General features: G+C 53.7%; 175 protein-coding genes, 1 tRNA gene and 1 pseudogene (2 of these 177 running past the window's edge). 91 read left to right on the top strand and 86 right to left on the bottom strand.

Features of this window, described 5'->3' with window-relative positions; genetic code table 11:
• Nucleotides 1-485, bottom strand: partial view of a formate dehydrogenase subunit gamma gene (locus IR195_RS19015; protein ID WP_146942436.1) — the 5' portion only. The gene continues 10 nt to the left of window position 1, outside the view; the window shows 485 of its 495 coding nt (coding positions 1-485); its start codon is at nt 483-485; the stop codon falls past the left edge of the window.
• Between the two features lie 129 nt (nt 486-614).
• Here IR195_RS19015 and IR195_RS19010 point away from each other — a divergent pair, with 129 nt between their 5' ends.
• A complete protein-coding gene (locus IR195_RS19010) occupies nt 615-1,670 on the top strand; it encodes a substrate-binding domain-containing protein (protein WP_206048339.1) in 1,056 nt (351 codons plus the stop codon).
• A gap of 359 nt (nt 1,671-2,029) precedes the next feature.
• Nucleotides 2,030-3,823, top strand: a complete 1,794-nt coding sequence (locus IR195_RS19005) for a methyl-accepting chemotaxis protein (RefSeq protein ID WP_206048338.1) — start codon at nt 2,030-2,032, stop codon at nt 3,821-3,823.
• 402 nt (nt 3,824-4,225) lie between these two features.
• Here IR195_RS19005 and IR195_RS19000 read toward each other — a convergent pair whose 3' ends face one another.
• From IR195_RS19000 to dctP, 3 genes are all read right to left on the bottom strand, one after another.
• Nucleotides 4,226-5,509 carry a TRAP transporter large permease gene (locus IR195_RS19000; RefSeq protein WP_206048337.1) on the bottom strand — a complete coding sequence of 428 codons (1,284 nt, stop codon included), beginning with the start codon at nt 5,507-5,509 and terminating at the stop codon, nt 4,226-4,228.
• A complete protein-coding gene (locus IR195_RS18995) occupies nt 5,506-6,012 on the bottom strand; it encodes a TRAP transporter small permease (protein WP_206048336.1) in 507 nt (168 codons plus the stop codon). The genes IR195_RS19000 and IR195_RS18995 overlap by 4 nt, the downstream gene beginning before the upstream one ends.
• A 62-nt stretch (nt 6,013-6,074) precedes the next feature.
• A complete protein-coding gene (gene dctP, locus IR195_RS18990) occupies nt 6,075-7,100 on the bottom strand; it encodes a TRAP transporter substrate-binding protein DctP (protein WP_206048335.1) in 1,026 nt (341 codons plus the stop codon).
• Between the two features lie 332 nt (nt 7,101-7,432).
• Here dctP and IR195_RS18985 point away from each other — a divergent pair, with 332 nt between their 5' ends.
• Nucleotides 7,433-8,485, top strand: coding sequence for a GlxA family transcriptional regulator (locus tag IR195_RS18985; protein ID WP_206048334.1), 1,053 nt, complete (start codon nt 7,433-7,435; stop codon nt 8,483-8,485).
• Nucleotides 8,486-8,599: 114 nt separating this feature from the next.
• Here IR195_RS18985 and IR195_RS18980 read toward each other — a convergent pair whose 3' ends face one another.
• From IR195_RS18980 to IR195_RS18970, 3 genes are read right to left on the bottom strand one after another with little or no spacing between them, the layout of a single operon-like run.
• Nucleotides 8,600-9,862, bottom strand: a complete 1,263-nt coding sequence (locus IR195_RS18980; protein ID WP_125752651.1) for a TRAP transporter large permease — start codon at nt 9,860-9,862, stop codon at nt 8,600-8,602.
• Nucleotides 9,859-10,383 carry a TRAP transporter small permease gene (locus IR195_RS18975; RefSeq protein WP_206048333.1) on the bottom strand — a complete coding sequence of 175 codons (525 nt, stop codon included), beginning with the start codon at nt 10,381-10,383 and terminating at the stop codon, nt 9,859-9,861. The genes IR195_RS18980 and IR195_RS18975 overlap by 4 nt, the downstream gene beginning before the upstream one ends.
• The gene (locus IR195_RS18970) at nt 10,383-11,423 is read right to left on the bottom strand and encodes a TRAP transporter substrate-binding protein (RefSeq protein ID WP_125752646.1); all 1,041 of its coding nucleotides are present in this window, start codon (nt 11,421-11,423) and stop codon (nt 10,383-10,385) included. Before IR195_RS18970 ends, IR195_RS18975 begins: the two co-directional genes overlap by 1 nt.
• A 291-nt stretch (nt 11,424-11,714) precedes the next feature.
• Here IR195_RS18970 and IR195_RS18965 point away from each other — a divergent pair, with 291 nt between their 5' ends.
• A complete protein-coding gene (locus IR195_RS18965; protein WP_206048332.1) occupies nt 11,715-13,106 on the top strand; it encodes an FAD-binding oxidoreductase in 1,392 nt (463 codons plus the stop codon).
• Between the two features lie 35 nt (nt 13,107-13,141).
• Here the strand turns inward: IR195_RS18965 and IR195_RS18960 are convergent, their stop codons facing one another.
• Together IR195_RS18960 and IR195_RS18955 are read right to left on the bottom strand one after the other, a co-directional pair.
• On the bottom strand, nt 13,142-14,089 hold the full coding sequence (locus IR195_RS18960) for a LysR family transcriptional regulator (RefSeq protein WP_206048331.1): 948 nt from the start codon (nt 14,087-14,089) through the stop codon (nt 13,142-13,144).
• A 123-nt stretch (nt 14,090-14,212) separates the two neighbouring features.
• Nucleotides 14,213-15,208, bottom strand: a complete 996-nt coding sequence (locus IR195_RS18955) for a TRAP transporter substrate-binding protein (RefSeq protein WP_125752636.1) — start codon at nt 15,206-15,208, stop codon at nt 14,213-14,215.
• Between the two features lie 143 nt (nt 15,209-15,351).
• Here IR195_RS18955 and IR195_RS18950 point away from each other — a divergent pair.
• The 3 genes from IR195_RS18950 to IR195_RS18940 all read left to right on the top strand — a co-directional run bounded on the left by IR195_RS18950 (nt 15,352) and on the right by IR195_RS18940 (nt 18,863).
• A tRNA-Arg gene (locus IR195_RS18950) sits at nt 15,352-15,428 on the top strand.
• Between the two features lie 923 nt (nt 15,429-16,351).
• Nucleotides 16,352-17,746, top strand: a complete 1,395-nt coding sequence (locus IR195_RS18945; RefSeq protein ID WP_206048330.1) for an amidase — start codon at nt 16,352-16,354, stop codon at nt 17,744-17,746.
• 184 nt (nt 17,747-17,930) lie between these two features.
• Entirely contained in the window at nt 17,931-18,863 is a 933-nt protein-coding gene (locus IR195_RS18940) for an AraC family transcriptional regulator (protein WP_206048329.1), read from the top strand.
• A gap of 11 nt (nt 18,864-18,874) precedes the next feature.
• On the opposite strand, the gene IR195_RS18935 is transcribed toward IR195_RS18940, so the two are convergent.
• Complete coding sequence (locus tag IR195_RS18935; RefSeq protein WP_206048328.1) at nt 18,875-19,078, bottom strand: AbrB/MazE/SpoVT family DNA-binding domain-containing protein; 204 nt, start codon at nt 19,076-19,078, stop codon at nt 18,875-18,877.
• A 332-nt stretch (nt 19,079-19,410) separates the two neighbouring features.
• Here IR195_RS18935 and IR195_RS18930 point away from each other — a divergent pair, with 332 nt between their 5' ends.
• Nucleotides 19,411-20,424: an Abi family protein gene (locus IR195_RS18930; protein ID WP_206048327.1), complete on the top strand. Its 1,014-nt coding sequence runs from the start codon at nt 19,411-19,413 to the stop codon at nt 20,422-20,424.
• A 273-nt stretch (nt 20,425-20,697) separates the two neighbouring features.
• Here the strand turns inward: IR195_RS18930 and IR195_RS18925 are convergent, their stop codons facing one another.
• On the bottom strand, nt 20,698-21,546 hold the full coding sequence (locus tag IR195_RS18925; RefSeq protein ID WP_206048326.1) for a sulfurtransferase: 849 nt from the start codon (nt 21,544-21,546) through the stop codon (nt 20,698-20,700).
• 244 nt (nt 21,547-21,790) lie between these two features.
• Nucleotides 21,791-22,708, bottom strand: a complete 918-nt coding sequence (locus IR195_RS18920) for a LysR family transcriptional regulator (RefSeq protein WP_206048325.1) — start codon at nt 22,706-22,708, stop codon at nt 21,791-21,793.
• A 130-nt stretch (nt 22,709-22,838) separates the two neighbouring features.
• On the opposite strand from IR195_RS18920, the gene IR195_RS18915 reads away from it, so the two are divergent.
• Genes IR195_RS18915 through IR195_RS18890 form a run of 6 tightly spaced genes read left to right on the top strand, consistent with a single transcriptional unit; the run spans nt 22,839 to nt 29,163 of the window.
• On the top strand, nt 22,839-23,813 hold the full coding sequence (locus IR195_RS18915) for a TAXI family TRAP transporter solute-binding subunit (RefSeq protein WP_125752597.1): 975 nt from the start codon (nt 22,839-22,841) through the stop codon (nt 23,811-23,813).
• 18 nt (nt 23,814-23,831) lie between these two features.
• Nucleotides 23,832-25,709 carry a TRAP transporter permease gene (locus IR195_RS18910; protein ID WP_206048324.1) on the top strand — a complete coding sequence of 626 codons (1,878 nt, stop codon included), beginning with the start codon at nt 23,832-23,834 and terminating at the stop codon, nt 25,707-25,709.
• Nucleotides 25,706-26,635, top strand: coding sequence for a 3-hydroxyacyl-CoA dehydrogenase NAD-binding domain-containing protein (locus IR195_RS18905; RefSeq protein ID WP_206048323.1), 930 nt, complete (start codon nt 25,706-25,708; stop codon nt 26,633-26,635). The genes IR195_RS18910 and IR195_RS18905 overlap by 4 nt, the downstream gene beginning before the upstream one ends.
• Nucleotides 26,632-27,480 carry a beta-keto acid cleavage family enzyme gene (locus IR195_RS18900; protein WP_206048322.1) on the top strand — a complete coding sequence of 283 codons (849 nt, stop codon included), beginning with the start codon at nt 26,632-26,634 and terminating at the stop codon, nt 27,478-27,480. Before IR195_RS18905 ends, IR195_RS18900 begins: the two co-directional genes overlap by 4 nt.
• Nucleotides 27,477-28,850, top strand: a complete 1,374-nt coding sequence (locus IR195_RS18895; RefSeq protein ID WP_206048321.1) for an acyclic terpene utilization AtuA family protein — start codon at nt 27,477-27,479, stop codon at nt 28,848-28,850. Before IR195_RS18900 ends, IR195_RS18895 begins: the two co-directional genes overlap by 4 nt.
• Nucleotides 28,843-29,163 (top strand): AtuA-related protein, encoded by a 321-nt coding sequence (locus tag IR195_RS18890; protein WP_089040393.1) that lies wholly within the window; start codon nt 28,843-28,845, stop codon nt 29,161-29,163. The genes IR195_RS18895 and IR195_RS18890 overlap by 8 nt, the downstream gene beginning before the upstream one ends.
• 93 nt (nt 29,164-29,256) lie before the next feature.
• On the opposite strand, the gene IR195_RS18885 is transcribed toward IR195_RS18890, so the two are convergent.
• Nucleotides 29,257-30,249: a YeiH family protein gene (locus IR195_RS18885; protein WP_125752581.1), complete on the bottom strand. Its 993-nt coding sequence runs from the start codon at nt 30,247-30,249 to the stop codon at nt 29,257-29,259.
• Nucleotides 30,250-30,348: 99 nt separating this feature from the next.
• Between IR195_RS18885 and IR195_RS18880 the strand changes: the two genes are divergently transcribed.
• The 10 genes from IR195_RS18880 (at nt 30,349) to IR195_RS18835 (ending at nt 43,871) form a co-directional block, all read left to right on the top strand.
• A complete protein-coding gene (locus tag IR195_RS18880; RefSeq protein WP_125752578.1) occupies nt 30,349-31,269 on the top strand; it encodes a LysR substrate-binding domain-containing protein in 921 nt (306 codons plus the stop codon).
• A 400-nt stretch (nt 31,270-31,669) separates the two neighbouring features.
• A complete protein-coding gene (locus tag IR195_RS18875; protein ID WP_206048320.1) occupies nt 31,670-33,019 on the top strand; it encodes a purine-cytosine permease family protein in 1,350 nt (449 codons plus the stop codon).
• A 261-nt stretch (nt 33,020-33,280) separates the two neighbouring features.
• Nucleotides 33,281-35,326, top strand: coding sequence for a hydantoinase/oxoprolinase family protein (locus IR195_RS18870; RefSeq protein ID WP_206048319.1), 2,046 nt, complete (start codon nt 33,281-33,283; stop codon nt 35,324-35,326).
• Nucleotides 35,323-37,296, top strand: coding sequence for a hydantoinase B/oxoprolinase family protein (locus IR195_RS18865; protein ID WP_205739105.1), 1,974 nt, complete (start codon nt 35,323-35,325; stop codon nt 37,294-37,296). Before IR195_RS18870 ends, IR195_RS18865 begins: the two co-directional genes overlap by 4 nt.
• Nucleotides 37,297-37,403: 107 nt before the next feature.
• Nucleotides 37,404-38,372, top strand: coding sequence for an AraC family transcriptional regulator (locus IR195_RS18860; protein ID WP_206048318.1), 969 nt, complete (start codon nt 37,404-37,406; stop codon nt 38,370-38,372).
• A gap of 56 nt (nt 38,373-38,428) precedes the next feature.
• Nucleotides 38,429-38,713: a cupin domain-containing protein gene (locus IR195_RS18855; RefSeq protein ID WP_125752568.1), complete on the top strand. Its 285-nt coding sequence runs from the start codon at nt 38,429-38,431 to the stop codon at nt 38,711-38,713.
• A gap of 493 nt (nt 38,714-39,206) precedes the next feature.
• Nucleotides 39,207-40,196, top strand: coding sequence for a Bug family tripartite tricarboxylate transporter substrate binding protein (locus tag IR195_RS18850; protein WP_125752565.1), 990 nt, complete (start codon nt 39,207-39,209; stop codon nt 40,194-40,196).
• Nucleotides 40,197-40,300: 104 nt separating this feature from the next.
• On the top strand, nt 40,301-40,801 hold the full coding sequence (locus IR195_RS18845; protein ID WP_125752562.1) for a tripartite tricarboxylate transporter TctB family protein: 501 nt from the start codon (nt 40,301-40,303) through the stop codon (nt 40,799-40,801).
• Nucleotides 40,802-40,832: 31 nt separating this feature from the next.
• Nucleotides 40,833-42,341: a tripartite tricarboxylate transporter permease gene (locus IR195_RS18840; RefSeq protein WP_089040408.1), complete on the top strand. Its 1,509-nt coding sequence runs from the start codon at nt 40,833-40,835 to the stop codon at nt 42,339-42,341.
• 123 nt (nt 42,342-42,464) lie between these two features.
• The gene (locus IR195_RS18835; protein WP_206048317.1) at nt 42,465-43,871 is read left to right on the top strand and encodes a hypothetical protein; all 1,407 of its coding nucleotides are present in this window, start codon (nt 42,465-42,467) and stop codon (nt 43,869-43,871) included.
• A 9-nt stretch (nt 43,872-43,880) separates the two neighbouring features.
• Here the strand turns inward: IR195_RS18835 and IR195_RS18830 are convergent, their stop codons facing one another.
• From IR195_RS18830 to IR195_RS18820, 3 genes are all read right to left on the bottom strand, one after another.
• A complete protein-coding gene (locus tag IR195_RS18830; RefSeq protein ID WP_125752555.1) occupies nt 43,881-44,594 on the bottom strand; it encodes an SDR family NAD(P)-dependent oxidoreductase in 714 nt (237 codons plus the stop codon).
• Nucleotides 44,595-44,698: 104 nt separating this feature from the next.
• Nucleotides 44,699-45,850 (bottom strand): acyl-CoA dehydrogenase family protein, encoded by a 1,152-nt coding sequence (locus tag IR195_RS18825; protein WP_125752552.1) that lies wholly within the window; start codon nt 45,848-45,850, stop codon nt 44,699-44,701.
• Nucleotides 45,851-45,896: 46 nt separating this feature from the next.
• Nucleotides 45,897-46,718, bottom strand: a complete 822-nt coding sequence (locus IR195_RS18820) for an IclR family transcriptional regulator (protein ID WP_206048316.1) — start codon at nt 46,716-46,718, stop codon at nt 45,897-45,899.
• A 278-nt stretch (nt 46,719-46,996) separates the two neighbouring features.
• Between IR195_RS18820 and IR195_RS18815 the strand changes: the two genes are divergently transcribed.
• From IR195_RS18815 to IR195_RS18775, 9 genes are all read left to right on the top strand, one after another.
• The gene (locus IR195_RS18815; protein ID WP_206048315.1) at nt 46,997-47,788 is read left to right on the top strand and encodes an enoyl-CoA hydratase; all 792 of its coding nucleotides are present in this window, start codon (nt 46,997-46,999) and stop codon (nt 47,786-47,788) included.
• Nucleotides 47,788-49,317: a 3-hydroxyacyl-CoA dehydrogenase gene (locus IR195_RS18810; protein WP_206048314.1), complete on the top strand. Its 1,530-nt coding sequence runs from the start codon at nt 47,788-47,790 to the stop codon at nt 49,315-49,317. The genes IR195_RS18815 and IR195_RS18810 overlap by 1 nt, the downstream gene beginning before the upstream one ends.
• Before the next feature lie 40 nt (nt 49,318-49,357).
• The gene (locus tag IR195_RS18805; protein ID WP_206048313.1) at nt 49,358-50,581 is read left to right on the top strand and encodes a CaiB/BaiF CoA transferase family protein; all 1,224 of its coding nucleotides are present in this window, start codon (nt 49,358-49,360) and stop codon (nt 50,579-50,581) included.
• Nucleotides 50,582-50,700: 119 nt separating this feature from the next.
• The gene (nfsA, locus tag IR195_RS18800) at nt 50,701-51,432 is read left to right on the top strand and encodes an oxygen-insensitive NADPH nitroreductase (RefSeq protein ID WP_206048312.1); all 732 of its coding nucleotides are present in this window, start codon (nt 50,701-50,703) and stop codon (nt 51,430-51,432) included.
• Between the two features lie 370 nt (nt 51,433-51,802).
• Nucleotides 51,803-52,246, top strand: a complete 444-nt coding sequence (aroQ, locus tag IR195_RS18795; protein WP_206048311.1) for a type II 3-dehydroquinate dehydratase — start codon at nt 51,803-51,805, stop codon at nt 52,244-52,246.
• A 488-nt stretch (nt 52,247-52,734) separates the two neighbouring features.
• Nucleotides 52,735-53,553: a CoA transferase subunit A gene (locus IR195_RS18790; protein ID WP_125752534.1), complete on the top strand. Its 819-nt coding sequence runs from the start codon at nt 52,735-52,737 to the stop codon at nt 53,551-53,553.
• Nucleotides 53,553-54,326, top strand: coding sequence for a CoA-transferase subunit beta (locus IR195_RS18785; protein ID WP_206048310.1), 774 nt, complete (start codon nt 53,553-53,555; stop codon nt 54,324-54,326). Before IR195_RS18790 ends, IR195_RS18785 begins: the two co-directional genes overlap by 1 nt.
• A gap of 10 nt (nt 54,327-54,336) precedes the next feature.
• Entirely contained in the window at nt 54,337-55,539 is a 1,203-nt protein-coding gene (gene pcaF / locus IR195_RS18780) for a 3-oxoadipyl-CoA thiolase (protein ID WP_206048309.1), read from the top strand.
• Nucleotides 55,540-55,550: 11 nt separating this feature from the next.
• Nucleotides 55,551-56,369 (top strand): alpha/beta fold hydrolase, encoded by an 819-nt coding sequence (locus IR195_RS18775; protein WP_241006767.1) that lies wholly within the window; start codon nt 55,551-55,553, stop codon nt 56,367-56,369.
• Nucleotides 56,370-56,538: 169 nt separating this feature from the next.
• On the opposite strand, the gene catC is transcribed toward IR195_RS18775, so the two are convergent.
• Genes catC through IR195_RS18760 form a run of 3 tightly spaced genes read right to left on the bottom strand, consistent with a single transcriptional unit; the run spans nt 56,539 to nt 58,546 of the window.
• The gene (catC, locus tag IR195_RS18770) at nt 56,539-56,829 is read right to left on the bottom strand and encodes a muconolactone Delta-isomerase (RefSeq protein WP_125752521.1); all 291 of its coding nucleotides are present in this window, start codon (nt 56,827-56,829) and stop codon (nt 56,539-56,541) included.
• Between the two features lie 39 nt (nt 56,830-56,868).
• A complete protein-coding gene (locus IR195_RS18765; protein ID WP_125752518.1) occupies nt 56,869-57,165 on the bottom strand; it encodes a YciI family protein in 297 nt (98 codons plus the stop codon).
• Nucleotides 57,166-57,211: 46 nt separating this feature from the next.
• Entirely contained in the window at nt 57,212-58,546 is a 1,335-nt protein-coding gene (locus tag IR195_RS18760; RefSeq protein WP_206048308.1) for a short-chain fatty acid transporter, read from the bottom strand.
• 165 nt (nt 58,547-58,711) lie between these two features.
• Between IR195_RS18760 and IR195_RS18755 the strand changes: the two genes are divergently transcribed.
• The 6 genes from IR195_RS18755 to IR195_RS18730 all read left to right on the top strand — a co-directional run bounded on the left by IR195_RS18755 (nt 58,712) and on the right by IR195_RS18730 (nt 67,382).
• Nucleotides 58,712-59,617, top strand: a complete 906-nt coding sequence (locus IR195_RS18755; protein WP_125752512.1) for a 3-hydroxyacyl-CoA dehydrogenase NAD-binding domain-containing protein — start codon at nt 58,712-58,714, stop codon at nt 59,615-59,617.
• Nucleotides 59,614-60,642: a cyclase family protein gene (locus IR195_RS18750; RefSeq protein ID WP_206048307.1), complete on the top strand. Its 1,029-nt coding sequence runs from the start codon at nt 59,614-59,616 to the stop codon at nt 60,640-60,642. Before IR195_RS18755 ends, IR195_RS18750 begins: the two co-directional genes overlap by 4 nt.
• A 116-nt stretch (nt 60,643-60,758) precedes the next feature.
• Nucleotides 60,759-62,525: a sensor histidine kinase gene (locus IR195_RS18745; protein WP_125752506.1), complete on the top strand. Its 1,767-nt coding sequence runs from the start codon at nt 60,759-60,761 to the stop codon at nt 62,523-62,525.
• Nucleotides 62,522-63,904, top strand: a complete 1,383-nt coding sequence (locus IR195_RS18740; protein ID WP_206048306.1) for a sigma-54-dependent transcriptional regulator — start codon at nt 62,522-62,524, stop codon at nt 63,902-63,904. The genes IR195_RS18745 and IR195_RS18740 overlap by 4 nt, the downstream gene beginning before the upstream one ends.
• 239 nt (nt 63,905-64,143) lie before the next feature.
• The gene (locus IR195_RS18735; RefSeq protein WP_125752500.1) at nt 64,144-65,169 is read left to right on the top strand and encodes a TAXI family TRAP transporter solute-binding subunit; all 1,026 of its coding nucleotides are present in this window, start codon (nt 64,144-64,146) and stop codon (nt 65,167-65,169) included.
• Nucleotides 65,170-65,249: 80 nt separating this feature from the next.
• The gene (locus tag IR195_RS18730; RefSeq protein ID WP_125752497.1) at nt 65,250-67,382 is read left to right on the top strand and encodes a TRAP transporter permease; all 2,133 of its coding nucleotides are present in this window, start codon (nt 65,250-65,252) and stop codon (nt 67,380-67,382) included.
• A 91-nt stretch (nt 67,383-67,473) separates the two neighbouring features.
• Here the strand turns inward: IR195_RS18730 and IR195_RS18725 are convergent, their stop codons facing one another.
• Complete coding sequence (locus IR195_RS18725; RefSeq protein ID WP_206048305.1) at nt 67,474-68,400, bottom strand: YihY/virulence factor BrkB family protein; 927 nt, start codon at nt 68,398-68,400, stop codon at nt 67,474-67,476.
• Between the two features lie 233 nt (nt 68,401-68,633).
• Here IR195_RS18725 and IR195_RS18720 point away from each other — a divergent pair, with 233 nt between their 5' ends.
• From IR195_RS18720 to IR195_RS18710, 3 genes are read left to right on the top strand one after another with little or no spacing between them, the layout of a single operon-like run.
• Nucleotides 68,634-69,431, top strand: a complete 798-nt coding sequence (locus IR195_RS18720) for an IclR family transcriptional regulator (protein WP_241006766.1) — start codon at nt 68,634-68,636, stop codon at nt 69,429-69,431.
• Between the two features lie 6 nt (nt 69,432-69,437).
• Nucleotides 69,438-70,727, top strand: a complete 1,290-nt coding sequence (locus tag IR195_RS18715) for an NAD(P)/FAD-dependent oxidoreductase (RefSeq protein WP_206048304.1) — start codon at nt 69,438-69,440, stop codon at nt 70,725-70,727.
• A 34-nt stretch (nt 70,728-70,761) separates the two neighbouring features.
• Entirely contained in the window at nt 70,762-72,168 is a 1,407-nt protein-coding gene (locus tag IR195_RS18710; RefSeq protein ID WP_120386155.1) for a Na+/H+ antiporter NhaC family protein, read from the top strand.
• Between the two features lie 56 nt (nt 72,169-72,224).
• Here IR195_RS18710 and IR195_RS18705 read toward each other — a convergent pair whose 3' ends face one another.
• Nucleotides 72,225-72,590 carry a Rieske (2Fe-2S) protein gene (locus IR195_RS18705; protein ID WP_146944954.1) on the bottom strand — a complete coding sequence of 122 codons (366 nt, stop codon included), beginning with the start codon at nt 72,588-72,590 and terminating at the stop codon, nt 72,225-72,227.
• A 46-nt stretch (nt 72,591-72,636) separates the two neighbouring features.
• A complete protein-coding gene (hppD, locus tag IR195_RS18700; RefSeq protein WP_125752479.1) occupies nt 72,637-73,743 on the bottom strand; it encodes a 4-hydroxyphenylpyruvate dioxygenase in 1,107 nt (368 codons plus the stop codon).
• Nucleotides 73,744-73,872: 129 nt separating this feature from the next.
• Between hppD and IR195_RS18695 the strand changes: the two genes are divergently transcribed.
• The 3 genes from IR195_RS18695 (at nt 73,873) to IR195_RS18685 (ending at nt 77,860) form a co-directional block, all read left to right on the top strand.
• Nucleotides 73,873-74,349: an Lrp/AsnC family transcriptional regulator gene (locus tag IR195_RS18695; RefSeq protein ID WP_125752476.1), complete on the top strand. Its 477-nt coding sequence runs from the start codon at nt 73,873-73,875 to the stop codon at nt 74,347-74,349.
• A gap of 71 nt (nt 74,350-74,420) precedes the next feature.
• Nucleotides 74,421-75,983 carry a sigma-54-dependent transcriptional regulator gene (locus IR195_RS18690; protein ID WP_206048303.1) on the top strand — a complete coding sequence of 521 codons (1,563 nt, stop codon included), beginning with the start codon at nt 74,421-74,423 and terminating at the stop codon, nt 75,981-75,983.
• A gap of 416 nt (nt 75,984-76,399) precedes the next feature.
• Nucleotides 76,400-77,860, top strand: a complete 1,461-nt coding sequence (locus IR195_RS18685; RefSeq protein ID WP_422938745.1) for a sodium-dependent transporter — start codon at nt 76,400-76,402, stop codon at nt 77,858-77,860.
• Between the two features lie 44 nt (nt 77,861-77,904).
• Here the strand turns inward: IR195_RS18685 and IR195_RS18680 are convergent, their stop codons facing one another.
• The 3 genes from IR195_RS18680 to IR195_RS18670 all read right to left on the bottom strand — a co-directional run bounded on the left by IR195_RS18680 (nt 77,905) and on the right by IR195_RS18670 (nt 80,349).
• Complete coding sequence (locus tag IR195_RS18680; RefSeq protein ID WP_125752464.1) at nt 77,905-78,357, bottom strand: hypothetical protein; 453 nt, start codon at nt 78,355-78,357, stop codon at nt 77,905-77,907.
• A gap of 222 nt (nt 78,358-78,579) precedes the next feature.
• The gene (locus IR195_RS18675) at nt 78,580-79,635 is read right to left on the bottom strand and encodes a TRAP transporter substrate-binding protein (protein WP_206048302.1); all 1,056 of its coding nucleotides are present in this window, start codon (nt 79,633-79,635) and stop codon (nt 78,580-78,582) included.
• A gap of 231 nt (nt 79,636-79,866) precedes the next feature.
• Nucleotides 79,867-80,349: an Lrp/AsnC family transcriptional regulator gene (locus IR195_RS18670; RefSeq protein WP_120386160.1), complete on the bottom strand. Its 483-nt coding sequence runs from the start codon at nt 80,347-80,349 to the stop codon at nt 79,867-79,869.
• Between the two features lie 177 nt (nt 80,350-80,526).
• Between IR195_RS18670 and IR195_RS18665 the strand changes: the two genes are divergently transcribed.
• A complete protein-coding gene (locus IR195_RS18665) occupies nt 80,527-84,042 on the top strand; it encodes an indolepyruvate ferredoxin oxidoreductase family protein (RefSeq protein ID WP_206048301.1) in 3,516 nt (1,171 codons plus the stop codon).
• Nucleotides 84,043-84,113: 71 nt separating this feature from the next.
• Here the strand turns inward: IR195_RS18665 and IR195_RS18660 are convergent, their stop codons facing one another.
• The 7 genes from IR195_RS18660 to IR195_RS18630 form a co-directional block, all read right to left on the bottom strand.
• Entirely contained in the window at nt 84,114-85,304 is a 1,191-nt protein-coding gene (locus tag IR195_RS18660; RefSeq protein WP_206048300.1) for a multidrug effflux MFS transporter, read from the bottom strand.
• A 135-nt stretch (nt 85,305-85,439) separates the two neighbouring features.
• The gene (gene maiA, locus IR195_RS18655; RefSeq protein ID WP_206048299.1) at nt 85,440-86,084 is read right to left on the bottom strand and encodes a maleylacetoacetate isomerase; all 645 of its coding nucleotides are present in this window, start codon (nt 86,082-86,084) and stop codon (nt 85,440-85,442) included.
• A 21-nt stretch (nt 86,085-86,105) separates the two neighbouring features.
• Nucleotides 86,106-87,125 carry a fumarylacetoacetate hydrolase family protein gene (locus tag IR195_RS18650; RefSeq protein ID WP_206048298.1) on the bottom strand — a complete coding sequence of 340 codons (1,020 nt, stop codon included), beginning with the start codon at nt 87,123-87,125 and terminating at the stop codon, nt 86,106-86,108.
• Between the two features lie 36 nt (nt 87,126-87,161).
• A complete protein-coding gene (hmgA, locus tag IR195_RS18645) occupies nt 87,162-88,469 on the bottom strand; it encodes a homogentisate 1,2-dioxygenase (protein ID WP_125752445.1) in 1,308 nt (435 codons plus the stop codon).
• Nucleotides 88,470-88,536: 67 nt separating this feature from the next.
• Entirely contained in the window at nt 88,537-88,734 is a 198-nt protein-coding gene (locus IR195_RS18640) for a DUF2783 domain-containing protein (protein WP_206048297.1), read from the bottom strand.
• A complete protein-coding gene (locus IR195_RS18635) occupies nt 88,721-90,451 on the bottom strand; it encodes an FAD-dependent oxidoreductase (protein WP_206048296.1) in 1,731 nt (576 codons plus the stop codon). The genes IR195_RS18640 and IR195_RS18635 overlap by 14 nt, the downstream gene beginning before the upstream one ends.
• Nucleotides 90,452-90,527: 76 nt before the next feature.
• Complete coding sequence (locus tag IR195_RS18630; RefSeq protein WP_206048295.1) at nt 90,528-91,496, bottom strand: MBL fold metallo-hydrolase; 969 nt, start codon at nt 91,494-91,496, stop codon at nt 90,528-90,530.
• Between the two features lie 477 nt (nt 91,497-91,973).
• Here IR195_RS18630 and IR195_RS18625 point away from each other — a divergent pair, with 477 nt between their 5' ends.
• From IR195_RS18625 to IR195_RS18610, 4 genes are all read left to right on the top strand, one after another.
• Entirely contained in the window at nt 91,974-92,462 is a 489-nt protein-coding gene (locus IR195_RS18625) for a MarR family winged helix-turn-helix transcriptional regulator (RefSeq protein ID WP_125752439.1), read from the top strand.
• A 399-nt stretch (nt 92,463-92,861) separates the two neighbouring features.
• Nucleotides 92,862-93,950: a TRAP transporter substrate-binding protein gene (locus IR195_RS18620; RefSeq protein WP_206048294.1), complete on the top strand. Its 1,089-nt coding sequence runs from the start codon at nt 92,862-92,864 to the stop codon at nt 93,948-93,950.
• 29 nt (nt 93,951-93,979) lie between these two features.
• Entirely contained in the window at nt 93,980-94,522 is a 543-nt protein-coding gene (locus tag IR195_RS18615) for a TRAP transporter small permease (protein ID WP_206048293.1), read from the top strand.
• Nucleotides 94,515-95,810 (top strand): TRAP transporter large permease, encoded by a 1,296-nt coding sequence (locus IR195_RS18610; protein ID WP_125752429.1) that lies wholly within the window; start codon nt 94,515-94,517, stop codon nt 95,808-95,810. The genes IR195_RS18615 and IR195_RS18610 overlap by 8 nt, the downstream gene beginning before the upstream one ends.
• A 118-nt stretch (nt 95,811-95,928) precedes the next feature.
• On the opposite strand, the gene paaZ is transcribed toward IR195_RS18610, so the two are convergent.
• From paaZ to paaF, 12 genes are all read right to left on the bottom strand, one after another.
• On the bottom strand, nt 95,929-97,971 hold the full coding sequence (paaZ, locus tag IR195_RS18605) for a phenylacetic acid degradation bifunctional protein PaaZ (protein WP_125752426.1): 2,043 nt from the start codon (nt 97,969-97,971) through the stop codon (nt 95,929-95,931).
• Nucleotides 97,972-98,054: 83 nt separating this feature from the next.
• On the bottom strand, nt 98,055-99,137 hold the full coding sequence (gene paaE / locus IR195_RS18600; RefSeq protein WP_206048292.1) for a 1,2-phenylacetyl-CoA epoxidase subunit PaaE: 1,083 nt from the start codon (nt 99,135-99,137) through the stop codon (nt 98,055-98,057).
• Nucleotides 99,138-99,156: 19 nt separating this feature from the next.
• The gene (paaD, locus tag IR195_RS18595; RefSeq protein WP_241006765.1) at nt 99,157-99,768 is read right to left on the bottom strand and encodes a 1,2-phenylacetyl-CoA epoxidase subunit PaaD; all 612 of its coding nucleotides are present in this window, start codon (nt 99,766-99,768) and stop codon (nt 99,157-99,159) included.
• Entirely contained in the window at nt 99,752-100,564 is an 813-nt protein-coding gene (gene paaC / locus IR195_RS18590; protein ID WP_206048291.1) for a 1,2-phenylacetyl-CoA epoxidase subunit PaaC, read from the bottom strand. Before paaC ends, paaD begins: the two co-directional genes overlap by 17 nt.
• Nucleotides 100,565-100,575: 11 nt before the next feature.
• The gene (paaB, locus tag IR195_RS18585) at nt 100,576-100,857 is read right to left on the bottom strand and encodes a 1,2-phenylacetyl-CoA epoxidase subunit PaaB (protein WP_009723077.1); all 282 of its coding nucleotides are present in this window, start codon (nt 100,855-100,857) and stop codon (nt 100,576-100,578) included.
• A 98-nt stretch (nt 100,858-100,955) separates the two neighbouring features.
• Complete coding sequence (gene paaA, locus IR195_RS18580) at nt 100,956-101,942, bottom strand: 1,2-phenylacetyl-CoA epoxidase subunit PaaA (RefSeq protein WP_146944970.1); 987 nt, start codon at nt 101,940-101,942, stop codon at nt 100,956-100,958.
• A gap of 276 nt (nt 101,943-102,218) precedes the next feature.
• On the bottom strand, nt 102,219-103,532 hold the full coding sequence (paaK, locus tag IR195_RS18575) for a phenylacetate--CoA ligase PaaK (protein WP_206048290.1): 1,314 nt from the start codon (nt 103,530-103,532) through the stop codon (nt 102,219-102,221).
• A gap of 68 nt (nt 103,533-103,600) precedes the next feature.
• On the bottom strand, nt 103,601-104,806 hold the full coding sequence (gene pcaF, locus IR195_RS18570) for a 3-oxoadipyl-CoA thiolase (protein WP_206048289.1): 1,206 nt from the start codon (nt 104,804-104,806) through the stop codon (nt 103,601-103,603).
• The gene (gene paaI, locus IR195_RS18565) at nt 104,803-105,285 is read right to left on the bottom strand and encodes a hydroxyphenylacetyl-CoA thioesterase PaaI (RefSeq protein ID WP_206048288.1); all 483 of its coding nucleotides are present in this window, start codon (nt 105,283-105,285) and stop codon (nt 104,803-104,805) included. The genes pcaF (IR195_RS18570) and paaI overlap by 4 nt, the downstream gene beginning before the upstream one ends.
• Nucleotides 105,278-106,816, bottom strand: a complete 1,539-nt coding sequence (paaH, locus tag IR195_RS18560) for a 3-hydroxyacyl-CoA dehydrogenase PaaH (protein ID WP_125752411.1) — start codon at nt 106,814-106,816, stop codon at nt 105,278-105,280. The genes paaI and paaH overlap by 8 nt, the downstream gene beginning before the upstream one ends.
• A gap of 1 nt (nt 106,817) precedes the next feature.
• Nucleotides 106,818-107,609, bottom strand: coding sequence for a 2-(1,2-epoxy-1,2-dihydrophenyl)acetyl-CoA isomerase PaaG (paaG, locus tag IR195_RS18555; protein ID WP_146944972.1), 792 nt, complete (start codon nt 107,607-107,609; stop codon nt 106,818-106,820).
• A 16-nt stretch (nt 107,610-107,625) separates the two neighbouring features.
• Complete coding sequence (gene paaF, locus IR195_RS18550; RefSeq protein ID WP_206048287.1) at nt 107,626-108,399, bottom strand: 2,3-dehydroadipyl-CoA hydratase PaaF; 774 nt, start codon at nt 108,397-108,399, stop codon at nt 107,626-107,628.
• Between the two features lie 365 nt (nt 108,400-108,764).
• Here paaF and paaN point away from each other — a divergent pair, with 365 nt between their 5' ends.
• Together paaN and paaY are read left to right on the top strand one after the other, a co-directional pair.
• Nucleotides 108,765-110,441: a phenylacetic acid degradation protein PaaN gene (gene paaN / locus IR195_RS18545; RefSeq protein WP_206048286.1), complete on the top strand. Its 1,677-nt coding sequence runs from the start codon at nt 108,765-108,767 to the stop codon at nt 110,439-110,441.
• An 11-nt stretch (nt 110,442-110,452) separates the two neighbouring features.
• Nucleotides 110,453-111,052, top strand: a complete 600-nt coding sequence (gene paaY, locus IR195_RS18540; protein ID WP_146944974.1) for a phenylacetic acid degradation protein PaaY — start codon at nt 110,453-110,455, stop codon at nt 111,050-111,052.
• 198 nt (nt 111,053-111,250) lie between these two features.
• On the opposite strand, the gene IR195_RS18535 is transcribed toward paaY, so the two are convergent.
• From IR195_RS18535 to IR195_RS18525, 3 genes are all read right to left on the bottom strand, one after another.
• Nucleotides 111,251-113,356 carry a PQQ-dependent dehydrogenase, methanol/ethanol family gene (locus tag IR195_RS18535; protein WP_241006764.1) on the bottom strand — a complete coding sequence of 702 codons (2,106 nt, stop codon included), beginning with the start codon at nt 113,354-113,356 and terminating at the stop codon, nt 111,251-111,253.
• Nucleotides 113,357-113,392: 36 nt separating this feature from the next.
• The gene (locus IR195_RS18530; RefSeq protein ID WP_241006763.1) at nt 113,393-114,238 is read right to left on the bottom strand and encodes a transporter; all 846 of its coding nucleotides are present in this window, start codon (nt 114,236-114,238) and stop codon (nt 113,393-113,395) included.
• A 114-nt stretch (nt 114,239-114,352) separates the two neighbouring features.
• A complete protein-coding gene (locus IR195_RS18525; RefSeq protein WP_206048284.1) occupies nt 114,353-115,837 on the bottom strand; it encodes an aldehyde dehydrogenase family protein in 1,485 nt (494 codons plus the stop codon).
• Nucleotides 115,838-116,078: 241 nt separating this feature from the next.
• On the opposite strand from IR195_RS18525, the gene IR195_RS18520 reads away from it, so the two are divergent.
• Nucleotides 116,079-118,028: a sigma-54-dependent Fis family transcriptional regulator gene (locus IR195_RS18520; RefSeq protein WP_206048283.1), complete on the top strand. Its 1,950-nt coding sequence runs from the start codon at nt 116,079-116,081 to the stop codon at nt 118,026-118,028.
• A 125-nt stretch (nt 118,029-118,153) separates the two neighbouring features.
• Here the strand turns inward: IR195_RS18520 and paaX are convergent, their stop codons facing one another.
• Nucleotides 118,154-119,080: a phenylacetic acid degradation operon negative regulatory protein PaaX gene (paaX, locus tag IR195_RS18515; protein ID WP_125752369.1), complete on the bottom strand. Its 927-nt coding sequence runs from the start codon at nt 119,078-119,080 to the stop codon at nt 118,154-118,156.
• 654 nt (nt 119,081-119,734) lie between these two features.
• Between paaX and IR195_RS18510 the strand changes: the two genes are divergently transcribed.
• The 7 genes from IR195_RS18510 to IR195_RS18480 all read left to right on the top strand — a co-directional run bounded on the left by IR195_RS18510 (nt 119,735) and on the right by IR195_RS18480 (nt 142,216).
• Nucleotides 119,735-120,589, top strand: coding sequence for a response regulator transcription factor (locus IR195_RS18510; RefSeq protein WP_206048282.1), 855 nt, complete (start codon nt 119,735-119,737; stop codon nt 120,587-120,589).
• A 684-nt stretch (nt 120,590-121,273) separates the two neighbouring features.
• Entirely contained in the window at nt 121,274-123,124 is a 1,851-nt protein-coding gene (locus tag IR195_RS18505; RefSeq protein WP_241006762.1) for a TolC family outer membrane protein, read from the top strand.
• Between the two features lie 69 nt (nt 123,125-123,193).
• Nucleotides 123,194-139,660: a VCBS domain-containing protein gene (locus IR195_RS18500; RefSeq protein ID WP_206048281.1), complete on the top strand. Its 16,467-nt coding sequence runs from the start codon at nt 123,194-123,196 to the stop codon at nt 139,658-139,660.
• A gap of 440 nt (nt 139,661-140,100) precedes the next feature.
• Nucleotides 140,101-140,619 (top strand): AmiS/UreI family transporter, encoded by a 519-nt coding sequence (locus tag IR195_RS18495; RefSeq protein ID WP_206048280.1) that lies wholly within the window; start codon nt 140,101-140,103, stop codon nt 140,617-140,619.
• A gap of 194 nt (nt 140,620-140,813) precedes the next feature.
• Nucleotides 140,814-141,197, top strand: coding sequence for a histone-like nucleoid-structuring protein, MvaT/MvaU family (locus IR195_RS18490; RefSeq protein ID WP_125753859.1), 384 nt, complete (start codon nt 140,814-140,816; stop codon nt 141,195-141,197).
• A 238-nt stretch (nt 141,198-141,435) separates the two neighbouring features.
• Nucleotides 141,436-141,747: a DUF1090 domain-containing protein gene (locus IR195_RS18485; protein WP_241006761.1), complete on the top strand. Its 312-nt coding sequence runs from the start codon at nt 141,436-141,438 to the stop codon at nt 141,745-141,747.
• A gap of 118 nt (nt 141,748-141,865) precedes the next feature.
• Nucleotides 141,866-142,216 (top strand): hypothetical protein, encoded by a 351-nt coding sequence (locus IR195_RS18480; RefSeq protein ID WP_206048279.1) that lies wholly within the window; start codon nt 141,866-141,868, stop codon nt 142,214-142,216.
• Nucleotides 142,217-142,249: 33 nt separating this feature from the next.
• On the opposite strand, the gene IR195_RS18475 is transcribed toward IR195_RS18480, so the two are convergent.
• Together IR195_RS18475 and IR195_RS18470 are read right to left on the bottom strand one after the other, a co-directional pair.
• Nucleotides 142,250-142,726: an NYN domain-containing protein gene (locus IR195_RS18475; protein ID WP_125752354.1), complete on the bottom strand. Its 477-nt coding sequence runs from the start codon at nt 142,724-142,726 to the stop codon at nt 142,250-142,252.
• 33 nt (nt 142,727-142,759) lie between these two features.
• Entirely contained in the window at nt 142,760-143,641 is an 882-nt protein-coding gene (locus IR195_RS18470) for a LysR family transcriptional regulator (protein WP_089040481.1), read from the bottom strand.
• A gap of 253 nt (nt 143,642-143,894) precedes the next feature.
• On the opposite strand from IR195_RS18470, the gene IR195_RS18465 reads away from it, so the two are divergent.
• From IR195_RS18465 to IR195_RS18455, 3 genes are read left to right on the top strand one after another with little or no spacing between them, the layout of a single operon-like run.
• Nucleotides 143,895-145,058: a M20 metallopeptidase family protein gene (locus IR195_RS18465; protein ID WP_125752351.1), complete on the top strand. Its 1,164-nt coding sequence runs from the start codon at nt 143,895-143,897 to the stop codon at nt 145,056-145,058.
• Nucleotides 145,059-145,072: 14 nt separating this feature from the next.
• Nucleotides 145,073-146,497: a YfcC family protein gene (locus IR195_RS18460; RefSeq protein ID WP_206048278.1), complete on the top strand. Its 1,425-nt coding sequence runs from the start codon at nt 145,073-145,075 to the stop codon at nt 146,495-146,497.
• Between the two features lie 14 nt (nt 146,498-146,511).
• Nucleotides 146,512-147,618 (top strand): mandelate racemase/muconate lactonizing enzyme family protein, encoded by a 1,107-nt coding sequence (locus IR195_RS18455; protein WP_206048277.1) that lies wholly within the window; start codon nt 146,512-146,514, stop codon nt 147,616-147,618.
• Between the two features lie 240 nt (nt 147,619-147,858).
• Here the strand turns inward: IR195_RS18455 and IR195_RS18450 are convergent, their stop codons facing one another.
• From IR195_RS18450 to IR195_RS18440, 3 genes are all read right to left on the bottom strand, one after another.
• Nucleotides 147,859-148,746, bottom strand: coding sequence for a LysR substrate-binding domain-containing protein (locus IR195_RS18450; protein ID WP_125752342.1), 888 nt, complete (start codon nt 148,744-148,746; stop codon nt 147,859-147,861).
• A 74-nt stretch (nt 148,747-148,820) separates the two neighbouring features.
• Entirely contained in the window at nt 148,821-150,680 is a 1,860-nt protein-coding gene (locus tag IR195_RS18445) for a TRAP transporter permease (protein WP_206048276.1), read from the bottom strand.
• A 153-nt stretch (nt 150,681-150,833) separates the two neighbouring features.
• Nucleotides 150,834-151,874, bottom strand: a complete 1,041-nt coding sequence (locus IR195_RS18440; protein WP_206048275.1) for a TAXI family TRAP transporter solute-binding subunit — start codon at nt 151,872-151,874, stop codon at nt 150,834-150,836.
• Nucleotides 151,875-152,331: 457 nt separating this feature from the next.
• On the opposite strand from IR195_RS18440, the gene IR195_RS18435 reads away from it, so the two are divergent.
• The 6 genes and pseudogenes from IR195_RS18435 to IR195_RS18410 form a co-directional block, all read left to right on the top strand.
• Entirely contained in the window at nt 152,332-153,585 is a 1,254-nt protein-coding gene (locus tag IR195_RS18435) for a 2-aminoadipate transaminase (protein WP_206048274.1), read from the top strand.
• Nucleotides 153,582-156,710, top strand: a complete 3,129-nt coding sequence (gene ydiJ / locus IR195_RS18430) for a D-2-hydroxyglutarate dehydrogenase YdiJ (RefSeq protein WP_206048273.1) — start codon at nt 153,582-153,584, stop codon at nt 156,708-156,710. The genes IR195_RS18435 and ydiJ overlap by 4 nt, the downstream gene beginning before the upstream one ends.
• The gene (hglS, locus tag IR195_RS18425) at nt 156,707-158,062 is read left to right on the top strand and encodes a 2-oxoadipate dioxygenase/decarboxylase HglS (protein ID WP_206048272.1); all 1,356 of its coding nucleotides are present in this window, start codon (nt 156,707-156,709) and stop codon (nt 158,060-158,062) included. The genes ydiJ and hglS overlap by 4 nt, the downstream gene beginning before the upstream one ends.
• 426 nt (nt 158,063-158,488) lie before the next feature.
• The gene (locus tag IR195_RS18420) at nt 158,489-158,725 is read left to right on the top strand and encodes a hypothetical protein (protein WP_206048271.1); all 237 of its coding nucleotides are present in this window, start codon (nt 158,489-158,491) and stop codon (nt 158,723-158,725) included.
• 372 nt (nt 158,726-159,097) lie between these two features.
• Complete coding sequence (locus IR195_RS18415; RefSeq protein ID WP_206048270.1) at nt 159,098-168,337, top strand: choice-of-anchor U domain-containing protein; 9,240 nt, start codon at nt 159,098-159,100, stop codon at nt 168,335-168,337.
• 220 nt (nt 168,338-168,557) lie between these two features.
• A pseudogene (locus IR195_RS18410) lies at nt 168,558-168,701 on the top strand (2-oxoadipate dioxygenase/decarboxylase family protein); the annotation flags it as partial.
• A gap of 174 nt (nt 168,702-168,875) precedes the next feature.
• Here the strand turns inward: IR195_RS18410 and IR195_RS18405 are convergent.
• Nucleotides 168,876-169,646, bottom strand: a complete 771-nt coding sequence (locus tag IR195_RS18405; protein WP_125752318.1) for an IclR family transcriptional regulator — start codon at nt 169,644-169,646, stop codon at nt 168,876-168,878.
• Nucleotides 169,647-169,797: 151 nt separating this feature from the next.
• Here IR195_RS18405 and IR195_RS18400 point away from each other — a divergent pair, with 151 nt between their 5' ends.
• From IR195_RS18400 to IR195_RS20575, 6 genes are all read left to right on the top strand, one after another.
• On the top strand, nt 169,798-170,550 hold the full coding sequence (locus IR195_RS18400) for an enoyl-CoA hydratase/isomerase family protein (RefSeq protein ID WP_146944493.1): 753 nt from the start codon (nt 169,798-169,800) through the stop codon (nt 170,548-170,550).
• 72 nt (nt 170,551-170,622) lie between these two features.
• Nucleotides 170,623-172,155 carry a class I adenylate-forming enzyme family protein gene (locus tag IR195_RS18395; protein ID WP_125752312.1) on the top strand — a complete coding sequence of 511 codons (1,533 nt, stop codon included), beginning with the start codon at nt 170,623-170,625 and terminating at the stop codon, nt 172,153-172,155.
• 88 nt (nt 172,156-172,243) lie between these two features.
• Complete coding sequence (locus IR195_RS18390; RefSeq protein WP_206048269.1) at nt 172,244-173,224, top strand: TRAP transporter substrate-binding protein; 981 nt, start codon at nt 172,244-172,246, stop codon at nt 173,222-173,224.
• Complete coding sequence (locus IR195_RS18385; RefSeq protein ID WP_125752306.1) at nt 173,211-173,834, top strand: TRAP transporter small permease subunit; 624 nt, start codon at nt 173,211-173,213, stop codon at nt 173,832-173,834. Before IR195_RS18390 ends, IR195_RS18385 begins: the two co-directional genes overlap by 14 nt.
• Nucleotides 173,834-175,141: a TRAP transporter large permease gene (locus IR195_RS18380; RefSeq protein ID WP_146944491.1), complete on the top strand. Its 1,308-nt coding sequence runs from the start codon at nt 173,834-173,836 to the stop codon at nt 175,139-175,141. Before IR195_RS18385 ends, IR195_RS18380 begins: the two co-directional genes overlap by 1 nt.
• A 222-nt stretch (nt 175,142-175,363) precedes the next feature.
• A complete protein-coding gene (locus IR195_RS20575; RefSeq protein WP_277395552.1) occupies nt 175,364-175,492 on the top strand; it encodes a hypothetical protein in 129 nt (42 codons plus the stop codon).
• A 15-nt stretch (nt 175,493-175,507) separates the two neighbouring features.
• Here IR195_RS20575 and amaA read toward each other — a convergent pair whose 3' ends face one another.
• From amaA to amaB, 3 genes are all read right to left on the bottom strand, one after another.
• Nucleotides 175,508-176,800 (bottom strand): L-pipecolate oxidase, encoded by a 1,293-nt coding sequence (gene amaA, locus IR195_RS18375; RefSeq protein WP_206048268.1) that lies wholly within the window; start codon nt 176,798-176,800, stop codon nt 175,508-175,510.
• A gap of 56 nt (nt 176,801-176,856) precedes the next feature.
• Nucleotides 176,857-178,314, bottom strand: a complete 1,458-nt coding sequence (nhaC, locus tag IR195_RS18370; protein WP_206048267.1) for a Na+/H+ antiporter NhaC — start codon at nt 178,312-178,314, stop codon at nt 176,857-176,859.
• 69 nt (nt 178,315-178,383) lie between these two features.
• Nucleotides 178,384-179,877: an L-piperidine-6-carboxylate dehydrogenase gene (amaB, locus tag IR195_RS18365; RefSeq protein ID WP_125752294.1), complete on the bottom strand. Its 1,494-nt coding sequence runs from the start codon at nt 179,875-179,877 to the stop codon at nt 178,384-178,386.
• A 124-nt stretch (nt 179,878-180,001) separates the two neighbouring features.
• Here amaB and IR195_RS18360 point away from each other — a divergent pair, with 124 nt between their 5' ends.
• Nucleotides 180,002-180,889, top strand: coding sequence for a LysR family transcriptional regulator (locus IR195_RS18360; RefSeq protein ID WP_206048266.1), 888 nt, complete (start codon nt 180,002-180,004; stop codon nt 180,887-180,889).
• A gap of 110 nt (nt 180,890-180,999) precedes the next feature.
• On the opposite strand, the gene IR195_RS18355 is transcribed toward IR195_RS18360, so the two are convergent.
• Complete coding sequence (locus IR195_RS18355) at nt 181,000-181,446, bottom strand: GNAT family N-acetyltransferase (protein ID WP_241006760.1); 447 nt, start codon at nt 181,444-181,446, stop codon at nt 181,000-181,002.
• Between the two features lie 269 nt (nt 181,447-181,715).
• Between IR195_RS18355 and IR195_RS18350 the strand changes: the two genes are divergently transcribed.
• Nucleotides 181,716-182,612, top strand: a complete 897-nt coding sequence (locus tag IR195_RS18350) for a LysR family transcriptional regulator (protein WP_206048265.1) — start codon at nt 181,716-181,718, stop codon at nt 182,610-182,612.
• A gap of 12 nt (nt 182,613-182,624) precedes the next feature.
• On the opposite strand, the gene IR195_RS18345 is transcribed toward IR195_RS18350, so the two are convergent.
• Nucleotides 182,625-184,130 (bottom strand): AbgT family transporter, encoded by a 1,506-nt coding sequence (locus IR195_RS18345; protein ID WP_125752285.1) that lies wholly within the window; start codon nt 184,128-184,130, stop codon nt 182,625-182,627.
• A gap of 60 nt (nt 184,131-184,190) precedes the next feature.
• Nucleotides 184,191-185,345 carry a M20 metallopeptidase family protein gene (locus IR195_RS18340; RefSeq protein ID WP_206048264.1) on the bottom strand — a complete coding sequence of 385 codons (1,155 nt, stop codon included), beginning with the start codon at nt 185,343-185,345 and terminating at the stop codon, nt 184,191-184,193.
• 362 nt (nt 185,346-185,707) lie between these two features.
• On the opposite strand from IR195_RS18340, the gene IR195_RS18335 reads away from it, so the two are divergent.
• Nucleotides 185,708-187,024 carry an MFS transporter gene (locus IR195_RS18335; protein WP_206048263.1) on the top strand — a complete coding sequence of 439 codons (1,317 nt, stop codon included), beginning with the start codon at nt 185,708-185,710 and terminating at the stop codon, nt 187,022-187,024.
• 197 nt (nt 187,025-187,221) lie between these two features.
• Here the strand turns inward: IR195_RS18335 and gltS are convergent, their stop codons facing one another.
• From gltS to mapR, 7 genes are all read right to left on the bottom strand, one after another.
• The gene (gene gltS / locus IR195_RS18330) at nt 187,222-188,427 is read right to left on the bottom strand and encodes a sodium/glutamate symporter (protein WP_206048262.1); all 1,206 of its coding nucleotides are present in this window, start codon (nt 188,425-188,427) and stop codon (nt 187,222-187,224) included.
• Between the two features lie 78 nt (nt 188,428-188,505).
• Nucleotides 188,506-189,456 (bottom strand): formimidoylglutamase, encoded by a 951-nt coding sequence (hutG, locus tag IR195_RS18325; protein ID WP_241006759.1) that lies wholly within the window; start codon nt 189,454-189,456, stop codon nt 188,506-188,508.
• Entirely contained in the window at nt 189,453-190,163 is a 711-nt protein-coding gene (locus IR195_RS18320; protein ID WP_125752272.1) for an IclR family transcriptional regulator, read from the bottom strand. Before IR195_RS18320 ends, hutG begins: the two co-directional genes overlap by 4 nt.
• Nucleotides 190,164-190,445: 282 nt before the next feature.
• A complete protein-coding gene (locus IR195_RS18315) occupies nt 190,446-190,568 on the bottom strand; it encodes a DUF2474 family protein (RefSeq protein ID WP_089040505.1) in 123 nt (40 codons plus the stop codon).
• A gap of 54 nt (nt 190,569-190,622) precedes the next feature.
• Complete coding sequence (gene cydB / locus IR195_RS18310; protein ID WP_125752269.1) at nt 190,623-191,630, bottom strand: cytochrome d ubiquinol oxidase subunit II; 1,008 nt, start codon at nt 191,628-191,630, stop codon at nt 190,623-190,625.
• A gap of 17 nt (nt 191,631-191,647) precedes the next feature.
• Nucleotides 191,648-193,057 carry a cytochrome ubiquinol oxidase subunit I gene (locus IR195_RS18305; RefSeq protein ID WP_206048261.1) on the bottom strand — a complete coding sequence of 470 codons (1,410 nt, stop codon included), beginning with the start codon at nt 193,055-193,057 and terminating at the stop codon, nt 191,648-191,650.
• 202 nt (nt 193,058-193,259) lie between these two features.
• On the bottom strand, nt 193,260-194,669 hold the full coding sequence (gene mapR / locus IR195_RS18300) for a GntR family transcriptional regulator MpaR (protein WP_038486353.1): 1,410 nt from the start codon (nt 194,667-194,669) through the stop codon (nt 193,260-193,262).
• A gap of 308 nt (nt 194,670-194,977) precedes the next feature.
• Here mapR and ccoG point away from each other — a divergent pair, with 308 nt between their 5' ends.
• The gene (gene ccoG / locus IR195_RS18295; RefSeq protein WP_206048260.1) at nt 194,978-196,441 is read left to right on the top strand and encodes a cytochrome c oxidase accessory protein CcoG; all 1,464 of its coding nucleotides are present in this window, start codon (nt 194,978-194,980) and stop codon (nt 196,439-196,441) included.
• A 203-nt stretch (nt 196,442-196,644) separates the two neighbouring features.
• Here ccoG and IR195_RS18290 read toward each other — a convergent pair whose 3' ends face one another.
• Complete coding sequence (locus IR195_RS18290) at nt 196,645-197,568, bottom strand: carbon-nitrogen hydrolase family protein (RefSeq protein WP_206048259.1); 924 nt, start codon at nt 197,566-197,568, stop codon at nt 196,645-196,647.
• A gap of 81 nt (nt 197,569-197,649) precedes the next feature.
• Here IR195_RS18290 and IR195_RS18285 point away from each other — a divergent pair, with 81 nt between their 5' ends.
• On the top strand, nt 197,650-198,573 hold the full coding sequence (locus tag IR195_RS18285) for a LysR family transcriptional regulator (RefSeq protein WP_206048258.1): 924 nt from the start codon (nt 197,650-197,652) through the stop codon (nt 198,571-198,573).
• Nucleotides 198,574-198,878: 305 nt separating this feature from the next.
• Here IR195_RS18285 and IR195_RS18280 read toward each other — a convergent pair whose 3' ends face one another.
• From IR195_RS18280 to IR195_RS18270, 3 genes are all read right to left on the bottom strand, one after another.
• A complete protein-coding gene (locus IR195_RS18280; protein WP_125752219.1) occupies nt 198,879-199,673 on the bottom strand; it encodes an IclR family transcriptional regulator domain-containing protein in 795 nt (264 codons plus the stop codon).
• Between the two features lie 269 nt (nt 199,674-199,942).
• Nucleotides 199,943-200,119 (bottom strand): hypothetical protein, encoded by a 177-nt coding sequence (locus tag IR195_RS18275; protein ID WP_164517114.1) that lies wholly within the window; start codon nt 200,117-200,119, stop codon nt 199,943-199,945.
• Between the two features lie 375 nt (nt 200,120-200,494).
• The gene (locus IR195_RS18270) at nt 200,495-201,256 is read right to left on the bottom strand and encodes a M48 family metalloprotease (RefSeq protein ID WP_125752216.1); all 762 of its coding nucleotides are present in this window, start codon (nt 201,254-201,256) and stop codon (nt 200,495-200,497) included.
• Nucleotides 201,257-201,514: 258 nt separating this feature from the next.
• Between IR195_RS18270 and IR195_RS18265 the strand changes: the two genes are divergently transcribed.
• On the top strand, nt 201,515-202,789 hold the full coding sequence (locus IR195_RS18265; RefSeq protein WP_206048257.1) for an O-acetylhomoserine aminocarboxypropyltransferase/cysteine synthase family protein: 1,275 nt from the start codon (nt 201,515-201,517) through the stop codon (nt 202,787-202,789).
• Nucleotides 202,790-203,151: 362 nt separating this feature from the next.
• A complete protein-coding gene (locus IR195_RS18260) occupies nt 203,152-203,799 on the top strand; it encodes a hypothetical protein (protein ID WP_206048256.1) in 648 nt (215 codons plus the stop codon).
• Between the two features lie 140 nt (nt 203,800-203,939).
• Here IR195_RS18260 and speB read toward each other — a convergent pair whose 3' ends face one another.
• The gene (speB, locus tag IR195_RS18255; RefSeq protein ID WP_422823810.1) at nt 203,940-204,860 is read right to left on the bottom strand and encodes an agmatinase; all 921 of its coding nucleotides are present in this window, start codon (nt 204,858-204,860) and stop codon (nt 203,940-203,942) included.
• Nucleotides 204,861-205,000: 140 nt separating this feature from the next.
• On the opposite strand from speB, the gene IR195_RS18250 reads away from it, so the two are divergent.
• Both IR195_RS18250 and IR195_RS18245 read left to right on the top strand, forming a co-directional pair.
• Entirely contained in the window at nt 205,001-205,939 is a 939-nt protein-coding gene (locus IR195_RS18250) for a LysR family transcriptional regulator (protein WP_206048255.1), read from the top strand.
• A gap of 125 nt (nt 205,940-206,064) precedes the next feature.
• Nucleotides 206,065-206,736, top strand: coding sequence for a response regulator (locus tag IR195_RS18245; RefSeq protein WP_125752205.1), 672 nt, complete (start codon nt 206,065-206,067; stop codon nt 206,734-206,736).
• On the opposite strand, the gene IR195_RS18240 is transcribed toward IR195_RS18245, so the two are convergent.
• From IR195_RS18240 to pedF, 7 genes are read right to left on the bottom strand one after another with little or no spacing between them, the layout of a single operon-like run.
• A complete protein-coding gene (locus tag IR195_RS18240; RefSeq protein WP_206048254.1) occupies nt 206,726-208,948 on the bottom strand; it encodes an insulinase family protein in 2,223 nt (740 codons plus the stop codon). The two genes, IR195_RS18245 and IR195_RS18240, sit on opposite strands and share 11 nt — an antisense overlap.
• Entirely contained in the window at nt 208,941-210,638 is a 1,698-nt protein-coding gene (locus IR195_RS18235) for a PAS domain-containing hybrid sensor histidine kinase/response regulator (protein ID WP_206048253.1), read from the bottom strand. The genes IR195_RS18240 and IR195_RS18235 overlap by 8 nt, the downstream gene beginning before the upstream one ends.
• Nucleotides 210,635-211,798 (bottom strand): alcohol dehydrogenase-like regulatory protein ErcA, encoded by a 1,164-nt coding sequence (ercA, locus tag IR195_RS18230; protein ID WP_146944463.1) that lies wholly within the window; start codon nt 211,796-211,798, stop codon nt 210,635-210,637. Before ercA ends, IR195_RS18235 begins: the two co-directional genes overlap by 4 nt.
• A gap of 59 nt (nt 211,799-211,857) precedes the next feature.
• Complete coding sequence (locus IR195_RS18225) at nt 211,858-213,678, bottom strand: alpha/beta hydrolase family protein (RefSeq protein WP_206048252.1); 1,821 nt, start codon at nt 213,676-213,678, stop codon at nt 211,858-211,860.
• 11 nt (nt 213,679-213,689) lie between these two features.
• A complete protein-coding gene (locus tag IR195_RS18220) occupies nt 213,690-214,634 on the bottom strand; it encodes a quinoprotein relay system zinc metallohydrolase 1 (RefSeq protein WP_206048251.1) in 945 nt (314 codons plus the stop codon).
• Complete coding sequence (locus IR195_RS18215; RefSeq protein WP_216662355.1) at nt 214,631-215,470, bottom strand: quinoprotein dehydrogenase-associated SoxYZ-like carrier; 840 nt, start codon at nt 215,468-215,470, stop codon at nt 214,631-214,633. Before IR195_RS18215 ends, IR195_RS18220 begins: the two co-directional genes overlap by 4 nt.
• A 20-nt stretch (nt 215,471-215,490) precedes the next feature.
• A complete protein-coding gene (gene pedF / locus IR195_RS18210) occupies nt 215,491-215,997 on the bottom strand; it encodes a cytochrome c-550 PedF (protein WP_241006758.1) in 507 nt (168 codons plus the stop codon).
• Nucleotides 215,998-216,098: 101 nt separating this feature from the next.
• Here pedF and IR195_RS18205 point away from each other — a divergent pair, with 101 nt between their 5' ends.
• Genes IR195_RS18205 through IR195_RS18190 form a run of 4 tightly spaced genes read left to right on the top strand, consistent with a single transcriptional unit; the run spans nt 216,099 to nt 219,523 of the window.
• Nucleotides 216,099-216,236, top strand: a complete 138-nt coding sequence (locus IR195_RS18205) for a hypothetical protein (RefSeq protein WP_009722998.1) — start codon at nt 216,099-216,101, stop codon at nt 216,234-216,236.
• 22 nt (nt 216,237-216,258) lie between these two features.
• Entirely contained in the window at nt 216,259-218,160 is a 1,902-nt protein-coding gene (locus IR195_RS18200; RefSeq protein WP_240645115.1) for a methanol/ethanol family PQQ-dependent dehydrogenase, read from the top strand.
• 57 nt (nt 218,161-218,217) lie between these two features.
• Nucleotides 218,218-218,919, top strand: a complete 702-nt coding sequence (locus tag IR195_RS18195) for a pentapeptide repeat-containing protein (protein ID WP_241006757.1) — start codon at nt 218,218-218,220, stop codon at nt 218,917-218,919.
• A 7-nt stretch (nt 218,920-218,926) separates the two neighbouring features.
• Entirely contained in the window at nt 218,927-219,523 is a 597-nt protein-coding gene (locus IR195_RS18190) for a rhodanese-like domain-containing protein (protein ID WP_125752185.1), read from the top strand.
• A gap of 24 nt (nt 219,524-219,547) precedes the next feature.
• Here IR195_RS18190 and pqqE read toward each other — a convergent pair whose 3' ends face one another.
• The 5 genes from pqqE to pqqA form a co-directional block, all read right to left on the bottom strand.
• A complete protein-coding gene (gene pqqE, locus IR195_RS18185) occupies nt 219,548-220,774 on the bottom strand; it encodes a pyrroloquinoline quinone biosynthesis protein PqqE (RefSeq protein WP_241006756.1) in 1,227 nt (408 codons plus the stop codon).
• Nucleotides 220,767-221,069, bottom strand: a complete 303-nt coding sequence (pqqD, locus tag IR195_RS18180) for a pyrroloquinoline quinone biosynthesis peptide chaperone PqqD (protein WP_206048250.1) — start codon at nt 221,067-221,069, stop codon at nt 220,767-220,769. The genes pqqE and pqqD overlap by 8 nt, the downstream gene beginning before the upstream one ends.
• Nucleotides 221,070-221,100: 31 nt before the next feature.
• A complete protein-coding gene (gene pqqC, locus IR195_RS18175) occupies nt 221,101-221,889 on the bottom strand; it encodes a pyrroloquinoline-quinone synthase PqqC (RefSeq protein ID WP_206048249.1) in 789 nt (262 codons plus the stop codon).
• A gap of 330 nt (nt 221,890-222,219) precedes the next feature.
• Complete coding sequence (gene pqqB / locus IR195_RS18170; protein WP_125752173.1) at nt 222,220-223,143, bottom strand: pyrroloquinoline quinone biosynthesis protein PqqB; 924 nt, start codon at nt 223,141-223,143, stop codon at nt 222,220-222,222.
• 111 nt (nt 223,144-223,254) lie between these two features.
• Nucleotides 223,255-223,326, bottom strand: coding sequence for a pyrroloquinoline quinone precursor peptide PqqA (pqqA, locus tag IR195_RS18165; RefSeq protein WP_009722990.1), 72 nt, complete (start codon nt 223,324-223,326; stop codon nt 223,255-223,257).
• A gap of 405 nt (nt 223,327-223,731) precedes the next feature.
• On the opposite strand from pqqA, the gene IR195_RS18160 reads away from it, so the two are divergent.
• From IR195_RS18160 to katG, 3 genes are all read left to right on the top strand, one after another.
• Nucleotides 223,732-225,303: a Re/Si-specific NAD(P)(+) transhydrogenase subunit alpha gene (locus IR195_RS18160; RefSeq protein WP_125752170.1), complete on the top strand. Its 1,572-nt coding sequence runs from the start codon at nt 223,732-223,734 to the stop codon at nt 225,301-225,303.
• 16 nt (nt 225,304-225,319) lie between these two features.
• Nucleotides 225,320-226,762 (top strand): NAD(P)(+) transhydrogenase (Re/Si-specific) subunit beta, encoded by a 1,443-nt coding sequence (locus IR195_RS18155; RefSeq protein ID WP_125752167.1) that lies wholly within the window; start codon nt 225,320-225,322, stop codon nt 226,760-226,762.
• Nucleotides 226,763-227,090: 328 nt separating this feature from the next.
• Nucleotides 227,091-229,244 (top strand): catalase/peroxidase HPI, encoded by a 2,154-nt coding sequence (gene katG / locus IR195_RS18150; RefSeq protein ID WP_206048248.1) that lies wholly within the window; start codon nt 227,091-227,093, stop codon nt 229,242-229,244.
• A gap of 67 nt (nt 229,245-229,311) precedes the next feature.
• Here katG and IR195_RS18145 read toward each other — a convergent pair whose 3' ends face one another.
• Together IR195_RS18145 and pxpB are read right to left on the bottom strand one after the other, a co-directional pair.
• Nucleotides 229,312-230,241, bottom strand: a complete 930-nt coding sequence (locus IR195_RS18145; RefSeq protein WP_146944445.1) for a 5-oxoprolinase subunit C family protein — start codon at nt 230,239-230,241, stop codon at nt 229,312-229,314.
• On the bottom strand, nt 230,238-230,686 hold the 3' portion of the coding sequence (gene pxpB / locus IR195_RS18140) for a 5-oxoprolinase subunit PxpB (protein ID WP_172422187.1). It continues 256 nt past the right edge of the window; the window shows 449 of its 705 coding nt (coding positions 257-705); its start codon lies beyond the right edge, outside the window; its stop codon occupies nt 230,238-230,240. The genes IR195_RS18145 and pxpB overlap by 4 nt, the downstream gene beginning before the upstream one ends.

The raw sequence follows: 230,686 nt of genomic DNA, 5'->3' as shown, positions 1-230,686 counted from the left end.
ATCTCCAGCGGCCGGGTTTGCAGCTCATCCAACAGTGCATCAAAGGCCTCTGGGGTTACCCGCCCGCGCACGCTGTCGTCCACACGGATGGACGGGCCGCAGGCGCAGTTGCCCAGGCAGTACACCGCTTCAAGGGTGATCTCACGGTCGCCGGTCGTCTGATGGTAATCGACCCCTAGGCGTGTCTTAGCATGAGCTTCGAGCTGGCGTGCGCCTACCGCTTGGCAGGCCTCTGCACGGCAAATCTGAACCACGTGGCGGCCTGGCGGCGTGGTGCGAAAATGGTGATAGAAGCTGATGACACCGTGTACTTCGGCGCGGGTTTGATTGAGCGCTTCAGCGATGATGGGGACTGCTGCCTCGGGGATAAAACCGAAACGATCTTGGAGGGCATGGAGGATCGGCAGTAGGGCGCCGGGCTTGTGCTTCAGGGCGTCGACTTCGGCCTGAATAGCCTGTGGCGCCCACTCCTGGGAATGGTTCATGGTGCCTGCCTCGCGACTGCTTATTATGTTTTAAATTTGCACTACTTTTCATATTTGAAAAGGCGTGCATCACGGTTAAGACAAAGCTAGCATCAAGCTATCGACTTAAAAATATGAAAAGTAGTGCCTATGAAAAGAATCAAGGTAACGCCCACCTGGTGCTTTAGCGATGACGACGGGCAGCGGCTCGATACCAACCTTTTACGTCTGCTGGGAGCAGTGCACCGTCATGGCAAATTGACTCATGCCGCCGCGGAAGCGGGGATCTCTTATCGTCACGCGTGGAATTTACTGCGCCAGGGCGGTGACTTTTTTGGTGTCTCGCTTGTTGAACTTGAGCGTGGACGCGGGGCGCGGTTATCACCGCTGGGTGAAAAGTTGCTATGGGCCGAGCAGCGCGCCACTGCTCGGCTAAGCCCACAGCTTGATAGTCTGGGATCTGAGCTTAATCTTGCTATTCAACAGCATCAGGAAGGTATTCAACCCGTTCTGCGCTTGCATGCCAGCCACGGTTTTGCGATAGAGCTATTGCCACAGCATCTGGGGGAGCTCCAGCTTGATCTGCAGTACTGCAGCCCTTCGGAAGCGCTAGCCGCGCTTAACCGCAATAGCTGTGATCTGGCGGGCTGCCATCTGCCTCGGGGTAGCGTGGGTGAGAAGGCGAGACGCAAATACCGTCGTCTGCTCAAGCCCCGCAATCATCGACTAATGGGGTTTATCGCACGCCAACAGGGGTTAATGGTGGCGCCGGGTAACCCGCTGGGAATTGATGGTGTTGCCGCTCTGGCCAACAGGCCGGTACGGTTTATAAACCGTCAGGCATCGTCGGGTACCCGGGAGCTGTTAGACAACCTGCTGGCCGAAGCTGGTATTTCAGCAGCCAACGTGGATGGTTACGAGATTGAGGAGTATACCCACTCAGCGGTGGCGGCCTATGTCGCTGCGGGAATGGCAGATACCGGCTTTGGTGTAGCGGCTGCCGCGCAACGGTTTGGGCTTGATTTTGTGCCGTTAGCCACTGAGGACTACGTATTGGCCTGTCACTATCACTCCTTAAAGGAGCCAAAGTTCGATGACTTCTTGCGGGTGTTACGTAGTGCTTCCTTTCAAGAAGCGGTGAATCGTTTACCGGGCTATAGCCCCCATCAATGCGGTAGTGTTATTGAAATTCCTGATTTCTTATGACGTTGGGGAAGGCGGTTCCACGTTTATCACCTAGTGTTTAGAGGCGGGGGCTGGCAGCGGCTGATGGTGACAATCGCGCCCACCATAAAAAACTGCGCTGCCCCAATAGGGGGCAGCGCAGTCAACAATAGGTGGCTAGCGGCTTGCTAAAACGGGCCATCCTTGGCCACCACACCCCTACAGTGGACGGGTAGGCCGAAGATAACCTTAACGCAGGTTATGAAAGCGCAATTTTGAGCGTTAATTTGCTGTTCATAAACAAAAAATACGCGAAGTGGTTAAAGTTGACACAGCTTAGGTCGATAAAAAACGCATAAAACTATTAAAAATTCTTCCGTTGACCTACTGAGAAACACTTTATGGCTACTCCTCCTCCTGCTTCGACCTCGCCAAAACGGAATCTTAGCTTACAGGCTAAGGTACTGATGCTTGTCCTACTGCCGCTTTTCATAGTAACCGCAGGGTTAGTCGCGTTTGACGCCTACGGACGTATTCAAAACACCCATGAGACGCTGGCGAATCAGCGTGAGGTGCTGATTGAAGAGCGCCGCAATGCAGTGCGCGATATTGTGCAAATGGCGACGTCTGCTATTTCTCCTATTTATGAGCAAGCAGATGCCAATGATGAGGAAGCCAAACAACAGGTAGCCGAGATCGTGCGCGCCATGCGCTTTGAAGGTAATAACTACGTTTTTATCTACGACTTCGATGGTAACAACATTGTGACGGCTCCTGCGCCAGAGCGTGAAGGTACCAACATGATGGACGTACGAACCCCAGACGGAAATTACCTTATTCGCGATATTCTTCAGGTTGCCAAGAACGGTGGTGGTTTTCATAGCTACTTATGGGAATACCCAAGCACCCGTGAAATTGAGCCGAAACACTCCTACGTCGATAGCCTGGAAAAATGGGGCTGGATGATCGGTGCTGGGGTTTATGTCACCGATGTTGATGCGGTTGTTGCAGAACTGGCGGCGACCGCTAACGCGGATTTACGCCAGTCTATCCTGTTCGCTATTTTGTTGGGTGCGGCCTTATTTCTAGCAGTGGCGCTGCTCGCATTCGGCTTTGTGCGTCGTACCGTTGGGCCGATTAAACGCACCGCCAGCGCTATGCACGATATCGCCCAAGGGCGTGGCGACCTTACCCGCCGCTTAGCGGTAGAGAGCAACGACGAAGTGGGTAACCTAGCGGTTCAGTTCAATGCCTTTGTTGAACGCATGCAGGAAACCCTGCGTGATGTGCGCCGTAGCACCATGAGCGTTTATCATTCGGCGGGAGAAATCTCCCATAGTTCCGAGGAACTGGCCACCCGTACCGAGCAGGCGGCAGCCAACCTGCAGGAAACGTCGGCTTCCATGGAAGAAATTACCTCGACCGTAAATCATAGTGCGGATAATGCCCAGCAGGCCAATCAGCTGGTGCAGTCCACTGCCGAAGTAGCCCAACATGGTGAAGAAGCCATGGGACAGGTCGAGCGGACGATGCACGATATCAACGACTCAGCGACGCGTATCAGCGAAATCATCACCATGATTGACGCCATCGCTTTCCAAACCAACATTCTGGCGCTTAACGCCTCCGTTGAAGCCGCGCGAGCGGGGGAGCATGGCCGCGGTTTTGCGGTTGTTGCACAAGAAGTGCGCACACTGGCTAGCCGCTCTAGCAATGCCTCAAAAGAGATTCGCACGCTGATTGATAGCTCTGTTAAGCACACTCACACCGGTGCTGAGCTAGTACGTAAGGCGGGCGCGACAATGCATGACATTGTGGAAAGTGTCTCTAAGGTGACCGATGTGATCGGTGAGATTACGGCGGGTGCCAAGGAGCAAAGTAGTGGTATTGGTCAGATCAACACCGCCGTCGCGGAAATGGATACCATGACCCAGCAAAACGCGGCCATGGTGCAGGAATCCACCACGGCAGCGGCCAACATGCGCCGTCATGCCGAACACCTAAATGAGCTGATCAACACCTTCGTGCTTGGCGACGATGAGCCACAAGCCTCATCGACACAGCCAGCTTTAAATCAACCGCGCCAGTCTCTGCCTTCTGGCACACCAAGTGCGCAACAGGCGCTCAAGCGCCCGACGCTTTCCTCTAAGCCAGCACCCGTTAACGCTGGCGAAGATGACTGGGAAGAGTTTTAAGCTCACTGCTGGCTGAAAACACGCCTGGTTACAAAGCCAACAGTCGCAAGCACTCTGGTAGACGAAATGTCGTAGCATAGAAAAAGCAGTAGAAAAAGAGCCGTAGAAAAGGGGCTGCCACATGGCAAGCCCCTGTTTAATATCCGCTTGTTTCAACGCAATTCAGCTCAGTGTTAACGCCTTGCTAATCGCCCGTTAAAAACAGCAGGATCGGTACATAAAACCACCAATGGCAGCGCCTCAATCAAGCCTAAAAGATACGGGATAATTGCCTTGGTGATGCACTCCAGCGGTAGCGAAGTCGATAAGGGGCTGATGCGTATCGCATTTAAACTATAGGCTCTCTCTTTAGCTAGAGAGAGCCTATAGTTCAGCAATATCATTTAGTGGATTGAGGTTACTCTAAAAGGTAGTGACCCACAAAATGATGTTAGGAAATAGCGTAAATACTCCTATGGCGCCAAGTAAAATAAGCCAGTAAGGTAGGGAGGCCTTTGCTGCGGATGTTAAATTAACTTCATTTTTAGAGATGGATGATAGGACAAAGAGATTAAGTCCTACGGGCGGCGTTATCATACCGATCTCAATAAGTAGCGTGACAATAATACCGAACCAGATGGGGTCGAAACCTAAGCTTGTGATCATCGGGAAGGTGATAGGAAGTGTCATGAGTAGCAGTGATATTCCATCAAAGAAACATCCGAGCACGATATAGACGATGACGATCATCAGCAGTATGCCATACGGACCTAGCCCAAAGCTGCCAATCGTTTCGACTGCAGTACGAGGAATGCCTAGTAGGCTGACGGCCTGAGAAAGGATCACTGTACCAATCAAAATCATACCGATAGCGGTAAACATGATTGAGGCATGCTTAAACGCCTGCCATAGTCTTTTGAAGGTTAGATCTCCCCATGTTAAACCTAAAATGATGCTAGCCACTACGCCTAAAGCCGCCGACTCGGTAGGCGTCGCAATCCCCAGGTAAATAGTCCCCAATACAAAGAAAATAAGCACGGGAAGAGGCCATATCTCCTTGAGTCCAGTTATTACGTGCTTGAAGGTCACTTTCTCTTTAAACGTAGGGGTTACTGGCTCACCAATTTTAGAGCGGATCATAATCCATGTGGAAAAGGCGGCAGCAATGAGTAAGCCTGGCAGCATGCCAGCGATAAAAAGTTGACCAATAGAGACGTTTTGAGTAGCTCCGTAGATGATCAATGCCAAGCTAGGGGGAATGAGAAGCCCAAGTGTGCCCCCTGCAGCCAATGTGCCCACTACTACACTTGGTTTATACCCACGTTTTGTCAGTTCAGGATAGCCAACTGCGCCTATGGCAGCTGCGGTAGAGGTGCTTGACCCGCTAACCGCACCAAACAGCGTGCAGACAGCGATGTTGGTATGGAGCAATTGTCCTGGAACACGCGCGAACAGAGGGGTTAGACCGTTATAGACGCGTTTTGACACGCCGCTTGCGAGAAGTATTTCACCTAAAAATATGAAAAGCGGAACTGCGCTTAGCGTAAAATCCGTTAGCATGTTCCAAGTTGCGTTAATCGCCAAGGGGGTGGCACCGTTAGCTTGAAAGTGGAGCAGAAGTAGACCCGTAAGCCCCAGCGCAGCCCCTAGAATCGAGCCACTGGTTAAAAATAGAACTAGCGCCCCGCTCAAGAGTAACCAACTCATATTGCATCCTCCGCTGAAGCAACATCTGTCGAGGGCTGTTTAAAACCATGGCTGAGTTGAATCAAGAGGCATAGCACCATGGAAAAAGGCATGATGGCCATCCACGGCCATAAGAGAATGCTACTGATATCCGTACGTGAATTGAGCGAGAACGAAAAGTTCATGAAATTCCAGGACTCAAAGGCGAAGATGGCACAAAACGTGAGTAATACGGCGACGCCTATAAAGTCCATTATTCTCGCGATACCTGCTGGCATCAGGTTGACGAGTATCTCTATGCGTATGTGGCGGCCTTTATTAAGTACATAAGGCAAACAAAGGAAGGTCAATGTTAAGAACAGCAGCCCCGCCAGCTCATCTGAAAACCGCAAAGGATGACCACCCAGATAGCGCATCAAGGTGCTGACGAATATCAGTGCCGTCATTGCTATCCCACTCATGACGCCCACTAGAAAGGAGGCATAGGCTGTATAGTTCAGTACAGAGTTGATTCTTCTTATCATCACGGCTAGCTCCAAAAAGAAAGAGCCAATAGTTATTGGCTCTCGATTGGTTTATTTATCTATTACTCTTCGGAGATCGCTTGGGTGACTGTCTCGTAGTAGCGTATGCCATCCTCGCCTGCGTTTTCCGCCATGGCTTGCCACGCCTGCCAAGCTGCGTCTACAAAGGTTTCAACGTCATCGTCGGAGAAATCGGGAAGCATGGTGATTCCCAATTCTTTGCGCTCTTGACGTGCCTGCGCTTCGCGCTCTGGATCAACCGCAGTGGCGCGGGTCTCGTTCCAAACCTCTTCACCGGCTTCTTCCAGCGCCTGACGTTGGTTGTCGTTGAGGCGGGATAGTGCTTGTTCACTGATACCAAAAAGCCATGGGGAGGCTGCCCAAGGGTGTAAGTAAGACTCGTACTCGGTGACTTCTTGAAGCGAAACGGTAGGGGCCACGGTAGATAAGTAATAGGCACAATCTACAACGCCTGTTTGAAGTGCCATATACATATCGTTTTGCGGAATGACTTGAGCTGAAATGCCCAATAATTCAAAAGTATCCACAAGGTGTCTGGACCAGACGCGAACTTTTTTATCCTGTAGATCTGCCAAAGTGTGAACCGGCTCTTTGCAGTGCAAGCCTACATCGAAAATAGGAGCAACGACGCCACCAACGATTTGAATGTCCCAATCTGAGAAGCCGTCTTCATAAAGCTCCCTGATGACATCAAGAATTTCATCATGTTGGGAAGATTCCGTAATAGCGCCCTGAGCATATACAGATGCCAAAGCAGGCGCATCACGTGTGTAATATTCACCATACAGTAGTGCCATATCGACCATGCCTTGCTGCAATACTCTCAGCATGTCGGCTTCTTTAAGACCTAAGGCACCCGCATGGTAGACTTCGATATCCAGCTCGCCATCTGACTTTTCACTCACTAAACTAGCGAATCTGTTGATCTGTTCTGCTTCAGGGCGAGATTGTGAAAGCCCGCTATGGAATTTCAACGAGATATTCTCTGCCTGGACACTCCCCATGGTTGTTAAGGACAAAAGAGTTGCAGCGCCCAGAGTAACTTTTTTGATTTTAGGATTATTCATAAGTTTATTTCTCAGAGGAGAGGGGGTGGAGTTTCATCTTGAATCAGTTACTACTTTCGAAAAGGTGTTTTTTGCGACACTAAGGATCTAAATAGCGACATTTGATAAGCTTTTAAAAAGAATGTGGCGATGGGTATATTTTTGTTATCTGACGAAGTGAAGCGATTTGGTTTGTGTAGATTGTTCAACTTGACACAAGATAGGGTGGATTTTATATGGTTGAGTTTGAGGTTTTGTAGTATTGGGGAAAATGGCGCTGATTTTTTTGATTTTATTATCTGTGGTACGGTTTTTGCAAAAAAATAAAAATGGCTCAAAAATTGAGGTTCATCATGAAGGATAAATTCTCAAGTATATTGAAAAATAAAAACATGGCTTATATTTCTTCGGCAGACTATTTAGAAAAGCCTAAAGTGAAAAAAAGAGTAGCTTTTATACTGCTAGAGAATTTTTCAATGATGGCTTTTACTGGCGCCGTGGATGCACTCGTTACCACGAATTTAATGAAGTCTACTACGATGTATGAAGTATTGGTGGTGGGTAGCGAGGCAGCGGTCACTGTTTCTGATTTAGGTATTGAGGTGGCCGCGGATTATTCGTTAGACAAGTTCGATGCGACAAGCCTTAATATTGATGTGTTGATTGTATGCGGCGGCTTGCGTGTACTTCCTAAAACAACCCCTCTCTTGCGCAATAAGCTGAGACATGCTGACACCAAAGATATGATATTAGGTGGGTTATGGAACGGCGCCTACTTCCTTGCAGAAGCGGGGTTATTGAACGGCTACCAGTGTGCTTATCACCCTGATGGCCGCGCGATGATGGCAGAGCAGTTCTGGGATGTGTCGGTATCTAGCCGTAGCTTTATTGTGGATCGTAATCGTATCAGCTGTGCCGGGGCGAGCAGCTCATTGAGCATGATGCTTGAAGTAGTAAGAACTGACTGCGGCAATGAGGTGGTTAGTGCAGTTGAAGAGATGCTTAGCTGTGATAAGGGCTTAGACTCTCCAGATATTTCAACGATAGGTGTTGATCAAAACCTTACGCTGCCAGAAAAATTGAAAATATCGCTGCAATTGATGAAAAATAATATTGAGGAGCCTTTATCTATATCTGAAATAGCGAATTGGGTCAATATTTCGAGACGCCAGTTAGAGCGTATGTTTGGTAATTACGTTAATGCTAGCCCTTCTCGATATTATATGGAGCTTCGACTAACGCGTGCGCGTCAGCTTCTTCAGCAAACTAATAAGCCCGTTGCTGAAGTGGCAGTTGCAACTGGTTTTGTGAGTATCCCTCATTTTCGCAGCTGTTTTTTTCAGCTCTTTGAAGTAACGCCAGGACAGTTTCGAAAGTCGTGCCAAGCTGGCGAAAATTCGGTGTGAATTTATTGTAGAATTCACGATGAGTGCACTGAAGTTAGATCAGCGCGACTTTTAAAAAGAGAGCCAAAAAGGCTCTCTTTAAAAGGGCTCTCTTTAAAAAGGGCAAACGCTCATTTAACTACCCGACCAGCCTAGCAGGATCGGTACATAAACCACCAATAGCAACACCCCAATCAAGCCTAGAAGATACGGGATAATCGCCCGGGTGATGCGCTCCAGCGGCAGTTGAGTCACTGACGAAGCCACATAAAGATTGATTGCCACTGGCGGGGTAATCATGCCTATCGACAGCCCCACCACAATAATCAAGCCAAAGTGGATCGGGTCGATGCCTAATTGCAGCACTAGCGGCAGCAGCACCGGGGTAAGAATAATCAAAGCGCTGGCGGTTTCGATAAACACTCCCGTGAGCAGAATCACGGCCACGACCAGCAGCATAATTACGTAGGGGTTGGTGGAAAGCGACAGCACCGCCTGGGCGATGGCGCCGGGGACCTGCCAGCTTGAAAGTGTCCAGCTGAGTACTGCCGACATGGCAATCACCAGCATAATCACCGCGGTGGTCATCGCCGAGCGAATCAGCAGCTTATAGACCTGGGGCAGGGTTAAGTCTCGATACACAAACAGCGACACTAGCAGCGCATAGTTGACTGCGACCACGGCCGCTTCCGAAGGCGTGAAAATACCCGAAAAGATACCGCCCAAAATAATGATCGGCGTCATCAGCCCCCAGCTAGCCGCTTTCAGCGTGCGCCAAATAGTAGGTAGCGACAGCGGTGTGCCTTTGGGGTACTGACGCTTATAGGCCTGAGTGATGGCAATGGCCATCAGCCCTAGCCCCATTGCTAGCCCCGGTAAAAAGCCGTTCAAAAACAGCTTCGATACCGACTGCTGAGCAATCACTGCGTAGATAATCATCGGCACCGAAGGAGGAATCACAACGCCAATCGTGCCGCTGGCAGCAATTAAGCTGGCCGCCGAGGCCGGGTCGTAACCTTTACGCTTGAGTTCTGGCACTAGGCTTGAACCCACCGCCGCGGTGGTGGCCGCTCCAGAGCCGGAGATAGCCGCGAAGAACATGCCTGCCATTACCGATACCACCGAAAGTCCGCCGCGCATAAAGCCGACTAACGAATCGGCAAAGCTCACCAATCGTTCGCTGACCTTACCCTGGGCCATCAAATCCCCGGCCAGAATAAACATCGGAATCGCGACCAGGGCAAACGAGTTAATGCCCTGGAACATCTGTTGGGTGACCACCATCAGTGGCACGCCCGACTGGTACAGCGCATAAAGCGTGCTGGCCCCAATCGCAAAGGCAATCGGTACGCCCAGCAGCATAAACAGGAAGAACAGGCCGAACAGTACCAGCGTCATAGTGGCTCCTCCGGAGTGGCGACCGTCGGCTCACCGTTCACCAGTACGTCAATCATATCCACCAGGGCGTACCACGCCATAATGGCGGCGGTAAGCGGAATGACTGCATAGATGTAGGTCATCGAAAGCCGCAGCGAGGCGGATTTCTGAAAGCTTTGCACCTGCATATAGCGGTAGCCAATCACGATGAGCGTGATCATAAACGCCAGCACCACCGCCAGTGCAGCCAGGCGCGCCAGCTTGCGTAAGGGCAGGGGAAGCGCATCCACGGCAAAGGTCACGGCTATATGCCGCCCGCGTTGGAAGGCTAAGCTGCTGGCTAAAAACGTAATCCACACCAGCAGAAAGCGTGCGACTTCTTCCGTCCAGCCAACGGCGCTGAACAGTACCCGCGACACAATCTGCAGAGTGATCACACCAATTAATGCTGCCATGCCTGCAAAGACCACGGGCTGGATGATGGCATCCAGCCCGCGTTCGCTACGTTTTAATAGTGTTAAAAGTGGCTGTGCAAACGCCATCACTGATTTAGCGCCTCCTGAATGCGCGGTAGGTAATCACCAAACTGCTCGCCATACTTCTCATACACTGGCGCCACGGCGGTCTGGAAGGCTTCAATATCTGGAGTTTCGTTGATCTCCATGCCCGCCTCGCGAAGCTCAGCCAGTTGTTTAGCTTCCATGATAGCATTCTGCTCTCTTGCGTATGCAGATGCTTGCTTGGCGACATCTAGCACAATGGGCTGAAGCTCTGCCTGAAGGCCGTTCCAGGCGGGAAGGCTCATAATAAACGTTGCTGGCGCATAAATATGCCGAGTCATCGTTAGGTAGTCCTGGGTTTCCGCAAGGTTGAAGGCATGAATAGCGTTAACGGGGTTCTCCTGGCCATCAATAGTGCCTTGCTGCAAGGCAGTTAATGCCTCTGTCCAGGCCATGGGTACAGCGTTGGCGCCGAGTCCGCGGAATGTATCAACATAAACCTCATTTTCGATGACCCGCAGCCGTAGGCCTTGAAGGTCTTCAGGGGCATTGATTGCATGCTGGCTATTAGTGATATTCCGGAAGCCACGTTCAGCGTATGCCAATCCCTTCAGGTTCACATCCTGTAATTTGCCTAGGATTTCCTGGCCGATTTCACCATCCAGCACAGTATAGGCCGCTTCGGAGCTGGGAAAGAGAAACGGGAGCTCGAAAACGGAGAACTCATCAACGAAGTTAGCCACTGGCCCGTTGGTGATAATGCCCATATCCACAGTGCCGATTTGCATACCTTCTAATAAGGTGCGCTCATCGCCCAGCGAGGCATTCGGATAAATTTCCACGCTAACCGCGCCATCGGTACGCTCGCTAATTAGCTGTTGGAAGCGCTCAGCAGCAATATGGTAAGTATCTTCCGTATTCACCACATGGGCTAGGCGCAGCGTAGCAGGGGCTATCTCTTCCGCTTGTCCAACGAGGGGCAAACTGAGTAGACCTACACCAATAAGGGGAAGCGTTAGCTGTTTAAGTTGGCGTGCTGATTTAGTCACAGCGTTCAGCGTAAAGCAGGCAAGGTTAGTCACATTATCTCCTAAGAATTAGTGATTTTAATTATATTGAGGCGTGGTTTTATTATCATGTTAACGCTCATCTATATCACATTAATAATAGGGGGCAAATTACTTATTTTTATTCCATTATTCGTTTTGATAATTCTAAAAATCTTTATATAACTTGTACTTGAGTGATTTGTGGGTTGGCGATAATCTGCAAGAGGTTACTTTTAATTGCGCACTTTTGAATGAAGCACTACAGAGTTTTTAAACGCCAAGTGCTTAAGCCAATGGTGTGGTCAGCTAAATCAGGAATAAGAAATGGATAAGTTGCTGAACGACCTTGTTGCAATCGTCGGCCCTTCGGGGGTACTGCTTGGTGATGATGTCTCGCAGCGTAGCGTAGATTGGTTTACAGGGGCGCCTTGTCGCGCTAAGGCGATTGTTAGGCCGCGCAGCACAGAACAGCTGAGCCGTGTCATGGCTTTGTGTTATCAGGCCGACCAGCCTGTGGTGACACACGGGGGCATGACCGGCATTGTGCATGGCGGGGTGGCAAGCCCAGACGAAATCGTCGTGTCACTGGAATTGATGAATCAAATAGAAGAGATCGACCCGGTTGGTTCCACAGTTCTAGCTCAGGCTGGCGTGACCCTGCAGCGCGTACAGGAAGCAGCGCAAGAGATCGATATGCAGTTCCCACTGGACTTGGGAGCAAGAGGCTCTTGCACCATTGGTGGCAACATCGCCACCAATGCGGGTGGTATACGGGTAATACGCTACGGCATGATGCGTCAGCAGGTACTGGGGCTAGAGGCGGTACTTAGCGACGGCACCGTGGTGAGCTCATTGAATAAAATGCTGAAAAACAATGCAGGATACGATCTGAAGCAGCTGTTTATTGGCAGTGAAGGTACGTTGGGAATCGTTACCCGTGCAGTACTACGGTTACAACCCCACATGCCTAGCGAGCAAACGGCATTAGTGGCGGTGCCCTCTTTCGATGCGTTGACTCAACTACTGAATCTTGTCTCTCGTGAGTTAGCCAATAGCCTTAGTGCCTTTGAAGCGCTGTGGAATAATCACTATAAACTGATGACCACCGAAAGCGGTAAGCATGCGCCTGTACTGGCGGATAACTCACCTTTCTACGCCATTATTGAAACGCTGGGGCTGGATGAGGCCGAAGACGCCGAGCGTTTTTCCCAAGTGCTGCAAAAGGCACTAGAGGCCGACTTGATCACCGATGCGGCCTTGGCGAGCTCCCAAGCCCAGCGTCAGGCGATCTGGGCCATAAGAGAAGATATCGAAGTGCTGGTGAACGAGCTGAAACCGATGTTCTCCTACGATGTCAGCCTGCCGATTCCCAGCATGCAAGCGTATGTCGATATTTTAGAAGAGAACCTTGAAGCCCAGTGGCCTCAATCAGGCAAAATAGTGGTATTTGGCCACCTTGGTGATGGCAACTTACACATTATGATCACGGTACGTGACGATAGCCCGGACAGCCGACGCCAGGTTGAACAACTTGTCTATTCGCCTCTGAAAGCGTTTGGCGGCTCCATTTCTGCAGAACATGGCATTGGTCTTGAAAAAAAGGACTATCTGTCGGTTTCCCGTACCAGTGAGGAGATTGCCTTAATGAAACGCCTCAAAACCGCGCTGGATCCCAAAGGTCTATTGAACCCCGGCAAAGTGATAGCCCTGGACTAGCGTTTGCCTGAATGGTCAGTAAGTATCGCAAGCCTTTAGGGAGCGGGTGTTATCAGCTCCCTAATTAGCGATCTTAACCAGTGTATGCCTGAGTCGTGATCCTTCCTTTCATCCCAGCATAGGCATACTTTAAAGGGCGCTACATCCAGGGGCAGGGCGTAGAACTTCAGGCTATTATTGCGACAAATCACCTTGGCGGCACTCTCAGTCACCACACAGAGTAAATTCGTCGAGACCAGTATCTCTTGAAGAGGAGTGATATAGGGTGTTTTGGCGACGATTTTGCGTTCTAACCCCAGTATTCTCAGTTTCTCATTGATTAACAATGGGCTGTCTTCGCGGTGAGATAATGCGATTTGTGGGGCGTTTAAAAAAGCGTCAAGCGTGATCGTGTTGTTGTCTCCGTATAGGGAAGCATCACCAACACAGCCAATCACATCATCAAACAAGTACTCGTGATAAGAGGTGAGTGGCAAGCTTTCCAACTGCACCATGGCGAGGTCGATATCGTGGGCTTGTATGGCGTGCTGAGCATCTTCGGCACTGGCTATGCGGGTAGACAACATGTTGAAGCACAAGTCGGGCGCATGAGTTAAACAGTGCTGAATGAGCTTAGGTTGTAACTGCTGGCTCACATAGTCCACTAGGCTGACACGAAACTCGCGTTTCGATGTGGCCGGTGAGAACTCACTGTTGCTATACACCGCCTGATCGAAGTAGAACAACCCTTTGGCCACCGCGGCATCCATCTGCCGGGCAAGCGGAGTTGGCTGCATGCCATCCAGCGTTTTAATAAACAGCGGGTCATCCATCAGCAGGCGCAACTTCTTTAGCGAATGGCTGACGGCTGGCTGGCTTAGGCAGAGCGCTTCTGCGGTAAGCGTTAAGCTTCTTTTCCCATAAAGCGTATGAAACACCAATAATAAATTGAGATTTATCTTATGTAATCTCGTTGCCAACTTTATATTGGCTGTTTCAGTCATTAGGCAGGTCTCTTATTGGCAAAGGCTGTTCACGCAGTCGGTTGAAACTGCGCAAACAGCCGTCGATCACTTCAACAAAACCAGCTTCACGCTGCGGGAGGCCGGGTAGGCAGGAAAGGCTGTTTATTCAAGCGCTTCCTGGATGCGAGGCAGGTAGTCACCAAACTGCTCGCCATACTTCTCATACACCGGCGCAACGGCAGACTGGAAGGCTTCCATATCCGGCGTTTCGTTGATTTCCATACCGGCTTCACGCAGCGCCGCCAGTTGGTCAGCTTCCATATCCGCATTCACTTGGCGCTCATGTTCGGCGGCTTCTTGGGCGGCTGCTTTCAGTACAGTTTGTGCCTGTTCAGGCAGTTGGTTCCAAGCGGGCATGCCCATTACAAAAATGGCCGGGGCATACGTATGACGGGAAAGGGTCATGTAGTTCTGGGTTTCATCCAGCTTGAACGAATGGATAACGTTCACCGGATTTTCCTGGCCGTCGATGGTGCCCTGCTGCATAGCGGTCAGCGCTTCTGTCCACGCCATGGGAATAGCGTTGGCACCCAGCTCACGGAAAGTATCGGTGTACACTGGGTTTTCCATTACCCGAATGCGCAGCCCATCCAAATCTTCCGGCGAATTCACCGCGCGTTCGCTGTTGGTCAGGTTGCGGAAGCCGCGTTCTGCATAGGCCAAGCCTTTCAGATTCACGTCAGACAGCTTATCCAGCAACTCCTGGCCGATCGGGCCATCGAGCACCCCATAAGCGGCTTCCGGTGAGGGAAATAGGAACGGCAGTTCAAACACCGCCATCTCTTCGACAAAGTTGGCCACCGGGCCGTTGGTAATTAGCCCCATATCCACCGTGCCGATCTGCATACCTTCTAGCAGCGTGCGTTCATCACCCAGCGAGGCATTAGGGTAGATCTCGATGTTGACCTTGCCATCGGTACGTTCTTCCACCAGTTCTTCAAACTTGGTCGCGGCGATATGGAAACCATCTTGCTCGTTGACCACGTGGGCCAAACGCAGGGTGACGGGGTCCATATCAGCAAAATCAGCGGCGTTCGCGGCGCTTACCAGCGCCAGTGAAATGCCCAGTGCCAGCGTATTACGTGCAAAAGTTTTCATTATAGTGTGTTCCCAGTTTCACTAAAGATAGGAAGTGCTCCCAAAGCATGCACCACACTGCGGAAAACGGTCAATCAAAGCGCCTGTAAAACAGCTGACTAGCTGGACACAGCGCGCCCACACGGGTACGATACGCACCCAAAGCGCCCGTAGCTCAGTTGGATAGAGTGTCGGCCTCCGAAGCCGAAGGTCGCAGGTTCGATTCCTGCCGGGCGCGCCAAACATATCAAGGGCTTACGTTAACGCGTAGGCCCTTTTTTGTGGGGTTGGTGACCGTAACCACACTAGTAACCACAAACGGCAATCCCAAAAGGCTTTACGCGGCTTTACCCAGCTCCGTCGCTAACTACTAATGTTTTGTAATGGGTCTGTCGTTGCACTGCTCTAAAGGTGTTGCGCTTACCGTTGCGTTTTGGCCTATTTTAGCCGCCTGCCGACCAGGTATCGCGCAGCAGCGATGATGTGTCAGCTTTTATCGCTCTTGCTTCATGCGTAAATCGCAGTCATCCATAGCATCCCTCCTATGCCCATAAAAAACCAGGCGGCAATGCTGTTTTTATCTTCATGCTGAAGATACGCTCCAACAAGAAACAGCACTATTCCGATCACAAGTATCAGCAGGCTCATATGTGTAAGACCTTTTCAGCTTGAAGATAACGCACGCCATCATCGGCCCAATGCGAACCTTTGAGCTTGTGCCAAGCCATAGTGTCAGTGCGCTGCCAAGTGCGCGTCTAATCCCTATTTTTCCCTACCTCATACCTGAGGTTTTCTGAGGTAGTAGCCAGTGATGAATTGCTAGCATTTGATAGCGCCGGATCAGCTAGGGGTATTTTAGCCAATGCTAGGATTTGCTAGGTTATCTCTGCCCGCAGTGTGCCTTTGTTCTCTACGCTGCTGCCCGGGAACAAGTGCTCACCGTCACTGGCAGAGGCCCGAGGGGGCCGTTTAATTTACCTACGATTAACTTCAACACCAACGAACACCAATAAGCCCCCGCCACATCATGGCGAAAAGGAACGACGAAGCAAAATCAGGCCAGCGGTGGCACGTAGACCACAACCATTGTCCGTTTCAACACAGCTCATGGCAGCTCACTGGCTTAGCTTTATGGAGTCAACGCCACTACAAAGCGAGAGCACCATGAAACAAGTACATTACTTAAGCCTGTGTGAGGTTGGGCAACGCATACAATCACAGGAAACCTCCTCCGTAGAGGTCACCCTACAACTGCTGGATCGTATTGAGCGCCTAGACCCCACGCTCAACAGCTATTTACACGTCATGAAAGAGAGCGCATTACAGCAGGCAGCACAAGCAGACGAAGAGATTGCACGCGGGCAATTCCGTGGCCCACTCCACGGCGTACCCATTGCACTAAAAGATCTTATCTGGACCAAGGACACGCCAACCACCCACGGCATGACCATTCACAAAGACCACTACCCAGCGGAAGACTCCACCGTGGTCAACCGTTTCCGTGAGGCAGGTGCCGTAATCTTAGGCAAACTGATACAAACTGAAAGCGCCTTTGCCGACCATCACCCAGACGTTACCCACCCCACAAACCCATGGGGCAACTCACTCTGGACAGGCGTATCTTCCAGCGGCTCCGGCGTAGCCACCGCCGCCGGACTCTGCTTTGGCGCGATTGGCACCGACACAGGCGGCTCGATTCGCTTTCCATCCAACGCCAACGGCCTAACCGGCATCAAGCCCACCTGGGGGCGCGTTACCCGGCACGGTGCGTTTGAACTAGCCGCCTCTCTCGACCACATTGGCCCTATCGCACGTTCCGTGGCAGACGCCGCCGCCATGCTGAAAGCCATTGCCGGGCATGATGAAAAAGACCCCACATCCAGCACGCTACCGGTACCCGACTACCTAGCGCTGATGACCAAAGGGCTAAAAAAATGCCGGATAGGCCTAGATAGCCAATGGGCGTTTGAAGGAGTAGACAGCGAAACCCAGCAAGCGCTGAAAGAAGCCATCAACACACTGACCGGGCTAGGGGCCGAGATAGTCGACATCTCTATGCCAGACACCGACGAAGCCGCCCGCGACTGGAGCGGACTATGCGCCGTTGAAACCGCCGTTGCCCATGAACACACCTACCCAGCGCAACGCGACCAATACGGCCCCGGCCTAGCAGGCCTACTCGACCTGGGCCACTCGCTCAGCGCCATGGAATACCAAAAACTACTGCTACGCCGCGCCGCCCTACGCGGCCATATCAGCGCCCTGTTTGAACAAGTGGATCTCATCTTCGCCCCGGCCAACAGCTTTGCAGGGCTAACCTGGGAAACTATGGAACTCTTCGGCACCGATGAAGAACTATTTCGCGGCGTACTGCGCTTTACCAGCGCCTTCGATAGCAGCGGGCACCCCACCGTAACGCTCCCCTGCGGCCAAACACCCAACGGCGCCCCCATCGGTTTTCAACTGGTAGCCGCACACTTTGATGAAGCCCGTGCCATACAAGGTGGCTGGGCGTACCAACAGGTTACCAAGTGGCACAAACGTCACCCAGAGCTGTAACTTTTCGACCCAACTCGGCGCACCAGCTCCCCCCAATAGTGCGCCGAACAAGCCACAAAAAGAACATTGAAAAAAGGTTAGTTTTCATAGCTTTGTAACTACTGCTTTGCATTCTCAACTCACGTTATGGCCCTGTTATTGCAACAAAAACAGATGTTTTAGGGCCACACCGCGAGGCAAGCGTATGAAAGAGCACTTTTCTACCGAAAACTACGAACCGCGGCACTGTTTTGAAGCTTGGCGAGATGCCGTATGCTCGCGCCTCATCAACGCCAAGGCACAGTGCACCCAAGCGACCGCCTTCTCCGGCAGCTTCACCTACAGCACCTTAGCGGAAGTCGATATTGCTTGGCATACCTCGCACACTGGGCTCATATGGCAACGCACTCCCCAATGCATACGCCAGCATCCTGCTAATGACTACTACATTGGGCTACTGCGCAGCGGTCACGGCCAGCTTGCCCAGCATAAACATCGCAGCCAGCTAAACACAGGCGACCTCGTCATTTACGACGCCGCCACCCCCTTTAGCTTTGCGATGGAACAGGCAGAGCTCAACATTATCCGCTTACCGCGCCACGCGTTTGATAAAAGCACACCGGGCATTAGCGCCATGGCAGGCGCACGCCTAGACCCCAAACGGCCCGGCATTAAGACCCTCAAGCAGATGATGTCAGAAGCCTTTCACTACAACAGCGACACCGAAAGCAACGGGCACACCGCCCAGTTTGCCAACACCTTGTTAGATCTAGTGGCCGCCGCCATTAACCTGCAAAAAAGCGAGCACACACACCAGCCAGACCTCTATGCCCGCATGGTGGCCTGGCTAAAACAGCACATATACCACCCGATAACCGTTGCCGAGCTAGCCAACGCGCACCACGTATCGCCGCGCACGGTAAGCCGCCTGTTTGCTGCCCAAGGCACCACCCCGATGAACACCCTATGGCAGCTACGCCTAACCGCTAGCCGCAAAGCCCTATTAGAAGGCCGCGCACGCAGCATCACCGAAGTTGCGATAGACCACGGCTTTAAAGATGTCTCGCACTTTAGCCAAGCGTTCCGCAAAGCCTTTGGCTGCTCGCCCACGTCGTTAACGAAAAAAACCGCCGCCTAATGCTGGCCTCTTTATTCCTCGCGACCAATTCGTCTCGATGCATGCCATTCGATGACCTCCTCTATCTCTGGAGCAGTTGAATCGCATTGGGTGAGAAGCTGATCCAGCGTGTATCTTGGTGTCTCACTGAGCGCCTCCCACTCGTCGTCCATGAGTGTGAGGAGGTCCGTCTGAGAGGTGACACTGCCACGCAGCTTATTTAGTGGGGAAGCCATGCTGTATTTATCTCTCTTAAACCTAGTGAGTTTAGGTGGGGGGTAATTATTATCTAACGTAATCGCCGATGTTGAAGAGATCGAAATATTTCGTTCTATTTATATTTAGCACTTGAATCAGCTATTCTTGGTATGGCGGTGCTCTACCTACTAATTTCAGAAAAGCTTTGGTCACAACCATATTCTTGCCACCACTTGAAGAACAACACCGTATCGTCCAAAAAGTTCGATGAACTGATGGCCCTCTGCGACCACCTCAAACAGCGCCTAACCCAGGCCAGCAATACCCGCTGCCAGCTGGCGGAGACCGTGATGGAAGGAGCGCTGAAAGGATGACCGACTACATCAAGCCCTGGCTCAGCCACTTGGAGCAATTACAGCAGCTAAAAGATCGTGGCCTAACGGTGACAGACGACCAGCGCGCTCTGGCACATCTCCAACGGGTTGGCTATTACCGGTTGAGCGGGTATTGGTTTGCTTTTCGTCAGCGCTCGGGCGTATGCACGCCTTTAAATAAAAGCGGTAAGCGGCTGCTAAAAAAAGGCAGAACGGATTACCTAGCGTTAGACGCGTTTAAGCACGGCACTACCTTTCAACAAGCCGTCGACCTTTATGTGTTCGATAAGCGGTTGCGCCTACTTACACTGGATGGCCTTGAGCGTATCGAAGTGGCGCTGCGGGTAGACATCGCCCATACACTGGGGCGGCTAGATCCGTATGCCTATTTGAACCCTTCACTGCTGCATAGTGATTTCGCCTATACGATCGACCAGAAAGCAGGCGTTACGCGCTTGCATAAATGGCAGGAAAGTCATGCGCGCTTAATTAACCGTTCTCGGGAAACGTTTATTGAGCACCATAAAAAGAAGTACGGGTTGCCGTTGCCGATCTGGATAGCCAGTGAAGTCTGGGACTTCGGTACGCTTTCCCATCTGTTTGGTGGAATGCGTGAACAGGAGCAGGATGCTATTGCGGCACGCTATGGCATTAGTAATGGGCGCGTATTCGCTTCTTGGTTGCGCAGTTTGAATTATTTACGCAATGTCTGCGCCCACCATAGTCGATTGTGGAACCGCAACATGACCGACCAGCCGCGCAAACCTGCTAATAACGAAGCGACTCTTTTTTCCCAAGGCTGGCAGAATGCCCACGTTCAAGCGCGCCCTTTCCTACTGTTCTGTATTGTGCAGTTTCTATTAATAACGATTAATCCAACATCTACTTGGTGGTCTCGTCTGACAGATTTGTTGGACAGTTTTCCAGATATGAGTGAGGCAGGCCTAAATCTACAAGGTATGGGAGTAATAGAAGGCTGGCAGCAATGGGAATGGCCAGAACAGCAATAAAAAACCCCTAAGCAATGTTACTGCGTAGCAGTCTCACCGATAGGGGCCGTGTTGATATCAACTATAAGACACCTTGTGGGTTACTATCAATGGGCTTTATATACCCATATGGAATAAATGAACGTGATGGCCATCGAACAAGGCACCTAGAAACTGACTGGGGTTTCAATCCAGCACCACTTTCTTCACTGAATAAGTTTAGTACGCGGCGTTCCTGTTCGAAGTTACAACGTGCTGAAGAAACAGTCTTGACCAGAGCCATTCATACAAAGCCTAAGCCACTGGGAGTGACTCATCGCTCCCCCAGTCTGCCCAAGAACCGTCGTACAGCGATAGCTGATGGTATCCCGCCAGTTCGGCGGCCAGCAGAATGATGCAGGCGGTGATGCCCGAGCCACAGGAAAACACCAGTTGGGGTTCATTGTTAGATTGGAGAGACGGAGCAAGCGTTATAAAGATTGCCTTCAGCTCGCTAACAGGTTTAAAACAATTTCCCTCTAGCACCTCTGTAAACGGCAGATTATGAGAATTGGGGATATGGCCACTGCGCACCCCAGGGCGGGGTTCAGGTACCTGTGCCAGGAAGCGTGAACGTGATCGGGCATCAACAACGGTTACTTGGCTATCGTCCAGATATTGCAAAACGTACGCTGAGTTTCGCACTCGGCTGTGATCGAAGTTGGCGACGAAGGTGCCTGGCTTGGTTGTCGTTTCCGCGATGGTAGAAACAACGTCCCGCTGTTCGGCTAGCCACTGCGGCAATCCTCCATCCAGAACAAAAACGTGTTTAACGCCCATTGACCGGAAAATCCACCAAGCCCGCGGTGCCGAATAGATGCCTTGGTTATCGTACAGTACGACGAGGCTTTCGGTCGTAATGCCTAGCCGTTGAGCCTCCCTAGTGACTTGTTCCTCTGTTGGAAAGGCGTGGGTCTGAGAAGAGCCGGTGTCACAAAGCACGCCTTCAAGATCGATCCGGCGGCTACCCGGTATCCACACCGGGCGATCATAGACGATAGGCTCTCTACCAATCACCGTCGCCATGCTCGCATCGATCAGCACTAACCGTTCGCTGTCTAGGTTGTCTTGCAGCCATTGGGTCGTCACAAGGGGGGATGACATGATGTTCTCCAATCAGGTGCTGGCAGTTTGTGTTATTCGGGCGATAAGCAGAAATGTGTTATAGCATCTCTACCTCAAACGCCGCTATCTGCCGTTGAGCGCTTGCAAACTCCACGCCTACTAAGTGAATTGGCCTGCCAGTCCTACTTATCGTAAATATATAGCCCTTTATACAGGCAGTTCAGGGGATCCAGCAGCATAATGAAACCGATGGAGTAAGCCCTGGTAACGTTGGAGCTGCTTTTTAGTGTTCATGGGTAGAAATACCTCCTAATTGTCCGGCGTGAGCCCGTATAGTTTCCAACATGGTGGTTGCCGCAGCAGAGGGTGAACCTCGGGATGGCGTAATGATGCCCAGCGAGCGGGGCACATAAGGATCAGTTAAAGGACGCCACTCTATACCTTCTGCAGAAATCTGACGGAAACTGAGTGAAGGAAGCGCAGCAACTCCGAGGCCTGCGGCGACCATTCGTCCAGCTGTACCTATTTGGCTCACTTCACACATCAAATCCATTTCCAAACTCAATTCGCTCAACACGCTCTCAATTGCAGCACGCGTGCTCGAAAGACGGCTCAACCCAATAATGGGATAGTGCAGTAGTGCCTCCCAAGGAATGGTATCCAATGTCAACAAGGGGTGCCCAACCGGGCATACCGCTACAAAGTAATCTTCTACGAGTGATTCAAAATGGGTCGCTTCTGCGAGTAGCGGCTGTACTGATAGCCCAATATCTGCCCGCTGGTCACTCACCAAGTCATCCACCTGGGAGGCCAACACATCGTGAACACTAATAGCAATATTGGGAAAGCGTTGACGGTAGTCGGCGAGCACGGTCGGTAAAAATCCCGCCGCTAATGTTGGCAACGCTGCCAACGTTATTTTGCCTCTCTGTTTGTTGAACAGCTCTCCAAGGTCGCCCAGAGCTTCATCCCAATCGCTAATCAGTCGTCTAGCAGTGGGCAGAAAAAACTTTCCTTCCGGGGTGAGCTGCACGCCGCGAGGAGAACGGTTGAACAGCACGCCACCGACACACTCTTCTAATTTGCGAATGGCAATACTTAACGCTGGCTGTGACATGTAGAGGCGCTCAGAAGCCTCAATGAAGCTGCCGAACTCGGCGATTGCTACAAAAGCTTTTAACTGACGTATAGAAGGCTGCATAAATAAAGTAAAAGTCTCGTTCGTATAATTATATTAGACAAATACTAGCAGGCTCTCTCATTCTTAATAAGTCAAATGACGTACATCTTCTGGAACCAACAACCCACAATACCCAGAGAGAGCAATGACTATGTACTCGCTAAAAACGCCGCTCCTAACCGCTATCCTCAGTGCTGGCTTGATCGTTGGCACTGCGGCCCAAGCAGAAGAACAGCTTTTAATTGGCTCTACCTCCACATCCTCTAGCCAATACGGCTATTTCGTCGCTGTTGGGCAAATTATTAATCAGCATGTGGATGGTGTGCGCACCTCGGTAGTAGAGACCGGTGCCACGGTCGACAATTTGCGCCGCATTTTAAGAAACCAAGTCGATATGGGCCTCGTCACCACCAACGTGGGCTATCACGCCTATGCGGGTGAAGGTGAGTTTGAAGGTCGCCCTGTGGATAACCGCCTTCTTTGGGTCTACTCCCAAGCACCACAAAATGTCGTGATGCGTGAAGATGCTGGCGTTACGAGCATGGCAGAACTAGACGGTGCGCGCCTTAACCCTGGTATTACCGGCTCTGCCACCGAAGCCACGACGATTGCCGTTATGGAGACGCTTGGGCTCACCCCTGAGTATGTGCGCGGTTCTACTACGGATGTGGTTGCCGGTGTAAAAGATAACCGTATGGCGGGATACGTTAAATCTGGCGTGGGTGAAAAGCTGGATGGCTCCTCCATGGATATTGCGACGTTTACGCCGATCCAAGTGCTGTCGCTTAGCGATGAACAGGCTGAAATTCTGAATGAACAAATGCCTGATATTTCCGTGGTCAATATCCCTGAGGGAGCGGCTGATGGCATGCCCGCCTACACAACCTGGAGCTTTGGCTTAGCGATGCATGCAAGCCCAGGGCTTGATGAAGAAACGGCTTACCAAATTGTTAAAGCTGTGATGGAAAACCCCGAACCGCAAGTCAGTGCGCTCGCTAACCTCGCCGATGTTGATATCGCTGAACTCACCCTCAGTAGCGGAACGGTGCCCTTTCATCCTGGTGCCGCACGCTATTTTGAAGAGCAGGGATACGAGATTCCTGAACATTTGATGCCGTCAGAATAAGGCGAGGAGCTCGATTCCATGCGCAATAAACTGCTCATGCTGGTCGCCCTGTTTTTGGGCGGCTTCATTTTCTACACCTCAGCAATCGGGCCTTTTGAAAGCTTGGTTCACCGCAGTCTCTTTCTTGCGCTGGTTATCGGGCTGGGGTTACTCACTTATCCATTGGGCGCTGGTAAAGCATGGCGCCCCTTAGGGATAGTCATTGATTGTTTATTAGCCTTGGGGGCAATAACTGCCTGCCTGTTTATTACTTTCAACGCTAATAGCATTCTGACCACCTTACCCTGGGCAACGACGCAGGATATGGTGTTCACTGCCATTTTAGTAGTGTCCATTTTGGAAGTTGCCCGACGGGCTATTGGGTGGGTATTTCCACTACTAGTGGCAATGGGTATCGCCTATGCGCTGCTGGGAGACCGACTTTCAGGGCCACTCAGCCATCGAGGTTTTGATGCCAGTTTCGTGACGGAAACGCTGTTTCTTGGTGATTTAGGCGTATGGGGGATGTTACTCGGCGTAGCCGCTACCACCATTGCCGCGTTTGTACTCTTTGGAAGCCTGCTGCTTCACACAGGTGGTGGCCAAACCTTTATTGATCTTTCAATGCGAATCGGCGGGCGTAGCCAAGGGGGGGCCGCCAAAATTGCGACGGTGGCTTCCAGCCTGTTCGCTATGGTCAGCGGAAGCGCGGTAGCCAACGTCGCCACTACGGGCAACTTCACCATTCCTATGATGAAACGGCTCAAATACCCACCAGCCTTTGCTGGCGGCGTTGAAGCGGTTGCCTCCACTGGTGGGCAGATCGCGCCGCCGATTTTAGGCGCGGCGGCGTTTATCATGGCGGAGATACTTGGTGTCAGCTACGTCACCATTGCCTTAGCCGCTGTATTACCCGCACTCCTTTTCTATGTCGCAGTCTTCTTTACGCTGAACTTGGTAGCTGTGCGGAAAGCCCTACCGTTGGTACCGGAAAACGAGCTTCCCGCTTGGCCCGATGTCCTTCAATTTAGACGATTAGTCCCTATTGTTGCTGCGTTGGGTGGCTTATTTGGTGGCGTTCTAAATGGTTACTCCATCCAGTTCGCAGCCTTTTTAGGCATTACACTGCTGCTTGTTAGTTACCTTTTCTTTGCTTTGTTGGACCGAACGCCACCTCGTCAAATAGTACGTTCTCTAGTGACTGGCTTAGAAGATGCTGGCAAGGGCATGGTTATCATTGGTGTGTTGCTCGCCGGGGCACAGATTTTGGTGGCAATGCTCAACCTAACGGGGATTGGTGTCACGCTGTCGACGCTCGTGGTCAGTGTCGCTGGTGAGCAGGCTCTCCTGGTGGCGCTTATTGTTGCGGTCATCTGCCTCATTATGGGCATGGGCATTCCTACCACCGCAGCCTATGTATTGGTTGCCGCTGTACTGGCACCTGCGCTAACCCGAATCGGTATCGAGCCCTTGGTCGCCCATCTGTTTGTCTTCTATTTTGCGACCATCTCGGTCATCACTCCGCCCGTGTGCATTGCGGTTTTTGTTGCCGCTGGCATCGCTAAGGCTGGCTGGCTACAGGTCGCTGGTCACGCGATCCGCCTAGGGGCCACCACCTACATCATTCCTTTCCTGATCCTGGCGTACCCCGCGCTTATCGGTTTAGGCGACGCCTGGGACATTACCTTGGCTGCCGCGCGTGCCATGGCCTTTGTCTTGGCTTTCGCCGGCATATTGGGGGGCGCTCGGCTCTTCGGTAACCGATGGCTGGATAGTGCGCTATTGGCAACCACAGGACTATTGGCGCTGGTGCCGAATATCGCACTTGGGTTAGTGGGCATTGCGAGTCTGACGGGGCTCTATCTATGGGCGTGGCAATCCTCTCGGCGTATTGCACTTCAAGGAGTGGAGCTATGAGTCATCAAGGAGTGAGCATGACGAATATTGTGATGATTGGCTGTGGCACTATCGGCATTAGTTGGACCGCCTACTTTCTTTCTCGCGGTTTACATGTCACTGCTTTCGACCCGGATGCCACCGCCCGCGCCAACTTTACTCAGCGTGTAGCTGAGGATATGCGTGCCTTTGGCGTCGATGCCCGCATGCCTGTGGTAGTGCAAACACTGGCAGAGGCCTTACAGGACGCAGAGCTGGTCGTCGAAAATGCGCCTGAATCCGTAGCGCTCAAGCAGCAGCTATTAGCAGATATTCAACGAGCAGCGCCATCGCAAGCGTTGGTAGTGAGCAGCACCTCCTCTTTAAAGCACTCTGATATCACCCAGGGCGCACCTGCTCCTGAGCGCATCATTATTGCTCACCCCTTCAACCCACCCCACCTCGTCCCTCTGGTCGAACTGTACGGGCCAGATACTGAGCTGGTGCAGCGATTGGTCGATTTTTATCGAAGTATCGGTAAGCAACCGGTGATGCTCCGTAAAGAGATGATCGGCCATATTGCGAATCGTCTCTCTTCGGCATTGTGGCGGGAAGCGCTTTATCTATTACAGGAAGGCGTGGCCAGCGTGGAAGACATCGACCTGGCTGTGACGGCAGGGCCTGGATTGCGTTGGGCCATTCAAGGGCCGTTCCTGACCTATCATCTGGGCGGTGGCCAAGGGGGCATTCGCCATTACTTGGAGCATCTCGGCCCTAGTCAAGAGTATCGCTGGGCGAGCTTAGGGCAACCGACCATGAACGACGAACTTTACGCGCAAGTGATCCAAGGGGTTGAGTCGGCTACTCATGGGCAATCACTGTCTGGCCTGTTCTCTGAACGAGACCGGCAATTGACCGCTATTCAGCAAGCGCTAACGACTAACGTAAAACAGGAGGAGGTTCGATGAGCGCCTCACCTTGTTTGCTAATGGTCGCTCCCAACGGGGCTCGGCGCGTCTATCAAGACCATCCTGCCATCCCACTGACCCCGGAAGAGCTTGCACGCGATGCACAAGAGTGTCTAGCGGCTGGCGCCTCAGCCATGCATGTGCATGTGCGTGAAACCGACGGACGCCATTTACTTGATGCGGGTGCCTATCAAGATGCCATTAGCGCCATTCAGGAAGCCGTAGGAGACCAACTACTCCTTCAGGTCACCAGCGAAGCCGGTGGGCGTTATTCGCCTTCAGAGCAGAGACGTGTCATTGAGGCGTTACAGCCAGACTCCGTTTCTATCGCGGTGCGTGAATGGTTCGGCGATGCTTATGAGGTTCGAGCCAGTGGCGAGCTGTGCCGTTATCTGGCTAGTCGCGGCACACATATTCAATACATCGTTTATTCGCCTGAAGACCTTACCTACTTCAATCAGTTAAGAGAGAAAGGTGAAGTGCCTAATGGCCCGGCTTTCTTACTCTTCGTACTTGGGCGCTATGCGGATCCACCCATTGCCGACCCAAGCCGTCTACCGAGCTTTTTACACGCATTAGTGGCTGGCGACCACTGGGCGGTCTGTGCGTTTGGGCCGACCGAAGGTGACTGCTTAGCGCTGGCAGCCCAGCAAGGTGGCCATGCCCGAGTTGGCTTTGAAAATAATCTATGGCGAGCGGACGGCCAACTCGCGACCAACAATGCCGAGCTAGTCGCCGCGACTAAAGCCCGTATTGAAGCAACGGGACGTCGGGTGATGAGCGCATCCGAAGCACGTCGTTTTCTTACACTTACCACCGCTGCTAACACGGGGGTGACCTTATGACGGTCGTAGTAGGTTGTGGCGCGGGTTTCTCTGGTGATCGTACCGATGCGGCTAGGCCGCTGGTCGATGCGCTCATGTCTTATGATGCCCCTCGTGCGCTGATGTTTGAAACACTCGGGGAGCGCACGCTGGCGGCTGCCCAGTTACGCCGGATCAAAGACCCGGACAGCGGTGATGAGCCACTGCTGGAAGAATTTTTATCGCCTGTTCTGAGTGACTGTCTGGCTAACCACATTACGATTTTGGGTAACTTTGGTGCGGCTAACCCAGATGCCGCGCGTCGTCGCATTCAGCAGTTGGCTAAGCGCTTAGGCCACTCTCAAGCGTGTTTGGCTACTATTCAAGGCGATGACGTAAGAGATCGCCTGCATGAGTTCGACTGGCTGGCCTGGGAAGGCGAAAAGCGCGCAATTTCAACCTTAGAGCAAGTTGTTGCCGCTAATGTCTATCTTGGTGCAGATGCCCTGATAGAGGCAATGACCCAAGGGGCTCAAGTTGTGATCACAGGACGCGTGGCCGATCCTTCACTGGCGCTTGCTCCTATCTGCTACCACCATGACTGGGCAAGCGATGATTGGGACAGGCGGGCAGCAGGGGCATTAGCAGGTCATTTAATCGAGTGCGGTACGCAAGTGACGGGTGGCTACTTTGCTGACCCTGGGGTGAAAGACGTGCCTGGCATGGCTTCGCTGGGGTATCCACTTGTCGAAGTTGAGCGTAATGGGCGACTCGTTGTGACCAAGCCCCCTGGTACAGGGGGCTTGGTTACTGAGCAAACAGTAAAAGAACAGCTGTTATATGAAATACACAACCCCAGCGCCTACATCACACCGGATGTGGTTATTGATCTTGAGCATGTTCGCATAAAGCAACTGGCCAAAGACCGTGTTGAAGTCACCGGGGTACGTGGCAAACCCTCGCCAGCGCGGTTAAAAACCACCGTTAGCTTCCTCGCAGGCTATCAAGGTGAAGCTGAAATCTCTTATGCGGGCCCGAATGCTTTCGCCAGAGCACAACTAGCCAGAGAGACGCTGCGTCAGCGTTTATCATTACGCTGCCCTGCCGATCTGCGCGCCCGTTACGACTTAATTGGTGTTTCTAGCGTTTTTGATGGCGATGCCCATCTAAACACTCAACACAGAAACACAACAGCAAGCGACATTCGCCTTCGCCTCGCGGTGGAGCATGCTGAAAAATGCGTAGTGGAGCGGGCAACACAGGAGTTATTAGCACTTTATTGCTGTGGACCAGCGGGCGGTGGCGGTATACGTCGGCACCATACTCAACGGTTAAAAACCGCCTCTTATCTAGTACCAAGGCAGCAAGCTGCTCCTGTTGTAACACTGCATAAAGGAGAAGGTGATGAGTGAGCTATTGCACCGTTACGCCCATGCCCGGGCAGGCGATAAGGGCGACCGTCTAAGCTTAGCGGTTTTTGTGTATCAGGAGGCTCACTATTCCTGGCTCATCGAACAACTCTCGGCATCAAACGTTGCCGCGCTATTTGAGCATCGAGGCGTTAGTCACGTAACCCGCTACTTACTACCACATCTCAATGGAATGAACTTAGTCCTGGATGATGCACTACAAGGAGGGGTCAATGGTGCGCTCAACTTGGATGGTCACGGAAAAACGTTGTCGGCCTTACTGTTGTCTATGAAAGTGGCACCACCCCCAACTTAACTGCATTAATGAAAGTCAGTAGGCGTTCTTGTTTTTAGATCATGACGTTTGAGCTTGTAGGGACGAGGAGGTTTGAGGTGGTGCAGCCGCTGTTCAGCCCATCAGAAGCTGACTGGCTAGGCCACCCCCTACCAGCAGTAAGCCAAACAGGATGAACCCCAGTATAAAAGGGCGGATACCCAACTCCTTGAGCTTTTCGATTCGGGTTTCAAACCCCAGTGCGGCCATGGCCATGGTCAACGCAATCTGGCCAGCCAGAACGAGTATTTGATGGAGGCCGCTAGGCAAGTGGATAACACTGTTGAACACAATCATGGCGATGAACCCGAAGGCAAACCAGGGGATCACCGGCTTGCCCGCTGCTGACCCAGAGTCACTGGCCTGCTGACGAAGCCACCATTGCCCGACGAGCAATAGGAAGGGCAACAGCAGTATCACGCGAACCATCTTGACAATAACAGCACTGGCCAATGCCTCGGGACCCACCGCATCAGCCGCGGCCACGACCTGGGCGACTTCGTGGACAGTCGCGCCGATATAGACGCCAAAAAGACCTTCGTTCATTCCTGCAAGCGGGTATAAAAGAGGGTAGACAAGCATTCCCAGCGTGCCGAAGAGCACGACCGTGGCGACGGCTATGGATGAGGCCGCAGGCCGCGAACGAATGACCGTTTCGGTGGCGAGTACCGCCGCGGCACCGCAGATGGCACTGCCTGCACTTGTTAATAGTGTTGTTTCACGATCCATACCCAGTATGCGGGTGCCGATCTGATAGCCGATGATAAGCACACTGCAGATCACTACTAGATCCAACAACAACACCTTAAAACCAAGGGCGAAGACTTGTTGCAGGGTTAATGACAGGCCAAACAGTACAATGCCGCCCCGCAGTAGCCAGCGAGTGGCGAATGTTAATCCTGGCTGAGTACTTGGAAGGCGGTGTGTAAGAGGCAGGTTACCCACAACCAATCCTAACAATAAGGCGAGTACCAATGGACTAATACCTTTGGAAGCGAGTCCGGGGAGGTTAGCCAAGCCAAAACCTGCCAAGGTTAGGGTGCTACACAGAATCAGACCTTGCCACATGATGCTTTCTCTTGTTGGTGCGTATGTGGCTAGCATAGGGGCAAAAATGCTGTATGGTTATCAACATATAACCATATGGCTGTTCGGTAAAAACGATATATGACCCCTCATGTGACTTTTCGTCAGTTGCAGGTTTTTGTCGCTGTTGCTCGTGACGGCACGGTTATTGCTGCTGCTGATCACTTAAAGCTGTCTCAATCGACTATTAGCCAATCGCTCTCAGACCTTGAGCGTCACCTGGGTGTCGAGCTCTTCGAGCGGCTTGGCCGACGCTTGCAGCTTAATAGTATGGGAAGCTACCTATTACCCCGTGCCGAGCGCCTCCTGGAAGGCATGGCCGATTTTGTTGCCGTCGCTGAGGACCCTGAAAGCCAATTGCAGGGCACGCTTAATATATCGGCTAGCGCTACCACGGGTACTTATCTGCTGCCCCCTCTGGCCGGATACTTCAGCAATCAGAACCCGAGAGTGGATCTACGGCTACGATTGCGTAATACCGGAGAGGTGATTACGGATCTGCTGCGTTTTGATGCTGATTTGGGGCTGATCGAAGGGCAGTGCCACGAGTCGCGCCTGAAGAGTGAAACATGGTGCGAAGACCAGCTTGTGATTGTCTGTTCTCCACAGCACCCCTTGGCCAGGAAAGAGTGGCTTGATGACGCTGATATCAAAGCTGCTGGCTGGATACTGCGTGAACCTGGGTCAGGCACGCGTGAAGTATTTGAGGCCGCTGTGTTACATCATGTCGAACGTTTGCAGGTGCGCATGGAACTCAGCCAGCATGAAGCTATCAAGCAAGCAGTGAAAGCTGGTCTCGGTTTGGGCTGCCTCTCTCATCGCAGTGTAGAAGGGGAGCTTGAAAGAGGAGAGTTGGTTGCGCTGAGCAGTGGGTTAAAGCTCACCAGGATTTTTTCACTGGTGTGGCATCCAGAGCGTTATCGGAGCCCGTTGTGGCAGGCGTTTAAGGTTTTTTTGATCGATAACCATGGCAATCCTCCAAAGCCAGGCAGGCCACAATAACTGGGTTCGAAATGTACAGCTAATATGTCGTGCACAGAGCCGATCGGTGAAACTGCTTTTCACGCTTAGGCTGCCAGTAAATGGCATCAATTTGGTCACATTAGAACCTCATCAGAAAGTACGCTTCTTAAAAGTCACGCTGGCAGATGCCTTAACGACGGCGATTTGTTCCCAGAGGAGCCTGCGGTGCACGTCAGGTTAATTGACAGTACACCGCAGGCCAAACACTTATCGGTTGTAGAAGCTATTGTTTAGGTACATCAGCGCTTTCTCACGGGAAAATAACAACTAACCCCATAATAGCGGTTCACCACTCAATAATATTTCTCTTTAAATTACAGAGAAGTTGTTGCTGGACTGTTGTTTCTAAAATAAACGAAACAATATAAAGGAAAGTGAAATGAGTAATAAAAATCAAAATAATTCATCTGATCTCGACTTCTCGGAACGGCCGGTTCCACTCGAAGGTAAAATGCCTAGATTTAATTTAATGATGGCTTGGTGGGCAGTTTGTAGCGCCATTTTTTATATGGTGGTGGCAGCGGCGATGGCCCGTAGTTATGGCACCACTAACGCATTGATTGGTATTGTACTGACGGTGATTGCCTATGGCGTTATTAATGGTGCGATCAGTCGCTACTCAATGAAAACAGGGCTAACAGTTGCTTTGTTTTCAAAAATTTTATTTGGCCATTTTGGTGCTGTCGTTGCAACGTTGATATTTTTTGCAACAGCTCTCTATTACGCCGTTTTTGAAGGTTACGTGATGGCTCTGGTGCTCTCTGAATGGAGCGGCACTCTTCCCATGACTGTAGCTACTGCAATCGTGGTGTTTTTTGGGGTTGCATTGATATTTGGAAGTGTGCAGCACTGGCTCGATAAGTTTAATGGCGTGCTATTGCCAGTCTATGTGGTAGGAATGTTGGTTGCGGTTGGCATGGCGATCGCTGAGTTTGGTTATCCCACTGGTTGGCTGACGCGTGTGCCAGAAAGTGGCGCCCCAAGCTTAGGGTGGTTACATACCTTTGCCTACTATATGGGGGTCTGGGTATTAATGATGTTTACCTTTGACTATGCGCGGTTTGGACGTACTGAAGACGCCGGCTTTCACACTCATATCACTTTTGGTATTCCTTTCTACGCTATGACCTTCCTATTTAGTGGGGTGGTAGGCATTTTATTAGACTCTATGATACCTACGGACGGTCTTTCCGAAGCATCAATCGTACTAGGGTTACTGGAGTTGATGGGATTTGGTGGTTTGTTGCTGGTTTGGGTGACACAGAGTCGTATCAATACGGCCAACTTCTATCTTGCAACCGTCAATTTTGAATCCTTTATCCGTAAAGTAACAGGTATTCAGATGTCAAAAGTGGTTGCTGGGTGCGCTATTGGTGTCATTGCTTATGTATTGATGATGGCAGACGTATTTTCGTACATCCTCCAGGCGTTGGCATATCAAGGGGTCTTTGTGGTTGCGTGGGTGGGCGTAGCATTGGCGCATATCTTATCCAAAACCTATCAGGATCGTTTCAATGGTCATGTCGAATTAGATAACGCCTATATACCTGCCTTTAATCCTTGTGGTTTGGTGGCCTGGTGTGGCGCCACATTGACGGGCATTGTGATAATGCATCTTCCTGCTATCGCTGGCTTCTCTGCTCCAGCCACTTTTGCTTTTGCCTATGTTGCTTATAGCCTGGGGCTAAAGTTTGCAAGAGAAGAGTGGTATGTCGCTAGCCTTAAATAGTAGCACCCAATTAATAAGTAATTATTTTATAGTTTGAATAGAGCTTTGCGTGGGCAGTTGAGGGCAAGTTGCTAACTTTTAGAGCAGCTCTGCCCACGTTTTTTTAAGACTTTTTTAATAGCTTGTTAATACGTTTGTTTACTGGTTATTAATGAGTGTTCTTGGTTTTAGGTGGTGTTTTTGTTGGCATGAAAATATAAATATATATTTTCTTTTTTCCTCAAGCAAAAAACATGAGTAAAACAATTATAAGGAGTCGATATGCCTGATATAAGAGTTGCCGTTGACGCAGGTGGAACTTTCACTGACGTGTGTATTTATAACTCGTCCACTCAAGAGTTTCGTGTCACTAAAGTACCCTCTACGCCAAATAATCCCATGCAGGCAGTGATCAATGGGGTTAGGCGAGGTGAAATCGAACTGGCTGATGTAGACCTGTTCTTTCATGGAACGACAGTCGCTACGAATGCATTGATTACACGACGCTTCCCAAAGGCATCTTTGGTGACGACCAAAGGCTTCCGTGATGTTATCGAAATCCGCGATGGTACTAAAGATAACCTCTGGGATGCTTATGCGGATGTAAGTGGCCCCTATATTCGGCGGCGTGATCGCTTTGAGGTCACTGAGCGCGTTGATTATGCCGGTGACATTGTCACCCCGCTGAATGAGCAGGAGGCGAGAGAGCTGGCACGTAAACTTAAGCGACGAGGCACCACAACGATCGCTGTATGTTTTATGAACTCCTATGCCAATGCACATAATGAGCAGCGCATGCGTCAGATTCTCGAAGAAGAGATTCCCGGCGCCAATGTATCCACGTCTTCAGAGATACTGCCCGAAATTTTTGAGCATGATCGCTTTAATACTGCAGTAGCCAATACGGTACTAGGGCCGCTGGTATCCGATTATGTTAAGCAGTTGGATGATGAGTTGACCGCTGGTGGCTACGTCAATGATTTACTGCTTTTACACTCTGGTGGCGGATCGATGACACCAGCGATGGCCAAACATTTTCCTGTACGCCTGGCAGCATCTGGCATTGCAGCCGGTGCCATTGCAGCTAAGCATATCGCTGAACAGTGTGGCTACAAAAATGCAGTCGGCTTGGATATGGGCGGGACATCAACAGATATTTCCCTAATCCATGATGGTGAACTGAGGGTAACCAAACAGTGGGGTGTGGAGTACGGTCACCCTATTGTATTTCCTAGCATCGAGGTGTTGACCATTGGTGCTGGTGGCGGCTCGCTAGCCCATATTGATATTGCTGGTGCCTTACGCAATGGGCCCCAATCAGCTGGCGCGGATCCAGGTCCAGCTTGCTACGAGCGTGGTGGCATGGAGCCTACTAATACTGATGCCAACATAGCATTAAATCGCCTGGGTACTAGCTTGGCCGGTGGAGCACTAGAGCTTAACCGAGATAAAGCTATTGACGCGATCAAAGATAAAATCGGCCAACCGCTATCGCTAGAAACAGCCGAGGCTGCCCAAGCTATCCTAAAAGTAGCGAATGCCAACATGGCGGATGCTGTTCGCTTAGTTTCCATTCGCCGTGGTCTCGATCCGCGTGATTTTGCCCTGATTGCTTTTGGAGGAGCAGGTGCATTGCATGGCGCTGAAGTTGCCAGAGAGCTTGGTATCCCTGCAGTGATCATACCGCCCAATCCGGGGGTTACATCAGCCATGGGCTGCTTGCTAGTGGATATCCAGCATGACCTGTCGATGATGTATACCGCATCCGCTGATAGCGCTGATACGAATGATCTTGAGCATCAGTTCTGTGGCCTGGAGAAGGAGGCAGCCGATCGCCTGCGCCATGAAAACGTTGCGGATGAAGATGTCGTGCTTCAGCGAGGAATTTCAATGCGCTACCAGGGGCAATGGCGTTCACTACAAGTGCCGATGAATAACAGCGCCCACTCACTAAAAGATGCGATGGAAACCTTTCATCAGGAGCATGAACGTCAGTTCTCATTCCGCCAGGATACACAGCCGGTCGAAATCTATCAGCTGCATCTTCGTGCCATTGGTAAAACTCCTAAGCCGTCGTTCACACCCTTTGAAAAGATTGTCGGTGCAACCGTAGAACCGCATGCTCAAAGGAATGTGTTCTTTGATGGCCAGTGGCACGCCACCCCCATTTATCAACGTGAAGCACTTCCACCCGGTTTTGAACTGGCAGGCCCAGCGATTATTGATCAGTTGGATTCTACAACTGTCGTTCCCCCTAACACGACGGCGTTAATTGATGAGTGGAAAAACATCCGGATTCAGATCATCGAAACAGGAGAGCGCGCATGAACATGCCCAACAAAATTAACGTAGGCACCCTAGATCCGGTTACGTTTGAAGTGCTGAAAAATGCGTTTGCAACAAGCGTTGATCTCATGAGTGAGCAGATCCTGCGTACCTGTTATTCGTTTGTGATTTATTCCCGTGACTTTTCTTCTGCACTGTGTGACGCCAAAGGTAATACCGTTATGCAGGGCAGTGGTGATATCGCCGTGCACGTGGGCACTCTTCACTTTCAATGTAAAGCAGTATTAGAAGAGTTTGCCGATGATATTAAGCCTGGTGACGTATTTGCCATTAATGACCCCTACCGTGGAGGTACTCATCTTAATGATGTTAGCTTCATCCGGCCGATTTTCGTCGCTGATGAGATTATCGGTTTCGCCCAAAATAAAGGGCACTGGGCGGATATTGGAGGCAATGTTCCTGGATCTTTTGATGTCAATGCTAGTACTCACTTTAGTGAAGGGCTACGGATTACTCCGATACGGGTCTGGCGCCAAGGAACCTTCTTACATGATGTTGCTCAGTTGCTGGTTTCCAATACGCGGGCTCCGAGTCAGGCACTGGGCGACTTGCATGCGCAAGCGGAGGCTACTGCCGTGTGCGAACGAGAAATCCTGCGCCTAGTTGAGAAATATTCCAAAGAAACAGTTATCGCAGCCATGCAGGAGACACAAGACTACGTCGAACGTATCGTATTGAAAAGCTTGGCAGACATGCCTAAGGGCGAATGGGAAACAGTAGATTATATTGATGTCGATCCTGCACAGGGAGAAGGCATGGTTCCTATCTGTATTAAGCTGAAACTAGATGGTAACGGCATCCACTATGACCTATCAGGCTCGGCACCAGCCGTCTCCACCTTTCTAAATTCTGGTTATGGCACAACCCACTCAGCCATTTACGCGGGCACTAAGACATTCTTTCCAGATGTACCGCTAAACTCAGGCTTTTATCGTGCTGTGACAGCAAACATTGGTGAAGAGGGCAGTGTGGTTAATGCAGGCTGGCCGCATGCAGTGACTGGCTTTTGCTCGGGCCCCTACGAAAAAATCATGAATGGTGTCTTCGAATTATGGAGCGGTATCATGCCGGAACGGGCCATGGCCTGTGCCTTCAATTTAGAGTATTTGTTGATTGGCGGTAATGATGGACGAACAGAGTCAACTAACTACTTTATGTGGTATGACTGGATGGCGGGAGGCTGGGGAGGCCGCCAAACGAAGGATGGGTCTTCGGCAACATCCCCTGTTTTTGGTACAGGTCTCGCTGTGCAGCCTGTAGAAGGCCAGGAACGTCTTAACCCAGTGTTGACGATGTGTCATGAAATCAGCATGGACTCAGGTGGCCCGGGGCGTTTTCGTGGTGGATGTGGGGTGCAGAAGGGAGGAGTGCTTACCAAGGTCGACAAGACAGTAATGAGCTACTGCTGTGACCGTGGTCGCTCGGTAACTTGGGGGCTTAATGGCGGCCTACCTTCCGTTCCACACGGCGTGTGGATTAATAAAGGCACTCCAGATGAAGAATACCTGGGCGCAACATTCTCCAATGTGCCAGTGCATTCAGGCGATACGTTTACACGCCCCTCCGCAGGTGGGGGTGGCTTTGGGGACCCGCTAAAGCGTTTGCCGGAAGAAGTGCTTGAAGACGTTATTGACGGTTACGTCTCAGTGGCCCGGGCTGAATTAGACTATGGCGTTGTGATTACCGTCAACGATGCAGATATTGACGACTATACGATAGATACTGAAGGCACTTCTAAAGTTCGGGATATGATTCGTAAAGAGCGCCATCAATGGTTGCAGTCGCCGCCTGAACAAGTGGCTCGCCAATACCGTGATGGTGATTTAGATGTACTGGATGTGATTCGCCGTTATGGAGTGGTGCTTGATTGGGGAACTGGCGAATTGCTTGAGAAATCAACCCAACAATACCGTGAGTCACTGCGTAGACGTTCATCGGACCATTGGGCATGATTCAGGGTATTTTCAGCGCCATTAATAAAAGCCACTGAGGCCAACGACTCGTCGCCCCACTGCAAGTATTGGTGGGGCCTTCATGACTCGATGATGAGGCGAATAAAATGAATAATGCCAGCATCGATAAAAACCATTCTAGCGCCATGTTAATGTCCAGCTCGCAGGAACGCTGGACCAAGTTGGTTTCACAAACGTATTTCCCACTGACCCTGAATTACGGGAATCCGGAAGCGCGCTTTCAAGGATCTTTGAAAGTATGGAAGGCGCAAGGCAGTGATTTTTCACTATCGAGACTGTGTTCTTACCAAGCAGAGTACTCACGCTGCCAGGCGCAAATAGCACAAGATGACCACGCTTCTTTTCTGGTCACAATTCCACTGCGCACCCATGTGTTCTTTACTCAACACGGCCGTAGTCTGAATTGTCCCCCAGGTCATTTTATTGTTGAGCAGGGGGATGCCCCTTACCGCTTTGGCTATGAATTACCTAATGATATGTGGGTATTCAAAGTTCCTAGTCAATCGATGAAGCACAGAATTCGCAGGCCAGAACGATATTCGCAGCACTGTTTTTCAGCAGAAAAAGGTATTGGCTGTGCCTTTGTAGAATTCTTGATGATCTGCTCTCAAAGGGTCAATGAATGCAGTATCAATGACCAGAACCGCTTGTTTGAGCAGGCGTTAAATATGCTAACACTCGTCTTAGAGCAGGATGAGCGTGTGCTTAATAGTGATCAGTCGCACCTCAAAACCGCACATCTTATGCGTATCGAGCGCTATATTTCTGCCAACCTTGGTGACCCTGATTTGACACCTGCTCGTATCGCCCACTACAGCGGCATTTCATTACGTTATCTGCACAAACTATTTTCCGGTTCGGGCTATACCGTGCGTGAATGGGTAAAGGTGCAGCGCCTTGAAGCAGCCCATCGAGACCTGGAAGCGACGCCCACTGGTATTAATATCGGTGAGATCGCTTATCGCTGGGGGTTCTCCGATCAGGCCCAATTCTGTCGAGCCTTCAAACAGCATTATGGCTACTCGGCCAGTGAACTGCGGTTTCAGGTAGTTTAGGTATTTCTAGCGCTTCTTTCCCCAAAAATAAACGTAAATCAGAGCGAGGCAATGTTATGACCAGACCCCAAGCAAGCAGTCAGCGACAAATAGATAACGATCAAGTAATCGTCACCCGTTGGGACTTCCCTCCGGAAGCAGAAACTGGCTGGCATCGTCACGATCATGATTATGTGATTGTGCCAATTCATGATGGCAAGATGTTACTCGAAACGCCAGAAGGCAACCGTGAAGTGATGCTGCAAGCAGGGGTATGCTACAACCGTATAGCAGGCACCGAACATAATGTCATCAATATTGGCGAGAACGCTTTTTCTTTTGTTGAAATTGAACTGAAGTAACGCAGGCAGCCTCAAGTAAGCTAAAGGCTTGAGGCGCTTTCCTTCGCTTTTAGGCTTGTCAAACGCGTTGCTCCTCTCTTGAAAGGAAAACCGTGTCCTTTGGGGTTAATGTATTGCGAACTTGCTGCCCCAGACCCGCACTGGCTGAGACGCCGTAGGGAGAAACGTTTCTACAAAAAAAGATCATGGGTTTCTTGAGAGACGAAAAGCAGAACTGCCATTAAGGAGCTATGCCGCCAGCATGGTTGCCCGTAAGCCAGTTACTATTGCTATCGACAAGCTTTGAGAAGCCCTATTTAGCCTCCCACGAGATAGATCCATTCCATCCGTCTCGCCATTTTTGAGCAGCGAGCCACATTTTTGGGCGTGGTATAAACTAAAGTCGGGGTTTCTGGCATTAGTGTGATAGCAGTACTCTATAGATATAAAATGCGAATAGTTGTTCGCTTTGCGAACTTTAAATATAAGTACTCTAACCCATGAAGAGTCCACTATGAAAAAAATTCTAAACGCTCTTTGCACTGCCACTTGCGGTGGTGCCGTTGCTCTATCTCTCTCTGTGTCCACTGCTCAAGCACAGGATTGGCCTACTGATGATGTGCGCTTGGTGGTTCCCTATGCACCCGGTGGCACTACGGATGTGTTGTCGCGTCGTGTGGCCGACTTGCTACAGGAAGAACTCGATACCAATGTGGTGGTAGAAAACCGCCCAGGGGCTGGCTCTACTGTTGCTACTGGCCGTTTGGCTCGCGGTGGCCGTGATATCGATCACACCATATTAATGGCGTCACCTGGGCATACCATTGGCGCTGCTATTTATCCTGGTCTCACCTACGATCCGGTCGAGGACTTCGTATTCATTCAGAATATGATTGATATTCCTAATGTGATGGTGGTACCGGCTGACAGCCCTTACAACAGTGTGCTTGAGTTTGTTGAGGCAGCAAAAGAACAGAATATGACCTTTAGTCACAGTGGTGTGGGTAGTTCTATCCACATGTCTGGAGAGCTGTTTAAGACGCTGACTGAAACCAATATGACTGCGGTACCTTTTGCTGGCAGTGGTGCAGCCCTACCAGCCTTGCTGGGAGGTGATGTCGATGTCTCTTTCGAGAACATGCCGACTGTGTTCTCGCATATTCAATCCGGCGATTTGAGAGCGCTGGCGGTTACTTCAGCTGAGCGTTCTGAATTCCTACCAGATGTGCCAACCCTCAAGGAAATTGGTGAGTATAACCTCGACCAGTTTGTCACTACCGCTTGGTTTGGCCTGATTGCCCATCACTCTTTCCCCGAAGAAGCGACAGTTGCCATGCAAAAAGCGTTGCAAGAGGTGATGGAGCGCGAGGAGTTCACTAGCTTTGTCGAGCAGCTGGGTGCAGAGAAAGGCACTATCGCTGGTGATGATTTCAAAGCCTTCATCGCTGATGAAGTTGCTCGCTGGGACGAAGTAGCGACTGAAGCCGGTATTCGTCAAGAGTAAGTCATTGGCAAGTACCTAGTATGGCGAGGCGAGGGTTACGACCCTCGCCTCAATTGGTTTCCTTGTAGAGCTTTTTTACGTCTTTACGTCGAGAGAGTACCCCGATGACGAAGTTTCACTCTACCGGTGGCACGCTGATCAAGGATCCGTGGGATGTAGTCGCCGGGGTTATGCTGCTGGGCTTCTCCCTGCTGCTGCTTTTCTATCTGGTTCCCAATTACATTGGTCAACCTCCCATCATGCAGAATCCGATGATGTCGCCGCGCTGGTTGCCGAACATTGTGGGCTGGTTGCTGCTGGTGTTCTCGGTACTGATGATTATTCAAGGTGTGCTAGTTGCTGACGATGCCGAAGATAGCGGACGTCGTTTTGAGCGTGGTCCGTTATTGCGCTTTGCGCTGATGGCATTATCTCTGGTTGTCTACGCTGGCCTGTTTGAGATGTTAGGTGCGGTAATCAGTGGCATCCTCGCCACTTTGATACTTTTCATCGCCCACCCGGTGCGTACTTGGTGGGTTTATGGTCTAGCTATCGTTTTCCCGGCGGGCGTGACGCTACTGTTTACGGGGGTTATGAACGTGCCGCTGCCGATGTGGCCGTTCTGAGCTCACTGCCACCTTTGAGATCTGGTGATTTATGGAAAACATTACAGAAGTACTGCAGCTGTTTCTAGCCACAGAGAACTTTGTGGCAATCGCTGTAGGGGTGGTGGTTGGCGTTACTGTCGGCTCTATCCCGGGTCTTACTGCCACGATGGCGGTGGCCTTGGCACTACCGTTTACTTTTTCTATGGAGCCGGTCGCGGCCATACTGTTGTTGGTAGGTATTTATAAGGGTGGTATGTATGGCGGCTCAATCACCGCTATTTTGATTCGTACGCCGGGTTCGCCAGCTTCAGCCTGTACGTTACTAGATGGCTATCCGATGGCGCAGCAAGGAGAAGCGAAAAAAGCGCTTAAGATGGCGCTCTATTCGTCGGTGATTGCGGATTTTATTTCTAATATTGCATTGATCTTTTTTGCTGCTTATTTAGCTAAGATTGCACTTAACTTCGGTGCGCCGGAATTCTTTTGGCTGATCTGCTTTTCTTTGACTATTATCATCTCGCTTGCCAGTGGCTCGATGATCAAAGGGTTGATTGCGGCTCTTTTGGGTATCCTGCTCTCGCTGGTAGGGCTCGATTCAGTGTTTGGCTCGCAGCGCCTGACCTTTGGCAACTACAACCTGATGGACAGTATCTCGTTTATTCCGCTATTGATCGGTCTGTTTGCGATACCTGAAATTATCGAGTTTTATCGCAAGAAGGTGATACCTCACCTCCGTGCCAAGGCGAGTGGTGCTGGTGTGTCTTTCAGCGAGCTCAAGGGCAGCCTCAAAAGCATCGTTCGAGGTAGTTTGATCGGTGTCATTATCGGCGCTATCCCAGGCACTGGGGCAACTGCAGCGGCTTTCATCTCGTACAGTGATGCCAAGCGTCGTTCACCCCACCCAGAGCGTTTTGGAAAGGGAGAAGTAGAAGGGGTCGCTGCTTCCGAAGCAGGTAACAACGGCGTCGCTGGAGCCACGCTGATCCCACTGCTGTCATTGGGAATCCCTGGCGATGTGATCACCGCTATTATCTTAGGAGCCTTCATGGTTCATGGGTTGACCCCGGGGCCACTGCTGTTTCAGGAAAACCTGCCGCTCATCTATGCACTTTTCCTCGGTATCATGCTCAGTTCCGTGATCTTGTTATTTGTGGGGAATGCAGCAATCCGTTACTTCTCCCTGATCGCAGATATTCCTAAATCGATTCTTTTTCCGATTGTGTTGATGTTCTGCGTATATGGGGCTTATGCGGTCAATAATGATACTTTCGATGTGTGGTTGATGTTGGCTTTTGGGGTTCTGGGTTATGTGTTTAATCGTACCGGTATCCCGGCTGCGCCCTTCCTAATAGGCTTCATTTTGGGGCCTATGTTCGAGGATAACCTGCGTCGCTCGCTGTTAATCGGTTCCAACGATCTGTCGATTTTCGTACGTGGTCCGATCACCTGGTTCTTCATCGCTCTAACCTTAGGCTCCATATTGCTGGCCCTTTATCGTTTTATTACCTCGCGGCAAAAAGCGAAACAGAGTGCGAGTGAACCTGGGGCGGGAGCGTGATGCTGTCGACCTTACGCTAAGTGATGTTTTGCCTTAAGCCCGCGAAGTGGGCCTAAGGCGCAAGGAAATCGAGCCGGCCACCGTAGGGTGCCGGCTTTTTTTACTAGTGAGGTGGAGCCAACCATGAGTTCCCGCATAAAAGTGCCAGTTAAAAACGTATGGTCTAGCCGTTTGCTAGCGGGTGTGGCAGTGCTAACTGTGGTGCATTTATTGAGTGGTGCAACGTGGGCCGCAAGCGTGGCTCAACTACTACTGGCAGGTTTTCTAGTGCTGGGTTGGACCCGTTTTAGCTCGATGGCTCGTATGCTTGCGTTGGCCTGTGTTGCAGTGTCATTTTTTGCACTGTGGCGACTTCCTTCTCCTGGGGTAGTACTTTATGAGGCGGCTAATGGCTTTGTCTTTCTGGCAGCGTTCATGACGGCACTTGCAGTGCTGCGCTTGCCAGCTTATCGGTCGAGACTCATTCGTCGCTGTGGACAGAGCCTACTGTTGCAGCCTCCCACATGGCGTTATCCGATGCTCTCGTTGGGGTCTACCTTATTCGGTATCGTGCTCAACTTTGGCGTGTTGAACTTGTTCATGTCGATGATCGATAAGGCTAATACGCTCGGTTCGGCACAGGGGCGAGTGTGGCTGCAGGAGGTGCGTCGCCGACGCATGCTCTTGGCAACCTTGCGCGGCTTTACCTTGGCTCCTCTGGTTTCCCCGTTAGGTATCGGTGTTGCGGTGGTTTTGGGTAACCTGGAACCGCTGACCTGGGGTCAGCTCTTTCCTTATGTGCTGGCATCGGCAGTCGCGCTATTTCTGCTGGGGTGGGCTTGTGATCAGATTGCTGGTCCTCGTCCGAGCGCCAGCGCAGCAGGGAACGAGAGGCCTTCATTGATACCGCTAGTAGCTTTTAGCCTGCTGCTGTTGGCTCTAGTCCTGCTTGTTTTTGCACTTGCCACTATGCTATCGCTGCGATTGCCTCAGGCTGTCGTGATCGGTGTGCCTCTGGGAGCCTGGGTATGGTTGGCTTGGCAGTGCCGTGATATTGGGTATGCTGGCGTGTGGTCAGCTACTGCTTTGCTCTCCCGCCGTCTGCCTGATGTGCTGGGTGGGATTGGTAATGAGGTCGTCGCGCTGGGTTCAGGTGCTTATCTTGGATATCTCAGCGTGGCGCTGCTTAATCCGGCCCAGCTGGATGGGGTGGCATCACTCCTTATCACTGCTGGCAATTGGTTGCCAGCACTCGCGCTCTTACTGATCGTGGTGCTTGCCCAGATAGGCGTCAATCCCATTATCAGCGTGACCTTCTTAACCAGCATGGTCGCCCAGGTAGGGCTAGAGGGGGTGTCATTGCCGTTGTTGGCGGCGGCGATGCTGGTGGGGTGGTCATTGACGATGGTGTCGTCGCCGTTCACGGCGGCAATGATGATTATGTCGCGCTTCACCGGTATAACGGCGGGCCAAATTGGCCTGCGCTGGAACGGAGCATTTCTGGCGGCCTCGTTGATGATGGCCGCCGTACTTTTTCGATTAGCAAGCTGAGTTATTGCCTCACCCTACCGTGACACCACCGCAAACGAATAATGTTTGTCCCGTGATGAAACTGCTGCGTGGGTCGCAGAAGAAACTAACTGCTTGAGCAACATCATCAGGTTGCCCCATACGCTGGACAGGGATGTTCTCAATGATACGGCGCGCACGCTCTGAGTCGGGTGGGTTGTTCTCCCAGAACGCTGTCGTGGCAATAGGTCCTGGTGCCACACAGTTAACCGTAATGCCATCAGCAGCTAGTTCTAGCGCCCAAGTGCGGGCCATCGACTGTAATGCTCCTTTCGTCGCGCTATAAAGGGTGCGGGCCTCTTTGCCGAGCACCACGCGGCTGGCATTCATAACAATACGTCCCTGGCCATGCTGCCGCATATAGGGAAGAAGAGACTGGGTACATACCAACGCGGAGCGCACGTTGAGGTGCATCAAAGAATCGAAGTCCTCAATACGGGTATCGTCGAGAAGCGCAGGACGCACTATGCCAACATTATTGACAAGACACGTCACCGGGTGGGCGTCAGCGATTTTTTCGAGCACTTGGCGGGTCGCATCAATATCACTCAGGTCGACTAGGTGTGCATCGGCCTTTAATGATTCTGCCTCTGGCGCCTCAATGTCGAGGACAATGGTGCGATAGCCATCTTGTTGCAAGCGCAACGCAATGGCTTGGCCGATGTTGCGGGCGCCGCCGGTGACGATAGCAAAGGGTTGTGGCATGGGTTACATCCTTCTAGTTAAAGGCGCGTAGGGCAGAATAGCGGACGAGGGGGATGAATGATCTGACGGCAACGAGGAGGCCTACGGTCATCAGCAAGCACCCGCTATTGAGCGTCGCGAATCATGTTGCGCGAGATAATTACCTGTTGGATTTGGGTGGTGCCTTCATAGAGCCTGAATAGGCGTACATCGCGATAGAACCGCTCAACGGCGTATTCGCTTATATAGCCAGCGCCGCCATGGATTTGTACACCGCGGTCGGCGACCCTGCTGCACATTTCGGTAGCGAACATCTTTGCGCACGAGGCCTCGGTGCTAACGTTCTGGCCCTCATCACGCTTGCGTGCGGCATCTAGAACCATGCAGCGAGCGGCATAAATCTCGGCCTTGGAGTCGGCCAGCATGCCTTGGATAAGCTGGAATTCGGCAATAGGCTTGCCAAATTGTTGGCGCTCCATTGCAAAACGTAGGGAGTCATCTAGAACACGCTCAGCGGCCCCTACGGCAATGGCGGCAATATGCAGGCGTCCCTTATCCAAAACTTTCATGGCGGTCTTAAATCCGACGCCTTCTTGTTCGCCAATCAGTGCGCTGACCGGTACGCGTACATTATCGAAGATTACATCAGCGGTGTGAGCGCCTTTTTGGCCCATCTTCTTGTCGCGTTTACCAATGGTAATACCGGGGGTGTCGGCTTCAACGATAAAGGCGCTAATGCTTTTGGCGCCTTTGACCTCCAGGTTAGTGCGTGCCATTACGGTAAAAATACCGGCATGCGGGGCGTTGGTGATGTAGCGTTTGGTACCGTTAATCAAGTAGTCGTCGCCATCTTTTATAGCGGTAGTGCGCAGCGAGGCGGCGTCAGAACCGGAGTCGGGCTCCGTTAGGCAGAATGCACTCAGAATCTCGCCGCTGGCCAATCGGGGCAAGTAGTTAGCTTTCTGCTCGTGGGTGCCGTCTAGCAGGATGCCGATTGAACCGATGCCGTTGTTAGTACCGATGAAGGAGCGGAAGGCGGGAGATGTCCTACCCAGCTCGAAAGCAATATTGACTTCTTCCTCCATGGTCACACCAAGACCACCATATTCTTCGGGAATAGTGAGCCCAAAGAGACCCATATCACGCATCTGTGAGGCAATGTCATCGGGGATTTCATCGCTTTCAGCTATTTCTTCCTCACGCGGAATTAACGCTTCTTTAACAAAGCTACGTATGGAGTCGAGCAGGAGCTGCATGGTTTCCTGGTCACGAATCATGTGTGCCTCTTAAATGTAAGGTAAGTAGATCGTTGGAGTCGGGGGGTTACGAGATCTGGGTCTGTATATCGTTGACCAACTGGACTAATTGGGGCCCGATAGACTCTTCCAGCTTTTCCTGTGATATCTGGAACTCAGGGCCGCCACAGTTGAACGACAGAATTCCCAACTGCGGGTGATGGAGAGGCACCGCAACGGCATTCACTTTTCGTTGCCATTCTCCAATCGACAAACAGTAGCCGTAATCGGCGTAGTCTCGAAAAGCACGCTCTAATGCTTTGCGAATAACAGGCCAGTCGCCGGGATAAGACTCCCGTAGGTGGTCCATTAGTGCGTCTGCCTCTTGTGGAGGTAGAGCAGCCAAATAGGCGCGTCCCGCCGAGCTTTGGTGAAGGGGAAGACGCGTACCGGTTTGGCGACGGATGGTGGAACGTAGAGAACTCTGAACCACATCTAGATAAACCATGTCTAGGCGGTCTCGGGCAGACATGGCCACTGTTGCACCGACTTCGTCAGCGAGATTTACCATCAATGGTTGGGCAATCGCGCGAATCGGCAGGTTGGATAGCATGGCATAGCCAAAGGCCATAACGCCCACATCCAATTGATACTTTCCTCGTGATAGAGGGCGCAGATAGCCCAGCCGGGCGAGAGTATGCGTGAGCCGACTAACGGTGGGGCGTGGCAGCCCCGACTTCCTAGCCAGATCGAGGTTGCTTAGGGCACTCTCGCTTGGAGTGAAGCAGCGTAGTAGTTCAAGCCCTCTCGCCAACGCAGTTACGAACTGCCGGTCTTTCTCCTGCTCGCCCGCCGCATTCATCGGGTCTATAACGATCTGAAAATCGCCCTGATTGTCTGTTGTCTTCACCGATTTCTGCCTCGTTCGAGGTTTTTGGACAGATTGATTTTGCAGCTTGTTATCGATAAATGTCAATCATGCAGTCTTAATGTCCGCTTGGCGGGCATTTTAATGTTGCGATATAGAGCGTTTTAGAAATTGTGTATTGATTTTAAGTATTTGATAAATATTTATTTTGATTATGTTTTTTTTCGACAGATTGACAGTTATTCCAAAAGCTGTGTAAGTTTTATCTATTATTAAAACTTTTGTCCGCAATGCGGACACAATTGGTGGCGAAATTTTGCATGATAAACAAACAGCGCTCTTCCGAGGTCGATCTTGCCTCGCTTGATGATGGGGTGGCGGTGGTTCGTATTGATCGGCCGCATGCCAAGAATGCTCTCAATGGAGCGGTGAGATATCAGTTAGCCGAGCTTTTTTCGTCTCTAACTCAGCAGGATGAGGTGAGAGTCATTGTACTGACCGGGGGCGAGCAGGTGTTTGTTGCAGGTGCTGATGTAAAGGAGTTTGCTGAGGCTTCTCCGACTGAAATGCATCTACGCCACAATGAGCGTTTTTGGGAGCCGGTGGCACGCTGTCCTAAGCCAGTGATCGCCGCTGTTAATGGGTTTGCTCTGGGAGGTGGCTGTGAGCTTGCCATGCACTGCGACATCATCATCGCGGGGGAGTCGGCACGGTTTGGGCAGCCAGAGGTCAAGCTGGGTCTAATGCCTGGTGCGGGTGGGACGCAACGGCTAGTACGAGCAGTAGGGAAATTTCAGGCCATGCGCATGCTGATGACCGGCTGCATAGTGCCAGCGGCAGAGGCGTTGGCCATGGGGCTGGTTAGCGAAGTGGTGAGTGATGATCGGACACTGGAACGCGCCACAGTACTAGCACAAGAAATCGCGCATTTGCCTGCTCTAGCGCTAGAGCACATCAAAGAAATGGTGCTCATGGGGGCTGATCTGCCCTTAGAGAGCGCTTTGGTGCTTGAACGTAAAGCTTTTCAGCTGCTTTTTGACACTGTGGATCAGAAAGAGGGTGCTGCTGCCTTTATCGAGAAGCGCAAACCGAGCTACCGAGGAGAATCCTAATGGCGAGAAAAGTGAATCGGCTGGGGATTGTCGGCACAGGGGTGATGGGGGCTGGAATAGCCCAGATCGCTGCGCAGGCAGGGCTGGAGGTCGTGCTGTTTGATAGCCGCGATGGGGCAGCCCGTGCTGCACGTGATGGTCTGCAAGGAACGTTCGATAAATTGGTTAGTAAGGGCAAGGTATCTCAGGAGTCTGCTGGGGTCGCTTTGTCGCTTCTTTCCATCGCCGAATCGATGACGGCTTTTGCGGATTGCGATGTGGTTATTGAGGCAATCATCGAGGATCTGGGAATCAAGCAACGCTTATTTGGCGACCTCGAAGCGGTCGTTTCGCGAGATTGTATCCTCGCTACCAATACCTCTTCACTCTCGGTCACCGCTATTGCTGCGGAGCTAACTTATCCTGGTCGAATGGCCGGTTTTCACTTCTTCAATCCTGTTCCGCTGATGAAGGTCGTTGAGGTGATCGGGGGAGTCAATACCGATGAAGCTGTCGTTAATACACTGCTGGAGCTGGCAAGCCAACTTGGACATGCTGGTGTGCGTGCCCAGGACTCCCCTGGCTTTATTGTCAATCATGCTGGACGTGCCTACAGCACGGAAGGCCTTAAGATTTTAGAAGAGCAGGTGGCGCCGCCTGACGATATCGATCGGATTCTTCGCGAGGAGGCTGGTTTCCGAATGGGGCCACTCGAACTTTTTGATTTGACTGGCCTCGATGTTTCGCATCCTGCAATGGAGTCGATTTTCACGCAGTTCTATCACGACCCGCGTTATAGGCCTTCTTATATATCCCGGCAAATGCTGAAAGGGAATCGCCTGGGCCGCAAGACGGGGGTGGGCTTTTATCGCTATGAAGATGGACAAAAAGTCGCCGCGCTGGCGCCACAGCCCGTGCCTACGATCAGTGATTTTCCGTCATTCTGGGTGGGGTGCGAGGATATCGACCTACGTGAGCAGGTCATGTCACTGCTGGTGTCGCTTGGCGGACGAGTGGAAAGGACAGATTCACCATCGGAAGATGCGCTCTGTTTACTACTGCCCTTTGGTGATGATGCGGTGAGTGCGAGTGCGTATTTCGGTGTCGACCCTGAGCGCACACTCTGCCTCGACGCATTTATGGGGCTGGAGCGGCATCGCACACTGATGATGACACCCGTCACGCGGCAGCAGATGTGCGACGCTGCTCACGCATTATTGGCCTCTGATGGAACCGGAGTGACCGTGATTCGTGACAGCGTGGGGTTTGTCTCTCAACGTGTGCTGGCCGTAGTGGTTAATCTAGCCTGTGATATTGCTCAGCGTGGGATTGCCACGCCTAACGATATCGATAATGCCGTTAGATTGGGACTTAATTATCCCTATGGACCATTGGCATGGGGAGATGCGTTAGGCCCGCAGAGGTTGCTTGCCATTCTTGAGCGCATCACTGCCTTAACGGGAGATCCTCGCTATAGGCCAAGCCCGTGGCTGCGGCGTCGAGCAACGCTTGGCCTATCACTGTTACATGAAGCACCGAGTGTTCGGTGATGTTGAGGTTGATTATGTTAGTTGAAACGAGGTGGGTGTCATGGGAGCACTGACGGGAATTCGTGTGCTTGACCTAAGCCGAGTACTGGCTGGCCCCTGGTGCAGTCAAGTATTGGCCGATCTTGGCGCGGATGTCGTCAAGGTAGAGCGCGTAGGGCGAGGCGATGACACGCGTGCTTGGGGCCCGCCATACATGAAAGATACTCAGGGTAACGAGACTCCGGAAACCTCGTATTACCAATCCTCCAATCGCAATAAGCGCTCGGTGGCTGTCGATATTACCACCGCAAAAGGACAGGAAGTTGTTCGTGCACTGGCGGCTGAGAGCGACGTGCTGGTCGAGAACTTCAAAGCGGGCTCCCTAAAGAAGTATGGGTTGGATTATGAATCACTCTCCAATCTCAATCCGAGATTAATCTACTGCTCCATTACGGGGTTTGGCCAGACAGGGCCTCGCGCGCAGGAACCTGGCTATGATTTCATTATCCAGGGAATGGGTGGGCTCATGAGCATCACCGGGGAGCGTGATGGCGTTCAGGGTGGCGGTGCGCAGAAAGTGGGGGTGGCTGTCACCGATGTGATGACAGGGCTTTACTCGGTTATTGCCATTCAGGCTGCGCTACTGGCTCGTGAAAAATCTGGTCGCGGCCAGCATTGCGACATGGCGCTGCTGGATGTGCAGGTGGCGGCATTAGGCAACCAGAGCCAGAACTATCTAAGCACAGGCGTTTCACCTGGGCGCTATGGTAATGCGCATGCCAACATTGTGCCTTACAACTCCTTTCGTGCCAGTGATAAGGACTTCATTATTGCGTGTGGCAACGATTCTCAGTTTGCCGCGCTGGCCAGCGCTATTGGGTTGCCAGAGCTTTCTGCTGATCCCCGGTTTTCAAAGAATGAAAGTCGGGTCAGAAATAGAGATGCAATCACCCAGATTCTCTCAGAGCATTTTAAACGCGATACAGCGGAAGCGTGGGTAAAAAAAATCAGCAACGTCAGGGTGCCGGTCGGGTTAATTAACGATATTGCCGACGCACTAGCAGAGCCCCAGGTGGATGCCCGTGGCATGCTAGTCAATATCCCCCATTCTCTGAATCCTGACTTTAAGATGGTGGGTAGCCCAATTCATCTTTCCGACACGCCCGTAGAGTACAGAAGGCCAGCACCACTGCTGGGGCAAGATACTAACGATGTTCTCACCGAGTACCTTGGTCTTTCGCCAGAACAGTTATCGCAGCTGAAGAATGACGGTGTACTGGGGTAACCCAGGCTTCCAAGTTGCCGACTACAGTTTGGTGGGTGATCTTTGCGAGGTTCTGCCAGTGCTTTAGGGTAGGCTGTAATGTTGAACACCAATTAAACATTATTATATAGGCGTGCATAATGAACGACACGATTAAACTATTGAAATCTCATCGCTCAATTAGAGAGTTTGAAGAGCGAGAAATTCCGCCGGAGTTATTGATAGAACTGATTCGTACCGGGCAAGCAGCAGCAACCTCCAGCCATATACAGGCATATAGCATAATACATGTCACCGATAAGCATTTACGCGACCAGTTAGTCGAGCTGACAGGTGGGCAAAAATACGTAGCGAGCAGTAGTGATTTCCTAGTTTTTTGTGCCGATATGAAGCGTCCACTTGAAGCGGCGAGAAGCACAGGAGAAAACGTCGTTAGTGGTATGACCGAGCAGCTTTTGGTTGCTACGGTAGACGTTTCACTGGTAGCACAAAACATCGCGATTGCGGCGGAGTCTGAAGGGCTAGGAATTTGCTACATAGGAGGTATACGCAATAATCCACAAGCCGTGAGCGAACTACTAAGTTTGCCACACCATGTATACCCTGTCTTTGGTATGTGTATTGGTTATCCTGCACAAGATCCGGATATTAAGCCGCGGTTACCCGTTGAAGCTATCGTTAAAAAGAACAGATACAGTGATGATTCAGAACATGTGAATGCTTTTAATCTCACCATGCATCACTATTACCAGACCCGCAAAGGAGGAAATAAAGTTTCAGACTGGTCGCAGAGTTTAGCCCCACTTTTTAATCAAAAGCTACGTTCGCATATGCAAGAGTTTCTTATTGATAAAGGTTTTGAGATGAAGTGAGGAATAGTTTTCAGATCTAATAGACCAGCTATCGTCTCTCTTTTGGGTGGACGACTGATTGGTATAAATTTATATCCAGCTGTTTATGATGAGCCGTCTAGCTGAAGTGTTTGCTACAGGCGGCTTGCTTGGGTTTAACGGATGCTCGCTGTTACGAAGCCGCGCTCATCAGGTTTTAGCCTTTTCCTTCCATCAGTGCCCCCTCGTTGAAATAACCTTACTAGCACATAGCCAATATAGTATGTTGTTCAAATAGCGCTTAATTGAGCGATTTTTAGACATTATGAAGACAGATTCAGCACTCAACGGCACGTTATTAAAGGCATAGCGACTGCCGGCAATGACGTAATGCGACGAAAGGAGATAAGCAGTGGGACAACCAAAAGTAACGGTCCTGCACGGACCTAATTTAAATCTTTTAGGCGTTCGCCAACCAGACATTTACGGCTATGAGACGCTAGATGATGTTAATAACACTTTGGCTGAAATTGCTGAGAAGCAGGGCTGGGATATAAGCTGTTTTCAAAGTAATCACGAGGGCGAATTAATTGATGCCATCCATGCGGCGCGTCTTGATGGCACACTGGCTATTATCATCAACCCGGCCGCCTATACCCATACGTCTGTCGCTATCCTGGATGCGCTTAATGCCTTTGAAGGTAAGGTCATTGAGGTGCATATCTCAAACGTTCATAAACGCGAAAGCTTTCGTCATCACTCCTATGTCTCGAAGCGGGCAGATGGGGTCATTGCGGGGCTTGGGACAGAGGGTTACCAGGCTGCTTTAAACGCCGTCATAAAATCCTGCGTTTAAACGATACGCGAAGCCGTACGAAGGCAAAAAGCAGTACAAGGACTTTAAAGATACCTTCTCCTTAAGTAAATGACGGTATTTATCCTGGCAATGATGCCGCCAAAGGTGTCGCGCGCAAAGGCATTTACCCAGACGCATTACTGAATGTGTATGCTCCGCCGTTAGCGCGTGGGCACTGTAAATAGACAGTGTGCTGCTAGGAATGGCTCATGTCACTTATGAAGCGCTGCGTGATGCCTGTGATCCAGCGCTATACCTTGGTAGTAGCTTACGCCAAGTAGTGCGTGTGGCTGCTTGGCTGAAAGGCGAGTAATTAACTGAAATTATAGAGTTTTTACCGATGCATACAAAAGGGGAGGCTTAGCCTCCCCTTTTGTATGCATGCTCAGTGGGATTTGACGAGTGAATATGACGAGAGTAAATTGTTCGCAATACAAAACAAAGTTCGTTATTCGAACTTGTCGAAAGTCACTACCAGGAGGAGACCTATGGCTGAGTTCATGGGCTTGCATGACGCGGTAGCGCGCTACGTCGAAGATGGCGCCACCGTTGCCATGGAAGGTTTTACCCACCTTATTCCGTTTGCCGCTGGTCACGAAGTTATCCGTCAGAAAAAGCGTGATCTGACGCTTATCCGCATGACTCCCGATATCATCTATGACCAGTTGATCGGCGCTGGCTGTGCCAAGAAAGTGATTTTTTCCTGGGGTGGTAACCCCGGTGTTGGCTCGCTTCACCGGCTGCGTGATGCAGTTGAGAAAGGCTGGCCGTGCAAAATTGAGATTCTTGAGCACAGCCATGCTGCGATGGCCTGTGCCTTTGAGGCTGGGGCTGCTGGCCTGCCAATGGCTGTGCTGCGTGGCTATGTCGGTAGTGAGCTGCCGAGCGTGAATGATCAAATCAAATTTATTGAGTGCCCGTTTACGGGGGAGCGCTTAGCCGCTGTGCCCTCAGTGCGCCCAGATGTCTCGATCATTCACGCCCAGCGGGCGGATCGCCAGGGCAATGTATTGGTAGAAGGTATTGTTGGCGTGCAGAAAGAGGCGGTGCTGGCTGCTAAGCACAGCATTGTCACTGTGGAAGAGATTGTCGATGACCTGAACGCCCATCCCAATGCTTGCGTGATTCCTGGCTGGGCGATTAGTGCCGTTGCCGTGGCAGAAAAGGGCGCGTTGCCTTCGTATACCCATGGCTACTACGGTCGTAGCAACCGCTTCTATAAAGAGTGGGATGCCATTGCACGTGACCGCGATACCTTTACGCAATGGATCGACAAGAATATCTACGGTGCAGAGGAGCAAGCCTAATGAGTCAGGAATACACCTCTTCTGAAATGATGACTGTAACCGCTGCCCGTGCGTTAGAAAACGGCATGACCTGTTTTGTCGGTATTGGTCTGCCTTCTGAAGCCGCCAACTTGGCACGCCTAACCCACGCGCCTGAGGTAGTGCTGATTTATGAGTCCGGCACCCTGCAAACCAAGCCTGAGATTCTGCCGCTCTCTATTGGTGACGGTGAGCTGTGCGAGTCAGCGCTGACCACGGTGGCCGTGCCAGAGATGTTCCGCTATTGGCTGCAGGGCGGCAAAGTGAGCGTGGGCTTTTTAGGCACCGCACAAATCGACCGCTTTGCTAACCTCAATACCACGCTGATCGGTGATTACAAAGCCCCCAAGGTTCGTTTGCCAGGGGGCGGCGGTGCGCCAGAAATCGCCACCAACGCTGGTGAAGTGTTTATTACCCTGAAGCACTCCAAGCGCGCCTTTGTGAAAGATGTCGATTTCATCACCACGCTAGGCTTTGGACGTGACGGCAAGGGGCGCGATAACGTGCCTAATATTGGCAAAGGCCCTACCCGTGTCATTACTGACCTGTGCGTGATGAAGCCCGATCCGGATACCAAAGAGCTGGTAGTGGTATCGCTGCATCCTGGCGTCACCCGTGAACAAGTGACTGATGCGACCGGCTGGGATATACGCTTTGCCGAACAGTTAGAGAGCACGCCGGAACCGAATTCCAACGAGCTTAAAATATTGCGCGAACTGAAAGCACGCACCGAGCGGGCCCACGCGGGTGAATAAGGAGCTTTGTATGAGTGATGTCTATTTATGCCACCCGCGCCGCACTGCCATTGGTCGATTCGCTGGCACCTTGGCCAGCGTGCGCCCCGATGATTTTGCCGCAACGATTTTTAAAGCTGTGTTGGCACAAGCACCGGATCTTGATCCGGCCGCCATTGATGAAGTGTTTATGGGCTGCGCCAATCAGGCGGGAGAGGACAACCGCAACGTGGCGCGTATGTCGTCGCTGCTGGCGGGCATCCCGACCTCGGTACCCGGCACGACCATGAACCGCCTGTGTGGCTCGGGAATGGACGCAGTGGGCACGGCATTTCGTGCGATTAAAGCAGGCGAAATGGAACTGGCACTAGCCGGTGGCGTAGAGTCGATGTCGCGAGCGCCCTACGTGATGGGCAAGGCCGATAGCGCCTTTGCTCGCACTCAAAAGATCGAAGACACCACCATTGGCTGGCGCTTTATCAACCCGCTGATGAAGAAAGCGTTTGGGGTGGATTCGATGCCGGAAACCGCCGAAAACGTCGCCGAGCAGTTCGCTATCTCTCGGGAAGATCAGGACGCCTTTGCTCTGCGCTCCCAGCAGAAAGCCTCCGCCGCCCAAAAAGCGGGGCGCTTTGCCCAGGAAATCACCGCCATCGAGATCCCGCGCCGTAAGCAGGAACCGCTGGTCTTTGATCAGGACGAGCATCTGCGCGAAACCTCCCTGGAAAAACTGGCCGGTTTACCCACGCCCTTCCGTGAAGGCGGTAGCGTCACCGCTGGCAACGCCTCGGGAGTTAACGATGGCGCTGCCGCCATGCTAGTAGCCAGCGAAGCCGCGGTTAAGCAACACGGTCTTAAGCCGATGGCGAAAATCATCGGCATGGCCACCGCTGGCGTTGAGCCGCGCATCATGGGCTATGGCCCGGTACCCGCTGTGCAAAAACTGCTCAAACGTACCGGTATCACCATGGACGATATTGATGTGTTTGAGTTCAACGAAGCGTTTGCCGCCCAGGCGCTGGCCTGTATGCGCGACTTGGGCCTTAAAGACGACGACCCCCGCGTGAACCCCAACGGCGGCGCGATTGCTCTGGGCCACCCGCTGGGTATGTCCGGTGCGCGTCTGTTAATGACCGCTGCCCATGAGCTGCAAAACAGCGGCAAGCGCTACGCGCTATGTACCATGTGCGTGGGTGTGGGCCAGGGCATTGCCACGCTGATTGAACGCGTTTAACGGAGACCGTCATGGCATTTCATACCATTAACGGCCGCAGTGTGGCTTACCGCCTGCTCGGCGCCGAAGTGAACCCGCTGGTCGTACTGGCGCACCCTTTGGGCATGAGCCAGGCAGTATGGGATGACGTGATTCCCGCACTGCTGCCTCGCTATCGGGTGCTAACCTGGGATCTCCCCGGCCACGGTGCCAGCCAGGCGGCCAGCGGTGCACAAATCACCCCTGCTGATCTAGCGGCGGAGGCATTGGCGCTGGTAGAACTTGCGGGCGCGCAGCGCTTTCATTTTGCCGGTACCTCCATTGGCGGTGTGGTTGGCCAGCAGTTGATCGCTGAACATAGCGACCGGCTGCTCTCCGCTACGCTGACCAACACCGGCGCAGTGATCGGCAATCCTGATCTCTGGAACACCCGCGCAGGGCGGGTGCGTCAAGAAGGCTTGGCAGCGATGTCTGAAGAGATCGTGCCGCGCTGGTTCGCACCACAGGCGTTTGAAGCAAGCCCTGCGCTGAAAGCGGGCTGGTGCACACAGATGGGCCGTGGCGACGATGAATCTTACGCCCAACTGTGCGAAATGCTTGGTCGTGATACGTTTTCTGGAAAGCTTTCTGGTAAGAGCGCCTCTCATAAGGTCAGGATACAGCTGTTTGGCGGCAGCGAAGATATGGCCACGCCGCCCGCGACGCTGGAAGCTCTGGCTGCGGAACTCGACGGCGCACCGTTGGAGATATTTGACGGTGTGGGTCATGTGCCGTCGGTAGAGGCTCCGGTGCTGTTTGCGCAAAAACTTATGGCTGTGCTTTTAACCGCCTCGAACCACAGTGTGGCGTAAGCCTTCGGACTGGAGGCTCGCAAGTAGGTATAGGCAGAGAGAAGCACTCCTATAACCACATACCCCTCATGCCCACCAACCGCTAGAGACACACTACGATGCTCTAGCGGTTGGTGGGCATGGCGTTAGCGCTTCTGTAGATTCGACGATCTGCCGCGCTCGTTAGCTATTACGCGTCACCTTGGTGTACAGAAGAGGGATGACGGCATAATGGCTTTACATGGATATCCATATAAGGAAACAGCGGCAAACCGCTAATCAGATCGTGGAGTTCAGCATTGTCACTGACGTCGAAGATGCTGACGTTGGCGTAACTGCCAGCGATCCGCCATAGGTGGCGCCATTTGCCTTGCCGTTGTAGCTCCTGAGAGTAGGCTTTCTCCTTTGCTTTGATGTCAGCCACTTGCTCGGCGGGCATATCCGACGGCAGTTTTACGACCATTTCTACATGAAACAGCATTGCACTTCTCCATGGGTAGTTGTGCTACAGGTATTCGCGCTACAGAGTGTTTTTTCGATTTAAATAGGCTTGTCGCCAGCGCACGATTTTAACCTCGGCAAATAGCCCCGCCTGGTGGAATGGGTCGGACTCGATGAAGTGCTCGGCCTCCTCGCGGCTATCCAAGTCGACTAGGTAGATACCGCCAGACGCCGTTTCTCCATCATCAGAAAGCTTGGCGCCACAGGCCAGCAAGGTCACTACGTTGGCATCCAGATACTCCAGATGGGCTTGGCGTACCTCCAGGCGTAGGGCCTGACAGTCGGGCTTGTCGAAGGTTTCGATCAAAAAAGGCATGGGGCAGTCCCGTAAGTCAAGAGTCGTTAAGAGTGGACAAGAATGGTTAGGCGCCGAGGTAGCCCCAGATCAGCATCGCGCTGGCGTAGATGACCCCGAGGTAGATTAGGATCAGCACCATGTAGCCCATCACATCACGTAACTTTAAGCCGGAGATGGCTAGCACCGGTAGGATCCAGAACGGCTGAACCATGTTGCTCCATTGGTCACCGATTTGGACGGCAAGCGCCGTGGCTGCCTGGGAAGCACCAAGTTCTGTGGCGGCTTGAACCATAACGGGACCTTGGACAGCCCATTGGCCGCCACCGGATGGTGCCAGCAGGTTGATGATGGCGCCGCTGATGAATGACCAAATAGGCAAGGTTTGCGCACTGGATATATCAACGAAGGTATTGGCGAACGAAACCACCAGCCCTGATCCCACGAGAATTCCCATGATCCCGGCGTAGAAAGGGTACTGCACGATGATGCCAGAGACGATACGAATCCCATCCGCCAAGGCGGCTAGGTAGTTGGCAGGCGAGGCAAATAGCAATATCCCCAAAAACAAGAAGGCGAAATTGACGGTATTGAGGTTAAGCGAACCGCCATCGAATGCATACAGCGCAATATACAGCATGCCTAGCGCGCCGATGCCAATGCCCACCACTTTGCTGCGATTCAAACGTTCGGCGATGGTGGTTTTTGTGTCGTCGGGCAGCGGGGCTGCGGAGGGCTTGGCTACCGTGGCTGGATCGATTTCGACGATATCTTCGGCTTGCTTGGGATGCAGCCAGGCATTGAAGAAAGGAAGAGTGAGAAGAATGAGGGCGCTGGTGATCAAAAGAATGGGCGAGAAAATTGTTTCGCTCAGTGGGATTAATCCAATCGTATCCTGAAGAAAGTGCCCTTCGGTGGCGATCAGTAGCGGCACGCTGCCAGACAGGCCGATACCATAAAGAGCAAAGCCAGAATACGCCGCAGCGATCACTAGAGGGTAATGTAAGCCTTTCACGTTAAGCGCCAACTTCTGGGCGACTATACCGCCGATGACCAAGCCGAAACCCCAGTTTAGCCAGCTACCGATACCTCCCACCAGAGTGGCAACAATAATCGCGACGAAGGGCGTTGTGACGCGTGCCGCGACGCGGTTGAGTATGCCGTCAACCAAGGGAGTTTTGGCCAGGATATAGCCCGCTAGGAGGATGACCGTCATTTGCATGCTGAAGGCCAGCAAGTCCCAGAAACCATCGCCCCAATAACGCACTGCATTCAAGGGACTGGTGCCCTGCATTAGCACTGCCAGGAGCATTGTGAGCATGGTTAGAAGGATAGCGATGACGAGAGGATCGGGCATGTAGCGGTTAACGAGCCGGGTGAAGAAATTTGCCAGCGCATTCATAGGAAGCCCTCTTATTGTCGGCGTGTCTGTCATTGGCTATTATGTACGCATAGCGCACATAAGTTCGTTTTTCGTTGGTGATCTTTGACCTAAGACCAACTTTATTCAATGCGACATTTGTCTAGCACTTGAATGGTCTCAAGCTAGGCGAAGGAGGAAATACTGATGCAGGACGGTTCATTGCAAGCTGCTGTGGTAGGTGCGGGAACCATGGGCACTACGCTGGCCAAGTTAATGGCGACGCATGGTGTCAAGGTCACTGTGGTTGATACCAACCCGAAGGTATTGGAAGCCAGTCGCTTGAATGTGGGAGAGAGTGCCGAGATTATTCGCTTTACCACGGATTTGCAGGTGGCGAAGAGTGCTGATTTTGTCATCGAGAGCGTGACAGAAAACGTCGCGATTAAGCGAAAGGTCGTGGCGCAAATCGAGTCTGAAGTGGCCGATACTTGTATCATCGTGACCAATACATCGGGCATTCCGATTGATGACATCGGAAGTGCCATGCGAGTGCCGCAACGGTTCCTGGGGACGCACTTCTTCAACCCGGCGGATATCATACCCGCCGTGGAAGTGGTGCCAGGCAGCCATACCGAAGCGGCGGTAGTGGAAAAGGTGTGCGGTTGGCTAAAGCGTTGGGGAAAACGCCCAGCGGTACTGAATACCTGTGTACCTGGTTTCGTCGCTAACCGGATCCAGCATGCGGTGATGCGCGAATGTCTTTCCCTGTTGGAAAAAGGGGTAGTAGAGGCCGAAGCGCTGGATGATATCGTGCAGTACTCCATTGGCGTGCGTATGGCGCTGAATGGACCCTTATGTCAGCGCGACCTTAACGGATTGGACACCCACCTGAATATTGCCCATTACCTCTATGCGGATCTCGAAGCACGCCAGCAACCTGCCGCTCTGCTTGAAGAGTACGTTGCCCAAGGTCGCCTAGGTGCCAAGGCTGGACGAGGTTTCTACCAGTGGAGTGATGAGACGCGGACTCAGCACCAGGCCCGGGAGCGGGAAAACCTGCAACGTATCATTGAAATCGCTACCCAACATGCCGGTGGAGACAAGCCATGAATCAGCCTCGCTGGAAGAAACGTCCTGAAGGTAGCAATTGGGGCGAGTTTGGCCCTGACGATCAACTGGGGCGAGTCAATCTGATCGATACCGAGCAGGTGCTCAAAGGTGTTAAGGAAGTCCACGAAGGGGTGACATTCTGCTTGTCGTTACCTCTGGATATCCCCGGTGGAAAAGTATTGAACCCCCGTCGCTCGCCTCCGAAGCTAACGCCGACAGCCTTGGGTGATGACCAATACATCAACTTCCCTCTGGCGACTCATAGCCCCGCGCTGCATGACGTCATCAGCGATGATCAAGTTCAGCTATCGTTGCAGTACTCTACACAGTGGGACTCCCTGGCTCATGTGGGCGCTTTGTTCGATGGCGATGGTGATGGTACGCCGGAACGCCGCTACTACAACGGCTACCTGGCCGAGCAGGATGTGCTCGATCTGAGCGGAGAGTCGGCCCAATGGCACGACTCCTATGCTAAACGCCTGGGAATCGAGACACTGGCGGCACATGGCATGCAGGGGCGAGCTGTATTGGTCGATTTGGTGAGAGTTTTCGGTGCAGGAAGAACGCTGGTAGGGCATCTGGAGTTGATGGATGCGCTGAAACAGCTAAACGTGGTGGTGGAGCGCGGCGATATGCTGGTATTACGCACAGGGTTCGCCGAGGCATTGTTGGATATGCAGGGTACGCCGCAGCCTGAAGTGTTGAAAAACACCGGGGCAGTGCTTGATGGCAGTGATTCGGCCTTGCTGGAGTGGATCACTGACAGCGGCATTGCGGCGATCTGTGCGGATAATTATGCGGTAGAAAACTTGGATCGTGAGTTGGCGCCGAGTTGTTGCTCTAAACTTCCTTTGCACCACCACTGCCTGTTCAAACTCGGATTGCCGCTGGCGGAGTTATGGTACCTGAAAGATTTAGCGGAATGGTTGCATAGCCGCCAGCGCAACCGGTTCTTGCTGACGGCGCCGCCGCTTCGGCTGCCAGGCGCCATTGGCTCGCCGGTGACGCCAGTGGCAACCGTATAGTGATAAGTTTGCCGCGGCGTCGGAGAGCGTTAGAGATACCTTCGACAATGGGAGTGCTTACGCCTGGGTGATAAGCTCTTAGGTCTGATCAACTCGACCGTTAAGGCAAACCCACAGTGAGCAGAAAGATTTGGCTGTATGCGCTGGTTCTGGCCTCTTTAATCGTGCTGAGCCTTTTAGGGTTATGGTGGTTATGGCATTGGCAATACAGCCACGCCGAAGCGGATGCCCAGCGTCACGCGAATACGCGTCTAGCGCTCTACACCAGCAGCCTGCAAGGTGCGCTTGAGCGCTTTAACTACCTGCCTGACTTACTGGCCCAGCAGCCTTTAGTCCAGGCTGCCCTGCGCGAACCTAGTGAGCTATTGCTGTCGCCTGTTAATCAGCACTTGGCAGAGGTCGCTGAGCGTTCGGGCGCTGACGCCATCTTTCTGATGAATGAGCAAGGCGTCACCCTGGCCAGCAGCAACTATGCACTCGAGCAAAGTTTCATTGGCCACGATTACCACTTTCGCCCCTATTTTTACGATGCCATGCAGAGCGGTAGCGGTGAATTCTTTGCGATTGGTGATACAACTGGACAGCCGGGTTATTTCACCTCTTATGTCGTTACGCTTGGCGACGACACTGCCTCTGCGGGTGTCTTGGTGGTTAAGGTCTCACTGGAAGCGCTTCAAGAGGATTGGCGTCGAGCACAAGAGCACGTTATTTTGTCGGACGCTAATGGCGTTGTGATACTTTCTAGCCGCGAGCAGTGGCGGTTTCAGCACATAGATGGGCTTTCTGATGATGCTTTGGCGCAGATTAGCGCCCAACGTCAATTTCTCGATAAACCGCTTTCCCCACTCGGCCAGCGCCTGCATGACGATACGCTGGTAATAGGCAACCAAGCACAAGGAGGAGGCGAGCGCTTTCTGGTCGCTTCCCTGCCGCTTGCGACACTGGGTTGGTCGATGCATTATCTCAGCCCGGTGCGCCCACTTTATATCAGTGCTCGCAATGTATTTCTGGCGGGTTTAGTCACGCTTTCCGCTCTTTTGTTGTTTGGCTTGTGGTTGCGTGAACGCCAAAAACGCCAACACATGCGCGATGCTCAGGCGAAAATCATCCAGCAAACCAATATTCGTTTGGAAGAACGTGTCCAGGAACGCACCCAGGCCTTAGAGGATGCGCAAGCTGAACTGGTTCAAGCGGGTAAATTGGCCGCCTTGGGGACCATGGCGGCAGGCATTGCCCATGAGCTTAATCAACCTCTTTCAGGCATCCGTACTTATGCTGCTAACGGTGAGCGGTTGTTGGCGCTTGGCCGTCAGGAAATGGCAGGCGACAACTTCCAACGTATTCAGGTATTAAGCAAACGCCTCGCCCGGCTAATCGAGCAGCTAAAGCTGTTTGCTCGCAAGGGCGAGAGCCGGGAGAGTGTGGATCTTCCCGCCAGCCTGAACTTCGTACTAGAACTATTGGAGGAGCGTTTCCAGCAGCAAAAAGTGCGTTTGGAGCGTGACGGCGATTGGCCACAGTCACTCTGGGTACGTGGCGATGACGTTCGCCTTGAGCAGTTGCTCACTAACCTGCTGCGTAATGCGCTGGATGCGTTGAACGACATACCCAATGGGGTCATTTGTCTGCATGTTGAGATCACTGCGGAGCAAGTGCAGTTGACGATTCATGACAATGGCCCAGGCTTGCCCCAAGAAGTGATCGAGCAGATGTTCGACCCATTCTTTACGACTAAACCGGTTGGGGAAGGCTTAGGGCTGGGGCTGTTTATTAGTTACGGCATTGCTCAGGATCTTGGCGGTAAACTCAGCGCTGGTAATCACCCCGCTGGGGGCGCTTGGTTTCGTCTGACACTACCGCATGCTGAGGAGACTCCTTCATGACGCAAGCATCTTCTAGCACCTTAGCTCGACTATCGGCTGCTTCTCTGCCTGTCTGGCTAGTGGACGATGAAGCTGATGTCCGTGACTCTCTTAGCCAATGGTTGGAGGTGTCGGGATTAGAGGTTCGCACGTTTTCAAGTGCCGGTAAGGCGCTGAATGCACTTCAAAACGGCCAGCCGTGCGGCGTCGTCGTCAGTGATATCAAGATGCCCGAGATGGATGGCTTGGCCTTGTTTGCCGCCGTGCAAGCACTCGATACGCCGCCTCCGGTGATTCTGATCACAGGCCACGGCGATGTCCCCATGGCGGTTGCAGCGATTCAGCAGGGGGCTTGGGACTTTGTGCAAAAGCCCTTCGACCCTGAACGCCTTGAAGAGTGTGTACGACGAGCACTAGAGCATCGGGCCCTGGCGCTGGAAAACCTGCAGTTACAGCAGGCATTACGGCATAACTATTTAAGCACGCGCCTGCTCGGCGACTCTGCGCTGATGCAAGTGCTACGGCGCCAAGTGGAAAACTTAGCTGCTAGCCGCGCCAACGTGGTTATCAATGGTGAAACGGGCAGCGGCAAGGAGGTTGTGGCTCGCGCCTTGCACGACTTTGGCAGCGGTAGCCAAGGCGCTTTTGTGGCGTTGAACTGTGGCGCCATGAACAGTGAATTAATCGAATCAGAGCTATTCGGGCATGAAAAAGGCGCCTTTACCGGGGCGGGAGAGCGGCGTATAGGCCTGCTGGAAACCGCTAGCCACGGCACCCTCTTTTTGGATGAAATAGAATCACTGCCACTGTCTGCCCAGGTTAAGCTGTTGCGCGCACTGCAGGAAGGTGAAATTACCCGGTTAGGCAGCAACCAAGTTATCCACCTTCATCTTCGGGTCGTGGCGGCCAGTAAAGAGAACTTGCTGCAAATGGCCTCGCAAGGAGATTTTCGCGAGGATCTTTATTATCGCTTGGCGATTGCCGAGCTGGCGATTCCCCCCTTGCGTGAGCGCCGCGAAGATATTCCCTTGCTGTTTCGTCACTTCTGCCATCAAGCCGCTGATGTTCACGAAAGGCCGCTACGCGAACCCACCACAGAGCTGCTGACTGCCCTCGGTAATCATCGGTGGCCTGGAAACCTCCGCGAACTGCGCAATATTGCCACGCGCTTTATTCTTGGGCTGGATCTGCCCTGGCAGCGCTCATCTATGCCGTCACACCAAGCGTCTGCACTCTCTGTGCGTATGGAAGTATTTGAGGCTACTGTCTTGAAAGAAGCGCTACAGCGCCATCATGGCAATATTCAAGCGGTACTCGACGAACTCGATCTGCCTCGCCGTACACTCAATCAGAAAATGCAGCGTCACCAGTTGCGCCGCGAAGACTTTCTCGCGACCTAAACGGTTGATTCAAAAGTTAATGCGCTAGGGCTGATTCATCGGCCATTTTTTGCCGATGAGAGCAAAAACCATCGGCAAAAAATGGCCGGTGGTCACTCCGGCGTCTTCGCCTTTTGTCGTAGGAGTGAAATTATAATGTATTGATTTTTATATCTTTGTTTAAAGTTGGCTAGCTTCTCGCTCTATTGGGGAAGGAGTAGTGATTACTCCAACAATTCTAATAAGCTGGGAGCAACACCATGCTGAAACGCCAATTTCTTAAAACCGCTCTTTGTCTCGCTACCGCCGCTGCATTCGGCGTCAGTGCCTCCGCTGTTACCGCCCAGGAACCTACCGAGGGCGGACAATACATCATGGGCACTGCCACCACCGGTGGCACGTTCTATCCAGTAGGCGTCGCGCTTTCTACACTGATACGTGTCAAGCTCGAGCCTACCCACGGCATCTCCGTTTCCGCCATCAGCTCGGCGGGTTCAGCGGAAAACTTGCGCCTGATGGATGACAACCAGGCTCAATTCGGCATTCTGCAAGCGCTCTACGGCGCTTGGGCATGGTCCGGTGAGGGGCCAGTGCCCAAAGCCTATGACAACGTACGCTCAGTTTCTATGCTGTGGCAGAACGTCGAACACTTTGTGATGCGTGACGCACTGGTCGATACTGGCACCATTGATGACTTGGCCCAGCTATACGGGCGCGGTTTCTCCATTGGGGCGCGCAATTCCGGTACCGAAGGCTCTGGTCGGCAAATTCTTGCCGGTCTGGAGATTGATCCGGAGCAGATGGATATCGCCTACCTGGGCTACAGTGCCAGCGCTGACTCCATGCAGAACGGCAATATCGATGGTATGAACATACCGGCAGGCGTTCCGGCCTCTGCCGTGACCAGCGCCTATGCCAATATGGGCGATGACATTACCACTCTGAATGTGACCGCTGAACAACTTGAGCGCATTAACAGCCAGTACCCAGTGTGGAGCGCTTTCGAAATTCCTGCCGACACTTACCCTGGCCAGGAAGCCCCGATCAATACCATTTCCCAGCCCAATATTTTGGTGGTTAACGCCGATGTTCCTGAGGAGCATGTGTACCAGATCACCAAAGCCATGTTCGAGAACCTACCGTTTCTAAACAACATTCACCCAGCGACGCGTGATATGGCTCTGGAAAAAGCGCTCGACGGTCTGCCGATACCACTGCATGCCGGTGCCGCGCGCTATTTCCGTGAACAAGGCATTGAAATTCCTGAGCATCTTCTCGAAGGCTGAAGGCCTATCGCCCTGCATCTGCCTGGCATAAGCCGGGCGGATGGCCTCCCTATGCCTGACTTCGTTTCATGAGGTACACCATGAGTCATTCGACACCTGATACGGTGCGCGATGAATCCGCAAGCAGCGCTTCAGAGCGCCTTGAACATCCCTGGCTTGGGCGGATTCTGAGCTTGCTCGCCATCGTCGTTGCTTTCTCACATATCTATTTCAATACCCTGGGCACTGTCTCAGAAATTTGGGTTAGTGCATTACACTTCGGTATGTTCGGCCTGTTGTGTGCGCTTTCCGTGCCGATGTTCAAAGCGCGCTCGGCTAGCGGTCAGCGCCTATTACTCGCTGTTGATGTGTGTCTTGGGCTAGCCGCCCTAGGCTGTGCGTTCTATTTAATCGGTTTTGAGGATGCACTTTATGCCCGTGGGGTACGCTTTTCCCTGGCTGACTGGATCGTATCGATTACCGCCTTGGCATTGGTACTCGAATTTGCCCGCCGGACTACCGGCTGGTTTATTCCGCTGCTATGTATCATTGCACTGACGTACGTTGCCTGGTGGGGGCGCTATGTAGGTGGGGTGTTCAATTTCCCTGGGCTGAACTGGGAAACCGTGCTGTTTCGTAGCTTTCTCGGCGGTGACGGCATGCTGGGCTCGATTGCCCGGATTTCCTGGTCCTATGTTTTCATGTTCATTCTCTTTGGTGCCTTCCTGGTGCGTTCGGGGGCTGGGGAGTTCATCATCGAGCTGGCACGTTGTGCCGCGGGTCGCTTTGTTGGTGGCCCGGGATTTGTAGCGGTATTCGCTTCAGGGCTTATGGGGTCGGTGTCTGGCTCCAGCGTAGCCAATACGGTCTCTACCGGTGTGATCACTATTCCCTTAATGCGTAAAGCGGGCTTTCCACCGCGTTTTGCGGCCGGCGTTGAAGCCGCTGCTTCAACCGGAGGCCAGCTTATGCCTCCCGTTATGGGGGCGGGGGCTTTTATCATGGCCTCTTACACCCAGGTGTCATATCTCACCATCATCGGGGTCGCTGCGCTTCCTGCGCTGCTGTACTTTCTCTCGGTGGCCATGTTCGTGCGTATCGAAGCCAAGCGTAGCGGTACTCATCAGGTAGAAATGGAGCAAGCTCCAAAGCTGATTGATGTTTTGAAAGGTGGTTGGCACTATCTGTTACCGCTCGTGGTGCTGGTCGTCGCCCTTATCAATGGCTTCACCCCCACTTACGCTGCCGGTATCGCTATCGTGTCGGTGGTCGTTGCTTCCTGGCTATCACGTTCACCCATGAAGCTTCAGGCAATTATCGACGCTTTGGTACTGGGCACCCGCAACATGGTTTCCACCGCCATCCTACTGCTGACAGTTGGCTTGATCGTCAACGTGGTGTCGACGACCGGCATTGGTAACATCTTTTCGTTGATGATCTCAGATTGGGCGGGCGGTAGTCTGTTGGTTACCATTGTGTTGATCGCGCTGGCCTCTCTGGTACTGGGAATGGGGTTGCCGGTGACGGCCGCTTATATCGTATTGGGCACACTATCGGCACCAGCGTTGTATGGTCTGATGGCACAAAGCCAGCTGTTAGAACTGATTATGGCCGGTGATTTGCCCGAGCAGGCACGAACGATCTTTATGCTTGCCGCGCCAGATGCCTTAGAAGCGCTGAATGCCCCGATGGATGCTGCCAGTGCTCAACAACTACTGGCCTTGGTACCGGACGATTTCCGTACACAGCTTTACGAACAAGCGCTTTCGCCGCATACGATATCAATGATGTTAGTGGCGGCGCATATGGTGATTTTCTGGCTATCTCAGGACTCCAACGTGACTCCGCCGGTATGCCTTACCGCCTTCGCTGCGGCGGCGATTGCCAAAACGCCACCTATGCGTACCGGTTTTACCGCTTGGAAAATCGCCAAGGGCCTCTACATCATTCCCTTGCTGTTTGTGTGGTCGCCAATGATCACCGGGACGCCGACCGAAATGTTGGTGGTGTTTGCCTTCGCGTTGTTCGGTATTTACGCCATTATCGCAGGGTTGGAAGGCTATCTGGAAAGCGAGTTGCCCTGGTGGCTGCGCCTAGCCATGTTCCCGATTGGCGCCTTAATGCTGTGGCCCCATGGAAACTTACTGCTGGACTTCGTGGGCTTGGCACTGTTTTTAATAACGCTGGTGTGGAGTGCCAGACGTGACCGCCAGATGGCTCATACAATGGCCTGATATTAGGCGAGCATAAAGGGGGCAGCCCTCTTATAAATAGCGCTCAAATAAATGCCGCCATCAAAAGATGGCGGCATTTCAATGTAACGTCTTAATCAACGTGGGTGATGGGTTGTCGGTCTGGGTCAATATGCCAAGGTAAGCCGAGGCGTGTATTACGCTCTAACTCAGCAATGACCTGCGCGCCCAGCAGCAAAATGATGGCACCGACTTCCAGGCTGAGCAGCACAATCACCAGCGTTGCTAAGGACCCGTAAACAGCGTTGACGAACGACAGGTGAGTGAAATAGTAGACCAGTAGCAGCCGCACGCCCTCCCATAGCAGTGCCGCGACGAAACCGCCGATTACCGCTCGGCGTAACGCGATACGCACCACCGGCAGCACCTTGTAGACAGCGCTAAACAATAAGAAAACCCCAGCAAAACTGAATAAGTTCAGGACTGGTTCGGAAAACCCTGCAAACGGCAGCTGCCGCTCAAAGAGCGCCATCATCAGCGTATTGAGCGAGCTGGCCAGGGTGACGACCAGTGTTAAAGCCAGTAGTCCCGCTCCGAGCACCAGCATAAAAGCGTAAGGCAACGTCACGGAAACCCACACACTGCGCTTGATGTGGGGGCTTTCTGGCGTATGGAAGATAATCGCCAGAGCATCTTCAAGCATGCGAAAGGCGAAGGAGCTGAAGAGCAGTAGAATGGGTAAGCTAAGAATGCCGATGACGTCGCGAGACTCCAGCAGACTGCGGACAGCATCCATCAATACTTCGGCATGGGCCGGTGCTAGGTGGCGCGCTTGTACAGCAAGAACGCTGAGTAAATGTTGTTGATCCACCACTTGGGTCAATAGCACAACCAATACTGCAAATAGCGGCACGATAGAGAGCAGAATATTGTAGCCCACCCCACCGGCAAGCAGGATGCCGCGGTTCTTCAAGAAGTGACACACGACACGCCAGGCAAAATGAGCCAGCCGTGGCAGCAGTAGAAGTAAGGCATTGAGTGCTGTTTGGTTACGCCCCATCGTTTGCCATCCTCCTTGTGTGCCAACACTATGCCTTGGCGGTGTGACTGTTCAGCGACAGCAGGCACCAGTGAATAGACAAAATGATAGGCAATGATCCGGGTTGCCCGACAGAAGCAGTTGCCGCATGCCTGATTTATCGCATGAAAATGGTTGTGTCTCATCTAGTGAGATGAACTCGCGAATTTGTCTTGCTATGTTCTAGCGCATCTAGACAAACAACGATAACCATAATGCCGGTAAATGAAAACATCACCTCATCAGGCCCCGCTACGCTCGTTCATGCTATGCAGATACTGCAAGTTACTGCACGGGGCGGACATCGCGGTGCGAGTGTTGACGACTATCTGAATGAATTGAGCTTCAGTCGTCCTACGCTCTATCGGTTGTTAAAAGGTCTCAAGCAGCAAGGGTTTTTACGCTCTTCTCCCATTCGGGGGCGTTACCTGCTGGGTTATGAGCTGCTGGTGCTTGGTGCCCAGGCGGGCAATGGCGCTGGGTTGAGAGACTTGGCTCGGCCGAGATTGCTGGCGTTGGCACAGCGCTGGGGAGACAGTTTCTATCTGTTCGCCCGCGATGGTATCTACGCGGTCTGCCTGGAAGTGCAGAACGGTGCTTATCCGGTGGGCAGTTTTGTTAGGGCGACGGGAGGGCGCTTACCGCTGGGTGTCGGTCAAGCGTCGATTGCTTTGCTCGCGTATCTCGGCGCGGAGGAGCGAAGCGAGATTCTCGACCACAACGCGACACGCTTGCGGGATGATTACGCGATTGCCACCGCCGATGTCGAAGCCGAGATTAATCATCTACTAACACATGGCTACGCCCGTGGCGTTGAAGGCTCTCTGCTCCCGGAATACTGCGGCTTAGCCATTCCTATTCTCGACCATAGTGGTCACCCCTTGGGGGCCATGAGCTGCTCAATGCTCAAGTCTCGTATGACAGCGGCCCATAAACAGGAGGTGCTCCAGGGCATGCAAGAAGAAGTCGCCGCTATGGTTAACCAGGCCCACGGCCTACTGTATTTGGATTAAATCGTCATGCCACAACCCACGCATCCATCACATCAGCGCCTGTGCGGCTGGAACGCCTGGCTCCCAGAGCGCCAGCCGAGCCCCGCCTTGCGTGGCCAAGCTGAGGCGGATGTCGTCATCATCGGGGCTGGTTACACCGGCTTCGCGGCAGCTACGGCTTGGCAGCAGGCGCGGCCTGAAGACCGCATCAAAATTCTTGAGGCCGACCAAGTAGGTGAAGGTAGCCCAGGGCGTAACTCTGGTTTCATGCTGGAAATCGCTTTAGCCAATGATGCTCGTCCCGAAGAACTTGAGCGCATGGAGACACTGAACGCGTTAAGCCGACAAACCATGGCGCTACTGCGCGAGCGGGTCGAACGGCTGGGAATTGACTGCCAACTTGAACGTAGCGGCACTTATCGCGCTGCCCGCAGTGCGATAGGCCAGCGTGCCTTGGCCCAGTATGAAGCTTTTCTTAACGCTGCAGGCCTTTCTTACCAGACCTTGAGCGGTAGCCAACTGGCTGAGCGAATTGGCACGCGCTACTACACACAGGGTATTTATTCACCGGACTGTTATCTGGTGCAGCCTGCAGCATTGATTGTTGGTTTAGCGGATTCATTAGAAGCCGGAATCGAACTGCATGAGCACTCGCCCGCGACTCAAATCAAGCCTGATGGCAAAAAGTGGCGTGTCACCACACCCGAAGGCGAAGTAACGGCTGGGCAGGTAATCCTCGCCAATAACGCGTTTTCTAGAGCCTTGGGTGCAGACCTTTCGCGGCTAACCGCTATTTATACCTATGCCGCGATTACCGAGCCCCTACCAGAGCTTGAACGACAACGCATTGCTGCGACGACCTGGGGGCTGCTACCCGCGCATCGTTTGGGTTGTACGCTGCGCACCACCGCCGATGGGCGCTTGATGATTCGTTCGCGTTACAGCTATGAGCGCGAAGCCGATAACGCCCGTATTGAGGCTGAACTGAAAGCGAGCCTTGAGGCGCGCTATCCCGAACTCACCCCAGTGCGCTTCGATAAGGTCTGGGGAGGGACCACCGGGCTGACCTATAACGGCGCGCCACTGTGGGGGGAGATCCAGCCCGGTTTGTATGTGTCAGCGGGGTGTAATGGCGGCGGTATCGTCAAGGGTACCTTCCTTGGCGATGCCCTGGCGCGCCATGCCATGGGGCAGCCGGTCGAAAATATTGCGTCGTTATTCGGCAAGGCGAGTTGGATGCCACCCGATCCCCTGCGTCGGTTGGGTTTCTACCTGACCAGTGAAATGGAGCGCCGTAAGGCAAAGCAAGAAACTTGATCCCCACTCACCATTATAAAAAAGAGAGATGACAATGGATCCTCAAGATCATATTGGGCTGCTGTCCATCATGCCGGCGGCGTTGGCTATTGTGCTGGCATTTATTACCCGCAACACCGTTTTTTCGCTGGCAGTCGCCTGTTTCGTTGGAGTGATTACCCTGGGCAATGGCTTGATGGGCTTTCCCACGCTGTTAAAGGAAACCCTGGGCACCACCAGTTTTTCCTGGATACTGCTGTTGGAGCTTTTCATTGGCACAGTGATCGCGTTCTTCCAACGCACAGGGGCGATTCAGAACTTTACCGCTTGGGTGGAACGCCGTGCTTTGTCACGGGTAAGGGTTCAGTTGATTGCCTGGGTGATGGGCATGTTCGTTTTCTTCAGCGACTATTTCAGCCCCTTGTTTGTCGGTAGCACCATGCGTGGCCTGACGGATCGCTATCGAGTATCGCGGGAAAAGCTGGCGTATATCGCGGACTCCACTTCCGCTCCGGTGAGTGTGATGGTTCCGATTACCGGCTGGGCGGTGTTTATTTCTGGCTTACTGATTGGCATGGGGCCCATCGAAAATGCTGCTCAGGCGATGGGCGTGTTTCTACATGCGGTTCCCTTTAACCTCTATGCATGGCTCTCAGTGCTGGTCGTGGGGCTGGTCATTGTCGGTGTTATTCCACTGTTTGGACCGATGCGCGAAGCCGAGCGTCGCGCTCAGGAAGAGGGCAAAGTACTGCGTGATGGGGCAGAACCACTGGTGGGCGAGGAGCTGACAGAAATTCCGCCTTATGATGGTGCGCGTACCAACCTATTCTGGAATTTTTTCGCCCCGGTGCTGGTGGTGATCGGCGTTGCTGTCGGCACCTTTATCGTGATGGATTCGGCCAAAACTATGGAAGCGTTTCTGGCGGCTTCTGTGTTTCTCGGTATCGTTATGCGCCTTCAGGGCATTCCCTTCAACGACATTATGAAAACCTCGATGGCCGGGATGAAGGGGGTAATGCCAGCCATTATTATTCTGGCGTTAGCCTATTCGTTGAATCAGCTTTCCAAAGATATGGGCACGGCCAGCTATATCGTTGAAGCCACCGGTGGCTGGCTGACACCGGCATTACTGCCAGCGATGACATTCCTTATCGCTGCCGTTATCGCCTTTTCAACCGGTACCTCTTGGGGCACCTTCGCGATCATGATGCCGCTGGCTGTGCCGCTGGCATTCAACTTCAGCAGCGATATGCTGACACCGCTGGTATATGCCACGGTGGCAGCCGTAGCGGGTGGCGGGGTATTCGGGGATCACTGTTCGCCGTTGTCGGATACCTCAGTGCTTGCCTCAACAGGGGCTGCTTCTGACCATATCGACCATATCAAGACGCAAATTCCCTTTGCGCTTGCCGTTGCCATACTCTCCTTGGCTGCTTACCTGTTGCTCGGCCTCACGCTGTAAGCGATAAGCCCTGCGATAGGCCGCCTGAGGCCATTATCGCAGGGCTTAATCTAGCATCAGCCAATGCAAACATTGCCTTGCGGGTCTTCAAACACCGGTATTGCGTCAAGATTATCAAAAGCACCTGCTAAGCAGTTGCCTGTTTTAATATCGAATGCTGCGCCATGGGCACTGCATAGTAAGCGGTGCCCATCTGACGAAATGATGCTGTCCGACCGGTAATTTAATGGTAAGTATTGGTGGGGGCAGGCATTAACGTAGCAATAAATGACACCATTTATGCGCGTTACAATCATTGGGAAAGGTGTGTCGTTACTAATAACTTCTATGCAGTGTGCATTGCCTTCTTCTATAAGATGAGAAGGGCAAACAATAGCCCCCTCTTGGGGGGCATTTGCATAGTTACGCCAAGCGTCTTGCACAGTGTTTCCTTTTCGTCAGCGCTAATTATGTTATTAAGCGTTTTTGCTATTCTGCAGTGCTTTGTAACACGCCGCGGTTAATTTGGTCCTCTTCGATGGATTCGAACAGAGCTTTAAAATTGCCCTCTCCAAATCCATCATCGCCTTTACGCTGGATAAACTCGAAGAAGATCGGGCCAATCACTGTTTTAGAGAAAATTTGTAGCAAAATTCTGGTTTCGCCACCGCCCACGACACCTTCGCCATCAATCAAAATGCCGCGGTTACGAAGTTTATCGAGAGGCTCTTGGTGACCTTTTACGCGCTCAAGTGATTTTTCATAATAGATGCTCGGCGGACCAGGCATAAACTCAAGCCCTGCATCAGCGATGGAATCCGTGCCGGTATAGATATCGTTCGTTGCAATGGCGATATGCTGAATACCTTCGCCATTGTACTCGCGCAAGTACTCCTCAATTTGGCTATGATCGTCAGCACTTTCGTTAATCGGAATGCGAATTTTGCCATCGGGAGAAGTTAATGCGCGGCTAGTAAGGCCGGTAACTTTACCAGCGATATCAAAGTAGCGTATTTCGCGGAAGTTAAAGGTGTCATGATAAAACTTATACCATGTGTCCATATTGCCGCGAATAACGTTATGAGTGAGGTGGTCAAGATAGTAAAAGCCAAACCCTTTAGGCTTAGGATCTACCTCGTCTAACCAGTCAAACTCATTTGCGTAACAGCTACCTTTATCGCCATACGTATCAATAAAGTAAAGCAGCGAGCCACCAATACCGACAACCGCTGGCGCATCGATAGATTTATTGCCAGTGAACTCTTCAGCCCCTAACTCAACGGCACGTTTTAGGGCGTGCTGAGCATCAACAACGCGCCAAGCCATGGCCGGTGCACAGGGGCCGTGCGCCTCAATAAACGCTGACGCATGGGAGTTAGGCTCGCTGTTAAGCAGATAGTTAATATCACCCTGACGATAAACGGTGACTGACTTGTCACGGTGTTTTGCAACGGGGACGAAGCCCATTTGCCGAAACAGGCTGTCTAACTTTTCCGGCTCAGGATGGGCAAATTCAACAAATTCAAAACCATCGGTGCCCGCTGGGTTTGCATCGCTTATGGTTACGTTTGGCGCGTCATGAGGAAAAGGTCCCATCGCTGTCTCTCCTATTATTATCTTGTAAGTGAACAGGCTCAGTATAGGGAAGAGATGGTGCAATTAGGTTGCAAACTAACCTAAGATAACGCCAAATAGCGCACAGCTTGTGCGTGACTGGAGTGTTGTATGCACGGAATTTCTTTGGATCGATATGATCTTGCAATTTTATCAGTTTTGCAGAAGAACTCAGACCTCACCAATTCAGAGTTGGGAGAACGTGTCAGCCTGTCTCCCTCTCAGTGCTCCCGGCGCAAAGCGCGGCTAGAAGCTGAAGGGGTGATTAAGGGATATTCGGCGAGGCTTGATGCCTCCAGCCTAGGGTTTGGCTTGCGTGCGATTACTCGCGTTAATCTCAAAGCGCATGGTGAGAGCATGGATGATGATTTTGTAACGTTACTGACAAAGCACGCCATGGTGCGTGAGGCTTATTCTGTGTCGGGGGATGCGGATTATGTACTGCATGTGATCGCCAAGGATCTCACCGAGTTTTCAGACTTTATTCACCACCACTTATTACCTCATCCTAATGTCACCCAGGTTCGCTCTGAAATCATACTGCGGAGTATGAAAGAAGAGCAGGGGCTGCCGGTGAGCGGTGGCTAAGCGATGTCCGAAGTCACTGGTTTTTCAGGCAGGCCTAAGCAACTACGTTAGTTTTGTGTGGTGAGGGTGCTATGCGTCTAAAATTTTACTGTCAGAACCGGATCGGTATTCTTCGCGATATAGTGGCCCAGTTTGCTGACTACCGAATAAATGTCGCGCGGGGCGAAGTTGGCGGCGAGCAGGGCAATACCATCTACTTGCATGTCCCGAAGTTGCTTAATGCTCAACTGAGTACGCTTAAACCGGCACTGGAAGCTATTCCAGGGGTGTTTGGCGTCAAACGTGCGAGCTTGATGCCCAGCGAGCGTCGTCATTTGGAGTTGGATGCATTGCTGTCTTCGCTGTCTGACCCCGTGATGTCGATAGATATGCAGGGTCGCATTGTAGCGGCCAATCGTATCGCCGTTCAGGTATTGGGGGTACGCGTTCAAGAAGTGCCAGGGCTATCGCTGGATCGCTACCTTGACGAAGTCGATCTTCCTGAGGTGATTCGACGCAACAACTCACGAATCAATGGGCTGCGGATTAAGCTGAAGGGCGATACCTATCTCGCCGATATTGCACCACTGCACACCGAAGATACTAAGGTGGATTCATTAGCCGGAGCGGTGGTGACATTGCACCGTGCCGACCGTATCGGGGCTCGTATTTATCAGGTGCAGCGCCAGGAGCTGCGTGGCTTTGAGGCCATCTTTCAGTCGAGTTCACGACTGGCCGCCGTGATCAATGAGGCGCGGCGCATGGCGCCACTGGATGCGCCGTTGCTGATTGTAGGGGAAACGGGAACTGGGAAAGAACTGGTCGCCAGAGCCTGCCATTTGGCAAGCCATCGCGGGCAAGCGCCGTTTGTGGTGCTCAACTGTGCCGGGCTGCCAGAATCAATGGCCGAGACAGAGCTTTTCGGTTATGCGCCGGGTGCTTTTGAAGGCGCTCGGCCAGAAGGCAAGCTTGGGCTTCTGGAGCTTAACGAAGGCGGCACCGTGTTTCTCGATGAAGTCGGTGAAATGAGCCCACGGCTGCAGACAAAGCTGTTGCGTTTTCTTCAGGATGGCGGCTTCCGGCGTGTGGGGAGCGACGAGGAAACCTTCCTGGATGTCCGAGTGATCTGTGCCACTCAACAGAACCTACCGCAGCTGTGTAGTGACGGGCTATTTCGACTGGATCTTTATCACCGACTTAATGTGCTGTTGCTACAGGTCCCTCCCTTACGTGAATGTTTGGACGGCATCGAGGAGTTGGCGAGCTATGTGCTTGATCGTGCGGCGCGCCAGATAGGCTGTCCTTTGCCTGAACTTTCACCTGCTGCGTTGGAAAAAATCACCCGCTACGACTGGCCGGGCAACGTGCGTCAGTTGGAAAATGTATTGTTCCAGGCGGTGTCGCTATGTGAAGAGAAAGCCATTCAGCCGGTGCATTTGCGTCTTCCTCACAGCGAAGCGTCTTCTGAGCTAGCGGGTATTCCGTTAGAGGGAAGCTTGAGCGACATGCTAGGCGAGGTGGAGCGAACTATCTTGAGTACGCTGTATCAGCAGTACCCCTCCAGCCGCCAGTTAGGCAAGCGGTTGGGTGTTTCCCACACGACCATTGCCAATAAACTCAAACGTTACGGTATTGGTGCTCAAGACGGTACTTGAAACGATACTTGAAACGGCACTTGAAACAGCTCTTGAGACAGCACCTGAAGCCGTATTCAAGAGCCTACTTAAGAAAAGTCTTAAAAAAATGCGTGTAGCAAGCGAATTAACTGTCACGATTTGTTTACAGTTTGTCAGAAAAGTACAACAGCGAGACACCACGCTTCGGCATTTTTTTCTGAGTGTAACGATTTCTTTACAGTTTTATGCCGCTTCTACGGGCAGCGCCTCGCCGAATGCGATTTAACCCCATTCCTGCCCTATGGCTATCTCCCTAGACTCTTTATAGATTGCTCTTTATAACTGATTGACCGCAGTTGGTTGGCTTTTATGGGCAGTTAATCGCTCTTAAGTAGCTGTTCTAGCTGCTCATAATAAATAGCCTAAAAAACAATATAAATTTATAAGGTTTCCCAATGACAATGACAAATACGCCCCCCAAAACACTGTGGCTGGGCCGCTGGGGGTTTGTGCTAGCAGCCACTGGTTCGGCAGTGGGTCTGGGTAATATCTGGAAGTTTCCTTACATTACTGGCGAATTCGGAGGTGGCGCTTTTGTGCTGGTCTATTTGGCCTGCATATTGGCGGTAGGTGTACCTATCATGATGGCTGAAATCAGCTTCGGGCGTCGTGGCAGGGGCAGCCCGATTGATGCTATCCGTCGAGTGGTGCATGAATCGGGGCGCGGCAGTTTCTGGTCGATTTTTGGCTGGATGGCCATGCTGTGTGGTTTCATGATTCTGTCGTTCTACGTGGTGGTCGCTGGCTGGTCATTTTCCTATCTGTGGAAACTGCTGAGCGGCGGGCTAGCCGGTAATAGTGTCGATGAGATGGCGGCAATTTTTGCCGCTAATAATGCCAATCCTTTCACGTTAGGTGCCTGGAGCACGCTAGTGACGGTGCTGACCATGTTCATCGTCGGCAAAGGCGTACAAGCAGGCATTGAAAAGAGTGTCAGTTGGATGATGCCAGGCATGGTGATCATGCTGGGCATACTGATCGGCTACGGTGCTTTTTCTGGTGGCTTTGCCGAAGCTTGGTCTTTTCTGTTTTCTTTCAATGCCGAAGGGTTAAGCAGTGAAGGGCTCTTAGCCGCACTGGGGCATGCCTTCTTTACCTTGTCGCTCGCGTCTGGTGCCATTCTTACCTACGGCTCTTACCTGCCAGAAGGGCACTCCATTGCACGCACGACATTCAGTGTCGCCATTGCTGATACCGTTGTCGCGCTGATGGCTGGCTTGGCTATTTTCCCGATTATTTTCGCTAACGGAATGAATCCCGGCCAAGGGCCAGGATTGATTTTCATGAGCTTACCGCTGGCCTTCCAAGCAATGCCGTTTGGCACCTTGTTTGGTGTGCTGTTCTTCGTGATGCTATCAATGGCCGCACTTACGTCGTCGATCTCAATGATCGAAGCGACAGTGGCTTGGCTCGTTGCCAGTAAAGGGATGACGCGTAAACGGGCATCCTGGGGTGTGGGCATCGTACTGTGGCTGGTGAGCACCTTGGCAATGCTGTCGTTCAATGTGGGCGCAGACTGGACGGTGGCAGGCCGTACTTTCTTCGACTGGCTGGATTACCTGACCTCCCGCTGGATGATGCCACTAGGTGGTTTAGGTACGGCACTGATGGCAGGCTTCCTGCTGCGTACTGAACTATTCAGGGAAGAACTAGGACTCTCCCGTACCCAGCACACACTGTGGCTGTTTATGGTGCGTTACGTTAGCCCGTTAGGCATCGTGTTAATTTTCATCGATGCGCTGGGCCTCGCTACCCTCCAGATAGGTACTCAGTGGCCGTGGTTGCTAGCCCTGCTGGTGGTTATTACCGTGGTGGGCGAGTTGGCTAGCCCGCGCCTGCGTCACCAAGCGTCGTAAGCTACCTAAGCGCTCCCATCGCTAGTCGATGGGAGCGCTTTGTATTAGCGTGCCGCTAACGCATCAAAGGCATTGGCGTTAGGGCATAAGCGACGGCACTCATCAAGCTCAGCACTTGCTCGCATTGCTTTCCAACAATCGCCAACGGCTGCGCAGGCGTTGCAGGTGTCACGCAGCGCACGATAGTCAGCAAAACCGTGTTCCTTCAGCATACTCTCCTTAAGAGCACTCTCCCTGATACCGAAGCGCTGCAGCATAACTGGCATTAGGGTGTTGGCTGGGCTGAAATGAGCGGGTTGGCCTGCTGCTAGCTGCCTTGCCACTGCCTGCTCAAAGCCTGGTTCTAGCGGTCTTTCCAGGTCATTGATCAGTGCATCATAGCTAGCGCCTGCTTGCTGCTTTATGTTGCGGGCTAACGTCGTGGTTGATGCTGTATAGCAGCGCTCTGTGAGGCGCCCCCACCAAGAGGTGGTATCGGTGTGCTGGGCAGTATCCATGGTCAATCTCCCTCGGCGATTCTTGATGATGACATCAGTATCAACCGACGAGAGATAAACTATCTTGATGCGGATCAAGTTGGTTTCAAGTGAAACAGAGGGTGGGTGGAGGTGAAAGTGGGGGAAGATGATAGAAAAGCAGCTGCTTATAGGGCGTCATCAGCATGTGAGTGCTGCTCTCGCCGCCTATTATACAGCGGCGAGAGCAGCTAATCTAGCGGCTCAGGGACTAACAACACTCGCTTCGATACGCTCTTCGGCCGCTGCATTGACTAACTGTTCATGAAAGAAGGCAAGTGCGGCAGGCGCGTCAACACCACGACTCTTTATCGACTCACTCCAGGCATCCTGTAAGTTGCTAGCAACGCCCCTCAGGTAGTCAATGTCTTGTGCCGATGCTTGGGTAAAGGTTGCGTCATTCTCTTCACCAAATTCAACGCCGCGCTGGTCGGAAACATCCATCATATAGCCAAACAAGCGTGAAAGCCGCTCACCCGATACGCTTTCAATCGCCGCGCGGTCTTCGTCCGACACTTGGTCCCAGAACATCGGGTTCATAACAATCGCAAAGCTGCCGCGATAGAAACCGCCGTCTACGGTAAGGGTGTGCGGAGCCACTTCAGCCACGCGGAAGCTGCGCAAGCTCTCAAGTGTTAGCATCGCGCCGTCGACAACGCCCTGGGAAGCTGCTTCGTAGGTGCCTGTCGGAGGAATGGAGACCCCGGTCACTGACATTGCCTCGGCTAAACCACTCATCACGCCGCCGCCCACGCGCAGCCGTTTGCCAGCAAGCTCATCGATGGAGCTTATTTGGTCACGGGTAAATATTTGCCCTGGCCCGTGTACGCCCATCGCAACGACATCAACACCACGGTGCTCATTGGCTTGCTGCAAATACTCTTGGTGGGTGTGCCAATAGGCAGCCGAAGCATCTTCTGAAGAGAACTCCTCAAAGGTGGGGAACTCAGGTAGCTGCGTGGCTAGAAAACGACCCGCCATATGGGCGTGAAAAATCCAGCTGGCGTCTGCAATGCCATCAGCAACGATCTCCATTTGTGCGGGAGGAGGCCCCATGTCATGCACCACTTCTACCGTAACACGGTCATCCGTGGCTTCCTCTATCCACGCCTTCCAGGTCGGCCAAACAATGGTATTAATACCGTGATTCGGCCCACCCCACGTGCTCACGGTGATCGTTGCCTGAGCAAATGAAGACATGCTGAACGCCATGCTGGAAAGCGCGATAGCTCCCACGAGTAAGCGAGCTGGTTGTTTCATGCGGAAACTCCAAAACGACGTTATTAACGTCTGTGTTGTTATTGGTAACGCCTAACACCGAGCAAGTGGCGCCTTTTCAGGTGGCGTAAGTTACAACGCTTACCTTGCCTTTGGATAGTTTCAATAGCAACTAATTTAAAGTTGATTGAATTGATACTTAAGTCTTAATTTTTAAAGTTTTGGAGGTTCGCTCTAACGGACAGTAAGGCTTAGTGGTTTCAATCGGCTGATTCAACGAATCGGGATAGCGGTCTCTTCTTTGATATTACGCAGCACGAAATTGGAGCTGACCTGGGAAATGCCCTCCAAGGTGAAGAGTTTTTCATTCAGAAATCTGTCATAAGCCGCCATGTCCTCGATCACTACCCGCAGTACGAAATCGGCGTTGCCGGTGGTGGCATAGCACTGCAGCACTTCTGGATATTGCAGAATGCGATTTTCGAACTCGACGGTATTGTCGATGTGGTGGCGAACCAACGTCACCATGACCAGTGCTGATAGTGGTTGGCCCACTAGGCTGGGTTCCACCAACGCTGCAAAGCGGCGGATAACGCCACTCTCTTCCAGGGCTTTTACGCGTCGCCAGCAGGCAGCGGGGGAGAGCCCGATCTGTTCGGCGAGCTCATTGTTGGTAATGCGCCCCTGTTGCTGAAGCAGGGTGAGAATGCGCTGATCATGCCTGTCTAAAGTGATTTCTTTGGTTGCTTCTTTCATGGTGTCATTTCATTTATTTGTGGTTTGTTGAATATCATTGCGTCAAAGCTAAAAAAATGAAAGTAATGATTAATAACCAGACGTTTGAAGAGCTAATTAGCAAGCACCTTTAGTGCGCTCTTGGCTAGACTCAGATGTATTACAACCATAACTCTTCAACCGTACTGGTGAACTCTCATGACAACCCCCTCAATTGCTGAGCAGGCGGGTTCTATTACCCAGCCTCTCGAGATCGCACTCGATAATTACCAGCTGGCCGACCGCTATAGCCGCGGCGAAGGCCGTATTTTTCTTACTGGCACCCAGGCATTGGTACGCATCGCCTTACGCCAAGCCGAGCTTGATCGCCACAATGGCCGCCAAACGGCAGGGCTTATCAGTGGCTATCGTGGCTCGCCCTTAGGCGGTGTAGACCAAGAAATTTGGCGGGCGAAAGCCGCTATGGAAGCGCATCACATCGATTTTGTCCCTGCGATCAACGAAGACCTGGCCGCTACCATGATGCTTGGTTGCCAACAGGTAGAGACAGATCCTGAGCGACAAGTCGAAGGTGTCTTCGGCATGTGGTACGGCAAAGGGCCAGGCGTTGATCGCGCGGGCGATGCGTTAAAGCACGGTAATGCCTATGGCAGCTCACCGACTGGCGGTGTGCTGGTGGTCGCGGGTGATGACCATGGGTGTGTGTCGTCCTCCATGCCACACCAGTCGGATGTCGCCTTTATGGCCTGGTTTATGCCGGTTGTAAGCCCTGCCTCATTGGCGGAATACGAGCGCTTTGGGCTATGGGGTTATGCACTTTCACGCTTCTCGGGTTGCTGGGTGGGTTTCAAAGCCGTTTCCGAAACCGTAGAGAGTGGCGCATCGGTGGACGTGCCACCTTTGCCGGAATATGTCACGCCGGATTTCGAAATGCCGGAAGGCGGGCTGCACTATCGCTGGCCGGACCTGCCGGGGCCGCAGCTTGAGACTCGCCTTGAACACAAGCTGGCCGCCGTTCAGGCGTTTGCCACCGCCAACCCGATTGATCAGTATTTATTTCGCCAAGAACAGGCGACGTTTGGGCTGGTTACCACAGGCAAGGGCCACCTGGATTTACTTGAGGCGCTGCGTTTATTAGGGCTGGATGAAGCGAAGCTGCGTGAATTGGGGGTGGAAATATACAAAGTCGGGATGGTGTGGCCGCTCCATCGCCCCGGCATTCTTGAGTTTATTCATGGCAAGCGCGAAGTGCTGGTCATTGAAGAGAAGCGCGGCATTATTGAAAGCCAGTTGAAGGAGTACATGTCGGAACCCGACCATCCAGGCGAGGTCATCGTGACCGGCAAGCAGGATGAAACTGGCAAACCGTTGATTCCCTTTGTTGGAGAGCTGGGCCCGCGCCTCTTGGCAGGCTTTGTCGCCGAGCGTTTAGCGCGCTTTTTCAACATTGATTTTAGCGACAAGCTGGCAACTGTTGATGCTTGCCAAGCAGGCGTGAAAGAGCTCGGTGGTGTACGCCGCATGCCGTATTTCTGCTCCGGTTGCCCACACAACAGCTCGACCAAGGTGCCGGAGGGCAGTAAAGCCTTAGCGGGCATCGGCTGTCATTTTATGGCGTCGTGGATGGGCCGCAACACCGAATCTTTAATTCAGATGGGCGGCGAAGGCGTTAACTGGGTGGGCAAGAGCCGCTTTACCGGCAATGGCCATATTTTCCAGAACTTAGGCGAAGGCACCTGGTTTCACTCGGGGTCAATGGCGGTGCGTCAGGCAGTGGCTGCCAACGTCAATATTACCTATAAAATCCTGTTCAACGATGCGGTTGCCATGACGGGCGGTCAACCCGTGGATGGGCAAATCAACGTGCCGATGATCGCCCGGCAGTCGCTGGATGAAGGTGTTCGTCGGGTAGTGGTGGTCAGTGATGAGCCCGAAAAATACCGCGGGCATGAAAAGGAGTTTCCTAAGCAGGTAACCTTCCACGGGCGCGAAGAGATGGACACGCTGCAACGTGAGCTGCGCGAAATTCCAGGTTGCACCGTGTTGATTTATGACCAGGCATGCGCGGCTGAAAAGCGCCGTCGGCGCAAGCGTGGTTTGATGGAAGACCCCGCCCGCCGGGTGTTCATTAACCATCATGTTTGCGAAGGTTGTGGTGATTGTTCTGTGCAGTCCAACTGTTTATCGGTGGTGCCACGTGAGACCGAACTAGGCCGCAAGCGCAAAATCGATCAGTCGTCCTGCAACAAGGATATGTCCTGCGTCAGCGGCTTCTGTCCTAGTTTTGTTACGGTTGAAGGTGGTGGGTTGCGTAAAGGCCAGGGCGTCACGGCAGATAATGCCTTTTGGCAACGTATAGCGCATTTGCCAACCCCTGCGATTGCCACTTTAACGGCTCCTTACGACTTGCTGGTGGGAGGCGTTGGAGGCACGGGCGTGGTGACCGTTGGGCAGCTGATCACCATGGCAGCTCACCTGGAAGGCAAGGGCAGCAGCGTGCTCGACTTTATGGGGTTTGCGCAAAAAGGCGGGGCGGTACTGAGCTATGTGCGTCTGGCATCACAGCCCAGTGAGCTGAATCAAGTACGTATCGAAGCTGGCCAGGCCGATGCGATGATCGCTTGCGATATGGTGGTGGCGAGTTCGCAGAAAGCGCTGAATGTGCTGCAGCCGACCACGCGTATCGTGGCGAATCTGGCCGAGCTAGCCACGGCGGATTATGTCCTTTATCGCGATGCGGATATGCAGCCCAGTAAGCGCCTTAATATGTTGCGTGAAGCGGTAGGCGAGGAACGCTTTGCTTCCCTGGATGCCAATCGCCTAGCCGAACAGCTGCTGGGCGATACGGTGTTTTCCAATATGATGATGCTGGGGTTTGCCTGGCAACAGGGGTTGGTGCCGCTTTCTGAACCTGCGCTGCAGCGTGCTCTGGAGCTAAACGGCGTCGCTGTGGAGAAGAACCGTCAGGCATTTGCCTGGGGTCGTTTGGCTGCGGTGGAGCCCGACTACCTTCAGCAGCATTTGGATACGCTACCCCTGTCCGCGAATGCCACACTGGACGATGTAGTTGCGCGTAACAGCCGCCACCTGGAGCGCTATCAGAACCGTACCTGGGCTGAGCGTTACGTTACTCAAGTAACGAAAGTGCGTGAAGCAGAAACCGCGCTAAAAGGTAGCCAATCGTTGAGTGAAGCCGTCGCCCATCAGCTTTATCGCTTGATGGCGTATAAAGATGAGTATGAAGTGGCGCGCCTTTACACCCAGAGCGATTTTCTGGATGAGGTCAAAGCAACGTTCTCGGGTGATTACCAGCTAACCTTCCATTTGGCGCCGCCGCTGCTGGGTGGGCGCAAAGATGCCCAAGGGCGTCCGGTGAAGCGTCGTTTTGGCCCTTGGGTGCTGAAGGCAATGGGCGCGTTGGCCAAGCTGCGCGGTTTGCGCAACACCGCGCTTGACCCTTTCCGCTTCAGCGCTGATCGCAAACTCGACCGCGCTTTATTGGCTGACTATGAGCAGTTGATCGATGAGTTAGTGGTTCGTCTTGATGGCACAAATCACGCCACGGCCATAGCGCTTGCTAAGCTGCCGGAAGAGATTCGTGGTTTCGGACCAGTCCGTGAAGCTGCCGCTGAGAAAGCCAGCGAGCGCCGCGAGACGTTGTTGAAGGAGCTACGTGAAGGGCGCTCGAAGACCATCGCTGTCGAAGCCGCTTAAGGCAACTCAATATAGGTAAAAAAGGCCACGCAATGCGTGGCCTTTTGCTAGGTAGCGAGACAGTGATTCAGCTAAGCCTCTTTTCGGCGGCGTACCAGCAGCCAGTGGCTTAGCAGGGCGAGCAGCCCCATCAGGCCGATCGTCAAGGCCATGGTGCGCGAGCTGCCGTCGTGGAATTGCCCGACTAATCCGCCTACCACAGCGGCAATCGTCATTTGCAGAAAACCAAACAAAGAAGACGCTGCTCCCGCACATTGAGGGTTGGGCGCTAGTGCCCCGGCCATTGTTTGTGGCATCAAAATGCCGACCCCCAGCATGAACACCATATGCGGCCCCACTACTGCCCAAGGATGATGAACGCCAACGGTGGCCAAGCCCGCCATGACGACGCCCCCAGTGGCGCAGATTACGCTGCCCAGGGTAACAAGGCGATCACGACCTAGGCGGTGGCTATAGCGGCCGCTGACCAGAGTACCGACGAAGAAGCCCGCGACAATCAGCGTGAACAGCACGCCATACAACGTAGGCGCGACACCCAGGTATTCGATGAGCACAAAAGATGAGCCCGAAAGGTACGCGAACAGCCCGGAGAACGCGGCAGCATTCACCAAGGTGTAGCCGATAAAGGCACGCTGAGTCAGTAGTAAGCGGAAGTTAGCCAGTACTGCTTTCGGGTGGATCGATTGCCGTCGCTCCTGCGCCAACGGCTCGGGTAGCATAAAGATCAGCACCGCCAGCATCACTGCCGCGTAGAGCGCTAGCACCACGAACACCGATTCCCAGCCAAAAAACAGCAGTAACCCTGCGCCCACCACGGGTGCCAGAGCAGGGGCGAGGGCCATCGTGCTTGCCATATAAGAGAGAATGCGCCCAGCCTCGATCGGGCCATGAATATCACGCACCGATGCCCGTGCTAATACCGGTCCAGCAGCACCGCCGAAGGCCTGCAGGAAGCGGCCTACCAGCAACCACTCGACGCTAGGCGCCCATGCACACAGTAAGCTCGCAGCGAGAAACAGCGATAAACCCGCGATCATCACCGGTCGGCGGCCAAAGCGATCAGAGATTGGCCCGCACACTAGTTGGGCCAGAGCGAATCCAGCCATATAGAGGCTAAGGGTCAGCTGTATTCGGTCTGGGCCAGTATTCAGCGCGTCTGCCATCGCGGGCATGGCTGGCAAGTACATATCCGTCGCCAGCGGGCCAAGTGCAGTCACCGCGGCCAGTGCCACGACGGTGGCGGTAGAGGGCAGCTTTAGCACCCCTTAACTCCTTTTGGTTGGATGTGATGCCCCTTCGGACACGAGTCGGGCGCCTTCCCGAGTGGAAAGACGCCCGCTTATGTTAGCCTGCTTAGTATAACTTAATCGTACCGCTTTATTTGGCTTGGCTTCAGCTTAGTTGGCGTCAGGCTGTGCCTCGGGGGCGGCTTTTTCGAAAGCTGGCAGCGCACGACAATTGGCAGCGATGCGCTGGATCGTCGGGTAGGCTGACAAATCGCACTCGAAGCGCTCTGCGTTATACACCTGGGGAATCAGGCAGATATCCGCAAGCGTAGGGGTGTCGCCATGGCAAAAGTCGCCGCTGCTGGGGTCAGTAGAGAGCGTCGCTTCCAGGGCTGAGAAGCCCTCGGTAATCCAATGGCGATACCATGCTAACTTGGCCGCCTCATCCACCCCTAGTTCACCGACGAGATACTTGAGCACCCGCAGGTTATTGAGCGGATGAATCTCGCAAGCGACCGACTGGGCAAGTGCACGAACTCTTGCGCGCGCTAGGGCATCCGCCGGTAGCAGCGCAGGCTTGGGGTGTCGCTCATCGAGATACTCACAGATCGCCAGTGACTGGTTGATCACTGAGTTATCATCCAGCACTAAGCTAGGCACCATTCCCTGAGGGTTGCGCGCCAGATGGTCACCACCCCGCTGCTCGCCTTTCACCAAGTTGATCGGAACCTGATCGTAGTCCAGGCCTTTCAGGTTTAAGGCGATCCGCACCCGGTAAGCAGCCGACGAGCGGAAATAGCCGTAAAGCGTCGTCATGTTACCTTCCTTGTGTTGGCTTTATTTGGGCTGATACTTCACGACTTGCTGATCGATGGTACCAAATATGTTGTTGCCATCTCGGTCAAACATCTCGATGCGCACCCGGTCGCCAAAGCGCATAAAGGGAGTTTTTACCTGGCCGTAGAGTATCTGCTCGACCATGCGCACTTCGGCCAAGCAGCTATAGCCTACGCCGCCGTCAGCCACCGGCTTTCCAGGGCCGCCATCGGGGTCTGGGTTGGAAACAGTACCCGAACCAATCACAGCGCCCGCGCCGAGGTAGCGGGTCTTGGCCGCATGGGCAACCAGCTGTGGAAAGCTGAAAATCATATCGGGACCCGCTTCTGGCTCGCCAAACTTCTCATCATTCAGGTGCACGGTCAGCGGCAGGTGCACTTTGCCTTCTTGCCAAGCATCGCCCAGTTCGTCTGGAGTCACCGCGATGGGCGAGAAAGCAGAGGCGGGCTTGGCTTGGAAAAAGCCGAAGCCCTTCGCCAGCTCGCCTGGAATGAGGCCGCGCAGGCTGACATCGTTGACCAGCATCACCAGTTTAATGTGCTTGGCGGCTTCCTCGGGAGTGACGGCCATCGGCACGTCATCGGTAATAACCGCGATCTCACCTTCAAAGTCGATGCCATGCTCTTCACTGACCGCTTCGATATCTTCGGTGGGCGCCAGGAAGCAGTCGCTACCCCCCTGGTACATAAGCGGATCGGTCCAGAAGGTTTCGGGCATCTCAGCGTTACGCGCCTGACGTACCAGCTGGACATGGTTTAGATAGGCGGAGCCGTCGGCCCACTGATAGGCACGCGGTAACGGGGAGTGAAGCGCACGCTGGTCAAGCTCAAAAGCACCGTCGGCATTGCCATTGTTTAGCTGCCCATAGCGTTCTTCAAGCTGAGGGCTAACGGCTTCCCAGCTTTCAAGGGCCGCTTGAAGTGTGGGAGCAATATCAACAGCGCTTACGGCACGGGCGAGGTCGCGAGAGACGATGATAAGTTCGCCATCGCGGCCTTTGTTAAGTGTTGCAAGTTTCATGGGCATTCAATCCTTGTCGTCAGGGGGCGATAAGTTTTACGGCTGGTTTGGGTTGAAGTGCGAACGCAGCGTTGACCAAACATCCACATAGTCACGTTGGCGGAAGTCAGCCTCCAGAGCCGCAGGGGTTGGGTGGAATAAGTAGCGGCTTTCAAACATGAAGGCCAATGTATCGCCTATGAAGTGTGGCTTCAGCTCCGCGTTGGAAGCTTTCTCAAATGTCTCAGCATCCGGGCCGTGGGGTGACATTGAGTTGTGCAGGCTGGCACCGCCTGGAGTAAAGCCTTCTGCTTTCGCATCGTACTCGCCATGAATAAGCCCCATAAACTCGCTCATCAGGTTGCGATGGAACCAGGGCGGTCTGAAAGTGTTCTCGGCAACCATCCAGCGCGGCGGGAAAATCACAAAATCAAGATTGGCCATTCCCGGCGTATCGGAGGGGGACGTTAATACGGTGAAGATTGACGGATCCGGGTGGTCGAAGCTCACTGTGTTGATGGTGTTGAAGTTGGCGAGATTATATTTATACGGCGCGCAGTTGCCGTGCCACGCCACCACATCTAACGGCGAATGGTTGAGCTTTGTTTCCCAGAAGCGACCAGAGAACTTAGCGACTAAGCGATAATCACCTTCCAGGTCTTCATAGGCTGCCACCGGGCTTTGGAAGTCTCGCGGGTTGGCTAAACCGTTAGCCCCAATGGGGCCGAGGCCGGGTAGTTCTAGAGGGCTGCCGTAGTTCTCACAAATATACCCCCGCGCAGCGTCAACACCCTGTGCTTTACGCACTTGGAACTTCACGCCGCGAGGAATAACGGCAATCTCACCGTTATCAATCTCGAGTTCACCAAACTCGGTGCGTAGACGAATAGCCCCCATCTGCGGAACGAAGAGCAGTTCGCCATCTGCGTTGTAGAAAAAGCGTTCAGTCATGTCTGCATTGAACGTATAAACATGCACACCCACACCGGCCTGAGTGGCCGCATCCCCGTTCACTGCAATGGTAAACAGGCCATCGATAAAGTCAGTCGGTGCATCCGGTATCGCAACCGGGTCCCAGCGCATTTGGTTGGGGTCCGCCGCTGGCTTCTCTAATGGGGATGTGTGTACGTTGCTATTTTCCAGTGGCTGATACGCGCTCTGAACAACTGAAGGGCGAATGCGATAAAGCCAGCTACGAAAGTTTTGATGCCGAGGCGCAGTGAATGCGGAACCAGTGAGTTGTTCAGCATATAAGCCGTAAGCACACTTTTGCGGTGAGTTTTGCCCAATTGGCAGTGCACCCGGCAGCGCTTCGCTTGAAAAGTGGTTATGGAAACCGTTCTGATATTGCAATTGTTCAGTCATTGTTAAGACCTGCTGTGTTTGGACGTTACTTAAATAAATCTAAGACTTATAAACATAGACGCGGCGATTAATCACCATCACCCACCGCATGGGAAATGGCTGCTTCTAGCACGGTTTGATCGCCGATATGATTAGCCAGTAACAAGATCAAACGGGCATTGATGCGCTCACTCTCTGCCTCGCTGCGGTTGCGATGTAGCGCGGTGAGTGCCGCGTAAAAGGCGTCCGGATCAGTGAAGTTGGGATTTAATTCAAGCCTTGGCATGGCAACGCTCCTGAAAGGTCGTGTCAGCGGTACCCGCAAGATAAACGCCCAGCGCGCGGTCTAATGCATCTTCAACCTGGTGGGCAGTGACGGTGTGCCAGCGAGCAGTAACGTGCTGGTCAGGACGGATAAGGTATCCGCCACCAGCTTTGAGGCCGTAGCGTTGCGTCACTAGCCCTTCGGTATCGTCTATCACGGTGGTGCGCGGTAGAGCGCCAAACTCATCCGGAGCTGGGCCAACCACCACAAGGCGTAAGTCAGTGTGGCGATCTAACAGCTCGCTTAGCTCTCTTAACGGCGCAGTGGCGTGACCGTCATCAAGACGGCCATCGAGTAGCAGTACAAAACCATTACCAAACTGGTTGAGTAGCCAAGCGTTCTGCTCGCCCAGGCGAATGGGGGCGTCCTTAGCCGAGCTACCAGGGCGCAGTTCGCTTGGGCCACCATCAACATCGGGCGTATTAAGCGGTGAGCTATCGTAGCGACACGGCATGGAAAGGCGGCCGCTGTTGACTAGGCTACGTGCGAAGGCATGTTTCTCCGCCAGCTCCAGCGTCACATCGCGGAATACCTTGCTGATATGGCTCTTCGGGGTAATAAAGTCGGTGGCGCGAGTAGAGTTAAGCAGGTTTTCTGTCGCACCGTGCTGGCGCTCGGTGTTATACGTGGACAAGAGTGTTTTTGGCGCCTGGGCTTTGAGAACACGCGCTAGTTTCCAGGCTAAGTTCTCCACACCCTGGAGGGCGCCGTTGGCACCTCTGGCGCCAAAGGGGGATACCTGATGAGCTGCGTCGCCCATAAATATCACGCTGTGATGAATGAAGTTATCCATCTTGCGGCAGCGAAAGGTGTAGACACTGGCCCACTCAAGCTCAAACTCCACGTCCGGGCCAAGCATCGCCTGCACGCGCGGGCGAATGTTCTCTTCTTTCTTTTCTTCTTCCGGGTCAGCGTCCCAGCCTAGCTGGAAGTCGATACGCCACACATTGTCGGGTTCTTTGTGCAGCAGCACCGATTGATTGGGATGGAAGGGCGGATCAAACCAAAACCAGCGCTCTGTCGGGAAATCAGCCTTCATCACCACATCCGCAATCAGGAAGCGGTCTTGAAATACCTGGCCTTTGCAGTCAAGGCCTAGCATGTCGCGGATGCGGCTGTTGGCACCATCCGAAACAAGCAGATAGTCACAGGTCAGTGAGTAGTCACCATCCTGAGTCGACACCTTGATGGCGGTGCTATCAGGCTGAGCATCAACATCAATGACCTTATGTTTCCAGCGCAGATCAATTTGCTCAGCAAAGTCGTGAGCGCGATTGACCAGAAACTCTTCAAAGTAATACTGCTGCAAGTTAATAAAAGCGGGAATGCGGTGGCCATCTTCTGGCAGCAGGTTGAAGTCATAGACTTCGCGGTCTTGGAAAAAGACGCGGCCATGTTGCCAAGTGACGCCTTTTTCAAGCATCGGCTCGACGCAGCCTAAACGGTCAATAATTTCCAGTGAACGCTTGGCAAAGCACAATGCCCGCGACCCCACGCTAACGGTATTGTTGTCGTCCAGGACAATCGAGTGAATGCCTTGCTGAGCCAAATCGATAGCGGCGGCGAGGCCGCTAGGTCCGGCACCGACAATCACCACCGGATAATGGCGAACATCTTGAACATCAAGCTCAGGCGGGCGTCGGTAAGGATAGACAGGATTTTTATAGGTTGTTGGCATCTATTACTCCCCTGCAGCTGTCGGGTGAATGACACCCGACAGCTGGGCATGATCAGTGGGTGTCTCTAGTTAGCACTTACTGATTTTCGACGGCGTCCTGCAGGGAGTGCCACATGGCAGTATCGCGCTCTGCCGTCCAGATACGTGGATCTGGATATTCGCCACCTGCTTCGTCGTAGCAGCGAGTGATATCGAAAGGCACGCAGTGATCAAAGATGACCCAGTGGCCATACTTAGGCTTCAGAACCGCGTAGGTCTCGGCGTAGCACTCGGAGAGTGATTTACCCGCTGCTTTGCCTGCTTTGACGCTGCCATACATATCGCTCAAGAAGTCGCGGGTGCCCTGAATGGCTTCCTGACACTGTTCGGCAGTTTGCAACGCATCGCCACGGCCGGGTACCAGTTTCTGGGGCTGCATGGCCTGTAGGCGATCGAGCGTAGCAGGCCAGTCCTCGTGGTAAGCATCACCGGTATAAGGGGTGGCGCCATACTCAACGAGGTCACCGGAAAACATGACTTTTTCTTTCGGTAACCAGACGACGGTGTCGCCCTTGGTGTGTCCACGGCCAAGATGAATGATCTGCACCTCACGCTCACCCATAAACACCGTCAGCTTTTCCTGGAAGACGATGGTTGGCCAAGTCAGGCCAGGCACAGAATCGACCCCTTTGAACAAGCGGGGGAAGCGGCCAACCTCGGACTCATAATCTTGCTGACCACGCTCGACAATCAGGTCATAGGTGCTCTGGCTCGCGTAGATATTCTCGGCATCGTATGCGGATGCGCCGAGAACACGCACGGCATGGTAATGGGTCATGACCACATGCTTAATCGGTAGGTCAGTCACCTCGCGGATACGGCGGATAACGTCCTGGGCCATGATCGGCGTTGCCTGGGTGTCGATGACCATTACGCTGTCATCGCCAATCACTATGCCCGTATTGGGGTCACCTTCAGCCGTGTAAGCATAGAGCCCCTCTGCCAGCTTAGTGAAACTGATCTGTTTCTCTTCGGTATCGGCATGGGACGCGAATTTCTTACTCATGGTATCTCCAGTGCTAACAGGGTGGTTCAGCTGTTTATTGGATTGTTGTATGCCATGAGGATAGTTTCTAATGAAACTAAATGTCCAGCGCTCTATAGGCGAGTCAGCCGTTCTTGTGCATGAAATCGACAATAAATCCCAATGAATCAGATGATTATTGCAATATAATACCTAAGTATAATAATTAAAATCAGCAAATTAGTTGCATAAGAGAGTATCTATCGGCACTGTTCTGGCTAATGCTGACAGGGCTTGCCCTGAGCATTGGCAACCTAACGCTGATGACATTTTTGGTTGATAAAGGCCAGTAAACGGTGAGTCGTTTTAGTTGAAATAGCGTTATTGAATGGAGCCAAGAGGACTCTCTTCCTCAAGGTGGTCAGTATGATAGGCGCGTTGCTGGTGTCTATATTCCCAGCTATGGTGCTGATTTTTATCATCACCCCCTGATTAAGCGGTGGCTCTAGGAGAAGCACAATGACGATGGATAAAGCAGCAAGCGATACTCCTCTGGAGTCTTCAGCCAGGGCAGAGCTGGATCTCAACCAGTTTTTACCCTACCAACTTAACCGTTTAGCTGACCGAATCAGCCAGGCGCTAGAGAAGCTTTATGCCGAGTCTTATGACCTCAATATTGCTCAGTGGCGTGTACTTGCGTGGCTTAGCCACTGTGATGATTTAACCGCTAAGAAGGTGTGTGCCTACACCAATATGGATAAGGCGCGCGTGTCTCGGGCTATTCAGTCGCTGGAAGAGCGTGGGCTGATAAGCCGCACGCCATCCCAGCAAGATCAGCGACTGCATGACTTACATCTGACCGAGGTAGGGCAAGCGCTACTTAATCAACTCGTGCCCGAAGCGCAGGCGTGGGAAGCCGACCTAGTGTCTACCCTCAGCGTTGGTGAATATCGTGACTTGCTCAATACCATGCGCAAGCTTGAGCGGCAGTTGGAGAGAATTGGTTAACAGCGTGACACCCTACAGACAAGCCAAGATGGCAGAAGATACCTCTATGTCGATATCCCTATGTCGATACCCCTATATCGACACCCCTGTCGTCACTGGTGTGTCATTGATGGGCAAGAAAATGTGATTTGTGTAACAAAAGGCTAGGTTAAAAATTATTCCCCAATAGCCATTGATAGTGACTCAGAGAGGCTGCTTTTGTAAAAATAAATATCTGTAAATTAAGAACTATATGGAGTTTGATACTTAAGTATTAGCATCTATTGGTCGATGGGTTGTTGCATGACCCAGGTATCTGTAGGCATTGTGATAAATAACGTGATTCACTAGATTTTAAAAAGATAAAAATAAAGTATCATGTTTTGCGCTTCGACTTCGTGACGACCAGAGGAAAGAAAAGTGAATAAAACAACAAACCTGATGATTGGCGCTATCGCCGCCGCAACGCTGAGCACTACCGCCTTGGCCCAAACGACCATCACCGTGAGTACCTGGGCAGGCCCCAATCACGGCATTAACACCATCGTTTGGCCAACCTGGAAAGCGTGGATTGAAGAAGCCACAGAAGGCCGTGTAACAGTAGAAGTGATACATGACATGGGGCCCCCAGCGTCACAAATGGAGATGGTCGCTGATGGTATCGCTGATGCCACCTGGGTTTTTCATGGCTATAACACTGGCCGCTTTCAGTTAACCAAGCTGCCGGAGTTTCCTACCTTTCAAGAATTTTCGTCAGAAAATGCCTCCAGTGCCTATTGGCACACACACCAAGAGTACTTGGCAGCCGCGGGTGAACACCGTGGCGTAGATGTTGTGGCTGCTGGTGTCCACGGGCCTGGCTGGATCTTCAGCAGCGAGCAGTATGAAACCTTAGAAGACCTTAAGGGCAAGCGTATTCGCGTTGGCGGTGGCGTGATGGGGGATCTCTCCAATGCCCTAGAGCTAACCGGTGTCGCCTTGCCGCCCACAGGCGTTTATGAAGCGGGTTCTCAGGGCGTTATCGATGGAGCCATGCTTGTTCCAGAAGGGCTGCGTAGCTTCCGTGTCGCAGAGATTTTCCCCTATACCCTCACGGTAGACGGCGGTTTCTACCGCGGCAGCTTCACTATCGTTGTCAATCCGATGATCTGGGATGAAATGTCGCCCGAAGATCGTGAAGCCGTTGAGTCCGTCTCTGGTGAGCGGTTGTCTCGCCTGTTTGGTTACATGATGGATGTCGTGGATGTCCGGGGCGTCGACTTTGCCGAAGAGCTTGGTCATACCTTTACCGAACTCGGCGATGAAGATCTCAATACGCTGAAAAGCATGAGTGACAGCATGATCGCTGAGTGGGCTGAGTCTGTTTCAGAAAACCGCAACGTTGATGCGATGGCCGCTATCGAGTTCTATCGTGAGCAGCTTGTTGCTGCAGCGGAAGAAGAGAGCGTCAGTAGCCTGGTACCAGATGAATTTGTGTCTGGCGAATCACTACCAGACGACACACAGTAACCCCCACTGGCGCTAGTTGGAGAGTGACCATGCAAACCCAAATGGCACGTGCTACGCGCGTTAGTCGGGTTCTGCAGCTGATGTTAGAGGGGGTGGCTGGCGCTACCCTCTTTGGCATGATGCTGTTGACCACTGCTGACGTAGGCGGCCGCTACTTTTTTAATTCCCCCATTCTAGGTGCTGTTGAATTAACCCAGCTGATGTTGGCGGCATTGGTATTTCTGTCGCTGCCAGTCGTTTGTTGGCGACAAGAGCATGTCAGTGTTGACCTGCTTGATGCGGTGTTCCCTGCAAAATTTATCTGGCTACGTGAGGTGATCGTCAATCTGATCGTAACGGCGGCTCTTTGGGTAATGGCGCAACGTGTATGGGCGCTGGCAGAGCGAGCTTTTTCATGGGGAGATGTGACGGAGTTTTTGCGTATTCCCTATGGCTATCTGATCGGGCTGATCGCCATCATACTCGCACTTTCAGCACTCCTGACTCTTATCCGAGCCGCTTTTTATCTGCTTGAAGGGCTAAAGGTAATCGAAAAAGGTGGCCCGTTGAGCAAAGGAGAGTCCCATGACTGAGGCGTTGTACGGTTTCGCAGTATTGCTGATACTCGTATTCTTGCGTGTGCCGCTGGCGTTCGCGATGGGAATCGTTGGTTTCGCAGGGTTCTATCTATTAACGGGCAACTGGAATGCGGCCGAAGCAATGGCGGCGCGCCGAGTAGTTGATACCGCCATGGATTATGGCCTGTCGGTGATTCCATTGTTCATTCTCATGGGCAACTTTGTTTCTCATGCAGGCCTATCTGATGCCCTGTTTCGAGCCTCAAATGGTTTTCTAGGTCACCGCAAGGGTGGTCAGGCAATGGCGACCATCGTCGCTTGCGGTGGTTTTAGCGCGATATGCGGATCGAGCTTAGCAACTTGTGCCACTATGGGCCGAGTCGCCATGCCGCAAATGCGCAAATATGGCTATAAGGATTCACTGGCTGCCGCTTCCATCGCGGCGGGTGGCACCTTGGGCATTTTGATACCGCCCAGCGTCATGCTAGTGATTTATGGGATCTTGACCGAAACCAGTATTCGCGAGCTTTTTGCCGCTGGTTTTATCCCCGGCATTCTTGGCATCTTTCTTTATATTGGCGCCATCAAGTGGGTGCTTTGGCGTGACCCCTCCGCTGGCCCTGCGGCAGAGAAAGTGCCATGGTCAGAACGGGTCAAGGCACTCAAAAGCGTCGGCAGTACGCTAGCACTGTTTGTACTCGTGATTGGCGGTATTTATCTAGGGGTGTTTACACCTACGGAAGCAGCCGGTATCGGTGCAATGGGCGCTTTCTTAATCGCGCTAATGCGTCGGGCGCTGACTCCACAAGTGTTAATGAACGTGTTAATGGACACTGTGCGTACCACTGCGATGCTGTTTGCTGTGGTGCTAACGGCGCTGATTTTCGCCAACTTTATCAACCGTGCGGGACTGCCTGGCGACCTGCTGGCATTGGTTAATGGCCTGAATGTTGCGCCTTTTGTGGTCATTTTGGTGATTATCGCAATCTATGTCGTACTGGGTTGTGTGTTTGAAAGCATGTCGATGCTGCTGCTCACCGTACCGGTATTTTTCCCGGTCGTCGCGGGGCTGGGTTACGACTTGGTGTGGTTTGGCATTCTGGTCGTTATCGTCATTGAGATTAGCCTGATAACACCTCCCGTCGGTATGAACGTGTTCGTATTGCGAGCCGTATTGCCGGATGTATCTACAGGCACGATCTTCCGCGGAGTGACCCCGTTTTGGGTTGCGGGAACGATACGCGCACTGTTAGTGCTTATCTTCCCTGCGATCGTGCTTTTCCTACCGCGACTGATGTATTAAAACGACGTTATTAATACGGTTCTATTAAGCTCCTCGCTAAACAAACGGATGACAGAGCGTACGCCCTGTCATCCGTTTTTTGTTGTTTACTTGTTTGTCAGGTTTATCGGCTGAGCCGTTACTGCCGTTTAGCGACCAGCGTCAAGATGTCGTAGCTGGCGACTAGTTCATCATGTTGATTGGTCACTGCCACGTCCCACATCACCACGCCTTGCGGGTGGCCGTCGGGAGATGCTCGACCCTGGTCAATCTTACGCTTACAGGTGAGGCGGGCGCGGATGGTGTCGCCAACCAGCACCGGCGTAATAAAGCGCAGCGTATCCAGGCCGTAGTTCGCCAGTACGGGACCTTCGCCTGGGTAAACGAACAAGCCAGCGGCTGCCGACAGCACAAAGTAGCCGTGGGCAATGCGTTGGCCAAATTGGGTCTCTTTGGCGGCAATGTCGTCGAAGTGCATGTAGAAGTGGTCGCCGGACAGGCAGCCAAAATTGACGATGTCGGCTTCAGTAACGGTGCGGCGGTGGGTTAACAGCGACTCGCCAACCTGCAGGTCATCGAAATGGCGGCGGAACGGATGGATATCGTTCTCGATCACTTTCGCGCCACGTACATACTCCCCTGTGACTGCCGCGAGCATGGTCGGAGAGCCCTGGATAGCGGTGCGTTGTAGGTAGTGGTGAACAGCACGAATGCCACCAAGCTCCTCGCCACCGCCTGCGCGGCCGGGTCCGCCATGCTTAAGCATCGGTAGCGGAGAGCCGTGACCAGTGGACTCCTTAGCTGCCTGGGCATCCAAAATCTGCAGGCGTCCATGCTGGGCGGCCAGTACAGGGATCATTTCAGCAGCAATAGCGGGGTCTTTGGTGGTCAGCGTGGTTACCAAGCTACCCTTGCCCTTAGCGGCGATAGTCAAGGCTTCGTCAATGCCGCGATAGGGCATTAGCGTGGCGACGGGACCGAAAGCTTCAATGTCGTGGGCGCCGCCGTCGTTCAGTGGCTGGCGGTTGATCAGTAAGTGAGGAGAGATGAACGCGCCGTTTTCCACCTCCTGGCCAACAGGTTTGAAGCTGCCGTCTCTGCCAAAGACGCACTCACTGGTTTCTAGCAGCTGTTCGATCGCATGATTAACGTCTCTCAACTGGTCACGGGAAGAGAGTGCCCCCATGCGCACGCCTTCTTGGTGAGGGTCGCCAACCACGATGTTGGCAAGGCGTGCCGTGATTGTGTCTGCCAATGCATCGAGATGCTCGGCGGGCACTAAAATGCGCCGGATCGCGGTACATTTCTGGCCTGACTTGGCGGTCATCTCTTTAACGACTTCTTTGGCAAAGATCTCGAACTCGGCGTCTTGCGGGCTAATATCTGGCGCCATAATCGCGCTGTTGAGTGAGTCTGCTTCGGCGTTGAACGGAATGCTCTTGGCCATGATGTTCGGATGGCTTTTCAGCATTAGGGCGGTGCTTGCCGAGCCGGTAAAGGTGACAAAGTCCTGCTCATCCAGATGGTCGAGTAGGTCGCCGGCTCCACCAATCACCAGTTGCAGTGCACCCTCTGGTAGCAGGCCCGAATCGTTGATGACGCGCACAGCGGCTTCGGTTAGATAGCTCGTCGCAGTGGCCGGTTTAAAGATACACGGCATGCCTGCCAGAAAAGCGGGCGCGAACTTCTCCAACATACCCCAGATAGGAAAGTTGAACGCATTAATATGTACCGAGACGCCGCGGCGGGGTACCAGAATGTGGGTACCGTTAAAGTGGTTCTCTTTGCCTAATTGTGCCACTGGGCCTTCGTGGGCCACATTGCCGGAGGGCAATTCTTTACGACCAGTGGAAGCGTAAGTGAATAGGGTGCCAAAACCACCGTCGATGTCGATCCAGGAGTCGGCCTTGGTGCAGCCGGTATGGTGAGAGATGGCATAGAGCTCACGCTTACGCTCTTGGATATAGGCGGCCAGCGCCTTAAGAATGGCGGCACGCTGCTGGAAATCCAGTGCCAGAATGTTCTTCACACCGGTGTTGCGGGCGTACGCCACTGCTTCGCGGAAATTGATCTCTTCTTGGTGGGTATGCGCAACGGTGGTGCCGTTAATAGCGCTGATAAGGGCTTTGGACTCGGTTTGTCCGAACCACTGGCCTGCGATGTAACTTTGCAAAACTGGCATTGTGTGTTCTCCCGCCTGTCTTGTGGGTATAAGGATAAACAAAGCCGACGAGGTCGCCGGCTTGGAAGTAGGTGGGCTAGGGGTTATACCTCGTCAAAATCGAGCACAACCTTGCTGCTGATCGGGTAGCACTGGCAGGACAGTACGTAGCCGGCATCTATTTCGTAATCTTCCAGGGCGTAGTTGGCGTCCATTTCCACCTCACCTTCAATCACTTTTGACTTACAGGTGGAGCACACGCCGGCCTTACATGAGAACGGCAGGTCGGCGCCGTGTTCGTTACTCGCGTCAAGAATATTCTGGGTATTGCGGGGCAGGTTATATTCGATAGTGCGGCCGTCGATAATTACCTTGATATGTGAAGTTTCAGCCTCAAGCTGATCGGCTCTGGCCGCCTGGCGGCGTTTGGCACCTGCTGTTGGCAAGCCAGTAGTGAACAGCTCAAAGTGCACCTTCTCCTTTGGCATTCCATGTTGGCTCAGGACGTCGCGCACGATCTCGGTCATCTCGTGCGGGCCACAGATAAACGCGGCGTCGAGCTTGGGCACGTCTACCCAGCGGTCAAACAGGGCGTTGCACTTATCGGCGTCGATACGACCGTTGTAAAGATCGATTTCATGCTGCTCGCGGCTAAACACATAGATGATATTGAGGCGTTCGAGATAGCGATCCTTGAGATCCTGCAAGCGCTCACGAAACAGTGTGCCCGTGGTGGAGCGGTTGCCATAAATCACCGTAAAACGACTTTTTGGCTCGCTTTCCAACGTAGTGGAAACAATCGACATAATGGGGGTGACGCCGCTGCCTGCGGTCACTGCCAGATAGTGCCCTTCACGACTGGGGTCGAGAGGCACGAAGAACTTACCCTGAGGCGGCATTACTTCCAATTGCTCCCCAGGCTGCAGTTGCTGGTTGGCAAAGGTAGAGAAGCTACCACCTGGCACCAGCTTGACGGCGACTCTTAGCTCATGTTCGTGAACGCCGGTGCAAATCGAGTAGGAACGACGGACATCCTCACCTTCGATGTCGCGGCGCAGTGTCAGGTACTGCCCTTGGGTAAAGCGAAAGGCGTCTAGCAGGTCGTCGGGAATATCGAAAGCAATGGAAACGGCATCATGGGTTTCCTTGCGTACATCCTTGACGGTCAGGGGGTGAAATCGGCTCATGGGAAATGGTCTCGTCGTTTTACAGGCACTTGAAATAATCGAAAGGCTCCAGGCAATCGCGGCAGCGGTAGAGCGCCTTGCAAGCCGTAGAACCGAATTCGCTGACGCGTTCGGTTGTGTTGCTGCCACATAACGGGCAGGGCACTACCGGGTCAGACTGGCCCGTCAGGCTGCGCTTGCTGGCGCTCCCTACCGGCGGCGCGATGCCGTAAGCGCGCAATTTTTCGCGCCCAGCGTTGGTCAGCCAATCGGTGGTCCAGGCGGGTGACAGGCGGCGCTGAATCAGCGGGTCTGGGTAGCCAGCGGCCACCAGCGCTTCATGAATATGCTGTTCGATAACTTCTGTCGCCGGGCAGCCGGAGTAGGTGGGGGTCACATTGACCGTCAAGCGACCGTCCACCCAGTCGATAGCGCGCACAATTCCCAGCTCAACTACGCTAACCACCGGCACTTCTGGGTCTGGCACTTCCTGAAGTACTGCCAGCACAGCGCCGACATCACCTTGCTCACCGGCGGGTGGCAGTCCGCGCCGGTCGCTGCCAATCAAGTCACTGGAAGGCCAGTCATCAGACCTGTTATCGATAAGCCCATCACTGCCAGGAGCTGGCGGTGGGTTACCAGACGGTTGCATCGGGATATGCCCTCGGCAGGTATTGCATTTCCGCCAATAGAAAGCCCAGGTGCTCGGTGTGATGGCCGACTTTGCCGCCGGTATACATCCAGGCGTCGTAGGAAGGCCGCTCAAGCGTGGCTTCCTCAAGCACCTCTTCCACCGTCGCTTTCCAGCGAGCGGCAATGGTTTCAGGGGCAGGCGCGATACCAGCCTCTATCATGGCCTGATCAATCTCGTCGACCTGCAGTAGCTCGCCGGTGAACTGCCAGAGGTTGTCGAGTGCGCGCTGCATACGGGCGTGGCTTTCTTCGGTGCCATCGCCAAGGCGAATCACCCATTCAGAGGAGCGGCGGAGATGGTACGTTGCTTCTTTGAGCGACTTGGCAGCCACTTCGGCAATTCGCGGGTCGCTGGACTCGGTCAAGCTATCCAGTAGATGAACGTGCCAAGCATCGAACAAAAACTGACGTCCCATGATGTCGGCAAAGTCACCGTTGGGCTGCTCGGTGATCAACAGATTACGAAAGTCCTGGGCATCGCGGCGAAAGGCCAGATGATCGGCATCGATCTCGTCGGTCGCCATCAGTTCAGAAGCATAGTCAAGCCAGTTGCGTGCTTGCCCGAAGAGATCGAGCCCTACATTCATTAAGGCCAGCTCTTCTTCCAACGCCGGCGCCTTGCCGCATAACTGTGCGTGGCGCTGACCCAGTACTAACGCGTTGTCGCCAAGGCGTAGTAGGTAGTCAGTCAGCGGTGCTTGCGTTTTTTGAGCCGCGTTTTTCAGAGCAGTATTTTTCAGGGCCATGTTCTGCATGACAGCCTCCCTTACATGTGGCCGACTTCTTTCGGCAGTTTGTAGAAGGATGCGTGGCGATAGACCTTGTCATTAGACGGGTCAAACAGCGGTTCTTTCTCATCGGGAGAAGACGCGGTGATTTCGCTGGCCGGAACCACCCAGATGCTCACTCCTTCGTTACGCCGGGTGTAAAGCTCACGGGCATTTTCGATTGCCATGCTGCGATCAGCGGCGTGTACGCTGCCGACGTGCTTGTGGTTAAGGCCGTGCTTGCTGCGGATAAAAACTTCGAAGAGGGGCCAGTCAGCCATGAGAGATGCCTCAGTGGTCAGAGGAGTCTCGCGAGACTCCCTATTGTTCTAAAAAATAGTGTTTTAAAAGTCGGGTCTAAAAATCAGACGTTGCCAGTTCAGGCGGCTTTGCGTTGACGCTTGGCGGCATAAGCCACGGCGGCTTCGCGCACCCAGGCACCGTTATCAATGGCGCTGCGACGTGCTTCGACACGCTCGCGGTTGCAGGGGCCGTTGCCTTTCACGACGTCAAAGAATTCCTGCCAGTCGATTTCACCAAACTCATAGTGACCGGTCTCTTGGTTATATTTGAGATCCGGGTCTGGAGCGGTGCAGCCCAGCAGCTCTAGCTGCGGTACGGTTTGGTCGAGGAAGCGCTGGCGTAACTCATCGTTGCTGTGACGCTTAATCTTCCAGGCCATCGACTGGGCGCTGTTGGGTGAGTTTTCGTCAGATGGCCCGAACATCATTAGCGATGGCCACCAAAAGCGGTTGATGGAGTCCTGCACCATGGCTTTTTGGTCGTCGGTGCCCTCTTGCATCATGGTCAGCAGAATTTGATAACCCTGGCGCTGATGGAAGCTCTCTTCCTTGCACACGCGAACCATGGCGCGGGCGTAGGGGCCGTAAGAGGTGCGCTGTAGCGGCACTTGATTGACGATGGCTGCACCGTCGACCAGCCAGCCGATAGTGCCCATGTCCGCCCAGTTGAGCGTTGGGTAGTTGAAGATGCTGGAGTACTTGGCGCGCCCATCGTGAAGTTTGTCGATCTCTTCGTCACGATCGGCCCCCAGGGTTTCCATAGCGCTATAGAGGTACAGGCCGTGACCCGCCTCATCCTGAATCTTGGCCATTAGCTGTAGCTTGCGCTTAAGGGTTGGTGCACGTGTCAGCCAGTTACCTTCCGGCAGCATACCGACGATCTCTGAGTGCGCGTGTTGGGAGATCTGACGGATCAGCGTCTTACGGTAGGCGTCCGGCATCCAATTCTTGGGTTCTATTTTAATTTCGTCATTGATGCGCTCCTGGAACTGGCGTTCCTCAGGGCCCATCTCATCAAGCGTTTTGAGTTTGTTAGAACCGGTTTCAACGAGCTGCGCGTACATAAGACCTCCGCGGCGTCGGACTATCAGGGAGTGTGATTTATCTTGCTTGAAGTATAGTGACACAAAATATTTTATCAATAACTATTTTTGTGTGTCACTTTAAGACTTTGTGATTATGTATAAATTAAATATTATTGATTTATAAGGAAAAAAAGATTCGGCATAAGTGATTCTTAATGCTCTCTATTTTTTAATAAAAGCAGGTTATTTAAAGTGAAAAAGCCCTTGCAGGGGGGCTGCAAGGGCGTGGCTCTAATAGCGCTATCTATGGCAATACTAGCGTAGATCCTTGACGCGTCTGGCCTTGCCTAGCGAACGCATTACGCTCTCTACTTGGCACACTTCAACCTGAGTGCTAATGCCGATGTACGTCTTGATGGCGTGCTGAAGCTGTTTCGCTGCTTGTTCACAGGCTGTTGGATCGCGGGCGATGTCATGATGACTCGCTTCTACCCGCACAAGCACCATGTCCATATTGCCTTGGCGACTAACTTCGATCTCATAGTGGGGTGACAGCGACGCGATCTTGAGCAGTTGCTCTTCGATCTGGGTGGGGAACACATTGACGCCGCGAATGATCAGCATGTCGTCGCTGCGGCCAGTGATTTTGTCGATGCGGCGCATGGGGCGCGCGGTGCCCGGCAGCAAACGGGTCAGGTCGCGGGTGCGGTAACGAATCACTGGCAGGCCTTCTTTGGTCAAGGTGGTGAACACCAGCTCGCCGTATTCGCCGTCTGGCAGTACATCACCACTGACCGGATCGATGATCTCGGGGTAGAAATGATCTTCCCAGATGGTTGGGCCATCTTTGGTTTCCAGGCACTCCATGCCCACGCCCGGGCCCATTACTTCAGAGAGGCCGTAAATATCCAGGGCGTCGATGCCCAAGCGCTGCTCCAAGGCCGTGCGCATGCTATCGGTCCAGGGTTCGGCGCCGAAAATGCCGGTGCGCAGGGGCAGCGTGCGTGGATCGATGCCTTGGCGCTCCATCTCGTCAGCGATGTTGAGCATATAAGACGGCGTGACCATGATGATATCCGGCTGGAAATCACGAATTAACTGAACCTGTTTCTCAGTCTGGCCCCCCGACATGGGGATCACCGCGCAGCCCAGCCGCTCGGCACCGTAATGGGCACCCAGCCCGCCGGTAAACAGGCCGTAGCCATAGGCCACATGTACCTTGTCATTACGGCTGCCACCAGCGGCGCGGATCGAACGCGCCACCACATCGGACCACACATAAATATCCTTCTGGGTGTAGCCCACCACGGTGGGTTGCCCAGTGGTGCCGCTGGAAGCGTGAATGCGCACAATCTCGCTCATCGGTGTGGCCAACATGCCAAACGGATAGTTGTCGCGCAAATCGGCCTTGGTGGTGAACGGCAGTTTGGCGAGATCGTCAAGCGACTGAATATCGTCAGGATGTACGCCAGCCTTGTCGAATGACTGGCGGTAGAACGGCACGTTGTCGTAAGCGTGCTGCAAACTCCACTTCAGGCGCTTGACCTGAGTGGCGCGCAGCTCGTCGACGCTGGCGGTTTCCAAAGGGTCGAGAGTCGCAGTGTCGATACGCGTAGCGGGCTGATTCATCAGGAGTCTCCGGTCAAGCAAGTTATTATTGAGTTACGTTTTATAAGCTGTAGTCAGTGGTGAGAGGCTTATAAGCGCTCAATGATCAGAGCAATGCCCTGTCCGACACCGATACACATGGTGCATAGCGCAAAGCGCCCTTGCCGACGTTCGAGTTCATGCAGGGCGGTGGTCACCAATCGAGCGCCGCTCATGCCCAGCGGGTGGCCGAGTGCAATGGCGCCTCCGTTGGGGTTGACGTGTTCGGCATCGTCGCTCAGTCCCAGGTCACGCATGACCGCCAAGGCTTGAGCAGCAAAGGCTTCATTGAGTTCGATAACGTCCATTTGGCCGAGGGTAAGCCCGGTCTGGGCGAGTACCTTACGGGTAGCGGGGGAGGGGCCGAACCCCATAATGCGCGGCTCCACGCCAGCGGTGGCCATACCCACTACGCGCGCGCGCGGCGTGAGGCTGAAACGCTCAGCCTGCTCGGCAGATGCCAGCAGTAGCGCACAGGCGCCATCGTTAACCCCCGAGGCATTTCCCGCTGTCACACTACCGCCTTCGCGGAAGGGCGTGGGCAGCTTGGCAAGCTGCTCGGCGGTCGTAGTGGCGCGCGGGTGCTCATCGGTATCCACGATCAGCGGGTCTTGTTTGCGGCGGGGTATCTCGACGGGCACTATCTCTTCGCGCAGGCGGCCTGCTTCCATCGCGGCGGCGGTGCGCTGCTGACTGCGCAGTGCAAAGGCATCCTGATCTTGTCGAGAAATGCCAAACTGCTCAGCTACGTTTTCAGCGGTTTCGGGCATGGAATCCACGCCGAATTGAGCTTTCATAGCGCGATTGATGAAGCGCCAGCCGATGGTGGTGTCGAAAATATCAGCTTGGCGTGAAAAGGCTTGTTCGGCCTTGCCCATTACGAAGGGCGCCCGCGACATCGACTCGACCCCTCCAGCGATCATCAATCCCGCCTCGCCGGTTTTAATGGTGCGGGCGGCATTGCCTATCGCATCCATGCCTGAGCCGCACAGCCGATTAATGGTAGTGCCGGGCACCTCGACCGGCAGCCCTGCCAGCAGCGCGGACATGCGCGCCACGTTACGGTTATCTTCCCCGGCCTGGTTGGCGCAGCCGTAAAAGATATCGTCAATCAATGACCAGTCGACGCTTGGGTTGCGTTCCATCAGGGTGCGCATCGGAATGGCGCCCAGGTCATCGGCACGCAGGCTGGAGAGTGCGCCGCCGTAGCGGCCTATCGGGGTGCGAATGGCATCAATGATCAGCGCGTCTTTCATAGGTTATCTCCAGCAGCGGTATTTTCTGCGTCAGTATCTTCCAGGCGGCGTACGCTGCCGCGAATTTTGTAGGAACGCCCGCGGAACAGGGCAATGGTATCGCCGTGCTGATTGCGCAACGTAATGTCGTATATGCCGGTGCGCCCACGGCGACTGCGCTCTTCGGCGGTGGCGGTGATCTCGTCGCCTAGCTGACCAGGGCCGAGGTAGTCGATACTGCAGCCAGCGGCGACGGTGGCTTCATCGTAGCTGTTGCAGGCAAACGCAAAGGCGGAATCGGCCAGGGCAAACAGAAATCCGCCATGGCAGTTGCCGTGCCCCTGCACCATATCCTGGCGCACGGTCATGGTCAGTTCTGCAAAGCCGGGGGCGACACGGGTAATGCGCATGCCCAACCCTTGGCTGGCATGGTCGCGGGAAAACATCGCGTCGGCACAGGCTTCCGCCAGCTGTTGTGGGGTGAGTTGGGGATCACTCATGAAAGCTTTCCTCGCTCAAGGCGTTGCGCCGCAGCAGAAACGAGCTGCGATAGCGCTGTTCACCGTAGCTCTGCTGTAGATGCGTAAGGGTGCGGTGAACGAAGGGTAGGCCCAGTGAGTCTGCCCAGGCCAAGGGGCCGCGGGGGTAGTTGACGCCGGCCTGCATGGCCAAGTCGCCATCCTGAGCGCTGCAGACACCCTGGAGTACGGCGTCGGCAGCTTCATTGGCGAGCATAGCCACGCTGCGCAGTACCACCAGCCCTGGGGTATCGGTTAGCCAAGCTACGTCGATCCCCAGGCGTTGGAAGAACGCCGTTGCCAGTTGGCGGGCTTCAGGTGATGTGGTGTGGCTGGCAGCAAGTGCGATGGCGCTGGCGTTGCGGTAGTCCAGGCACAGGTCGAACAGGACCAGGGCGTTGAGCCCTTCATTGACCGCGCGCTCGGCGGCGCACCGCCCGTCGCTAAGAGCCAACACCAAGTCACCCAGATATAAGCGAGGGGTGCCATCTGGCTGGAGTGATTCGCGACGAACGACGTCGAGCCCAGCTTCCTGGGCGCGCTCCAGCAGTGGAGCGATCACGCCAGGGGCGCCCTGTACGACAAGTGCGGGTAGTTCCGCGTTTGCTGGAGCCGCAAACTTAGGTTGTGGCTTCGCAGCGTTCTCACCCGCGTAGTCAAAAAAGCCTTGGCCGGACTTACGCCCCAGGCGTCCGGCTTCCACCAACGCTTGCTGTACTAAGGAAGGCTCGAAACGGGTGTCGCCGTAGTAGGCATCGAACACCGAGCGGGTCACCGCGTAGTTAACGTCATGACCGATTAGATCCATCAGCTCGAAAGGCCCCATACGGAACCCACCCGCCTGACGCAGCAGCGCATCTATCGTGGCGGCATCGCTGGCACCTTCCTGTAGCAGTCGTAGCCCTTCGGCATAGAATGGCCGTGCCACACGGTTAACGATAAATCCTGGGGTGGAGCTGGCGTGCACCGCGACCTTGCCCCAGGCAACGGCAGTGGCGTACAGGGTTTCAGCAACCTCGCTGGTGGTCGCCAAGCCCGACACCACTTCCACCAGCTTCATGATGGGGGCGGGATTGAAGAAGTGCATTCCCGCCATACGCTCTGGGTGTTCAAGATTCGCGGCAATGGAGGTAATCGATAACGACGAGGTATTGCTAGCGAGCAGGGTATCCGCTGAGCATAGCGCTTCCAATTGGGCGAATACCTGACGCTTGATCTCAAGATTTTCGACGATAGCTTCGATAACCAAACGGCTGTCGGCTAAGGCATCGATAGCATCGGCGGGCTGCAGGCGAGCAATAATGTTATCCACATCCCCTTGGCTCATCTTGCCCTTGGCAACACGCTTTTCCAACTGACGACGAATGTTATCAATACCCGCTTTGGCGGCACCCGGTTGATTGTCATGCAAGACCACCGAGTGGCCAGCCTGGGCGGCAACCTGAGCGATACCGGCACCCATGGCGCCTGCGCCGATCACGCCAATAACGGCGGACGTGGGGAGGGCTGACATCTCACTCTCCCTTGAAGGTCGGACGACGTTTCTCGATAAAGGCGCTGACGCCTTCGCGGTAATCTTCCGTGCGTCCGGCTAGGCGCTGCAGATCACGCTCCAGGTCGAGCTGTTCGTTGAAGCTGTTATCGCTGCTGGCGTGCAGGGCGCGCTTGATCAGTGCCAAGCCGCGCGTCGGTTGAGTGGCCAAATGGCGAGCCATGTTCATGGCTTCTTCCTGTAGCGCCTCATCATCGACGCAGCGCCAGATCATGCCCCACTGCTCGGCGGTCTCGGCGGGAAGCTTGTCACCCAGCATTGCTAGGCCTTTGGCGCGCGCCATGCCGACCAAGTTAGGCAGTGTCCAAGTACCGCCGGAGTCTGGAATCAAGCCGATCTTACAGAAGGCCTGAATAAAACTTGCTGAACGCGCGGCCAATACGATATCGCAAGCCAGGGCGATGTTAGCACCGGCTCCGGCGGCCACGCCGTTTACCGCACAAATAGTCGGGAACGGCATATCTTTAAGGGCGCGCAGCATAGGGTTGTAGCGTTTCTCAAGCGACTCACCGAGGTCGGGCGCTTGCTCGCCGGGGGCGACGCTGCGGTCGGAAAGGTCCTGACCGGCGCAGAAGCCACGGCCGTTGCCGGTCAGTAACAAAGCGCGAACGCTTGCGTCCTGACGCACGGCTTTTAACGCCTTACGCATTTCGGCATGCATGTCAGTATTGAAGCTGTTCAGGCTGTCGGGACGGTTCAGCGTGATACGGGCGACGCCGTCTTCCACGCTATAAAGCAGGGGCGCTTGGCTCATGGGGAGTATCCTTGTGTCAGTGCCCTTGAAAAGTGGCAGGTCGTTTTTCTTGGAAGGCGCGAATGCCCTCTTCGCGGTCAGCGGTGCCCGCTAGCAAGGTGAACGCATGGCGTTCAAAGCGCAGGCCGGTGGCCAAGTCGGTATCCATCGCCTTGTGTAACGATTCGCGTGCCAAGCGCACGGCCAGCGGAGCCTTAGAAGCAATGTGCGTTGCAATGGCCGTGGCGCGCTCAAGGGTAAGTTCGGGCTGGGTGATTTCGCTAATCAGACCAGCTTCGAGGGCGCGGCGAGCGGAAATTGGCTCACCAGTCAGCACCATCTGGGTTGCCAGTGATTTGCCCACCGCCCTAAGCAGGCGCTGTGTGCCACCAGCGCCGGGCATGATGCCCAGGTTGATTTCTGGCTGGCCGAACAGGGCGTTTTCGCCGGCAATGATGATGTCGGCATGCATGGCTAGTTCGCAGCCGCCGCCCAAGGCATAGCCGTTGACTGCAGCAATAATCGGTTTGCGAAAACGCGTAATGGTGGCCCAGTGGCGCTGGCGAGGATCTTCCAGCATGCCCACCAGGTCACGTTCAGCCATTTCGTTAATATCCGCACCGGCGGCAAATGCTTTTGCATTGCCGGTAATCACTACGGCGCGCACGTTGTCGTTACTATCCGCGTCGCTCAAGGTGTCGGCGAGCTCGCCGAGTAGTTGCGTATTAAGTGCATTCAGTGCTTCAGGGCGATTCAGCGTGATGCAGAGAACGCCTTTCAGGGGTGGGGTTATTTTGAGCGTAGTGGGCATTGTTACCTCTGTTCGGCCTGTGGCGCACAGGATGAATATCTGCCGAGTATAGATTTATTTTGATACGCATCAACATTGATTGATTTTAAATCATGTGTCACTTATTGGTGGTTCTGATAATTTGTGTATTTTTAACAATGGCTTGTGTTGGTTTTGGCGAATAAAAAAATCAATGCTAGACCATGGTATTAAATGCCCGGAAATGGCTAGGGAAAGTCACCATGAGCCAGTTTTTATCGCATTTTTTGATGGTGATTAGCTACTGCTTGAGTAAGCAGTAACAGGCAAAGTGTTTGATGTTTTGTTACGGTAAATATAGTCTTCGTTGATATAGCGTATCAAAAAAATGAGTGCAGGAGCGCCCCATGACGCAATCAGCGCAGCAGATGTTTGACCTTCACCGTGAGACTCTTAACCAAGCTGTCGGCGCCATCTCTAGGCGTGATTTTTGGACACCCTATCCAGAAAGCATGCGCAAATACCCGGAAGATGCCGTTAAAGCGGCACCATCGAGATTTGAGTCACTGCTCAATCAACCATTCACGCTTAATCGTATTGGCAGCGCCCAGCAAGTGGGTGGCGAAGTCTCCCCCTATGGGTTTGAGCTTGGCATTACTTATGACCAGCCAAACCCCGACGAGCTAATAGCGGCCATGCAAGTCGCAATGCGTGACTGGCGGGATGCCGGGGCTGAGGCGCGTGTGGGGGTATGTCTGGAAATCCTGTCACGGCTAAATACCATGAGCCCTGAGATCGCCCAGGCGGTGATGCATACTAGCGGCCAGGGGCCGTTAATGGCGTTTCAGGCGGGTGGGCCGCATGCCCAAGATCGCGGACTTGAAGCCGTAGCCCATGCCTGGCAGGCGATGGCGCAGATTCCCGCTACCACAAAGTGGGTTAAGCCTCAGGGCAAGCATGAACCTATCGTGATGGATAAGCGTTTTCACATCGTGCCGCGCGGTATCTCGCTAGTAGTGGCCTGTTCTACTTTCCCCACCTGGAACACTTATCCCGGCTTGTTTGCCAGTCTGGCGACAGGCAACCCGGTCATTGTTAAACCGCATCCTGGTGCTATTTTGCCAGTGGCGATAACCACGCGGGTTGCTCAGCAGGTGCTTGAGGAAGCAGGCTTTGATCCTTGCCTAGTAAGTTTAGCCCCCGACACTGTCGATGCGCCGCTGACAAAAACGCTGGCGCTTGATCCTGCGGTTAAGCTAATCGATTTCACCGGCTCCAATGCCTTTGGTGATTGGCTGATAGAGAACGCCACTCAGGCTCAGGTGTTCGCTGAGAAAGCCGGTGTCAACACGGTCATTATCGACAGCGTGGAAAATCTTAAAGCGGTCACAGCGAACCTGGCTTTCTCGCTGAGCCTCTATTCAGGCCAGATGTGTACGACTCCTCAGGCCATTTATGTACCCAAAAACGGTATTGAAACAGCAGATGGCCCGTTAAGCTTTGACGACGTGGCGGCAGCGCTTGCCAAAGCTGTCCAAGCGTTTCTGAGCGACAACGACCGCGCCTGCACGGTGCTGGGTGCCCTCCAGTCTCGGGAGACGCAAGCACGCATTGATGCGTGCCGTGACTTGGGCGACATAGCGTTGGATAGCGAGTCGCGAACGCACGCTCATTTCCCTGACGCCCGCATTCATACGCCGCTTATCCTCAAAGTAGATGCCGCGCAGAAGACCACCTATAGTGAAGAGCGTTTCGGCCCCATCAGCTTTGTTATCGCGACGGAGAATACCGCGCACAGCATTGAATTGGCGCGTGAGGTGATTCGCGAAAAAGGCGCGATAACCCTCGGTGGCTATACCACCGATGAGGCAGTGGCAGAGCAGTTCGAAGCGCTGGCGATGGATGTTGCCGCTCCGCTTTCTCTGAATCTGGATGGGGGGATATTCGTCAACCAGTCGGCTGCTTTCAGTGACTTTCACGCCACCGGCGGTAATCCTGCGGCCAATGCCTCGTTATGTAATCAAGCCTTTGTTGCCAGTCGTTTTGTGGTGGTGCAAAGCCGTCGCCACGGCCAACCGAACTAACGGAGAACGTGATGCCTTACTATCGTCTTGAAGGGGTGACGCCAGTGGTGCACCCAACAGCCTATGTCCACCCGACCGCAGTGCTTATCGGGGATGTGATTGTTGGCCCCAACTGCTACGTGGGCCCCGGCGCGGTGATGCGTGGTGACTTCGGCCGTTTGGTGCTGGAAGAGGGCGCCAACCTGCAGGATACCTGCGTTATGCACGGCTTTCCTGGCTGCGTCACTAAAGTGGAGAAAGATGGCCATATCGGCCACGGTGCGGTTTTGCATGGCTGCGTGGTTGGGCGTGATGCCATGGTGGGTATGAATGCTGTCGTGATGGACGGTGCCCACATAGCGGAGCGCTCTATTGTCGCGGCGGCCGCGTTTGTTAAAGCAGGGTTTGAGTGTGAGCCACAGTCGTTAGTGATGGGAGCGCCAGCAAAGGTGAAGCGCGCGCTGAGCGACGAAGAGTTTGCTTGGAAGCAGCAGGGTACTCAAGAGTATCAGCGTTTAGTGACCCGTTGCCGAGACAGCTTGGAGCCTTGTGAACCGCTGACAGAGCTTGATGCTGACCGGCCAACCTTGCTGGCTGGTGACACCCAGCCTAAGCAGCAGAGCACAGCGTAGCAAGGCGATAATTATGGTATGGCTCGCTACCATCGTCTCCCTCCTCCTGGCGAGCCATCTTCCACCCCACCATAGGTTGAATGTCCCTTTGCGCCAGAGGTACTCCTCCCTTATCTGAGTTCGCCCCAGCATGCTGGGGCGCTTATAGCGGTGTAGGATTCTGGTCGCGTTCCTAGGTCCTGCTGATTATTCGATCCATTAATCGTTGCTGGCAGGGCGGATGGCATCTGCCGTTCCGAGAATAAAGGCCTTTATCTGGTTGATTTCCCGCTCAGTAAGCCGGCCCGTGAAATCTGGCATACCCCGCTCAATGAGAGGTCCGCCAAGGACGAACTGTTCAAGGTGCTCGATTATGGCCGCATTCGAATAGCCCAGGTTGGGGATGTTTCCACCCCGGTTTATGCCGGGAACCCCATGACAGAAAGCGCAGTGGCTGACATATAGCGCTGTCCCTGCTTCAATGTCTTCTGGGTTATAGTCAACGCCAGACACTAAAGCGTCGAGCTGGTGTTTGGTGAACTCAGGGAATTGAGCCTCTCCATCCAGGGAGAAAGTGTATACCGTACCAGGAATGCTACGCTCTGAGCCACGCTGGAATAGCCCATAAACGCCTCCCCAGCCCACCGCGATTGAGACAAACTGACGACCATCCGCTTCGTAGGTTACGGGCGCTGCAATGGCCCCTGTGCCCAGTGGTGCCTCCCACAGCTTTTCGCCGGTGGTGGCATTGAATGCCATGAAACGAGCATCTGCCGTTCCCTGAAAGACTAGGTTACCGGCGGTGACTAAGGTGCCGCCATTCCAGGGTGAGGTATGCTCGTAACGCCATATTTCCTCCTGTGCAATAGGATCCCAGGCTAACAGTCGGCCAAAGGGTTGCTCGGAGGGAGGGATTGGGTTGATGTACATACCTACATTCCAGCCTGTCCCAGACATAGGCTGGCCAAAGTCGACCTCTTCATAGGACCAACTACCCGCTTGCTGAAGGGAGACCGGTACATGTTGTGCGGGGAAGTAGGCTAAACCAGTATCTTTACTATAAGACATAGCATGCCAATTATGGCCACCAAATGGCCCTGGGATAGCGTCAAAGGGCGTATCTTCTGAGCGAGCCTCATGGGTCTCTATGGGACGCCCATCTTGGTCATAGCCAGTGGCCCAATTGACAGGGACAAAATTTTCCGCTGAAAGGAAGTCTCCCGTCTCGCGGTCGATAACAAAGAAGAATCCATTCTTTGGCGCGTGCAGCAACACCTTTCTCTTTTCCCCTTCGTACATGATATCGGCCAGAATAATATCTTGAGCAGAGGTATAGTCCCAGTTATCCCCCGGCGTCTGTTGATAGTGCCAGACGTACTCTCCGGTATCAGGGTTCAGAGCGACGATGGAGGCTAAGAATAGGTTATCCCCGCCTCCTGGGCTGCGCAGTCGGTGTGCCCAGGGAGAACCGTTTCCGGTTCCCACATACATAAGGTTGAGCTCGGGATCGAAGACCATGGAGTGCCAGACGGTGCCGCCGCCACCGGCTTCCCAATAACGACCGCTGGGGTCCCAGGTCTCGGCGGCCATAGCCATGGCCTCATTTTCAAAGGGCTCCGAGGGGTCGCCAGGCACTGTGAACCAGCGCCACGCCTCTTCTCCGGTGTCGGCGTCATAGGCGGTGATATAACCTCGCACCCCATATTCGGCGCCCCCGTTACCGATGATCACCTTTCCATTGAAGACACGTGGAGCACCGGTGATGGTATAAGGCCTTGAGTGATCAATAAGGGTATCGACTTCCCACACCTGCTCGCCACTCTGAGCATTGAGTGCGATCAGCCGACCATCAAAGGAGCCTACAAAAACCTTGCCCTCGTAGACGGCAACTCCGCGGTTGACCACGTCACAGCAGCCTTTTTCGGCGTAGCTCCGGGGTACTTTGGGGTCATAGACCCAGAGCTTCTCCCCTGTGTGCGCATCGATAGCATGAACGACGCTCCAAGGTGCTGTCACATACATCACTCCATCAACGACAATAGGCGTTGCTTCGACGCCTCGAGTCGATGCTAAGCTGTAAGACCATTCGAGGTTCAGACCATTCACATTACTGTCGTTGATTTGCTCCAGAGGACTGAAGCGTGTCCCTGCATCATCGAAGCCATGAGCTGGCCAATCGTTGCCTGTCTCTCGGTTCTTGGCAATTGCGGCATTATCAATGCTGGCCAACTCCTCTACATCTGCTTTACTGGGCAACGTCACGCCTATCGATAGGATACCCAGCACTACACCTGACGCGACTACGCTCATCGTTGTTATTTTCATTGTTCTTTTCCTGGCGTTGCTCATTGATCGAAAACTTCAGAATGCCTTCATCAGCCTAAGGTTGATGCGATGCTCTTCTCTGAATCCATTCTCTACCGAGATATCTCGGCCATAATTGGCGAGCATCTGAACAGTCGGGGTAATGAAATAGCCTGTGCCAATAGTGGCGCTAATAGTTTCAGTTTTGTCCTTCTGCTGCTGGCCATCGATCTCGGTTTCACCGCCATAGGTATAGGAAAGTCCCCCACGAATATCCCAGGTTGGGGTTAAGTTATGCCGCATATAGCTTTGTAGGTGGTAAAGAGGGTCCTGCTCGAGCCTGGAGCTTTCGCTCCCTAAATCGGAGTTCTTTCCATACAGGGTGACATCGGCAGCCAAATCGAGTGAGAGGGTCTCCGTCAGACCCCGGATATATCCGGCCTGGAGCGAGAACTTCCAGCGGTTCTCGCCCATATTAAGGGCTCGGTTACTGTCATAACTGCCGACAGGGACATGTAGGAAGGGCGTGATACCGAAGTAGTGATTGTCCTCTGGCTCATTGATCAACCAGACCGTAGCCGCCAGGATAGGATCCGCGATGCCATCCGTGCTACCCATGGATGCCAGATCATCCTGGGCCTCGATACTGCCGAAGGGGAGGAGGATCTGAGGATCAACGGTATAGCCGCCGATATCCATGAAATGCACGTACCGGAAAATACTTATATTTGTATCAAGCCCAGCATCTACAGGCACTCTATCGCCATTAGCGTAGAGTTTGTTATTGGTCGCATGCTGGTAATAGAGCATGGCAAGGTTGGTGCCAGCTGGAAGAGCTGTATAGTCACCTGGGTCTACATCAACGGCATTAGCGCTGGCAGCTGATGCAAGGCCTAGTGCCATGACCAGGGGCTTTAGCAAGCTCCTGGCTATTCCGTCAGGGAGAAAATTGATCATGTTTTTATCCTTATAGTGTTTTGAAGCAGGTCACACCCATCGATGCCAGAAGGCTTCGTGTCAAACGATCATTACAACCGATTTTTGCTCTGTGTAATGCTCGATCAGTGAGTCGCCGAGCTCGCGGCCAATGCCCGATTGTTTGAAGCCGCCGAAGGGCATGCAGGCGTCCAGCAGGTTGTGGCCGTTGACCCAGATACTACCGGCCTCGATTTCTGGTACCAGGCGATTGACCGCCGCAAGATCGTTGGACCAGATGCTGGCGGCCAGTCCATAAGGAGAGTCGTTGGCCAGCAAGACCAGTTCGTTTAGGTCGCGGAAGGTCTGGACCACGACCACCGGACCGAAGATCTCCTCTTGCACACAGCGGCTTTCCTGGGCCAAGCCGGTGATCACCGTCGGCTCGACGAAGTAGCCGATTTCGCTGCCTTTACCACCGCCAGTGACGATAGTGCCGCCGTCGCTGCGCGCTTGTTCGATATACGTCAACACTCGTTGCTGCTGTTTGGAGGAGACCAGCGGGCCCAGGCTACTGGTGGGTTCACAGCCCGGCGCTAGCGTTAGCTGCTGGGCCTGTTCGGCGAGTTTAGTGACGAAGGCATCATGGATCGATTCATGTACATAGATCCTCGACCCAGCGGTACACACCTGCCCTTGGTTAAAGAAGATTGCCTGAGCCGCACCGGCAGCGGCTGCTTCGACATCTGCGTCGGCCAGCACCATCACCGGTGACTTACCACCTAGTTCCAGGGTAGTACGGGTCAGGTTCTCCATGGCGGAATGCCCGATCTGCTTACCCACGGGGGTCGATCCGGTGAAGGCTATCTTATTGATTCCTGGGTGGCTGGCCAGTGCTGCCCCAGCGGTGTGCCCCAGGCCGGTGACGACGTTGAGAGTGCCAGCCGGAAAGCCTACTTGCTCGGCCAGCTCTGCCAGCAATAGGGCGGTGAGCGGGGTGTCCTCGGCGGGCTTGAGTACGATACTGCAGCCGGCTGCTAGGGCCGGAGCGATCTTCCAGGTTGCCATCAGCAGTGGGAAATTCCAGGGGATGATGGCACCCACCACGCCGATGGGCTCGCGGCGGGTGTAGGCGACAATGTGCTTGTCTTCGGGCACGAAAGGCATCGAGGGTGTCATGCTACGCCCCTCGATTTTGGTGGCCCAGCCTGCAGTATAACGGATAAAGTCGATAGCGAGAGCTACGTCCATATGCCGCGAAAAAGTTATTGGCTTGCCGTTGTCTAGTGTTTCGAGTAGGGCAAAGTCATCCGCGCGGGCTTCCAGAGCGTCGGCTAGATCCAGCAGCAGTTTCTCTCGCTGGGCTGGCCGCGACTTGCGCCAGTCACGGAAGGCTTCCCGGGCAGCACCGACTGCAGCATCAATATCGGTGGCATCACCCGCCGGAACCCGACTGATCACTTCCGCGGTGGCAGGGTTATAAACATCCAGCGTCTGGCCACTGGTGGCGGGGCGCCACTGGCCGCCAATAAAAAGAGCATGGCTTTTATCCAGCCAAGCTTGAATAGCAATGGAAGGCTGCGTCATGGTTGTGCTCCTGGCAGACTGATTTATGATTGTTGTGAGTGCGTGCTAAGCATTGCACGCCTCTCATGTTCCTTAGCAAGTACTCCCTAGCAAGCCCCGTGCCAGCTCAGGGAGATAATATAATCACAACAATATCAGTGAGTTGAAGATCGGTTATGACGACACTGCTGCGCCGTTTCGTCGCCGGACACGACGGCTGTCGCATTCTGGGACAGCTCGCCGACCTCGCTGGGAGAGGCCCATGATCTCCAAAACAGTCCTGAGAACCCCCGACGTGATTCTCCAGGCCCGTGAACATCTGCTCCGTGGCCAGCAACTACCGATGGGTATGCTCGATGCCTGTATCGACCGTTCTTGGCAGCGCTGCATTGAGCATGGACTGCAGCTTGGTAGCCTTCCCGAGTTGCCGCGACTCGACAGTGGCGAACTTCGCGCTCAGCGCGAGATGCATCGTCGCCTTATCGAACTAGCTGACCCGTTGATCAGGCGAGTGACGGAGGATCTGCGTGGCTGTCAATTGCTGCTGGCAACCCCGGATGCCACCGTGCTCAAGAGCTACGGCCAGCGATTCGTGCTTAATGATCGTTTTCACATCGGGGCTGGCATCAACCTGGATGAACGCTGGTTCGGAACCAATGCACCTGCCCTAGCACTCATCGAGCGGGCGCCGGTGTTGGTTAAGTCTTGCGAGCATCTGCTGTTTCCCGACAACCCTGTTTCCTGTGTCGCCGCCCCGTTGTTTGATCTCAATGGCGACTGTTTGGGGTTGATCGACCTTACCTTTGAAGCCAATCACCCACGACCAGAAATTTTCCTGCGCCGAGTACAGCAGCTCACGGGGGCGTTGGAGCAACGGCTGTTTTTCCACCACTACCAGCAGCGATGGGTGCTCCAGGTGCATGCATCACTGGCGGAGCTGGACAGCGTGAGTTGTGGTCTAGTGGCCATGAACGACTCGGGGCTGATCCTGGCGGTTGATTCTCAGGCTGCCCAATGGCTGGGCGAGGCTTCTGCCTCACTAATTGGTCGCCATATTGAAGAATTATTGGGCAATTCCTGGAAAGAAATCTGTCGCCAATGCGAACGGTGCTCGGTCTTACTGGGGCTGCCGCTTACCGGCGCCCAACTGGTGGGGCGGCTTAATCCCCCGGATCAGTGGCAGCCGGCAGTTTTGAGCGGAGAAGCCACTGTGAGGCCGGCGTTGCCCGAACCATCCCTCTCTCGTGGGCTTGAGGCGCTGGTGGAGGATTGGCCTGAGGCGCTGGCTCGGGAGGCTCGCCGGGCTAGTCGGGCACTGGAAGCAGGTTTGCCTGTACTGCTCCAAGGCAAAACTGGCACCGGAAAAGAGCAGTTGGCCCGAGCCCTACATACTCGTCTCGGCGAGCAGCGGCCCTTCGTGGCACTCAACTGTGCTGCGCTACCCGAAAGTCTTATCGAGGCGGAGCTGTTCGGCTATGTAGAAGGTGCCTTCACCGGCGCCCGCAAGGGCGGGTACAGCGGGCGTTTGGTGCAAGCTAATGGCGGCACTTTGATGCTCGACGAGATCGGTGACATGCCGCTGGCGCTGCAGGCCCGTCTGCTGCGGGTGCTGCAGGAGAAAGTGGTGACACCTCTGGGCGATCACCGCGAGGTTCCCATCGACTGCCGAGTCATAGCCGCGAGCCATCGCGATTTGGAAAGTCTGGTGACAAACGGTGACTTCCGCGAAGATCTTTTTTATCGTCTGGCTGGGGTGGTAGTAGAACTTCCCACGCTGAACGAGCAGGCTGATCTCGCGGGACAGATTCGTCAACACTGGGCAGCACTATGTCGCCAACATGGCCGCTCTCTGGCGCTGGATGAGTCCTTGTTAGAGTGTTTGGCTGGCTACCTTTGGCCTGGCAACTGGCGGGAACTAATTCACTGTTTGGAAGCGGCTTTGGTGGGAGCTGAGCCAGAGTGCCAACGGCTAACCATAGAAGGGCTTTCGCCGCGTTGGCAGCGTAAGCTTGCTCAGCCCACAGAAAATAATGCTCGTAATCCGGTCTCACCGGAGGGTCTTGGCAACGGTTGCCAAGAACTGCGAGAAATGGAGCGGACCCATATGGTGCGTACGCTCGAAGCCCATGGGGGAAACATGACTGCCGCTGCCCGGGCGCTAGGTATCAGCCGCTCGACGCTTTATCGACGGCTGGGGGATGCGCCACCTTGAGTTGGTGCAGTGCAACCAAGCTGGACGGTCGCTTCCAGCTTGGCCCTTATAGGCTGTCTAGTTCAACGGAGGGCAGGTGTCCTCACCATAAGATACGCAAGGCGTTTATAAGACACGTAAGGCGTTTATTCCAACCCGCCGAAGCGTTGGTAGAAGCTGGGGCCAGGGGCTGGTAATGGGCCTTCGGCGGTTTCTAGGTGTCGATCCAACCAGCGTTCTGCGCGTTCGTAGAGCAACCGATAGAGGTTGCGGCAGAGCTGATGGGCGTAGCGACCTTCCCACGCCGTGGGGAGTAGTTCATCAGGCAGAAGAGGGTCGCGTAGTTGAACCTTACGATACTCATGAATCAGCAAGGTGCGGGCAATGAAGCACTCTTCTTGTCCTAAATGGTTCTCTGCGTTGAGTGCATTCCACAGTGGGCGAAACTTAACTAGAAAACGCTGATACAGCTCGGCGAGTTCGTCGAGATTCCAGCTATCTCTGACCTGAAGGCGCAGCGGCTTACTGGTCATGGGCTCCATGGCCTGCGTCTGCATCACGATCGTATCGTCTGCCGCATCAAGCTCCTGCAAGGCCACCATGGTTTCCGCGCATGACAGCGTGGGATGTGCTAGCACGCCCTGAGCAAAACTACCAAAACCGAGCCATTCAAGCTCATCACGAATCTGCTGGCGTCGATCTGCCGATAGCTGAGTCAGAAGCGCCAGTGTCCATTGGCCGGACCAGGGGGGCTGGGCACCGTGATAGACGCGCTTAAAGGCTTGTTCAAAACGGCGTCGCCCGGGGCCGCTCAGGCGGTAGTAGCTGCGACGACCGACCTTCTCGCCACGTAGCCAGGTTTCATGGGTCAGCCGATAAACCGATGTGCGCACCAGCCGCTCGTTGATACCGATGGGTTCCACCAGTTTTGATAGGCTGCCGAGCCATACAGTACCACCCCGTGGAACGATAGAGTCGCCATAGACGGTAATAATTAGCGAGCCGGCGCGAATAGGCCGACGCTTCTGGAAGTCATCAATAAGCGTAGCGACGCAGTCTGTAGCTGACGACATGGTGAGTATTGATTCCCCTGACGATGAAGTTGTCGCAAAACGACAGAAAATATAGCTTTTGAAAATATAGCTTTTATAGAAGATTATCGTATCACGTTTTTTCGTGACTTGGCCTGTGTCGCTGTCAGTGATTTATGAATAGTTCTTTGGTGTCGTGAAGGTTGTTGGATTAAATGCCCTGATAGAGCGCTGCATGCTTTTTTGCAAAGATAAAAAATAGTTTAAATGGTTTAAATGTTTTGCCGAGTTTTAATAGATTAAGGTGGTTTTCTTTTTTTAAAGTGAGCGGCGGGGTTGTTTTAATATATTTTAATTAATAGTTTTTTGTTTTTTCTTTAAGTGTTGGTTTGTTGTGTTAATTTTGGCGATTTATTGATTCAGGGCTTGGCTTGGCGCGGTCGTTAGTGCCTGTTTTTATTGATAAATTTAACTTTTTTTAATAATTATAAAGTGTATGATTCCATCGCTTGTCTCGAAGCAAGAAAGGTGTGTGATCAGGGTGGCTAATTAGAATCATTATTTAACATTTCTCTGGTTTTGTTTGATGCACTAGCACACCACCTCTTTCCTAGAGAGGTTTTTTGTTTTCTGGCGGGTATTGTTTTTGTTGTCTATATGGCTTTTCAGCTATTGATGAGTAAAAAACATTAACGCATGAGTAAAATTGTAAACACTCAACACTTGTTTGGCGGCGGCGTGGATATGGATGATCTAGCGGGGAAAAAAATTCTGGTAGTTGACGATGCCGAAGCAGATCGTATGCTTATTTCTTCGTATCTTTTGCACCAGGGGTGTCGAGTATTTCATGCGCAAGATGGCATCGATGGCATTCACAAAGCGCGTCTTGTACTACCTGACTTAATCTTGATGGATGTCGAGATGCCTGAGTGTGATGGTTATGCGGCATGTAAAGTACTAGCAAATGATCCTTTTACCGAAAACGTTCCGGTTATTTTTCTTTCAGCCTACTCGGAGCCCGAGAAGCGTGTTCAAGGATTGCTGGTAGGAGCTGTAGATTACATTCAAAAACCTTATTTATTTGATGAGGTTAAATTACGCATGGCAATTCATCTGCGTAATCGGGTGCAGCAAAAATCGTCTGCTTATAATGACCTTGATGAAGTGCGCCTAGATAGCGAACAAGCTAACCCTATTAACAATATTCTTTATCACAGTGCTCGGGTTCATTTGCTGAACTCTCTATCTGATGCTCCGAGCCTACAGGAGCTGGCGCGCTTAGTAGGTACTAATGCAAAACGTCTTAATGCCGCTTTTAAAGATATGGTGGGTATGACTGTATATGAGTATCTTCGCGAAATACGTATGAATGAAGCACGTGAGCTCTTGTCTAATACCCACCTCTCTGTTAGCGCTATAGCTGCTCATGTAGGATTTAGTAGCAGTGCGAATTTTTCAACGGCATTTAAAGAAAGATTTGGAACATCGCCGATGAAGTTTAAAAACCAGTATCCTTCGCCAGTTAAGAGGTCAGTTAAAGAGTACCAGTGAGAAATGAGTAGTTTTATTTATAGCTTGATTTTTCAGATTTGGCTTTCCTCTAAAATGAATGATCAGAAACAAAATTAATTGCTCTAAAGCCTCCGTGTTCAACAAGGCAACGTATTGTTTAGCTCGGCCTTCTTGACGGACGTAGGTAACCCTTCTTCATATAAATAGATTAAAAATCAGTGGCTTATGATAAGCCAGCCAAGGGGGGTAGCGGCAGAGTGCTTTATATCGATGTTGGCTTTCGTTAACGTTTCTCCAGTGCCCTGTTTCTATCGTTATGTAAGTCGCTAGCAGCGGCTGCATAAGCTAGAAATGTGGCCAGAAAATGAATAAAAGCGGCGGCTAAGTGGTTTTCCCATTAACAAAGTTTCATGCTTTGTCTTTGCTCATCGTTGATAGAGTTTAGCTTGAAAAAAATCTGGCTCTGTGAACTCGGTTGGTTAATTAACTTAAATTCTTGTCTTTTTGGTTTTTATTTGCTTTCAGTGGGTTTAATTTCTTGTCGAAGTTAATAGTTTTTTATATTTACTGTTAATGATAGTTCATTCCTGCAAATGTTATTGCCTTTAATCAAAAGTGTCATTGATTAGTTAGTGATAAAGTTCGCTGAATTTAAATTAGCAAATGCTTTATTTGTGCTATCTACACTATTGATTTCTAAAATATTTTTGCAGGAGTAAGGGAATGTTTCAGCGTGTGTCGGCCTTCAAGCTCAACCCCATGTCATTTATGCTGGCAAAGCAGGGGCTGGTAACCATTGCTTTGTCACTCATGGTGAGCGGCGTATATGCGCAAGAATTATCAGCCTCTTCACGGCAGTCCGCTATTGCAGACAATGTAACTGACGTTGTCAAAACTGCGATCGAGTACAACCCCCAGGTCAAAGCAGCGTGGAATGAGCTGCAGGCGGCTGAGCATGATGTTGATGTAGCACGTGGAAACTACCTACCTTCTATTGATGCGACCGCTGGTGTGGGGCGGGCTGATCGTGAAGTAGATGGCGTCGGTAGCTATTCAACTAGCTTTGCTGAATTAACGCTTAACCAGATGATTTGGGACGGGTTTGCGACTCGTAATGACGTTGAACGGCTAGACCGTGCAAAGTTAGTTAGTTATTACGAACTGTTAGGTGCTAGCGAGAACGTCGCATTAGAGGCAGTACAAGCCTATCTAGATGTGGAACGTTATCGCGAACTGGTTCGCTTGGCTCAGGAAAACTACCGTCAGCATCAGCGTGTTTATCAACAAATCGAAGAGAGGGTTCAGAATGGCGCAGGCAGAGGCGTTGATTTAGAGCAAATTACAGGCCGCTTAGCATTGGCTGAGTCGAACCTAATGACGGAAGCATCTAATTTGCATGATGTTTCTGCGCGGTATCTGAGAGTTGTCGGCCAATTACCAACAGACAGTTTAGCGCCTATGCCAGGGTTTGAGGATGACTTGCCTCCATCGGTGACTGAGGCAGTTAATCTTGCTTTTGAAGGTAATCCTGAATTCCACGCTGCCATTGAAAATATTGAGGCCAGCCGAGCGCAACAAGAGGCTACTCGCGCTGCTTTCCAGCCTCGCCTAGATCTGCAAGGACGTACAGGCACTTACGATAATACTGACAATACTCCTAATCCTCACGGTAGTCAGGATCGCCACAGTATAGAACTAGTAGCCAGCATGAATTTATATCGTGGTGGAAGCGATATGGCGTCATTCCGCGCTGCAGGTGATCGAATTGAGCAAGCGGTTAATCAGCGTGAGAATGTTTGCCATAATATTCGTCAAACAACGCAAATCGCTTTTAATGATTCTCGCCAATTGCGTGAACAGCTGAATTATATTAATCAGCATCGCTTATCCAGTGACCGTGTTCGCGGTGCTTACCAGCAGCAGTTCGATATTGGTGAACGTACGCTGTTAGATGTTCTTGACAGTGAAAATGAGTACTTTGAGGCAAGCCGTGCCTACGTAAATGCTAAGCAAAATGTGCTAGAGGCGGATGCCCGCACGCTGGCGTCTATGGGGCAACTGATGTTGACCCTCGACGTTGTACGTGAAGGAACCCCTACGCTTAACGAACTTGGTAGTGATGGTATCAGCATCAACCCAGATGCCATCTGCCCTGTCACTCATCCTGCTACTCCCTCATTAGCAGAGCTAACTAATAGCTACGGGAACACACAAGCCCCGGCAGCTACACCCGATATGGTGCTTTCAGCCGATGCACTGTTTACAACGGGTAGTGCCGAACTTAACTCAGGAGCGCATGCTGAGTTGTCCTCTTTTGCTCAAAAAATTCGTCAAATGTCTTCAGTAAATCATGTGGTTGTTACTGGCCATACTGATAGTAGCGGTACTAATGCATTAAATGCCTCCCTCTCTGAGCAGCGTGCTCGTAACGTTGCTGACTTCCTCATCGAACAGGGAATTGATCCAAATATTGTGCAAGTGCGTGGTTATGGCTCACGCCAACCGGTTGCTTCGAATGCGACTGCTGATGGCCGTCGAGAAAATCGGCGCGTTGAGATAACGCTAGATATTTAAAACAGCTAAGCACTTGTTCAAAAGGCTCCTTCGAATGTTGGAGCCTTCATAGGATCATTGGGGGAAAAGATGGAAACGGTCATCATTGAAGCAATCTCAGGCAACGCGTGGGTTCGTGATAGTAACGGAAACATAAGAGAGTTACGTGAAGGGGATATCGTTCAACCCGGCGAGACAATCATTACGGATGCCAATGCAAGCGTAATTGTCTCTACGCCTCAAGGCGTGGCGCTTCAGCTACCATCTGGTAGTGAGCTTTCTCATGCAGATATCGTTCTGCATAGCCCCGAGCCTGATGAAAGCATGCGTTTTTCTGAAGCAGAGAAAGCATCAAAAGCCGAAGTGCAGCTAGAAGAACAGTTTATTGCACAGCTTGATAACAATCCCCCGTCACAGGGTTCATCTTCCGCGCCCATTATTAGTAAAGACGGGTTAACGTTTGTAATGCTTGAGCGCATTGAGCTGCCGTTGCCGCCTCTTGCGTACGCTTATAACTACGAGCGGGGTGACGAACCTCTTTACCGCCTTAACGGTTGGGAAGGGACTAGCGAAAGTTTTGAGCCTATAACGTCAGCTTTGGAGGTGAGAGTTGAGTTAGAAGGCGCCAATGATGACGGCATCTATAGTCAGGATGAGATTGGTGAAGACGGCACCGTTACCGCCCAGGTCACTCTGGGAGAGGGCGCCCAGGTAGGTGACACTCTGATTGTCACCGACAAAGACGGTAATGAACTGGTTAATCGTCCGGTCACCCAGGACGACTTGGACAACGGCGTTACGGTGGAAGTCCCGGTTGCCGAAGGCGACACCGATGTCAGCGTGTCCGCTACAGTGACTGATCCTGCAGGTAACTCGTCTAGCGATAGTGACACAAAACCAGTGGCTAACGATGAGCCGCCACAGGACAACGAAGCCCCAGCGGTATCTGTTGAGCTAATTGGTAGCGGCGACGACGGCACCTACAGCCAGGATGAGATTGGTGAAGACGGCACTGTTACCGCCCAGATCACCCTGGAAGACGGCACCCAGGTAGGCGATACCTTGGTGGTGACCGACAAAGACGGCAATGAACTGCTTAATCGTCCGGTCACTCAGGACGACCTGGACAACGGCGTTACGGTGGAAGTCCCGGTTGCCGAAGGTGACACTGACGTCAGCGTGTCCGCCACGGTCACCGACCCAGCGGGCAATTCCAGCAGCGATGACGACAGCAAACCAATCGAGCCGGTCGATAACACATCGCCCGCAGTCTCGGTCGAGCTGACCGGTAGCGGCGGTGACGGCACCTACAGCCAGGAAGAGATCGGCGACGACGGCACCGTTACCGCCCAGGTCACCCTGCAAGACGGCACCGAAGTCGGCGATACCTTGGTGGTCACCGACAAGGATGGCAATGTCCTCTTTGACGGAGAAGTCACTCAAGACGACCTGGATAATGGCGTTACGGTTGAGGTGCCGGTTACCGAAGGCGACACTGACGTTAGCGTGACCGCCACAGTGACTGATCCTGCAGGTAACTCGTCTAGCGATAGTGACACAAAGCCGGTGGCTAACGATGAGCCGCCACAGGACAATGAATCCCCAGAGGTATCTGTCGAGCTAATTGGTAGCGGCGATGACGGCACCTACAGCCAGGACGAGATTGGTGAAGACGGCACCGTTACCGCCCAGGTCACCCTGGAAGACGGCACCCAGGTAGGCGATACCTTGGTGGTGACCGACAAAGACGGCAATGAACTGCTTAATCGTCCGATTACACAAGACGACCTGGACAACGGCGTTACGGTGGAAGTGCCGGTTGCCGAAGGCGACACCGATGTCAGCGTGACCGCCACGGTCACCGACCCAGCGGGTAATTCCAGCAGCGACGACGACAGCAAACCAATCGAGCCGATCGATGACGTACCGCCCACAGTCTCGGTCGAGCTGACCGGCAGCGGCGATGACGGCATCTACAGCCAGGACGAGATCGGCGATGACGGCACCGTCACTGCCCAGGTCACCCTGCAAGATGGCACCGAAGTCGGCGATACCCTGATTGTTACCGACAAGGATGGCAACGTCCTCGACGAGCGCGAGGTCACCCAGGACGACCTGGACAACGGCGTTACGGTGGAAGTACCGGTTGCTGAAGGCGACACCGATGTCAGCGTGACCGCCACAGTCACCGACCCAGCGGGTAATTCCAGCAGCGACGACGACAGCAAGCCAATCGAGCCGATCGATGACGTACCGCCCACAGTCTCGGTCGAGCTGACCGGCAGCGGCGATGACGGCATCTACAGCCAGGACGAGATCGGCGATGACGGCACCGTTACCGCCCAGGTTACCTTGGAAGAGGGCACCGAGGTCGGCGATACCCTGGTCGTGACCGGCAAAGACGGCAACGTCCTCGACGAGCGCGAAGTCACCCAAGACGATCTGGACAACGGCGTTACGGTGGAAGTACCGGTTGCTGAAGGCGACACCGATGTCAGCGTGACCGCCACGGTCACTGACCCAGCGGGTAATTCCAGCAGCGACGACGACAGCAAGCCAATCGAGCCGATTGATGACGTACCGCCCGCAGTCACGGTTGAGCTGACCGGCAGCGGCGACGACGGCATCTATAGCCAGGACGAGATCGGCGACGACGGCACCGTCACCGCTGACGTCACCTTGCAAGACGGCACCGAGGTCGGCGATACCCTGGTGGTCACCGACAAGGATGGCAACGTCCTCTTTGACGGAGAAGTCACTCAAGACGACCTGGACAACGGCGTTACGGTGGAAGTCCCGGTTGCCGAAGGCGACACCGACGTTAGCGTGACCGCCACGGTCACCGACCCAGCCGGCAATTCCAGCAGCGACGACGACAGCAAACCAATCGAGCCGATCGATGACGTACCGCCCACAGTCTCGGTCGAGCTGACCGGCAGCGGCGATGACGGCACCTACAGCCAGGACGAGATCGGCGACGACGGCACCGTTACCGCCCAGGTCACCCTGGAAGACGGCACCGAAGTAGGCGATACCTTGGTAGTCACCGACAAGGATGGCAATGTCCTCTTTGACGGAGAAGTCACTCAAGACGACCTGGATAATGGCGTTACGGTGGAAGTGCCGGTTGCCGAAGGCGACACCGATGTCAGCGTGACCGCCACGGTCACCGACCCAGCGGGCAATTCCAGCAGCGACGACGACAGCAAACCAATCGAGCCGATGGATGACGTACCGCCCACAGTCTCGGTCGAGCTGACCGGCAGCGGCGACGACGGCACCTACAGCCAGGATGAGATCGGCGACGACGGCACCGTCACCGCTGACGTCACCTTGCAAGACGGCACCGAAGTCGGCGATACCCTGATTGTTACCGACAAAGACGGTAATGAACTGGTTAATCGTCCGGTCACCCAGGACGACCTGGACAACGGCGTGACGGTGGAAGTCCCGGTTGCCGAAGGCGACACCGACGTTAGCGTCACCGCCACGGTCACTGACCCGGCGGGTAATACCAGCAGCGACGATGACAGCAAGCCAATCGAACCGACCGATGATGTACCGCCCGCGGTCACGGTTGAGCTGACCGGCAGCGGCGATGACGGCACCTACAGCCAGGATGAGATCGGCGACGACGGCACGGTCACCGCCCAGGTCACCCTGCAAGACGGCACCGAAGTGGGCGACACCCTGGTCGTGACTGACAAGGACGGCAACGTCCTCGACGAGCGCGAGGTCACCCAGGGCGACCTGGACAACGGCGTTAGCGTCGAAGTCCCTGTCTCGCCGGGCGACACCGATGTCAGCGTCACCGCCACGGTCACCGATCCAGCGGGCAATACTGCCAGCGACGATGATGAGAAGCCGGTAGACAACGTACCGCCTGCGGTCACGGTTGAACTGACCGGCAGCGGCGACGACGGCACCTACAGCCAGGATGAGATCGGCGACGACGGCACCGTCACCGCCCAGGTCACCCTGCAAGACGGCACCGAAGTCGGTGATACCTTGGTGGTCACCGACAAGGACGGCAACGTCCTCGACGAGCGCACGGTCACCCAAGACGATCTGGATAACGGCGTTAGCGTCGAAGTCCCGGTCTCGCCGGGCGACACCGACGTCAGCGTCACCGCCACGGTCACCGACCCGGCGGGCAATACCGCCAGCGACGACGATGAGAAGCCGGTAGACAACGTACCGCCTGCGGTCACGGTTGAACTGACCGGCAGCGGCGACGACGGCACCTACAGCCAGGATGAGATCGGCGACGACGGCACCGTTATCGCTGACGTCACCTTGCAAGATGGCACCGAAGTCGGTGATACCTTGGTGGTCACCGACAAGGACGGCAACGTCCTCGACGAGCGCACGGTCACCCAAGACGATCTGGATAACGGCGTTAGCGTCGAAGTCCCGGTCTCGCCGGGCGACACCGACGTCAGCGTCACCGCCACGGTCACCGACCCGGCGGGCAATACCGCCAGCGACGACGATGAGAAGCCGGTAGACAACGTACCGCCTGCGGTCACGGTTGAACTGACCGGCAGCGGCGACGACGGCACCTACAGCCAGGATGAGATCGGCGACGACGGCACCGTCACCGCTGACGTGACCCTGCAAGATGGCACCGAAGTAGGCGATACCCTGATTGTTACCGACAAAGACGGTAATGAACTGCTGAATCGTTTGGTCACTCAGGACGACCTGGACAACGGCGTTAGCGTCGAAGTCCCTGTGGCACCGGGCGACACCGACGTCAGCGTCACCGCCACGGTCACCGACCCGGCGGGCAATACCGCCAGCGACGACGATGAGAAGCCGGTAGACAACGTACCGCCTGCGGTCACGGTTGAACTGACCGGCGGCGGCGACGACGGCACCTACAGCCAGGATGAGATCGGCGACGACGGCACGGTCACCGCCCAGGTCACCCTGCAAGATGGCACCGAAGTAGGCGACACCCTGGTCGTGACTGACAAGGACGGCAACGTCCTCGACGAGCGCGAGGTCACCCAGGACGACCTGGACAACGGCGTTAGCGTCGAAGTCCCTGTCTCGCCGGGCGACACCGATGTCAGCGTGACCGCCACGGTCACCGATCCAGCGGGCAATACCGCCAGCGACGACGATGAGAAGCCGGTAGACAACGTACCGCCCGCGGTCACGGTCGAGCTGACCGGCAGCGGCGACGACGGCACCTACAGCCAGGATGAGATCGGCGACGACGGCACGGTCACCGCTGACGTGACCCTGCAAGATGGCACCGAAGTAGGCGATACCCTGATTGTTACCGACAAAGACGGTAATGAACTGCTGAATCGTTTGGTCACCCAGGATGATCTGGACAACGGCGTTAGCGTCGAAGTCCCTGTCTCGCCGGGCGACACCGATGTTAGCGTCACCGCCACGGTCACCGATCCAGCGGGCAATACCGCCAGCGACGACGATGAGAAGCCGGTAGACAACGTACCGCCCGCGGTCACGGTCGAGCTGACCGGCAGCGGCGACGACGGCACCTACAGCCAGGATGAGATCGGCGACGACGGCACGGTCACCGCTGACGTGACCCTGCAAGATGGCACCGAAGTAGGCGATACCCTGATTGTTACCGACAAAGACGGTAATGAACTGCTGAATCGTTTGGTCACCCAGGATGATCTGGACAACGGCGTTAGCGTCGAAGTCCCTGTCTCGCCGGGCGACACCGAGGTTAGCGTCACCGCCACGGTCACCGATCCAGCGGGCAATACCGCCAGCGACGACGATGAGAAGCCGGTAGACAACGTACCGCCCGCGGTCACGGTCGAGCTGACCGGCAGCGGCGACGACGGCATCTACAGCCAGGATGAGATCGGCGACGACGGCACGGTCACTGCCCAGGTCACCCTGCAAGACGGCACCGAAGTCGGCGATACCTTGGTGGTCACCGACAAGAACGGCAATATCCTCGACGAGCGCACGGTGACCCAGGACGACCTGGACAACGGCGTGACGGTGGAAGTCCCTGTGGCACCGGGCGACACCGATGTCAGCGTCACCGCCACGGTCACCGATCCAGCGGGTAATACCGCCAGCGACGACGATGAGAAACCGGTAGACAACGTACCGCCCGCGGTCACGGTTGAGCTGACCGGCAGCGGCGACGACGGCATCTATAGCCAGGACGAGATCGGCGACGACGGCACCGTCACCGCTGACGTCACCTTGCAAGACGGCACCGAGGTCGGCGATACCCTGATTGTTACCGACAAAGACGGTAATGAACTGGTTAATCGTCTGGTCACCCAGGACGACCTGGACAACGGCGTGACGGTGGAAGTCCCGGTCTCGCCGGGCGACACCGAGGTTAGCGTCACCGCCACGGTCACCGACCCGGCCGGCAATACCGACAGCGACGACGATCAGAAGCCGGTAGACAACGTGCCGCCCGCGGTCACAGTGGAGCTGACCGGTAGTGGCGACGACGGCACCTACAGCCAGGATGAGATTGGCGACGACGGCACCGTCACTGCCCAGGTCACCCTGCAAGACGGCACCGAAGTCGGCGACACCCTGATTGTTACCGACAAAGACGGTAATGAACTGCTGAATCGTCCGGTCACCCAGGATGATCTGGACAACGGAGTCAGCGTCGAGGTCCCGGTTGCCGAAGGCGACACCGAGGTTAGCGTGACCGCCACGGTCACCGACCCGGCCGGCAATACCGACAGCGACGACGATCAGAAGCCGGTAGACAACGTGCCGCCCGCGGTCACAGTGGAGCTGACCGGTAGTGGCGACGACGGCACCTACAGCCAGGACGAGATCGGCGACGACGGCACCGTTACCGCTGACGTCACCTTGCAAGACGGCACCGAAGTCGGTGATACCTTGGTGGTCACCGACAAGGACGGCAACGTCCTCGACGAGCGCACGGTCACCCAAGACGCTCTGGATAACGGCGTTAGCGTCGAAGTCCCGGTCTCGCCGGGCGACACCGACGTCAGCGTGACCGCCACGGTCACCGACCCGGCGGGCAATACCGCCAGCGACGACGATGAGAAGCCGGTAGACAACGTACCGCCTGCGGTCACGGTTGAACTGACCGGCAGCGGCGACGACGGCACCTACAGCCAGGATGAGATCGGCGACGACGGCACCGTCACCGCTGACGTGACCCTGCAAGATGGCACCGAAGTAGGCGATACCCTGATTGTTACCGACAAAGACGGTAATGAACTGCTGAATCGTTTGGTCACTCAGGACGACCTTGACAACGGCGTTAGCGTCGAAGTCCCTGTGGCACCGGGCGACACCGACGTCAGCGTCACCGCCACGGTCACCGACCCGGCGGGCAATACCGCCAGCGACGACGATGAGAAGCCGGTAGACAACGTACCGCCTGCGGTCACGGTTGAACTGACCGGCGGCGGCGACGACGGCACCTACAGCCAGGACGAGATCGGTGACGACGGCACCGTCACTGCCCAGGTCACCCTGCAAGACGGCACCGAAGTCGGCGATACCCTGGTGGTCACCGACAAGGATGGCAACGTCCTCGACGAGCGCGAGGTCACCCAGGACGACCTGGACAACGGCGTTACGGTGGAAGTACCGGTTGCTGAAGGCGACACTGACGTCAGTGTGACCGCCACGGTCACCGACCCAGCCGGCAATACCAGCAGCGACGACGATAAGAAGCCGGTAGACAGCGTACCGCCCGCGGTCACGGTTGAGCTGACCGGCAGCGGCGACGACGGCATCTATAGCCAGGACGAGATCGGCGACGACGGCACCGTCACCGCCCAGGTCACCCTGGAAGACGGCACCGAGGTCGGCGATACCCTGATTGTTACCGACAAAGACGGTAATGAACTGCTGAATCGTCCGGTCACTCAGGACGACCTTGACAACGGCGTTATGGTGGAAGTCCCGGTTGCCGAAGGCGACACCGAGGTTAGCGTGACCGCCACGGTCACCGACCCGGCCGGCAATACCGCCAGCGACGATGATCAGAAGCCGGTGGATTGGGATGTCTCCGTCAATGTGCCTAACAACAATGACGCCACCACGCCGGATGGCGACATCACTGACCAGGTGGTGTTCGAAAGCGGCTTGGCGGACGGCTCCGCGCCGAACACCAATGACACCCGCGTCGAATCCAGCCTGACGCTCACTGCCCCGGATGGCCTGCGGGACGATAGCGCTGTCAGCCTGACCTACACCAATGAGGATGGGGACGAGGCCACCCTCGAACTGAGCAAGGCGCAGGTGGAAGCGCTGGGCAGCGATCCGCAAACGCTGACCACTCAGTACGGCGAGCTGACCCTGAATGGCTACAACCAAGCCGCCGACGGCACTATCACTCTCGACTACAGCTATGAACTGACTACGGCACCGAGCGAGAACGTCAACGACCTGATGGACAGCATCACTGTGACCGCCTCCGACCGTGATGGTCAAACCGACAGCGGCGATCTCAATATCAAGATCGTCGACGACGCGCCAGTGGCCGAAGACGACATCAACGCAGTGACGGAAGACAGCGTTCTCACCACGACTGGCAATGTGCTGGGCGATAGCGGTGCCTCGCCAGGCGATGTGGCCGATACCCAGGGCGCCGATGGTGCCACGGTGACCGGCGTGGCCAGCGACAACGTACCGGGCAACGACGCCACCGATAGCGGCGGCACGCTGGTGATCGAGGGTGAGTACGGCACCCTGACGCTCAATGCCGATGGCAGCTATACCTACGTGCTCGACAACGCCAACCTGGAGGTCCAGGGGCTGAGCGATGGCGATTATCTCGAGGAGACGTTCAGCTATACGCTGACCGACGGCGATAGCGATGCCGACGATGCCACACTGACCATCACGGTCAACGGCAGCGACGACGGCGTCACCGTCGATGTGCCCAACGACCACGATGCCACCACCCCGGACGGCAACATCACCGACCAGGTGGTGTTCGAAAGCGGCCTGGCGGACGGCTCCAGCCCGAACGCCGCCGACATCCGCGTCGAATCCAGCCTGACGCTGACCGCCCCGGACGGCCTGCAGAGCACGGGCGCGGTGACGCTGGCTTACACCGACGTCAACGGTAATCCGGCGACTCTTGAACTGAGCAAGGCGCAGGTGGAAGCGCTGGGCGATACCCCGCAGAGTCTGACCACTCAGTACGGCGAGTTGACCCTTAACGGCTACAGCCAGGCCGATGACGGTACCATCACCCTCGACTATGACTACGTCCTGACCAATGCGCCGGATGCGAACGTCGATCACCTGATGGATCGCATCACCGTGACGGCCACCGACGAGGATGGCTCGACCGACACCGGCGATCTGAATATCCAGATCGTCGATGATGCGCCGATCGCCGAAGACGATACCAACGCCGTGACCGAAGGTGCCGATACGAGTGGCAACGTGATCGGCGGCGATGGTGTCTCGCCGGGGGATGTCGCCGACACCGAAGGCGCTGACGGTGCCACGGTGACCGGCGTGGCTAGCGACAACGTCCCCGCCAACGATGCCACCGAGACCGACAGCACGCTGGTAATCGAGGGTGAATATGGCACGCTGACCCTCAACGCCGACGGCAGTTACACCTACGTAGCCGATCCGAACAGCACGAATGCCGATGTCCAGGATGTCTTCACCTACACGGTGCGTGACGGCGACGGAGACGAAAGCACCGCGACCCTGACCATTGACGTTGCCGATGTCACCGGTAGCCCGACCGACACCACGGGCAGCGTGGATGAGGCAGGCCTGGCGGATGGTACCGAGGCGTCCGCCGACAGCGAGATCATCAGCGGTGCCAGCCTTGATCTTCCGGACGGCTGGACGGTGGAGTCACCGCAGAGCGGCTCGACGCCGTGGGGTAGCTGGACGGTCAATACCGACGGTACTTTCGATTACACCCTGAACAGTGAGGCGGACCACTCCGGTACGCCGCCGACCGACAGCTTCGCGTACACCGCGGTCGATCAGTACGGCAATACGGTGACTAATACCGTGATCATCGATATCGTCGATGATCAGCCGGTGATCAGCGTCGACAGTGGCCAGTTGGGCAGCGTCGAAGTCGATGAAAGCGACTTCTCAACTGGAGAAGTCAGCGCCACCGATGCCGACTTTATCGACGGCGTATTCGCGATCGATCACGGTGCCGATGGCGAAGACAGCACCACCTATCGCCTGCAGGTCACCGATGGCGTGGCATCCGGCGTGACGGATACCGCCACGGGCGAATCCGTTCACCTCTTTATGGACGGTGACGATGTGGTCGGTCGTGTGGGCAATGATCCCACTGGCGATATCGCCTTTCGCATTACCCTCGATGGCGACAGCGGTGCCGTGACATTGACGCAGACTCGTCCGTTGGAGCACCCGGAGAGTAGTGACCATGATGATGCGGTCACCCTGAGCAACGGCGCTCTGCAAGTCGTTGCAACCGCCGTCGATGGCGATGGCGATAGCGTCGACAGCGATGCCGTCGATGTCGGTGGCCAGTTCACTTTCCGTGACGATGGTCCTTCCATCACAACGCCGCCTTCTAGCGCCTCGGTCAATGAAGCCAATCTGGCCCTGGGTAGTAATCCTGATGTGCCAGCGACTAGCGTATCCGATACCTTTGCAGTGGATTTTGGTACCGATGGTGCAGGGGATGTCCAGTTCAGTGAGGGGGGCGCTGACTCGACAGTATCGGCCCTTGAAGCTGCCGAGCTGACGTCGGATGGACAAGATCTGGAATATGTCGTTAGCGACGATGGCCACACTCTGACGGGCTATCGCGGTGCTGATCGTAGTGGAAGCGGCAAGGTCTTCACGGTCGAGATACTCAACCCGACCGCGGCAACACCTGGCTATGAGTTCACGCTGCATCGGCCGCTGGATCATGACGGCGGGGCCGAGACCCTCGATATCAACCTGCAGCATCTGACAGTCATCGACGGTGACAATGATACGGTTGAAACCGACTTCACCATCACCGTTGTCGATGATGATCCCAGCGTTGAGCCTAAAGCCATCACGGTGGAGGAGGATTCGGACGTCGGGTCGACCGAGAATACCTTCAATACCAATGCCGATGCGACGGGCACCAATACCGGCATTGACGGTGGCACACCGGATGCAGATGGTTGGGTAGAAACGGCATACGGTAAGGCCAAGGTAAACGACGATGGCACCATTACCTACGAGCCAAACGAACACTACAGCGGTGAGGATTCCTTTACCTACACCACGACGACCGACAATGAAACCAAGACCTTTACGGTTAACGTGACGGTCAATCCGGTTGCCGATGCGCCGGATCTTCAAGGTGGCAATGTCCAGACCGATGAGGACACGCCAGTCGCGCTGGGGCTGGAGGCGCCGAGCCCCGTCGATACCACGGACCAGAACGGTGCCGGCACCGCTGGCGACAACCCGGAACTGCTGGGCGAGATTACCCTAAGTGGTATTCCGAGTGGCACCGAACTGCTGGATGGCAGCGGCAACGTGTTGTGGACGAGCGATAGCAGTAATGGCGGATCGTTGACCATTGTGCTCTCTGATGGTGCCCACATCGACGGAGCTACTGGTGACCTGACCATGACCACGGCCCAGTACCAGGCGCTGCAGGTCAATCCGGTCGCCCAGAGCCACGAGAACTTCACCGTCGACGTCAGCGTGACCAGCTATGAGGTCGACGACAGCGGTAACCCGCTGAGTGGCGTGGACGGTGCGGAAAGCACCGCCCAAGTGGAGGTTGGTGTTCAGGCGGTAACCGACGACGTCGATCTAACCATCGACGGCGGGGATACCCATACCGCCTCCGTCGACGAGGACGGTGCGCTGGACCTTGGCAACCTGCTCGGCGCCAGCTTCGAGGATCTCGACGGCAGCGAGGAGCGCTGGCTTGAAATCAGCGATGTGCCGGAAGGCACGTCCGTGACGGTGAACGGTAGCACCATCACCGCGGGAGCCGATGGCAAAATCGTTATTCCGGCAAGCGACCTTGGTGACTTCGGCGCCGGCACATCGACGCAGATTCCATCATCCTTAGTACTGACGCCACCGGCCGATTTCAGTGGCGATCTCGATGGCATCACCGTCACTCTCAAGGCCCAGGATCATGACAGCGATGCGGGTGATAACAACGGTGAGGTGAAGGAAGACTCGGTGACGCTGAATATCGACACACTGCCGGTCGCTGATAAGCCGGCCGATATTAGCGCGGTGGGGCCGGAAGATAGTGAAATAGCCTTCCTGGCGGATCTCGATGTCAGTGATACCGATGGCAGCGAGACGATCACGGCGATCACGGTTGAGGGAGACTCTGTACCTGCTGGTTGGACGATACTCGACCATGAAGGTAATGAGGTGACAGCCGATGGTTCCGGAAACTATGCCATCGATGTTGATAACTACCAGAATTATAATATCCGTCCCCCAGCCCATAGCAGCGAGGATGCAAGCCTATCGCTGCAGGTGGAAGTGGTGGACACCGCCTCGACCGGCTCGGATACCCAGACCCACAACGTCACGGCCGATATCGCTGTGACACCGGTCGCCGAAGAGATCGCCGGCGACGGCGATCCCATCAGCGATAGCGACGGCGATGGCCAACCCGATCTGACCATGAACGATAACCATACCTATGGTAAGGGCGTGGACGGTGTCGAAGACGAGTGGTTCGCGCTCAACGCCGATGGCTTCAATCCGGCGGACGGCTGGGCTAACCAGGACGCCGATGGCTCGGAGCAGACCTTCGCGCTGCTGACGCCAGAACTGGTCTCAGGCCTGGGTGGTAGCGCCGACGGCTCCAGCTTCCGCTATTCCACGGATGGTGGCACCACCTGGGTCGAGCAGACCTATAACGGCTCGCCCATCGAAGTGCCGGTGGAATACCTGGACACCCTGGAGTTCCGTGCGGCGCCGAACCAGAAAGGCGAGTTCCGGATTCGCGTCGAGGCCAAAACGGTGGATACCGATGACGAGGGTAATACGGATACCGCCATCTCCGGCGAAGCCATTCTCGACGGTATCTTTATCGACACACCGGTCGCCGATCTCGCCTCGCTCAACGTCTCCTCGCCGGCCGAGGGCAACGAGGATGAGCCGATTGCGCTGGATATTCGACCGCAAAGTTCAGATCCCAACGAGAGCTTCACGGTCACGCTTTCCGGAGCGCCAGCCGGTGCCGTGATCACCTATGGGCCAGCAGGTAGTGAACAAACCTGGACCTCTACGGGCGAGAGTGACACCTTCGAGATCGAGGACTTCGACCGCAATGCGCCTTTGACCGTCACGCCACCCCAGGATAGCAACAAGGACTTTACGCTTACCGCAAGTGTGGTCACCGTCGATGAGTACGGTGTCGAGAGCGATACCCTGGCGACGCCGGTCGAGAAGTCGATCAACGTCCATGTGGATGGGGTCGCCGATGCGCCGGATGTCACCACTGAGACGCCGGTCTACGCCGAAGAGGATCTGGATGATGGTAGTGCCAGCGTCACGCTGAGCGATATCATCACCGCCACTTCGGGCGAACAAACCGGCGATGGCTCGGAGATGCTGACCTACCGTATCACCGGCCTCGACGATCAGTTTGATGTCGAGGGCGCGACGCTGATTCGTGGCGAGGGCGCCGAGCGTGTCTGGGTAGCCACCGATCCGAATGCCGTCACCATCACCGCGCCGGAGAACTTCAGCGGCCAGGTGGACTTCTCGGTCACGCCCATCGTCACCGAAGATGACGGCGATACTCTGGAGAGCGCCGAGCAGCAGGTATCCTTCCAGGTCACGCCGTCGCCGGAGGCAGGGTTCAGCATCCAGTCCAGTCTGGCTGAGGATCAACTGGGGCAGCTCAACCTGAGCTTCGAGCCGCAGAACGGCGATACCAACGAGTCGTTGAATTCGGTATGGATCGAAGTCGCCAGCGTCACGGGCAATCAGTTCGAGCTCTACTACGGCAGCGATGGCAGCACGACGCTGGCCGAAGCCGCAGCGAACGATGAGCCGGGTGTGGTCGAGGAGGGCGGCTACTACAAGCTGACCGGGGGTGCCTGGAACAATATCTACGCCCAGGGCGACGAGCACTTCTCCGGTAGTGCCGGCACTCTCAAGGTGCAGTACGAGATCACCGATACCCCCAATGCTGGCTATGAGGGCACTGTTGGCGACACCACGGTGCCTATGGGGCCAATAACCCACGAAGTCATCATCGAGGCGGTAACCGACATGCCAACGGTGACCATCACCGGGATCGAAAATGTTGGTAGCAGCGATGCCGTCATAGACGAGCCCGCGAAGGATGTCACCGCCGACGGTAATGATCGTGTCGAGGTTACCGTCGATATCACGCAGCCGGATACCGACGGCAGTGAGTCCCTCAAGTATCTGCTGATTGACAATGTCCCCGCCGGGGTTAGCGTCGTGGGGGGCGAGTTCGTCGGCCAGGTCGCCGGCGGTACCGGCAGCCAGTGGCGCATCGAGATCGATCCCGATGTTGCCTTCAATGGCGCCGACACCCTGACCCAGACCGTCGAGTTCACCATGGGCGATGGTACCCAGGTGGATGCTATCGAAAATCATGAAATCACCATCACCGCAGTGACTCAGGATAATGGCGCGACTAGCCAGGAGGAGCGCGGCAGCGATAGCTGGACGCTGACCGGTGATGGCGATTTTGGCGACGGCGAGGATCCCAACGAGATCATCAACTGGGAAGATGCCGGGGCCACCATGACCGAGGATGCCCCCTGGTCGCTGTCCGACTTGGTCAATGCCCAGATCGGGGATACCTCGGATGGTCGCAGCGCGGTGACCATCTCCGATTTGCCGCCAGGCGCTGTGGTTAACGGTATGCAGCAGACCACCATCGACGGCGAGTTGGTGTGGTACGCCAGCACCGAGGATGGCAGCAATGCTGGCCTGCAGGCGCTGCTGGACGGTATCACCGTGACGCCGCCGGCCAACTGGAACGATACCGACGGAGAATTCTCCTTCGATACCACCCTGACCACCCAGGCGCCGAGCGGCGAGGAGAACTCGGAGACGATCAGTGTTACGCCGCCGGTGACACCGGTGACCGACGAACCAACCGTCAACGTCTCCGCAGGCGATGCTGTTAGCGGCGAGGATATCGACTTCACCATCGACGTCTCCAGCCCGGCGGACAATCCCGACGTCAGTCTGGTGGATGGGCAGCTGGTGATTTCGCTCGATGAGACCGGAATGACTAGCGGTGAAGGTGCCCCAGGCAGCCTGTGGTACAACGGCGAGGAGATCACGCCGGATGGCGACGGCAACTACGTGATTGCTGGTGTTTCCGTGGGCGATTCGGTCACGGTGAGCTATCGTCCGGGGGACAATACCTGGGGCAACGTTTCGCTTATCGCCGAGGCGACGACCCAGGAGACTGGTGCGAGCAATGTCGAAACATCGACCGGGACGAGTGCTTCCGAGATCGCGCCACCGCCACCGGAAGTCACTGCCAGCGATGCCGTCGGCACCGAGGACGAACTGGTCGAACTGCAGCTGGGCGTTTCGCTGCCGGATGCCTCTCAGAGCCTTGATGCCTTGCTGCTAGAAGGTGTGCCAGAAGGCTGGCTGGTCAAAACCGGTAGCGATGCCGATTCGGCGACGCTGGCTGATAACGTTGGGGGAGGAGGCTGGTCGATTCTCAACGCCGACGGCAGCATGCCGGACTTCGTGGGCCTGGTGCCGCCGCGCAACTGGAGCGGCACCCTTGAGGGGACGGATGTCCTGACGCTGACGGCGCGGACCAGCCGCAACGGTGAGAGCGAGACCACCTCCACTGAATTGGAAGTGAATGTTCAGGCCGTGGCCGATGGCATCACGCTATCGCCTGAGCTGAGCTTCGGCGACGAGGGTGACAAGATTCCGCTCAACTTCAGTGCCTCTATGGAGGACCTGGACGGCTCGGAAACCGCGACGATCAAGCTGACGGGGCTTGGCGAACATGCCAGCTTCTTCACCGACGGCGGCGATACGCTGCTGGATAGCGTCAGTTATGACAGCGGCAGTGACACCTACACTCTTAGCGGTATCACGCCGGATCAGATCAATGATTTGTATCTGGTGCAGGGGGCGATGCAAGGCTCCGTGGCTATCGAGGCCTGGACCACGGATGGCAGCGAGGAGTCGGCGCATGTCTCGGAAAGCTTCGAGGTCAATATCGCAGCCGTCGAACCGACGTCCGGTGACGATACGCTGTCGTATAGCGGCTCACCGATTGACGCCTTGGGCGGCGACGACACTATCGTGATGCGCTTCAATGAAGACCTGGAGCAGGACGACTACGCTAACTTCGATAATATCGAGCGCCTCGACCTGACGGAGAGTGGCAGCAACACGCTGGATGCCCTGCGCCCGGAAGACGTGCTGGAAATGACCGATGACCGAAATACACTGAGTATTTTAGGTGATGAGAATGACACCGTTAGTCTCGGGGCAGGCTGGGCCGAGGGTGTCAGTGATCCAGGTGGTGACGTTACTTTCCGAGTCTACAACAACGCTGATGAAGATATCTCGTTGAAAGTGCAGAGCGGTATACTCGTGGAGTAATTCAGCAATAGAGGTAGCAACAAGTGTGCAGCGCCAGGGTTGTAAAATACCCTGGCGTTTTTTTAACTGTGGCATCCGTTTATTATGAGGTTATAGCACTAATTTCAATGGTGGGGCGCGCAACCCCTGCTATACTCTCCCGGTTTTTAAAAATAGGCTTTCTTGGCGCCATCTCGGTCTTTCTTAGCCCGCATGATGTGCTGCTAAGCCTTGTCTGTCTTTTGAAGGAAACTGAAGTGTTTCATGAAAATAAAATAAAAATAAGCGGTTATAGGTTTACACGTCGACGCTCAAGCTAATTGGAAGTTACTTCCACTTTTAAAGCGTGAATGTGTCTGGAGAGGAGGCTTGTTGATATTTATTAAATATGCAACGGAGCAGTAGAAGAAGAAAACTAACAACGCCAGCAAAATTAAAATATAACTACAGGAATAGTTGTGATGATTTTAGGGCTTACCTTGCTGTACGTCGGAGCAGTTCTTTTTGTGAACGGGATATGGCTGCTAGGAAAGATTAGTGACAAAGAGGTATCTGTCATCAACATAATGGTTGGTGTATTGAGCTTCATTATTGCGGTTTATTTGATTTTTCGAGAACCAAATAATTCAGCCGCTATTAGCGCTGGGGCATTTACCTTGCTGTTTTTTTTTACTTATCTTTGGGTTGGGGCTAACCAGCTTTTAAAGGCGGATGGAGTCGGGCTTGGGTGGTTCTGTTTCTTTGTTAGCATTACAGCGGCCTTTGTTGGGGCGAGCTCTATTACCGATATAGGATTCAATTTTGCGCTGTGGAGTATGCTTAGCTGGTTTGCATGGTCTGCTTTGTGGTTTGGTTTTTTTTGTCTACTGGCGTTAGCGAAGAAAATACAGCGTTCAGTGGCGATTTACACACTCTTTTGTGCGGTTTTTACGGGGTGGGTTCCTGGCATTATGATACTGTTAGGCATCGTCAATGCATAGCCACTCGTTGCTAAATGTAAATAATATTTAAAATTTATTGAGAACGCCCACATTACGAAATTACGCGGTATATAATCGCTTAATGGCCGTGCTTGTTCATGAGCACGCCTGTCATACTGAAGTAGCGCTCTTAACATGTCTTACTGTGCAGTCAGTATATGGCAAAGCAATTAGAGAATTATGGAGATGAAAACATGGCATCAGTACTGAGCGACTACATCAAGAAAGAGCAGATGTTAAAGCAGCTGCAGGAAGAGCTGCAAGCGCTTGAAAGTAATAGCGAGCTGAAGAAAGAGCTGGAGTTTAAGGAAAAATTACAGACGCTAATGACAGAGCATGGCAAGCTAGCCCGCGATGTATGCGAAATGCTTGACCCATCATATCTGTCTTCATCAGTTAAAGTCACCAAGACCGGTAGTACCGATGGTCGCAAGAAACGTCCTTTAAAGGTGTTTAAGAATCCTCATACAGGGGAAGTCGTTGAAACGCGTGGTGGCAACCACAACGTTATTAAAGAGTGGAAAGCTAAATTTGGCAACGAAGAAGTGGTGAGCTGGATCGTAGAAGAGCGCGCTTAATATGTTCATCCGCCGCTCGTCTGGAGTGCTCCACGGGCGGCGAAGATTGGCAGCCTGGTCATTTGACCTATAGTTTTATAAAGCGGTTGCGCTTCTCTATATTTACCTTGTAAGGCTCGTAGAGTGCCAGGAGCGAATAATGAACAGAAGATGGCTTGGTTGCTTAAGTTTAGCGGTAACCGCTGGGGTTTTGTCTTTGCCAGCAGCGCACGCAGCAGACAGGTTGTGCGAAGACAAAATGACCGTCTTACGTCAACAGCTGGAGCACGCTCAAGAGCATGATAATCAACATCGTGTTCGAGGATTGCAGCGTGCGTTGCACTCCATCGAAGAGCATTGCACGAATGAGCAAGTCCTTGCTGAGGCTGCCGAAGAGGTTAGAGAGAGCCAGGAAGAAGTGCGTGAACGCGAGTTAGCGCTTGAAGAGGCTCTCGGCGAGGGCGATGAAGATGATATTCAGAAACGGCGTGAAAAATTAGCAGAAGCAGTGCGTGAGCTTGAAGAGCACACTGAGGAGCTGGACTCACTGCAGCACCGTCTTAACGAATAATCTGCACCAGGCTGCAGCCCCTAGCTGCAAGGCTTACGCTTATTCCATTTAATATCAACGAAATACTAGCAACGCCCAATAGAGATAAAAAACAAGCCATAATGAGGGGAGTACCGCAATGCAGTCACTCCAGCAGCGTATTAGCCATACGGCAACCATGCTAGCGATGGTAACTCTCATCAGCGGATGTCGTGGGCAACTAACTGTAACGGTGCCATTGCCCATGCTAGTGAACAATCCAGCTGCCTTTGATAACCGGCAAATTGTTACCCAGGGCGTCGTGCGGCATTTCAACGATCCCATTCATTATTGGATCGAAGACGAAGAGTTGAATCGGGTTGAGATACTCCCCCACCAGGAAATAGCGCCCTATTTAGATGAAGGTGTGGAGGTAGAAGGCCAGTTTCACTTCTCTCCGCATGAGGGGCGACGGCTTATCCTAACCCGTGTCGATCAGCTACCACGCTGATAACGTCTGCAGTTAAGTGACGCTACCAGCAACCTAGCGTAGCAAGAGCGAACGATCTATCGCTATAAACTCGCTGGCTGCATTTATTAATGCTGCTGCCGTAAGTTGGGGAACACCATAAACTTCAACTTTTTTACCGTACTTAACGCGTATTTTGTTGACTAAAAGATCAAAGTCTCCATCGCCGGAGACTAATACGATAATATCTGCTTGTTCAGCGTACTCCATTGCATCGAGAGCAATGCCAACATCCCAGTCGCCTTTTGCAGAGCCATCTGAACGTTGGATAAAAGGTTTCAGTTTTACATTAAAACCAATTGCTTTGAGTATGTTTTGAAATTCCCGTTGCTTTTGGTCACCTCTGTCGATGGCATAACAAAAAGCAGCCACAACGTCTCTGTCAGCGGTTACTTGTGCCCAAAATTTGTTGTAATCAAAGTTCTTACCATACGCTTCTCGCACGGTGTAATAGACATTTTGGATATCAACAAATATCGCAACTTTTGTCATTAGATATAATCTTTTTTGTCGTTAATGGTGAAATCAATGTGATTCTTCGGCGAGCTGGCATAGTGTTTTTACTGCCGCTGGCTGGCGGCCCTTTTGCCAGGCGAGCATGAGGTCCGTGGCTATTGGCAAGTCGTCTAATTCATAGGCGACAATGTCTTCGTCCCCTAGTGCCATGATACTCGGCATAATTGCATACCCCATTCCCGTGGCGACCAAACTGCGAATAGTGATGTCATCACGACATTCCTGAACAGTATTGGGTACGAAGCCTACCTTCTGAAAGCACCTATCTAACCGGTCAAAGCTGCCAGGCGTGGAGGTTCGACTAAATCGAATAAATGGCGCGTCGTGAAAATCCTTAAGTGAGGTCGGAGTAGTCGCTATAAGAGGGTGGCATCGACTGGTGAAGACCGCCATACGAAAGCTGGCTAACGGATAGTAGTCTAGCCGTGGCTCATCTTCTCGTTCAATGAATAGAATGCCGGCATCGAGCCGACCCGCCAGAATCGCCTCTGCCTGGGGGCCTGACAACATTGATTCTAGCGTTAACTGTGTTGAGGGGTAGCGTGAGCGAAATCTACTGATGAGCGCTGTGATGCTGGGAATATAGGGATGTATGGTGCTAATTCCGAGCGAGAGACTTTCGCGGTAGCCATTGGCAATATCGCGTGTTTTCTTCGCGACACTTTCGAGTTCTGACAGCAAGCGCTGCCCATTGGCATATAGGTAATGCCCTGCTTGGGTCAGAGATACCCCTTTGCGGTCACGATAAAACAGGACTGCCCCGATATCGGCTTCAAGCTGATGTATCTGTCGCGTCAAGGCGGGCTGAGCGATCGGTATCTGCTTGGCTGCAGACGATATCGAGCCTGCTTCGACCACCGCCATGAAGTACCTGAGTTTTTTTGTGTCCATGTCCGCTCCCAGAGACGTCACGATGCGCGTCTCATTTCGTACAGAAAATACAACTAAAGCCTCATCTCATAAAGGTATGACGCTATCGGGAAGAAGTATTTTATTCGTACTAAGCGTTACAACATACTCAAAAACAATCTGGTTAAGCGCATAACGGCGTACGCGACTCATGTTGCACAAGTATGCGTTCCCGCGGACGCCAGATGTCGCACTCCTCCCAGGCTTACTACTTTACAACAAGGTTTTACCTCTCATGACGTTATCAGCCATTGAGCTTGAGAAAATGATCACGTTTCGTCGGGAACTCCACCAGCACCCAGAGTTATCTGGCCAGGAGTCGATAACCGCTGAACGTATTGCAATGATGCTACGTGGCTTGGGGGTAGATGAGGTGCATGAGAAGATAGGTGGCCACGGTGTGGTCGGCGTCATTAAAGGCGCCAGCCCGGGGGCAACCGTTGGACTTCGAGCCGACTTCGATGCCTTGCCACTTGAGGAGGCTAATCAGTTTTCGCATCGTTCCAGCCAGTCGAATGTAATGCATGCATGTGGGCATGACGGCCATACGGCAATGTTGATGGCTGCTGCTGCACAGCTGGTTAACCAGCGCCCGGCGCAGGGAAGTGTCGTGTTGATTTTTCAACCTGCCGAGGAAATTGGTACCGGTGCTGAAGCGATGCTTGCGGAGGGGCTTCAGGAGAAATTCTCGCTTGATGCGATATTTGGACTACACAATTGGCCAGGTGTAGAGGCCGGGCGTTTTGTTATCCATGACGTCCCTCATATGGCATCAAGCGACGACTTTGAGGTGACGTTCCACTCCACCGGTGGACATGGAGCGATGCCTCATCTCACAACGGACCCCATCGTCGCGGCCAGCCTATTTACAACCGCTATTCAACATATTGTTAGTCGTAATATTGACCCTCAGGACATCGCTGTAATTAGTCTGGGTAGCCTGCAAAGCGGCCATGCTAGCAATATTATTCCGGCGACTGCTCGGCTGACGGGTACCGCGCGCTGCTTTAAACCCGAGCTACGCAAACGTCTTGAGAAACGGATTAGCGACGTGGCAGAAGGGGTTTCCAAGGCAACAGGATGCGACGTCACACTCGACTACGTGCCCTCAACACCTGCGGTTGCCAATGACAGTGGTTGTGCCCAGCTGTGCCGCGATGTGGTGGTGCAACGTTGGGGGCATGAACAACTGGTAGAGCACCCAGTCAGCATGGGGGCTGATGATATGGGGGCTTTTCTTACCCATATTCCAGGTGCCTATGCATGGATTGGTAATGGTTCCGGGCCACAAACACCGAAACTTCACCAGCCTGACTATGACTTTAACGATGCCATTCTGTCGATTGGAAGCGACTTCCTGACCAGTGTGGCAATGCAGTTTCTCGATAACCATCAATAAACTGGGGATACCCCATGACGTCTCTCGAAAAAACAATGACACACGAGAATAGTTCACGACCAACATTTCGCTTCCCGCATATTTTTGTCGTGTTATTTAGCTTTATCTGTCTCGCTGCTTTATCAACCCACTTTCTTCAGGCGGGTAGCTATGAGCGTGTAACCAATGAGCAAGGGCGTACGGTTGTAGTGCCAGACAGTTATGCGGCGGTGGAAGCGCAAGAAGCTGGCTGGTTAAGTCCGTTCATGGCGGTCTTTGAGGGGATGGGGGAAGGCAGTAGCATTATCTTCTTTATTTTTATCTCAGGCGGCGCGTTTGGCGTGCTGAAAGCAACCGGGGTATTACAAAAAGTCGTTGCCAGTATCAGTAATGCGCTTACTGGGCGTGATCTCATTCTTATCCCTTTACTGATGCTTTTATTTGCGATGGGAGGAGCAACCTTCGGGCTCGCAGAGGAAACAATAGCTTTTATCATTATCCTTGCACCGCTGCTGCGTATGCTGGGGTATGACTCTATTACGGCCGCAGCGGTACCTCTGGTAGGTGCTGGTGCCGGTTTCTCTGCAGCGTTTATGAATCCTTTTACCGTTGGCGTGGCCCAGGATATCGCTGAGCTCCCGATGTTTTCTGGAATGACTCTGCGAGCCTGTTACTGGCTAATATTCGTCAGTATCAGTATTGCTTTCGTCACTCGCTATGCGGCCAAAGTCAAAGCGCATCCCGAAGCGAGCCTTGTCTTTAATAGTGACCGCCGCCAATTTGGCAAACCACAAGCCAATGAAGACCCAGGTGCGTTATCGGCTGCCGATAAACTCGTCCTCGCTGCTTTCGTAGGCACCATTCTGGTTATTGCCTATGGCGTGATACGTCACGGCTGGTATATCGGTGAGATGTCTGGCGCCTTTCTCTTGATGGCTATTTTAATCGGTGCATTTGCGCGTATGAACCCGAATAAAATTGCCGACCACTTTGTTGAAGGCATTCAAGAAATTGCGATGGGGGCACTGGTAGTGGGCTTTGCCTTTGGCATCTTGGTGATTCTGAGAAATGGGGAAATCCTGGATACCATTCTTTATCATCTCGAAGGGCTGCTGAGCGGAATGCCCGCGGTGGTTACTGCGGTATGTATGTTTTTTGTTCAACTTGTCCTGAACTTCTTAGTCCCTTCTGGCAGTGGCCAAGCAGCACTCACCATGCCTTTGATGGTGCCTCTTGCGGACCTTGTGGGAGTCACCCGGCAGACGGCAGTCCTCGCGTTTCAGTTTGGTGATGGCATCTCCAATATTCTTACCCCAACGTCGGGATATTTCATGGCAGGGCTTGCGGTGGCAGGTGTGTCGTGGAGTAAGTGGATCAAATGGATACTTCCATTAGCGATTCTTCAACTGGGCATGGCAAGTCTCATGATTGCGCTGGCTCAGATCTTTTCCTGGACATAAATAAGGCATCAATAATGCGTATTAACAAAATCACGGTATATGGTGTACGTCTTCCACTTAAACAACCATTTAAGATTGCCTATGACACTTATCACGATATTGCTAGCCTGATTGTCAGCATCGAGTCTGCTTCTGGCCAGATTGGCTGGGGTGAAGCCGTGGTAGATCAGCATGTGTCGGGAGAAACGTATCTTGGCGCACGAGAAATCATAACCAGTGAACTAGCGCCGCTACTAATGGGCACCGACGCTAGTGATATTGCGCAATTCCATCATGCTGCCAACCTTAAAATTCGCCATAACCCGTCGGCGAAAGCAGCTCTCGATATTGCGCTTCACGACCTGGTGGCGCGTGAATGCGGAAAGCCGCTTTATGCGCTGCTAGGTGGGCGCAGCCATGCTAGATTGGAACTTCCATATGTTATTAGCATGTTAGCGCCGGAGGAGATGGCACGTCAGGCGAAAGAGGCTGCTGGGCGAGGTTATCAGTCCATCAAAATCAAACTGGGCGATACGCCGGAACATGATGTTGAGCGGATTGCGCGCGTTAGAGAAGCACTAGATCGATCGGTTGTGCTACGTGTAGATGCCAATCAAGGGTGGAGTGCAAAGCAAGCGCTTCAGGTTATTCGGCATGCAGCGCCCTATCAAGTGGATTGGTTTGAACAACCCGTCGCTATGGAGAACCTCGCCGCCATGGCCCGTGTGACGCAGTCAACTGATGCCATGATTATGGCTGATGAGCCTATTCATGGGGTTAAAGAAATGCTGGAGGTGATTCAACTAAACGCTGCTGACATGGTTAACATCAAGCTAATGAAATCCTCCGGCTTACGTCCTGCTATGGCGATGGCAGAGGTCGGAATGGCAGCGGATATACCCTGCCAGATCGGCTCTATGGTGGAGTCCTCGATCGCGACGCTCGCGGGTGCCCACCTAGCGCTGGCGCATCCCAATATTATTGCGAATGACTTGGTGGGACCTGCCATGATTGGGGATGATGTTGCCCAGATGCCGGGAGATGAGACGCATATTGTGTTGGACGACTCACCTGGACTTGGCGTGACTATCGATAAGAGTCGAGTGCGGGATCTCAGCGAGTTTGTCGATACCATTGACTGATCCAAGTTGTACTCACGGGCAGGAGTTGAAGTAACACGATTTTCTCTTCTTTGCTGCTTCTGCCCGATAGTTATAAATGCGGTTATAAATTTTTAAGCGTATGGATATATACGTAGGTAAATAGCGCTGAGCTTGAATGGAGAATTTAGCGAAGTGGTAACTTGGAAAACAGTAATTGCTGTTTTTGAGCTATAAAGTTGTTTCAACTATAAGACGGCAGTACTTCGTGGTGTGTCAGTATCAATCACTGAACTGGGTAATATGCTCTACAAAGCGTCGCACTTTGGCGAGTTCCCCCAAGTGTTCAGGGTAAACAAGGTAATAAGCACTCTCACTGAGCAATCGGTATGGCCAAGCGACGGTCAGTCGGCCACCTTCCAACTCTTCATCGACGGTAAAGTGAGGAACCAGTGCAACCCCACCACCTGCCATTGCCGTTCGCACCAGCATAGGAAAGGTCTCGAAGCGGGTGCCGTGATAGCTACGGTCAGTAATGATCTCTTGGTTTGCAAACCAATGATGCCATGCGTCAGGGCGTGTTGAGAGATGCAGCAGCGGCAGTTGTGTTAAGTCATCGACTGACTGAATGGGGTGCCGAGCGAGCAACTCTGGGGAAGCAACCGCGACCATATCCTCATCAATAAGCTTATGGCAAGCAAGGCTTGGCCAACTGCCATGGCCATAAAACAGAGCAATATCGATATCTTGCTGCTCAAGATCGAAATCTTTTACGCGGTCATGAAACTCCAAACTAATGCCTGGATTGGCGGCTAGAAAGGAGGGCAACTTATTGGCCAGCCAGCGGCTACCGAAGCTAGGTAAGGTGGCGATTTTAAGAACCTCGCTATTACCGCTGTAGGTCATTATCGCTTGCGTCGACATCTCAATTTGAGTGAGCACTTTGCGTACGTCACTTAAAAAAATGGCCCCTTCTGGGGTTAGCAGCAGGCTGCGTCGCACGCGACGGAATAGCTTGTGTTGCAAGGTGGCTTCAAGATGCGCGACTTGTTTGCTGACAGCACTTTGGGTGAGGTTTAGCTCATCTGCTGCTCGAGTAAAACTCATATGGCGTGCGGCTGCTTCAAAGCATTGCATAGCCGCCGTAGAAGGAAGATTGCGTGATGCCAAACCTGGCGCTCCTGATGACCTGAAAGCCGCCCCGGCGCCTAAGCGCCGGGGGGAAGCTAGGTTTTTATAGTGGCTCATTGGGCGAGCGTTGCAGCCTCCTGGGATTTATCAGGTCGGCGCGATTGAAGCCAGCCCACTGTCACCATGGCAAGCAAGCCTAAGCCGCTGGTTAGCAACTCGGGAACCACCATGGCAAGCCCTGCGACTAACAGTACCAGACGCTCCCCGAAGAAGGAATCACGTATAAAGTAACCGAGTAGTGCGCTACTGACGCCCATAATCCCTACGAGTGAAAAGAACAGTGCGCTTAACAGTCCCAACAGCGTCGGTTCGACTAATACCAGCATAGGATTATAAATGAAGGCATAAGGAATAATAAACGCACCAATCGCCAATTTAACCGCCGTAAAGCCGGTCTTCATGGGGTTGGCTTGTGCAATGCCTGCACCCGCAAACGCGGCTAAACACACGGGAGGCGTAATATCGGCGATGATGCCGAAATAAAAGACAAACAAATGCACTGCCATTGGCGGAAGGCCGAACTCATTAATCAGTGCTGGTGCGGCAATCGTAGCAGTAACCACATAGTTTGCTGTTGTGGGTAATCCCATGCCCAAGACAATACAGGCAATCATCGTGAACAGCAGCGCAAGTATCAAAACGCCATCCGCTAAGCTAATAATGCCAGCAGCAAATTTTGACCCCATGCCTGTCATGCCTACCACGCCGGCGATAATGCCTGCGCAAGCGACCGCTGCGATGACTGGCAGTGCCACGCGCGCCCCTTTCTCAAAAATAACCAATATATCTTTTAACGAAGGGCGTGTTTCTTTGCGCGCCAAACTGACAGCAAATGCACATGCGATACCCAGAAGTGCTGCGCGCTGCGCGGTAAAGCCAATGCTAATAGTCGTAATAATGACGAGCAAAGGCAGCAACATGTAGCCTTTGGACAGTATCAGCTTACTTTTGCTGGGCAATTGATCTTTGGGGAGGCCGAGAATGCGATGACGTTTGGCTTCGAAATGCACCCCGATAAAAATACCCGCAAAATAGAGAATGGCAGGAATCAGCGCCGAGAACATGATTTCACGGTAAGAGACGCCCACATACTCCACCATAATGAAAGCCGCAGCCCCCATTAAAGGCGGCATAATCTGCCCGCCGGTAGAGGCTGACGCTTCGACAGCTCCTGCTACTTCGGGCTTGAAACGGGCATTTTTCATCATAGGAATAGTGAAAGAGCCAGAAGCCACGGTGTTGCCGATAGAGCTTCCCGAAATCATACCCTGCAGCGAACTTGCTATAACGGCGGCTTTACCGGCACCACCCGTAAAGCGCCCGGTTAACGCAAAGGCTAAGTCATTAAAGAATCGGCCGACGCCGGTATGCATCAGAACAACGCCAAAAAACAAGAACAAGAAGATAAAGCGCGCCGATATTTGCAGGGGCGTACCAAAAACGCCGCTTTCCCTAAACCATAAGTAGGGAGACACCTGCTCAAGAGAGAAGCCAGGATGAGAAAGCAAAGGACTGGGGATCAAGTTGCCAAACAGCGCATAGAGAATTGCCAACGTGGCCATGACAACAATTGGCATTCCTACAGTACGGCGAGTTGCTTCTAGTACAAACAGCACACCGAGTGCGGCAATCGTTAGGTCAACGGCTGAATAGCCCGTAACCCTTGCACGCAGGACTTCTTCATAAAACAGGATTTTATAGTAGGCGGCAAAAGTGGCTACGAAGGCGAGTATTACGTCGTACCACGGCACGCCATTACGCCTGCCCGCACCGCGCGTTGCAGGGAATAAGATAAAGATCATCCCCAAGGCAAGCCCTAAGTGGACAGCGCCTTGCTGCTGTGACGGTAGCGTACCAAAATAACCGGTATAGAGATGAAAGCACGTCAGTGATACACCCATTAGGGTGATCATCCAGCCCCACTTGCCTAGCTGTAGTGCAGAGCGTACTTGTGACTCACGATCATACTTTTCTAAAAGCGCCGCTTCGTCAGGAGTTTTTTTTTATCCACGATTAAACCTCATACATATAACGCCGCTGGCTTAGCCAGCGGCGAAAAGGGAACATCAATCAGTTAGATCACTTAGGCTGTCAATATTGGAGCGTTCACGGGTGATAATCTGAATGACTTCAGGGTAGATGTGCCCGATAAAGGCGACGTTATCAATCGCGCCACTTTCGAACTCTCCGCGTCCGGCAACGGCATCTTGTGCCGGTGCGTGTACGGTCATCCCGAGATCCATACCGTTATCACGAATGCTCACTAAGTTTTCGATTGAAGCGCCAGTTTCAATATTGGTGAAGTTATAGTTTTCCAGGTAACGGTTCCAAATGGTGGCCATCTCACCGCCGAGAGGGTAGTAAGTGCCGCCTTGGCTACCGGTACCTAAAATAAACTCTTCTTTGGCTTCAGTTTCGCCAAGCTCCGCAACCGGGTTATTTACGGTGAGGCCTTGCTCTTCGTAATATTTTTTAGCACCGGGGTGAATGGGGAGGCCTTCCGAACCATTGAGTGCATTTTCAAGGGTAATGAACGCAGATTGAGAGTGCGTGTTTTCTTCAGCATGTTCATGCATTAAACGCGCTAATTCATAACCCAGCTCTTCATCAATAGTATTTGTGTTGCCAACTAAAATGGCATAAGCCGTAATAGTATTTACATCTTCGTTTTGGAACGCATAACTATTAGCGGGAATCGTAAAGCGCTTATAGGCACTGTTCTCTTCAATATAGTCAATAGCGTCATCGCTTAAGCTAATTAGGCGTGCATCACCACTCGAGGCTTGTAAGTTCTCGATGCTGCCAGAAGGTAAACCAAGAATACCGATAGAAATATCGATGTTGCCATCTTGCACACCATCGAGTGCAGCACCAAAGCCTTCTTGATAGGTATTGTACTTATCGCTACCAATACCGTAGGCATCAAAAAGTAGTTGGGAAACGCCTTGAGTGGTGCTGGCAGGAGGGCCAATAGCAATATTAGGTTTGCTGTCGCCACTACAACCCGCCAACAGAAGAGTCGCGCCAACGCCGCATAGCACTTTTGGTGATAGTACTTTTGGTGATAGTACTTTTGATGAAAGCACTTTAGAGGTAATGTTTTTCATGTTAACTCCTGCTAATTAAATTATTTATAATAAAATTCTGCTTAGCAATTCTCGCAAGCCGACCGTCTGGGGATCGGTCAGCGAAAAGAGCGCGAAAAAGTAGCTGGCTATTGTTCACGTATGCCGCCCGACAGACAAAAGAAATTAAGTTGCGTACGTATTCCATTTTGTCATGCGATTTGGTTTTAATAAATGCTTTTCATAATCAATTATTTGCGATTTATAGCAGTCTGCCCGATGCCCAGATTTTTTTAATTTTTTTTGATCTTTTTTAGTGTCATAGGTGTCAGGCAAGGAGCGCCTTTGCTAGGTGGTGACCGCTGCTACTTTCAAATCAACCGGCTATTTTCTATGTATTCCTATTGGGCATGCATTTAGCGTTTTTTTTCGTTTGTGATCTGCTACTTGAACCTGTTTGATAAGCGAACACTTGGTAATTTCAGGAGCGTTTACGACGATGGACCTTCCCAACGTCAGCAGTGCATTAGGCATCCTCCACCCCGTTTGCATTACTAAAGGGCGTAATGCAGAGGTGTGGGACGAATCAGGGCGGCGTTATATCGACTTTATTGGCGGTATTGGTGTGCTTAATCTGGGGCATGGCCATCCAGCGGTGGTCGAGGCCGTCAAGGCTCAGGTCGATACCCTCATGCATTCAGCGTTTAATGCCTTGCCGCACCGTGGCTACCTCTCTGTCGTAGAGCGACTTGACCAGTTTGTGCCGGTTTCTTATCCGCTGGGATGTATGTTGACGAACAGTGGGGCGGAAGCGACAGAAAACGCTCTGAAGGTTGCCCGTGGTGTCACGGGGCGCCAGGGTGTGATTGCTTTTGACGATGCTTTCCATGGCCGCACCTTGGCCGCACTCAATTTGAACGGCAAAGTTAAGCCCTATAAAGCCGGTTTAGGCGCGCTACCTGGCCCGGTTTATCACCTGCCGTTCCCCAGTCAGGATAGTGGGATATCCGCTGAGCAGTCGCTAGCGGCCCTAGAGCGTGTATTTGACGTAGAAATTGCCCCCAGTGAAGTGGCGTGCGTCGTCGTTGAACCCATTCAAGGAGAAGGTGGTTTTCGCTTACTTTGCCCCCAGTTTGCGAAAGCGCTGCGGGAAATCTGCGATCAGCACGGTATTTTATTGATTTGTGACGAAATCCAATCAGGCTTCGGACGAACCGGTAAACGCTTTGGCTTCAGTCACCTCGGCATCGAGCCTGACCTGATTCTGTTAGGAAAAAGCATTGCCTCAGGTCTTCCTCTGGCCGCCTTGGTAGGGCGTAAAGAGTTAATGGATGCTTTACCCAAAGGCGCGTTGGGAGGCACATATTCAGGCAACGCGGTCGCGTGTGCAGCTGCATTGGCAGTGATGGATATCATGCAAGACGAGGCGCTAAGCGCATGGGGTAATGCCCAAGAAGCGGCGATTGTGAGTGCTTACCAGCGCTGGGAAGCAAGCGAGCGTTTTCCCATGCTAGGAGCCATGACCGGTGTTGGCGCGATGCGCGGTATCGTCTTTGAAGATACCGACAATGCCACGGGGGGAGAGCACTTAGCTAATCTATTGGCCGCGGGGCGCGATGCTGGCGTTTTGCTAATGCCCAGTGGCCGCAAGCGTAATGTCTTACGCTTATTGCCGCCATTGACCACTGAACCAGACGTCATGGTAGAAGGGCTAGGGCTCATCGAGCAGGCGCTGGAGACGCTCAAGGCATGATCGCGATGGTCAGCGAAGTGGCAGTGCGAAGTGGCTATATTGCGTTCCTCGACGCCTTGCGCGCTAGAGGCTTCGAAGGCGAGATAGCCCCTGACTATGCCAACCGCACGGTGCTGGCAACGGATAACTCGATTTATCAGCGCCTGCCCCAAGCGGCGGTGTTTCCTAAGCATGCGGAAGACCTGGAACGCCTTGCCAAGCTGGCTGCCGAGCTGCCCCATCGCGATGTCGTGCTCACCCCTCGGGGGGGCGGCACCGGTACCAACGGCCAGTCGTTGACCGACGGTATCGTGGTGGACGTTTCCCGCCATATGAACCAGATCCTCGAGATCGATGTAGAGGCGCGGCGAGTACGTGTTCAGGCGGGCGTGGTGAAAGATCAGCTCAACGCGGCGCTGAAGCCCCATGGGCTGTTTTTCGCCCCGGAGCTGTCGACCTCTAATCGTGCCACCATCGGCGGCATGATCTCCACCGATGCCAGCGGCCAGGGCAGCTGCGAATACGGTAAAACCCGTGACCATGTGCTGGAACTGGATACGATTCTGCTGGGAGGTCAGCATCTGCATAGCCGCGCGCTTAGCGCTGACGAGGAGCAGCAGGCCGTTGCCCAATCCGGCATACTTGGCCAGGTGCATACCACCGCGGCCGAAATTATTGACCAACAGCGCGGGCTGATTGAGGCCAAATTTCCGCCGCTCAACCGCTGCTTAACCGGCTATGATCTGGCGCATCTGCGGGAAGCAGAAGGCCAGCTGAACCTGAACAGCCTGCTGTGTGGCTCGGAAGGCACGCTGGGCTTTTTGAATGAAGCGGTACTCAATGTGCTGCCGATTCCCAAGCACGCCACTTTGGTCAATGTGCGTTATGCCAGCTTTATGGACGCGCTACGCGATGCCAAGGCATTGATGACGACCAGCGCGCGCCCCACCTCGGTTGAAACCATTGACGACACCGTGCTGCAGCTGGCCATGGAGGACTTTGTCTGGGACAGCGTGGCGACGTTTTTCCCCGCCACCGGCAGCAAGCCAATTCGTGGCATTAACCTGATCGAGTTTAATGACGATGATCCTGAACGCTTGGCAGAACGGGTGCGGGCGTTCACGGATCATTTGAGCCAAGACCCCACGGTAGAGCGCTTAGGCTATACCCTGGCGGGAGGCCGTCCTCAAATCCAAAAAGTTTACGCCATGCGCAAACGCTCGGTGGGCTTGCTGGGCAATGTGCAGGGCGAAAAGCGCCCACTTGCGTTTGTCGAAGATACCGCTGTACCGCCAGAGCACTTGGCTGACTTTATTAGTGAGTTTCGCGCCGCACTGGATGCCCGCAAGCTCTCCTACGGTATGTTTGGCCATGTCGATGCGGGGGTACTGCACGTGCGCCCGGCGCTGGATATGAAAGATCCCGAACAGGAAAAACTGATTCGTGAGATTTCTGATCAAGTGGCTGACCTGACCCAGAAGTACGGCGGGCTGTTATGGGGTGAGCATGGCAAGGGCGTGCGCTCGGAGTACGGCCCCAAATTCTTTGGCGAGCTGTATCCCAGCCTACAGCGCGTTAAAGCCGCGTTTGACCCGCATAACCAGCTAAACCCCGGCAAGATTGCATCGCCCGCCGAAGGCAGCGAATTAATCGCCAAAGACAGTGACTCTGAGCTATTAACGATTGATGGCGTCACCCTGCGCGGCCAGTTGGATCGCACCATTGATGAGCGGGCGTGGCAGGCCTACGACGCAGCGGTGTACTGCAACGGCAATGGTGCCTGCTACAACTACGATGTTGATGACCCCATGTGCCCTTCCTGGAAGGCTACCCGTGACCGCGTGCATTCGCCTAAAGGCCGTGCCAGTTTAATGCGTGAGTGGTTGCGTCTGCAGTCCCAGGCTGGGATCGATGTAGTGGAAGAGTCGCGCAAAAAGAAAGCCGAAAACGGCTGGGGCTTTATCAAAAGCTTTCCGCTCCGCGTCGCCAATACACTCAGCCGCAAACAACACCATGACTATTCTCACCAAGTTTACGATGCCATGGCGGGCTGCTTGGCGTGTAAATCTTGTGCCGGCCAGTGCCCGATTAAGGTCAACGTGCCACAGTTCCGTTCGCAGTTTTTAGAGGTCTACCACGGCCGCTATTTACGCCCGCTGCGCGATTACATCATCGGTGGCACTGAGTTCATGCTGCCTACGCTTGCCAAGGTAGCGCCGCTGTATAACGCCCTACTCAACCAGCGCTGGGTCGATAGCCTAATGCGTAAAGGGTTGGGAATGAGCGACTCCCCGCAGCTTTCCCGCGCCAGCGTGAAAAAGCAGCTGCGCGCCTGGGGCGTGGCCGAAGCTACGCCTACCTCGCTTGCACTGCTGACTGAACAGCAGCGTGCCAACAGCGTAATCATTGTCCAGGATGCCTTCACCAGCCACTTTGAAGCCAAGCTGGTGATGGACGTGGTGGAACTGCTGTCGCGACTGAATCTGCGGGTGTTTGTGATGCCGTTTTCTGCCAACGGCAAACCGCTGCAAGTGCAGGGCTTTTTAGGTGCCTTTGAGCGCACGGCGGAAAAACAGGCCAAGCGCCTGCGGGCGTTGGCAGAGTTCGACGTACCCATGGTGGGAATCGACCCAGCGATGACGCTGACCTACCGCCAAGAGTACGTCAAAGCCCTGGGGGCCGAGCAAGTGCCCAACGTGCTGATGCTGCAAGAGTGGCTGGCCAAGCGCATGAACACGCTAGCGCCTCGCCCACTGAACCTAACCGACCCTGGCTTTAAGCTGCTGTCTCACTGTACCGAAAAGACCAACGCCCCGGGCAGCCCAAAGGCCTGGCAGCAGGTGTTTGCGGCATTTGGTTTAGAGCTGGCGTTAGCCACCACAGGGTGTTGCGGCATGTCAGGCACTTACGGGCATGAAACCCGTAATGTCGCAACCTCCAAAACCATTTATGCCCAGTCCTGGCAGCCCCAGGTGGAAGCCGAGGAAAACACGGGCAAGCTGCTCGCCACCGGCTACTCCTGCCGCAGCCAGGTGAAACGCTACTCAGCGCAAACATTACACCACCCGCTTCAGGCGCTGTTGGCGCTATTGACGCCGGTGTCTCATCCTTATCCCAACAATATGCAAGAGAGAGCAACGAAATGACTCAGCCGAGCCTTCTTTCAACCAACGAAGTGCGTGACCGTTTCTCTAAGGCAATGTCGGCCATGTATCAAGCCGAAGTGCCGCAGTACGGCACGCTGCTTGAACTTGTCGAGCGCGTTAACCAAGAAACGCTTAGTCAACAGCCTGAACTGCATCGCCGCCTGGAAGCGCAGGGTGAATTGGCCCGTTTGAGCGTAGAACGCCACGGGGCTATTCGCGTGGGAACTGCTGCAGAGCTTTCCATGCTGCGCCGCCTGTTTGCTGTGATGGGTATGTATCCGGTGGGCTATTACGACCTTTCAGAAGCGGGCGTGCCGGTTCATTCAACCGCCTTCCGGCCTATCGACGATGATGCGCTGGCGATGAACCCTTTCCGTGTTTTTACCTCGTTACTGCGTTTAGAACTGATTGAAAGTGAGGCTCTGCGCCAGCGTTCGGAAGAGATTCTAGCCAAGCGCGATATCTTCACCCCAGGGGCGCGCGAACTTATTGAGCGTCATGAAACCCAGGGTGGCTTAACCAGCGAAGAGGCTGACCAATTCGTCAACGAAGCGCTAGAAACCTTCCGTTGGCACCAGGATGCGACGGTCGATCTGGAAACTTATCAGGCGCTCCATGATGAGCACCGTTTGATTGCCGATGTGGTGTGCTTCCGTGGGCCGCATATCAATCACCTGACGCCGCGTACTCTGGATATCGACGAAGCACAGCGCCGCATGCCGGAGATGGGCATGAACCCCAAAGCCGTCATTGAAGGGCCGCCACGTCGTGAATGCCCCATTTTGCTGCGCCAGACCAGCTTTAAGGCATTGGAAGAATCAATCCGCTTTGCCGGTGACGCGCAAGGTACTCACACCGCTCGCTTTGGTGAAATTGAGCAGCGTGGCGTAGCGCTAACACCAAAAGGCCGTGCGCTTTATGACCAGTTGCTTACTGAAGGCCGCAAGCAAACCGCAGGGTTGGATAACGACGCCCACCAAACGGTTATGCAAAACGTCTTTGCCCAGTTCCCTGATAACGACGAGGCCATGCGCCGTGAGGGGCTAGCGTATTTTCAGTATCATCTGACCGAGAAAGGTCAGGCAGCTAAAGACGTTGGTAGTACCGATATTGAAGCGTTAATCGCCCAGGGCTTGGTGGAAGCACAGCCGATTACCTATGAAGACTTTTTACCAGTGAGTGCGGCGGGTATTTTCCAGTCGAATCTGGGCGGTGCAGAGAGCGAAGCCTATGCCGGGAATGCCAATCGCGATGCCTTTGAAGAGGCACTGGGTGCCCAGGTGACCGATGAGTTGTCGCTTTACGCAGAACGTGAGAACACTTCTAAAAACAAAGTGTTGAATAGCCTATAAATAACGTCTAGCTGGGTGAGCCAGTATGTGTTGCAAAGGGCCTGCGAGTTTTCGCAGGCTTTTTTATATATTCATATTTTAAATATAGCTAATGTATCAAGTTTGTGTATGTAAGCTTGTTGTTTAGAAATAAGTGATGAAGTGCCTGCAAACCAGGAATAGTGCAGTGCCCCTCCAAACAGGTTGCTTTTCGTTCACGCTGTAATGTGCTGATGCGCATAGCTGAAGATAAAATAAAGCTAATTATAATAATTGCTTAGTTAGATTTTAATGCTTTTTGGCTATAAATTTGGTGAATTTTCATCACTTTATTTTGTGTTTTCTCATATTATTTAATGGCGCTGAAGGTTGGGCTTTGATACTTTTAATTAACTAAATGAAACATTTCCGGGTGTTTCTTCACCTCGGCGTGGCAAGGAGGGCGTCATGAGCTATAGCGCTATTTCTGGGGTGCCCTGCTCAGACTCCAAGCTTCAGGCGGTTTTCCTGCATCAGGAGCCGCATTCTCGCGCCGAAGTGCCGTTCGGGGTCAATGTATTTATCATTGGCTTGCAAGGCCATTCTGATACTGCCCCCGACTCCTGGATGAAACCGACTTTATTTTACCAACCTGCACTGACGGGACCGTTCACGCTCGAATCTCGTGCCATAACTAACTTATAAAGCGAGGCTTTTATGCAAATTGGTGACACTCGATATAATGTAGAAACTGATCCCTCTGTTGACAGTTATGTATATAGTGTAGAACGTGTTAACGGCCAACTCTATGTCACCTATTCCGCTGGCGGTGATTTAAATATAATTTCAGTTTCTCCTGATGGTTCAGTCAGTACTGCTCCATCACCTGTTCTTGATCCACGCACTGATGATAATTCTGATACCGTTATTTTTAAAGGCCTTTCTGACGGGAATATTCTTGTTACTTGGTACAGTAGCTCTAGCAGTAAAGGCTTTACCGATACATATTTTAAAATCATTGATGACACTGGTCAGGAAGTAGTCGGCGCTACTAAAATAAATTCTGAAGCAGGTTCCTTGAATCGCTTTACAGAAGTTGCTGAATTGTCAAATGGTAACCTGGCATTTGTTTGGGCGACAGGTGGATCTGACTATGCCATGCGCAGGTTTGAGGTGGATGGTACGCCATTTGATAATGAGCAATTGTCAGTAACTAACCTTGCTGGGATAAGTGGTTCACAATATCAGCATAATATCGCTGCAAATGATACTGGATTTATCATCACTTGGGATGCTTATAATTATAATAATTATCTAGGGATGCTATTCGATAATGATGCCTCTATGCCTACTCAAGTTAATGGGAGTAATCGATTTTCTATAGGCGATAGTATTGCGAAAGGAAATGCGTCGCAATATGTGGAGACGCTTCCTAATGGTAATTACCTTGTGCTTTTCAAGGGGGCAACAGGAGATAGTAGTACTCGAGATGTTCGTTACCAGATATACGATGATAGTGGTAATGCGTTACTCTCAAGTGATACGGTTATTGGCGGTATGAATTCCTGGGGGGATTTTTCTAAGCCAGTGATTCTTGATGATAGGCTAGTAGTTAGTTATAGCTACGTTGACTACAATACTGACCCAACAACAATAGAACGTTATTTGGTAAGTTATGACTTTAATGGAAATTTAATTGAAGACCTTTCTTCAAGTATACCTACAACGCAAGGTGAGTATGGGTATGTTACATCTTTCGTTGATGTTGATGGTAACCTTTCTTGGTTAGTTAATGATGATGATAGCGGGAATGATGATTATGATACTTGGCTGCTTCGACAGTCTGAAGTGATTCCTGAGGGCGAAGTATCAAACGAAGCCCCTACCATTATTTTACCCTCATCATTGGTTTTTGACGAAAATACCAGCGCTAATGCAGTTTCAGGGCTTTCGATTACTGATGGGAATGCCGACAATCAGACGGTAACTCTGACAGTAACTGATGGTACGATTAATCTTGCTAACATCAATGGTCTTACCAAAGTTTCTGGAGAATATAATTCTGGCTTTGTCACTTTTAGTGGCGAGCTCAATGATGTTAACACTGCTCTTAATAGCCTGACCTTTACTCCAACAGCTAATGTTTCTGGAAATAATGCAGCGTCACTCTCTATTCAAACCGTTGATGGCAATGGCGGTAGTGATAGTCAAACGTTGGAATTCAATATTACCGATGTCGATCCGATCATTGATAACAGCAGTTTTTCTGTAAATAAAAATAGCGTAAACGGCACTGTGGTTGGGACGGTTACCCCTAGTGGAGATACTAACGGACTAACATTCAGCATTACCTCTGGCAATGAAAGCGGTGCTTTTGCCATTGATAGTAACGGTCAGATTACTGTTGCTGATGACAGTCAGCTGAACAACAATAGTTACTCTCTGACAGTTGCTGTTGATGACGAAGATGAGGATAGTACGGCAGACGATACTGCCTCGATAACGGTCAGCGTCAATAACCCTCCGACGCTAACTGGAGTGCCGACTAGTATAACGGTCGCTATTGGCTCGATATCTGACCTTGATTTATCTGCCGTCAGTCTGGCAGACATTGATAGTGATGAAATTACACTTGAGATAAACACTTCTTCGGGAACATTGGCTGCAAGTTCTGATACAGGTGTTGTTGTGAGTGGCTCAGATACCAACACCCTGACACTTGAGGGAACACCTGATGCTATTAACACTTATCTGGATACAGTCTCCAATATTCAATATAAGCCGGAAGACGAAGGAAGTGGTACAACGCTGACGCTGAGAGCCTCTGATGGAGAGGCTGACTCTGCCATTGCCACGTCGACAATTAACGTTAACGACTTGCCTACTGGTGACGTCACCATCACAGGCGATGCGGTAGAAGACGCGACTTTAACTGCCTCCAACACCCTGGCGGACGAAAACGGCCTGGGCATGGTGACCTACCAGTGGCTACGCGATGGTAATGAAATCACCGCCGCCACCGGCGCAACCTACACCCTGACCCAAGCCGATGTGGGTTCTGCCATCAGCGTTCGCGCCAGCTACACCGACGGACAGGGCACCGCCGAAGCGGTCACATCTGCCGCAACGGGTAGCGTCGCCAACGTCAACGATGCACCGACGGGTGGCGTGGCAATCAGCGGCGATGCGATCGAAGATGAAACACTCACGGCCGACACCAGCGCTCTGGCCGATGAGGATGGCCTGGGCGCTTTCAGCTACGTTTGGAAGGCCGATGACACCGCCATCACCGGTGCCACCAGCAGCACCTACACCCTGACTCAGGCTGAAGTGGGCAAGGCAATCACTGTTGAAGTCAGCTACACCGATGATCAGGGTACCGCCGAAGCGGTCACATCCGCTGCCACGGAGAGCGTGGCCAACGTCAACGATGCACCGACGGGGGGCGTGGCCATCAGCGGCGATGCGATCGAAGATGAAACACTCACTGCCGACACCAGCGCTCTAGTCGATGAAGATGGTCTGGGCACTTTCAGCTACGTTTGGAAGGCCGATGACACTGCCATCACCGGTGCCACCATCAGCACCTACACCTTGACTCAGGCTGAAGTGGGCAAGGCAATCACCGTTGAAGTCAGCTACACCGATCAGCAGGGCACGGCCGAAGCCGTGACATCTGCCGCAACGGGTAGCGTCGCCAACGTCAACGATGCCCCCGCTGGCGATGTCATCATTACCGGCGATGCGATCGAAGATGAAACGCTCACGGCCGACACCAGCGCTCTAGTCGATGAGGATGGTCTGGGCACTTTCAGCTACGTTTGGAAGGCCGATGACACCGCCATCACAGGTGCCACCAACAATACCTACACCCTGACTCAGGCTGAAGTGGGCAAGGCAATCACCGTTGAGGTCAGCTACACCGATCAGCAGGGCACGGCCGAAGCGCTTACATCCGCTGCCACGGAGAGCGTGGCCAACGTCAACGATGCACCGACGGGTGGCGTGGCAATCAGCGGCGACGCGATCGAAGATGAAACACTCACGGCCGACACCAGTGCTCTAGTCGATGAGGATGGTCTGGGCACTTTCAGCTACGTTTGGAAGGCCGATGACACCGCCATCACCGGTGCCACCAGCAGCACCTACACCCTGACTCAGGCTGAAGTGGGCAAGGCAATCACCGTTGAAGTCAGCTACACCGATGATCAGGGTACCGCCGAAGCGGTCACATCCGCTGCCACGGAGAGCGTTGCCAACGTTAACGATGCACCGACGGGTGGCGTCATCATTACTGGCACCACGACTGAAGATGAAATGCTCACGGCTGACACCAGCGCTCTGGCCGATGAGGATGGCCTGGGCGCTTTCAGCTACGTTTGGAAGGCCGATGACACTGCCATCACCGGTGCCACCACCAGCACCTACACCTTGACTCAGGCTGAAGTGGGCAAGGCAATCACCGTTGAGGTCAGCTACACCGATCAGCAGGGCACCGCCGAAGCGCTTACATCCGCTGCCACGGAGAGCGTGGCCAACGTCAACGATGCACCGGCTGGTGATGTCATCATTACCGGCGATGCGGTAGAAGATCAGACACTGACCGTCTCTAATACGCTGGCCGATGAAGATGGCCTGGGCACGCTAACTTACCAGTGGCTACGCGATGGCACCGAAATCACCGATGCCATCGGCGAAACCTACACCCTGACCCAAGCGGATGTGGGCGCTGCTATCAGCGTGCGTGCCAGCTATACCGATCAGCAGGGCACCGCAGAAGCGGTGACGTCTGCTACCACGGAGAGCGTGGCCAATGTTAACGATGCACCGACGGGTGGCGTGGTCATCAGCGGTACGGCAACGGAAGACGAAGTTCTGACGGCATCCAACACCCTGGCGGATGAAGACGGCCTGGGCACGGTAACCTACCAATGGCTGCGGGATGGCAACGAGATCACCGACGCCACCGGCGAAACCTACTCCCTGGTCCAAGCCGATGTGGGTGCTGCCATCAGCGTGCGTGCCAGCTACACCGATCAACAGGGCACCGCTGAAGCGGTCACATCCGCTGCCACGGAGAGTGTAGCCAACGTCAACGATGCACCGACGGGTGGCGTGGCCATCAGCGGCGATGCGATCGAAGATGAAACGCTCACGGCCGACACCAGCGCTCTAGTCGACGAGGACGGTCTAGGCACTTTCAGCTACGTCTGGAAGGCCGATGACACTGCCATCACCGGTGCCACCAACAACACCTACACCCTGACTCAGGCTGAAGTGGGCAAGGTAATCACCGTTGAAGTCAGCTACACCGATGATCAGGGTACCGCCGAAGCGGTCACATCCGCTGCCACGGAGAGCGTGGCCAACGTCAACGATGCACCGACGGGTGGCGTTACCATCAGCGGTACGGCGACGGAAGACGAAGTTCTGACGGCATCCAACACCCTGGCGGATGAAGACGGCCTGGGCACGGTAACCTACCAATGGCTGCGGGATGGTAACGAGATCACCGACGCTACCGGCGAAACCTACTCCCTGGTCCAAGCCGATGTGGGTACTGCCATCAGCGTTCGCGCCAGCTACACCGATCAGCAGGGCACCGCAGAAGCGGTGACGTCTGCTACCACGGAGAGCGTGGCCAACGTCAACGATGCACCGACGGGCGACGTCATCATTACTGGCGATGCGATCGAAGATGAAACGCTCACAGCTGACACCAGCGCTCTGGCCGATGAGGATGGTCTGGGCACTTTCAGCTACGTTTGGAAGGCCGATGACACCGCTATCACCGGTGCCACCAGCAGCACCTACACCTTGACTCAGGCTGAAGTGGGCAAGGCAATCACCGTTGAAGTCAGCTACACCGATGATCAGGGCACCGCAGAAGCGGTGACGTCTGCTGTCACGGATAGCGTGGCCAACGTCAACGATGCACCGACGGGCGACGTCATCATTACTGGCGATGCGGTAGAAGATCAGACACTGACCGTCTCTAACACTCTGGCAGATGAAGACGGCCTGGGCGCAGTGACCTACCAGTGGCTGCGCGATGGCAACGAGATCACCGACGCTACCGGCGAAACCTACTCCCTGGTCCAAGCCGATGTGGGCGCTGCCATTAGCGTGCGTGCCAGCTATACCGATCAGCAGGGCACCGCAGAAGCGGTGACGTCTGCTACCACGGAGAGCGTCGCCAACGTCAACGATGCACCGACGGGTGGCGTTACCATCAGCGGTACGGCGACGGAAGACGAAGTTCTGACGGCATCCAACACCCTGGCGGATGAAGACGGCCTGGGCACGGTAACCTACCAATGGCTGCGGGATGGTAACGAGATCACCGACGCTACCGGCGAAACCTACTCCCTGGTCCAAGCCGATGTGGGTACTGCCATCAGCGTTCGCGCCAGCTACACCGATCAGCAGGGCACGGCCGAAGCGCTTACATCCGCTGCCACGGAGAGCGTGGCCAATGTTAACGATGCACCGATGGGTGGCGTCATCATTACTGGCACCACGACTGAAGATGAAACACTCACGGCCGACACCAGCGCTCTAGTCGATGAGGATGGTCTAGGCACTTTCAGCTACGTCTGGAAGGCCGATGACACCGCCATCACCGGTGCCACCAGCAGCACCTACACCTTGACTCAGGCTGAAGTGGGCAAGGTAATCACCGTTGAAGTCAGCTACACCGATGATCAGGGTACCGCCGAAGCGGTCACATCCGCTACCACGGAGAGCGTGGCCAACGTCAATGATGCACCGACGGGCGACGTCATCATCAGCGGCGATGCAGTAGAAGATCAGACACTGACCGTCTCTAACACCCTGGCCGATGAAGATGGCCTGGACACGGTGACCTACCAGTGGCTGCGCGATGGTAATGAAATCACCGATGCGATGGGCACTACTTACACCCTGACCCAGGCCGATGTGGGCGCTGCCATTAGCGTGCGTGCCAGCTATACCGATCAGCAGGGCACGGCCGAAGCGGTGACGTCTACTGCCACGGATAGCGTGGCCAACGTCAACGATGCGCCGACGGGCGATGTCATCATTACCGGCGATGCGGTAGAAGATCAAACTCTGACCGTCTCTAACACCCTGGCAGATGAAGACGGCCTGGGCGCAGTGATCTACCAGTGGCTGCGCGATGGCAACGAGATCACCGCTGCTACCGGCGAAACCTACACCTTGACCCAAGCCGATGTGGGCTCTGCCATCAGTGTTCGCGCCAGCTACACCGATCAGCAGGGCACCGCAGAAGCGGTGACGTCTGCTGTCACGGAGAGCGTGGCCAACGTCAACGATGCACCGACGGGAGATGTCATCATTACCGGCGATGCGGTAGAAGATCAAACTCTGACCGTCTCTAACACCCTGGCAGATGAAGACGGCCTGGGCGCAGTGATCTACCAGTGGCTGCGCGATGGCAACGAGATCACCGCTGCTACCGGCGAAACCTACACCTTGACCCAAGCCGATGTGGGCTCTGCCATCAGTGTTCGCGCCAGCTACACCGATCAGCAGGGCACCGCAGAAGTGGTGACGTCTGCTGTCACGGAGAGTGTGGCCAACGTCAACGATGCACCGACGGGTGGCGTTACCATCAGCGGTACGGCGACGGAAGACGAAGTTCTGACGGCATCCAACACTCTGGCGGATGAAGACGGCCTGGGCACGGTGACCTACCAATGGCTGCGCGATGGCAACGAGATCACCGCTGCTACCGGCGAAACTTACACCCTGACCCAAGCGGATGTGGGCACTGCTATCAGCGTCCGTGCCAGCTATACCGATCAGCAGGGCACCGCAGAAGCGGTGACGTCTGCTACCACGGAGAGCGTGGCCAACGTCAACGATGCACCGACGGGTGGCGTCATCATCAGCGGCGATGCGGTAGAAGATCAGACACTGACCGCCTCTAATACACTGGCCGATGAAGATGGCCTGGGCACGGTGACCTACCAATGGCTGCGCGATGGCAATGAGATCGCCGCTGCCATCGGCGAAACCTACACCCTGACCCAAGCGGATGTGGGCGCTGCCATCAGTGTTCGCGCCAGCTACACCGATCAGCAGGGCACCGCTGAAGCGGTGACGTCTGCTACCACGGAGAGCGTGGCCAATGTTAACGATGCACCGACGGGTGGCGTCATCATCAGCGGCGATGCGGTAGAAGATCAGACACTGACCGCCTCTAATACACTGGCCGATGAAGATGGCCTGGGCACGGTGACCTACCAATGGCTGCGCGATGGTAATGAGATCGCCGCTGCCATCGGCGAAACCTACACCCTGACCCAAGCGGATGTGGGCACTGCTATCAGCGTTCGCGCCAGCTATACCGATCAGCAGGGCACGGCCGAAGCGCTCACATCCGCTGCCACGGAGAGCGTGGCTAACGTCAACGATGCACCGACGGGTGGCGTGGCCATCAGCGGCGATGCGGTAGAAGATCAAACTCTGACCGTCTCTAACACCCTGGCGGATGAAGATGGCCTGGGCACGGTGACCTACCAGTGGCTGCGCGATGGCAATGAGATCGCCGCTGCCATCGGCGAAACTTACACCCTGACCCAAGCCGATGTGGGCGCTGCCATCAGCGTTCGCGCCAGCTATACCGATCAGCAGGGCACCGCTGAAGCAATCACGTCTGCTACCACGGAGAGCGTGGCTAACGTCAACGATGCACCGACGGGTGGCGTGGCCATCAGCGGCGATGCGGTAGAAGATCAGACACTGACCGCCTCTAACACACTGGCGGATGAAGATGGCCTGGGCACGGTGACCTACCAGTGGCTGCGCGATGGCAACGAGATCACCGACGCCACCGGCGAAACCTACTCCCTGATCCAAGCCGATGTGGGCGCTGCCATTAGCGTGCGTGCCAACTACACCGATCAGCAGGGCACGGCCGAAACTATTACATCGATGCCAACGTCTGCTATTAGTGCTAATCCTGATAGCGATAATGACGGCATTTCGAATGAAGATGAAGGTCGCGTACCATCGCTGGATGGAAGCACTATAGGTGATGGCAACGGCGACGGCATTCCTGACGCCGAGCAAAGCAATGTCAGTTCTATACCGTTTTTATTGACGTCGACGGCTGTCTCTAATCCCGCAGATGCCCCTGAAGCGTTTATCACCCTGACGTCGAACGGCAGCCGTAACGTCGAGAGCGATGATGACTTACTAACGTTGCGTAATGTGCGACAGTTGGATGCACCGAATGACCGACCAGATGACCTTGATATGCCATTTGGTTTAATCGCTTTTGAAGCGGATATAGAAACCGTTGGTGGGTCTCATGTGTTTTCTCTGTTCGTCGACGATGATGTTGAGGCCAATGGTTACTGGAAGCAGAACGCGGCTGGAGACTGGGTAAATCTGGCTAGTGCAGCCTTTGGCGGTAGTCTGACAGGTGAAGGTAATAAATTACGCTTTGATTTTGTCATTGAGGATGGCGGTGAGTTTGATTCTGATGGCGTCGCCAACGGCGTTATTGTTGACCCTGGTGCCATTGGATTCCGTTTACCGGAAACCCCCGAGGATCCAGAGCCTATACCGGATGTCGATGATGGAGGGGTAAACAGCGCACCTATTGCGCGTGACGATGAATTTTCGAGCCGGTTTGGTTGGTTATTGCGCGGGAACCTGTTGGAAGACAATGGCAACGGTATTGATCAGGAGATTGATGGTGATGATTTCTCAATCACTGATATTGATGGTCAAGAGGTTCTTTTTGATACCGCGCTTGTTTTGTCATCTGGTGCGACTCTCACCGTTCAGGAAAATGGTGATTTCCTCTACGACCAGAGGGGGGCTTTTGTGCCCTCACAAGTGGTAGACCGCGTCAGCGATACCTTTGAATACTCGACTGAGGATTCGCAGGGAGCATCAAGCACAGCGACAGTTTCTGTTGAACTGGGCAATGTCACGGACACGGTCGAGATCTCAGTGCTTCAAGCATTATATAAAGTCGCGTTTGATCGAGAGGCGGATGCTACAGGGCTTGATTACTGGTCTGGTGTGCGTGAAAAAGGTGTGAGTATGTTTGATATTGCTGATTTCTTCATCGAATCGGAAGAGTTTACCGATGATCACGGAAATCGCTTCAGTGATGATGACTATCTGACCCTGCTATATGCCAACGCCTTTGATAGAGCTCCTGATGCTGATGGCTTTGCGTACTGGTCAGATGTACTTGAAGAGCCGACGGTTGATCATGGTGATGTGATGACCTATTTCGCCACTTCTGAAGAGATGCAGGTGAAACATTTAGCGGAAGGTTTTATTTTCGCCTGATGCATTGACGTTAGGCAGAGCACTAGCGGCCACCCTTCGCCTTCGGGAGAGTGGCCGCTTTTTATGTGTATCCGTTTTTGATGCTTTTGGCAGTAATGTGCCAAGCCCGGTACTCATGTCTCCGTCGTTGGTCCGATGACATCATAGAACGCCGTACCTAAATCACCTGACCAAGAAAGGGTAGGTCGCTAAAGGAATTGATACTGCTGACATGGGGACGTTAATTGTGCAGGGGATAGTGGAAGCGCAGCCGATTATCTATGAAGATTTTCTGCCGGTCAGCGCGGCGGGCATTTTTCAGTTGAACCTGGGCGGTGCAGAGCGCGAAAACCCCTCTAAAGCGAAGGTGCTGGCAAGTTTATAAGGTGAAATTTTCGCTTAAACCCTGAAAGCTGGCGGCACAAAGGTGTGCTACCAGCGATTTTTAATCCGTAAAAGCTAGAATGTGCGCCAGACTGATTTTTGGCGCACATAAAGCAATAACATGTTACCAATAACGTCTAGCAGTATACCCAATTATCTGAATCCTAAATTAGTATTACAATCTAGATATCTGCCTTGCTGTTGCTATTAATAAATCCGATAAATTCTGTTCCAGCTCCTCAGGCATGCTCCGTGCTCGAGACATTGAGATACTGACAGCTGCTCGCGGTCGGTTATGTCTATCTAAGATAGGCACCGAAATTGATATGTCGGATAGAAAATATTCCTCTACCGATATTGCATACCCTTGGCGCCGAAATCTTTCTAAGCGATCCATTATCGCAGGTACTTCGGAGATGGTATTGGGTGTATAAGCCTTTCGCTGAGTTTGCTCCAACAGAGTAAGGGCCTCTTTTTCATCTAATTGCGACAGCATTGCCAGCCCTGGTGCCGTGCAAAAAGCCGGGAGTCGCGATCCGATAGTGATATCGGTATCGAGCATGTTTCGGCTCAGCAGGCGAGATAGATACACCACATCCTGTCCATCCAAAATCGTAAGGCTGACTGAGCCTTCTGTTTCTTTGCTCAGGTTCAGTAAGTAGGGGCGAACCTTATCGACCAATGGATGCGCATGAAGGTAGTGCGCGGCAATATCTAGTGTGCGCACGCTAGGTTCGATCAGTTGTGTTTCCTCGTTGCGCTGCAAGTAGCCTAGCTGCATCAACGTGTGTACAAAGCGCTGTGTTGCGCTTCTGTCCATGTCACAGCGTTCTGCAAGGTTCTTGATGCTCATCGCTGGATGCTCTGCATCGAAAACCTCAAGAATCCGAAACGCTTTAACCACGCTCTTGACCATTAAATGGTCCACCTTTTTCTTTTCGTTCAATTTTTCACCTTTTAATTGAATGGTCTCTGCGCAAGAAAATCATTTTTGTATCTTGATAGCTTTACAGTGAGCATATATCGGCTATATTGATTGTATGTTGATCATTGATGATCGCATTGTAATCATTCTAAGAGCAAATAGAGAGATAATCATGTCTGAACATATTCTCACCAGCAAGCAAGGTCGCGTAGGTGTCATCACTTTGAACCGTCCAGAAGTTCTTAACGCCTGGCATAGTGAAATGCGTCAGCAACTTATCGCCGCGCTTGAGGAATTAACAAATGACGATTCGCTCGGCGCAATCGTGCTGACTGGGGCGGGCGAGCGAGCCTTCAGCGCTGGTCAGGACCTCAACGAGACCCGATCTTTTGACTCCGAGCGGGCCAAAAGCTGGGTTGGCGAGTGGGAGATGCTCTACGACAAACTACGCAGCAGTCCTAAGCCCATCATTGCTGGCCTCAACGGAGTCGCGGCTGGTTCGGCATTTCAGGTAGCTCTACTGTGTGACTTCCGCATCGCCCATGCCGACGTTCGTATGGGGCAGCCCGAAATTAACTCGGGAATCGCTAGTACTACCGGCCCCTGGATCATGCGCGAACACCTGGGGCTAGCTCGAACCATCGACCTGACCCTAAGTGGTCGCTTGATGAATGCCGACGAGTCTTATGCTCTCGGTTTGATCAATCGACTGGTCGCAGCCGATCAGGTTATGGCTGAAGCGCTAGCGCTGGGTGAAGAGCTCGCCGGCAAGCCTCCTGTTGCAATGCGCCTGGATCGTCAGCGTTTTCAAGAAATCACCGAGCCTGGTTTCCGCGACTGCCTTGAGGCGGGGGTTCGCATTCAGGGGGAAGCTTACGCATCGGGAGAGCCGGCACGCATGATGGAACTCTTTCTCAAGCGTTAAGACGGTAGAAAACATAGATTGAACAACTGTCGCTTGAGCGACGCGTGAGAAGCAAAGGACATTCGGATTGCTATGATATTCAACCTCAACGATCCCAGTTTTATTCTCGCGCTGCGCGATATCGCAACGCGTGAGCCAGAACGCTTATTCGGGAACTTCGATCAACGTCCCTTGACATTTGGAGAGCTCGATCGTCAGGCCGAGGCTCTCGCCGTCCATCTTCGCAGGGAGCTGGGCATTCACCCTGGTGAGCGTGCCGCGGTAATGATGAATAACGGGCCGGAAGCTATCGCTATCCTGTTCGCACTGGCCAAAGCTGGCATCATTTGGGTGCCAGTCAATGCCCGTCAACGCGGCAATGGCTTGAAATATATTATCGAGCATTGCGCCCCTGCGGTCCTGTTCACCGATGCTGATCTGTGGCCTGTCGTTGTCGACAGTGGAGCGGACTTCACGGGCAAGACGTTGCTGCTGGGCGGCGCTAAGGACACAGTATCAGAGCACTTGGAAGGCGAAAAAAGACTAGACGCACCGGCGCCTGCCATGCGGGAACTATATGCTTTGATGTACACCTCAGGCACGACGGGAAAGCCAAAGGGAGTACGCGTTACGCATGCGATGATGGCGTATGCCCTGAAGAGCGTTGAGCTACTTTGCTCAATCAAACCGGGCGACGTCTTCTTCCAGTGGGAGCCCTTCTACCACATTGGCGGCGCCCAAATGCTGTTGCTGCCGCTGTTCTTCGATGTACGGCTCAGCCTGACCGAGCGCTTCAGCGCCAGTCGTTTCTGGGAACAGGTTCATGTAAGCGGTGCGACTCATATCCATTATCTGGGTGGCGTCCTGCAGATCCTGCTGAAGCAGCCGCCTAGTAAACTGGAGTCTACCCACAATGTACGTATCGCCTGGGGTGGGGGATGTCCAAGCGACCTCTGGTTAACCCTTCAGGATCGTTTCGGCTTCGAGATCCGTGAGTGCTACGGAATGACGGAAGCCTCAAGCCTAACCACCTTCAACGCGGCAGGAAAGCCAGGGTCGGTGGGGCACGCCGTTCCCTGGTTGGACGTCGCTATTCACGATGATAGTGGGAATCCGTTAGCGCCAGGCGAGCCGGGTCAAATCGTGGTCCGTGAAACGCAGCCAGGTGTGCTATTCGATGGTTACTTCCACAATGCTGAGGCTACTGAGAAGACACTAACGAAGGGCTTGCTGCAAACCGGCGACCGCGGCTGGCTCGATACGGACGGGTTTCTCTACTTTCTCGGACGTATCACCGATAGTGTGCGCTGCCGAGGAGAGAATGTCTCGGCCTGGGAGGTGGAGTCGGTCACCCAGCAGCATCCCGATGTTGAGGAGTGCGCGATGATAGGCGTTGCCGCTGAGATTGGCGAGCAGGAAATAAAGCTTTTCCTGAAGCCGAAGGCTGGTCGTGATATCAAACTACGTGAACTGCACCTTTGGCTGAAAGAGCGCTTAGCCTCCTACCAGTGCCCTAGGTACCTTGCCATCGTGGAGGAGTTCGAGCGGACTCCCAGCCACCGCATCGTCAAGCATTGCCTGCCTAAGACCCTACACGAAACTTGGGATAGTCAACGTCTTCACTAAAAGTGATCTTGAGGAAAATATGAACAATAACGACAAGAGAAAAGTTCCGTCCACCGTTCCTACAACTAGAAAAAAGGAGACCAACAGCATGATCCATGTATTGCACAAGACTGCTTCTATTACGGCGTTATCTCTAGCAGCCAGTGGCATTGCCTACGCCGATGTCTGGGATTTACCTTCCCCGCAACCGGCGGACAACTACATTACAGAGAACGTAAGCTGGTTCGCCGATCAAGTACGCGAAGTTACCAATGGAGAGTTGGATATACGCGTTCATCCGAGTGGATCGCTATTTCCTGGCGATCAGATCAAGCGCGCTGTCCAGCGTGATCAGGCTCAGATCGGTGTTCACGTACTTTCCGCCCATCAGAACGAAAATATTCTTTATGGTATAGACTCAGTACCTTTTTTGGCAGATTCCTTCGAAGCGTCCGCACAGCTCTGGGAAGTGACTAAGCCAGCACTGGATGAGTTGATGGCGGAGCAAAACTTGCAGTTGCTCTATCACATCCCTTGGCCTCCTCAGGGTATTTTCTTTGACCGAGAGATCGACACACCCGAGGATGCAGAGGGGTTAAATTTCCGAGCCTATAATACGGCTACGGCGCGTTTTGCAGAACTGATGGGTATGACGCCAACCTTGATTGAGGAAGCCGAACTTTCACAGGCAGCCGCCACTGGCATGGTGCAATCACTGATATCTTCCGGAGACCCCGTTTACAACCACCAGTTATGGGACTACCTCCCTCACTTCTACGATGCCAAAGCGTGGCTCGTGCTTAGCCACGTCTTCGTCAACAAGGACCGCTGGGAAGCTCTTGACGAGGAAATCAAAGAGGATGTTCTGGCCATTGCCACAGAAGCTGAGCAGCGTGGCGAAGAGCAGGCCAGAGAGCTCACCGATGAACTCAAGAGCCGGCTGGGCGACAAGGGGGTTGCGATCAACCAGCCCAATGAAGACCTGCAAGCGGAATTTAACCGTATTGGCGAAGCTATGCAGGAGGAGTGGCTAGAGAAGGCTGGCCCGCAAGGCCGGCAACTGGTAGAGGAATATCGTGCCATGCAATAACGGTACGATTCACGTCCTCATTCCGAAGAATGGGGACTTCGCTTGGCTGGTTGAACTGGGGGCTGCTCCTATGAACACCTTCTCTTTCCGTGCAGCCAGATGTCTGGAAACGCTCTATCGCGTCTTCGGCTATCTTGCCGCGCTATGTATTTTTATCATGCTGATAGTGATCGTTGCTCAGGTGGTACTGCGTTGGAGTGGCACGACTCTGCCTGGCGCTACCAATTACGCTGGCTACCTGATGGGTGCCAGCACGTTCCTTGCTGCGGCCTATACCTTTCACGAAGGCGGGCATATCCGTGTTGGTCTTCTGGTGGAGCGACTCGGGCGCTTTCGCCTCATTGGCGAGCTGTGGTGCCTCTTGGTCGCAAGCGGCATTGCTGGCTTTATCACGTGGCACGCTTTCGATGCGGCCTACTGGTCCTATCGGTTTGGTGACGTCTCATCAGGGCAGGATGCGACTGCGCTTTGGATACCTCAGTCGCTGCTCGCGCTCGGTTCCACAGCATTTACGATTTCAATTCTTGACCATTTCGTGCGTACCCTGGCCACGCTGTTTTGTTCTTCGGCTGCCAACCGCCACGGAATTCATCCCATGAGGAGTCTCTGATGGACTTCACCGAACTGGCCATTGCGCTGCTGCTCATTCTCTTCTTGCTGCTGGGCTCTGGCGTCTGGGTGGCCCTGTCCCTGGTCGGGGTAGCCATCGTATGCATTGCGTTTTTCACTGGTCGCCCTATCGGGGCCTCAATGTACAGCACTTTGTGGACGTCTTCGACGAGCTGGACGCTAACGGCCCTTCCACTATTTATCTGGATGGGAGAAATCCTGTACCGCACACGGCTTTCCGAAAGCCTTTTTCGAGGTCTGAGCCCCTGGCTCAGTTGGCTGCCAGGTCGGCTAATGCATACCAATGTCATCGGTTGTACTTTGTTTGCCGCAGTCTCAGGCTCTTCTGCTGCTACCCTGACGACGGTAGGCAAAATGTCTATGCCGGAACTCAAAAAGCGTGGCTACTCAGATTTCATGAGTGTAGGGACTCTGGCAGGCGCTTCTACCCTTGGCCTTATGATTCCACCTTCCCTAACCATGATTGTCTATGGCGTGATTACCAATCAATCAATACCGATACTATTTATCGCGGGCATACTTCCCGGGCTGATATTGGCCACGTTATTTATGGGATATGTCGTTGCATGGGGGATATTGAAAAAGCCTAATATTGACCAAGAGCCAGCTATGACAATGAAGCAGCGTCTTTATGAGTCGCGACTACTGATACCCGTTGCGTTGCTGATAATTACCGTGATTGGTTCGATGTACTCCGGTCTTGCTACTGCGACTGAAGCAGCTGCACTCGGGGTTGTCGGCGCTTTGTCACTTGCGGCAATACAGCGCAGCCTGACCTTCTCCTCGCTGGTGGAAAGCCTAATTGGAGCCGCTAAGACTTCTTGTATGATTGCGCTCATTTTGGCAGGAGCGTCGTTTCTAACTCTAGCAATGGGATACACGGGGTTGCCTAGAGGTTTGGCTGAATGGGTGGGCACACTCGATCTAACGCCTTTTATGCTTCTGATGGCATTAATGGTTGTTTACATTGTGTTGGGATGCTTCTTGGATGGTATTTCAGCCGTGGTGCTGACTATGGCTGTGGTCACCCCCATGTTGAACGAAGCAGGTATCGATTTGATTTGGTTCGGTATATTTGTGCTAGTCATGGTAGAAATGGCTCAGATTACTCCACCAGTGGGCTTTAATCTCTTTGTAATGAAAGGCCTAACAAATCATAGCCTCGGCTTTATTGCCAAAGCAGCCGCCCCAATGTTTTTAATTATGGTTTTTATGGCGCTATTGCTAATTATATTCCCTGCACTTGTAACCTTTCTACCCAGCTATATGAACGAAGCAAAAATGTAAACCGGGAAATTTAGTTGTAGCCAACTACGGTCTGAAATGGTATCAATGCAGGCTTTTAGGCCTGCATTGATGGATTTTTTTGTCTTAGTTAAATTATTATTTTCTCAGATCTTGTTTTGTTTAAATGCCAGGATGTTAAATGATATTGGTTTACGTGTTAGTTTCATTTAATATCCAACTGAGGCTGATAGCCAAAATTTTTAAGGGGCACTGGGTGCCCAGGTGACCGATGAGCTATCGCTCTATGCTGAGCGCGAAAACGCCTCTAAAGCGAAGGTGCTGGCAAGTTTAAAAAATAATCCATCGTTAATTAAAGAACGGCAGCACAGGAATGTGCTGCCGTTTTGTTAAGTAATAACACCGTGATTAGATCAGCACTCGGAGGCACTGACCTGCATGATACAGCGAGAAACCACTCTCATAGGCGCAGCTCCACAGTGGGCGGGCTTTGATGGGGGTGGGCTGTGACAACGGCAGCGGCAGTAGGCTGTCATCCTCGTTTGCAATGTAATGGGCAAAACCCTGTCCAACCACCGTGCCGGTAGTGATGCCGCGTCCGTTATAACCAGTGGCTGACAATATTCCAGGGGCCGGTTCAAAAATACGTAAGGTGTGGTCCGGTGTGAATGCGATCTTGCCGGTCCAGGTGTATTCCCAACGCACGTTGCCAAGCCCAGGGAAGTAGTGATTTTTAATGGTATCGGCCCAGCGGGTTAAGTAAGCTAACGGCTTGCCTTCACCTTTCCCCAGGCTGCCCAACAGTAAGCGGCCTGCCTTATCTCGGCGTATGCTGCTAAGCACCGTGCGGGTGTCCCAAGCGCCTTGTTTTTCTGGAAGAATTGCATCGGCGGCTTCACCGGTTAGGGGTTCTGACGCCAGTTGATAATAATGGCCGGTAAAGAAGTGTTGTCGAACGTGGTTCCAGTCGTCTTCGGTATACGCATTGGTCGCCATGACAACTTTGTTCGCGGTTACGCTGCCATTTTGAGTTAACACCCGCCAGCGGTCTTCCTGTCGCTCGATGCCTGTTACGGGGCTTTGGCAGTAGAGAGTAGCGCCTAAGTTTGCAGTAGCGCGGGCGAGCCCTCGTGTATAGGCGCACGGGTTGATAGTGCCCGCGCGCTTATCAAGCAGCGCTGCATGTATCTGAGCGGTTCCCGTCATCCGCGCGCATGCTTCGCCTTCGATTAACGTCACCGGCGCCCCACGGTTTTGTAACTGGTCCCGGCGACGTGCGAGCTCTTGGCAGCCTTTGGTGTTATGGCCAAGGTGCAGGGTGCCCGTACGCGTTGCCTCACACTCAATGGCATAGCGCTCAATAATATCGAATACTTTTGCCGGGGCGCCGCCTAAAATAGTATTAACGCGTTCGCCTTTTTCTTCACCTAGTGCGGCCACAATGTCGTCGGGTGGAATCCAAAGCCCTGCATTAACCAAGCCAACGTTGCGGCCTGAACCACCCGTGGGGATATCTCCCGCCTCCAGCAACATTACCTTGATGCCTTTCTCGGCCAAATGTAACGCGGTGGACAAGCCCGTAATACCGCCACCAACAACACAGACCTCGGCCTCTTCCTGGTTCGCTAACGCAGGATAGTGCAATGGGGCTTCCGCGCTCGTTTGCAGCCAAAGGCAGCGCTCGGAGAGGGTCGTTTGCATCTTTATAGTACCTCCTGAAAAGAAGCGCAGGCCGGCCATAGGCCGACCTTGAATGGCTATGAAGTAAGTTGGGAAGAGTAGGTGGTTTGGGGAGTGTGGGGCGGATTTTTAGCCGCTTTCTCAGGGGATTCACGGGGAATGAAACGGCCGGTGAGCGCCCACAGCAAACCGAATAAAGGGGATAGCCAGCAAGCAAATGCAAAGGGCGCATATGCTAGCGTGGGTACGCCAATCGTCGAGGACACAAATCCACCGCCCATGTTCCACGGAATCAATGGAGAGGAGAGTGTGCCATTGTCTTCAATAGTGCGTGACAGCGTCGAAGTCTTATAGCCCATGGCTTGATACTGGCCTTTCAGCAAGCGACCGGGCAGCACCAGCGTTGTATACACATCGCCAATAATAGTGCTTACCGCCAGCGTAGTGCCGGAGCTTGTTGCTACTAAGCTGAAGCGTCCTTTGATAAGCCGCATCAGCTGCTTAATAATCGCATCAACGGTGCCATAGGCTTCCAGCATGCCAGCAAAACCCAGCGCGAAGAACGTTAGCGTTACTACCCAGGTCATGGAGAGCACACCGCCGCTGCTGAGCAGAGCATCAATCGCCGGATTACCGGTATCACTGTTAAAGCCATTTTGCATGGCATCAAACACTGCATGAACGGTCTCGCCCTGAATGCCGATAGCCACTAAGCCGCCTATCGCAGCGCCGGTAAAAATAGTCGGGAAAGGCGGGAATTTGGCAAGCGCTAATCCGATCACAACAAAAGGCGGGATCAACGTTACCCAGGAGAGCGTAAAGGTGTCATCAAGTGCCTGACGGAACGTTGCAATATCGGTACTTCGTTCAAGTTGGCCGCCATAGCTAGTGCCGAGCCATAAATAAAGTATCAGCGCGACGATCATAGCGGGCACCGTGGTGGCCATCATGCTGCGTATATGGCTCCATAAATCGGTTTCACACACGGCAGGAGTTAAGTTGGTAGTCTCTGATAAGGGCGACATTTTATCGCCAAAGAACGCCCCGGATACCAGTGCTCCGCCCGTTAGATACATGGGGATGCCCAGCCCTTCCCCGATGCCCATTAGGGCAAGCCCGAGGGTTCCTACTGTGCCCCAGGATGTGCCTGTGGCAAGGGATACCAAAGCACTAACGACGCACGTTGCGACGAGAAAGTAAGAGGGGGAAACCAACTGAAAACCGTAATACATCAGCGTGGGAACGGTGCCGGAAAGAATCCAGGTACCAATGACCATACCGACCGCTAATAGAATAAAAATAGCGGGCATTCCCAGCTTAACCACCTCAAGCATCGAGGCTTCCATTTTTTGCCAGGGTACGCCACGGATGCGTCCGCACAGGGCGCAAATCATTATTCCGAAGGCTAAAGGAATATGCGGGGTAAAATCAGAGAAGATAAAAAATTGCAGAATTAGAATGGCAGTAGTGGCCAGCAGTGGTAATAGCGCCATCGCGAGGCCCGGCGTCGGGCCGATTTGGACATCGTCACGCATACATCACCTTAATTTTTTTATGTTTTTAGTAAGGGCCCTACAGAGAAGGGCCCTTATAGAGGGGAAGGGTTAGTCGAACTTAATGCCTTGAGCTAGTGGGAGTTCACGAGAGTAGTTCACGGTGTTAGTTTGGCGACGCATATAGCTCTTCCAAACGTCGGAGCCAGACTCGCGACCGCCACCGGTTTCCTTCTCGCCCCCAAACGCACCGCCAATTTCAGCACCGCTAGGGCCGATGTTGACGTTGGCGATGCCGCAGTCACTGCCAACCGCAGAGATGAAGGTTTCGGCTTCGCGAACATCGGTGGTGAAAATGCACGATGACAGACCCTGGGGGACGTCATTATTGGTAGCAATAGCCTCATCCAGCTCTTTGTAGGTGAGGACATAAAGAATCGGCGCAAAGGTTTCGTGCTTGACCAGCTCGTTTTGCTCGGTCACTTCAACAATGGCGGGCTCGACGTAGTAGCCTTCACCACTGTTGGCGAACTCTACACGGTTGCCACCGAACACTTTTGCACCTTGCTCACGCGCTTTAGCCAGCACACTTTGCATCGCATCAAAGGCTTGGTGATCAATCAGCGGACCAACCAAGTTACCTTCAAGCGGGTTGCCGATAGATATTGCGCTATACGACTTCTTCAGACGCGCTAAGATTTCGTCTTTAATGGATTCATGCACCACTAAGCGGCGCAGTGTCGTGCAGCGTTGCCCTGCCGTACCTACCGCAGAGAACAGGATGGCACGAGTCGCCATATCAAGGTCGGCACTGGGCGCTAAGATCATGGCGTTGTTGCCACCCAGCTCAAGAATGCTGCGGCCAAAACGTGCAGCAACTTGTGGGCCTACTTCGCGACCCATGCGGGTGCTGCCAGTAGCGCTGATCAGCGCAACGCGGGCGTCATTAACCAACTGCTCGCCAGCGGCACGCTCACCAATAATCACCTGGCTCAGGTGCTCGGGAGCTTCATCACCGAACTCTTCAATGGCACGTTCCAATAGTGCTTGGCATGCCAGTGCCGTTAACGGTGTTTTTTCAGACGGTTTCCAAAGTAAGCTATTGCCGCATACCAGCGCTAAGGCTGAATTCCATGCCCAAGGGGCGACGGGAAAGTTAAACGCCGTAATTAGCCCAATCGGGCCTAACGGATGCCAGCTTTCGCGCATATGGTGACCGGGGCGCTCGGAGGCGATGGTCAGTCCAAACAGTTGGCGAGATTGACCAACGGCGAGGTCACAAATGTCGATCATTTCCTGAACTTCGCCAAGCCCTTCCTGGAGAATCTTGCCGCACTCCCAGGTAACCAGCTCGCCAAGTGCTTCTTTGTGCTGGCGCAGTTGATCGCCAAACAGGCGAACCAATTCACCACGACGGGGGGCAGGTACGCTTTTCCAAGCTTGAAAGGCTTTTTCTGCGTTCGCGATAGCGGTTTCAACGTCGCTGCTAGAAGCCGTTGTAAGACGGCCAATTTCGCTACCATCAATCGGTGTGGTAACAACTAGATCGCCGCCTTGATACAGCTCTTTTGCGACACCCATTTTTTCCATCAGGGAATGAATCATTGCTTCACCAAATATTGAATTGTGAGTAAATTGGTTACAGGGGCAGTATTGCCAAGCATGAGGCAGCTCATCAAACGATGTTTGTGAAAAACATCATTCCTTAATTTCACCAAGTGGGAGTGCTATGCGTCGTCGAAACTTACCTTCTTTGACCAGCCTGAACTGTTTCGAGGCCGCGGCAAGGCATCTCAGTTTTACGCGGGCTGCGGATGAGCTGAGCCTGACGCAAAGTGCGGTGAGCAAGCAGGTGTCACAACTGGAAGTTACCCTGCAACATCCGTTATTTAGGAGGGTGAGAAAGCGTCTGCACCTGACGCCAGAGGGAGCGGTCTATCTCGGCGAAGCGCGTAAAATATTAGCCCAAGTCGAAATGTCCACGCGGTATATGCAGTCTTACGGCGTAGAGGCAGATGTGCTGAATATCGCCACCTTGCCCACCTTTGGGGCGCGGTGGCTTATCCCCAGACTCAACGGATTCCGCTTTAAATATCCCAATATTAATCTCAATATTGCTAACCGCACCGAACCGTTTGATATGCAAAAAGAGCGTATAGAGGCGGCGTTCTTTTTTGGTCATGGCGTATGGCCGCGGGCGGAATGTATTAAGTTGCTGGATGAAGAGGTGGTGCCTGTCTGCTCGCCTTCCGCTATGGAGCAGACAACCGTTTGCGACCCATTAGATTTAACAGGCATGGTGCTGTTACAGGTTTCTACTCGGCCCGAAGGGTGGCATGACTGGTTTGAAGCACAAGATCTCTATACGGAACACAGCTATCATGGCCCAAGATTTGATACGTTCTATATGGCGTTAAGAGCGGCCCGCGCGGGCTGTGGCGTCGCCCTAGTACCAAAGTTTCTTGCTCAGGAAGAGCTTGATGAGGGAAAGTTAGTCATTCCTTGGCAGTTCTCACTGAAGAGTCAAGATGCTTATTATATGGCGTACCCAGAGCATATGGTTGAAGTTTATAAACTGCGTGCTTTTATTGAATGGATTCGTGAGCATTTAGATTGATAACGATTAATCTAAATGCTTTATTGACGGTGGTTTAAGGATGACTGCTTTTTTATAGAGTCATCTAAAAATAATATGCTAAGTCATTAACTGCTATCTTATAAGGAGGGCTAAAATGTCAGGCTTAGCCTAAGCATATCTTTGTGCTGAATTCCATTTTCAATGATAGGCTCGGGATAGTTCTGCAAGAAAAAGTCTTTATCAATGCAATCAACCCTAAAGCCCTGGCGTTGGTAGAAGGTCAGTTGATAGCCGAATGTACCCGTTCCCACCTCTAGGCGCTGTGCGCCTGATTCCTTCACTTTTTCGATAACATATCCGAGCAGTTGGGTGCCAACACCATGCTGTTGAACCGTTGGTGAAACGGCAATGTTCATCAGTTCCAGTGCTCCCTTATAAATAGGCTTGATAACACAAGCGCCGACTACCGCCCCTTTGTCTTGAGCTGCGAAGCACCTTGATTGATATAGGTAGCTTTTAATGGCCTCCTCGGACGGGTCCGCTAAAAGAAGTAGCTCCATTGGTACTTCAGAGGGTGTTATCTCAGCGATTTGCAACGCAACCTGCTCCTCTCGTGTTCAGAATAATTTACATTCTATTTTTGTATGAATGTCTTTATGTGAGCGTTTGGGTGACTTTTTGACGTAAGGATACGTGTTCTGATTTGGATAGGCACACGTGGCCTGTCACTATAAAATTAAAGTATTTATGTAACATAAAAAGCCTGGGTGCAAGCTGCCTTAGGTAGGGGGGCATTTTATTGCTGTTGGTTTGAAAAAGCTGATGTGCGAGCTCATCGGCGCGAAGTTATTCACACGAGATCATCATGACCCTACTGGATAAACGTGCATTGTACTTATTTGAGGTAAGCAGCTGCGGAGGCATTCGTGCGGCGGCGGAGCATTTGCATACCAATCCTTCCGTAGTAAGCCGCCAAGTACGGGGGTTAGAGCGGGAATTGGGCATGGCCTTGCTGGAGCGTCAAGGGCGGCATGTGACGTTGACCGAGGCAGGCCAATTGGTAGTGGAAGGGTTTCTTGCTCAGCGGCGGTTGAATTCAGAGCTGGGAGATACGTTGTCTCGGTTACGCAATTTACAGTCGGGGAAAGTGGTCGTATCGGTAGGTGATGGCTTTGTGGATAGTTTTATCAACCATGTGATGCGCCGTGTTTCCGAGCACTACCCCGATGTGCTGATCGAGATTAAAACAGGGATTTATTACCCCCGAGAACCCCATGAAATGGTGGCCAGCGACGAGGTGGATATCGCGATTACCTACGGCCCTATCTCAGACCCACGGTTAGTGGTGCACTCCTTTGAACGAGGGCCATTGTGTGCGCTGGTAGCACCGTCCCACCGGCTTGCTCGCCAAGAGAGCGTGTCGATCACAGAGTTATTACAGCACAAGTTGATTTTTTTACCGGATGTCTCGGGCTCTCAGCAGTTCGTCAATGCGCTATTTGGTGCTACCGGGCAGTTGGCTACGCCTGCCTATCGCTGCAACCTGCATTCGGTGTCTCGAAGGATGGCTTGTGCCGGGATTGGCGTGTCGTTTATGACGGCGGCTGCTGCACGCAGTGAAATAAATGCGGGTTTACTGAAGGCGATTCCCATTGATCACCCTATGGCGGCTAGCAGCCAGGGCAATTTGGTGCGTAGAGTCGGCAGAAGACTTTCGCCCGCTGCCGACTATTTATGGAAGTTAATGATGGCGATGCAGTGATGTGCTGATGTATCAGTTAGCCATCATGTACACGCCTGGACCAATTGGCCAGCCCATCGCCAGCCAGAACATCAAAAACGTTGACCAGGCGAGCAAAAAGCCTATGGCTAACGGCAGCATGGTGGCTATCAACGTGCCTAGCCCCATATCTGGCTTATAACGCTGCATATACACCAGTGCTACCGAAAAATACGGGCTCATAGGGGAGATAATGTTAGTGCTGGAATCGCCTATGCGGAACATTGCCAACACAAAGGCTGGGTCGAAGTCGATCATCATCAGCATCGGTACGAATACCGGAGCCATTAACGCCCACTGAGCGGAGCCACTGGTCATAAAGACATTCAGTACTGCGCTCATCGCAATAAACGCGCCTACCAGCGGCAGTCCGGTAAACCCGGTGCTTTGTAGAATGTTAGAGCCTTCGATAGCAATAAACTGCCCCAGTTCTGACCAGCGGAAATAAGCAATAAACTGCGAAATGGCAAAGAACAGTACTAGAGTCGGTGCCAGGTCACTGGCAGACTCCGCCATGCGTTGTGGTACATCGCGACTGCTGGTGATCTTGCCGGTGGTGATGCCATAGACCAAGCCAATAGTGACGAAATAGCCAAACATCAGTGGCACGAGTGAGCGCAAAAAGGGTGACGGAATCAAGCCGCCTTCTTCATTACGCAGTGGTGATGCTTCGGGAACCACGGCAATTAAGATCAGCGCTAGGTAAATCAGTGTGGCTACGCCTACCCGCTTTAGGCCGCGCTTTTCTGCGTCAGTTAATGTCGGTTTTATGATGTCAGTTTTAAAGTCTTTACTTATCGGCAGGGTGCGTTGCAGCCTCGGCTCTACGATCTTATCGATAATTAACGTGCCAATAATTGCCAGTACAAACACTGAGCAGGCTACGAAGTAGTAGTTATCAACAGGTGAAACGTAGGCGTCTGGGTCTACCAAACGTGCGGCTTCCGTGGTTATGCCAGCAAACAGCGCATCTCCGACGGTAATGAATAGGCTGGCATCAAACCCGGCGCCTGCCGCCGCGTAGGCAGCGGCGGCACCGGCGATTGGGTGGCGGCCCACCGAGTAGTACACCATAGCGGCTAGTGGGATCAGAATCAGGTAGTTGGCATCAGAGGCAATACTGCCGCAAATACCCGCCATAAAAACGCAGAAAGTAAGCAGCGCGGGTGGTGCTTTCGCCACGCTCACCTGCATCAACGTCGACATCAAGCCCACCTTGTCGGCCAAACCAATGCCGAACATCACCACCAAAATAAGGCCGAGGGGTGGGAAGTTAACGAAGTTACTGACCACGCTGGTCAGCATGAACTCAATGCCATCGGCCGAGAGTAGACTGCGTACCTGAACCACCGCATCGGTTTGCGGGTTAACCGCAGAAACGCCGAGTGAAGAAAGCAGGGTTGAGAGGATTACAACCGTGCCTGCTAAAATGACAAAGAGAATAAATGGGTGTGGGAGCTTGTTACCCACACGCTCAATAGATGAAAGAACACCTTGCATCGTATTAATCCTTTTTTCTTAACGTTATTTTTTTAATCGTAATGAGAGGCCTGCAGAGAATTAAGTGCGTGATAACAGCTCTTTTGCCAACGCCACAAACATCCCGCCTGCAACTGGTAGAACAGCATCGTTAAAGTCGTAGTGCTCGTTGTGCAGATAGGCGCTATCGCCATTACCGACAAAAAAGAAGCATCCCGGTACTTCCTGTAGGTAGAACGCGAAATCTTCCGCCCCCATGGTGGGCATATAGTCCAACTGCTGAATGTCGTGACTTACTGCGTACTTGTTGGCAATTGTTAGCACGCGTTCTGACCACGCAGAGTCGTTAACCAGGGGGGGCACCTGGTGGAGGTGTTCCAGATGAAACTGCGCACTGTGGGCTGCGCATACGCCCGCGGTTACCTGCTCAAGCTTGCCTGCGAGCGCATCGCGTGACGAGGGACGATCGCTGCGGATATTCACTAACAGTTCGGCTTGGCCAGGAATCACATTGGCGGCGTCGCCCGCATGAAAAGCGGCTACCGTGATGACGCCTGCTTCCAGCGGTGATTTGTGGCGGCCCACTAACCCTTGCAACTGCTGTATCAGTGACGCCCCGACATAAATAGGATCGACCGCCAAGTGCGGCATGGCGGCATGGCCGGAAATACCTTCGATAGTGATTTTATAAGTGTCGTTACCACCCATGGCCGGCCCGGGTTTAACAAACAGTTGGCCAGTTGGGAAACCAGGGCGGTTGTGGTAGCCAAATATTGCGTCCACCTTGGGGTTTTCCAATACCCCGGCCTTGACCATGATGTCGGCACCATTGCCACCTTCTTCGCCAGGCTGAAATAGCAGTTTAATGTGTCCACATAGCTCATCACGCTGCGCCATGATGGCTTCGGCAGCCAACAACAGCGTGGCGGTATGCCCATCGTGACCACAGGCATGCATCAAGCCTTGCCGTTGGGAACGATGCTCAAACGTATTGACTTCCTCGATGGGTAACGCATCCATATCAGCGCGAAAGGCAATCACTGGGCCTTCGCGACCGGTCGCTAGCTCAGCCATAACGCCTGTAGTAGCAATACCTTCGGTCACGTGATAGCCGAGCGCTTTTAGCCGCTCTGCGACCAGTGCGGCAGTATTATTTTCTTGAAATTTAAGCTCAGGGTGCTGGTGTAGTCGATGCCGCAAAGCGGTGGCTTCACCAACTTGTTTATCTGAAAACATTTCCTATCCCACTGTTGTCGGTATCTTTTTTTGGCTTTTTTAAGCTAAGCGACTTGGCGGGTAGATAAGAGTCGTTTTAATGACGAATTTGTTGCTTTCAAAGCAACGATGATGGGTTGATACAACCGAAGCGACTTCTTAACGATGTTATCAACCCCCTTGGCAGCTGGCGGTGAGATTGTCAGTGTCGCCTTCTTTCATGCTTATTTTTAACTTAAGCACTCTGTATATCGACTAGATCATACCTCTTTGCGGCAGCCGCACAGCAGGAGATTGCAATCACCCAGCGAAGTAGGCTATTGGTGGCGCAGTTGATAGATCAGCTTAATGCACAAGACACACACGGCCGTGGAGTGCTCGGTATGAAGACCTTGTCGAACATGGGGTTTGCCTTATTTGGTGCAGCGCTGGTCGCGATTAGTTATGGACTTGCGCGCTTTGCGTTTGGTTTGTTTGTACCTTCTATTAGCGCCGAGCTAGAGCTGACAGCGTACTTAGTTGGCATTATCGGGGCACTGCCGTTTATTAGTTTTGTCTTGGCGACGTTGTTTGCACCGCTTGCAGCCGATCGGCTTGGTGCGCGTAATTTAGCAGTGCTATCCGGTGGATTCGGTGTGGCCGGGCTGGTCTTTATCAGCCAGTCGTCTGGTGCTTTCTCACTCGGCGTAGGCGTGTTTGTCTGCGGCATTTGTACTGGCTTGATGATGCCCGCTCTGACGGCTGCTATGCAGGCATTGGTGAGCCGAACAATGCATGGCCGCGTTAGTTCTATCATGAATGCTGGCACCAGTATTGGCATTATCGTAGCAGTGCCGACGGTCGTGTTCCTGGCCGATGCGTGGCGCTTTACCTACACTAGCTTTGCTGTTTTGGCAGGTTTAGGGGTGATTGCTGCCTGGTACTTTATTCCTTCGGTCTCTCGGGTTGTGCCAGCCAATGCGGCACCGCCACCGCCAATCACGCGGCTACAGTGGTCGCGCCTTACCCGACTATCGCTCTTTGCTTTCGCGATGGGGTTTGTATCTTCGCCGTTCTGGCTTTTTGCGCCTGATTTGGCCGTTACCCTTGGTGGATTACCTGCTCATCAAGTCGGTTGGCTTTGGTTTGCCGTAGGCGTTGCTGGGCTTGGAGGTGCCGTAGTGAGTGATTTGGCTGACCGTAATAATCCTCCTATTACGCAGGCACTCATGCTAATGATGCTGTCTTCAAGCTTGGCATTGCTTGCTGCCAGTCCCAGCCAGTTAGCATTGGCGATATTTTCCGCCATGGTATTTGGGCTTGCTTACATGAGCTTAACGGGACTGTATCTGATGACGGGCATTCGGCTATTGCCAGGGCGGCTTTCCATGGGGCCCGTCTTACCTTTTATGGCCTGTGCGCTTGGGCAGGCAGTAGGCTCGCCGGTTGTCGGTATGCTGGTGGACGGTTTTGGTTATGCCTATGCATTTTCGCTATTTTCGGTTGTCGGCATTGTGGTGGCGATTACATCGCCAGCTTATCCCGGCCACATTGATTACTGGGCAGACTTGGTGGAAGAATCCGTGGAAGAAGAACCACTGCAAGAAGAGCTGCCCGCTGCTGAAGAAACGGGTCTCCAGGCGGCGTACGACCATCAGCTGCTGGATGAGAATGGCGAACCCTTTGAAGAGCCCGTTATTAAAGAGGATAACGTGTCCTAATGCGCTGCTGTTTGGCGTTATACGGTCGAAAGCTAGCGAGACGTTGGAGATGCCAGGGGGGGCGCAATTTGCCGCGAGGGTTTGCCATCACCGGTAGCACAGGGGCGGCTACAGGCAACGGACAACTAGCGGCATCGGCGACAAAAAACGACAACGCCAGCTGAACTCAGAGGCTAGCGTTGTCGGACGAACAGCGATCAGGCGAAGGCGTTCAGGCACCAAGTAATGGCGGGGATGGCGACAATATCGATCAGCACGGCGCCGCACAGCGGGACGATGATGAAGGCCTTATGCGACACCACGCGATAGTGCTCGCACACCGCACTCATATTTGCCACCGCATTGGGCGTCGCGCCTAGGCCGTGGCCAATAAAGCCCGCGGTAAGCACTGCGGCGTCGTAGTTACGGCCTAGCAGACGGAACATCACCACCACGGCCAGTAAGACGATGGCCAGGGTTTGCACCAGCAGGATCAACAGCAGTGAGCCGCCCATCTCCTGGAGCTGCCAGATCTTGAGATTCATCATTGCCATGGTCAGGAACACACCCAAGGCCACGTCGCCCAGAGTAGAGAGGGCGTTGTCCGGCATGCTGACCCAGTCGAAGCGATCATTAAGATTGCGTAGCAGGATGGCGACAAACATGGCGCCCACATAGCTCGGTAGGATGATCCCCAGATGGGTCGACAGAGCCTCTTTGAACCACACGCCCAGCACCATGATCGGGACTATGACGGCCAGCACGCGCAGCAGGGTGCGGCTGTCGATGGGCGCTAGAGTGGGGCGCTCCTCGGCTTGCAGTCTCTCCAGGTCATGTACGTCCTCGGCGACAACCGGGATCTGCCGACGGTCGATGATCCAACGGGCGATGGGCGCGCCGATCACACCGCCGACAATCATGCCGAAGGTGGCAGAGGCAATAGCGGCAGTAGTGGCGCCCTGGGCGCCTAGGGCTTCTGCCTCGGGGCCAAAGGCCGCTGCTGCGCCGAAGCCACCCTCTAAAGAGGTGGCTCCGGCCATTAGGCCGATCAGCGGGTCGAGGCCTAGCAGGCTGGCCATGCCAATGCCCACGCCGTTCTGCATCAGCGCCAACAGCCAGCAGGCCACTAGATAGATACCCAGCGCCTTGCCACCTTTTTTGAGCAGCGCCAGGCTTCCGCCCAGGCCGACGGTGGTGAAGAAGGCGATCATCAATGGGCTCTGCATCGCCGTGTTGAGTTCGAAGGTAACCAAGCCAAGATCGCGCAGCAGCCAAGCCAGCAGAGCGAAGCCGAAACCGCCGATCACTGGGGTGGGGACGCAGAAGTGTTCCAGCCAGTTGAGCCGGCGCTTAAGCCCGGCGCCAAATGCAAGCAATATCAGCGCCAGTGCCGTGGTGGACACGGCATCCAGAGTAAAGTGCATGTTGATGCTCCATGAGTTGTTATGTGCCGCTCAGGGCGGCCGGATAGGGGTGGCCGTTGATGACCGGTTAATCGTTGGCTAGCGTGCCAGGCGCTCGACCAGACGGGCCGCCACACGGGCCGTTCGCGCGTCTATATCCAGGCTTGGATTGAACTCGGCTACGTCTACCACTGGCAGCGCAACGCGTGAGGCTAGGTGATCAATAACATCCTCAACCAGGGACAGCTCGATGCCCCGGGCGGAAGGCGCGCTGACACCCGGGGCAATCCAGGCGGGTAGGGCGTCTAAGCAGATAGTGAGGTAGAGCCAGTCAACCCGTGCCAGCAGCCGCTCCAGAGCTGCTTTTAGCGCGGGGCTATCCAGCGAGCGACACTGATCATCGAGCACCCACTCCACTCCCAGCGACTCGGCGCGGGCGAAAAGCGCTGGTGTATTGCCGCCACGACTCACGCCAAGGCAGGTGTAGTGGAAGTCGATGCCCGCCTCTTGGCACAGCTCGGCGCACTGCCGAAAGGGCGTGCCGGAGCTGGCGCGCTCGGCCTGGCGTAGGTCAAGATGGGCATCCAGGTTGAGAATGCCTAGGCGCGGCATCGTCGCCTGACGTTGGGCGTGAGCCAGCAGCCCCGAAAAGCTAGCGAAGGCGATCTCGTGGCCGCCGCCTAAGCCGATAACCCGATGCCCCTGTTCGAGCAGTTCGGACACCTGCCCGGCGAAGGCTTGCTGGGCGCTCTCTAGGTTGTCGCCTTGGCAGACCACATCGCCGGCATCATACAGCGGTGCCGTTAGGTGATACGCCTGGTTAGCTAGCTGGCGACGCAGCGCCAGAGGACCTTCACTGGCCCCCGTCCGTCCTTGGTTGCGGGCGACGCCGGCATCAGAGCAAAAACCTAACAAAGCGCGCCCCGGCGCCTTGGCCTGAGAAACCGGACGCATCACCTGATGCCAGCGCCGTGCGTCACCTGTCTCCGTGTTATCGACCCGGCCTTGCCAGGGCGCCATCAGCGCCGCCTCATTATCTGCTTGTGTCACTGCAGGAGTTCTCCTAATCGTTGTGCACTGAGGCGCGTGGCCTCGCTCAGGGCCTCGGCTCGGTCTTGAGCCCGGGCGCTGGGGGCCATCACACTGATCACAGCCTTAAGGCGACCGCGGCCGTTGAACACTGGCGCGCTGGCACCCCACACCCCTTGATCTATTTCGCCCAGACTGATCGCTACGCCCTGCTGGCGAATAGCCTCAAGGCCGATCAGGGCATCGTCCCGCTCCGCCGCCGAGCGAAGCATCAGTGCCATTTGACGCTCTTCTTCGCTCATCCAGGCCAACAGCGCCCGAGCGCTGGCACCCTTGAGTAACGGTTGCACTTGGCCCCGGTGGTAGCAGCAGCGCAGCGGCTGTGGGCTATCGATCATCTCTACGCAGAGGGCGTGGTCACGTACTGCTATCAGCAGCGCTGAGCTCTCCTGGGTGGTCTCAGTCAACTCGATCAGCACCGGGCGAGCCCAGCGAAGCAGTTCGTTGTGGTGTTCGAAACCTTGGTGCAGACGCACCGCCTGCGGGCCTGGCGCATAGGTGCCACCCTCGCGCTCGCTGACTAGGCCCCAGGCCAAAAGTTGGCGCAGGTGGCGGTATGCAGTCGAGACTGGCTGAGCGGTTAGCTCGGCCAGCGACTTCACCGTCATTGCTTCTCCTTGATTGGCTAGGCAGCACAGCAGCGCCAGCATGCGGTCGGATGGCCCCATCGAAATTACCTCAAATTTTGATAAACGATACGCAGTAAAATAAGAAAAGGAAAAAAAAGTTATCAATTTTTGATAATTATAATTCTTATACTTTGGTCTTGATGAAGGCGAGTGGGGAGTTGGAGGCGTGAAAGAGTAAGGGAGCTGCGCGATTTTTCGGCGGTATCAACAACGTCGGATTTTGTACAGCGGTGAATATTGTTCAGTGGCAGGCACGTTGCCATAGAGCATTCATAACCTATGACCCCATGCCTAATACGTTGACCAGACAAAGTCAGTCGTTTAGCTGGTTAAGCCCACTAGCCCCATCATGAGCTTAATTCCCAGTGAAAGCAGTAACAGAACACCAACACTCGACAACCAAAGGGTCATTAACCAGCCTAAACGCTTAGCGAGTGATTTCATTGCATTGCTCCTGTACGTTCCTTAATACCAGTACGTTGATCAACATCAGCTTGTTCAATGGTAGGCATCACCTGGCTTCACTTTGCCGCGGAAGACGTAGTAGCTCCATGCGGTGTACATCAAAATAATTGGTAAAATAAACAGTGTTCCCACTAAGGCAAAGCCTTGGCTTTGGGGCGGAGCGGCAACCTGCCAGATAGATGCATTCGGCGGAATAATGGTTGGCCACAAGCTAATGCCCAAACCGCTATAGCCTAGAAAAACCAGCCCCAGTACCAAAATAAAGGGAAGCGCGTTGCGCTGATAAGTAATGGCACGCCACAGCCACCAGCCGGTGATAGCTACTAATAGCGGCACCGGTAAGAACCACAGTAGGTTGGGTAACGAAAACCAGCGTGACGCAATGTTTGGATAGGCCAGCGGTGTCCATACGCTTATCAGGGCGATCATTATGAGTAGCCCGATGATTAACGGTTTGGTGATCTGGTACATCCGTTGTTGCAAGAGCCCTTCAGTTTTCATAATCAGCCAAGTGCTGCCAAGCAGAGCATAAGCAAACAGCAAGCCGATACCGCAAAATAGCGAGAATGGCGTTAGCCAATCCAGCGCACCTCCGCTGTAGTGAGCGCCGTCGAAAGCGATACCTTGAATATAAGCACCCAATGCAATGCCCTGGGCTGCCGTTGCCAGCAGCGAGCCGCCAATGAAAGCTTTATCCCATACATGCCGTCGCTCGGGGGAGGCCTTGAAGCGAAACTCAAAGGCGACGCCGCGAAAAATCAGCCCTAGCAGCATCACGATCAGCGGAATAGCCAGCGCTTCCAACACGACTGCGTAGGCGAGGGGGAACGCAGCAAACAACCCTGCTCCACCTAGCACCAACCACGTTTCGTTACCGTCCCACACCGGCGCAACAGTGTTCATCATAATGTCTCGGTCTTGCTCGTTATGAACATGCAGAAAGAGCAAGCCAATGCCCAAGTCAAACCCATCCATGACCACATACATCATCAACCCAAACAGAATGATAATGGCCCAGGCAAGTGATAGATCAATTCCCATAGTGCACCCCGTTCTAATTAGTGAGTTGTGCTCAGCGTTTCATTGGCCGCCGAGAGAGGACGAGCAGGCGTGCGATGATGGCCTGGGCCGCCTAGCGCAGGTGTGGAGGGCTCGCTTGGGCCTTTGTTTACCAAGTGCATCATGTACACAACGCCGGTGCCAAAAACCGCCAGATACACCACCACAAAAATAGTTAAGCTAATGCTGAGGTGAACAGCACTGTGCGCTGACGCTGCATCGGTGGTTCTTAATAACCCGTAAACTACCCAGGGTTGTCGGCCTACTTCTGTGGTAAACCAGCCCGCTAGCAGCGCCACCAGACCTGCTGGCCCCATGCATAGGGTGCAGATAAGAAATTTATGGGAGCCATAAAGTTGACCTTTGAGGCGCAGGATGTTGCCCACGATGGCAAGCAAAATCATTAACACCCCCAGCCCCACCATCAAGCGAAAGCTCCAAAACACGATGGTCGAATTGGGTCTGTCTTGTGGGGCGAACTCTTTAAGGGCGGGCACCTGCTCGGTCAAACTATGTTTTAACAGCAGGCTTCCCAGCACGGGGATCTCCAGTTTGAAACGGGTTTCTTCGCGCGCCATATCGGGCCAGCCGAATAGAATGAGTGGGGTGGGCTCGCCGCTGCTGTTATCCCAATGCCCTTCGATAGCGGCGATTTTGGCAGGCTGATGTTTAAGCGTATTGAGGCCATGAAAGTCTCCTACCACAGCCTGCAGCGGAGCGGTGATTGCCAGCATAATGAGTGCCATGGAAAGCATCGTCCGTACCTCGGCAGACTGCTTACCCCGTAGCAGCAACCAAGCGCCAGAGGCGGCGACGAATAAGGCTGTACTCAAAAAGGCGGCTAGTGCCATATGGGCAAGTCGATAGGGGAACGAGGGGTTAAAGACAATCTTTATCCAGTCAACTGGAATCACCGCGCCATTAACAATTTCGTGCCCTTGGGGAGTCTGCATCCAGCTGTTGGAGGAGAGAATCCAAAACATCGATACGATGGTGCCGAGTGCAACCATACAGGTAGCGAAAAAGTGTAAGCCTCGGCCGACACGTTCCCAGCCAAATAGCATTACCCCTAAAAACCCGGCTTCAAGGAAGAAGGCGGTAAGCACTTCATAGGTGAGCAAGGGCCCTGTGACGCTGCCTGCAAAGGCGGAAAAGCCGCTCCAGTGGGTCCCAAACTGGTACGCCATCACAATGCCGGATACCACCCCCATCGCAAAATTAACGGCGAATATTTTTGACCAGAAATGGTAAAGAAGGCGATAGGTATCCCGTTGGGTTTTAAGCCAGAGACCCTCTAATACCGCTAAGTAGCTGGCTAGCCCGATGGTGATGGCGGGAAAGATAATATGAAAGGAAATCGTAAAGGCAAACTGAATTCTGGCCAGGTCAACGGCCTCAATTCCGAACATGGTGCTTCCTCCGGTGACAGCCACCCTCTTTAACTCAAGTGGGCCGGTATAGCCGCTGTGTGGCTTCATCGGAGTAGTCTATTGTCTGCTGTATTTCATAACAGACTCAGATTTTTATTAAAAAACCATATCAGTTGAGAGGTGTTGGGAGGTAAGCAACATAACAGCAACGAGGTGGCGAAGGGCTGCTAGAACCGCGTTGTTAAAACAGAGTTAATAACTGCCCCAGGGTTTCCATGCCCCGCTCGCTGCGTGCTGTCCACGGGTGGCCATAGCTTAAGCGTACACAGTGTCGGAACTGCTGGGTTGCAGAAAAAATGGGGCCTGGTGCTAAGCTAACACCGTGGTCGAGCGCCATGTTGAATAAGCGTAGTGAGTCAACTTTTTCAGGAAACTCTACCCATAAAAAGTAGCCGCCATCAGGGCGGGTAATGCGCGTTTGGGTGGGAAAGTAGCGGTCTGCAGACGCCAGCATACTACCTTGTTGGGCTTCTAGAGCGTGGCGGAGCTTACGTAAGTGACGGTCATAGCCGCCGTGCTGTAAATAGTCGGCAATGGCTGCCTGCGCGGGAATGGAAGGCGAAATAGTCGTCATTAATTTCAGTCTTGAAATAGCTTCGGCGTAGCGCCCCCCGGCTACCCAGCCAACGCGATAGCCAGGCGCCAAACACTTCGAGAAAGAGCTGCAGTGAATCACTAACCCCTCATCATCAAACGCCTTCACTGGGGCAGGTGGCGTGCTGCCAAAGTAAAGCTCGGCATACACGTCATCCTCTAGCATAGGGACTTGGTGCTGCTTTAATAGTTGGTAAAGGGTCTGCTTGCGTTCATTGCTTAGGCTGGCGCCGAGCGGGTTTTGCAGATGACTCATAAACCAGCAGGCTTTAATAGGTAGCGACGCCAATCGCTCTGCTAACACATCAAGGTCGATACCCTCGCGCGGATGCACTGGAATCTCCACTGCACGCAGTTTTAGCCGCTCCAATACTTGCAGGCTGGCATAAAACGCCGGGGACTCAACGGCCACCAAATCGCCAGGTTGGGTCACGCACTGCAGGGCTAAGTTGAGCGCTTCCATCGCACCATTGGTAATCACCAGCTCTTCCATTGGAAGCTGAATGCCCCCCAGCATGTAGCGCAGGGCGATTTGTCGGCACAGGTCGACATGCCCTGTGGTCATGTCGGCGACGACCTGCTGAGGAGAAAGCTCGCGCAGGCCACGTGTCATGCTGGTGCTCAGCCGCGAAAGTGGAAAAAGTTCAGGGCTTGGGAAGGCCGACCCAAAAGGCACCGTTCGATCATCTTGTAGTGAATCGAGCACCGAGAACACTAGCTCACTGACTTCTACTTCCGCGGGGTCGGTGGGCTGCAGCGTCACACGTGGCTCGCCCAGCAAGCGCCGAGCATGTTCACGCACAAAATAGCCTGAACGTGCTCGTGCGGTGATGAGACCGCGGTTTTCGAGTAAGTAGTACGCCTGAAACACTGTGGATGGGCTGATCCCATGGTGACGACTGGCCTGGCGAACCGACGGAATTCGCTCCCCAGGGCCAAGCACGCCCTGACGAATCAACGTGGCGATCTCATCGGCAAATTGTTCGTAACGTTTCATGGGATAAACCGTCGGTGCGTTGAGGATAGCCCCAGGATACTCCATCACAGTTTTAAGTGGCACAAGTGAAACTCTCTGCTTTAGGGAAATGCCACTGTGATGTATGTGGGAAATTTAAAACAGGATCAAATCGATTAATAAAAAGCATATCAGAAAGTGAATTAATGAACTGTTTCGACGCAACTGATATGCAATATTTCTCTAAAACTGCGCCTGTTTGCTAGTCAGTATAGTGGGGATAGTAGTGGTTAATAATCGGCGACGCCCCTCGACCGTATGACCTCCACCCCTCTTTTCTGGATATCGGTATGACGCAACGCATTCCACTGCAAAATTTAACCACTGAGGCAGCGGTTGAATACCACTCGCCTTCTGCCAATGATTCCCGTCATCAGCCTGCTAGTAACAAGCCACCCAGTAATAAGCCATCCAAGCTTGGGCATATTTATGTGCGAGAAATTGGCGGTTTCTTTCAACGCATCCGGCGTTACTCAAACTGGTTGTTAATGGCGCTGTATTTTGGCTTGCCATGGATTAATTGGGGGGACCGGCCGCTGGTATGGTTTGATCTTGCTGCCCAAGAGTTTCATATTTTTGCGGCGACGTTTTATCCACAAGACTTTATCTTGCTCACCTGGATCTTGGTGCTGTGCGCATTTGGCCTATTTTTAATTACGGTGGCGGCGGGGCGCGTGTGGTGTGGCTATAGCTGCCCGCAAAGCGTTTGGACTTTGCTGTTTATCTGGTTTGAGCATCGCTTGGAAGGACCTCGGCACCGTCGTATACGTCGTGATAACGCATCCCGCACTTTTGACACGCTGTGGCGCAAAACCGCTAAACATGCGGCTTGGCTGCTAATCGCGCTGGCAACGGGGATCGCCTTTGTCGGTTACTTCACGCCGATTAGAGCGTTAGTGGTGGACTTTGTCAGCTTGAATGCGCACCCCTGGGCGCTATTTTGGATCGGCTTCTTCACGGTTTTTACGTACCTGAATGCGGGTTGGCTACGCCACCAAGTATGCCTCCATATGTGTCCTTACTCGCGTTTTCAGTCGGCAATGTTCGATGCTAATACACTGATTGTTTCTTATGATGCTGCGCGTGGTGAGCCTCGCCGTAACCATCATCAAAAAGCTGCTAAGGCATCCAGTGTTGGTGACTGCATCGATTGTGAGCTGTGTGTTCAGGTATGCCCAACAGGTATCGATATTCGTGATGGACTGCAGTACGAGTGCATTGGCTGTGCCGCGTGTATTGATGCTTGTGACAGCGTCATGGCCCGGCTTAATAAACCGCTTGGCCTCGTACGCTATACCACGGAGCGCGCGCTGGAGGGGAAGGGCACCCGTTTCTGGCGCCCTCAACTGATCGCCTATGCTGTGGCGTTGCTTTCTATGGTGGCGCTACTCGTTGGCTTCTTGAATACCCGTGTGCCCATTGATGTTGATATTGCGCGAGATCGCCAAGCGTTGTTTGAAGGCACCGAAAGTGGACGCATCGTCAACTACTACAACGTAACGCTGCGCAATCAAGATACCGATCCTCACCGCTATGTGTTAACGGCATCCGGCTTGCCAGGGCTGCGCTTACAAGGCATGGAAACCATTGACGTAGAGGCTAACGAGACTCGTCACTTACGGGTTGCTCTCAGCGCCGATGAGGGTGTTTTGACTCAACCCAGCCACCCCATCGAGCTGCGCTTTACATCGCTGGAAGAACCCTCGGTAACGCGTGTGAGTGAAACGCGTTTCCTGGGGCCGTCGAGCAAATAGTAATTAAAATGCATAGAGTTCTGAGTGACTACTTACTCAGAACTCTATAAAACTTACTCTGCGAACTATTTGTTAAGTATTACTAGGCAGTCAGTGCTGAGCGTCACTACGCATATGTCCTGGCGGTGCGTTTAATGGCTAATGCTACCTGGGATAGATGCAGTTCATCTTACCCACGTAACGTCTGCCAGTGGCACAGACCGTTAGCAATTAAAGACGACCCCCTGCTTTGGCCGCTCATCGACGGTTAGCTCGAATACATCAGGGCGGGAGTAATGCCCAACAACATCAAAGTCATAGCGTGCCTGAACGAGTTGGGCGGTATCTACCTGCGCTGTTAGCAAGCCTGACTGTTCGCGCATCGGTCCTGCAAGCACGTCTCCTAACGGGCCAACGATCAGGCTGCCGCCGCGAATCAGCGGGCGATTGCTGTCCCAATCTGCTACTTCAATGCCAAGCTCGGCGGGAGAGGGTTGGATCTGACAGGCGCTAACGACGAAACAGCGCCCTTCGTGGGCGATATGGCGCATGGATGCTTGCCAGACATCGCGTTCATCCACTGTGGGGGCGCACCATATTTCAACCCCCTTGGCGTACATAGCGGTGCGCAGCAACGGCATATGGTTTTCCCAGCAGATAGCGGCACCTGCAGTCCCTGCTTGGGTATTCACAGTGGTTAGGGTGGAGCCATCGCCTTGAGCCCAAATCAATCGTTCTGTGCCTGTTGGCATCAGCTTGCGATGCTTGCCGATTAGCCCCTGTTCAGGGTCGAAGAATAGCGCTGAGCAGTAGAGCGAGCTGCCATCACGCTCAATAACGCCTACCACGAGGGTTGCCCCGGTACGCGCCGAGAGATCAGCAAGAGCTTCTGTTTCAGGGCCAGGAACATCAATTGCGTTAGCAAAGTAAGCAGCGAAAGCGTCACGGCCCTCGGGCAGCCGGTAGCCAAGTCGAGTGCCGAAAATCTCCCCTTTGGGATAGCCACCGAGTACGGCTTCGGGCAACACCACTAAGGTGGCACCCGCTTCAATAATGGCAGACTCATAGGAGAGGATGAGATCGAGTGTAGCGGCTTTGCCTGAGGGGAGTGAGCCGATTTGGAGAGCGGCAACGGTCGTTTGCGTCATGCTGGGTACCTTTGGAAAAAACGCGTCAAAAGTTGATAACAAAAAATGCTATAAGCTATAGCGATATTAATGAAGATAGGCTTGTTTCTGTTTGTTATGAATAAAGTTGATATCGCAAAAACGGACCTGAACTTACTCAAGGTATTTGAAGCACTCTATGAAGAGGGCGGTGCGAGTCGCGCAGCAACGCGGCTAGGGTTGACCCAATCGGCGGTGAGTGCGGCATTAAAGCGCTTGAGAGACGTTTATGGTGATCCGTTGTTTCTGCGCACCGGGCGCGGGCTGGCGCCGACCCTGCTTGCTCAACAGTTGAAGCCCGTTGTTTCAGAGGCGCTGCAAAAAATCCGCCAAAGCCTTGCCATGGTGTCGCCATCAGGACGCAGTTTTGAGGGTCGGTCTGTGACAGTTGGTCTTTCCGATGACTTTGAAATCGCTATTGGATCACGTCTGATTGAGCGTGCGGCGCACGCAATGCCCGGCTTACGCCTGGTTTTCCGGCAAGCTCACAGCCAAGTGGTCGCTGATGCCCTGGCAGGACGAAACTTGGACTTGGCGATTAGCTCAGGAGGATTGGCAAGAAGCGGCTTGAGCCGATGTCTACTCGGTGAGGCGAGTTACGCCTGTGTGGTGGATCCTGAACACTGGACGACAGCAGTGCTAGATATCGAAGGCTTCGTTTCCGCTGAGCATATCCTGGTGTCATCGGGTGGTTTTGTGGGTATCGTCGACGAAGCATTATCGGAGCGAGAGCTGTCGCGCCGTGTCGTTGCTGCCACAACACATTTTGCTGCCTTGCCCTACTTACTGAAAGGGGCGTCGGCGATTGCCACCATACCGGCACACGCGGCCGTTTCAATTGCTGCCATGACAGGACTGAAGGTGCTGCCCTGTCCGCTGCCGTTGGGCCATTTTTCGGTTGAGCTAGGGTGGAGAACGGCTGATGGGAATGATGTGCTACTAAGGACAATACGCCCATTGGTAGAGGAGTGTTTTCATTCTCTTTAGTCAATGTGGCGAGATGGCGGGGAAGGCAGGTTAGCTGTGTCAGCTTCCAAGGTAGCGTTGGCGTCACTCATGCGTGGATATTGGTGGTGCAGGAGAGGTGTCGGCTAAGTAGTGGGTGACTACTTGATCGAGTCACAATTGAGAGCGTGTGTAGCGACGTTTAGCATATTGATGTCGCTGACCCCGGTTGGGCTCTTCTGCAACCATCTTGATGTCAACAGGCAATAGGCAAGCCCTCCCAGACATCCAGAGGCGAGGACTTGCCGTTTGACCATAGCCTGAACCATCTTAAGCATTCATTTTGGTTACACACTCACCGATTGGCGAATGAGCTGAGCTTTTTCCATCAATAACGGCCGGTAAGTTTCGAGCAACGTAGGCATATCCACGCGGGCGGCATTGGTACTGATATTCATCGCGCCGACCAGTTTCCCATGGGTATCAAACACGGGGACAGCAATCGAACGCAGGCCGGAATCCAACTCCTGATCGGTAATCGCATATCCCTGTTCCCGCGCTTGCTGAATCGCCGCTTTTAGTGATGCGCAATCGGTAATAGTTTTGTCGGTATAGCGCGTTAAGGTGAGCTGGCTCAGGTAGTTATCCAGCTCGCTATCCGGCAACTGGGCAAGGAGCACTCGACCCATGGATGTGTATGCCGCTGGTAGGCGGGTGCCGACGGAAAGCGTGATTGCCATTAAGCGGTGCGGAGCAGCTGAGCGGGCCAGATAGATAACGTCGTCACCATCGAGCACTCCAAGCGATGAAGACTCACCACACTGGCGGGTAATATCTTCCAGGTACTGCTGAATGACGCCTCGGTAATTATTAGACGCTAAATAGGAGTAGCCCAGCTGCAGTACTTTGGGGGTTAGCTCGAAGTAGCGTTGCTGTTTGCGTACATAGCCAAGGGCGTGGAGCGTCAGTAAAAATCGCCGTGCTTTCGCGCGGTTCATGCCTGTGCGCTCGGCGACTTCGCTGAGCGTCATCCGCGTGTGCGTCTCATCAAACGCCATCACGACTTCCAGCCCGCTGGCCAGCGCGGCCACAAAATCACGATCCGTCGGTTTTAAAGCATCTTCTGGTAGGGCATTACTCATGAGTGTCTCGGCTGCGTCGATGTGGATACGAAGCGAGAAAATAACATTTTGTTCGAATGGCGAACAACAAGAGACGTTTCTTTGTGGGGAATTGGAGTTAACTTACGGGGGCTTCTTAAAGACCTAAAAGCAAGTCTCAAGAGATTGATAGCGAGTAGTTGCATCTATGCAGAGGGCATCAGTACTCATACACCGCTCTTTCCATCGATGAAAAAGGTGGACCAAAAGGCCCACCCATTAGCAAATTCCTGATTTGGGAAGGTTGCTGATTACTTCGAATTTCTAATCGGTAACTCAGCAGCACTGAACGTGTTCTCGCCGGCTTGGTGTTGCGCTGATGAATCAGGGTAGGAGATCTTATTGGCTTCATCGGAGCCGCGCTCGGCAAGTGCTGCACCAGAGAATAAAATTAGAGCGGCGGCGGCTACTGTATTGATTAACTTCATAACTTTTAACCTCACGTTAAATAAAAAGTCGCTACATTTGCGATGATTGTTCATCGCTATATCGACGACGAGATATATTGTAAGCAGGCTAACATAATTATAAAATTGATTAAAAATACTTGAACCTTTCTATTATTTAGAATGATTTTTGAGGGGCTAGGATTGGTCACTAACGCAAAAACGAGGTGCAACGGGCGAAACGTCACGTGGTTCCCGTGAGGTCAAACGACTGCTTTGTGTTAGGTAGCGGGTGGTAGGGGCCAATGGTCGCGAACAGGGCAATGCGTTTGCCAAGCAAGGCCGAGAGGCGCTTACTTGGCAAGGCAATAAAGTAGTGAACGGTGAAGTAATACGTGGTGAAGCAGTACGCTGCGCTTAGTTTAGCGTAGCTTCAAGGCGCTCGGCTCGTTCACCCGGGGCGGGGTGGCTGGAGAAAAAGCTGCTGTTGTTGCCGTATGCTGCTTCCAATTTGCGTAGCGCAGTTAGGGAGGCTTCAGCGTTCAGGTTGTACTGCTGCATCAGCTCAACAGCGTAGTCATCAGCTTCATTTTCCTGACGCTGGGAAAACTGGGCATTCACCAACTTTTCGCCTAGCTCACCAAGTTGAGAGCTTGATAGTGCTGCCGCAGTCTTACTTCCGCTAGCAGCGGCGGCTTCACGGGCAGCCGATGCTGCGTAAGCAACTTGGAAAGCACGCTTAGAGTGTCCCAATGCTACGTGGCCAATCTCATGGGCGATAACGTAACGTACTTCGTCGTCTGTCATTGCGTCCATTAGGCCGGTATGCAGCCGGATAGAGCCGTTGGGTACCGCAAAAGCGTTGATGTCATCCAACTGATAGACATTGTACTCAAGGTCGTTTCCGTCGATGTTTTCCCAACCCTGGGTCAGGCTTGCCAGCCGCTCAGCATATTGGCTGTCACTAGCGACAAGCTGGTTTTCGGCATCAAGCTGGGCAATTGTCTGATCGCCTAGTTGTTGCATCTGCTCGTCGCTCATCGTGGCAGCGCCTGCTAAGCCGGTGCCCGCAGAGATCATGCCGCCTATATCCGCGCCTGATTGACAGCCGCTGAGGGTGAGTACCGCAGCGAAACCTAAGGTGTAGGATGTTTTACGTACTAGGGGCGTTGTTTGCATCGCCAGTTCCTTTGTCGATAGGTATGAATAAGTGGTGGACGTCGTAAATCTAACATAACGCTTATTTGTGCCAGGCTAATTATACTGTATATCAATCGGTGGCTCTATACTCCTAGCAACGTATGGAGATAGATATGGGGATAGATAAGTGCGATATCTGGCATATCAGGCTGATTACCTCGACTAAACGACGTTGGCCTTCAGCGTGGCGCTTGTTTAGGATCAAGGGGATCCTTCATCAATCAGCGAGCTGTTGTTATGAAACCTGAAACTATTGCCCTCCACCATGGCTATGCGCCTGATTCACAAAACGCAGTTGCTGTGCCGATCCACCAGACCACGTCGTTTTCATTTGATAGCGCCCAGCACGCGGCGGATCTATTCGATCTAAAAGTGGAAGGGAATATTTACTCGCGCATTATGAACCCAACCTGTGCGGTGCTGGAGCAACGGGTGGCCGCGCTAGAAGGTGGCATTGCAGGGTTGGCAGTGGCGTCTGGTATGGCGGCGATTACCTATGCGATCCAAACCATCGCTGAAGCAGGCGATAATATCGTCTCGATTAGTGAGCTGTATGGCGGCACTTACAACTTGTTTGCCCACACTTTGCCACGCCAAGGCATCCAAGTGCGATTTGCCGATAAAGATGATATCGACGGCATCGAAGCGCTAATTGATGAACGTACAAAAGCGGTGTTTTGCGAGAGTATCGGTAACCCATCCGGTAGTGTAGTAGATCTGCAAAAGCTAGCTGACGTGGCACATCGCCATGGGGTGCCGGTGATTGTTGATAACACCACCGCCACGCCGTTTTTATGTCGTCCCATCGAGCACGGAGCGGATATTGTCGTTCACTCGGCCACTAAATATATCGGTGGCCACGGCACCACGGTGGGCGGTGTGATTGTCGATTCAGGCACATTCCCCTGGGCGGAAAATGCCAGCCGTTTCCCGCTTCTTAACGAGCCAGACATCTCCTATCACGGCGTTAGCTATACCCGCGATGTGGGCGACGCCGCCTTTATTGCCCGTGCCCGCGTGGTGCCGTTGCGCAATATGGGGGCGGCGCTTTCTGCCCAGGCGGCCTGGAACCTGCTTCAGGGGCTGGAAACGCTGTCACTGCGTATTGAGCGTATTTGTGCCAATGCGTTAGCCGTTGCTAAGCATTTGGAAAACCATCCGCTGGTGAAATGGGTGCACTACGCGGGCTTGGAAAACCACCCTGACCATACGTTGGCCAAGCATTATATGAACGGCCATGCCTCGGGAATTCTTAGCTTTGGTATTGAGGGGGGGCAGGCTGCCGGTGAGCGTTTCTACGATGCCCTGGCGCTGATTCTGCGTTTGGTTAATATCGGTGATGCTAAAAGCTGCTCTTCCATTCCTGCCTCCACCACACACCGCCAGTTAAACGAGCAGGAGTTAAAAGCCGCTGGTGTTACGCCGGATATGGTGCGCTTGTCGATTGGCATTGAGCATATCGACGACCTGTTAGCAGATATTGATCAAGCGCTAGCGGCTTCTCAAGGGTAACGCGCCTCGAATTCGGGTGCCGTCCGCGTTTTCTAACGCTAGGTGATAGGTAGTTAACTACTTGGTTGCCTAGCGTTATTACGTTGTGTCACGCAACTCTTAATCGCTACTTTCTTTGCGCGCCCCTTCGGTTAAGTGTATGACGTTAGAGGCTTTGATCCGGTTCAAACAAAAGGGTAAGGAGCTGTTGTTAGGCACACCTCAACGTTAGATATCACTTTAAATTTGACGATATTGCTAATGCTATCAAAACTAAAGCTAGCACCATGAAGCTAATTCCATAAGTAATGGCAGCGATGCAGGCGCTTTCCCATAGAATGGGATCACAATAACTAACAAAACCTATCAAAGAGGGAACGGTCATGGAGTTGAATCACAGCGTATCGACACATCGTCTCAAGGCTGTTGCACTGGCTAGCGTCCTAATGCTTCCAGCCGCACAAAGCGCACTAGCGGATGAGGTGGTTGAACAGATCGAACTAGGTCTTGAACTCTATCAAGAGCAAGAGTTCGGCGCGGCAATTACCGAGCTGGAATTTGCCATTGAAGACATGCGCAAGATGATGTCAGGCCTAATTGCCCAAACCTTCCCTGATGCCCCCGAAGGTTGGACGGCACATGAAGCAACCTCCGGTAGCGCAGGAGGGGGAGCCGCCATCATGTTTGGCGCTGGTGGTACATCGCTTGAGCGCTCCTATCAACAAGATGGTGGCGATGGTCAACTGACCGCTAGCATGATGATTGATAGCCCGCTGATACAAAGCATGGGAGCTCTGTTTAACAATCCGGCAATGATCGCTGCGCAGCCTAATATGGAGCGGGTTCGTTTGGGGCGTGAAGCAGCAGTGGTGAAGTGGGAACCTGAGTACTCCCGAGCAGAAGTAACGTTATTACTCGATGGTCGGATTATGATGCAGGTGAAGGGGGAAAACCTGGAGTCCCAGGATGTCGCCGTCGACCTAATGCGTGACTGGGATCTTGCTGCTGTGCGTGAGCAAAGCGCGCGTTAACATCGCCTCACACATGTTGCTCCTAGTGACCAACAGTAACCGTCTACTGCTCAACGATTTCTCATCCTTGTTCCGCCTCAACGCTATAAGCGAGGAGGCGGTAACGTGGCAGCGCGGAGCGAGACTTATATGCTTAACCTTTAAGCACGCTTAGACGCGGCCAGCGTATATAAAAATTCTAGCCCCAGCGTGGCTGCGGCGAGTGACGTGATATCGCCATGGTCGTAAGCAGGGTTTACTTCAACAACATCCATACCTATTAACTGCATGCCGACCATGCCACGGATCACTTTTAGCATCAGGTCGGTAGACATGCCGCCACATACCGGTGTCCCGGTGCCTGGCGCGTAGGCAGGGTCTAAGCCATCAATGTCCAGGCTGATATAAGCCGGATGATGGCCAACACGGGCACGGATGCGTTCCAGTACGGCGGCAGGGCCGTGATCATTTACCCAGTCTGCATCCAGCACTTCATAAGGGTGGTTGTGGCGGTCATAGCTGGTGCGAATACCAATTTGCAGCGAGTGCTCCGGCACTACCAAGCCCTCTTTTAAGGCATGGTGGAAAATAGTGCCATGGTCAAAGCGCGTACCTTGCTCGTAGGTGTCGGTGTGGGCATCAAAATGGATTAGTGCCAGTGGGCCATGCACCCGAGCATGAGCGCGTAGCAGGGGCAGGCTGATATAGTGGTCGCCGCCCAGTGTCAGCATTTTTTTATCGGCTTTTAGCCACCGCAATGCGTGGGTCTCAAGGTTATCGACCAAGCTTTCCGGCTCACCGTAGGCGTAGTCCAGGTTGCCCGCGTCGCATACCCGCAGCCGCTCTTCCAGGGCGAAGTCCCAAGGCCAGCGTTTGCCTTCCCAGATCAGATTAGCAGTGCTTTGGCGAATAGCGTTTGGGCCCATGCGGGTGCCAGATCGTCCTGAGCATGCTAGATCAAAGGGCACACCACTCACCACGACCTCAGCATCGGTCGTTTTAGGATCGCTGGCCTTCGGCACGCCCATAAAGGTAGAAATAACATCACCAAACAGGCTTGGCATGATCTGAGATGGGGTCACCGAGCGGGTACTCCTATGGTGTGCAGTAGCAATAAAACCGGGGGATAGGGCTTGAAGTAGCGCGACGATAAGGAATTTTTAGCGATGAATGAAATGAATGTTTAGAATGAAATCATTCACTGGGTAAATAGTGAGGCGCTATGCGTTCGCTTCGTCATTTTGATTTGAATCTTCTGCTGGTATTTGAAGCGCTAATGCGTGAGCGCCATGTGACACGAGCAGCGGAAAAGCTGCATTTAAGCCAGCCCGCGCTGAGTCATGCGTTAAAACGGCTGCGGGACGCATTGGACGACCCATTATTAATACGTACCAATAATGGTCTGCAGCCAACGCCTCGTGCGCTGGCGCTGTTGCCAGTCGTGCAGCAGGCACTGGCCATGTTGCAGGAAGGCCTCGCCCCACCGATCAACTTCTTACCCGCCACCAGCGAGCGGCATTTCACTCTGGCCACCACGGATTATTTTGAAGAGGTGATGTATCCGGCGTTTGTTAGCCAATTGTTGGCTTACGCGCCGGATATCAGCTTTTCCATTGAGCTGATCACCCCCAACGTACTGAGTGAAGGGCTGGAACAGCGCCAAGTAGATATGGTGGTCGGGTTGGATAGCCAAAGTGTGCTGCCCAGTGGTGTCATTCAGCATCTGTGGATGGATGAGGAGTTGGTTTGTTTGGCAGCAACTGACAATGACCGCGTAGGTGATGCACTGACTATTCAGCAGTTTGCCTGTGAGTCTCATGTGGCACTGTCTGATATCAGTGGGTTAAGACCCAGTAACATCGATAATTGTTTAGTGCAGCACGGCTTAAACCGCCGGGTGATTTCAAAGAATCTAAACTATATTGCGGCAGCGCGGGTCGTGGCGCTCACTGATGCGATCATGACGTTGCCACGCCAAATGGCTGAGCGATTTATCACCATGCTGCCGGTGCGGATCGTCGCGCCACCTAAAGAGTTACCTGCACTTAATATGACGCTGATTCAGCATGGACTGTATGCTAACGACCCAGCACTCATTTGGTTGACGCAATCGCTGATCGAATTCGCTAGCACCTTTAAACAGAGCGCCGCTGAACAGTAGCCGAACTCCGCATGCTGATAGGGAGTTGCTTCACTAAAGGCGGATGACTTGATCGAGATGACTTAGTAGAGTGTTATAAAAGACACAGTAAGCAGGATTTAGCTAAACCACAGGCAACCATAATAATGACAGCAACATATAAACTCCTGATTGCCGACGATCATCCCCTGGTACGCGATGCCATGGCGCGAGTGATCCGTGAAGCTTACGCAGATGCTGAGGTTATCGAAGTAGAAGACTTTGATGCGGCCCTCGCCCATGCCCAGCAAGATCCTGATCTTGACTTGATATTGCTAGATTTAAATATGCCCGGCATGAACGGGTTAACAGGGCTTTTGCAGTTGCGTAATGAGCAGCCTACGATTCCAGTGGTGATCGTGTCTGCGGAAGAGGATAAGCAGGTTATTCTGCAGGCTGTCTCTTGTGGGGCGGCGGGGTTTATCACCAAATCGCTACCTCGTGACCAGATGCGCCACGCGATTGCCCAGGTGTTAGAAGGCAATATCTTCCTACCGGCTGATGCCATGCGTGCACCGGACAGCATCCGTAAGCGTCGCCATCAGGATCAAGGATTTACCGCGGAACAACTGCGCCTGCTGACTCGCAAGCAGCTACAAGTGTTGGAGCATATGACGCGCGGTGAATCTAACAAGATGATTGCCTATCACCTTAATATTGCGGAAACCACGGTGAAAGCTCACGTGTCAGCGATCTTACGTAAGCTGGGGGTGACCAGCCGAGTACAGGCGATTTTATCCGCCAACGATATCGATTTTTCCCAGTTCCTCAATCGTTGACAAAATAATGGCCAGCGCTATCCAGACAGTGGGTTTGCCAGTGGCCCAGGGTGCTTATCTGGGAGAGTAAATTGGTAAGGGCCTGTGAATCGATGCGTTGTTGTCCGAGGCGATGCAGTGGCTGATGGGTGCCTGCCAAGAGACTTTGCCACTGAAGAATCAGCGCCGCGAGTGGCGTTTCAGGCGCTGTTAGCACTGGCAGTTGCGCCTGCAGAACGCTATCAGACTCTTGCCAGAGGGCGTCGGTGATCGACCGTAGCTTTTCCGCTATCTGTTTTTCCTCTCTCAGCTTCTTCCCTGCCGAGCCCGCGTTTTTACTGACTTGCCCTGCATGACTAGCTTGCACGACATAGCCAAGTGAACAAGGCGCGCCGTCACCCCTGCGAACCGCCGCTACATACCCCAAATGATGGTCATAACGTGCCTGCTGAAAAAATGCTGCGCTGTGGTGCTGCTCCGCAAGTGCCAATAGTAATCGCTGGCTGGTAGTGCCCGGCAGGCTCAGTGTCCGCATGATAGCGGTACTGGTCGCTGGGCTAGCAGGAGGAGGCTGCTCAGCGCGTATTGCGACTCGGCGCGCCAGATTTGCTAGCGCGTGGCAAACGGCATCGGCGCCTGTGTTATGGGAAACCCATACTACAGGCTCGGTAGGCAGTGGTGTTAAGCGCTGTATCAACTGCTGTGCCAGCAGCCCTTGTTGAGCCTTAGAGGCAGCTAACACGGCGTCTTCCAATAGCGTCACCATAGCGTGGTTGGCTTGACTACCCATCGCTATCACCCAACTGCCGTGGGGCGAGTTCTCTTGCTTGAAGACAATCGCCTGAAGCGCCAGCCGCTGAGCGGTGAGCGGGCTGGGTACAATCACTGCGCCGGGCACAAAGCAGGCCGCCCAGGCGGTGGTGGCAAGTGCCGCGAAATCATCACTAACACCGTACTGACCGTACCAGCGCTGCACGGCGGGGTAAGCCGCTGGTTGTCTATCAAAAGCATCAAAAGCGGGTGATGAGGGCGATGGAGACGCGTTACCGAATAGCCAGCGGGCATTGTTAGCGGCAAACGGGCTTGCGCCTGGCTGATGCTCAGGGGGCTGCGCAGTAAAGCGACGAGCTAGCGCTTGGTGGCGGGCGTGTGCAAACCAAGCCGGGGCTAACTGCACCGTATCAGCGGGTGGCTGCCAGTAGTTGCCATGATTGTTAGGTGTTGTTCCGGACAGGGTTGCGAAGAAGGCTGCTAAACGCTCACTAAGGTCAGCCGCAAGGGCTTTCACCTGCTCCTGTGTCGCAGTGCCGCTTAACATTAAGCTAAAGGCGTCTGTCGCTCCACTCGGGGACAGCGCTGCGTGGTAGTCGGTAATCGAGTCAGGTAACTGCCCCACTAGGAAGCCTTGATTTAACCGATCAGCAGTGTCGCCAAGGGTGGTAAGTTGATGACGAGCGACGGCCGAGGGCAGTGGCCACAGTAGCTCAACGGCGTTGCCCAACATGGCTACCTTCGCGTGGGGCAGGCGGTTCCAACGGGGCGTAATGGCAAGCGAAGGAGCGCTGGGTGTTGGTGGGCTAAACTGCGTTGCCATGCGTTTAATCAGCCGAGCCATTGTTTCCGTGTCCCAAGGGCTAATCAGGGCGATGCTCATGCGGCCGCTGTGGTAGTAGTCTCGATGAAACGCGGTGAGCGCCTCAAATAATAGCGCCATGTCGCTGCCTAGGGTTTGCGCGTTACCGTGACGGCAGCCAGCACCGATATGTTGAGGGGCGCTGAGCGTGGCGATGGCCAACAGCCGTTGCATCGCCGGACTGTGTTGGCGAGCCTGCCACTCGGCGTCGATGGCGGCGACTTCGGCACCAATGACGGATGGCGAGAATGCCGGCTTGGCGAGTTGGCTGGCAACCGTGAGCGCCGCTACTTCGAGTTTGTTTGCGGGTATCGAGAAATGTACATCGGTGACGTAGTCATCGGTATGGGCGTTCAGGCTGCCATGGTGTTGGGCAAACCAAGTAAGCAGGCTGATGTTAGAAGATGCTTCCAGCGGGGCGGTAGTGAGCACGTGCTCGAGCAAATGAGCCAGCCCTGGCAGAGTGCGCGACTCATCCAGATAGCCCGCCGCAATGGCGATGCTAACGTGAGCGCGGGTTAAGTGGGGCGCCTGGGCCAGCACTCCCTGTGCTCCGTTAGGCAGGGAAATAAAGGTTGGCTGGAAACGAAGCTTAGCCATTGAGCAGGCTGCGCAGCAGCGCGCGTAGTTTGCCGGGACGAACGGGTTTGTTTAACTGCGGCACGCCAGCATGGCGTAGTCGCCTTTGCCAGTGGTCAGAGCGGTCGGCGCTGAGAATAGCGGCTGGCAGGTGCGGGTCGTGCCAGTGCTGGCGAAGTTGGCGAATAGCTTCCAGGCCGGTCATATTGTCATCTAAGTGCAGGTCGACCAGCAGCATATCCGGTGCTTCCTGACAGGCTTTAGCGGTATCGACATCCAGGGCAGTATCGCAACTGATCTGCCATTCACTTAACAGCAGCGCCATGCCTTGCAAAATCGTTGGTTCATTATCCAGGATCAGCACGCGAAGCCCTTCAAACTCATCGCCAGCGGAAAGCGGCGCGCTGGGAGCGGGGGCTTGGCTAAAGGAAATAGCGCTGGCACGCGGCACCGTAACAGCAAAGCAGGAGCCTTTGCCGGGGGCAGAATGCACAGAGAGCGGATGTTCAAGGCGCTGGCTAATCCGTTCGACAATGGCAAGCCCCAGGCCAACGCCCTGGCGGTCCCGTGCACGGGTAGCGTTAAGTTGGTGAAACTCGCGAAAAATAAGCTGATAGTCACTTTCGGGAATACCAATACCGCTATCGACAACCTGCACGGCCAGGCTGTCGCCGTTATGGCGGCGGACACCTAGGCAGATGCCACCGCGGTGGGTATAGCGGCAGGCGTTAGCAAGAAAGTTGCGCACAATGCGGCTGAGTAGATAAGGGTCGCTGGTTACCGCTTGATGAGAAGGCACGTAGCGCAGCGTTAGCCCCTTACGTTGCGCCACCGGGGAAAATTCATCCGCCAGACTGCTGAGGATATCGTCGATTTTAAAGTGGCGTAGTTGTGGCTGCACTTGGCCGTGATCCAGCCGTGAAATATCCAGCAGATCGGAAAGAATCGCTTCGGCGCCTTCCAATGAGTTTTGCACACTCTCAATCAAAGACAGGTTCTCGCTGTCGGTCAGCCGTTCCTGTAGCGAGGCCACCAATAAGCGTGCAGCGTTCATGGGTTGAAGCAGGTCATGGCTAGCGGCGGCTAGGTAGCGGTCTTTACTTTGGTTAGCAAACTCTGCGGCATCGCGAGCGCTTCTAAGCTCCTCGTTGAGCCGTTCAAGCGCTTGGGTGCGGTCAACGACCCGGGCTTCCAAATGGGCGTTGAGGGTTTCTAAATGCTGGCGCGCGCGCTCGCGCTCGGTAATATCCGCCACAAAGCCTTCGATCAGGTCTTCGTCTCCGGCAAGCTCGGCGGGCTTACGTATTAGGGTAATTGCCACGGGTACCTGATGCCCTGATGCGCCCTGTAGCCAGGTGGTTTGGCCGGTTACGTGGCCTTGCGCAAGTAGCAGGTCGCGTAGTTGTTGCCCAGTAGATGCGTTAACAAACAGCGCGTCAAAGCGCGCGCAGCGCTCAAGTGTATGCTCCACGCTACTATCATCAAGCATGGCGGATAGCGCCGGGTTAGCGGCGCGCAGTTTGCCGGATAGCGATGCCTGAAAAATACCGTGTAGCGCGTTTTCGAACAGCCATTTATAGCGGTTGCGCTCCACCTCAAGCTCTTCTAAGCGTACGGAAAGCTCGCGATAGTAGCTTTTACGCGCCGACTGCTGGCCAAGCCCAAGCAGGTCACTGACCGAAAAGCCCGAGGGATCGCTGGCTTTTTTCATAGTGCCTCTTCGTAAACCACCGCCACGTCTCTGGAGCTGGAACGCCGTGGATTGGTCAGGATGCAGGGATCACCCAGCGCATGGTTGGTGAGAAAAGGCACGTCGCTACGCGAGACGCCCATCACGCCAAGGGTTCCGCCTAGGCCAACGGCATGTTTTAAGTCGACTAAGTACTGAAACAGGGCTTTTTTGATCTGCTGCTGCGACAACCCCCGACAGTCGATACCCACGGCCTCGGCCACCCGCTTAAAGCGGTCAGGGGCGGCTTCGTAGTTATAAGCCACCACATGCTCTAGCAGCATGGCATTGCATAAGCCGTGGGGTAAATCCAGGAAGCCACCTAAACTATGGGACATCGCGTGTACCGCGCCCAAAATGGCGTTTGAAAACGCCAGCCCTGCTTGCATACTGCCCAGCATTACCTGGGCACGCAGCTCGCCGTCGGCCGGGTTCGCCACCAGTGCTTCAAGATGGCTACTGATTAAGCGCATGGCTTCTAAGGCATGGGCATCGGTAAGCGGGCCGCTACCGGTTGAAACAAACGCTTCGATAGCATGCACCAGCGCATCGACCCCGGTACACGCGGTGAGGTAGGGCGACATGGTCATGGTGACTTCTGGGTCGATCAGCGACACATCCGGCACCACGGCTTTGCTGATAATTGAGAATTTCATGCGTCGCTGTTGGTCGGAAATAATCGCAAACTGGGAAATATCCGCCGACGTGCCCGCAGTTGAGGGAATGAAAATTAGCGGCGGAATGGGCACGCTAATCGTATCCACACCTTCAAAATCAAGAATGTGGCCACCGTGGGCGGTGACTATGCCAATCCCTTTGGCGCAGTCCATGGGGCTGCCGCCGCCCACTGCCACAATTGCTTTGCAGCCGGTTTCACGGTAGACCTCGGCACCGGCCATAATCTCATCGACCCGCGGGTTAGGTGATACCGCGGTAAAGCGCTCAACGGCAATATTGGCTTCCAACAGCTTGGCTTCAATATCGGCGACCCAGCCTGCCAACAGCACGCCGGGGTCGGAGACCAAGAGTACCTTTTCTGCCCCGAATGTCGTGGCGTAGTTGCCCGCCGCGTGGCGCGCCCCGTCGCCAAAAATAATTTCAGGAGCGACAAACTTACGAAGTTGTGTGAGCGGCGAAGTCATGGGGCGGTCTCGTTTATCGTTGTTAACCATTATCTTAAGCACCTTCAGGGATTGTTGCGCTACGACCTTGGTGCTGTCGTTAGGTGGCTAGATTGATAAAAGGCTAGCTCGCGGGCCAGCATGGTTTGGCGAGCTTTGGGGTGGCGAATGCCGTGATACTCGTTATCAAACAGCAGTGTTTGTGCCTCGCCACCGTGGAGTTCGATATGCCGCGCCATGGCCTGAGTTTGTTCTGGCACCACGACAGCGTCTTTGCCACCCTGGATAAACAGTGCCTGTAATGGGCGCTGGCAACGGGTGACGTGGTAGCTAGGGCTGCGCTGGGCGAGCTGGGTCTCGTCTCCGATTAGCCAGCCCAGGTAACCGGATTCAAAGCGGTGTGTTTGTGCCGCTAACGTTAATGCATCGGTGACTCCGTACAGGCTAGTGGCCGCAGCAAATAGCGGCGTGGCCGCCAAGGCATTAAGAGCAGTCAACCCGCCAGCGCTTTGGCCACGAATAAAGCAGCGCGCTGTATCGACCGCAAAGCTTGCGCAGGCGGCGTTAACTAGGGCGATGACATCGTGGGTATCGCTGATGCCCCACTGGCCGGCTAAGCATTCGCGATAGCGGCGGCCAAAGTTGCCGCTGCCACGGGGGTTGATATCCAATACGTGAAAGCCCTGCTGTTGCCAATAAGCTACCAGTGGGTCGTAAATAGGGTAGGCGGCGGCGGTGGGCCCGCCATGAACGCGTACAATCAGCGGCGCAGCGCGGTTGGCTAAGGCTGTGTAGAAAAAGCCGTGAACCGTTTCGCCTTCGTTGCCAACAGGGGTTTCCAGCCATTGTGCGCTGGCAGCGTTTGCAGTCGCTAGGCTTCCCGTTACGTTACCCTCGACCTTACCCACTAGGCAGTTGCGTGAGCCATTGTCGTTGAAGCGTATCAGCTGAGCGCCGCTGGTGGCGCTTTGCACAATGGCGTAGTCACCGTGCTTGGCTAACGTGATGCTTGCCACGCGGCCGGGGGCTGGTAACAGGGTTTCCACCTGCTCGCCGCAACGGCGATAAAGCTGAGCGGCCCCCTGGTGCAGTTGGCAGTAAACCTGACGATTGTCTCGCCATAGGTGCTGGCGCTCACCCAGTTGCCACGGTGTGGTGATGTGATCAACCGGGGCACTGCTCAGGCACACAGGGGTGGCCAAATTTACCTGCCAGGGTTGCCACCAGCCAGCGTGATCGCTCATACAGATCAGCGCGTTGCGGGGTCCAAACTGTGGCTGGCTAATCGCTGCGCCGAAATCCCAATGCTCCAGTATTTCAAGCTGACCTATCGTGGTCACCCGTGCGAGATGTAGCTGGCTGCGTTGCCAAGGCATGTGTGGCAGCGACCAACTGACCCAGGCGAGGTAGTTGCCATCATCGCTTAATATCGCTGCGCCATAGAAGTCAGCGCCTTCAGCCAACACTTGCCTGTTATCGCCTATTCTGCTGCTGTTAGTAATGGCGACCAGCCGTTGACCTTGATGATCCTCTTCTACCGCAATCACTCGCTGACGCTTAGGGTCGGCGCATAGCCCGCCGTAGGCTGTTTGCGGGCGCTGTTGCCAGCAGTGGCTTACAGCGTGGCGGTCGAGCTGCATGATGGCTTGATCGTGCTGGCGCACCCACACAACACCCACTAGCAAGGGCGTGTAGCTGCCGCCGCCGTACTGATTTACGCGGCTACCCACGGCATCTTCTACTACACAGCGCGGCGTCTCGTTGCTGTCGGCGCGCCACTGCCAAAGTTGCATGTCGCCCGTTTTCGGGGAGCGTGCGAGCCAGTAAATAGCTTGGGCGTCGCTATGTAACTCGGCCAAAGTGTCAGTGGGCTCGGCGGCATCTGCCAGGGTAAGCAGCATAGGCGTGTTCCTTAGTGTGGGGCGCCCCACAGAAACCGTGCTTCGTAGCGTGGGTAAAGCTGCATCACACTGCGGGTGAACTCATATTCGCTGAGTGCCATGGTGCTAAACGTGTCTGGTAGTTCAACGGCCAAGGCATGATTGGCACCTAGCCCTTCGCTAGCCACATCACTGAGACGTTGGTCTAGCCATTCCAGGTAATGCGAGGTTTGGCCAATGATCGTATCGGGCGGTGCACTGGGACCATGACCCGGTACTGCGGTGCTGGCGTTGAGCGCGCTCAGAGCCTGCAGCTCTTCCTGCCACTGTTGCAGGCTTGGTGTGTGTGCGGTGGCGGCAGCACGTTGATAGAAGCCCATGTCGCCTAAAAACAACACGTCGGTGGCATGGTCCATAATCACCAGATCACCACCGCTATGGCCACTCATGGCGAAAAGCGTGAGCGGGTAGTTGCCAAGAGTTATCTCACCTGCTTCGATCACGTCGGGTAGGGTAATGGACGAGTGCTCTACACTAAACCCAGTCAGCCGCGCTACATTATCGATCAGTGCGTCCCGGTCGCGAGCCATCAACGCACGAGTGCTGGCTAGGGTGAGGTGCTGGGCCTCGTCGAAGGCGGCATTACCAAAAAAGTGGTCAGGATGGTGATGGGTATTCAGAACCCAGCGTACGGGTTGAGCGGTGTGCTGCGCAATCAGTGTCTTGAGTGCTTCGCCGAAGTGTGGGCTGCTGCCGCTGTCGATAAGGATGACACCACTGGGCGTAGCAATAAACGCTTGGTTGCCAATATGGCCGCAGTTGCTGGTGGAGAGCTCTTCTCTTACGCCTTCCACCATCCAGGTGTTTTCCGCGACCGCTTGGGCGGTTAGTGGACGTTCGCAGAACATCACCGGTTCGCTGGCTGCCAGCGGCGTGATTAGCAAGGAACTGAAGGTGGCCAGAAAACAGGCTTTCATGGCTGCAGACCAATAGAAAAGCGGTTGCCATTGTTATCCCGTGCGCCAATCACATAACCACCCGGTGAGGGGCGCATATGCAGCCCTAAGGTGGGGTTGGCGCTCACCGATGCTTCAATATCCAGAGCGGCTACTTGCTGGCCCTGCTGATCCAACAGTTCAAACGACTGCACATAAAAGGCAGGCTGGCTGGGGATTAAGCCGCTGTCCATGGGGTGAGAAAGGCGCACCCGCAGGCGCTGTTCGTCCTCATTGGCAAACAGCCGACCCTGCAGCTCGCCGAAGGTGGTTTCCCAATCGGTGTCGGCGCTGGCAATGCCGGGTGTGGTGCAGCCACCGCCTTCCGCTTCAATGTAGGTGCCGCCCACATGCCAGGTATCGCCCTGTTTCACTGCTACGCGCACCGCGGAGGCCTGTTCCAAGCGAATATTTAGCGACAGCTTGGCTAATCCATGGCTCATCGGGGAGTAGCGGAACAGGCGGGGAATCGGGTTGAGATCCACCCAGGCAATAATGTCAGTGATCGGCTCGCCGCTGGCTTCTAAGGCGCTGGCGTCTAGTTCAAGGGGCACTTGTCCTGAGTCTTCGGCGAACCCCGGCGCGTTAACGATGACGCGATCATCAAACACCACGGGGGCATCGCCCAGAAAGCGCTCGCGGTACACAGGCCACATAAAGGAGTTAAATGGATCCTGTTCAGCCGTGCTCGCAGTGGCTAGCGCGGTGGTCGGCAGTACGAGCAGCAGCCAGCAAAGCGCCGCGAGTGGAAGGGCAAGTGGGGCGGCGAACGTCGCGGCGAGCCGTTGTAACGTGATGATGGCGGTTAGGGTTGCCATGGTGCCTCCCAGCGTTGGGGTTATTGTCCGGTAGTTTCCATGCTGACCGTTTCTAACCAAGTGCGAATGGCCCACAGCCCTTCTTGGCTAACGTAGTCGGACATGCGCGGCATTAGCACTCGGCCGTTGCGTTCGGAACCATTGGTGACCAACTCTTTGAACCATTCATCGCCCCATGGGCCATTTTCCAGTTCGCGCAGGTCGGGAGCGATGCCGCCGGATTTCGCTTCTAGCCCGTGGCAAGCGGCGCAGTTGCTATTGTAGGCGCGGGCACCGATATCGATGGCAAGTTCTTGCTGGGGGTGATCACGGTAGGGGTTCTCTTCCCGCCATTCGTCGCCTAAGCGTTCGAGGTCTTTAATATCAACGGCTTGAGGAGTCACGCTGCCGTGAGACCAGGCCAACGGTGAGGCCAGCAACGCGGCAACAGCGATAGCGCCCACTTGGCCACGGAGGCGTACGGGCAATGTTGCGGAGATTGTTTTTGCCAGTACGGTTTCTTTAAGTGCGGTTTTTGTAATGGTCATGGGAAATGCTCCTCAGGGGATCAATGTATCGTCACTTGAGTGAGCTTAGGCAGGCAGGCCTTCCGAACCTATAGCACCTTAGGCATCGCTAGGATCATCCTTTGGAAGTAGTGCTAAATCAGGATGAGAACGCGACTGGAGGGGTAGATTGGTTTGTTATCCGAGCTTCTAAGCTGGACTTAGTCTTGCTGGCACCACGCAAGCAGCAGCTTGGCCGCTTTGCAGCCATTGCATTGTGATCATTACTCGGATGGAAAACCCATGACAGACGCTATCAATAACAACACGTCAGCCCGCAAAATTTCGTGGCCCTTTCGCCTGCGTACACTCACCGCCGCCGTTGCTTACGCTTCTGCCTTAGGCGTCGGGGGCATTGCGCTGACAGCCCACGCCAGCGAGGTGACCTGGGACGATATTCTCAATGACCATAACAACACTGAAACGGTGTTGATGTACGGCATGGGCGTGAAGGCGCAGCGCTATAGCCCGCTTGATCAAATTAACGCCGATAACGTCGAGATGCTGACCCCCGCGTGGTCTCACTCGTTTGGCGATGAAATGCAGCGTGGCCAGGAGTCTCAGGCGCTGATTCATGAAGGCGTTATTTATGTCACCGGCTCCTATTCACGTATTTTTGCAATTGATGCGCGTACCGGCCAGCGGCTGTGGTCCTACAACCATCGCCTGCCCAGCGATATTCGCCCCTGCTGTGACGTGGTGAACCGCGGTGCGGCTATTTACGGCGATAAGGTGTTCTTCGGCACGCTGGATGCTGGCATCGTGGCGCTGAATAAAGATACCGGTGAGGTGGTGTGGCGCGAGCGCTTTGGTGATCACCGCGCGGGCTACACCATGACCGGTGCGCCAACCATTGTCGAAGATAGCGAAACAGGTCGCGTATTGCTGATTCACGGCTCTTCGGGAGATGAGTTCGGCATTGTGGGTAAGCTGTATGCCCGTGACCCTGATACCGGCGAAGAGATTTGGATGCGGCCCTTTGTTGAAGGCCATATGGGACGTTTGAACGGCGAAGAGAGCACGCCGACAGGCGATGCCAACGCACCTTCATGGCCCGATGACCCCGATAGCGAAACCGGCAAAGTACAAGCCTGGAGCCAAGGTGGCGGTGCGCCGTGGCAGAGCGCCAGTTTCGACCCTGAGACCAATACCATCATCATTGGTGCCGGTAACCCCGCTCCCTGGAATGGCTGGGCACGGACCTCGGAAGACGGCGACCCGTCTGACTACGACAGCCTTTACACCTCTGGCCAACTGGGTATCGACCCTTCGACTGGCGAAGTGAAGTGGTTCTATCAGCACACCCCCAACGACACCTGGGACTTCTCAGGCAATAACGAAATCGTCTTGTTTGAGTACCAAGATGAGAATGGCCAAACGGTGAATGCAGGTGCCCACGCCGACCGCAATGGCTTCTTCTATGTCACTGACCGGACCAACGGCGAGCTGATTAACGCCTTCCCATTTGTCGATAACATTACCTGGGCCACCCATATCGATCTGGAAACTGGCCGTCCCGTTGAGGCTGAAGGTCAGCGCCCGCCGCGTTTAGAAGAGGGACAAACCCGTTCTGAGCCGGTTGAAGTTTCACCACCGTTCCTGGGTGGTAAAAACTGGAACCCAATGGCTTACAGCGAAGACACCGGGCTGTTCTACGTGCCGGGTAACCACTGGAAAGAAGACTATTGGACCGAGGAAGTTGAGTACGTGGAAGGGGCGGCTTACCTGGGTATGGGCTTCCGCATTAAACGTATGTACGACGACCACGTCGGTATTCTGCGTGCTGTTGATCCGGTTACCGGTGAGTACGCCTGGGAGCATAAAGAGCCTATGCCGCTGTGGGCAGGCGTGCTAGCGACCCACGGTGATCTGGTGTTTACCGGTACCGGCGATGGCTACTTAAAAGCATTCCATGCAGAAACCGGTGAAGAGCTTTGGAAGTTCCAGGTAGGCACCGGCATCATTTCACCACCGGTTACTTGGGAGATGGACGGTGAGCAGTACATTGGTGTTACTGCAGGTTATGGCGGTGCAGTTCCACTATGGGGCGGTGACATGGCTGAACTGACCCGGCCGATTGCTCAGGGCGGCTCGTTCTGGGTCTTCAAATTGCCTTCCTTCGTTCAAGACTTGGCTAACCGTTAAGTTACTGACACCTCTTGGGCGGCTTTTGCCGCCCTTTTTTGAATGGAGATAACGGTAATGGAAAGAATAACAATGATAACTGGCAATGCTCTGCCTTTATGGAGCCGCCAAGCAGCGGCGGTTTTTCTCTGTCTTAGCGCGATAAGTAGCGTTGTTGCCGACGATTATGTTGAAGCGTATCAACCGCCAGTGCATAACGGCTGTGAGTTAGTGCCAGGTACTCAGTGCGCCAATATGGACTTATCCGACGGTGACTTTTCCAATCTTGACCTGCAGGGCGCTAACTTTGCGGGCAGTAACCTAGAAGGCTCGGATTTCCGCCACAGCAACCTACGCAGCGTTGATTTTGAAGGCGCATCACTGAGAAATGCCAACCTCAATCGTGCGCGCATGCCCAACACGCATTTACGCGGTGCCGATCTTTCCCATGCCAGTTTGGTTGGGCTGGATAGCTGGAGTATTTATGCCCAGGGAGCGACATTTGATTATGCTGATTTGACTGGCGCTAACCTTGAGTTTGCTCGGCTTTCTGGGGCCAGCATGCAAGGAGCAACGTTGATGGGCAGCAATCTGGAAATGGCCTGGATGAATAAGGTCAACCTGATCGGTGCAGACCTGCGCGATGCTAATTTGCAAGAAGCCAAAATGAACATCACGCGCCTCAATGATGCTGATATGACTGGTGCACGCATCCACTACGGCAACTTCCAAATGGCCCAAATGGAGGGCTGTACCGGCTGTCCGTTTGATTGGGAGTAATGTCACCATGACGACACAACCTTCGGCGCACTCTGTGTGCCGCTACCTCCTCTGTTTGGTGTGGGGAAGTGGCGTGTTCAGCGGGGTGGCAGGCGCTGAGGCGCCCGCTGCAGCATTTAACCAAGAAGGCTATCGCCTGCCGCCTTTTAAAGCGCCGGTTACTGCACCGCTTCCAGGGGTGACCACGTTAGATGAGCGTGCTTTTCAAGCGTTGCTGGCGTCACCGCCAGTGATCCTAGTGGATGTCTATGCGCTGCCCTGGCATAACGGTCTTTTTCTGCAGGACAGTTCGCACTTAACGATTCCAGGCAGTATTTGGCTGCCGAATGTGGGCGCGGCTAGTTTGGAAGAGGAGTGGGTGAATTATTTCACCACGGCACTGGATGCGCAGCGTGAGCGCGCTGACGCCGCGCCGCTAGTGTTTTTCTGCCGTGCTGACTGCTGGCTTTCCTGGAATGCTGCACGGCGCGCTGAGGCAATGGGCTATGAAGAGCTCTATTGGTACCCAAATGGGGTGGATGGCTGGCAAGCGAGCGGACAGCCGTTAGCTCCCGTTTGCCCGCAGCTGCCCGCCCATGCTGAGCGAGCCACCTGCGAGCCTTAATCATTTTATTACTGATAAACAGATTTATTGTCGATAAATCAGCTCAAGTGGTTGGCGAGACGACGTCGCTGTTGAGCTATTAGGGCTTTGACGTTCAGCCTGACTTTCAACTTGATTCTGCAACTGCCTTGTTTGCAACTGCTTTGACTGACGGGCATTGCGGGGAATCAGCGTCGTTTTATCGGACGTGTTGTGGCTGTTTTCTGCGATTAGGCTGTCTAACAACCCATGCTGGGGAGAGTGCTGGCACACCGGGTCGGTGGCGTTCATATCACCGGTTAATAAATAGGCTTGGCAGCGGCAGCCGCCATGGTCTTTATCGCGGTCGTCGCACTGTTGGCAAAGCGTAGGCATCCACTGGGTGCCACGAAAACGGTTGAAAGCATCGCTTTGGTACCAAATGTCCTGTAGCGACGTTTCTTTGACGTTCGGAAATGCCATCGGCAGTTCCCTGGCGCTGTGGCAGGGCAACACGGCGCCATCTGGGGCTACGGTCATAAAGATACTGCCCCAACCACCCATGCACGCTTTAGGCGCTTGCTCAAAGTAGTCCGGCACCACAAATAGTAATGACATATCGCGGCCACGTGACGCCAGTGTTTCACGCCAGCGATTGGTTTCAGCCTCGGCGCGTACCAGCTGTTCACGGGTAGGCATCAGCGCCTGGCGGTTCAAAAACGCCCAGCCGTAATACTGGCAGTTGGCCAGTTCAACTGCATCCGCACCTAGCTCATCGCAGAGGGCAATCAGATCGCCAATTTGATCGATATTGTGCCGATGCAAGACCACGTTTAATACCATAGGGTAGCCAGCGGCCTTGACCGCTTTGGCCATGGCTAGCTTGTTGGCGTGGGCCTTGGCAGAACCTGCCAGCGCCTGGGCTAGCTCGGGGTCGGCGGCTTGCAGGCTAATCTGGATATGATCCAGGCCCGCTTCTGCCAAGGCGTCTACCCGCTGGGCAGTGAGGCCGACACCGGAAGTCAGCAGGTTGGTGTAAAAGCCTAGCTGGCGTGCTTCGCTGACCAGCGCTTCCAGGTCTTGACGAATCAACGGTTCGCCGCCGGAAAAGCCAAGCTGTGCTGCCCCCATTGCTCGGGCTTGGCGCAGCACGCTAAACCACGCGTCGGTATCCAACTCGTTTTGGTAACGGGTAAATTCCAACGGATTAGAGCAGTAAGCACACTGCAATGGGCAGCGGTAGGTGAGTTCCGCCAGCAGCCATAAGGGCGGTGAGGTCGTTGTACTAACCACAATGAACCTCCTTCACGGTTAGCCAGCCGTTGTCTCGGGCTTCATCGATAAACTGTATGACATCGTCCGCTAAGGACTCCGCGCCTGGATAGCGCTGCTGCAGGGTAGCGATAATATCGGCGATGGAGTGATGGCCATCAACCTGCTCAAGAATTGCGCCGGCAGTCGCACTGAGCTTGACCATGCCTTCGGGATAAAGAATAACGTGGCAGCCCTGAATGGCCTCCCACTGTAGGCGCCAGCCGCGTCGCAGCTGGTAAATATCGTGATGTGATATGACGAGTTGCTGTGACATGGTGAATTCCCCAACGCTAGTCGATCATTGCCTAGTAATGTGAGTGCTCAAGCCCACGGTGATACACCGCTTTGCGGGTGACGGTGTGGTAAGGCGGGCGGTCTAACTGATAGGCCATAGTCATGGCATCCAGCATGCTCCACAGCACATCGAGCTTAAATTGCAGAATATCCAGCGCGCGCTGCTGCAGCGCCACCGTGGTACACATGCCGAAAGCGATTTCCAGACCGTGCTCGACGTCTCGGCGGGCTTCACCGAGACGTTTACGAAAATAGCGATAGCCTTGCTCGTTAATCCACGGGTAGTGCTGAGGCCAGGTAACTAGGCGGTTTTGGTGGGCAAGCGGCGCAAATAGCTCGGTAAGCGATGAGATCGCCGCTTCCTGCCAGGGGGCACGAGCGACAAAGTTGCGGTAGGCATCCACCGCAAAGCGCACGCCGGGTAGCACATGCTCCTGGGAAATCAACGTATGACGCGGTAAACCTACGGCTTCACCTAGGGCTAACCAGGCCTCAATCCCGCCTTCATCTCCGGCGTGGCCGTCGTGGTCAAGCAGGCGCTGAACCCATCGTCTGCGGGTGTCGGCATCTGGGCAGTTGGCCAGTAGTGCGGCGTCTTTTTGGGGAATCATCAACTGGTAGTAGAAGCGATTAGCCACCCAGCCTTGCAGCTGTTTCTGGCTAAGCTCGCCGTTGGCCATTGCCTGTTGAAAGGGGTGATTAAGATGGTAGTACTGCCCTTTACCCATTAGCGCTTCACGGAATGCCTCCCGGCTGAGCGGGGTGGCAGAAGCACTGGGCGTTATCGCTGTCATCGCCATAGTCGTTTTCCTGGTTATTTTTGTAATATCTAATATATATACTGCTGATTTAAATGGTTTTATTTTTAGCCGTTCTTTATGAATAGGGTTTATTTAATGAAACAGGTTTTTTGGGTTGTAGATCGCTCTATTTGAATTATTTTATTAAGTTATATGCTTATTTTGATTTAATTATTTCAGGGCCTGTTTTCTCACTTTTTATTGCCCTGCTATCTTTTAAATTCTACTAACCTAGTGCTTTTTTAATCTAAGATTTAGGTCTGGACGTTAATCGATTAATACTCAATGATATCTAAGGTGAGAGAGTGTTTAAGGTCTATGAACGTTGATTTAAAACGTCAGTTTCATTCCGTCGTAAGCTGTTTCGATGCCTGAGGCCTGCAATGTTTTAGCTGCATCGCTAGCGCCGTCCAAAATCGGGTTGGTGTTGTTGATATGAATCAAAATGCGCCGCGTGCTGCTGGGTAGATCGCTCAATAGCGCACACATACCGTCGCTGCCATTAAGTGCAAGGTGACCCATCTGTTGGCCTGTGGAAGTGCCAACGCCAAGCGTCTGCATTTCGTCGTCTTCCCACAGGGTGCCATCCACCATCACCACATCTGCGGCGTTTAAGAAACGCATGGCCAGTGGTGTCGGGTTGCCAAGCCCTGGGGCGTAGCACAGCGACTTGCCGCTACGACGATCAACAATATACAGCCCTAAATTATCGCCACAGGAGGGTGCGCCGCGCCGTGGTGAGTAGGGTGGTGCATTGCTGTGCAGCGCAAAGGCGGTCAGCGCGATATCTGGCAGAAAGGGAATCGAAAACTCGACAACTTCCTGATGACCTTCCAGCTCAATCGGCTTCCAGTGCAGTCCGCCCCAGTGTTCCAGCATCGGAAATAGCGGAAAACCTGTCGATAAATCGCGATGCACATTAGGTGTGCACCACACCTCTAACGGGCAGCCTTCCCTTAAGGAGAGTAGCCCGGTGACATGATCGATTTGGGCATCGACCAGTAGCACACCACGAATACCACTGCCACGCAGGTCGCTTGGCCATAATTCCGGGTTGGCATTGAGCTGAGCGCGAATATCTGGGGACGCATTGCATAGCAACCACTGCTTGCCATCCACGCTTAACGCAATCGATGATTGAGTGCGAGGTTGATGATCTGCACTGCCCAGGCGAGCGTGGTAGCAGTTAGGGCAGTTGCAATTCCATTGGGGAAAGCCGCCACCTGCGGCAGCCCCAAGAACTAAAATCTGCATAGACTGACCTCCTACGTGAGTGCTGTGGTTGTGCTATGAATCCTGGGTAAAAGCCCCTACCTGATATAAACCCAATAAGGCAGGCAGGGGCCGCGGTTCAGTCGCTAGCGATTAGCGGGTAGAGATATACAGCGTTACTTCAAAGCCAAGGCGCATGTCCTGATACGTCGGTTTGGTCCACATAAGTGACTCTCCTGCGTTGTTAAGCATGTTGTTGTGAGTGCCGTTACAAACGTCATGACAAATGTCGTTATAAGTACTGTTGTGGGCGTTTTTGGAGGTTAATCATTATTGCCATACCCACTACTTCAGTTAATCATTGGTGGGGTGAATTGAATGCGGTACTTTGGAAGTAGTTTTCTCTAACTTTTGGTGGGGAATCGTTGTTAAAAAGGGTAGTGTTGTAGTTAAACAACCCAATTGAATCGAAGGTTGAATAGTAACTGGCGGTCGCCGCGTTAGATCCTAAACTGCTATCTGGCGCGACGACGCATGTCAGTAATAATGCCCAGCGTCCAATAACCAAGGGTAAAAATATGACTGTTTTGGTCATGACGCTGGAAATGGGCTAACCAAGGGAGAAAGCGTGTGAAAATAGGCGCACCGAAAGAGACAGCTCAAGGAGAAGCGCGTGTAGCGCTTACTCCTGAGAGCGCAAAACAGCTTCAAAAGCTAGGCCATGAGTGCTTGGTGGAAGCCGGCGCAGGGGCTGCCGCGGGCTTTAATGACGACACGTATCGCGACGCGGGTGTCAGCGTTGTGGAAAGCGCGGAAGCGCTGTGGCGTGATGCGGACGTGGTGATTAAAGTCCGTGAACCTTCGGAAACTGAGGCTCACTATTTGCGAGAGGGCCAGACGCTGATCGCGTTCTTCTGGCCTGCACAAAACGAAGCGCTGTTAGAAACCTGTAAAGCTCAGGGCGCATCTGTTATTGCGATGGACATGGTGCCACGTATTTCCAGAGCGCAGAAAATGGATGCGCTCTCCTCAATGGCCAATATCGCGGGCTACCGTGCGGTGATTGAGGCAGGCAATAACTTTGGCCGCTTCTTTACTGGCCAGGTAACCGCCGCCGGTAAAGTTCCCCCTGCCAAAGTATTGGTGATCGGCGCAGGTGTGGCGGGCTTGTCGGCGATTGGTACTGCGGCTAGCCTTGGCGCTGTGGTGCGTGCGTTTGATGTACGCCCAGAGGTGTCCGAGCAGATTGAATCCATGGGCGCTGAATTCCTGTTTCTCGATTTTGAAGATAGTCAGGACGGTTCAGAAAGCGGTGGCTATGCCTCACCTTCTAGCCCAGAGTTTCGCGAGAAGCAGCTAGAGTGTTTCCGCGAACAAGCACCGGATGTCGACATTGTCATCACCACGGCGCTGATTCCTGGTAGGCCCGCACCCAAGCTGTGGCTGGAAGATATGGTTGCAGCCATGAAACCTGGCTCGGTGATTGTCGACTTAGCCGCTGAAAAAGGCGGTAACTGCGACTTAACCAAGCCGGATGAACGCGTGGTATCTGATAACGGCGTCGTGGTGGTCGGCTATACCGACTTCCCCTCTCGCATGGCTACCCAAGCGTCGCTGCTTTACGCTACCAACATTCGCCACATGCTAGCTGACCTCACGCCTGAGAAAGACGGCGTCATCCATCACAACATGGAAGATGATGTCATTCGCGGCGCTACGGTCACGCACCAGGGCGAAATCACCTTCCCGCCGCCGCCACCGAAAGTAAAGGCCATTGCCGCAGCGAAGCCGAAGAAAAAAGAGCAAGAACCAACGCCTGAAGAGAAAAAGGCGACTGAACACGCGGCGTTTAAAGCGCAAACCAAGCGACAAGCTGGCTTACTCGCCGTTGGTGGCGCGTTGATGCTGTTGCTGGGTCAAATAGCCCCTGCCTCATTTATGCAGCACTTTATTGTGTTCGTGTTGGCGTGTTTCATCGGCTTCCAGGTGATTTGGAAGGTGAGCCACTCGCTGCACACGCCGTTAATGGCGGTCACTAATGCCATCTCCGGCATCATTATTTTAGGGGCGATTTTGCAAATCGGTTCAGGCAGCGGTGTCGTTATCGTGCTGGCGGCCATTTCAGTACTGATTGCGTCGATTAATATCGTGGGTGGCTTCCTGGTGACACGCCGGATGCTGGCCATGTTCCAAAAATCCTAAGCGGCGGAGAAACGAGATGTTAGGACAAGGATTCGTATCTGCCGCGGCAATTGCGGCAAGTGTGCTATTTATTTTATCGCTAGGCGGCTTGAGTAATCAGGAGAAAGCCAAGCGTGCCGTCTGGTACGGCATTGTGGGCATGGCCGTAGCGGTATTATTTACCTCCCTTGGGCCAGGTATTGGCGGCTACTGGTGGCTGGTGCCAGCGATGTTGATTGGTGCCGGGATTGGTGCCTATGTCGCAGGCAAGGTCGAAATGACCGAAATGCCTCAGTTGGTAGCGGCACTACATAGTTTTGTGGGTCTGGCAGCGGTCTTTGTTGCCTGGAGCGCAGATTTAGAGCGCCGCCGGGTGCTGGCCGCACAAGCCGCCGATGGTGCGATGCAAGAGTTTTCTGCGTTTGCCGCCTTGGTGGCCACAAAGGCTCCTGCTGAGCTGACCTTTTTGCAGATCGAGGTAGTGTTCGCGATTTTCATCGGTGCGGTGACCTTTACCGGCTCGGTGATTGCATTCGGTAAGCTGGCAGGCAAAGTAGATGGCAAGCCTCGTCAATTGCCGGGCGGGCATATGCTCAACGCGGGGGCTGCGGTGCTTTCGCTGCTGCTCGCGATTATGTACCTCAACGGTGCAGGCTTCTGGACATTGATCGTGCTGGCAGCGCTGTCATTCTTTATTGGCTATCACCTGATTATGGGCATTGGCGGTGCGGATATGCCCGTGGTGGTGTCGATGCTGAACAGCTACTCTGGTTGGGCGGCTGCGGCGATTGGTTTCACGCTTTCTAATGATCTGTTGATTGTTACCGGCGCACTGGTGGGGTCCTCAGGGGCAATCCTGTCTTACATTATGTGTAAGGCGATGAACCGCAACTTCGTTAACGTGATTTTGGGCGGCTTCGGTGGTGCTCAAGGGCCAGCGGCTGAAATTGAGGGCGAGCAGGTAGCGATTGATGCGAGTGGCGTAGCAAGTGCCTTAAACGATGCCGACAGCGTGATTATCGTGCCGGGATATGGCATGGCGGTGGCTCAAGCGCAAAGTGCGGTGAGCGATCTAGTACGCAAGCTGCGGGCAGCGGGGAAGACCGTACGTTTCGGTATTCATCCGGTGGCTGGGCGCCTACCTGGGCACATGAACGTACTGCTGGCTGAAGCCAAGGTACCTTACGATATCGTGCTGGAAATGGACGAGATTAACGACGATTTCTCAAGTACGGACGTGGTGATCGTGATCGGCTCCAACGACATCGTAAACCCAGCGGCCGAGGAAGATCCCAATAGTCCTATCGCTGGTATGCCGGTATTGAAGGTTTGGGAAGCTAAGCAGGTGTTTGTCAGCAAGCGCGGTCAGGGCACTGGCTACTCTGGCATTGAAAACCCGCTATTCTTCAAAGAGAACACGCGTATGTTCTACGGCGATGCACGGGATAGCTTGAACGCACTATTGCCACTGGTAGAGTAAAGATAAGAAAACACTACTATCCTGATAGTGGTACGGGCAGGGCGTCTGACGTCCTGCCTTTTTTATGGGCTCAGTTTTTATTGACTCAGCTTTTAGTAGCTAAGTTTTTAGTAGCTAAGTTGTTATTGGCTAAGAAATAGCTAGTTTAATAATAAATAACTATCGATCTATTGGTTTATTACAAATTGTGACTATCGATGAGGTGCTTTAAAACAGTACATATCAACGCAACGCTTGCTGATTACCTACACTGTAGGCAGCAATATGAGATGTCGATCATCTGTTTCCTTGGCGAGCCCAAGGCGAAGAGCAAGAAGGGGAGAGAAACATGAGTGGAAAATGTCCTGTAATGCATGGTGGTAATACGTCTACTGGCACCTCCAACAAAGATTGGTGGCCGGAGGCGCTGAACCTAGACATTCTGCACCAGCATGATCGTAAAACTAACCCGATGGATCCTGACTTTGACTATCGGGAAGAGGTCAAAAAGCTCGATTTTGACGCCCTCAAGCAAGATGTTCATGCCTTGATGACTGACAGCCAAGCATGGTGGCCAGCCGACTGGGGCCACTACGGTGGCCTGATGATCCGCATGGCATGGCACTCTGCCGGAACTTACCGTATTGCCGATGGCCGTGGTGGCGGTGGTACCGGTAATCAGCGTTTTGCACCGCTCAACTCCTGGCCGGATAACGTAAGCCTTGATAAGGCGCGCCGTTTGCTGTGGCCAGTGAAGAAAAAGTATGGCAATAAAATCAGCTGGGCCGACCTAATCATTCTTGCGGGCACAGTGGCCTACGAATCTATGGGGCTGCCCGCTTACGGGTTCTCGTTTGGCCGCGAAGACATCTGGCATCCGGAGAAAGACATCTATTGGGGGGCTGAAAAAGAGTGGTTAGCGCCTTCCGATGAGCGTTACGGTGACGTTGAACAGCCGGAAACAATGGAGAATCCGCTGGCTGCAGTGCAAATGGGACTTATCTACGTTAACCCAGAAGGGGTTAACGGCCAGCCTGATCCGCTTAAGACAGCTCTGCAGGTGCGCGAAACCTTCGCCCGTATGGCGATGAACGACGAAGAAACCGCTGCTTTAACAGCAGGGGGCCATACCGTGGGTAAGTGTCATGGTAATGGCGACGCCGCTGCGTTAGGTGCTGAACCTGAAGCTTCTGACGTTGAAAATCAGGGCTTTGGCTGGGGCAACCCACATATGGGTGGCAAAGCGAGCAATGCCGTTACGTCGGGTATTGAAGGCGCTTGGACTACCAACCCAACTAAGTTCGACATGGGCTATTTCGATCTGCTGTTTGGCTACGAGTGGGAGCTGAAGAAAAGTCCCGCGGGCGCTCATCAGTGGGAGCCTATCGATATTAAAGAGGAAGATAAGCCGGTTGATGCAACCGATCCCTCTGTGCGTCACAACCCGATCATGACCGATGCGGACATGGCGATGAAGATGGACCCGACGTACCGTGCCATTTGCGAAAAATTCATGGCCGACCCGGAGTACTTCAAGCAAACTTTCGCTAAAGCGTGGTTTAAGCTAACTCACCGTGATTTAGGCCCGAAAGCACGCTATATCGGCCCAGAAGTGCCTGCGGAAGACCTTATCTGGCAAGATCCAGTGCCTGCCGGTAGCACCGATTACTGCGAAGAAGTGGTTAAGCAGAAAATTGCTGAGAGCGGCTTAAGCATTAGCGATATGGTCAGCACCGCGTGGGATAGCGCGCGCACTTACCGTGGCTCCGACATGCGCGGTGGCGCCAACGGTGCGCGCATTCGCTTGGCTCCCCAGAAAGATTGGCAAGGCAATGAGCCAGCGCGTCTTGCCGATGTGCTTAACGTATACGAGCAGATCTCTGCTGATACGGGGGCCAGCATTGCCGATGTGATTGTCTTGGCGGGTAGCGTGGCTATCGAAAAAGCCGCCAAAGCAGCGGGCTATGAGGTGCGTGTGCCGTTCCTCAAAGGCCGTGGCGATGCCACGGATGAAATGACTGACGTAGACTCTTTTGAGCCTTTAGAGCCACTTGCCGATGGCTTCCGTAACTGGCAGAAAAAGGATTACATCGTCAAACCCGAAGAAATGCTGCTGGATCGTGCCCAGTTGATGGGACTCACCGCGCCGGAGATGACCGTGCTGTTAGGTGGAATGCGTGTGCTGGGCACCAACTATGGTGGTACCAAGCACGGTGTGTTCACTCACCGTGAAGGCCAGTTGACCAACGACTTCTTTGCCAGCCTGACCGATATGGGCAACAGCTGGAAGCCGGTGGGCAACAATATTTACGAAATTCGCGACCGTCAAACGGACGCCGTTAAATGGACAGCCTCTCGCGTTGATCTAGTGTTTGGGTCTAACTCACTGCTACGCTCCTACGCAGAGGTGTACGCCCAGGACGATAACGGCGAGAAATTTGTTAAAGACTTCGTCGCCGCCTGGGCAAAAGTGATGAATGCAGACCGCTTCGACGTCGCATAAACGTCAAAGCAACGCTTGCTCTAAGTAACTTCCCTGTCCTAACCCGCATCTTTCGATGCGGGTTTTTTTAATGCCAATGGCTTAATTGCTTCCGGTAGGCAATTTGCGCTTGGCTGGCACTGACAGGGCTCAAGCGCACCTCGGTTCCCGGTACGCATTGAGCAAGCAGCGCACAGGCCATCGGGGTAAGCGCACCAAGGCGAGGATAGCCACCAATGGTTTGGCGGTCATTCATTAAAATAATCGGCTGGCCGTCGGGGGGGATTTGCACGGCGCCAAGCGGAATGCCTTCAGAAATAACGCCGCCGAGCGTGCAATGCAGAGGCTGGCCAGTGAGGCGGATACCCATGCGATCAGCGCGATTATCGACTGTCCAAGGCTGGTTAAAAGCATTGTACAGGCTACGTCCGGCGAAATGTGAAGCTTGCGAGCCAAGCACCATGCTGAGTTGGCAGCTTTTTTCCGGCATGGCGGGGGCTATTCCTTCAGGCAAGCTGCGCTCGCCGGATGAGCTACCTTGCCAGGTGAGCTGATCGCCGGTTTGTAGTGGCCTGCCGTCGTCGCGGAGCCCGCCAATTTGTTCGCGGGCAGTGCAGGCACGGCTGCCCAGTATCGTTGGTGCGTCTAATCCGCCAGGAAACGCCAGATAGGCTCGCAGGCCGCGACGGGGTTGGCTGAATATGAGTGTTTGACCGCAACGCAGCAGAAAGCTTGTGTTGGTGGCCAATGGCTGACCATCGATGGTAGCGCCAAGGTCAGCCCCGGTGAGCGCCAGACGCACCTCGGCATTGGCAACCAAGCTGAGATTGCCACCCATAACAATTTCCAGTGCCGCGCTATCTGGTGCGTTACCAAGTAGCCAGTTTGCCCAGCGAAATGAAATCCAGTCGGCGGCACCTCCCTGAGTGACACCCAAATGACCCACGCCGAACCGCCCTAAGTCTTGAATCAGAGCCAGTGGCCCAGCCTGCTTAACCGTTAGCATTGCTTGGCTCATGGCCGCTCCTCCATCGGCGTGGTATCGCCTCCTGATGCTTCGAACTCTGCTTGGCCAATCGCTTTAAAGCGCACTTTATCACCAGGGCGAAATAGGGGGTCGCCCCGCTTAGCAAATTCAAAGAGCGGTACGGCGGTACGACCTAAAATATTCCATCCTCCAGGGGAAAGGAGCGGGTAGATAGCGGTTTGTCGATCGGCAATGCCCACACTGCCTGCCGCGACTTTGCGACGCGGCGTTTTCAAGCGAGGCGTGGCGATGCCCTCGTCTACCAATCCCATAAAGCCGTAGCCGGGGGCGAAGCCCAGTGCGAAGACGCAGTAATCACGGTCGCAGTGACGCTCGATTAGAGAGTCAACGCTGAGTCCTGCACGTTTTGCCACCAGCGGAAGTTCAGGGCCAACGCTTTCGTCGTACCACACGGGAATCTCGTGCAGCTGACCGT

The organism is Vreelandella venusta (assembly GCF_015689495.1).
GTDB lineage: Bacteria > Pseudomonadota > Gammaproteobacteria > Pseudomonadales > Halomonadaceae > Vreelandella > Vreelandella venusta.
This window is presented reverse-complemented; position numbering and strand designations above follow the sequence as displayed.

Excerpts from the sequence above, each read along its gene's own strand:
- IR195_RS19010 (WP_206048339.1), top strand. The coding sequence starts at position 615 with ATGAAAAGAATCAAGGTAACGCCCACCTGGTGCTTTAGCGATGACGAC.
- IR195_RS19005 (WP_206048338.1), top strand. The coding sequence starts at position 2,030 with ATGGCTACTCCTCCTCCTGCTTCGACCTCGCCAAAACGGAATCTTAGC.
- IR195_RS19000 (WP_206048337.1), bottom strand. The coding sequence starts at position 5,509 with ATGAGTTGGTTACTCTTGAGCGGGGCGCTAGTTCTATTTTTAACCAGT.
- IR195_RS18995 (WP_206048336.1), bottom strand. The coding sequence starts at position 6,012 with ATGATAAGAAGAATCAACTCTGTACTGAACTATACAGCCTATGCCTCC.
- dctP (WP_206048335.1), bottom strand. The coding sequence starts at position 7,100 with ATGAATAATCCTAAAATCAAAAAAGTTACTCTGGGCGCTGCAACTCTT.
- IR195_RS18985 (WP_206048334.1), top strand. The coding sequence starts at position 7,433 with ATGAAGGATAAATTCTCAAGTATATTGAAAAATAAAAACATGGCTTAT.
- IR195_RS18980 (WP_125752651.1), bottom strand. The coding sequence starts at position 9,862 with ATGACGCTGGTACTGTTCGGCCTGTTCTTCCTGTTTATGCTGCTGGGC.
- IR195_RS18975 (WP_206048333.1), bottom strand. The coding sequence starts at position 10,383 with ATGGCGTTTGCACAGCCACTTTTAACACTATTAAAACGTAGCGAACGC.
- IR195_RS18965 (WP_206048332.1), top strand. The coding sequence starts at position 11,715 with ATGGATAAGTTGCTGAACGACCTTGTTGCAATCGTCGGCCCTTCGGGG.
- IR195_RS18960 (WP_206048331.1), bottom strand. The coding sequence starts at position 14,089 with ATGACTGAAACAGCCAATATAAAGTTGGCAACGAGATTACATAAGATA.
- IR195_RS18955 (WP_125752636.1), bottom strand. The coding sequence starts at position 15,208 with ATGAAAACTTTTGCACGTAATACGCTGGCACTGGGCATTTCACTGGCG.
- IR195_RS18945 (WP_206048330.1), top strand. The coding sequence starts at position 16,352 with ATGAAACAAGTACATTACTTAAGCCTGTGTGAGGTTGGGCAACGCATA.
- IR195_RS18940 (WP_206048329.1), top strand. The coding sequence starts at position 17,931 with ATGAAAGAGCACTTTTCTACCGAAAACTACGAACCGCGGCACTGTTTT.
- IR195_RS18935 (WP_206048328.1), bottom strand. The coding sequence starts at position 19,078 with ATGGCTTCCCCACTAAATAAGCTGCGTGGCAGTGTCACCTCTCAGACG.
- IR195_RS18930 (WP_206048327.1), top strand. The coding sequence starts at position 19,411 with ATGACCGACTACATCAAGCCCTGGCTCAGCCACTTGGAGCAATTACAG.
- IR195_RS18925 (WP_206048326.1), bottom strand. The coding sequence starts at position 21,546 with ATGTCATCCCCCCTTGTGACGACCCAATGGCTGCAAGACAACCTAGAC.
- IR195_RS18920 (WP_206048325.1), bottom strand. The coding sequence starts at position 22,708 with ATGCAGCCTTCTATACGTCAGTTAAAAGCTTTTGTAGCAATCGCCGAG.
- IR195_RS18915 (WP_125752597.1), top strand. The coding sequence starts at position 22,839 with ATGTACTCGCTAAAAACGCCGCTCCTAACCGCTATCCTCAGTGCTGGC.
- IR195_RS18910 (WP_206048324.1), top strand. The coding sequence starts at position 23,832 with ATGCGCAATAAACTGCTCATGCTGGTCGCCCTGTTTTTGGGCGGCTTC.
- IR195_RS18905 (WP_206048323.1), top strand. The coding sequence starts at position 25,706 with ATGAGTCATCAAGGAGTGAGCATGACGAATATTGTGATGATTGGCTGT.
- IR195_RS18900 (WP_206048322.1), top strand. The coding sequence starts at position 26,632 with ATGAGCGCCTCACCTTGTTTGCTAATGGTCGCTCCCAACGGGGCTCGG.
- IR195_RS18895 (WP_206048321.1), top strand. The coding sequence starts at position 27,477 with ATGACGGTCGTAGTAGGTTGTGGCGCGGGTTTCTCTGGTGATCGTACC.
- IR195_RS18890 (WP_089040393.1), top strand. The coding sequence starts at position 28,843 with ATGAGTGAGCTATTGCACCGTTACGCCCATGCCCGGGCAGGCGATAAG.
- IR195_RS18885 (WP_125752581.1), bottom strand. The coding sequence starts at position 30,249 with ATGTGGCAAGGTCTGATTCTGTGTAGCACCCTAACCTTGGCAGGTTTT.
- IR195_RS18880 (WP_125752578.1), top strand. The coding sequence starts at position 30,349 with ATGACCCCTCATGTGACTTTTCGTCAGTTGCAGGTTTTTGTCGCTGTT.
- IR195_RS18875 (WP_206048320.1), top strand. The coding sequence starts at position 31,670 with ATGAGTAATAAAAATCAAAATAATTCATCTGATCTCGACTTCTCGGAA.
- IR195_RS18870 (WP_206048319.1), top strand. The coding sequence starts at position 33,281 with ATGCCTGATATAAGAGTTGCCGTTGACGCAGGTGGAACTTTCACTGAC.
- IR195_RS18865 (WP_205739105.1), top strand. The coding sequence starts at position 35,323 with ATGAACATGCCCAACAAAATTAACGTAGGCACCCTAGATCCGGTTACG.
- IR195_RS18860 (WP_206048318.1), top strand. The coding sequence starts at position 37,404 with ATGAATAATGCCAGCATCGATAAAAACCATTCTAGCGCCATGTTAATG.
- IR195_RS18855 (WP_125752568.1), top strand. The coding sequence starts at position 38,429 with ATGACCAGACCCCAAGCAAGCAGTCAGCGACAAATAGATAACGATCAA.
- IR195_RS18850 (WP_125752565.1), top strand. The coding sequence starts at position 39,207 with ATGAAAAAAATTCTAAACGCTCTTTGCACTGCCACTTGCGGTGGTGCC.
- IR195_RS18845 (WP_125752562.1), top strand. The coding sequence starts at position 40,301 with ATGACGAAGTTTCACTCTACCGGTGGCACGCTGATCAAGGATCCGTGG.
- IR195_RS18840 (WP_089040408.1), top strand. The coding sequence starts at position 40,833 with ATGGAAAACATTACAGAAGTACTGCAGCTGTTTCTAGCCACAGAGAAC.
- IR195_RS18835 (WP_206048317.1), top strand. The coding sequence starts at position 42,465 with ATGAGTTCCCGCATAAAAGTGCCAGTTAAAAACGTATGGTCTAGCCGT.
- IR195_RS18830 (WP_125752555.1), bottom strand. The coding sequence starts at position 44,594 with ATGCCACAACCCTTTGCTATCGTCACCGGCGGCGCCCGCAACATCGGC.
- IR195_RS18825 (WP_125752552.1), bottom strand. The coding sequence starts at position 45,850 with ATGATTCGTGACCAGGAAACCATGCAGCTCCTGCTCGACTCCATACGT.
- IR195_RS18815 (WP_206048315.1), top strand. The coding sequence starts at position 46,997 with ATGATAAACAAACAGCGCTCTTCCGAGGTCGATCTTGCCTCGCTTGAT.
- IR195_RS18810 (WP_206048314.1), top strand. The coding sequence starts at position 47,788 with ATGGCGAGAAAAGTGAATCGGCTGGGGATTGTCGGCACAGGGGTGATG.
- IR195_RS18805 (WP_206048313.1), top strand. The coding sequence starts at position 49,358 with ATGGGAGCACTGACGGGAATTCGTGTGCTTGACCTAAGCCGAGTACTG.
- nfsA (WP_206048312.1), top strand. The coding sequence starts at position 50,701 with ATGAACGACACGATTAAACTATTGAAATCTCATCGCTCAATTAGAGAG.
- IR195_RS18790 (WP_125752534.1), top strand. The coding sequence starts at position 52,735 with ATGGCTGAGTTCATGGGCTTGCATGACGCGGTAGCGCGCTACGTCGAA.
- IR195_RS18785 (WP_206048310.1), top strand. The coding sequence starts at position 53,553 with ATGAGTCAGGAATACACCTCTTCTGAAATGATGACTGTAACCGCTGCC.
- pcaF (WP_206048309.1), top strand. The coding sequence starts at position 54,337 with ATGAGTGATGTCTATTTATGCCACCCGCGCCGCACTGCCATTGGTCGA.
- IR195_RS18775 (WP_241006767.1), top strand. The coding sequence starts at position 55,551 with ATGGCATTTCATACCATTAACGGCCGCAGTGTGGCTTACCGCCTGCTC.
- catC (WP_125752521.1), bottom strand. The coding sequence starts at position 56,829 with ATGCTGTTTCATGTAGAAATGGTCGTAAAACTGCCGTCGGATATGCCC.
- IR195_RS18765 (WP_125752518.1), bottom strand. The coding sequence starts at position 57,165 with ATGCCTTTTTTGATCGAAACCTTCGACAAGCCCGACTGTCAGGCCCTA.
- IR195_RS18760 (WP_206048308.1), bottom strand. The coding sequence starts at position 58,546 with ATGAATGCGCTGGCAAATTTCTTCACCCGGCTCGTTAACCGCTACATG.
- IR195_RS18755 (WP_125752512.1), top strand. The coding sequence starts at position 58,712 with ATGCAGGACGGTTCATTGCAAGCTGCTGTGGTAGGTGCGGGAACCATG.
- IR195_RS18750 (WP_206048307.1), top strand. The coding sequence starts at position 59,614 with ATGAATCAGCCTCGCTGGAAGAAACGTCCTGAAGGTAGCAATTGGGGC.
- IR195_RS18740 (WP_206048306.1), top strand. The coding sequence starts at position 62,522 with ATGACGCAAGCATCTTCTAGCACCTTAGCTCGACTATCGGCTGCTTCT.
- IR195_RS18735 (WP_125752500.1), top strand. The coding sequence starts at position 64,144 with ATGCTGAAACGCCAATTTCTTAAAACCGCTCTTTGTCTCGCTACCGCC.
- IR195_RS18730 (WP_125752497.1), top strand. The coding sequence starts at position 65,250 with ATGAGTCATTCGACACCTGATACGGTGCGCGATGAATCCGCAAGCAGC.
- IR195_RS18725 (WP_206048305.1), bottom strand. The coding sequence starts at position 68,400 with ATGGGGCGTAACCAAACAGCACTCAATGCCTTACTTCTACTGCTGCCA.
- IR195_RS18720 (WP_241006766.1), top strand. The coding sequence starts at position 68,634 with ATGCCGGTAAATGAAAACATCACCTCATCAGGCCCCGCTACGCTCGTT.
- IR195_RS18715 (WP_206048304.1), top strand. The coding sequence starts at position 69,438 with ATGCCACAACCCACGCATCCATCACATCAGCGCCTGTGCGGCTGGAAC.
- IR195_RS18710 (WP_120386155.1), top strand. The coding sequence starts at position 70,762 with ATGGATCCTCAAGATCATATTGGGCTGCTGTCCATCATGCCGGCGGCG.
- hppD (WP_125752479.1), bottom strand. The coding sequence starts at position 73,743 with ATGGGACCTTTTCCTCATGACGCGCCAAACGTAACCATAAGCGATGCA.
- IR195_RS18695 (WP_125752476.1), top strand. The coding sequence starts at position 73,873 with ATGCACGGAATTTCTTTGGATCGATATGATCTTGCAATTTTATCAGTT.
- IR195_RS18690 (WP_206048303.1), top strand. The coding sequence starts at position 74,421 with ATGCGTCTAAAATTTTACTGTCAGAACCGGATCGGTATTCTTCGCGAT.
- IR195_RS18685 (WP_422938745.1), top strand. The coding sequence starts at position 76,400 with ATGACAATGACAAATACGCCCCCCAAAACACTGTGGCTGGGCCGCTGG.
- IR195_RS18680 (WP_125752464.1), bottom strand. The coding sequence starts at position 78,357 with ATGGATACTGCCCAGCACACCGATACCACCTCTTGGTGGGGGCGCCTC.
- IR195_RS18675 (WP_206048302.1), bottom strand. The coding sequence starts at position 79,635 with ATGAAACAACCAGCTCGCTTACTCGTGGGAGCTATCGCGCTTTCCAGC.
- IR195_RS18670 (WP_120386160.1), bottom strand. The coding sequence starts at position 80,349 with ATGAAAGAAGCAACCAAAGAAATCACTTTAGACAGGCATGATCAGCGC.
- IR195_RS18665 (WP_206048301.1), top strand. The coding sequence starts at position 80,527 with ATGACAACCCCCTCAATTGCTGAGCAGGCGGGTTCTATTACCCAGCCT.
- maiA (WP_206048299.1), bottom strand. The coding sequence starts at position 86,084 with ATGACGACGCTTTACGGCTATTTCCGCTCGTCGGCTGCTTACCGGGTG.
- IR195_RS18650 (WP_206048298.1), bottom strand. The coding sequence starts at position 87,125 with ATGAAACTTGCAACACTTAACAAAGGCCGCGATGGCGAACTTATCATC.
- hmgA (WP_125752445.1), bottom strand. The coding sequence starts at position 88,469 with ATGACTGAACAATTGCAATATCAGAACGGTTTCCATAACCACTTTTCA.
- IR195_RS18640 (WP_206048297.1), bottom strand. The coding sequence starts at position 88,734 with ATGCCAAGGCTTGAATTAAATCCCAACTTCACTGATCCGGACGCCTTT.
- IR195_RS18635 (WP_206048296.1), bottom strand. The coding sequence starts at position 90,451 with ATGCCAACAACCTATAAAAATCCTGTCTATCCTTACCGACGCCCGCCT.
- IR195_RS18630 (WP_206048295.1), bottom strand. The coding sequence starts at position 91,496 with ATGAGTAAGAAATTCGCGTCCCATGCCGATACCGAAGAGAAACAGATC.
- IR195_RS18625 (WP_125752439.1), top strand. The coding sequence starts at position 91,974 with ATGACGATGGATAAAGCAGCAAGCGATACTCCTCTGGAGTCTTCAGCC.
- IR195_RS18615 (WP_206048293.1), top strand. The coding sequence starts at position 93,980 with ATGCAAACCCAAATGGCACGTGCTACGCGCGTTAGTCGGGTTCTGCAG.
- IR195_RS18610 (WP_125752429.1), top strand. The coding sequence starts at position 94,515 with ATGACTGAGGCGTTGTACGGTTTCGCAGTATTGCTGATACTCGTATTC.
- paaZ (WP_125752426.1), bottom strand. The coding sequence starts at position 97,971 with ATGCCAGTTTTGCAAAGTTACATCGCAGGCCAGTGGTTCGGACAAACC.
- paaE (WP_206048292.1), bottom strand. The coding sequence starts at position 99,137 with ATGAGCCGATTTCACCCCCTGACCGTCAAGGATGTACGCAAGGAAACC.
- paaD (WP_241006765.1), bottom strand. The coding sequence starts at position 99,768 with ATGCAACCGTCTGGTAACCCACCGCCAGCTCCTGGCAGTGATGGGCTT.
- paaC (WP_206048291.1), bottom strand. The coding sequence starts at position 100,564 with ATGCAGAACATGGCCCTGAAAAATACTGCTCTGAAAAACGCGGCTCAA.
- paaB (WP_009723077.1), bottom strand. The coding sequence starts at position 100,857 with ATGGCTGACTGGCCCCTCTTCGAAGTTTTTATCCGCAGCAAGCACGGC.
- paaA (WP_146944970.1), bottom strand. The coding sequence starts at position 101,942 with ATGTACGCGCAGCTCGTTGAAACCGGTTCTAACAAACTCAAAACGCTT.
- paaK (WP_206048290.1), bottom strand. The coding sequence starts at position 103,532 with ATGAATCAGCCCGCTACGCGTATCGACACTGCGACTCTCGACCCTTTG.
- pcaF (WP_206048289.1), bottom strand. The coding sequence starts at position 104,806 with ATGAAAGACGCGCTGATCATTGATGCCATTCGCACCCCGATAGGCCGC.
- paaI (WP_206048288.1), bottom strand. The coding sequence starts at position 105,285 with ATGAGTGATCCCCAACTCACCCCACAACAGCTGGCGGAAGCCTGTGCC.
- paaH (WP_125752411.1), bottom strand. The coding sequence starts at position 106,816 with ATGTCAGCCCTCCCCACGTCCGCCGTTATTGGCGTGATCGGCGCAGGC.
- paaG (WP_146944972.1), bottom strand. The coding sequence starts at position 107,609 with ATGAGCCAAGCGCCCCTGCTTTATAGCGTGGAAGACGGCGTCGCCCGT.
- paaF (WP_206048287.1), bottom strand. The coding sequence starts at position 108,399 with ATGCCCACTACGCTCAAAATAACCCCACCCCTGAAAGGCGTTCTCTGC.
- paaN (WP_206048286.1), top strand. The coding sequence starts at position 108,765 with ATGACGCAATCAGCGCAGCAGATGTTTGACCTTCACCGTGAGACTCTT.
- paaY (WP_146944974.1), top strand. The coding sequence starts at position 110,453 with ATGCCTTACTATCGTCTTGAAGGGGTGACGCCAGTGGTGCACCCAACA.
- IR195_RS18535 (WP_241006764.1), bottom strand. The coding sequence starts at position 113,356 with ATGAAAATAACAACGATGAGCGTAGTCGCGTCAGGTGTAGTGCTGGGT.
- IR195_RS18530 (WP_241006763.1), bottom strand. The coding sequence starts at position 114,238 with ATGGCACTAGGCCTTGCATCAGCTGCCAGCGCTAATGCCGTTGATGTA.
- IR195_RS18525 (WP_206048284.1), bottom strand. The coding sequence starts at position 115,837 with ATGACGCAGCCTTCCATTGCTATTCAAGCTTGGCTGGATAAAAGCCAT.
- IR195_RS18520 (WP_206048283.1), top strand. The coding sequence starts at position 116,079 with ATGATCTCCAAAACAGTCCTGAGAACCCCCGACGTGATTCTCCAGGCC.
- paaX (WP_125752369.1), bottom strand. The coding sequence starts at position 119,080 with ATGTCGTCAGCTACAGACTGCGTCGCTACGCTTATTGATGACTTCCAG.
- IR195_RS18510 (WP_206048282.1), top strand. The coding sequence starts at position 119,735 with ATGAGTAAAATTGTAAACACTCAACACTTGTTTGGCGGCGGCGTGGAT.
- IR195_RS18505 (WP_241006762.1), top strand. The coding sequence starts at position 121,274 with ATGTTTCAGCGTGTGTCGGCCTTCAAGCTCAACCCCATGTCATTTATG.
- IR195_RS18500 (WP_206048281.1), top strand. The coding sequence starts at position 123,194 with ATGGAAACGGTCATCATTGAAGCAATCTCAGGCAACGCGTGGGTTCGT.
- IR195_RS18495 (WP_206048280.1), top strand. The coding sequence starts at position 140,101 with ATGATTTTAGGGCTTACCTTGCTGTACGTCGGAGCAGTTCTTTTTGTG.
- IR195_RS18490 (WP_125753859.1), top strand. The coding sequence starts at position 140,814 with ATGGCATCAGTACTGAGCGACTACATCAAGAAAGAGCAGATGTTAAAG.
- IR195_RS18485 (WP_241006761.1), top strand. The coding sequence starts at position 141,436 with ATGACCGTCTTACGTCAACAGCTGGAGCACGCTCAAGAGCATGATAAT.
- IR195_RS18480 (WP_206048279.1), top strand. The coding sequence starts at position 141,866 with ATGCAGTCACTCCAGCAGCGTATTAGCCATACGGCAACCATGCTAGCG.
- IR195_RS18475 (WP_125752354.1), bottom strand. The coding sequence starts at position 142,726 with ATGACAAAAGTTGCGATATTTGTTGATATCCAAAATGTCTATTACACC.
- IR195_RS18470 (WP_089040481.1), bottom strand. The coding sequence starts at position 143,641 with ATGGACACAAAAAAACTCAGGTACTTCATGGCGGTGGTCGAAGCAGGC.
- IR195_RS18465 (WP_125752351.1), top strand. The coding sequence starts at position 143,895 with ATGACGTTATCAGCCATTGAGCTTGAGAAAATGATCACGTTTCGTCGG.
- IR195_RS18460 (WP_206048278.1), top strand. The coding sequence starts at position 145,073 with ATGACGTCTCTCGAAAAAACAATGACACACGAGAATAGTTCACGACCA.
- IR195_RS18455 (WP_206048277.1), top strand. The coding sequence starts at position 146,512 with ATGCGTATTAACAAAATCACGGTATATGGTGTACGTCTTCCACTTAAA.
- IR195_RS18445 (WP_206048276.1), bottom strand. The coding sequence starts at position 150,680 with ATGATCACCCTAATGGGTGTATCACTGACGTGCTTTCATCTCTATACC.
- IR195_RS18440 (WP_206048275.1), bottom strand. The coding sequence starts at position 151,874 with ATGAAAAACATTACCTCTAAAGTGCTTTCATCAAAAGTACTATCACCA.
- IR195_RS18435 (WP_206048274.1), top strand. The coding sequence starts at position 152,332 with ATGGACCTTCCCAACGTCAGCAGTGCATTAGGCATCCTCCACCCCGTT.
- ydiJ (WP_206048273.1), top strand. The coding sequence starts at position 153,582 with ATGATCGCGATGGTCAGCGAAGTGGCAGTGCGAAGTGGCTATATTGCG.
- hglS (WP_206048272.1), top strand. The coding sequence starts at position 156,707 with ATGACTCAGCCGAGCCTTCTTTCAACCAACGAAGTGCGTGACCGTTTC.
- IR195_RS18420 (WP_206048271.1), top strand. The coding sequence starts at position 158,489 with ATGAGCTATAGCGCTATTTCTGGGGTGCCCTGCTCAGACTCCAAGCTT.
- IR195_RS18400 (WP_146944493.1), top strand. The coding sequence starts at position 169,798 with ATGTCTGAACATATTCTCACCAGCAAGCAAGGTCGCGTAGGTGTCATC.
- IR195_RS18395 (WP_125752312.1), top strand. The coding sequence starts at position 170,623 with ATGATATTCAACCTCAACGATCCCAGTTTTATTCTCGCGCTGCGCGAT.
- IR195_RS18390 (WP_206048269.1), top strand. The coding sequence starts at position 172,244 with ATGATCCATGTATTGCACAAGACTGCTTCTATTACGGCGTTATCTCTA.
- IR195_RS18380 (WP_146944491.1), top strand. The coding sequence starts at position 173,834 with ATGGACTTCACCGAACTGGCCATTGCGCTGCTGCTCATTCTCTTCTTG.
- amaA (WP_206048268.1), bottom strand. The coding sequence starts at position 176,800 with ATGCAAACGACCCTCTCCGAGCGCTGCCTTTGGCTGCAAACGAGCGCG.
- nhaC (WP_206048267.1), bottom strand. The coding sequence starts at position 178,314 with ATGCGTGACGATGTCCAAATCGGCCCGACGCCGGGCCTCGCGATGGCG.
- amaB (WP_125752294.1), bottom strand. The coding sequence starts at position 179,877 with ATGATTCATTCCCTGATGGAAAAAATGGGTGTCGCAAAAGAGCTGTAT.
- IR195_RS18360 (WP_206048266.1), top strand. The coding sequence starts at position 180,002 with ATGCGTCGTCGAAACTTACCTTCTTTGACCAGCCTGAACTGTTTCGAG.
- IR195_RS18350 (WP_206048265.1), top strand. The coding sequence starts at position 181,716 with ATGACCCTACTGGATAAACGTGCATTGTACTTATTTGAGGTAAGCAGC.
- IR195_RS18345 (WP_125752285.1), bottom strand. The coding sequence starts at position 184,130 with ATGCAAGGTGTTCTTTCATCTATTGAGCGTGTGGGTAACAAGCTCCCA.
- IR195_RS18340 (WP_206048264.1), bottom strand. The coding sequence starts at position 185,345 with ATGTTTTCAGATAAACAAGTTGGTGAAGCCACCGCTTTGCGGCATCGA.
- IR195_RS18335 (WP_206048263.1), top strand. The coding sequence starts at position 185,708 with ATGAAGACCTTGTCGAACATGGGGTTTGCCTTATTTGGTGCAGCGCTG.
- gltS (WP_206048262.1), bottom strand. The coding sequence starts at position 188,427 with ATGCACTTTACTCTGGATGCCGTGTCCACCACGGCACTGGCGCTGATA.
- IR195_RS18320 (WP_125752272.1), bottom strand. The coding sequence starts at position 190,163 with ATGGGGCCATCCGACCGCATGCTGGCGCTGCTGTGCTGCCTAGCCAAT.
- IR195_RS18315 (WP_089040505.1), bottom strand. The coding sequence starts at position 190,568 with ATGAAATCACTCGCTAAGCGTTTAGGCTGGTTAATGACCCTTTGGTTG.
- cydB (WP_125752269.1), bottom strand. The coding sequence starts at position 191,630 with ATGGGAATTGATCTATCACTTGCCTGGGCCATTATCATTCTGTTTGGG.
- IR195_RS18305 (WP_206048261.1), bottom strand. The coding sequence starts at position 193,057 with ATGTTCGGAATTGAGGCCGTTGACCTGGCCAGAATTCAGTTTGCCTTT.
- mapR (WP_038486353.1), bottom strand. The coding sequence starts at position 194,669 with ATGAAACGTTACGAACAATTTGCCGATGAGATCGCCACGTTGATTCGT.
- ccoG (WP_206048260.1), top strand. The coding sequence starts at position 194,978 with ATGACGCAACGCATTCCACTGCAAAATTTAACCACTGAGGCAGCGGTT.
- IR195_RS18290 (WP_206048259.1), bottom strand. The coding sequence starts at position 197,568 with ATGACGCAAACGACCGTTGCCGCTCTCCAAATCGGCTCACTCCCCTCA.
- IR195_RS18280 (WP_125752219.1), bottom strand. The coding sequence starts at position 199,673 with ATGAGTAATGCCCTACCAGAAGATGCTTTAAAACCGACGGATCGTGAT.
- IR195_RS18275 (WP_164517114.1), bottom strand. The coding sequence starts at position 200,119 with ATGAAGTTAATCAATACAGTAGCCGCCGCCGCTCTAATTTTATTCTCT.
- IR195_RS18270 (WP_125752216.1), bottom strand. The coding sequence starts at position 201,256 with ATGCAAACAACGCCCCTAGTACGTAAAACATCCTACACCTTAGGTTTC.
- IR195_RS18265 (WP_206048257.1), top strand. The coding sequence starts at position 201,515 with ATGAAACCTGAAACTATTGCCCTCCACCATGGCTATGCGCCTGATTCA.
- IR195_RS18260 (WP_206048256.1), top strand. The coding sequence starts at position 203,152 with ATGGAGTTGAATCACAGCGTATCGACACATCGTCTCAAGGCTGTTGCA.
- IR195_RS18250 (WP_206048255.1), top strand. The coding sequence starts at position 205,001 with ATGCGTTCGCTTCGTCATTTTGATTTGAATCTTCTGCTGGTATTTGAA.
- IR195_RS18245 (WP_125752205.1), top strand. The coding sequence starts at position 206,065 with ATGACAGCAACATATAAACTCCTGATTGCCGACGATCATCCCCTGGTA.
- IR195_RS18240 (WP_206048254.1), bottom strand. The coding sequence starts at position 208,948 with ATGGCTAAGCTTCGTTTCCAGCCAACCTTTATTTCCCTGCCTAACGGA.
- IR195_RS18235 (WP_206048253.1), bottom strand. The coding sequence starts at position 210,638 with ATGAAAAAAGCCAGCGATCCCTCGGGCTTTTCGGTCAGTGACCTGCTT.
- ercA (WP_146944463.1), bottom strand. The coding sequence starts at position 211,798 with ATGACTTCGCCGCTCACACAACTTCGTAAGTTTGTCGCTCCTGAAATT.
- IR195_RS18225 (WP_206048252.1), bottom strand. The coding sequence starts at position 213,678 with ATGCTGCTTACCCTGGCAGATGCCGCCGAGCCCACTGACACTTTGGCC.
- IR195_RS18220 (WP_206048251.1), bottom strand. The coding sequence starts at position 214,634 with ATGAAAGCCTGTTTTCTGGCCACCTTCAGTTCCTTGCTAATCACGCCG.
- IR195_RS18215 (WP_216662355.1), bottom strand. The coding sequence starts at position 215,470 with ATGGCAACCCTAACCGCCATCATCACGTTACAACGGCTCGCCGCGACG.
- pedF (WP_241006758.1), bottom strand. The coding sequence starts at position 215,997 with ATGACCATTACAAAAACCGCACTTAAAGAAACCGTACTGGCAAAAACA.
- IR195_RS18200 (WP_240645115.1), top strand. The coding sequence starts at position 216,259 with ATGACAGACGCTATCAATAACAACACGTCAGCCCGCAAAATTTCGTGG.
- IR195_RS18195 (WP_241006757.1), top strand. The coding sequence starts at position 218,218 with ATGGAAAGAATAACAATGATAACTGGCAATGCTCTGCCTTTATGGAGC.
- IR195_RS18190 (WP_125752185.1), top strand. The coding sequence starts at position 218,927 with ATGACGACACAACCTTCGGCGCACTCTGTGTGCCGCTACCTCCTCTGT.
- pqqD (WP_206048250.1), bottom strand. The coding sequence starts at position 221,069 with ATGTCACAGCAACTCGTCATATCACATCACGATATTTACCAGCTGCGA.
- pqqC (WP_206048249.1), bottom strand. The coding sequence starts at position 221,889 with ATGGCGATGACAGCGATAACGCCCAGTGCTTCTGCCACCCCGCTCAGC.
- pqqB (WP_125752173.1), bottom strand. The coding sequence starts at position 223,143 with ATGCAGATTTTAGTTCTTGGGGCTGCCGCAGGTGGCGGCTTTCCCCAA.
- IR195_RS18155 (WP_125752167.1), top strand. The coding sequence starts at position 225,320 with ATGTTAGGACAAGGATTCGTATCTGCCGCGGCAATTGCGGCAAGTGTG.
- katG (WP_206048248.1), top strand. The coding sequence starts at position 227,091 with ATGAGTGGAAAATGTCCTGTAATGCATGGTGGTAATACGTCTACTGGC.
- IR195_RS18145 (WP_146944445.1), bottom strand. The coding sequence starts at position 230,241 with ATGAGCCAAGCAATGCTAACGGTTAAGCAGGCTGGGCCACTGGCTCTG.